This window comes from Gordonia sp. G4 (assembly GCF_057770005.1).
Genome location: NZ_CM173442.1, coordinates 346,029 through 576,714, shown reverse-complemented (window position 1 = coordinate 576,714; position 230,686 = coordinate 346,029). Strand labels below are relative to the sequence as shown.

Sequence of the window (230,686 nt, the reverse complement as noted above, 5' to 3'; positions counted from 1 at the left end):
GGCAACAGTGCGGCCGCGCCGGTGCCGGCGAGCGCCTGCCCGATCCACACCATGCTGATCGACTGCGCGGACAACGCCACCAGTGCGCCCAGTGCGGTGAGGCACAGACCGACCAGATACACCTTGCGTCGCCCGTGCACGTCACCGAAGACCCCCGCAGTGAGGATGAAAGCGGCCATCGGCAGCACGAAAGCGTCTTGGACCCAGGACAATTGAGCAGTCGTCGCGCCGAACGCGGTGCCGATCGCCGGTAGGGTCACGGCGACGCTGGTGATGGGCAGGTAGGCGACGAAGACGCCGAGGCAGGCCATCACGATGGTGGCCGTCCGGCGTTCCGGAGGTGCGGACACGTCGGTGATGACGGGAGAGGTGGTCGCGGTCACGCGCTCGCTTTCGCTGTCGGGGAAGGGAGGTCGCCGGTCGGCGCAGGAATCAATTGTCTGCACCACGTCCGCGAAACCGCGGACGGATTCGCTGAGGCGGATCGAATATCGCACCACGCCCTCACCGGCGGTAAGATTCCTCCACCATGGATGACATCGACGGCACGATCCTCCGCGCACTCCAGGTGTCACCCCGGGCGACGTTCCGACAACTGGGCGAGGTGGCGGGGGTCTCGGAACAGACGGCGGCGCGCCGCTACCAGGCGCTACGGCGAGCCGGGGTGATGAAGGTCGTCGGGATCATCAAGCCCTCCGTGCGCGGGCAGTCGGAGTGGGTGGCGCGAGTGCGATGCCGTCCGGACCGGATGGAACCGCTTGCGTCCTCGCTCGCCCGCCGCCGCGATGTCGCCTTCGCCTACGTCGCGTCCGGTGGTGCGGAGATCATCTGCCTCATCCGGGCGCCGCTCGGCGCATCGGGCGAGGACGCGATCGCGAAGACGTTCCCGGCCCGCGCCTCGGTGACCGACGTCAGCATCGATCTCATCCTGCACGCCTTCGACCCCGGGCACCCGGCGTCGAGATGGACCGGATTCGGCGGACACCTCGACGGCCGGGACCGAGATCTACTCGCCTCCGCCGCGGCCGGTGCGGGCGACGACACGCCGGAGGACGCGGAGCAGGACGACTCGGCGTCGGATGCCCCGGCCGGCGGTGGGCGCCTCACGGCCGACGACGCGACCCTCATCGAGGCGCTGGTCCAGGACGGTCGGCGACCGCACCGCGAGCTGGCGCGTATCTGCGGATGGACGGTCGGACGGGTCCGTCGCCGGCTCCGCGCACTCGAACGCGCCGGGGCGCTGTTCTACGACGTCGAGATCCTGCCCGATCGCCTCGGCTTCGACCTGAGCGCCACCCTGTGGCTGACGGTGACGCCGTCGGCTCTCGATCAGGTGGGAACCGAGCTGGCGGCTCACGACGAGGTGGCGTTCGCGGCCGCGATCAGCGGCGAGCGAAACCTCATGGTGTCGGTGATCTGCCGGGACACCGCGCATTTCTACGACTACCTGCGTACCCGGGTCGCCGCCATCGACGGTCTCACCGGGTACTCGGTCAGCATCCGGATGCGCCGGCTGAAGCAGAATGCCTCGCTTGTGGTGCAGGGGCGGCTGATTCAGCCGGTGTGAGGCCTCGCGAGGGTCCGGCGGTCGACCGTCGGCAGTCGGCTCTCGGGAGCGGGCCCGTCGGGGTAGCGTCCACGTGTGACCTCGCCACATCGAGCCGACCGGGGACTGGTGCGACTGTGTGTGCTGGCCGTCGTCGCCGGGCTCGCGACCGGGCTGCTGGGCGGCGCGTTCCGCTGGTGCCTCGGACACCTGGATCGCTGGCGCGTCGAGATGCTCGACTGGTCGGCGGGATTCGGTGTGCCCGGGTGGCTCGTCCCCATCGCGGTGACCGCGGCCGGCGCTGCGGTCGGCGCGCTCGCCGTCCGCCTGGTGCCGACCGCGGCGGGCAGCGGAATCCAACACGTGGAGGCGGTCGAGCGCGGCGAGGCGGTCCCGGCCCCGCTGCGGCTCATCCCGGCCAAATTCGTCGGTGCGCTCGCCGCGATCGGTTCGGGGCTCGTGCTCGGTCGCGAAGGGCCGACCGTGCACATGGGAGCCGTCGTCGGCTCGGAGACCGGCCGGCGCGGAGGGCTCGACGACGTCGACGTCCGGGTGATGCAGACGTCGCTGAGCGGCGCGGGGCTGGCGGTGGCGTTCACCGCCCCGATCGGCGGCGCCCTGTTCGCGCTCGAGGAAGTGGGACGTTCGTTCCGGCTGCGCCTCGTGCTGCCGACGGTCTTCGCCGTGGTTGCCGCGGTCGCCGTCGGACGGGTCATCCTCGGCGACCGCCCGGAATTCGACGTACCGTCCCTCGACGTGCCGTCGGTGACGACGCTGCCCGTCTTCGTCGTGTTCGGGCTCGTGTCCGGACTCGTCGGGATCGCCTACAGCCGAACGGTTCTCGGCACGCTGGGCTGGGTCGGCCGGTTCTCGCGGGTGCCCCCGATCGCTCGCGCAGCCCTCATCGGTGCGGCGATCGGGGCGTTGCTGGCCATCGATGCACGCACCGCGGGCGGCGGCGACGGGCTCACCCAGGCGGTCGTCGACGGCGGTGTCGTGCTCCCGGCGCTCGTCGCGCTCTTCCTCGTCCGTTTCGTCGCCGGCCCGCTGTCCTACGCCGCGGGGACGCCGGGTGGTCTGTTCGCGCCGCTGCTCGCACTGGGCGCGCTGTGGGGTGCGACCTTCGCCGAGGTCGCCGACGTCGTTGTCCAGCAATCGGACCCCGGTGGATCGGGATTTCGGGGCGCGATGATCCTGGCGGGGATGGCGGCGCTGTTCGGCGCGGTCGTCCGGGCGCCGCTCACCGGGATGGTCGTGGTGATGGAGATGACCGCGACGACCACGGTCGCCCTCCCCATGCTGGCCGCGACGGCCGCCGCGGTCCTCGTCGCACATCTGTCCGGGTCGCCGCCGGTCTACGACTCGCTCCGCGAGCGGATGCTCGCGAATTCGGTTCGGCGGGAGGACGAACCGGGTCCGGACCCCGCTCCCTGAGGGGTGAGCTCGCGAGCGTCACGATGCTCAGGGAGCAGGAAGCAGGTCGTTCTCTCGGATAAGGGGGCGGGGGCTCGACTCAGGACTTGGCGTGGGTCCGCGAGTCCAGCGGCACGATGAGCGGGCCGCCGGTGACCGGATCGGTCATGACGTGCGCCCGGAGGCCGAAGGCCGCGTCGAGGGTCTCGGCGTCGATGACCTCGCTGGGTGAACCGGTGGTGACGATCGCGCCGTTGCGCATGACGAACAGCGAATCACTGTACCGCGCAGCCAGATTGAGATCGTGCAGCACCATGACGACGGTCTTGCCGTGCTCGTCGCGGAGCTTGCGGACCAGGTCGAGGACGTCGATGGAGTGCGCGAGGTCGAGGTAGGTCGTCGGCTCGTCGAGCAGGATGAGATCGGTGTCCTGGGCCAGGGTCAGCGCGATCCAGACCCGTTGCCGCTGCCCGCCCGACAGGGCGTCGAGGGTGCGGTCGGCGAGGTCGAGGGTGTCGGTCATCTCCATCGCCTGCGCGACCGCGGCCTCGTCGGCCGCACTGGCCTGCGCGAACCAGCGCTGGTGTGGATGACGTCCGCGCCCGACCAGGTCGGCGACGGTGAGTCCTTCGGGCGCGATGGGATTCTGGGGCAGGATCGCGAGGGTGCGGGCGACCTGTTTGGGGCGAACCGACGAGATGTCGTCACCGTCGAGGTAGACCGCGCCCGCCCGGGGAGGCAGCAGACGCGCGAGACACCGCAGCAGCGTCGACTTGCCGCATCCGTTCGAGCCGATGATCGTGGTGACCTGCCCGTCGGGGATGTCGATGTCCAGGCCGTCGATGACGATCCGTTCGTCGTAGCCGACGGTAAGGCCGACGCCGCGCAATCGCGCGGTGGTAGCCGTGGTTTCGAGGGAGGACGCGGTCATACGCTCGCCTTTCGGGACATGACGACCATCAGGTAGATCAGGAACGGCCCGCCGATCGCGGCGGTCACGATACCGACCGGCAGACCACCCGGCAGCACCGTGCGGCAGAGCAGGTCGCCGCCCAGGACCAGCGACGAACCGATCACGCCCGACACCAGTGGCGTCGGCACAGCGGTACCGGCCAGCCGCAGGGCGATCTGCGGGGCGAGCAGTGCGACGAAGGCGATCGGGCCGGCCGCGGACACGCTCAGTGCGGCGACCAGGACCGCGGTCAGGAGCAGGGTCGTCGACACCGCGCCGGTGCGGACCCCGAGACCGCGGGCGAGATCGGGTCCGAGGCTGAGCATCCCGATCTGGCGGGCCAGAACGATCACCACGACGATGCTCGCGCAGACACCGGCGACGACCGGCCACACATTGGACCAGCCGACATTCGCCACCGATCCGACGATCCACACCTGTGCGCGGCCGACATCCCGGATGTCGGCGCGGGAGAGCAGGAACTGGGTCAGCGCCTGCAGCAACCACGTCATGCCGACGCCGATCAGCACGAGCCGGAACGGGTTGATGCCGCTGTTGGCCTTGCGCCCCGGCCACGCCAGGACGTACATCGCGATGGCGGTCGCCAACCCGCCGATCATCGCCGCCGCCGGGACGCCGAGATCGCCGAGCCAGGCGCCCCAGCTGGTGGTCGAGAACGCGATCGCGGTCACCGCGGCCACGCTCGCGCCGGCTGTGATACCGAGCATGTCCGGTGTGGCCAGCGGGTTCTGGGCGATCAGCTGGGTCAGCGAACCGGCGAGGCCCAGGCCGAATCCCACGAGCAGCGCGACCAGCGCGCGGGGGAGCGCGACGTCGAAGACGACGACGTTCTCGACCCGGGTCCCGCCCCCGAGCAGGATGCGCGCGACGTCGATCGGGGTCAGGGGGAAGTCACTGACGCCGACGCTGGTGAGGAACAGGACGATCGTGATGGCCGTGGCCACCAGCGCCACGGCGAGCATGCGCGGCCGCACCACCATCGACATCGGCTCGATCGCGATCCGGTATCCGCCCGGATGAGGTGCGATCCGGGTCTTGGCCCTGATCCCGCTCTTCTCGGCGGTCTCGGTCTTGATGGAGGTCGGCGGGTTCACACGGTCCCCAATCTCTGTCGGCGGACCATGACGATGAGGAATGGGGCGCCGACCAGCGCCAGCATCACACCGACCTGCACTTCGCCGGGTCGGGCGACGATGCGGCCGAGGATGTCGCATCCGACGAGGAGGATGCCGCCCAGCAGAGCCGAGTACGGGATGATCCACCGGTAGTCGGCGCCCACGAACGCGCGCGCGATGTGCGGCACGACCAGACCGAGGAACACGATCGGCCCGCAGGCCGCGGTGGCGGCGCCGATGAGCAGCGTGATCGTCAGCACGCCGAGGGCGCGGATCAGCACGACCCGGGAACCGAGTGCCTTGGTCATGTCGTCGCCCAGGCTCAACACGTTGAGGAAGAACCCGCTCGCCAGGGCGAGGACGAGTCCCACCCCGATGAACGGCAGGCTGGCCCAGAACACGTCGATGCCTCGGCCCGCGGTGGAGCCGACGCTCCAGAAGCGCCACTGGTCCAGCGAATTGGTGTCGACGAGCACGATCGCGGATGTGATGGCGGTCAGCATCGCGGTCAGGCCGGTACCCGCGAGCACCAGGGTCAGCGGACTCGAGCCGCTCAGCGACGACAACCCGAACACGACGGTGGCCGCGATGATCGCGCCGATGAGTCCGAAGAACATGAAGGCGATCGGGCTGGTGATCCCGAGCAGGTAGATGCCGCCCACGACAGCACATGCGGCTCCGGCGTTGACGCCGAGCATTCCGGGGTCGGCGATCGGGTTGCGGGTGTGGCCCTGGGTGATGGCACCGGCCGCGCCGATCGCGAGCCCGGCGGTCAGGCCGAGCAGCGTGCGTGGGACCCGCAGATCCCACACGATCCCGTCGACGTCGGTGTCCTTCGGCACCTGCGGCATCCGCAGGTTGATCAGGGCGTTCCAGATCTCCTGGGCGCCGGCGGTGAAGCTGGGCCAGATCTCGTCGAGAGGGACCGGTCGGGTGCCGAAGAGCACGGACGCGACGACCAGCGCTGCAAGGGTCGCGAGCAGCAGCGGGATTCCGAGAACTCGGAGAGATCGACGCACAAAGGTAAACCTTACCAACCTTGGATTCGGCTCTTGCCCACCGTGTACCGATCGCGCGGAATGGGTGTCGTTCGGATAACGAATTGCTGACGAATCCTGAGGGAAGGCTGTGCGCGCGGTAACACTTCGCTCAGGCTGGGTCGATAATCCCGGTGTCGGTGAGCATCTCGGGCCGACAGCAGCAAGACCGGTTGCCGGTGGGGCGGCATGAGCCGCTCCCACGATGGCGACGTCGGGAAACACAGCAGTGTCGCCTACGAACGAGGAGGATCGATGAAATCGCTGAAACGGGCTCTCACGGGGGTTCTGGTCGCCGCAGGAATCGCGGGTGGATCGCTGGTGGGTGCCGCGCCTGCGCACGCCGCCGTTCCCAACCTCCAGATGACGGGCGGGGTCTACTGCCAGTTCGGAGCACCGGGCACGCCGTGGAATCAGGCGTGGAGCATGACCCGGTTCATGCGGGTCACCGCGCGTGACGGCGACTTCCGAAACGTCACACTGCAGGAGATCAACGGCGCGACGAAGTTCAAGTCGCAGCTGAAGAAGAACGAGTCGCTCACGATCAAGACCGTCTGGTTCGGCTGCTTCCCGTCGTCCATCGCCGGATATGCGATCTCTGATTACGCCGAGAACCTGACCGACAACGCCGGTTTCTGGTGGAACGTCCGGCGCATCGACAACCCACTGGACAGGTTCGGAACCGGCTCGTCCGCGTCGTCTGCGGTTGCGCTGACCGGTGGCGGCACCGACGTCGAGGGCGTCCCCGCGATCCCGGGCCGCTGACCGTAATCCGCCACGACTGAGCGTCCACGACAAGGCATTTCGCGTCGGGCGATGTGCGGGGAGGACGCCTCCGCACATCGCCCGGCGCATGCGAAAGAGCGGCGACCGAGAAAACTCGGCCGCCGCTCTTGTGGCTTCGACAGGCTCAGCCGGCAGGAGAGCCCGGTGTCACGCGGAGGGGCGTGACACCTTGTTCGGCTCGGAAGCGGCGAGCATGTCCTCGCGTTCGACGACCTTGACGCGTTCGCGGCCTTCGGCGGCGCCGAGCGCACGCTCGTGCTCGTCGAGCCGGTACCAGCCGTCCCAGGTGGTGAACGGGATGTTCTTGGACTCGAGGAGTTCGACGATGGCGTCCTCACCGGGGTGGGCGGGCTCGAGCAGCGCGCCCGCTTCCATGTCCTTGAGGATGCAGTCGACGGTCTCGTTGGCGTCGCCCTTGGTGTGGCCGATGAGGCCCACGGGTCCGCGCTTGACCCAGCCGGTCGTGTAGATGCCGGTCAGCTGCTGGCCCTCGTCGAAGACGCGTCCGGCCTCGTTCGGGATGACCCCGGCCTGCGAGTCGAACGGGATCTGCGGCAGGTTGTCCGAGAGGTAACCGACCGCGCGGTAGACCGCGCCGACCTCCCAGTCGGTGGTCTTGCCGGTGGGCTTGACGTTGCCGGTGCCGTCGAGCTGGGTGCGTTCGGTGCGCAGTCCGACGACCTTGCCGTCCTCACCGAGGATCTCGGTGGGGCTCTCGAAGAAGTGCAGGAACAGTTTGTGGATCGCGCCCTGCTTGGGTTCGCGGATCGCGTAGTTCTCGATGATCGTGGCGACCTGGTCGGTGATCTTCGACCCGCGGCGCGCGACGGCCGAACCCTCGTCGTAGTCGATGTCCTCGGGATTGACGATGACCTCGATGTTCGGCGAGTGGTCGAGCTCCTTGAGCTCGAGCGGGGTGAACTTGGCCTGCGCGGGTCCGCGACGGCCGAAGACGTGGACCTCGATCGCCTTGTTGGCCTTGAGGCCTTCGTAGACGTTCGCCGGGATCTCGGTGGGGAGCAGTTCGTCACCGGTCTTGGCGAGCACGCGCGCGACGTCGAGGGCGACGTTGCCGACGCCGATCACGGCGACCTTCTCCGCCTCGAGGGGCCACGTGCGGGGGAAGTCCGGGTGTCCGTCGTACCAGGCGACGAACTGGGCGGCGCCGTAGCTGCCGTCGAGGTCGACACCGGGGATGTCGAGCGCGCGGTCGTCGGTGGCGCCGGTGGAGAAGATCACCGCGTCGTAGTGGGCGCGCAACTCGTCGATGGTGATGTCGGTGCCGTAGTCGACGTTGCCGAGCAGGCGCACCTGTGGTTTGTCGAGGACCTTGTGCAGGGCGGTGATGATGCCCTTGATCCGCGGGTGGTCGGGTGCGACGCCGTAGCGGATCAGCCCGAACGGAGCGGGCATGCGCTCATACAGATCGATGCTGACGCCGCGGTCCTTGGCGGTGTCGGACTTCATCAACGCGTCGGCGGCGTAGATACCGGCGGGACCGGCACCGACGATCGCAACCCGCAGCGGGCGGCTGTTGTCGCTCATGGAGTAGGTGTCTTCCGTTGCTCAGCACGCGCGGACCAGTAATCTCGGCGACCCCCGGGTCCGCGCGTATGGATAAGGCCTATCCCTTCTACGGTAGGCGCTTGCTGTCCACGACCAAAATCCGTCTGTGAGGTAACCCTCACCTGGACGAGGGATGGACGGTCGAGGTCGCGGCGGCTCAGGCCTTGCCGGCGGCGGCCGCGATCGGTCCGACGGCCTGGTCGGCGACCCACGGGATCGTCAGGACCGTCGGCACCGACATCGCGCTGCCCACCTCCTGGGGGAGGTAGACGACGCGGCCCGACTGCGCCACGGCCAGGCGGTTGAATGCCGCGTTCGCCTTCAGCCGATCGTTGGAGCCCTCCCAGTCGACGGCGACGACGACGTCGGCGGAGTCGAGCAGATTGAGGCTCTCGGCCGGCAGTTCTCCGTAGAAACCGCTGGTCACCGACGGTTGCAGCGCAGGCGGGAAGGTGAACCCGTAACCGGCGACCGTCTGCCCGCGGCCATCGCCGGGGCCGTAGATCGACACGCCGCCGGTGGGGCTGGCGGTCACGACGACAGCGGTCTTGCCCGCCAGTTGCGGGTTCTGCTCGCGAACGCCCGCGAGGAACTGTTCGGTCTCGGCCACCTTGCGGTCGGCGAGCTCGGGAAGCCCCACGGCGGTGCCGATCTGGCGGGTCTGCGCGTCCCACGGCACCTGCCACGGCTGGAACTGGGCGGGCCGCAGGATCGTCGGTGCGGTCTTGCCCAACAGGTCGAACTGATCGCGGGTGGGATCCGCGCCGACCGCGGTGATGAGGTCGGGTTCGGTGGCGAGGGCCTTGGGGATCTCGTCGCCGAAGGCGCCCGAGACGTTGGGGAGGACCACCGGCGTCGAGTCCGCGAGCAGCTCGGCGTTCCACGGCGCCGAGGCCTGATCGGGGTCGGCGAAGGGTGCGATGGTCGTGGGCGTGACACCCAGGGCGAGGAGGGTGTCACCGTCGCCCACACCCATCGCCGCGATGCGCTTCGGCGCCTGTGCGACCGTCGCCGGGGCGTAGGCCTGCTGCACGGTCACCGGGATCGCGCCGGCCTCGGGTGCGGGTACCTGCGCCGTGCCGGAGTCGACCGTCTCGTCCGGCGGCGAACACGAGGTCGCCAGGAGAGCTGCTGTCAGCAGCCCGACGAGAAGGGTGAGTGTGCGGTGGGTGGTAGAGCGCATCCGGGGTCCTCGCTGGTCGTTGCGTTCGGCGTCGTTGTTCTCCGCGGTACTTAGGGCCACCTTACTCACGGCCCTCCGATCGTCGACCACGCGCCGGTCCGTCGTCCGGCAGGTCACGCGCGTCGACGCCGGTCTCAGGTGCCTCCTGGTCGCTCGATAGACTCCCCGCCATGGCCGAAGCTGCAGGTGAGGGTGACCAGAGGCCCCCGTCGTGGAAGAACGCGTGGCCGTTCTTCGTCGCGGCGGGCGTCGTGGGCCTCGTCGTGCTCGGCGTCGTGCTGTCGAACGTGATCCGTCCTGCCGAGGATCGGGCCGGTGACTCGGCCCAGGTCCAGTACGCGATCAACGACGTCTACACCGCCCGCAACGGCCCGAACTACGCCGAGTACCGCGCCAACACCTGCGCGGCCGACGTCGAGGCGGCCGACTTCGTCTCCGAGGAAAAATTCCTCGCCGACAACCGGGAGTCGTTGGTCGCCAACGGTCACATCGAGATCCCGGAGATCACCGAGCTGGTGGTCGACGGTGACCGCGCGACCGCGAAGGTTCATTGGCACTATGACAAGACCCCCGACGACGTGAATGTCGTCGACACGATCGTGGTGCGCGAGAACGGCGAATGGAAGGTGTGTTCCTCATGACCTATGCCGGAGATCTGACCCCCCGTGAGGCGTGGGAGAAGCTCGAGAACAACCCGGACGCGGTTCTGGTGGACTGTCGGACGCAGGCCGAATGGTCGTTCGTCGGCGTACCCGACCTCGAAGTCCTGGGGAAGCGCACGATCTTCGCCGAGTGGACCACCTTTCCCGAAGGTCGACGCAACGACGACTTCATCACGCAGCTGCGGGATTCGGGCGTCAGCGACGACCACGAGGTCATCTTCCTGTGCCGGTCCGGTCACCGTTCGATCGGCGCCGCGGAGGCTGCGACGGCGGACGGTATCGCCAAGGCCTACAACGTCGTCGACGGATTCGAGGGTGCCCTCGACGAGAACGACCATCGCGGGACGTCGGGCTGGCGTGCCGAGAACCTGCCGTGGAGGCAATCGTGACTTCTGATCTACCCGTGGGTCGTGAACTGCCCGAGGGGCTCTCGGCCGACACCATCGCGGTGCGCGGCGGGCTGGCCCGCTCGGGTTTCCGCGAGACGGCCGAGGCGATGTACCTCACGAGCGGTTATGTCTACGACTCCGCCGAGGCCGCCGAACGCGCCTTCACCGGGGAGGACGAGCGATTCGTCTACTCGCGCTACGGCAATCCGACCGTCGAGATGTTCCAGGAACGTCTGCGTCGACTCGAGGGTGCCGAAGCGTGTTTCGCGACGGCCAGCGGGATGGCCGCGGTCTTCGTCGCGCTCGGTGCGCTGCTGAAGGCCGGCGATCGCCTGGTCGCCGCCCGCAGCCTGTTCGGTTCCTGCTTCGTGGTCTGCAACGAGATCCTGCCGCGCTGGGGGATCGAGACCGAGTTCGTCGACGGCGAGGACCTGGAACAGTGGGAGCGGGCGCTCTCCAAGCCCACCGACGCAGTGTTCTTCGAGACCCCGTCGAATCCGATGCAGAGCCTCGTCGACGTCGTCAAGGTCTCGGAGCTGGCGCACGCGGCGGGCGCACAGGTGGTGCTGGACAACGTCTTCGCCACCCCGCTCCTGCAACGCGGTCTCGAACTCGGTGCCGACGTCATCGTGTACTCGGGCACCAAGCACATCGACGGCCAGGGACGTGTGATGGGCGGTGCGGTACTCGGAACCAAGGAGTACGTGGACGGGCCGGTGCAGCAACTCATGCGGCACACCGGCCCGGCGTTGAGCCCGTTCAACGCCTGGACGCTGGTGAAGGGTCTGGAGACGCTGCGCCTGCGCGTCGACGCCTCGGTGTCCTCCGCGCTCCGGATCGCCGAGTTCCTCGAAGCCGATCCGCGGGTGCGATGGGTGAAATACCCGTTCCTGCAGTCCCATCCACAGTACGAGCTGGCGCGGGCGCAGATGTCCGGCGGCGGCACCGTGGTGACCTTCGAGCTGAACGACCACGACGGCATCGACGGCAAGAAGCGGGCCTTCGAGGTCCTCAACGGCTTGCGGATCGTCGACATCTCCAACAATCTCGGTGACTCCAAGTCGCTGATCACGCACCCGGCGACCACCACGCACCGTGCGATGGGGCCCGACGGACGCGCGGCGATCGGTCTCAGCGACTCGGTCGTGCGGCTGTCGGTCGGTCTCGAAGGGGTCGACGACCTGCTCGGCGATCTGGATCAGGCGCTGGGCTGACCCGTCGCGTTCCCCTCTTCCGTTCCCGCTCGGCCCGGCGGTGTGAGCGGTCACGGATCGGGTGAGCGGACGGTGATTCCCGCCGCGGTCTCAGTCGAGGCCGTCGATGCCCAGCGCGTTCAGGACCGTACGGAGTTTGAACGCGGTCTCCTCGAGCTCGCCCTGAGGGTCGGAGTGTTCGACGATGCCGCCACCCGCCCACGTTCGCAGACTGCGGCGATCGGCTTCGAGCTGGAGGCACCGGATGGTGACCATCCATTCGCCGTCGCCGGCGGCGTCGCACCAGCCGACGGCGCCCGCATAGAAGCCGCGTTCCCCCTCGACTTCCCGGATGATCTGCGCGGCAACATCACTGGGTGTACCGCAGACCGCGGGGGTCGGACCCAGCAGGAGGGCGAGATCCAGCGCGGTGGTCGACGGATCGCGAAGTGTCGCGCGGATGGGGGTGGCGAGATGCCACACCTCTCCGGTCGACTGCAGTTGCGGGGTCGACGGCGCGTCGACGTCGTCGCACAGGTGCGCCAGCCGGTCGCGCAGGTGATCCACGACGAACGCGTGTTCGGCGAGATCTTTTGCCGAGGAGAACAATCCGTCGGCGACGGCGCGGTCGACGACCGGATCCGGTGACCGCGGAGCCGAACCCGCGTACGGGTGGCAGGTGACGACCGATCCCGACTTGCGCAGCAGCACTTCGGGACTCGCGCCCAGCAGCCACGCGCCGGAGCCGGTGGCGGCACCGAGGTCGACGCCGAACGCGTTGTGTCCGGCGTTGCCGCCCGCCAGGGCGTCGAGGAGTTCGTGGGGCGCGACCTCGGCGTCGAGCACGATGTCGACGCTACGGGCGAGGACGACCTTGCCGACGTCGCCGGCGACGATCCGCTTGACCGCGTGCGCCACCCGCTCGCGGTGCTCGTCGGCGGTCGGGTGCAGGGTCGTCGAGACCGGGGTGCGCGACAGCGGTGGCCCGCCCGTCAGCGGTGCGTCGTCGAAGTGCAGGACCTCGGGTACCACCAGCGCGGCCGGGTCGGAGAGATCGAACGGGATCGCGCCGGTCAGCCCGTCGATCGTCCCGGAACGCAGCGCGGCCGAGGCCGCGTCGACATCGGTGAACCCACGGACGGCGCCCCGGCCCCGCACGGTGCCGTGCGGGCGGGACAACACGAACACATCAGTCGCTGACACCCCTGACACGCTACAGGTAAGTGTGCCCTAACTTTGGATCACGATGAGTGAAAATTGACACGCCCGCGCGGCTTCGGCGAGGCTTGCACATAGGTCATGAGTGCCAGTGACAAGCCCCGGCTCGCTGGTCGGCAACCCTCCTCCGCGGTGGGGTGCTCCGGGTGACGACCTGGCCGCGTACCGACCGGACGCGGCAAGCGCGGAATTTCAGAGGAGCTCCTGCCATGACCGCTGTCCTGTCAGCACCCGACACGACCGGCCACGAGACTGTCGACACCCCCGTCATCGATTCGACCCACCATCGGTATCCGGCCATCCCCGGGCTGGCCCCGGTCGTCGGCGCCGATGTGTCCGTACCGCTGGCCCACGGCGGCACAACGCGGTACGTCAACCTCGACTACGCGGCGAGCGCGCCGGCTCTGAGCTCGGTGGCCGCCGCGGTCGCCGTTGGACTCGGCGAATACGCGAGCGTCCATCGCGGCGCCGGTCATCTGTCGCAGGTGACCACCGCCCGGTACGAGGCCGCCCGGGACACCGTGCGCCGGTTCGTCCGCGGACGGGTCGACGACACCGTCGTCTTCACCCGCAACACCACCGATGCCATCAACCTCGCCGCTCACATCACCCCCGGGGACGTCGTCGTGCTCGACATCGAGCATCACGCCAACCTGCTGCCGTGGTGCGCGCCGCGCGACGGCCGCAACCGGGCCCGAATCGTCCGCACCTGCGACACGATCGAGGACACCCTGGTCGCGCTCGAGGCGGAGCTCGCGTCGGCGCCGGCAGCGCTGCTCGCGGTCACCGCGGCGTCGAACGTCACCGGCGAGGTGCTGCCGATCACCCGGCTCGCCTCGATCGCGCACCGGCACGGGGCCCGGATCCTGGTCGACGCCGCGCAACTCGTCGCGCACCGCCCCGTCTCCGTCGTCAGTCACGGCATCGACTACCTGGCCTTCTCCGGGCACAAGGCATATGCGCCGTTCGGTGCCGGGGTCCTGATCGGCCGGACCGACTGGTTCGACGCCGCCGACCCCTATCTGGCCGGCGGGGGAGCGACCGCCGACGTCGACCTGAGCCCGCACGCCGGTGGCGTGACCTGGCACACCGGAGCCGCGCGTCACGAGGCCGGTTCGCCGAACGTGCTCGGCGCGGTGTCGATCGCGGCGGCCTGCGAGGCGCTGGCCGACCTCGGTCCCGAGGCCATCGGCCTGCACGAACTGCGCCTGGCCCAACGCCTGGACTCCGGCCTGGCCGCCATCCCCGGGGTCGTGCCCCTGCGGATCTTCGCCGATTCCACCGACCGGGTGGGAATCGCGGGGTTCACCGTCGACGGGATCGCGCCGCGGGTCGTCGCCGAGTATCTCAGTGCGCAACACGGAATCGGCGTGCGCGACGGCCGGTTCTGCGCTCACCCGCTGCTCGAGCGCCTCGGACATCCGGCCGGCGCGGTCCGCGCGAGCTTCGGGGCGGGTACCACCTCCGACGACATCGACCGCCTCCTCGAGGCACTGCGCGCGCTGACCGAACACGCACCGATCGACCATGCACTGACCGAACAGACCATCCGACCAAAATCGAATGAGGGGTGATGAGATGACCATCGAACTCGACGCACCGGCCGATCGCGCAACCGTGATCGCCGCACCGACTTCCGCTCCGACGGCCCCGATCAGCATCGGACGACCGGGGTTCCAGATCGCCATCGCCGGAGACGAACTGGCGCAGACGTTTCCGATCGTCGTGCGGCGTGAGACCCTCCGCGATGCGCAGCGTGCCCGCTCTCTGCTCCGGGCCGGCACCCACGATCAGGCGAAGTTCGTGGTCGCCCTCGAGGTGGAGGTGACCGTCGCGGCGGATGCCGCGTCGGCGCGTGCCGCGGCCGCTGCCGCGGTGGACGCATCGTCGGAGGCAGGCTCCGGGACCATCCGCTACATCGGCACGACACACGGACTGATCACGCTGGTCCGGGACATCTACGCGGCCGAGGTCGCCGACGCCGTGATCCTCGTCCCGATCGACGGCGCAGCCACCGAACGCCGCATCCGCGAACAGATCCTGCCGGTTCTCGCCGAGCAGCGGCACCGCGTGGCCTGACGGGGCGGCCCGTCACAGAAGCGCGACTTCGGAACGTGCGCGCTATCTGCAACTGCCGCAGTTGAACTCAAGTGGCGCACCTGCGCCGTAGACACCCCGCCGGCACCATCTCACGATGGTGCCGGCGGAGGTGTCTCGACGGTGATCCGTCAGCCGCGCGAGGGCTCGTTGGCAGCCTCGGGATGCGAGGCGAGGCGGTCGATCGCATCCTGCGCGATCTTCTCGGCCTGCTCGCGGCCGACCCAGCCGCCCGGCTGGACCTCCTTGCCGGGCTCGAGGTCCTTGTAGTGCTCGAAGAAGTGGGCGATCGGGCCCAACTCGTACTCGGACACGTCGGAGATGTCCTTGATGTGGTCCCACCGCACGTCCTTGGCCGGGACGCACAGCAGCTTGTCGTCGCCGCCGGCCTCGTCGGTCATGGTGTACATGCCGACGACCCGTGCGCGCACGATGATGCCGGGGAACACCGACTCGGGGAGCAGGACCAGCGCGTCGAGCGGGTCGCCGTCCTCACCGAGGGTGCCGTCGATGTACCCGTAGTCGGCCGGGTAGCCCATCGAGGTGTACAGGTAGCGGTCGAGGTAGACCTTGCCGGTCTCGTGGTCGACCTCGTACTTGTTGCGGCCACCTTTGGGGATCTCGATGGTCACATCGAATTCCACAGTTCCTCCTGGCAGTCTTGATCGGGGATGCCGCGTCGGGCCGAAACGCCCGCACGCTGCCCCAACGATACTGTTGGTCCGGCGACCTCGATGTTCGTACCCCTCATTGTGCGTACATCCGGCCGTTCAATCGACCGTGAACCGCGAGAGACCCGGAGGTTTTGTGGGCGCATCCACCCGAAACGGCGGTCGCCGCGGTCGGAGACTCCTGTGGTGGACGGTCACCGCGGTGGTGATCCTGGCCCTGGTCGCCGCGGCCTCGGTCGTGATCGCACTCCGCCTCGATCGGGAACCGGAGCTCCCGCCGGGAGTGCCACCGCAACCCGCCGCGGTCGCCGTCGATCCGCGGATCGACCCGGTGGCCGCCTCGGCGCCCGAGCCGACGCCGCAGGGTGTGTCACGCGCGATCGCTCCGGCACTGCGCAACCCCGCCCTCGGCGAACTCACCGGCATGATCAGCGACTCGCTCACCGGCGCGGTCCTGTGGACCAGCGACCCGGAGCGTCCGCGGATCCCCGCGTCGAACGCCAAGATCCTGACCGCCGCCGCCGTCCTCGACGCCGTGCCCCACGATCAGCGACTGACGACGACGGTGGTGGCCGGCAGCAACGGACAGGTCATCCTCCGCGGTGCCGGTGATCCCACCCTGTCGGCCCAGCCCGCCGGGACCGACACCTTCTACACCGATCCGGGTCGCATCGCCGACCTCGCGCGCCAGATCGAGGAGACCGAGATCCCGGTGACCTCGGTGGCCGTCGACCTGAGCGCCTTCTCGGGACCCACGATGGACACCACCTGGGATCGCCGGGACATCCAGGGCGGCGACATCGCCCCGATCGAATCGCTGATGGTCGACGGTGCCCGGCGGGAACCGCTGGACGAATACTCGCCGCGTACCGCGACCCCGGGCCTCATGGCGGGGGAGGCGCTGGCCGCCGCCCTCGACGTCGAAGCGCCCGTCACCGAGGTGACCGGTACCGCGCCGACCGGGTCCGGGGACGAACGCGTGATCGCGAAGGTCCAGTCGGCCCCGCTGGTGACGCGGGTCAACGACATGCTGCGCTACAGCGACAACGTGCTCGCCGAGACGCTCGCCGTCGAACTCTCGGTGCACCGCGGCGGGCCGCCCACGCACGCCGGCGGCGTCGACGCGATCGAACAGGTGCTGTCGTCGATGTTCCCGGACCAGTGGGCCGGTACGACGCTGCACGACGCGTCGGGGATCTCCTACGCCAACCGGACCACGCCGGAGTTGCTCGACACGGTGATGACAGCGGCGAGCGGGCCGAGCAGGCCGGCGCTGCGCCCCATGCTCGACGGTCTGCCGATCGCCGGCGGTACCGGCACCCTCGCGGACCGGTTCGACGCCGCCGACAATCCCGGTGCGGGCTGGGCGCGGGCGAAGACCGGAACACTCACCGGGGTGAGTTCGTTGACCGGCATAGTGCAGACAGTCGACGGCCGCGTGCTGTCGTTCGCCCTGATGTCCGGCGGCACCTCGCCGGCGGACGCGCGACCCGCCCTCGATGCCGTGGTGGGCCAACTGAGAGAGTGCGGGTGCCGATGATCACGTCAGGAATCGCCGGGTCGGAGACCACGGACGCCGGGAACGCCGGAGCCGAGACCGGGACCGCTCCGGAATCGGGCGTCGAGGAATCCGCCGACCGGGAACGCCACCCGGGTATCGGCTCGCAGATCGACTGGTCGCTGGCGGCCTCGACGGCGAAACGACTCGCCCGGCCCGGCCCGAAGACGACGTCGTACACCTACGAGGCGGCCCGCGCGGAACTGGCCGATGCCGCCACCCGCGCCGAAGCCCCGGTGCGAGAGGTCACGGGCCTGGCCGACGGCCTGCGCGTACCGACCACCCGAGTCCTCGACCGGGCCGGCTGGATCGACGCGGCGTCCCTGTCGATGCGATCGATGCTCGGTTCGGACGACGAGTCCACCGACGCGGGATCGCCGGGGCTCGCGGCACGATTCGGCGGACTGCAGGCCGGTGGTCTGCTCGCGTTCCTCTCCACCGCGATCCTCGGTCAGTACGATCCGTTCACGCCCGATCCGGAGACCGGCGAGCCCGGTGTGCTGATGGTGGTGACGCCGAACATCATCAACGTCGAACGCCAGCTCAAGGTGATCCCGTCGGACTTCCGGCTGTGGGTGTGCCTCCACGAGGTCACCCACCGTGTGCAGTTCTCGGCCAACCCGTGGCTGCGGGACTACATGCAGGACAACGTCGCGGTGCTCACCTCCGACGCCGGCGAGTCGACGACCGAGATCGTCACTCGGATGACGAAGGCCCTCAAGGGTTCCGATGGTCCGCGCGAGAAGGGCGTGATCGGCGCGATGCAGCTGCTGCAGAGCCCCGAACAGCACGCCGCTTTCCAGCGCATGATGGTTCTCGGCACCTTGCTCGAGGGGCACGCCGACCACGTCATGGATGCGGTGGGCCCGGTGCATGTGCCGTCGGTGGCGCGCATCCGCACCGCCTTCGACAAACGACGCACCGCACCGCAGAATCCGGTGCAGCGGATCATCCGGGCCCTCATCGGGATGGACGCCAAGCTCGCGCAGTACATCCGAGGAAAAGCCTTCGTCGACGCGGTGGTCGAGGCAGTCGGGATGGAGCGGTTCAACACGGTCTGGACCTCGCCGGACACGATGCCGCTGCCGAACGAGATCGACGACCCGCAGGCATGGATTCAGCGGGTCTTGTGAGGCGGGCGGTCGCGGAATTCGCGGCCGCTCATCGGGTCGGGCCGGAGGTCTGCGTCGGACTCTCCGGCGGGCCGGACTCGCTCGCGCTGACCGCGGCCGCCGTCGGTGCCGGTCTCGACGTCACCGCGCTGATCGTCGATCACGGACTCCAGCCGGACTCCGCGCGGGTGGCAGTGGCCGCGGCCGACGCGGCGCGTGTCCTGGGCGCCCGAGTCCATGTCCTGCCGGTGCGCGTCGGACGTGGTGGAGGTCTCGAGGCCGCCGCTCGCGATGCCCGGTACGCAGCCCTCGACGAGGCCCGCGGTGGTCGGCCGGTTCTGCTCGGCCACACCGCCGACGACCAGGCCGAGACCGTGCTGCTCGGGCTGGCGCGCGGATCCGGCTCACGATCGATCGCCGGCATGCGTGCCTGGAACGACCCGTGGGCCAGACCGTTCCTCGGGGTCCGGAGGCAGCAGACGCTGGCGGCCTGTACCGAACTCGGTCTCGCACCCCATCACGACCCGCACAACCGCGATCCGCGGTTCACCCGCGTCCGTCTGCGATCCGAGGTCCTGCCGTTGCTGGAGGACGTGCTCCACGGCGGCGTCGTCGACGCGCTGGGTCGCACCGCCGAGGGGCTGCAGGCCGACAACGATGCACTCGACGAGTGGGCGGCCCGCGTCCTCGCCGAGGCCGCACGCGGCGACGTCCTGGCCGTCGGCCCGCTTCGCGACGCGCCACTCGCGGTTCGGACGCGAGCCCTGCGTGCCTGGCTGCTCGACATCGGGGCGACCGAGCCGACCCATCGGGTCGTCACGGCCGTGGCGGGCCTCCTGGACTCGGCCGCCGTCGCCGACCGGACCCAGATCGCCGTCGGCGGCGACCCCGACGTCCGCCGTGTCGTCGTCCGTACGGGCGAAACACTGACGGTCCGCCTCACCGCGAGGTGAGACGGACCGTCGTCGTGGAAGTACTACGTTCCCTCAGCGCCGAGGCGGCACGAAGGGCGAGTTGATCGTCTGGAAGTACTGGATCCCGGCACCGATCAGGGTGCCGCCGCCGCCGAGGGCGAGACCGGCGATGCCGCCGATCGCGGCGGCCGGCGCGACGCCCACCAGGCAGCCCACCACCGCGGCGGCCAGGCCGATGACGCACCCGATCACGCCGCCGACGATTCCGCCGACGACAGTACCGACCAATGTGCCGATCGAGGTTCCGGCCCGGAGTTGTGATTGGAATCGTTCGAGAGCCTGGTCGTCGCGTTCTTGTCGCGTCTGCGGCGCCGCGACATTGTGCCGGGCAATGCCGCGCAAACTCTCGACCTCGGTCGGATTGACCGCCGACGAACGCGAGACCTCACGGGACGGAATGAGGGTCACGGCGTTCCCCGCGATTCGCGCGTCGATGGGAAACTGTCGGAATTCGCTGCGGTAGTTCAGCGGCATGCGGAAGAGTTCTGCGCCGGCGGTATCCCGAACCGTCACATTCCCGTTCTCCGTGCTCACGGATGCGTTGTGCACCGTGAGAGTGAGCGCCGAGGCATTCCAGGACGCGTCATAGGTGGCCGCCGGGGCCTTCTGAGGTGCAGCTTCGGCGGTGGCGGCGAACACCGTGACGACTGCGGTGGCCAGACACAGAATCACGCTGAGGCGTTTTTTGCGCAGGGGGATACGCGAAGTGGGGAACACGAGTGCTCCTTCTTGTCCACACGGGACAGGGCGTGAGAAGGGAGGGGATATCAGAGGTCTGGTGCTCAGCTCTCTGTTTTCGAGAATGTCAGACGCTCGATCCACATCGAAACGCAACCTCGAGGAATGGTGCCCGTGTGATGAGTTGTTATGTGACCGTTATCCGCATAGCAATTCCGCGAAATGTCGACGTGAATGGCCATAAATGGTTTGAACTGGCAATTTAGCGAAAAACCGCAGGTAGGCCGCGGCCATTCCCGGCGTGCGTCCGCGGAGCCCCGGAGAGGTACCCCGTTCGCCGCGGCACCGCGAAAACATGACAAGCTGGGAGCGTGCAGTCTGCCGACCCGTACGCCGCTGACATCGACGCTGTGCTGATCACCGAAGAGGAGATCAAACAGCGAACCGCCGAACTCGCCCAGTCCGTGGCATCGCGCTACGCCGACATCGAAGAGGATCTGGTCCTCATCGGTGTCCTGAAGGGCGCCATCATGTTCATGACGGACTTCGCGCGGTCCCTGCCGATCCCGTCGCAGATGGAGTTCATGGCGGTGTCGAGCTACGGGTCGTCGACATCGTCGTCGGGCGTGGTCCGCATCCTCAAAGACCTCGACCGCGACATCGAGGGCCGGGACGTCCTGATCGTCGAGGACATCATCGACTCGGGCCTGACGCTGTCGTGGCTGATGAAGAACCTCGCGACGCGTTCGCCGCGCAGCCTCGAGGTGTGCGCCCTGCTGCGCAAACCCGACGCCGTCCGCTCCACGATCCGGGTCGCCGACGTCGGTTTCGACATCCCGAACGAGTTCGTCGTCGGCTACGGCCTCGACTATGCCGAGCGCTACCGCGACCTGCCGTACATCGGCCGGCTGAAGCCGTCGGTGTACACGCACTGATGCTCCGGGGCGCCACACGTGCCCGACCTGCGAGGGAACGGTTTCACCAGCGCGATCGTTGACCGGTAGCCTCAATGTGTACGTCGACGGGAAGGACATGGGAACGGCGTCGGCACCGGGACTCGATCCCGCGAGCCCGCTCGACCCCCACCAACTGGCATGAACCGTAAGACAGTCTTCCGCAACCTCGCCATCCTGGCGCTCATCCTGCTCGCCCTGTGGGGCTGGAGCGTGATGAGCGACTCCGGCCGGGAGTACCGCGGCGTCGACACCTCCGTCGCACTGCAGCAACTCAACGACAAGAACACCAAGTTCGTCAGCATCGACGATCGCGAGCAGCAGCTCCGGATCGAGCTCAAGTCCCCGATCAAGGTCAACGACGCCGACGCCGGCAAGATCAGTGCCAAGTACCCGGCGCAGGCGGGTGACCAGGTCTTCGAGGCCGTCCAGGGCACGGGCGCGCCGTACACGACCAACGTCAACGAGCAGTCCGTCCTGTGGCAGATCCTCATCTTCGTGCTCCCGATGATCCTGCTGTTCGGCTTGTTCTTCTTCGTGATGAGCCGCATGCAGGGCGGTGGTCGCGGCGGCGTCATGGGCTTCGGCAAGTCGAAGGCCAAGCAGCTCAGCAAGGACATGCCGAAGACGACGTTCGCCGATGTCGCGGGCGCCGACGAGGCCGTCGAGGAGCTCTACGAGATCAAGGACTTCCTGCAGAATCCGGCGCGCTATCAGGCGCTGGGCGCGAAGATCCCCCGGGGTGTGCTGCTCTTCGGCCCACCCGGAACGGGCAAGACGCTGCTGGCCCGGGCGGTCGCCGGTGAGGCCGGGGTCCCGTTCTTCACGATCTCCGGTTCGGACTTCGTCGAGATGTTCGTCGGTGTGGGTGCATCCCGCGTGCGCGATCTGTTCGAGCAGGCCAAGAACAACAGTCCGTGCATCATCTTCGTCGACGAGATCGACGCCGTCGGACGCCAGCGCGGCGCGGGCCTCGGCGGTGGTCACGACGAACGCGAGCAGACCCTCAACCAGCTGCTCGTCGAGATGGACGGCTTCGGTGACCGCTCGGGCGTCATCCTGATCGCGGCGACGAACCGCCCCGACATCCTCGATCCGGCGCTCCTGCGCCCCGGCCGATTCGATCGCCAGATCCCGGTCGGCAATCCCGACATGGCCGGTCGCCGGGCGATCCTGAAAGTCCACGCCAAGGGCAAGCCGATCGATCCCGACGCCGACCTCGACGGTCTGGCCAAGCGCACGCCCGGGATGTCGGGCGCCGATCTGGCCAACGTCGTCAACGAGGCGGCGCTGCTCACCGCGCGCGAGAACAAGCAGACGATCACTGCCGAGGCCCTCGAGGAGGCGGTCGACCGGGTCATCGGCGGACCGCGCCGCAAGTCCCGGATCATCAGTGAGCACGAGCGCAAGGTGGTGGCCTACCACGAGGGCGGACACACCCTCGCCGCATGGGCGATGCCCGATCTCGATCCGATCTACAAGGTCACGATCCTGGCGCGCGGGCGGACCGGCGGCCACGCGCTGGCCGTCCCCGAGCAGGACAAGGACCTGATGACCCGCTCGGAGATGATCGCGCGGCTGGTGATGGCCATGGGCGGTCGTGCGGCCGAGGAACTCGTGTTCCACGAACCGACGACCGGTGCGTCGTCGGACATCGACCAGGCGACGAAGATCGCGCGGGCGATGGTCACCGAGTACGGCATGAGTTCCAAGCTGGGTGCCGTGCGTTACGGCCAGGATCAGGGCGACCCGTTCCTCGGCCGGTCGATGGGCTCGCACACCGATTACTCCGCGGAGATCGCGAGCGAGATCGACGACGAGGTACGCCGGCTGATCGAGGCCGCGCACACCGAGGCGTGGGCCATCCTGACCGAGTACCGGGACACCCTCGACGTGCTCGCCACCCAGCTCCTCGAGAAGGAGACGCTGACCCGCAAGGATCTGGAGAAGATCTTCTCCGATGTGGACAAGCGTCCGCGGATCACCGCCTTCAACGACTTCGGCGAGCGCACTCCCAGCGACAAGCCGCCGGTGAAGACGCCGGGCGAGCTGGCCATCGAACGCGGTGAGCCGTGGCCGCCGCCGGAGCCGGCCAAGATCCCCGAACCGGTGGGAGCCGGTTATCCAGGTGCACCGCAGGTCCCGGGCCAGGTGCCGAACTATCCGCCGATGTACCCCGAACCGGGGACGTCGGGCGGACCGACACCGCCGGTTCAGGGCAATCCGGAACCCCGGTACCCCGACCCCGGGTATCCGGATCAGCACCATCCCCCGCAGTATCCGAACCCCGGTTATCCGAACCCGAACTATCCGAACCCGAACTATCCGAACCCGAGTTACCCGAACCCCGGTAACCCGCAGTACCCGGATCCGGGATACCGCGACTCGGGCTCCGGTCGGACGCCGCCGGAGCCGGGCGGGCCGTACGGCGGACGAACGCGTCCGGACTACGGCGCGCCACGAGACTGGTCCGCCCCCGGCTGGCCGCCCGAGTCGGCGCCGCGCCCGGGCCGTAACGGCGAGGCCAACGGGTGGGGACACCGCGCCGATGACGACGACTCTCGGCCGACTTCGTAAAGTGGCTGGATGAGCATCAACGAGCGGCAGGACGCCGAACTCGCCGGACCTCGAGGGGACTTCGACCAGGCGCGCGCCGAGGCCGCGGTCCGCGAATTGCTGCTGGCCGTCGGCGAGGACCCCGACCGGGAAGGTCTCCTCCGGACCCCGACGCGGGTGGCGAATGCATACCGGGAGATGTTCGCCGGTCTCTACACCGAGCCCGACGAAGTCCTCGCGACGACGTTCGACGAGGATCATGACGAGATGGTGCTGGTCAAGGACATCCCGATGTACTCGACCTGCGAGCACCATCTGGTCTCGTTCCACGGGGTCGCCCACGTCGGCTACATCCCCGGCGCGTCGGGTCGGGTCACCGGCCTGTCGAAGCTGGCCCGGCTCGTCGACCTGTACGCGAAGCGCCCGCAGGTCCAGGAACGGCTCACCAGTCAGATCGCCGACGCCATGATGCGCAGGCTCGAGCCCCGCGGGGTGATCGTGGTGATCGAGGCCGAGCATCTGTGCATGGCGATGCGGGGGATCCGCAAGCCGGGCGCGACGACGACGACGTCGGCGGTGCGCGGCATCTTCAAGACCAGTGCGGTCTCCCGCGGCGAAGCCCTCGACCTGATCACCCGGTGACGACGCCGCACGCGGTTCCCGCCCGCGGCGGAGTGCACCGGACCCTGGTGATGGGTGTCCTCAACGTCACCGCCGACTCGTTCTCCGACGGCGGTCGCTACCTCGACGCCGATGCGGCGATCGCGCACGGTCTCGAACTGATCGACCAGGGTGCCGACCTCATCGACGTCGGCGGCGAATCCACCCGCCCCGGCGCGGTCCGGGTCGACCCCGAACTCGAGACGGCTCGCGTCGTGCCGGTGATCAGCAAACTCGCCGCGCGCGGGGTGGCCGTGTCGGTCGACACGATGCGGGCGCCGGTGGCCGCCGCAGCGGTGGAAGCCGGTGCGGCCATCGTCAACGACGTCTCGGGCGGGCGGGCCGACGCCGACATGGCACGGGTCGTCGCGGACGCGGGGGTGCCGTGGATTCTCATGCACTGGCGCCCGGCCGGCGACACCGCCGACCGTCGGTTCACCCACCGCAGCGGAGATGTCGGGGGTTACCGGGATGTGGTCGCCGAGGTCAGTGGTGAACTGCTCGCCCAGGTCGACGCCGCGGTGTCGGCCGGGGTCGACGCCGACCGCCTGATCCTCGACCCGGGACTGGGCTTCGCCAAGACCGCCGAACACAACTGGGCCCTGCTGCACGCCTTACCCACCTTCACCGGGCTGGGCTTCCCGATTCTGGTCGGGGCCTCCCGCAAACGTTTCCTCGGCACGCTGCTCAGCCGCGACGGCGCGGACCGCCCGCCCGCGGGGCGCGATGTCGCGACCGCGTCCGTCTCGGCACTCGCCGCCGCCGCGGGTGCGTGGGGCGTGCGCGTGCACGACGTGGCGAGCAGTCGCGACGCGGTCGCGGTCGCCGCGGCGTGGCGCGCAGGCGGTTCCCGAACCTCATCACCGGTAGGAGAGACGAATGGCTGATCGGATCGAACTGCGCGGGCTGAAGGTCCGGGGCAATCACGGTGTCTTCGACCACGAGCGCGCCGACGGCCAGGACTTCTTCATCGACGTCGTGCTCTGGCTGGATCTGCAGGCCGCGGGGGAGTCCGACGATCTCGCCGACACCGTCGACTACGGTGCGCTCGCGCAGCAGGTCGCCGGCATCGTCGGGGGCGAACCGCGCAACCTCATCGAGAAGGTGGGCGCCGAGGTGGCCGACTCGATCATGACCGACGAGCGCATCAGTGCGTGCGAGGTGACCGTGCACAAGCCGTCGGCGCCGATCCCGCTGACCTTCGACGACGTCGCGGTGGTGACCCGACGTTCCCGCAAGGGGACGCGATGAGCCGCGCGGTGCTCTCGGCGGGGTCCAACGTCGGTGACCCGACCGCGCACCTGCGTTCGGTCGTCGAGGGCTTCGCCGACGAGCTGGTCGCGGTGTCCGCGGTGTACTCGACGCCCCCATGGGGTGGGGTCGAGCAGGACGACTTCCGCAACATCACGCTCGTCGTCGACGGACCGTACGATGCCCGACAGTGGCTCGAGCGTGGTTTCGAACTCGAGCGGGCGGCCGAGCGGACGCGGGAGATCCGCTGGGGACCAAGAACTCTCGACGTCGACGTGATCAGTGTGTCTGATTCTGACGGAGTTGTCGTGACCGACGGACCGGACCTGACGCTGCCCCATCCCCGTGCGGCGCAACGGGCTTTCGTCCTCGTCCCGTGGCTGGAGATCGAGCCCGACGCCACCCTGTGGACGCCGGCCGGCGAACGCGCGGTCGCCGATCTCGTCGCCGGGCTCGACGCCGCCGAGCGGGATGCGGTGCAGCCGGTCGGCCGCCTGACCGGGGGCGAGCCGTGAGTGCACCGGATCCGCGCCGGCCGGAGCAGGACGACGAGGAGGCCGGCCTCGGCCCCACCCGGGTCCGTGATCTGGCCGCGATCGCGGCGGTCACCGCGATCGTCGCGTGGATGCTGGTGCGGTACAACTACTCCGATCTCCCGCCGTTACCGCTGCTCGCCGGTGTCGTGCTGTATGTGCTTGCGGCACTCGAGATCGTCATCGCCTTCGTAGTCCGCTCCCGGGTCGAATCCCGCGATGTGGGTCGCGCCCGGGGACAACTCCATCCGCTCACGGCCGCGCGAGTGCTGGCCCTGGCCAAGGCTTCTGCGATCCTCGGTGCGATCGCGGTCGGGGTCTGGCTGGGATTGCTCGCGTTCCTGCTCGGTCAGCACGATCTGGCCGCGGCCGACCACGACCGGCCGGGTGCCATCGTCGGGCTGATCGGCGGGGCGGTCCTCGTCGGTGCCGCGCTGTGGCTCGAGTACTGCTGCCGGGCCCCCGACGACCCGTCCGCGGTGGGCGATTCGTGACGGTTGCCGCGAGCGGCGGTCGTCCCGTCGACGCATCGCCTAACATGCGGACTATCTGAGAAACTCCGCACCCGCCTGACGTCCGAATGTACTCACAGCCTGTAAATTCACGATCATGACGACCTCGAACGGCCGTGCCGCCGACTCGCGCCGCTCGAGTCGGTCGCCGGCTCAGTGGTTGCTCGGCCTGTTGATCGTGCTCGCGCTGGTGGCCAGCATCCTCATGGTCTTCACCGACCGTTTGTCGATCACCGGCTCGCTGGCGGTCATCGCAGCGCTCTGGGCAGCCGTCATCGGCGCGATCCTGGTGACCAAGTTCCGGCGGCAGGCCGAGAGTGCGGAGGCGAAGAGCCGGGACCTGCGACTCGTCTACGAATTGCAGCTGGAACGTGAGATCGCGGCACGACGTCAGTACGAGCTCGACGTCGAGACGACCATCCGCAAGGAGGTCACCGCAGAGTCGAACGAGGAACTCTCCGAATTGAAGGCTCAGGTCCTGGCGTTGCGGTCCAGCCTGGAGATGCTCCTCGGCGAACCGCTCCCGGACCAGCGGGCCGCGCTGTCCAGCGAGAAGATGCGCGAACTGGCCTCGGGCCTGAACGACGAATCCCGCACCGGCCGCCGATCCGGGACATTCGGCGGCGACTTCGGCGGCGTGTCCTCCTATGGCGCCACCTACGCCGACGACGGGGCGCTCGCCGCCCGCGACTTCGCCGCCACCGCACCCACCGCGGACGACGGTAGACACACGGGTTCGGTCGACCCCAACGAGATGACCGAGGTGATCCCGATCGTCACCGACGATCCGATCTCCGGCCGTATCGCGACCGAGGTCTCGCCCGACGAGGTCGCCGAGACGAACACGTCGGCCGATTCCACGGCCGGCGACCGGACGTCAGGCGGCGAGGCCTCCCAGGCCGATGTGTCCGATGCCGATGTGTCCGACGCCGAGATCGTCGACACCGAACATTCCGACTCGACCACCGGGGACTCGGGTGCGGGTAAGGCGGAGTCCACGTCGCTGCCGTTCTCCGGCGGCTTCTACCTCGGAAACGAGGCCGAGGAGCCGACACCCCCATCCGCCGAGACCCGGGCGCGGGTCGACCCCGCGGACCAGCCGCTCTACACCGACGACACCCCGACCGACGAGTGGTCGACCGGGGCGCAGCCTGTCGTCACTCCGGATACCGATGCCCCGCCCGTCACCGACGCCCCGCCCGTCACCGACGCCGACGAGGTGGAGCCACCCGCGTTCCTCGGTGCCGCGGGGCGCCATGAGAACCAGCCCGGCGGCCGGGCCGTGGAGTCCTACGGCGGTGGCCGCCGACGCCGTGCGGCCGACGACGACGCGGAGTCCGCACATTCGGCGGGGCTCCCGGTCTCCGAACTCCTGAACCAGTTGCGTTCGCAGACGGAGACGTCCGGGGGCGGGCGCCGGCGCCGGAACGGCTGAGGCCCGACACTCCGGGCGTTCTGGCATGCGAGGACGCTCGCGGTCGATCGCTGTACGTTCTGTCATCCGTTCGGGTCACATCTGTGACGTCACCACGGATTAGCCCGTGCGAGTTGGACGATCGCCCTAGTATTCCCGTATGAGCGAGACGCTCGCTGGTGGGGAGTTCGGTTTCGGGCCCGGGTCCGGTCCGTCCTTCGCCGCGATCCGCCACACCGACCGCGGGAACGCGGTCAAGCAGTCACTGGTGAGCGCCGCCCTGTTCCTGCCGGTGATCGCCTGGTGGCCGACTGTGCTGTGGCTCTTCGCCTTCGACCCGCTCGACGGCACTCCGTTCCCCGAGTACTACGCGAACCTGCAGGCCAACGGCCCCGAGGCCAGTCTGCTGCTCATCTGGTCGCTGACGGCGCTGATGCCGCTGTACATGGTTCTCGTGCTGGGGATCTGGGCGCGGAGCCCCCTTCGATCGGGTATCGCAGTGGTGATCGGTGCGGTCGGTGCACTCGGATTCTGGGGCGGGCAGGTGCCTGTCCTGGTGCGGTCGGGGGAGTACCCGATCCTCACCTTCTGTTCGGAGAACATGCCCGCCTTCGTCGTGTTGCTGATCGTGGCGTGGTCGGTCGCGCGGCGGCGCGGATTCTGGTGGTTGCTCGCGATACCGGTCATCGCGCTGTTGGCGATCAACGCCTACGAGGGCTGGGCGTCGAATCCGGTCGATGCGATCGTCGACGGCACGGGGAGACTGCTCGACGTTCCGGCCTCGCAGGTACTGGATCCGTTCTCGCCGAGGTTCCGTTCACCGTTCGACGATGTGGTCGACGTCGTGGCGGGGATCGTGACCCTCTGGGTGGTGGATTCGGTGTTCGGTGCCCTGTCCCGGCAGGGGCGCGATCCGCAGCAGTCCCGGCCGGGTCGCGACCCGCAGCAGACCCGTGTCGCCGATCATCGACGCTGACGAAAGCGGTGCTGTGACAACGAATTCCGGTCAGAACTGCATCGTGACGGCACGTCCGACGGTGAACACGATGAACCCCAGACTCAGGGCGATGCCCAACGCACACAGCGCCTGCGCGAGCCGTCCGGCCGAACTCGGCTGACCGCGACCGGCCAGATACCAACCGGCCACACCGACCGGGAGACCCATCCCGCCGACGACGCTCAACGGAACCGCCACCACGCCGCAGGCGAGCGACGCGGTGGTCCGCCGGGACGCGCCGGCGCCGGCCGCAGGCGAGTCCAGCACCGGGAGATCGCGCGAGGCCCGCACCGTCGATGGAGTCGGATCATACTGTGGCACAGTGTGTCCCGGCAACTCGGAGTACGCCGTCGCGCGCAGGTGGGACGACGGCGGAGCGGGACCCGCCGGGTTGCTTCCCGGCGGGGTCGCGGCGGCCGTGGGAATCGCGGCGGTGGACGCGAGGACGGTCGGGGGAAGCGGAGCCGGGGTCGGTGCGGATGTCGGTGCGAGGGGGCTCGGGCGCGCATCGTGCGGTCGGAGCGGGGGACGAACGTCGTGGTGTCGATCGCCGAACGGAGTTCGGCGGCAAACGCTCCGGCCGACGGTGGCCGGTCCGCGCGGTTCTTGGCGAGGCCGGAACGCACGACGTCGGACACCGCCCGGGGGACGTCGGGCCGGAGTGCGGACACCTCCGGGGGGGGCGTGCTGAGGTGGTGGTGGATCATCATCGCGGGCGTGCGTGCGCTGAAGGGTACTGTGCCGGTGAGTAATTCGAAGATGCTGCAGGACAGTGAGTACACGTCGCTGCGGGCATCGAGGGTCTGGGCGGAGAGTTGTTCGGGTGACGAATAGGGGAAGGACCCGATCACCAGATCCGTCGAGGTGAGTGAGGTCGCGCCGCCGTCGGTCGACCGGGCGATACCGAAGTCGGCCAGACGGATTCGTCGTTGCACGGATCCACCCGGGAATCGCGGGCCGGGCTCTTCGGCGCTGATCAGGATGTTGGCCGGCTTGACGTCGCGATGGAGCAGGCCGGAACGGTGCGCGTGATCGAGGGCGGCACCGATGGCGTCGCCCACCGCCGCCACATCGGCGAGTGGAAGGCCGCCGGGAACGGTGGAGAGCAGCGCCGCCGCGTCGGTGCCGCGCACGTACTGCATCGAGATCCAGAGGCGTCCGTCCACCTCGCCACGGTCGTAGACGCTGACGATGCAGGGATGGTCGAGCTGGGCGGCGAGGTCGGCCTCGCGGGTGAACCGGGCGCGGAAGGTCGGATCGTTCGACACGTGCTCGGCCAGCACCTTGATGACGTCGTGGCGGGGCAGCCGAGGATGGCGGACGAGGTACACCTCGCCCATGCCGCCGGCACCGATCTTGCGCACGACCGTGTATCCGGCGAACTCTGTGCCCGGTTCCAAGCTCATGGCGGACCTTCGTGTGTGGGCGTGTCGGGGTGAACGGCGGCCGCCTCAGACTACGCCGCTTCGGCCCAGGTCACCGGGGGTTCGGTCGTTGGATCGACATGTCCGGGGTGCAGCCCGGGCCCACCACGGGGTGACACCTGTCACAGACATTGGCACCGGCCGCGGTGTCGGACCTACTCTTGCTCTGCAACGTCTGGTACCCGTGCCGACGCCGCCGCGATGAGTCCGCTCACGTGACGGTCGATCCGGCAGAGGCGGGACTGGAACGACACTCTGGAGGACAGCGGTGACCTCACCGAGCGGTGATGCCGGTATGCCGTCTGCACGGCGGACCGGTGGCGATGACGCCTTCGGCGATGATCTGCACGCCCATCACCCGTTCGCGGACGACGCGTATCCCCGGTCCGCTTCCACCGATCCGTTTGCCGGCATGACGAACCTGCCGGCCCCCGCCCGACTCACCGTCGGTCTCGTGTCTGCCGGCCGCGTCGGAACGGCGTTGGGTGAGGCGCTGGAGAAGGCCGGGCACGTGGTCGGCGCCGTCGTCGCCCGCTCGCCCGAGTCCCGTGGCCGCGCTGCGCGCCGGCTCCCCGATTCCGAGATCCTCGATCTCGACGAGGTCGTCGCACGGTCCGAGCTGTTACTGGTCAGCGTGCCCGACGCGACCCTGGGTGCCGTCGTCGACGAGATCGCCGCGTCCGATTCGCTCCGGCCCGGGACGATCGTCGCGCACACCGCGGGCGCGCACGGAGTGGCCGTGCTGCAACCGCTGACCGATCGTGGGGCCCTCGCGATCGCCCTGCATCCCGCGATGACGTTCGTCGGCTCCGAGGACGACACGGCTCGCCTCACCAATGCGTGCTTCGCGATCACCGCCGCCGACGCGGTGGGTGAGGCGATCGCATCGTCGCTGGTCCTGGAGATGGGCGGCGACCCGGTCCGGATCGCCGAAGCCGATCGCACGCTCTACCACGCCGCCCTCGCGCACGGCGCCAACCATCTGATCGCCCTGATCTCCGACGCGGTCGTCGCGCTCAATGCCGCGATCGACCACTCCGGCCGTGACACCGCGACCGTCGACGGACACGGCAACCGCCTGGCCGAACGCATCCTCGGCCCGCTGGTCGCGGCGTCGCTGCGCAATGTGCTGGAACTGGGGCCGTCGGCACTGACCGGGCCGGTCGCACGTGGTGACGCGCCCGCGGTCACCCGGCACCTGGCAGCGCTGCGCACCGTTCCCGGCGGGACGGGACCGCACGGTATCGCCGACGCCTACCGCACACTCGCCCGACGCGCCGCGGACCACACCCAAGCGCCGCAGGCGTTGATCGACGCACTGGAGGACCGATGACATCACCAAGCGGAGGAGGCGGCGTGAGCGGCCCGCTCGAGCAACAGCCCACCTACTCGGCCGGACGGATGACCGTGCATCGTGAGCCGGCGTCCCTGACCCGCGTCACCCGCGCGCTCCGCGCGTCGGGCAAGCGCGTCGTGCTCGTTCCGACCATGGGTGCCCTGCACGCCGGCCATCTCGAACTCGTCCGGGCCGCCAAGGCGAAGGGCAACACGGTCGTCGTGGTGTCCATCTTCGTCAACCCGCTGCAATTCGGCGCCGGCGAGGACCTCGACGCGTATCCGCGCACTCTCGACGCCGACCTCGCGCTGCTCGAGCCGCTGGGCGTCGAGTTGGTGTTCGCGCCGTCCGCGTCGTCGATGTACCCGAACGGCCCGCGTACGACGGTCCACCCGGGAGAGGCGGGCGGAATCCTGGACGGGGTCTCGCGTCCGACGCACTTCTCGGGGATGCTGACCGTGGTCCTCAAGCTGCTCAACATCGTCGGACCGAACGCGGCGTTCTTCGGCGAGAAGGACTATCAGCAGCTGGTGCTCATCAAGCAGATGGTGACCGATCTGAACCTCGACGTCGACATCGTGGGGGTTCCGACCGTGCGCGAATCCGACGGGCTGGCCATGTCGTCGCGCAACCGCTACCTCACCCCGGAGCAGCGCGAGCTGGCGACGGCCATCTCGGCGTCGCTCGTCGCGGGCGCCCATGCGGCCGAGGGCGGCCGGGACGCCATTCTGGCTGCCGCGCAGTCGGTGCTGGCCACGGTGCCCGAGATCGAGGTCGACTATCTCGCCCTGCGCGGACGCCAGCTCGACGAACCGCCGGAGAAGGGACCGGGACGATTGCTCGTCGCGGCGCGGCTCGGCAACGCGCGCCTGATCGACAACGTCGGTGTGACGGTCGGCGGAGTCGCCGCGCTCGAAGAAGAACTTGCCTGGACCAATGCCACCACAACCACGACAGAGGGACGATGACCATGTTGCGCACCATGATGACCTCGAAGATCCACCGCGCCACCGTGACCCAGGCCGATCTGCACTATGTCGGTTCGGTCACCATCGACTCCGACCTGCTCGATGCCGCGGGCCTGCTCGAGGGCGAGCAGGTCACCATCGTCGACATCGACAACGGTGCCCGGCTCGTGACCTACGCGATCGCCGGTGAGCGTGGCAGCGGTGTCATCGGGATCAACGGCGCGGCGGCGCATCTCGTCCACCCGGGCGATCTCGTCATCATCATCGCCTACAGCATGCTCGACGCGGCCGAACTGCGTGAGTACTCGCCGAACGTCGTGTTCGTCGACGCGCAGAACCGCATCGTGACCACGGGCGACGACCCGGCCGACGTGCCCGAGGGGTCGGGTCTGCTGGACCCGCGTCACCTCGACAGTCCGATCTTCGCCGACGCCTCGCTCTGACGCGGCAACAACTTTCGATGCTGCTCACCGTCGACGTCGGGAACACCAACATCCATCTCGGCGTGTACGCGGGGGTGGGGGATCACGCACGTCTGGTGCGTGACTGGCGAATCCACACCGACCCGCACTACACCGCCGACGAACTGGCGTGGGCGTTCCGCGGCATGCTCGGCGACGACATCGACCAGGTCACCGGTGTGAGCGCGTTGTCGACGGTGCCGTCGCTCCTGCGCGAACTCCGCGTCATGGTGCCGCGCTACTTCGGTAACGGTCCGCACGTGCTGCTCGAACCAGGCGTGCGCACCGGCGTTCCGCTCCTGGTCGACAACCCCAAGGAGGTCGGCACCGACCGGGTCTCCAATTGTCTGGCCGCACATCATGAATTCGGCGGGCCCTGCATCGTGGTCGCGTTCGGCACGGCAACGGTCGTCGACGCGGTGTCCGCGTCGGGCGAGTTCCTCGGCGGGGCGATCGCGCCCGGGGTGAATCTCGCTGTCGAGGCCCTCTCCGAGCACACGGTGACCGTTCGCAAGGTCGAGCTCATGCCGCCGCGCGGCGTGCTCGGCAAGAACACGGTCGAGGCGCTGCAGTCGGGCATCCTCTACGGCTTCGCCGGTCAGGTGGACGGCCTGGTCGACCGTGTCTGCGACACCGTCCCCGGATTCGACGGCGACGATGTGACCGTCGTCGCGACCGGCTACCTCGCACCGCTCATGTTCGACGAATGTCGTTCGCTCACCGATCATCACCCGCATCTGACCCTGGAGGGTCTGCGCCTGGTCCACGAACGGGCCAAAGCCAATCCGCGGCGCGGAAAGTGATCTCACGAACCGCGGTGATCACCGGTCCCCGCGGAGTGCGGCCTCGGTGTAGGCCGTGATGCGGTCGGTCAGTTCGCCGCCGGCCAGGTCGGTGCCGGCCAGCTGATGGACCTGGGCGTCGACCGCCGCGAACGCGAGCCGTAGGTCGGTGACCGCGGAGTCCGCCGTCCAGCCGTCGGCGACGAGATGAGCGCTCAGCCGCTCGATCAGGCTGTCCACGAGGGCGGTGTACCCGGCGGCGAGGCGCGCCGGGTCGGCCAGTTCACGCAGGCGTCCGTGGGCACGGCCGTGGGTCGAGTTCTCGTGCACCGCCACCTCGATCACCGCGCGCATCACCTCCGGCCACGGGCGCGAACCGGCGGGGTGGGCGTCGAGAATCGCGGTGATCGCCTGGCCGGCGGCGTCCAGATGGCGGAGTGCGAGTTCGTCGAAGATCGCCTGCTTGTCGCCGAAGTACTGGTAGACCGAGCCGACCGACACCCCGGCCTTCTCGGCGATGCGGTTGGTCGTCAGTTCCGCGCCCTCGGTGTCGAGAAGTTGAGTGGTCGCCTCGAGGATCAGGTCGACGGTGAACGAGGAGCGTTGCTGCCGTGGCCTTTTGCGCATCTGCTCGATCCTGGTGAAATGCGAGTTGTCCCATGCCGCCACCGGTTCGACGATGGATGCATGAGCTGCGAATCCGGAACCCCCGAATCCTACCTTCGCTTCCTGCCCGAACCGTGGCGATCCGAAGCCGTCGGGGTCGCGGCCGAATCCACCTGGTGGGCGTGGCCGTCGAGCTCCGGGCGGCCGTGCGGGGACGTGGACGTGCACGTCCTGCGGGCGCGCCGAAGTGCCGCACCGCTGCGCGTGCTGCTGCTGCACGGAGGTGGCGGCCACAGCGCCGTGGTCTGGCCGCTGGGCGCGATCCTCGCGAACGAGGGGTTCGAGGTCCTCGCCCCCGATCTGCCGCAGTACGGGCGCACCCGGGTGAGCGATACCGGGCGGGTCCGCTATCAGGACTGGGTCAGCCTGGTCGCCGACCTCGTGGCGGCGGAGACCGAGGACGACCCGCGTCCGCTCGTCGTGCTGGGCGCGAGCCTCGGCGGCATGCTCGCCTACGAGGTCGCCGACCGAACGGGGCGTGTCGCCGCGGTCGTCGCGACGTGCCTGCTGGATCTGGCCGGTGACCCGGCTGCGCGTCGAGCAGTTGCGCGCACGCCGGTGCTCGCCCGACTGGTCCCGCTGATGCCGGTGCTCGCCCGGGTCGGGGCTCTCGCGCGCGTGCGGTTCCCGATCCGCTGGGTGGCGCCGATGTCGGCGATGAGTCTCGACCCGGAGCTGTCCCGGGCGTGCCTCGACGACCGGCTGGGTGCCGGATCGTCGGTGTCGCTGGGGTTCCTGTCGGACCTGATGACGCACGACGTGCCGGACCCAGAGGGGTACCGGGGTCCGCGCGTGCTGCTGGTCCACCCGGCGGCGGACTCCTGGACGCCGCCTGGGGTCAGTGTGCGTTTCGCGCGACGGATGGCGGCGCGCACCGACATCCACCTGCTGACCGGGTGCGGGCACTTCCCGGTCGAACAGCCCGGCGTCGACGAGCTGGCCGAACACCTCCGCGCGCTGGCCGCCGATCTCGTCGGGACGGCCTGAATCCCCGTCGGTCAGCGGAACGCGCGGAGCAGGGGAGTGGGATCGTGGTCGGCGTCGGTGCCGTCGGAGTTGCGCAGCAGTGCGTCGAGGACCAGCCCGTCGAGCGCGGCGATCAGCTGCCGGGCCTCGCCGCGGGACAGTCCGCCGTCGACGAGCCCGTCGACGTAGCGGTCGCGGTGTCCGACCATGGCCCGTCGCAGCTCCTCGTCACGAGTCGACAGGAGCATGAGCTCGTAGCGGGCCCTGGTCCGGACTCGGTCAGCGCCCAGCCAACGGACGATCACCTCCTGCGTCGACTCGCCGTCGGCGGCCCGGTCGCCGAGAAAGACGTGTTCGACGAGCGCCGCGAGAAAGCCGCTCTGACCGCCGAAATGGTGACGAACGCTCCCGTGCGGCACGCCCGACGCGTCCTCGACGGCGCGCGCGGACGCCTGGCGGATCCCCACCGTGCCGATGAGGGTGATGCCGGCGTCGAGCAGCACGTCGCGTGTCGAGGCGCTCGCTGATTTCTCCACATGGAGAAGTCTATCTGCTATGGTTCTTCTCCGTGTGGAGAAGAGACTCGTGAAGGTCGTGGTGGTGGGTGCGGGGATCGCCGGGCTGTGCACGGCGGCCGGTCTGGCGTCGACGGGGGCGCGTGTCACGGTCGTCGAGCGGGCGCCGGAGGTTCGGGGCGGGGGCGCGGGACTGAGCATCTTCGCCAACGGAATGCGCGCGCTCGACTCGCTCGGGCTGCGATCGGTGATCGGTGAGGCCCCGGCGCCGACCCCGCCGGCAAGCGGAACGCGGACACCGGACGGACGCTGGCTCAGTCGCTTCGATCCGGCGTCGCTCACCGACATGCGCGTGGTCCGCCGTGCCGACCTCCACGCGGCCCTGCTCGGCGCCGTCGCAGGTGTCGCGGACATCCGGACGGGTTCCGGGGTCGAGGGGATCGCCCCCGGGAACAGTGTCGTACGCCTGGCCGACGGAACAGAGATCGACGGGTGCGACCTGATCGTCGGCGCGGACGGGTTGCGCAGCCGGGTGCGTGGCGCGATCGTCGCGGACCCGGGCGTCCGCAGGTGTGGATACGCCGCGTGGCGGGCGGTCACGTCGTCCCCGGTGGCGGTCGATGCGGCCGGCGAGACGACCGGTCGCGGAGCGCGCTTCGGGATCGCGCCGCTGGCTGACGGTCACGTCTACTGGTTCGCCTCGGTGTCGGACGCCGGAGACGGCGCCGAAGGTGGTCTCGATGAAGTGCGGCAACGGTTTTCAGGTTGGCACCGGCCGATCGGCGAACTGCTCGACGCCACCGACCCGGCGACCGTCGGTTACCTCCCGATCGAGGAGCTCGCCTCGCCGCTGCCGACCTTCGTGGGAGCAGGCGGGCCATGTGGGAGCGTTCTCGTCGGCGACGCCGCGCATGCGATGACCCCGAATCTGGGCCAGGGGGCCAACCAGGCGATGGAGGACGCGGCCACCCTGGTGGCCTTGCTCCGACGGTCGGGACACAGCGGCCTCGACGACGCCCTGCGGGCCTACGACCGCCTGCGGCGCCCGCGGACCCAGCGCATCGCACGGCAGGCGTCGATGATCGGGCGGGTCGGGCAGATGCGTGCCGCGCCCGCCGTCTGGGTCCGTGACCTCGCATTGCGGATGACGCCCGACGCCGTCCTGAATGCGCAGATGCGACGCGTGCAGCAGTGGCAGCCGCCTGCGGTGTGACGGTGTCGGTCAAGTCGGGGTCTGGCCGGTGGGGCCGGGCTGTGGCATACTCGTCGCCGTGATCATGAGCTGTCAGGAGTGTTGTCGGGGCTAGTACCGCGTCTGCGGCTGCCCTACTTCGCGCTCCCCGCTCGATCTCGATCACTTTCAGGACTTCACATGACCGCTTCGGTTGTTTCTTCTGCTCTTGCCCCGTCGGCCACGTCGGTGTTCGCCGTCGCGCCGCCGACTGTCGCCCCGGCCCCGTCGGCGCCGCTGTCCCTGCGCGTCGAGGACTACGCGTCCGCGGTCGCCGCCGGCGCCACCCCCGTCGATGTCCGCTCCCACCGGCGCCGTCAGCTCGACGGCGCGCTGTTCGGCGCGCTGGCCATCGACGCCGTCGAGGTTCTCGACCGGCTCACGCCGGACACCCCGGATTCGCTGCGCACCGCACGACCCGAATCCCGGTGGATTCTCGTCAGCGAGGACGGGCATGAGGCCGAATGGCTCGCCTGGCACCTGCAGGCGCGTGGCGTGCACGGTGCGGTGTTCGTCGTCGGCGGGCACCGCCGGATGCGGTCGGCACGGGTCAACGGCCGGATTCGTCCCGACGACCTCGCCGTCATCTCAGCGCACGAGAGCTGAACCCGCCCAGCGCGACCCGATTGTGGCCGCGATCACGCCGAGGCGGTGAGTTGGGAGTCGATGACCGGCCCCGATAGGGTGCGTGGGGTGAGTGACAGCCCGACCAGCACCGCCACCCCCGAAGCGACCGACGAGCAGACTCCCGAGCAGTTGCGCATCCGCCGCGAGAAGCGTGAGCGGATCCTGGCCGAGGGCCGCGAGGCATACCCGGTCTCCATCCCGCGCACCCACAGTCTCGGCGAGATCCGCGCGGCCTATCCCGACCTCGAGGCCGGTACCGAGACCGGTCAGCACGTCGGCGTCACCGGGCGCGTGATCTTTCTGCGCAACAAGGGCAAGCTGTGCTTCGCGACGCTGCAGGAGGGCGACGGCACCCAGCTGCAGGCGATGGTCAGCTTCAACGGTGTCGGCGAGGAAGCGCTGGCGCGGTGGAAGTCCGAGGTGGACCTGGGTGACATCGTGTTCATCTCCGGCGAGGTCATCAGTTCGCGCACCGGTGAACTGTCGGTGATGGCCGACGGCTGGCAGATGGCATCGAAGTCGTTGCGTCCGTTGCCCGTCGCCCACAAGGACATGAACGAGGAGACCCGGGTCCGGCAGCGTTACGTCGACCTCATCATGCGTCCGGAGGCGCGCAGCATCGCCCGCACCCGGATCTCGGTGATCGCCGAACTCCGTGCGGCTCTGGGGCGTCGGGGATTCCTCGAGGTTGAGACCCCGATGCTGCAGACCCTGCACGGCGGGGCGGCGGCACGTCCCTTCGTGACGCATTCCAACGCCTTCGACATCGATCTCTTCCTGCGCATCGCGCCGGAGCTGTTCCTGAAGCGCTGCGTGGTCGGCGGCATCGAGCGCGTCTTCGAGATCAACCGCAACTTCCGCAACGAGGGGGCCGACTCCACCCATTCGCCGGAGTTCGCGATGCTCGAGACCTATCAGGCCTACGGCACCTACGACGACTCCGCGGTCATGGTCCGCGAACTGGTGCAAGAGGTGTCGCAGGCCGCGCTCGGCACCCAGACGCCGACCATGCCGGACGGTTCCACCTATGACCTGTCCGGCGAGTGGACCGCGCTGGAGATGTACCCGTCGCTGTCCGAGGCGCTCGGCGAGCAGATCGTCCCCGCGGGCGCCGACGGTGAGACCACCGTCGAGGAGTTGCTCGCCATCGCGGCACGCGTCGGACTCGAGATCCCGAAGGACAAGGGTTACGGGCACGGCAAGCTCGTCGAGGAACTGTGGGAACACATGGTCGGCGAGAAGCTGGACCGGCCGGTCTTCGTCCGCGACTTCCCGGTCGAGACCTCGCCGCTGGTCCGTGCGCACCGGTCGGTGACCGGCGTCGTCGAGAAGTGGGACCTGTACGTGCGCGGCTTCGAGCTGGCCACCGGATACTCCGAACTCGTCGACCCCGTCATCCAGCGCGAGCGCTTCGCCGACCAGGCCCGCCTGGCCGCCGCCGGCGACGACGAGGCGATGGTCCTCGACGAGGAGTTCCTCGCCGCGATGGAGTACGGCATGCCGCCGACCACCGGCACCGGTATGGGCATCGACCGCCTGCTGATGGCCCTCACCGGCCTCGGTATCCGCGACACCATCCTGTTCCCGCTGGTGAAGCCCCGCACCTAACCTCCCGGGATTTCGTAGCAACAACGCGCGCTATGGCCGTATTCACGCTACGAATTTCCGACGAAGGGCCGTCCGGACCTGTGCCAGCACCCAGGCCGGGCGGGCGGTCACGTCCTGCCAGGTGAAGCGCAGGACGGTCCAACCGTTCGCGACGAGGTCGTTCTGGCGGGTCCGGTCCCGTTGGAAGGCGACGGCGTCGCTGTGGAAGGCCATGCCGTCGATCTCGATGGCGATCTTCGACGCCATGAAGGCGAAGTCCAGGACATAACCGCAGGCGGCGTGTTCGCCGACCATCCCGTCAGTCCGGAACCGCGCAGCAGTGTGGCGGGATTCGTTCCGCCTCGGACCTCGCGCCCGAGGACATCGCCTCGAGCATCGCGCGCGCTCTCGGAGAGCCTCGACGCCCGGCGTTCCGACGCTGGACAACGTCGAGCGCGGCGACGGTGACCTTCTTGTTCAGCAGCGCAGAGTCCATCACTTTCACCCCCGATTCCACCGATGCGTCGAGAACCGTCAGCTCGAGCGCGGTCACGGCCAATCCGTCGACCTCTGTGAGGTCCCGGCGGTCGACGTTGCGATGCCAGATCCGCGCGCCGTCGACCGGTGACCCGTGCCGACCGTGCGGTGCGACCACCACGGGGGACGCGGGGACCTGGGGGACGATGCCGTGCCACCACGCCGCGGCCGAGCTCGCGAGAGCGGCGTCCGGCCCGGCACGCAGCACGGCGAGCCGCATCCGCATCCGGTCATCGACCGTCCGGTCGCCGACTCGGAAGACACCCCTGGCGACCCGGACCCACTCGCCGGTGGCGACGCGATGTCGGATCCTGTCGGCGGACACGCCTACGTCGAGCAACTGCCGGGTCGTGAACACGCCGTCGTGGGCCGCGATCATCGCGCGTGGGTCCTCGGTCACAGAACTTCGACGCACCGCGGCCCCGACCGGTTCCTGCCGCGAACACGGGTCGATTCGGTAGCAAGAATGCGCTTATAGCGCGCGTTGTTGCTACGAAACGCCCCGGGGTCAGGTGAGGTTGCGCTTGAGGATCTTGCCCGACGCGTTGCGGGGGAACTCGTCGACGAAGACGACGGACCGGGGGATCTTGAAGTTGGCGAGGTGCTCTCTGGCGTATGCGATGACCTGCGCTTCGTCGAGGTCGGTGCCGGAGCGGACCGTCAGATAGGCGCGGCCCACCTCGCCGAGGCGATCGTCGGGTACGCCGACGACCGCCGATTCGGTGACGCCGTCGATCCGGGCGAGGGTCTGCTCGATCTCCGCGGGATAGACGTTGAACCCGCCGCAGATGTACATGTCCTTGAGTCGATCGGTGATCTTCAGGTTGCCGCGCTCGTCGATGGTCCCGATGTCGCCGGTGTGGAGCCACCCGTCGGCGTCGATCGTCGCCGCGGTGGCGTCCGGATCGTCGAGGTATCCGACCATCACCATGTCTCCGCGGGCCAGCACCTCACCGTCGTCGGAGAGCCTGATCTGCATGCCGGGGAACGCGCGTCCGCAGGTGTTGGCCACCGTCGTGTCGTCGTCGTCGGGCGTGCAGGTCGACACGAAGCCGCTCGCCTCGGTCAGGCCGTAGGCGGTGATGACGGTGTCGACACCCAGGTCGTGCTGCAGGCGTTCAACGAGGACGACGGGCACGATGGCGGCGCCGGTGATGACGATGCGCAGGCTCGAGAGGTCGTGGTCGGCGCGCTTCGGGTCGTCGAGGATGGTCTGGAAGATCGTGGGAGCGCCCGGGAAGACCGTCGCGCGTTCGTCGGACACGAGCTTCATCGCCTGCTCCGGCGAGTAGACGGCGAGCGGCAGCATGGTCACGCCGAACAGGACGCTCGGCAGGATGCCGGCCTTGTATCCGAACGTGTGGAAGTACGGGTTGACCATCAGATAGCGGTCATCGGGGTTCAGCCCCGCGTTCGCACCCCACCCGTGTGACCCGGTCAGGGTCTGCCGGTGTGTTGCCAGCACGCCCTTGGACTTCCCGGTCGTGCCGGAGGTGAAGAGGATGTCGGAGATGTCCTCCGGGGAGACGGCGCCGGCGCGACGGTCGGCATCTGCCCGCGCGTCGTCGGTCGCGCGTTCGAGGAAATCGTGCCAGTCGACCGCACCGTCGGGTGCTGTCGCGCCGGGGGTGAGCGGCACCCGCACGACCACCGCGGGCATCGAGGCGCGGTGATCGCGTAGGAGTTCCGACGCGTGGTCGGCGCCGAGGAACTCGCCGGACACGACGACCGCCCGGGCCCCCGAACGTTCGATGATCTCGACTGCCTCGCCGGTGGTGTAGCGGGTGTTGAGCGGGACGAGTGTGGCGCCGGCGTAGTGGACTCCCAGCGCCGCGATCGGCCAGTGGAAGCTGTTCGGCGACCAGATGGCGACCCGGTCCCCGGCCTCGATGCCCGACGCCACGAGTGAACCGGCGAAGGCGCGGACCGCGCTGTGCAACTGGGTCCAGGTCAACTCGAGTCGCGGATGTGACGAAGGGTCCCACTGGCCGTCGACGAGAGCGATACGGTCGGGCCAGGTGCGCGCAGCGCGACGCAGTGCGGCCGGTGTGGTGGGAGAGGGGAGAGTCTCGTGCAGAGAGGTCTGCGCCATGCGCCCCAACCTAGCACTTGCTTGGTGCGTTATGCTAGCGCTCATGACCACGACGAATCTCGCCGATCGTGCCGTCGACCTGGGTGAATGGGCGAAATCGACACCGAACGCCGGCACCGAGTTCGCGGCCGCGGTGCGGGCGTGGCTCGACGAGAATCTCACTGGCGACTTCGCCGATCTGAAGGGCCGTGGCGGCCCGGGTAGCGAACACGAGTTTTTCGCCGAACGGCTCGAATGGGATCGCCATCTCGCCCGCGCCGGATGGACCTGCATCGGCTGGCCGGTCGAGTACGGCGGTCGTGGCGCGACACTCGAGCAGCGGATCCTCTTCCACCGCGAGTACGCCCGCGCGAATGCGCCCGCCCGGGTCAACCACCTGGGCGAGGAACTGTTGGGCCCCACACTCATCGCCTACGGCACCGACGAGCAGAAGCGGCGTCTGCTGCCCGGGATCGTCGACGTCACCGAGTTGTGGTCGCAGGGTTACTCGGAACCGGGCGCCGGCTCCGACCTCGCGGGGGTCTCCACGACCGCGCGGCTCGACGAGTCGAGCGGATCGGCCAAGTGGATCATCAACGGCCAGAAGATCTGGACCTCGCTCGCGCATGTCGCGCAGTGGGTGTTCGTCATCGCGCGTACCGAGAAGGGATCGTCGCGGCACGCCGGGCTGAGTTTCCTGCTGGTCCCGCTCGATCAGCCGGGAATCACCGTCCGGCCGATCCAACAGCTCACCGGCACATCGGAATTCAACGAGGTGTTCTTCGACGACGCAGAGACCGAAGCCGACCTGATCGTCGGCGACCCCGGCGACGGCTGGAAGGTCGCGATGGGGTTGTTGCAGTTCGAGCGCGGTGTCTCAACGCTGGGCCAGCAGGTCGGATTCGCGCGCGAGCTGGGCAATCTCACCGACCTCGCGCGAGCCAACGGGTCGGTCGACGATCCGGAGATCGCGTCGCGACTCGCGCGCGCCGACATCGGGCTGAAGGTCATGCGGGCCCACGCCCAGCGGACGCTCGACGGTGACGTCACCTCCCAAGCGGGCGCGGCGTCGGTGTCGAAGTTGTTGTGGGCCAACTGGCATCGCGATCTCGGTGAACTCGCGATGGATGTCGTCGGCGCACCGGCACTGATCGGTCCGGCCGCGACCGCCGAAGGCAAGGCCAACGACATCGCCGATCCGGAGAACGTCGAACTCGACGAATGGCAACGGCTCTACCTGTTCACCCGCGCCGACACGATCTACGGCGGATCGAACGAGGTGCAGCGCAACATCATCGCCGAGCGGGTGCTCGGCCTACCCCGAGAGGCACGCTGATGACCGGAGTCGACGTCAACGGGGCCCGCGCCACGGACCGAGCGGCCTCCCCGCTCGCCACTCCTCCCGCCGAGGTCGCCGGACACGACCTGCTGCTGGGCAAGAAGGTCGTGGTGACCGCCGCTGCCGGAACGGGTATCGGCTTCGCGTCGGCCCGCCGCGCGCTTCTCGAAGGCGCGGACGTGCTCATCAGCGACTGGCACGAACGGCGCCTCGGCGAGGCCGCCGAGAAGCTGGCCGCCGAGTTCCCCGGCCGCACGGTCACCCAGCGCACCTGCAATGTGCAGGTCACCGCGGAGGTCGACGCGCTGATCGACGACGCCGCAACGCAACTCGGACGCATCGATGTGCTGGTCAACAACGCCGGACTCGGCGGGGAGACCCCTGTCGCCGAGATGACCGACGAGGAATGGGACCGCGTCCTCGACATCACGCTCACCGGTACCTTCCGCGCCACCCGCGCGGCCCTGAGGTACTTCGGCTCGGTCGAACACAACGGGGTCATCGTCAACAACGCCTCGGTGCTCGGCTGGCGGGCCCAGCGGGGACAGGCCCACTACGCCGCGGCGAAGGCCGGGGTGATGGCGCTGACCCGGTGTTCGGCACTCGAAGCCGCCGACGTCGGGGTGCGCATCAACGCGATCGCGCCGTCGATAGCCAAACATCCGTTCCTCGCGAAGGTGACCAGCGACGACCTCCTCGACGAACTCGCCGCCCGGGAGGCATACGGGCGCGCCGCCGAGGTCTGGGAGGTCGCCGCGACCGTCGCGATGCTCGCCAGCGACTACACCACCTACCTCACCGGCGAGGTCGTCTCGATCTCCAGTCAGCGCGCCTGACCGCCAACGACGTCCATCGATTCAAGGAGCACCGACCATGACCACCCCCCAGGCCTACATCGTCGACGCCGTCCGCACCCCGGTCGGCAAGCGCAACGGCTCACTGGCCAAGACCCACCCCGCCGACCTCGGCGCCCACATCATCTCCGCCCTCGTCGACCGCACCGGAATCGACCCGGCTGCCGTCGACGACGTGGTGTTCGGCTGCCTCGACACGATCGGTGGCCAGGCCGGCAACGTCGCCCGGACCGCTTGGCTCGCAGCCGGTCTCCCGCTGGAGGTGCCCGGCACCACCGTCGACCGGCAGTGCGGCTCCAGCCAGCAGGCGATTCACTTCGCCGCGCAGGGCGTCATGAGCGGCACCCAGGACATCGTCGTCGCCGGCGGGTTGCAGAACATGAGCGCCATCCCGATCTCGCAGGCGATGATCTCCGGCAAGGAGTTCGGATTCACCACGCCCACAGCCGAATCCGCGGGCTGGCAGGAGCGCTTCGGGGACGCGCAGATCTCCCAGTTCCTCGGCGCCGACATGATGGCCAAGAGGTGGGACATCAGTCGTGAGGACATGGAGCGCTGGGCGCTGCAGTCACATGAGCGTGCCCGGGCGGCGATCGCCGACGGCAGGTTCGACACCGAGAACGTCGCGCTGGGCGACTGCGTCGTCGACGAATGCCCGCGCGAGACCTCGATGGAGAAGATGGCCGGTCTGCAGGTGCTCGCCGAGGGGTCGCGGCTGACGGCGGCCGTCGCCTCGCAGATCGCCGACGGCTCCTCGGCGACACTCGTCGTCTCCGAACGTGCGCTGAAGGAGCACAACCTGACACCGCGCGCCCGCATCCACCACATGTCCGTACGCGGCGACGACCCCGTGATGATGCTCTCCGCGCCCATCCCGGCCACCAAGTACGCGCTCGACAAGACCGGACTGTCGATCGACGACATCGACGTCGTCGAGATCAACGAGGCATTCGCGCCGGTCGTGCTCGCCTGGCTCAAGGAGACCGGCGCCGACCCCGCCAAGGTCAACCCCAACGGCGGCGCCATCGCGCTCGGCCACCCCCTCGGCGCCACCGGCGCCAAGCTGTTCGCCACGCTGCTCAACGAGCTCGAGCGCACCGGCGGCCGCTACGGCCTGCAGACGATGTGTGAAGGCGGCGGGACCGCCAACGTCACCATCATCGAGCGGCTCGGCTGAGAGTTCACCCCCTCGACGTCTCGGTCCCGGGGTCGTACCATTCTGACAACAGGCGTGCCCACATCACGGTGTGACCTGGCGCATACTATTGTGTGGGACAGGCGGACTGTTTTGTTCCAACGCCGCACGTCAGGTGCAGCACGACCTAGCTGAGGGGATCTCGATGACCAAGCCTGCTGAACACACCAGCACCGACGCGATTTCGACGCGGGGTGTCTCGTCGGAGGCACACACGCTGACCGAACTGGTCGACATCCAGCGCGCGGCGTTCCTGCGCGACGGGATCCCCGACGCCGACACCCGCATCGACCGCATCACGCGGCTGGCGGCGCTGCTGCTCGACAACGCCGACGAGATCGCCGCCGCGTTGGCCGAGGATTTCGGTGCCCGTCCGCGTGAGCTGTCGCTGGCCGCCGATGTGGCCGGCTGCATGATCGACCTCGCTCACCAGCGCCGGGGCGTCAAGGACTGGATGGCCGAGTCCAAGGTCGCCAAGGTCCAGGGCCTGCTCGGATACAAGCAGAGCATCCGGCACGACCCGCTGGGTGTCGTCGGGATCATGGGGCCGTGGAACTTCCCGCTGCAGCTCACGATCGTGCCCGCGGGTTCGGCTTTCGCGGCCGGTAACCGGGTCATCCTGCGCCCGTCGTCGGTGACGGCGAAGACCACGGACGTGATCGCCAAGCACGCGCCGGACTACTTCTCGATCGAGGAGCTGGCGGTCGCCACGTCGAAGCACGGTTCGGGTTCGGACTTCGCCGAGCTCAAGGTCGATCACATGTTCTTCACCGGCTCGCCCGGCGTCGGTGCCTCGGTGGCTCAGGAGGCCGCGAAGAACCTCATCCCGGTCACTCTCGAACTCGGCGGGAAGAACCCGGCTGTCGTCGACATCGACGCCGACATCGACAAGGCCGCGACGATGCTCGCCGACGCCCGAATGGTCAACGGCGGCCAGGTGTGCCTTTGCCCGGACTACGTCTTCGTCCCCGAGGCCAAGCTCGGTGAGTTCACCGACAAGGTCGTCGCGCGGTGGACCAAGAACTTCCCGACGATCATCGACAACGACCAGTACACCTCGACGATCAACCAGAAGAACTACGAGCGCATCCTCGGGCTCATCGACGACGCCGAGCAGCTGGGCGCCACCAAGCGTCAGGTGATCCCCGGCGGCGAACCGCTGCCGGACGCCGCGCGCCGCAAGATCCCGCCGACGCTGCTGACCGGCGTGAAGGCGGGCATGAAGATCGAGGAGGACGAGGTCTTCGGTCCGGTGCTGACCGTGTACCCCTACCGCGACCTGTCCGAGGTCATCAGTCAGATCAGCTCGCACCCGCATCCGCTGACCATGTACTGGTGCGGCGACCAGAACGAGCGGTTCCAGAAGCTCGCCGACAACACGCGCAGCGGCTCGATCAACGGCAACGACTTCGCCATCCACCTGTTCAGCGGCGAGCTGCCGTTCGCGGGTGTCGGCAACAGCGGGATGGGCGGATACCACGGCCGCACCGGCTTCGAGACGTTCAGCCACGCGCGGGCCGTCGCGTTCTCGACGCTGCCGGTGAGTGTTGCCGAGATGATGTCGCCGCCGTTCCTGCCCAAGGACACGAAGCTGACGAACAATCAGCTCAAACTGTGGAAGTTCTTCAACAACCGCGCGATGAAGAAGGTGCGCAAGCGCCTCGGCGCATAAGATCGGTCGTCGTGGCCGGGATCGTCGACCGACGGTCCCGGCCAAGCGCTTGCTAGGGTGTGCGCAGACTCTCTCAGGAGGATGCGCTTGTCACCACGAGGCCAGACCAGGATCGATGCGAAAGGCAGATCCGACGCGACCGCGGCCGCCGCGGACGTCAAGCCGGCCGGCGGACAGCGGACCGATACGCCGGCCCGCTCGTCGCGTCGAGACGAGCTGCTGGCGACGGCCGGGCGGATGTTCGCCGAGCAGGGTCTGCGGTCGACGACGGTCCGGGACATCGCCGACGCCGCCGGCATCCTGTCCGGCAGCCTCTATCACCATTTCGACTCCAAGGAGTCGATGGTCGACGAGATCCTGCGGGGCTTCCTCGACGACCTGTTCGCCCGTTACCGGCAGATCGCGGCGTCGAGCACGTCGGCGACCGAGACCCTGCGCGGACTCGTCATCGCGTCGTTCGAGTCCATCGATGCCGAACGCAACGCGGTCGCGATCTACCAGGACGAGGCGAAGCGTCTCTCCGGCCAGGAACGCTTCACTTACATCTCCGAACTGAACGTCGAGTTCCGGCAGCTGTGGCAGTCGGTGCTGCAACGCGGGGTCGAGAACGGGGAGTTCCGGGCAGATCTCGACGTCGAGCTCGTCTACCGGTTCATGCGCGACACCGTGTGGGTCGCCGTGCGGTGGTACCGGCCCGGCGGCACGATGTCGGTCGATTCGATCGCGGACCAGTATCTGTCGGTGGTCCTCGACGGCATCCTGCCGCGCTGACCACCGACGTCGAAGTTAGGGTAGCTTTCCTTTCCCAGCGTCCGGCCGTTATTGTGCGCATATGACAATTGGCGGAACCGATGTGTCCGCGCCGGCAGCAGTCTCCGACGTCGACGCCGAACCCGACGATCCGAAAGCCGCGCGCGCCCAGGCCAGATCCGAGTCCAAGGCGAAAGCCGCCGCACTCGCCGACGTCCTGGCCCCGGTGAAGACGCGCACGATGCTCGCCCAGTTCGTCCAGATCTTCGCCTCCGCCGCAACGGTGGTGCCGTTCATCGGGATCGTCGAACTCGGGCGCATCCTGCTCGAGCCGGGACCGATCGACTCGGGACGCGTGTGGCTGGTCGTGTGGCTGGTCGTCGCCGGTCTCGGTGCTCGCGCCGCCTTCAGTTTCCTCGCACTGGCGATCACCCACTTCGCCGATCTCGATCTACAGGCGCAACTCCGAATCCGCATCGCGGACAAGCTCGGTCGGTTGCCGCTGGGCTGGTTCAGCCGCACCAGCTCCGGTGCCGTCCGCAAGTCCGTGCAGAACGACGTCGCCGACCTGCACTACCTCGTCGCGCACGCGACGGTCGAGGCGACCGCGGCGATGCTCTCGCCGATCTTCGCGTTGATCTACTGCTTCTACCTGGATTGGCGTCTCGGACTCCTCGCCGTCGCCACGGTGCCGCTGTACGCGTTGACCTACTCCTACATGGCCCGTGACCTCACGACCGAGATGGAGAAGATGGACAAGGGTGTGGCGCGGATCAGTGCGACCATCGTCGAGTTCATCTCGGGAGTCGCCGTCGTGAAGACGTTCGGGCAGACCGGTAAGGCGCACCGGCGGTTCGTCGACGCCGCCGACGAGTTCAACGACGACTTCGCCGGTTACATGGGCCCGATGCTGCGCGTCCAGGCGGTCACCACCGTCCTGATCAGCGCGCCGCTGATCCTGCTGGTCAACCTCGGGGTCGGGTACTGGCTCGTCGACAACGGCTGGGTGCAGCCCATCGAACTCGTCGGCTCGACGCTGATCGCGATGGTGCTGCCGACCGCGCTGCTCACCGTGTCCACCGCGGTGCACACCCGTCAGCAGGCCTCGGCCGCGGCGCTGCGCATCGCCGCGCTGCTCGCCGAACCGGAGCTGGTCGTCCCGGAGAATCCACAAGTGCCTGCCGGTCACGACGTGCGTATCGAGAACGTGCACTTCACCTACCCGCCCCGTCTCGGGGTGCCGTCCGGGGTGAAGGCGCTCGACGACGTCAGCGTGGAGCTGGCCGAGGGCACCGTGACCGCGCTCGTCGGGCCGTCGGGAAGCGGGAAGTCGACGCTCGCGACGCTGCTCCCGCGTTTCGGCGATCCCGACTCCGGTGCGGTGCGTATCGGCGGGGTCGACGTGCGCGACATCGCACCCTCCGAGCTCTACCGCCACGTCGGTTTCGTGCTGCAGGACGTGCAGCTGCTGACGATGTCGGTGCGTGACAACATCCGCCTCGGCCGTCCGGACGCGAGCGACGAGCAGGTCCACGACGCCGCCCGGGCCGCGCAGATCCACGAGCGCATCCTGGAGCTGCCCGACGGCTACGACACCGTGGTCGGCGATGGTGCCCACTTCTCCGGCGGTGAGGCACAACGTGTCTCGATCGCGCGGGCACTGCTCGCCGACACGCCGATCCTCGTCCTCGACGAGGCCACCGCCTTCGCCGACCCCGAGTCCGAGGCGCAGATCCAGCAGGCCATCGGCGCGCTGATGACCGGGCGGACCGTACTAGTCATCGCCCACCGTCTCGGCTCGATCACGCACGCGGACAACATCGTCGTCCTCGACCGGGGCCGGGTCGTCGAACAGGGCCGCCAGGACGAACTGGTCGCCCGCGGCGGGCTGTACGCGTCGATGTGGGCCGCATACGAGGCCGGGACCACCAGACAGGACGAGGAGATCGCGCGCGGCGCGGTCGCGAACAGCGAGGTGGCACGATGATCCGCGGTTTCTACACGATCCTGGGTTCGGAACGTGCACGCATGGTCGTCTTCCTGTCCTGGGTGGTCGTCTACGGCGTCGCGCAGGGGCTGGCGATGCTCACCCTGGTCCCGATCGTCGAGCATCTGCTGACCGGTGATCTGTCCGCCGCCGCGAACTGGTTGTGGCCGTTGGCCGTCCTCGTCGTCATCTGCGCGGTGAGCGCCTACGTGCAGTCACTCAAGGGCATGACGATGGCGCTCTACGCCATGCGCATGCTGCACCACCGGCTCGGCGATCACATGGTCACGCTGCCGCTCGGATGGTTCACCCGTGACCGGGTCGGCGACGTCTCCCAGATCGCGGTCAAGGGAACGATGTTCGTGGGCAGCACCGGGGCGCACTACATCACCCCGGTCGTGGTCAACACGGTCAGCTCCGTCGTGGTCGTCATCGGCATCTGCTTCTTCGACTGGCGCATCGGCCTTCTCATGGTCGCCGGCACGTTGCTCCTCATGTATGTCGGTAAGCTGTCGAGCTCGTTCCTCGCAAAGTCCGAGGGACGCAAGCGCGCCGAGGCCGTCAAGGTCAACAACCGCGTCCTGGAATTCGCCCGCTGCCAGGCGGTGCTGCGAGCCTTCGGCGATTCGGACTCCGCGCACAAGCCGCTCGCCGACGCCCTCGGACAGCAAGCACGCGTGGGCAAGTCGATGCTGTGGCGCTCGATCCTCGGCATCCTGCTGAACGGGTTGTCGGTGCAGGTCGTCTTCAGCGCCGTGCTCGCGCTCGGTGCGTGGCTGGCCGTGGCGGGACACATCGAGCCCGCCCTGCTGGTCGCGGTCTTCGGTCTCGCGGCGCGCTTCTTCGGTCCCATCGGCGAACTCGCGGAACTGGGTTCGACGCTGCGCATGTCCACCGACGAGATCAACCGCATCACCGGCGTGCTCGACACCGACCGGATGCCCGCGCCCGATCAACCGGCGGAGATCACCGAACCGGGTGCCGTCGAACTCGACGGTGTCGCATTCGGATACGAGACCGGTGCGCAGGTCCTGCGCGACGTGTCGCTGCGGGCGCGCCCGGGCACGATGACCGCTCTCGTCGGCCCGTCGGGCTCGGGTAAGTCGACGATCTTCCGCCTCATCGCCCGGTTCTACGACGTCGACGGCGGCGTCGTGAAGGTCGGCGGCGTCGACGTGCGCGAGCAGGAGACCGGTCCACTCATGGGCCAGCTGTCCCAGGTGTTCCAGGACGTCTACCTCTTCGACGACACGCTGTGGGAGAACATCAAACTCGGCCGCCCCGAGGCGACCGACGACGAGATCCGCGCGGCCGCCCAGACCGCCGGGGTCACCTCGATCGTCGACCGGTTGCCCGACGGCTGGCACACGGTCGTCGGCGAGGGCGGTTCGGCCCTGTCCGGCGGTGAGCGGCAACGTGTCTCGATCGCCCGCGCTCTGCTGAAGGGCGCGCCGATCGTGCTCTTCGACGAGGCGACCAGCGCTCTCGATCCCGAGAACGAGACCCACGTCGCCGAATCCATCCGCAGGCTCGCCGATCAGAGCACGGTGCTCGTGATCGCACACAAGCTGTCGACCGTGATCGCCGCCGACCAGATCGTCGTGCTCGACGACCAGGGTGGCGTCGACGACATCGGCACCCACGACGAACTGCTCACCCGCGGTGGGCGTTACCGGGAGTTCTGGGACCAGCGCGCCGCCGCTGCCGGATGGACGCTGACGCCGTCGGCGTAGGCGGCGTCACCTCCTCAGGGCTGCTCTCCTACTGCTGCCTGAGGTGTGAGCGTCCCCATGCTCCCTGAGGAGGTCCGGAGCTTGCGGAGGGCCGTCACCCCTGCTCCCTGAGGAGGTCCGGAGCTTGCGGAGGGCCGTCACGAAGGGTCAGTCGCGGGCGCCTCGCGCCGACCATCGCCCGTCGCGGTGGGTGATCTCGATGGGGTGGTCGAAGCACTCGGTCACCAGCGCGGTGGTCAGGACGTCGTGGACCGGGCCCGCGGCGAGGACCCGGCCGCCGGTCACCAGGACGGCGTGCGTCGTCGTCTCGGGCAGTTCTTCGAGGTGATGGGTGACGAGCACCGTCGCGAGGTCGGGGTGGGTCCGGTGGAGTCGGTCGACGGTCTGCAGGAGTCGCTCGCGGGCGGCGACGTCGAGACCGGTCGACGGCTCGTCGAGCAGCAGGAGGCGTGGATCGGGCAGCAGCGCGCGGGCGATCAGCGTCCGGCCGCGTTCGCCCTGCGACAGGTTCGTCCACGGCGCCGACGCGAGGGCGCTCAGGCCGAGCGTCTCGATCAACTCGTCGGCCCGGGCGAGAGTCTCCGGGGTCGGTTGCCTGCGATCCATCAGCTCGGTGGTTCCGGTAGCGCCGGTGAGCACGACCTCGCGGATCGTCAGCGGCGACCGCAGCGGATGCCTGGGATTGACGTGGCCGATGGACTCACGGAGCTTCCGGGTCTCGACCCGCCCCAGTTGGTGTCCGAGGACGTGGACGCTGCCGCGCGTCGGATGTTCCTGCGCGCCGCAGAGGCTCAGGATCGTCGACTTGCCCGCACCGTTCGGACCGATGAGCGCCCACCGCTCGCCGGCCCGGATGGTGAGGTCGATGTCGGTGAGGATCGCGCGGGACTGCCGCACGAAGTCGACCGAATCCAGGCGGAGGACATCGGGGTTCGTCACGATGCGAACCTACCGGCGGCACGCTTCGGGCCTCCTCAGGGGGTGTCGGCCCTCCGCACGCTCCGGGCCTCGAAGGCCTCGAAAGCCACCGACCCTAACCCAGCGCCCCGAGGCCCTTCAGCCGTTCGTGCGCCTGGGTCATGATCGACTGGATCAGCTCGTCACAGCTCGGCAGGTCCTCGATCATCCCGACCACCTGGCCGGAGGCGAGCACCCCGGCGCGGGTGTCGCCCTCGACGAGGCCGGCCTTGAGCAACATGGGGGTGTTGCCGGCCATGATCACCTGCTGCCACGTGCGTTCGCCCGACTTCTTCATCGTGCGTCCGTCTTTGAGCATCGTCGTCCAGCGCATCCCGGTCATCTGCTTGAACTCGTTGGCGTTTCGGGCCGCGGCGACGAGTGCCTTGACCGGGCTCCCGTTCTCCAGCGCCTCCACCAACGGTGTACGCAACACCCGGTGCGGCATGCCGTCGACCTTCACCGAGACGACGGTGTCGTTGAGACCACGTGCGAGGTACTCCTGCTTGACCGAGTCGGGGACCGCGCTGTCCGACGTCAGCAGGAACCGGGTGCCCATCGCGACGCCCTGAGCGCCGTAGGCGAGCGCGGCGGCGAGTCCGCGACCGTCGAAGAACCCTCCTGCCGCCACCACCGGCATGTCGATCCCCTTGGCGGCCAACGCATCCAGCACTGACGGCAGGAGCAGCGTGGTGGCGACCGGCCCGGTGTGACCGCCGCCCTCGCCGCCCTGCACGATCACCGCGTCGGCACCCCAGGATGCGACCTTGACGGCGTGTTTGGCAGCACCGATCGACGGGATCACGACGATGCCGTGGTCCTTGAGCTTGGCGATGAGTTCGGGTTTGGGTGCGAGCGCGAAGGATGCGACCTTGACGCCCTCGCGGATCAGCAGGTCGATCCGAGCCGGGGCATCGGTGGCGTCGGCGCGCATGTTCACGCCGAACGGCTTGTCGGTCAACGACCTCGTCTTCCCGATGGCCGTTTCGAGTTCGGCGAAGGTCATCGTGGCCGACGCCAGGATTCCCAGCCCGCCCGCGTTCGAGGTGGCCGACGTCAGCGACGGGCCGGACACCCAGCCCATCCCGGTCTGGACGATCGGGTACTCGATCCCGACGAGCCGGGTGAACGGGGTCGACAGTCCCGCCGCGCGTGCCGGGCTCGGCTGCGCGGCGGTGGGGCCGCTCATCGGACCTCCTTGTTGCGGACGCCCTTCGGGTCGAGGACGTCCCGGATCAGGCCGAGCTCCTCCGCCGTCGGCCGGCGCGTTGCCGGTGCGTCGGCAAGACCCGCGATCTCGAAGCCGGTGTTCTCGGCCACCTCGTCGGCGCCGACCCCGGGATGCAGCGACAGCGCGCGCATGGTGTGGCCCGGCCCGCCGAAGTCGAAGACGCCGAGATTGGTGACGACGCGGTGGATGTTCAGGTCGTCGAAGGCTGGGTTCTCCGGATCGACCTTGTCGAAGCCGACGCCCGACACGATGTCGACGGACTCCCCGAAGACGCGCGCCGTGTGGCGGGGCACCCAGTAGCTGGTGGGGTGGTTGACGGTGTTCCCGGGCGCGCCGCGCACACCGAACATCTGGCGGGTGGGATGTTGCAACGGGCCGAAGGCCGACAGATTCTGGTTTCCGTACCGGTCGATCTGGTTGGCGCCCATCACCACATGACGACGGCCCGACGCCACGACGTCGAAGACCTTTCGGAAGGGCATCCAGCCCTCGATCGGCCCGGTCTTGCCGATCGGCGGGGTGTCGGCGAGGATCAGCGCCTCGCCGTCGGTGATCAGCAGGTCGGGTTCGGTGGTGAGGCGCGCCAGCCGGGCGCCGAGCAGGGGAGTGGGTGCCATCGGCGATGCCATGATCTCGCCGGCGCCGGCGAAGATGTCGGCACACGAGATGACGCAGTACTCGGCGCGTGTGGGTTCCTCCGGCCCGGCGGAATCGCCGGGCGTGGTCGCGGTTTCGGCGGTGCTCACTGTCCGGTCTCCTTCTGCTCGTCCTGCCACGCGGCCACTTCTCGCTGGTACGTCTGCTCGTCGACGTCGAGGAATCGGCGCGAGAACGCCTCCCACGTCTCGGGTTCCTTCGCGGACGCGACGTAGAACTGCTGGAATTTTTCGTCCCGCCCGTACTCCCCGGCGAACGTGAAGTGGGCCCCGTTGGGCGCTTGGACAACCCGGTCGACGGCCATGCGGTTGAGCAGGAGACGCTGATGCGGAACGGTCTTGACGAGCACCTCGGTCGAGACGATCTGATCGGCCTCGAGGTAGCGGCGTTGCGCCGCGGCGCAGTAGAGATCGTCGAAGTACGGGTCGACACCGGTGTAGGCGGCGTTGCCGTGGACGTCGGCCAGATCCAGGTGCACGAAGGCGGCGTCGAGCGTCAGCGCCGGCATGGCCACCAGCGTCTGGGTACGGCCGTCGGCGTCGGGATAGGGCGAGGTGACGGTCTTCAGCTCGCCTTCCCAGAAGTTGAGGACGTCGGAGCCGAGTCCGGCGCGGATGGGTAGGAACGGCACGCGCGCGGCGGCTGCCTCCAGGCCGCACTTCACCATTCCCTCGTCCATCTCGCGGACCTCGATCTCGCCGTTCGTGCGCGCCTTGGCGAACCACGGATCGTAGAACGGGGCCGAGTCGAGTGAGACGAAGCCGTAATACGCGCGGCGCACCTTGCCTGCGGCGCAAAGCAATCCGAGGTCGGGTCCGCCGTAGGTGACCACGGTGAGGTCCTTGACGTCGGAGCGGGCGAGTGCGCGCACGAGCGCCATCGGCTTACGGCGCGAACCCCATCCGCCGATGCCGATGGTCATACCGTCGCGCAGCTCGGCGATGACGTCGTCGAAAGTGCTTGTCTTGTCGGTGGGCATCTCAGGCACGTCCTCCATCCGAAGCGGAATTCGCGGCGAGCGGCTTGCCGGTCGACACGAAGGCGTCGCGGTGTTCGTCGGCGACACCGGCCAGGTTCAGCTCGAAGGTGTATCCCTGTTCGAGGCGGTAACTCGCCTTGACGTCGACGGGATCGATGTTGTTGATCGCCTCCTTGGCGGCGCGGATCACCCGGGTGTCCTTGGCGGCGATGGCCTCCGCGATCTCGAGTGCGGCGTCGAGCAGCTCCTCGCGGGGCACGACCCGATACACCGACCCGAAGTGCTCGAGTTGCTGGGCGGTGACGTTCTTGGCGGTGAAGTAGAGGGTTCGCATCATGTGCTGTGGCACGAGACGCGCGAGATGTGTTGCCGCGCCGAGTGCTCCGCGGTCGACCTCGGGCAGACCGAAGACGGCGTCGTCGGACGCCACGATGACGTCGGCGTTCCCGACGAGTCCGATGCCCCCGCCCACGCAGAACCCGTTCACGGCGACGACGACGGGTACGGCGCAGTCGTAGACCGCACCGAACGCGGCGGCGCATCCGCGGTTGGCGCCGATCAAGGCGTCGAATCCGTCGGTCGCCTGCATCTCCTTGATGTCGACGCCCGCGTTGAAGCCGCGTCCCTCGGCGCGCAGCACCACCACGTGGGTGGTCGGGTCCGATCCCGCGGCGGTGATGGCGTCGCCGAGTTCGAACCACGCGGCCGATGGCAGCGCGTTGACCGGCGGGTAGTCGACGGTGACCGTCACGATCCCGGTATCGGAACGTGTCGTGGTGATCGGCACGCGGGCTCCTCTCATGGGGCGGTTCGGACAGCCCAGAGGACTGCGGAAGCGCACCAAGCAAGTGCTTGGTTGTTTGGTAGGGTAGCACCCATGCAGACGCAGTCACAGGTCGAGCTGGGCCTGGTCGGAAAGGTCGTGCTGGTCACCGGCGGGGGTCGCGGGGTGGGGGCGGGGATCACCCGTGTCCTGGGCTCGCTCGGCGCCCGACCGGTGATCTGTGGCCGCAACGCCGACAACCTCGCCGACGACCTCCGCGACGTCGACTTCGTGTCCTGCGACGTTCGCGACGCGGATGCGGTCGAGGCGATGGTGGACGAGGTCATCCGGCGCGCAGGACGTCTCGATGGTGTCGTGAACAATGCCGGCGGCTCACCCTTCGCGCTGGCCGCCGACGCATCGGTTCGATTCGCGAGCAAGATCGTCGACCTCAACCTGCTGGCCCCGCTGGCAGTGGCCCGCGCGGCCAACGCCGTGATGCAGACGCAGCCCGACGGCGGTGCCATCGTGAACATCTCGAGTGTCAGTGGCCACCGAGCGTCACCCGGGACATCGGCCTACGGGGCGGCGAAGGCCGGACTCGACAATCTGATGAGTTCACTCGCCGTCGAGTGGGCGCCACGGGTGCGGGTGAACTCGGTCGTGGCCGGCCCGGTCGTCACCGAGCAGTCGCATCTGCACTACGGGGATGACGCCGGAGTCGCGGCGGTCGGCGAGACCATCCCGATGGGCCGCATGGCCACGCCCGTCGATGTCGGCAACGCGGTGGCGTTCCTGTTGTCGCCGCTCGCCTGCTACATCAGCGGATCGACGCTGACCGTGCACGGGGGCGGCGAGAAACCGGCATTCCTCGACGCCGCGACCGCCGGCAATGCAGTCTGAGACCCGGCGCGCGGATCGGGCCCGAGAGAAGTTCGGAAAGGAAAGAGTGTGACCAGCACAATGAATGAGGGTCGTGTCGTCATCGTGACCGGTGCCGGCCAGGGCATCGGCCGTGCCCATGCCCTCGCGTTCGCCGCCGACGGCGCGAAGGTCGTGGTCAACGACTACGCCGAGGATCCGGCGACCGAGGTGGTCGACGAGATCGTGGCCGCGGGCGGGCACGCTGTCGCGTCGGTGGGTGATGTCGCGGACTGGGACTCTGGCGCGGCCATGGTCGAGACAGCTCTCTCGGAGTTCGGCCGCCTCGACATCCTGGTCAACAACGCGGGTTTCGTGCGCGACCGGATGCTGGTCTCGCTGTCGGAGGAGGAATGGGATGCGGTCGTCCGCGTGCATCTCAAGGGACACTTCGTCGGCCTGCGCCACGCGGCGGCGCACTGGCGTGCCCAGGCCAAGGCCGGCGACGTCCCGCAGGCACGCATCATCAACACGAGTTCCGGTGCGGGGCTCTACGGTTCGGTGGGTCAGGGGAACTACGTCGCGGCCAAGGCCGGGATCGCGGCCCTCACGATCCAGGCGGCGGCGGAGCTGGGGTCCTATGGTGTCACCGTGAATGCGATCGCCCCGGCCGCCCGCACCCAGATGACGATGGGTGCCGGTGATGCCATGGCCGCTCAGATGGCCGCGCCCGCAGACGGTTCCTTCGACACGATGGATCCCGCGAACGTGTCGCCACTCGTGGTCTGGCTGGGTTCGCCCGAAGCGGGTTCGGTGAGCGGCCGGGTGTTCGAGGTCGAGGGCGGCAAGATCTCGGTCACCGACGGCTGGCAGCGAAGCATCGAGCGGGACAAGGGGTCTCGCTGGGAAGCTGCCGAGCTCGGCCCGGTGATCGAGGAGATCCTGGCGAAGGCGCCGGTTCCGATGCCGGTCTACGGCGCGCGATGACGCCACACGCCGACTTCTCGGCCGAACGGATCGCGGCGGCGCGGGCCTACGTCGACGCCCTGGTGAGTCACGATCCATCGGCGGTCGCGCTGCACCCTGACTGCACACGCGTGGAGTTCGGCGTCCGAACCGGTCGCAACGGCGCCCACATCGCCCGAAGCCTCGCCCGCGGTCCGCAATTCCGTCTCATCCATCGGATCTCGGACTTCACCGCGACGGTCGACGGCCACAGCGTGACCACGCGCTACGTCGTCCACGTTCGACCCAAGAGGCTACGGCTGGGCGCGACGGTGTCGGAGACCTTCGTCGTCGACGAGGACAATCGGATTCGCGCGATCGTCGCGCACTTCGGGCTTCCACGGCCCCAAGGGGCCTGATCGCCGAGCGCACTCACCACGGATGGCCGTGTCCACCACCCCGGGGGGCGGTGGACATGCCCTCCGGGTGGAGGTGCGGGTCAGGCGCCCGGCGCGCGGACGACCATCGGTACGCCGGGGAAGTAGGCCGCCATCTCCGAACGGGATTTGCGCAGGGCAGCGGTGCCATACCCGGCCTTGCGGAACTGCGGGTGAATCCAGATGCGCAGGTCGATCTCGCCGTCCTTCAATTCGCCGAAGACGAAGCCCACCTTCGAGTCGCCCTCGACGGCGACCAGCCAGACGGCCTCCTCGGCGTCGACCCGGGCGGTGGCCGCGCTGATCTCGGCCGCGACATCCCCGGCGGGAGCGCCGGAACCGTCTCCGGCGGTGCCGATCTCGTTGGTGCGCGCCGAGAACAGCTCCGCGTCGGCGGACGGGTCGAACGGACGGAGGTCGAGTGTGTCACCGCTGCTCGCCGGCCGTTCGGCCAGCGTGAAGGTGAGCGCGCTGTTGAGGTCGTCGAGTTCGGCCTGGTTCTTTCGACGGTCGTCTTTGGTGAGCTGATCGAGCTTCATGTCCAGGATGGCCTCGGCACCGAGCCGGGACTTCCCGAGCAGCCCCACGATCGCGGTCACGGCCTCGTCGTGATTCTCGGCGTCGACGATGGCATCGAGGACCTCGTGCCGACGTTCGAGGGCGGTCAGCAGGGCGTCGGCGATGTCGCGACGGGTGGTGGCGAGGTCGAGGTCAGTCATGCTTCGATCCTAGGTCACCGGTCGTCACCATGTGGTGGACATCATGTCCGCCGGCGGCGGCTCCGCCGGCCGATGCGGCCCGGAAATATAGAACAGGTTCTAGAGGTGTGTACGTCTGTTTTCGTGGAGATTCTTCCCTCTTGCTGTAACACGTCCTAGTCTTGTGGGCATGACGAACGAGGGTACGACGACAGCACCGGCCGACTTCGATCACCTGCGCGGGGGCACGCACATGGGCGACCTGATGGTCGCGGCGCTGCGGCGGCACGCCGACCGCACCGTCCTGTCCCTCGGCGACACCGAGATGACCGGCGGTGAGATGGCCGCGTCGATCAGCAGGTACATCCAGGCCTTCGAGGGATTGGGAGCCGGTACCGGGACCGCGGTGGGCCTGCTCGCGCTGAATCGTCCCGAGGTGCTGTTCGTGATCGGTGCCGGCCAGACCCAGGGGTGGCGCCGCACCGCACTGCATCCCCTCGGCTCGCTCGACGACCATGCATACGTGCTCTCCGATGCCGGCGTGTCGACCCTCATCATCGATCCGGTCCCCATGTTCGTCGAGCGGGCCGCGGCCCTCCTCGAACGGGTGCCCGGCCTCAAGCAGGTGCTGACGCTCGGGCCGGTGCCCGAGCAGCTGGCCGCACACGCACGTGACGTGATCGCCGAGGCAGACGGCTTCGAACCGAAGCCCCTTGTCGCGGCGCACCTCTCACCCGACCACGTCGTCTCCATCACCTACACGGGCGGGACCACCGGCAAGCCGAAGGGGGTCATCGGGACGGCGCGTGCGATGTCGACGATGACGCAGATCCAGCTCGCCGAATGGGAGTGGCCCGAGCATCCGCGATTCCTGCTCTGCACGCCCCTCTCGCATGCGGGTGCCGCGTTCTTCGTCCCGACCCTGATGAAGGGCGGATCGATGGTGGTCCTGTCCAAGTTCGACCCGGCCGAGGTGCTGCGCACCATCGAGGAGCAGAAGATCACCGCGACGATGCTGGTGCCGTCGATGCTGTACGCGCTGATGGACCACCCGGACTCGAAGTCGCGTGACCTGTCGTCGCTGGAGACCGTGTATTACGGTGCGTCACCGATCAATCCGGTCCGCCTCGCCGAGGCCATCGAGCGCTTCGGGCCGATCTTCGCCCAGTATTACGGCCAGTCCGAGGCGCCGATGGTCATCAGCTACCTGGCCAAGGGAGACCATCCGGGTCCCGGTGAGGACCAGCGTCGGCTGAGCAGTTGCGGACGGCCGTCGGCCTTCCTGCGCACCGCCCTGCTCGGACCCGACGACAAGCCCGTGCCCCAGGGCGAGCCCGGCGAGATCTGTGTCGCCGGACCACTTCTCGCCGGTGGGTACCTGGGTCTCCCGGAGCAGACCGCGGACACCTTCCGCGACGGCTGGCTCCGCACCGGCGACGTCGCGCGCGAGGACGAGGACGGGTTCTGGTTCATCGTCGACCGCACCAAGGACATGATCGTCACCGGTGGGTTCAACGTGTTCCCGCGCGAGGTCGAGGATGTCGTCGCCGAACATCCGGCGGTCGGTCAGGTCGGTGTGATCGGTGTCCCGGACGAGAAGTGGGGTGAGGCGGTCACCGCGATCGTCGTCCTGCGCGGCGATGCCCCCGCCGACGACGCGGCGAAGGACCGCATCGTCACCGAGATCCAGCAGTCCGTGAAGGACCGCAAGGGGGCGGTGCAGTCACCCAAGCGCGTGATCTTCGCCGACGCTTTGCCGTTGACCGCCCTCGGCAAGCCGGACAAGAAGGCGCTGCGGTCTCAGTACTGGGCCGACTCCGACCGCGGCGTCGGGTAGGTCCCGATTCGCATGGCCCCTGCCCCGTACGGACGGTCGGAGAACGCGGGTCACAGGTCGCAGCAGTCGCAACAATCGCAGCAGTCGCAGTCGTCGCAGACTGCGTCCTTGTACTTGTCGGTGAAGTGATTCCAGTGGTCCGTGCAGCAGGCCTTGCCGAAGCAGGAGACGCCGATGAACGGCAGAATCCGCTCGCCGAATGAACGATTGGGTTTGAACGGCGGCGGATAGGGCCACTCGGAGGGATATCCGAAGGGCCGGTGCGGAGGCCACTGGGTGCGCGAGTCGGCGGTGACGGAGATGGCGTCGGCGTGCGGATGCATGCGCTTGTGAATGGCGTGCCGCAGGCCGTCGAGCAGAACCACGCGCAGCAAGCGGTCGTCGGCGAGGGAGAGGTCGGCATAGCGCGCCCGGATCGCGGCAGCGAGTCGTCGACACTGCTCGAGCGCGGTCTCCGGAGACGTGCCGGTCGCCCGGAGCGGATTGAATCGCCCCTCGGCGGCGTCGGAGTCGTAGTCGTCGACCGCGTCCAGCAGATGCGCGATCCGGCCGAAGTCGGCACCGATGTCGCGGAGCGGCTCCTGGTTGCCCGGGACCTCGGCCAGGACCGCCGAAGTGGCGAAGACCTGTGCGGCGGCGGCACCCGAAGGTTGCGTGAGGTCGTCGAGCACGACGCTCGTCGATTCGATCTCCGCCTGCCGGGACAGGGTCGTCATCATGGCGTCGATGTCGAGGCGGCCGGCGACCGTGGTGTCGGCCGCGGCGTGCCGACGCAGGTGGCCCCCGGCGTACTCGGCGAGCTTGGCGCGGACCGGACGCCGGGGTGCGAGCGCGTGATGTTGTTCGCTGCCGACATCGGCGGCCTTCGCGGCGGCCAGGGTGAGCGAGGCGGTCGTGGCGAGACGCACGCCCGGCTCGTCGGCGGACACGACCGTCGCCGTGCGCATTCCGCGCAGAGGGCAGCGTCCGGCCTCGGTGGACGCGCACTCCTTCGTCGACTGGGCGGCGGTGAGAATCGAGACCATCACCGCGTCGGTGTTGACCGTCAGCCTGCTCGACTGACCGTGGTTGTCTCGCAGCGAGAGGCAGACCCCGCACAGGTGAGAGCGCCACTGGTCCATCAGGTCGTCGTCGAGTGCGTGCCGACATGGAGTGAGAACCCCGAACATCCGTGAATCAGACCACACGGCCCGAGGTGTCGCCAGGCGATTCATTCGTTCGGTGCAGGTGACGCCTCGTGCACGCCGTCACTCGCCGGTCGCCGCGCGGGCACGGGCCGTCAGCGCGGTCCGCAGCCAGTCCGGCTCGCGCACCACGAAGTCGTGATCGAACATCGTCGACCAGAGCGCGCGCACCGCGTGCCGGCGGTCGGCGAACCGGAGATCGAGACGGCACCGGCCGTCCGCGGATTCACCGAGATGTGTTGCCGAGGCGATCGATCCGATTCGTTCGGCGTCGTCGGCCGAGCAGTCGATCACGACGTCGACCGGATCGAAGGAGCGCCGAAAGGCGTCACGGTGCCGCTCCCAGATCTCGGCCAGGTCGACCTCGTCGGAGCGATGAGCCGGCTCGTCGAGGATGTCCACATCGCTCATCCGGGAGAGCCGGAACATTCGTTCGGAAGGCGTCGCGGTCGCTTCTCGGCGTCGGGACCCCGCGACGAGGTACCAGGTGTCGCCCGCCACGATCAGGCCGATCGGATCGAGTACGTGCTCGCGCGCAGCGTCGGCTCCCCGGCTTCGGTAGCGGACACGGATCCGCCGGCCCTCGAAGACGGCGATCTGCACGGCCTGGAGGTTGTCGAGGACCTCGGGGGCCCGGACGAAACCCTCCGGACGGACCAGGATCCGCTGCGCGGCCCGCACGGCCTGGCTCCGGTGCGCTTCGGGCAGTGCCGCGGTGACCTTACGCATGGCGCTGGCGAACGCGGGGGAGTCGACCCGTCCGGTGCCGGCGAGGAGAGACGTCGCCTCGTCGACGGTCAGCCCCGTGAGGTCGGTGCGGTATCCGGGTAACAGCGCGAACCCGCCGTGCCGTCCGCGCTCGGCGTAGACCGGAACGCCGGACAGCGACAGCGCATCGATGTCGCGGAGCACGGTTCGCTCGGAGACCCCGAGCTCGGCGGCCAGCTCGGCAGCCGTCACCCGCTCGTGCTTCTTCAGCAGCATCAGCAGGGCGATGAGACGTTCGGCGCGCACGGTTGAGATTCTTCCGGAAAAACGTGACAGAAGGTGTCGTGTATCGAGACTTCACTGGTCCTCGTACCCGAAAGACACGAGAGGACATGCCATGAACGCACCGACCACGAACTCCGGACCGGCTCCTGAGACGACACCCGCCCTCGGCGATCCCCGGCCGGCGTTCCGCGCCGCCACCGCCTGGGTCGTGGAGTTGCTCGAGGGAGTGTCCGACGACCAGCTCGACTCGCCGACGCCCTGCGACGACTTCGACGTCCGGACCCTGTCGGCGCACCTCGTCGCCGTCGCGCATCGCGCCGCAGCGCTGGCCGAGGGTGCCGACATCCGCACGATGGCGTCGATCGCCGAGCAGTACGACGCCCGGACGTACGCGGCCCTCATCGACCAGGCGCTCGACTCGTGGTCGGATGACACCAAGCTCTCCGTGATGGTCCAGATGCCCTGGGGTGAGGTCCCGGGCGCCGGGGCCCTGTGGGGTTATGTCAGCGAAACCCTCGTCCACGCTTGGGATCTGGCGGTCGCCACCGGCCTGCCGGCCGAGGCCGACGCCGAACTCGCCGAGACGACCCTGGGGGTGGCCCGACAGTTCATCCCGGCCGCGATCCGCACCGACCCCGCCGTGCCCTTCGGGCCCGTCGTCGAACCCCGCCCCGAGGCCGGACCCACCGAGCGGCTCGCGAACTGGACCGGCCGCGACTCCGTCACCTGGGTGCGGCGGCAACCCTGACGATCGGGCCCCCGGCGGTCCTGTTGCCTCAGCGGGCCGGCTCGCAGATGACCACCGGGATCGTCCGTTCCGTCCAGGCGGCGTAGGTGTCGTAGTCGGCATAGGTGTCGACCAGATCGGGCCACAGGTCGGCGCGTTCGGAATCGGTGGCAGTGCGCGCCACGAGGTCGTACTTCTTCTTGCCGAGCTGGATGGTGACCTGCGGGTTGTCCCGGAGATTCAGATACCAGGCCGGATTCTTGGCCGAGCCGCCCTGCGACGCCACCACCACGAACGACTCACCCCGTCGCAGATAGATCAGCGGTGCGGTCCGCGGCTGGCCCGACTTGCGGCCGATCGTGGTGAGCAGGCACACCGGGGCGGGCTTGCGGAGGCCCGCCCCGACTCGCCAGGTCCCCCCGATCCGACCTCCGGTGGCCTTGTACAGCGCGGTGTTCGCCTTCGACCCCAGCTTGATGAACTTGCTGACGACGGGCGAATCCAGTTGTGCCGGCTTGTTGTCCGGATCGAAGGCCGGCATCAGATCCGCTCGATGATGGTGCCGGTGGCCATCGCGCCACCAGCGCACATCGTGACGAGCGCGGTCTGACCGTCCCGGCGCTCCAGCTCGTGCAGGGCCGTGGTGATCAGCCGAGAGCCGGTGCTGCCCACGGGATGTCCCAGCGCGATGGCCCCGCCGTTGACATTCACCTTGTCCAGGTCGGCGCCGTGGACCTGGGCCCAGCTGAGGACCACGGAGGCGAACGCCTCGTTGATCTCGACGATGTCGATGTCGGACAACGACATACCCGACTTCGCCAGGACGCGCTCGGTCGCCTGGACCGGACCGTCGAGATGGAAGTGCGGTTCCGAGCCGACCAGGGCCTGCGCCCTGATGCGCGCGCGGGGCGTCAGGCCCAGCTCGCGCGCCTTCGACTCGTCCATGATGAGCACGGCGGCCGCGCCGTCGGAGATCTGCGACGACGTCCCCGCGGTGTGGATGCCGCCCTCGAGAACGGGTTTGAGCGCGGACAGGGATTCGAGCGTGGTGTCGCGCAGGCCCTGATCGCGGCTCACGTCGAGGATGTTCCCGGTGAACTCGCCCTCTTTGGTGCGCTCGGGCGCCTTGAGGCTCAGGACCTCGCGATCGAAACGGCCCTCGTCCCACGCCTGGCGGGCATTGCGCTGACTACGCTCGCCGAGCGCGTCGATGTCGGCGCGCGTGATGCCCCGGCGCTTGGCGATGCGCTCGGCGGCCTCGAACTGGTTGGGCATGTCGATGTCCCACGAATCCGCGTGGTACGGGCCGGCACCCGTACCCACATTCGCGCCGAGCGGGACGACGGACATCGTCTCCACCCCGCAGGCGACGCCGATGTCGATCGCGCCGGAGGCGATCAGTCCGGCGATCAGGTGATTGGCCTGTTGTGCCGAGCCGCACTGGGCGTCGATGGTGGTGGCTCCGGTCGCCTCCGGGAGGCCCGCGGACAACCACGCCTTGCGCGTGATGTTGCCGGCCTGGGCGCCGGCCTGGGTCACGCAGCCGCCGATCGCCTGTTCGACGAGCGCGGGGTCGATGCCCGCCTTCTCGAGGAGACCTCGCTGGGTGAGGCCGAGCAATTCCTCGGCGTGCAACCCCGACAGCCATCCGCCGCGCTTGCCGATCGGCGTACGCGCCGCCTCCACGATGACCGGAACGCCCATGGCCACTCCTTCGTTAGTCCCAGTGAACTCCGTTGCCCACGGAGCATGGCCTGTCGACGGGACGTCGAGGCCGCTGAGATCCAAGCTAGAACACGTTCTATGTTTGCGTCTATGGTGGGGGCTCAACGTGTTCTGTAACCATCGCCCGACGGCTGTCGCGGAGGTCGTGTCCCTGCTGCACGCGGACAGATGTCTCGCGGTTCACGAGTCAACGTCGCAGGTGGGGACCACGGGGCGACCAGAGAACTAGAACAAGTTCTCATCCGGGGGTGTCGAATGGGTCACAGTGTGCTTGAATGTGATTGAAACAGGTTCTAAATCTCACAGCGAGGTGGTGTGACGTGACCCAGGCCCAGAGCGCCCCGATCGGCAGCGAGCCGACCCCGGCGGATTCTGCGCGCACGAGCCCTTCCGACGTAGTCGCGAAGTGCCCGTTCATGGAGCAGGAGGGGTGGGATTTCACCAACCCCGACCTGCTCGAGCAGGGAATCCCCGTGCAGGAGTTCGCGCAACTGCGCAAGACCGCGCCGGTCTGGTGGAATGCCCAGGCGCCCGGCAAGGGCGGTGGTTTCCACGACGGCGGCTACTGGGTGATCTCCAAGCACGCCCATGTCCGTGAGATCTCGAAGAACAACGAGGACTGGGAAACCAACGCCAACGGCGTCATCATGCGTTTCGACGACGAGATGACCGCCGATCAGATCGAGATCACCAAGGCCCTGCTGATCAACCATGATCCGCCGGAGCACACGCGTCTGCGCAAGCTGGTCTCCAAGCTGTTCACGCCCCGCGCGGTGCACTCGCTCGAGGAGAAGCTCGACGACGCCGCCCGTGAGATCGTCACCCGGGCCGCGGAAAAGGGCAGCGGCGACTTCGTCAAGGACGTCGCCGTCGACCTGCCGCTGCTGGCCATCGCGGACCTGCTCGGTGTGCCGGAGTCGGATCGGGAGAAGCTGTTCGACTGGTCGAACTCGATGATGAACGCCGACGATCCGGACTACACCACGGATCCCCAGCAGGCCAACGCCGAGATCCTCGGCTACGGCTACACGATGGCCGAGGAGAAGCGCAAGAACCCCGGCGAGGACATCGTCACCACGCTGGTGAACGCCGACATCGACGGGCAGTCGCTCGACGAGACCGAGTTCGGGTTCTTCTTCATCCTCCTGACCGTCGCGGGCAACGAGACCACCCGTAACGCCATCAGTCACGGGATGAATGCGTTCCTGGACAATCCCGACCAGTGGGAGCTGTTCAAGAAGCATCGTCCGGCGACGGCGGTCGACGAGATCGTCCGGTGGGCCACCCCGGTGAACTGCTTCCAGCGGACGGCCAAGCGGGACACGCAGATCGGCGGCGTCGACATCGCCAAGGGCGAGCGCGTCGGTATGTTCTACGGTTCGGCCAACTACGACGAGGACGTCTTCGACGATCCGTTCTCGTTCAACATCATGCGCGATCCCAACCCGCACGTCGGGTTCGGCGGCAACGGTGCGCATTTCTGCGTCGGCGCCAATCTCGCACGGATGGAGATCAACCTGATGTTCAACGCGCTGGCCGACACGGTGCCCGACATCACCAAGCTCGACGCCCCTCGCCGCCTGCGGCACGGCTGGATCAACGGGGTCAAGGAACTCCGCGTCGACTACGGCACCAAGTGACCGCGGCAGAAGACACCGCACCGCGGGAGACGCCGGCGTACCTCGGCATCGACCGGGAGAACCATCCCGCAGTCGTGGCGGGACGTCGTTCGCGTGAGTTCGTGGCATCGCGGGACAAGCAGGCCTGGATCGACAACTTCGCGGCCGACGCGACGGTCGAGGACCCGGTCGGGCCGTCGATGTTCGATCCGGACGGCGTCGGATTCCGTGGGCACGAGCAGATCTCCGAGTTCTGGGACAAGTCGATCGGCACGACCGAGAGCATCGACTTCCGCTTCGACGAGGAGATCATCTGCGGGAACGAGGTCGCCTACATCGGCAGCATCGTCACCCACATCGCCGGCCATGTCTCCGAGGCGCGAGGGGTGTTCACCTACCGCGCCGACGCGGACGGGAAGCTGTCGGCATTGCGTGCCTTCTGGGAGGTCGAGAAGACGATCAACTCGGTGCGCAGGGCCTGAGGGTCGCACCACGGTCCGACGCGGGCGGGACAGGTTCCTCACCTGTCCCGCCCGCCGTCGTCTGTGCGCCCAGCCGAGGAGGCCGCCCGAGTTCGTGCATCCGCCGTTACAGCCGGGCGCCCGTGCCGGAAGATGTATCGCAGGGTCCATGACGCCCGGGGCGTCGCCGACGGCCCACGGTGTCGATGGCGAAGGGGGGACGACTCGAAGTCGGGCGCGGTCGATCAGTTCGACGCGGTGTACCGCGAACACGTGGCGGGGGTCTGGCGCTACGTGCGAACCCGCGTGCCCGCGAATGTCGATGCCGACGACGTGACCGCGGAGGTCTTCGTGAAGGCGATGCGCTCCTGGGACCGATTCGACGATCGGCGCGGCACCGTCGGCGCCTGGCTGATCGGCATAGCCCGGCACGTCGTCGCGGACTGGTGGGCGCGGCAGTCTCGGGAGGTGCCGGTCGCCGAGGTCGACGTGGACGCCGCGGTGATGTCCGCTCCCGACGGCGACCCCGAGACCTCGATGTTGCGCGCCGCGGCGGCCGACGACGTGCGCAGCCGGCTGTGGGTGCTCACCGCGCGCGAACGCGAGGCCGTGGCCCTGCGGTTCGGCACCGAACTCAGCTCTGAGGAGATCGGGGTCGCGATGGGGATCTCGGCAACCGCCGCCCGGATGCTCGTCTATCGCGGGGTGGCGAAGTTGAGGGAGGTGATGCCGAGGTGACGCCAGAGGATCCGGCTGCGTCCGAGGCGTACGACCCTGCCGAGGTCGCGGCGGCCGAACTGCTCGACGCCAGGATCGCGGCCGTCCTCGACGGGCGCGAGATGCCGGGTGCCCGGACACCCGAACTCGAACTGCTCGCCGACGGCTTACGCCGTGATCCGCCCCCGTCGACCTACGCCGCGGTCGATCAGGGCCTGGAGTCCCGGCGTTCGGCCCGTCCGAGACGACGATGGTCGGCGTCGCAGGTGGCCGCGGCCGTGCTCGGCGCGGTCCTGGTCATCCATGGCATGGGGAACTTGGTTGCCGGGGAATGGATCTCGGCGTCGCTGGGCGAGCCGTACAACCAGCACGCGATGATCGACGGGGGACTGGCGTTCATCGCCCTGGGTGCGGCGATCGCGGTCGCCTCGACGCGCCGGCGGTGGTTGCCCGTCGCCGTCATCGTGGGCGTGCCGCTCGGACTGGTCATGGGTGGACGCGGCGTGCACGAGATCGGCGTGTTCGCCTGGGGTGCGGTCGCGCACGGTGCGGTCGGTGTGGCCGCGCTGGTGTTGCTGGTCACCTTCGTCCTGGGCGGGCGTTACAGCCGAGGGCCGGATGAGGAAGGACGGGTATGAGAGCACTGCATCGAATCCGGAATTACGTACGCGCCATGCGACGGGCACGGCGCCACCGCACCGAGCTCGTCGGCCATCTGGCACGGCGGCCGCTGCTTGCCGGCGGGGTCGCCGGGATGGAGAGCGCGATGCTGCTGTCCAACCGGATGGACCCGAAGCTCAAGGAACTCGCCGAACTCAAGGCGGCAGGCATGGTCAGCTGCGAGTTCTGCCTCGACATCGGGTCGGCGGTCGCCTCCGGCGCGGGCATCACCGAGCAGCAGCTCCGCGACCTCCCGCGTTATCGGGAGTCGACGGCCTACACCGACCTGGAGAAGCTCGTCATCGGTTACGCCGAGGCGATGACGCGCACACCGGCCGTCGGGGAGGACCTCGCCGAGCTGCGTCGTGAGCTGGGCGAGCACCTGTCGGAGACCCAGATCGTCGAACTCGCCATGACCGTCGCCTGGGAGAACCAGCGGGCGCGCCTCAACCAGTCTCTGGGTGTCCGGCCCACCGGAATGTCCGACGGCCTCGCCTGCGCTGTGCCCGAACGCATTTCGTAGCATTCATGCGCACATGGCGCGCATGGATGCTACGAAATACGCGTCAGTGCAGGGGTTTGTCGGCGCCGACGAGCCACATGGAGAAGTACTGGGAACCGCCGCCGTAGGCGTGGCCCAGGGCCTTGCGGGCGTCCGCGACCTGGTGGTCGCCGGCCTTGCCCATGACCTGGATCGCCGCCTCGGCGAACCGGATCATGCCCGACGCCCCGATCGGGTTCGACGACAACACACCGCCGGACGCGTTGAGCGGGAGTCGTCCGCCGATCTCGGTGTCACCGGATTCGGTGAGCTTCCAGCCCTCGCCCTCGGCCACGAAGCCGAGGTTCTCCAGCCACATCGGCTCGAACCACGAGAAGGGCACGTAGATCTCGGCGGCGTCGATCTCCTCGAGGGGATTGCTGATGCCGCCTGCCTTCCACAGGGCGGCGGCGGCGTCGCGACCGGCCTGCGGGCTGACGACGTTGCGGTGCGCGTACGACAGCGGCTCGGTGCGCATCGCCGTGGCATGAATCCACGCCACCGGATCGCCCGCGGCGATCGCCGCGTCGGCGACGTCTTCGGCACCGATGACGACCGCGCACGCCCCGTCCGACGACGGGCAGGTCTCGTCGTAGCGGATCGGGTCCCACAGCATCTGCGAGCTCATGACCTTCTCGACGGTCTGATCCGGCTGGTGCAGGTGCGCAAGCGGATTCAGCGCGCCGTTGCGACGGTCCTTGGCCGCGACCATCGCGCCGATGTGTTCGGGGGCTCCGGACTGCCGGATGTAGGCGCGCACGTGCGGGGCGAAGAAGCCGCCCGCGCCAGCGCCCACCGGTTTGGTGAACGGCACCGGGATCGACAGGGCCCACATCGCGTTGGACTCCGACTGCTTCTCCCAGGCGACGGCCAGGACCCGTTTGTGCACTCCGGCGAAGACGAGCGACGCGGCCACGTTGGCCGTCGAGCCGCCGACCGAACCCGCGGTGTGCACGCGGATGAGTCGTTTGCCGACCGCGCCGATGGCCTCGGCCATCGCGAGCTCGGGCATCATCGATCCCTCGAAGAGGTCCGGTGCCTTGCCGATGACGATCGCGTCGATGTCGTCGAGAGAGACCTTGGAGTCGAGGAGCGCGGCATCGATGGCCTCGCGGACCATGCCGGCCATCGTGACATCGGACCGCTTGGCGACGTACCGCGTCTGTCCGGTTCCCAGCACCGCGGCTCGATTGTTGTGTCCCATCAGTTCTCGCCTCCCGAGTTCGTTTGGGCACTCAGGGTGACCACCATGTTCTGCTGCAGCAGCGGCCCGCTCGACGCGTGGGCGAGTGCGGTGCCCGCGTTCCCGCTGAGGATCTCGTGCGCCGCGTACCCGATGCGCTGGAGACCGGCGGAGAACAGCGAGTTGCCGGCCAGCGAGCCGCCGGACGGGTTGATCCGCACCGAGTCTGGCAACCCGAGCGCGTTGCGGACGATGATCTCCTGATGTGTGTACGACGCGTTGATCTCGGCGACGTCGACCGCTCGGCTGCGGTCGCCGAACGCGGTGTCGCCGGCGACCTTCGTCGAGGGCGACAGCGTGAGATCGCGTGCCCCGAAGTTGGGCGTGTCGATGCGGTGGTCCCACCCGGTGACGAACGCGGGATTGGCCACCAGCTCACGGGCCTTGCGCTCGCTCGCGATCACGACCGCGGCGGCGGCATCGGTGTAGGGCGCGATGTCGTGCTGCCGCAACGGGTTCGCGACGTACTCGCGGCCGAGCAGCTCGTCGACCGAACCGCCGAAGGTGCGCGCGCCGATCTCGGCCATGTCGGCCTCGGTCCACACGCCGGCGTCGATGCCGGCACGTGCCTGGAGGGCGCCGAGCGACCGCGCGTCCGGGTGCAGCGGGGCGACGGTGTACGGGTCGGTCTGCAGGGTGAGGGTCTGATCGGCGTTGCCCGCGGTGGCCTTGCCGAATCCGTAGGCGAGGGCGAGGTCGACCTCGCCGGTCGCGATCTTCACCCACGCCTCGTAGAGAGCCCACGCGCCGTCCATCTCGACATGTGACTCGTTGATGGGCGGCATGGCGCCGATCGAGTCGATCGCGGAGATGAAGGAGAACGCGCGCCCGGCAAGGTAATCCGACGATCCGCTGCACCAGAACTCGATGTCGGTGCGGGCGATGCCGAGTTCGGCGTAGAGCTTGTCGAAACAGGGGATCAGCATCTCGACACCGTTGGTGGTGCCGTGGCTGCCGGCGACGTTGGGGCTGTGTGCGAAGCCGATGATCGCGATCGGTGGCAGTGTCATCAGAGGTGGTCCTTCATCACAGGTGGGCGCGGTAGGTGTCGTACTCGGCGTCGGGCTCTCCGGTGGGTGCGAAGTGACTGATGTTGCCGATCGAAAACTCCCACTCGTCTTCGGGAAGCCAGACGGCCTTGACGCGCATACCCATTCGGACCTCGGAGGCCTCACAGTCCAGGATCAGGTGCAGGAACGGGATGTCAGCGCCGTCGAGGAGTACGTACGCCGCCACGTAGGGCGGCTTGATCCGCTGGCCCTGGAAGGGCACGTTGACGATGCAGAACGTGGTGACGATGCCGGTGTGGCCCAGCTCGACACGTTCGGACGCGGGCGAGCCGTCGGCGGGACTGACCCCGCGAGGTGGGAAGTAGACGCGTCCGGCGTCGACTCCCGAACCGATGCGCGTGCCGATCAGCTTGCCCGCCTTCAGTCCTTCGAGATAGACGGATTCTTCTTCGTTGGCCGAGTGAGTGATCTCGGTGCTGACCGGGGTGGGGATGACGACGAGCCCCGTCTCGGCGCCCTGGGGGGCCTCCGCGGTGTTGGCCGGAGCGGTGGCGGGCTCCTCGCCGGGCGCGAAGTACGCGATGTCGTCGATCCGGCCTATGCGTGCCGCGCTGAACACGGCGTGAACCCGCAGGCCGGTCGCCAACGCGTCGGGTGAGTCGGCCGAAACCGCGTGCAGCAGTGTGGTGTCCGCGCCGTCGAGACGGATCAGCGCCCACGCGAACGGCGTGTCCAGCGGCTGGCCCGGCGTCGGCTCGGGGTTCCACGTCCAGGTGGTCACCGTGCCGATGGTCGACACCTCGACGAACTCGGCTGACTGCGCGCCGGTGACGGGATCGAACTCGACCGGGGGCACCGACACCTTGCCGTCGCTGCCCTTGGACCCGATGATCCGGCCGTCGCGCAGCGCGAGCGCGAACTGACTCAGAACCGGGCCCAGCGACCGTGTGTAGTCGAAGGAGTTGGTCAGGGGAGCGGTCAGGATGGGGGACTTCGGCTCGGGCACCTCGGCGACAGGATGTGGCGTGTCGGGATTCGGGGCGGCCGGAGACGTTACGCTCATGCTCACATCTCGAGTAGAACACGTTCTAGTATTGGACACAAGGTGCATGTCAGGCCGTGGGAATGCGCGGCCGGGTGAGAGGGGAGTGCCGGTGAAGCTCGGTCTGCAACTGGGGTACTGGGGTGCCGATCCGATTCCGGGCGCGCCCGCGTTGATCGCGGCCGCGGAGGAGTGCGGGTTCGACGCGGTGTTCACCGCGGAGTCGTGGGGCTCCGACGCCTACACCCCGCTCGCGTGGTGGGGCGCGGCGACCTCGCGCGTCCGGCTGGGCACCGCGGTGGCCCAATTGTCGGCGCGTCCGCCGACCTCGCTCGCCATGCACGCGCTCACCCTCGACCACCTCTCCGGTGGCCGGCACATCATCGGACTCGGGGTGTCGGGTCCCCAGGTGGTGGAGGGCTGGTACGGCGAACCATTCGCAAAACCGCTGGCGCGCACGCGCGAATACGTGCGTGTCGTGCGGGATGTGCTGGCCCGGCAGGACAAGGTGACCAGCGCGGGTCCGCACTATCCGCTGCCGTACCCGGCCGACGCACCCGGGGCGACCGGACTCGGCAAACCGCTCAAACCGATCACCCACCCGCTGCGCGCCGACGTGCCGATCTGGCTCGGCGCCGAAGGGCCGAAGAACGTCGCGCAGACCGCGGAGATCGCCGACGGGTGGCTGGCCATCTTCTTCAGTCTCGGTCTCGCCGACCAGTACAACTCGTGGCTCGACGAGGGTTTCGCACGGCCGGGTGCTCGTCGCTCGCGGGAGGACTTCGAGGTGGCCGCAACCGTGCAGGTGGTGATCACCGACGACGTGGCCGCCGCCATCGACCGATACCGGCCGTCGACCGCGTTGTACGTCGGCGGAATGGGCGCGAAGGAGAAGAACTTCCACGCGGAGCTGTACAAGCGGATGGGCTACTCGGACGCAGTCGACGAGATCGTGAGCCTGTTCCTCGGCGGCAAGAAGGCCGAGGCGGTGGCCGCCGTGCCCGACGAGATGGTCCGCGAGACGATGCTGGTCGGCACGGCCGACGAGGTACGCGCCCAGATCAAGGAGTGGGAGGCGGCCGGCGTCACGATGCTGATGGTGACCGCTCGCGACGCCGAGACGATCCGCGAACTGGCGACGCTGGTCTGATCCCCCTCCCGGACGCGGGTGCCCGCCGAAATCCATCCTCGAGGCCTCGCCGGTCATAGAATTCTCCGCGTGCAGCACGATGACCACGGCCCTCGTTGCGAGGACGCCGACCACGAACGGGGCGCCCTCCCGGCGAGGCGTCCGGACAAGACGTCCGACCGCATGCCGTCGGGAATCCGACGCATCGGCGACTTCCGCTTCTTCTACGAGGGTGAGAAGTGGGAGTGGTCCGATGAGGTCGCCGCGCTGCACGGCTACGGACCAGGTGAGGTGGAGCCGACCACCGAACTCATGCGCCGCCACAAGCACCCCGAGGATCGTGCCCACTTCGACGCGATGCTGGCCGAGATGCTCACCGATCACGCACCGTTCTCGAGTCGCCACCGCATCGTCGACACGTCGGGGCGGGTCCGCCCGGTCGCGGTCATCGCCCACTCCATCACCGACGCAACCGGGGAGACGATCGGCACGGAGGGCTTCTATCTCGATCTGACCGACGCCGAACTGGCCGTGGTACAACGGCGCGTCGACGACCAGGTGCGGGCCTTCCGCGACAGCAGCGGGGTGATAGAGCAGGCGAAGGGCATGCTCATGCTGGTCTACGGAGTCAACGCCGACCGCGCATTCGATGTGCTCCGGTGGCGGTCTCAGCAGGAGAACGTCAAGATCCGGGACGTCGCCGCGGCCCTCATTGTCGAGATCCAGGCGAGCCTGCCCCTGGAGAATCACCACCGTCGGCGCCTCGACGAGATCGTGCTGCGCGCCCGTAGGTCGTCGGGGAGTTCATCGGACGTCGTCCACTGAGCACCGGCGCGCACCGGGCATGCTGCTCGACCGGACTGCCCGGTGGCTCTACTCCCCGGTGAACTCCGGCGTGCGCTTCTCGGCGAACGCGCGGGGTCCGACCTTGGCGTCTTTCGACTTGAAGACCGAGATGCCGATCTTCGCGTCGATCTCGAAGGCGTCGAGTTCGTGCAGGCCCTCGGTGTCGCGGATGGTCTTGAGGATGCCCTGCACCGCGAGAGGGCCGTTGGCCGCGATCTTCTCGGCGAGTTCGAGCGCCTTGTCCAGGGCGGTTCCGTCGTCGACGACGTGGCCGATGAGGCCGTACTCGAGCGCCTCGCGCGCGGTGATGTGGCGGCCGGTCAGCAGGATGTCGCAGGCCACGGTGTACGGGATCTGCCGGACGAGACGAACCGCGCTCCCGCCCATCGGGTAGAGGCCCCAACGAGCTTCGGAGACACCGAATTTGGCGCTCTCGCCGGCCACCCGGATGTCGGTGCCCTGCAGGATCTCGGTGCCGCCGGCGATCGCCGGCCCCTCCACCGCGGCGATGAGCGGCTTGGTGAGCCGGCGCCCCTTCAGCAGAGCCGGCAACGAGGCCGGATTCCAGGCGCCGGAATCTACCGTGTCGCCGGGGGCGTTCTTGTTCATGCTCTTGAGGTCGGCGCCCGCGCAGAAGTACCCGCCCGCGCCGGTGAGGATGGCCACGCGGATGTCGGGGTCGGCATCGACCTGATCCCACGCCTCGGTCATGATCCGCATCATCTCGGTCGAGAGCGCGTTACGCGCCTCCGGGCGGTTCATCGTCACGATCAGGATGTGCCCGCGCTTCTCGACGAGGCACTCGGGTGCCTTCTCGGTGACGGACTCGGCGGGGGTTGCTGTGGTCATCGCTGCACTCCGGTGTCGCTGGGCTCGGGTGGTGTCACCGTGCTCAGGTGATCGCGGCGGCCGTGTTTTGCCGCTTGCCCAGAACGATAACACGTTCTAATTTTGAAGCCATGGCCTACACGATCGCCGACCTCATCGAGCATGCCGTCGACCTGGTTCCCGAGCGCATCGCGCTCGAGTCCGGTGACCGCACGCGCTCCTACGCCGAACTGGAGGCGCGGTCGAACGCCCTCGCCCACAAACTGCGGGAACTGGGCGTGCAGCCGGGCGACCGCGTGGGCCTGTACAGCAGGAACACCATCGAGTCGGTCGAGGCGATGGTCGCCATCTTCAAGGCGCGCGCGGTGATGGTCAACGTCAACTACCGCTACGTCGAAGCCGAGCTCGAACACATCTTCACCGACTCGGGGATGAAGGTGCTGATCCACGAACGCAGCTTCGCCACACGCGTCTGCAACACGTTGCCGAAATCGCCCGATCTCGAATACCGCATCGTCATCGAGGACGGGTCCGCCGAAGAGCTGTGCTGTGCGGGCCACAGCGATGCGGTCCGCTTCGAGGAGGCGATCGCGGCGTCGTCGGCCGAACGCGACTTCGACGAACGCAGCGACGACGACCTGTACATGCTCTACACCGGGGGTACCACCGGGAAGCCGAAGGGCGTGGTGTGGCGGCAGGTGGACGTGTGGCGCGTCCTCGGTGGCGGAATCGACTGGTACACCAGCGAACCCGTGCCCGACGAATGGCATCTCGCCAAGACCGGCGCCGAGGGCGGGCAGCTCGTCCGCTATCCGATCCCGCCGTTCATCCACGGCGGGTCGCAGTGGGCGATCTTCCAGTCCCTGTTCGCCGGCGGAAAAGCGGTGGTGTACCCCGAGTTCAGCGGTTCCGCCGCGTGGGACATCGTCGAACGGCACAAGGTCAACGTCGTGTTCATCACCGGAGATGCGATGGGGCGACCCATGATCGAGGCCCTCGAGAACGGCGGCGAGCGCGATCTGTCGAGCGTGCTGTCGATCGCGTCGTCGGCCTGTCTCTTCTCGCCGAGTGTCAAAGAGCAGTTCCTCGACCGTTTCCCGAACTCGATCATCATCGACGCGATCGGGTCGTCGGAGACCGGTTTCGGCGGGATGGGCGTGGTCGCCAAGGGCACACCGCACACCGGGGGACCGCGGGTGAAGGCCGACAGCGAGACCCACGTCCTGCGGGAGGACGGCACACCGGTCGAGCCCGGCAGTGGTGAGGTCGGCGTCCTCGCCCGTTCCGGACATGTACCGCTGCGCTACCACAACGATCCGGAGAAGTCGGCCAAGACGTTCAGGGTCTTCGACGGGGTGCGGTACTCGCTGCCCGGCGACAACGCCGTCCTCGAGGCCGACGGGACGATCACCATGCTCGGCCGAGGCTCGGTGTCGATCAACACCGGTGGCGAGAAGGTGTTCCCCGAGGAGGTGGAGGGCGCGCTCAAGGCCCACCCGGACGTGTTCGACACCGTCGTGGTCGGTGTGGCCGATGATCGGTGGGGCCAGCGCGTCGCTGCGGTCATCGCCACCCGGGACGGCGCGCGACCGTCACTCGCGAGTCTCAACGACGTCGTCCGAAAAGAACTCGCGGGCTACAAATGTCCGCGCAGCGTGTGGTTCGTGGACGAGATCAAGCGTTCTCCCGCAGGCAAACCCGACTATCGATGGGGAGCGTCGGTCACCACCGGGCGTCCCGCCGACGAGGCGCAGTAGAGCGCCGGAAGCGAGCTGACATCATGCGTACTGAACTGGCCGAGAAGTTCGGCATCGAGTACCCGATCTTCGGATTTACCCCCAGCCAGGATGTGGCGGCGGCGATCAGTCGCGCCGGTGGGCTCGGGGTGCTGGGTTGTGTCCGCTTCAACGAGGCCGACGAGCTCGACGAGGTCCTGGAGTGGATGCACGAGAACACCGACGGCAAGCCGTTCGGCGTCGATGTGGTGATGCCCGCCAAGATCCCCACCGAGGGTTCCAAGGTCGACCTCGATTCGATGATCCCGCCGGAGCACCGCGCATTCGTCGAACGCACGCTGGACGATCTGGGTGTGCCGCCCCTTCCCGGTGGTGATCGGGTCGACGCCGGTGTGCTCGGCTGGCTGCACTCGGTCGCGCGATCCCACGTCGACATCTCGATGGAGCATCGTCGTAAGTACGGGCAGATCAAGCTGATCGCCAACGCCCTGGGATCCCCGCCGCCCGACGTCATCCAGACCGCGCACGACAACGGTGTGCTGGTGGCCGCACTGGCCGGCGCGAAAGACCATGCGCTGCACCACGTCGAGGCCGGCGTGGACATCGTCATCGCGCAGGGTTACGAAGGTGGCGGGCACACCGGCGAGGTCACCTCGATGATCCTGTGGCCCGAACTCGTCGACGCGGTCGGCGACACCGCACCGGTTCTCGCGGCCGGTGGCGTCGGTAGTGGCCGCCAGATCGCCGCGGCCATCGCGCTCGGCGCCCAGGGGGTGTGGATGGGGACGTACTGGCTGACGGCCGCGGAGTACAAGCTCGGCGTGCCCGAGGGCTCCGACAAGCCGTCCACCGTCCAACAGGCACTGCTCAAGGCGACATCGCGCGACACCGTGCGTCGGCGAATCTACTCGGGAAAGCCTGCGCGACTGTTGAAGACGGCCTGGACCGATGCGTGGGACGCCGACAACGCGCCCGAGCCCCTGCCGATGCCGCTGCAGAATCTCCTTGTCGCCGAGGCGCATGCGCGTATCTCGGCGGCCGACAACCCCGACGTCGTCGCGATGCCGGCCGGCCAGATCGTCGGGCGGTGCAACGCGATCACACCGGTCGCCGACCTCATCGCCGACCTCGTGAGCGAGTACGACGAGGCCGTCGGACGGATGAACAAGACGCTGGGCGGCTGAGGGGCTGAGCGCAACGTCATGTCAGCGGACATCGGCACGCAAGAATTTCGGATGATCCAGGCGCCACGTGATCGCCGCCGCGACAACCGCGACCACGGCCAAGGTCAGCAGCGAGTTCCGTTCGTCGAAGGCGTTGAACAGGAGGCCGCCGAATCCTGCGCCGGCCAGGAATCCCGCGTAGGTACTGAGGTGAGCGACCCATCCCCATCGTTTGACGCCGGCCACGTGTAACCCGGCGCCCTGGCCGATTTTCACCAAGGTGCCGGTCACATAAGACAAGGGCATGACGACCTCGCCCTTGCGGCTGATCGAGGTGTTGAGTGCGCCGAGACCGAAGGCCAGGCAGAGGACAGGGCCGGCGCCGAATTCGCGATTGCCGTTCTCCAGGCCGATGTCGATGAGCCATGCCGCGATCGTCGAACCCGCGGTCAGCATCGTCGCCCCGTGCCGGGCCTTGCGCCATATATACATCCGCGCCAAGGTGGCCACGAACACGCCGAGAACGAAGACGATCACGGTGACCAGAGCTGTGAAACCGAGACGATGCGCCCCCTTGATGTGCTCGAGCACCAGCCGTTCGCTGTTGCCCGTCATGAAGGTCACGTACCAGCCGGAGGAGTACAGCCACGCCGCGGCGCCGGTGGCGCCCGCCAACGCGGCGAGGACGGCTGCGAGAACCATCTCCCGCCCGTCGTAGAACGGGCCCAGCAGCTGTTTTCGGGTTGATTCGCCGCTCGAGTCGGCAGTGGATGCGGCGCGTTCGACAACGGTCATCGGTTGGGCTCCAGTCCTGCTGGTAGGGCTGTGGTCGCGATAGGCCTTCGAACGGGAATGTGTAACTCGGCAGCACCGGCGGTAGGTCCCGTCGGCGAAGCCCGAATTGGGCAGTTCCCAACTCCCAGAGCACCCTAAGTCGGCCGTCAGCGCCACGTGAGTCCAACCACATGCCGGTCCCACCGGGCAATACGTCACCAATCGAGGTGACGGCGGAACCAACGCATCGGAACGACCGTTGACCGCGAACGATGGTGCCCGGTGCGACGGTCGAACTATGGCGAGGTGTACTCGCCCCACAGGTCGTCGACGACGTCGGCGACGTCGGGCGGGAGACAGCTAGCGTCCGGACACGGGCCCGGGGGCATGGGGGTCGGTGCGATCAGCGCACGCGGGTCGACCGGGTTGACGTAACTGAACGGTGGCCGGGACTCGCTGTCGGCGACCGACCCCGCGGGCAGCCCGAACATCTTGCACCCGACCACCGCCGCGGACCTGTTCGTGACGGTCACGGTGACGGAGTTCCCCGACGCCGCCGACGGCGTGATCGTCACATCGCCGGGTGCGTCAGGACCTCTTGTCAGAGGTTCGTCAGCAGGAACGCGGCGAAACCCGCTACGAACACGATGATGCCGACCACAACCCCGGTCCCCGTCTGTCTCGCCGGGCCAGGGAAGAGCATGCACAGAGCACCTCCGAGCAGGGCGAGCAGCGCGAGCATCACACCGAGACCCCAGAGGAGTGCGTACGCAACGAACGACAGGGCCACCGCAGCAATCGCGACAAACGGTGTGCGACGACCGAAATAGCGTGGATCCACGGTCAGATCTGCCTTCGTCTCCCCCCGGAGAGTGTGCGTAGAAGCTAGCACGGTCAGCGCCTTCCGGAACTGTGCGCTATCAACGTAGTGCGTGACGATCGAGAATGGGGAACAGCATCCACAAGTACGCCGGAATCCGTATGACGCTGAACCCGGAAACCGGGCACAACGTCATACGGATCGTGGGAGGGAGTTTACGTCGCGGCGCGGTAGACCCGATCTTCCCGCCGCCACGTGGGCGGGGTCGTGTCGGAGGCCAGCAGGCGCTTGACGGTCTTGAAGGTCGCCGTCTCCGGGAGTTCGGCGACGATCCGCACCCGGTGCGGCCACTGTTTCGGCCCGAGATCGTCCTGGGCGGAGAGGAACTCGGAGAGATCGTCGGCGGTGAGTCCGTCGGCGACGAGGACCGCCTCGATCTCGTCGCCGATCTCCACAGGCACGCCGTGCACGGCGGCCTGCCGGATGTCCGGATGCCGCAGCAGGATTCGCTCGATGGGTCCGGTGCCGATGTTCTCACCGTCGACGCGCAACCAGTCGCCGAGGCGCCCGGCGAAGTGCAGATAACCCTCGTCGTCGACCCAGGCGAGGTCGCCGGTGTGATAGATCCCGCCGCGCAGGCGTTCGGCGGTGGCGCCGGGGTCGTTGTGGTAGCCGGCGAAGAGTCCGGGCCCCGAGAGGTTCACGATCTCACCGACCACCCCGGCCGGAACGGGCTCACCGGTCTCGACGTCGACGACCGCCGTAGGTGCACGCAGCGGGCCCAGGGCATCGTCGGGTGTGTCGGGGGTCCGGGTGATGGCCACCCCGCCCTCGGTGGACCCGAAACCGTCGACGACGCGGCAGCCGAAGCGCTCGGCGAACCGGCGCCGGTCACGGGCCGACGCCTCGTTGCCGTACATGACCCGCAGTGAACTGGTGGCGTCGTCGGGGTGGGGCTCGGTCGCGAGGATGTAGTTCAGCGGTTTGCCGACGTAGTTGGCATACGTCACGCCGTACCGGTGGACGTCCTCGACGAACCCGCGCGCGGAGAAGCTGCGCCGCAACGCGATCGAGGCGCCGCCGGACACGGCGACGCACCACCCGGCGATCATCGCGTTGGAGTGGAACATCGGCATCGAGAGGTAGGCGACGTCATCCGGGCCGAGACCGAAACGTTCGGCGAGCATCGGGCCGCTGGTGGCGAAGGTCCGGTGCGTACATCGCACCGCCTTGGGATCGCCGGTGGTCCCCGAGGTGAAGATCAACATCATGAGGTCGTCCGGTGCCGGTTCGGCGAGGGGCGCCGGGTCGCTCGCGGTCACCGCGGCCGTCCATTCGGGTGAATCGACGTCGACGACGCGAGCTTCGCCGAGCTCGAGGCCGTCGAGCAGATGCCGGGTGTCCCCGTCGCACAGCACGATCTGGCAGTCGGCGCGGGCGATGTCGGCGGCTAGGGCGTTGCCGCGGCGTGTGGTGTTGAGACCGACCAGCACGAATCCGTGGCGTGCCGCCGCGGCGAACAGCGCGCTGAACTCCGGGGTGTTGGCGAGCAGGACGCCCACGTGGCGTGGGCGATCATCCGACAACCGGCTGCGCAACACCCCGGCTCGCCGTGCCGCGCCGACGAGATGGTCTGCCCACGAACAGAACCCGCTCTCGAACCAGACCCCGCGATCCTCGACCGCGGCCAGTGGCGCGAGTAGGTCGGCGACCGTGCGGGCCCGCACCGCGACCGGCTGGTTCACGCCGGCGCGGCGGCCAGTTCGGCTCCGATGACCCGCACCGACGCGGTGGCCGAGCCGAACGCGAACTCGTTGTGCTTGGCGCGCAGGAAGTATCGGTGCACCGGGTGGCTGGTGTCGAGGCCGACGCCACCGTGTACGTGCACGGCCGTGTGCGCCACCCGGTGACCGGCCTCGGCGGCCCAGAACTTGGCCGTCGCGACCGCGTTCTGCAGCTCCGGCGTGTGGCCGGTCGAGTGGTCGAGCAGCCAGGCCGCCTGTGTCGTCGTGAGTGCCAGTCCCTGCGTATCGATGTACCCGTCGGCGAGCCGCTGGGCCACCGCCTGGAACGACCCGATGGCGCGACCGAATTGCTCACGCTCGCGGGCATACTCGGCGGTGAGTTCGAGTCCGCGTTCCACGATGCCGGTCTGCTCGGCGCAGCACGCCAGGGTCGCGCGGGCCACGAGTGTCGCGGCCGTGTCGGCGCCGCCGCCGAGGACGGCGTCACCGGACACCGGCGTGCTGTCGAACTCGACCTGAGCCGAGGGGATCAGCCCGGTGGACGGGGTGGGGGTGACGACGACCCCAGGGGCGTCGGCGGCCACGACCACCGCCACGACGCCGTCGGGTCCGGATGCGGTGACCACGAACATGTCCGCGGCCTCGGCATAGGGAACGTCGACCTTGACCCCGGTGAGTGTTCCCTCCGTCGACAACGTGGCGGTGGGGGAGCGCAGGTCGGTGGCCAGGTCTTCCTCCACGGCTACCGTGAGCACCGCGTCACCGGTGGCTCCGGCGGCGAGGACCCGGTCGCGGAGCTGCGCCGAACCCTGGGCGGAGATCACCGGCAGGGCGGCGATCGCGTGGGGACCGAACGGCACGCGGGCCAGTGCCCGGCCGAGTTCGGTGGCCACGAGCGCGTTCTCGACGACGCCGAGATCGCCACCGGCATCACCGACGGCTTCCGAGGACAGCTCGAGGCCGAGGAGTCCGGCACCGCCGAGTTCGCGCCACAGGTCCGCGTCGAGCGCGGCACGCGTGGCCTCCAGGTCGGCGACCCGTTCGGGGGTGCTGATCGACGTCGCGATGTCGCGCGCGAGGCCGCGGACGTCGGCGCCGGATTCGGGAAGCGAGAAATCCATGGTGTGTCTCCATGTTCGGGGTGCGGGGTGGTTTCGATACGCCGCGTGCTCGCTGCGCTCGCTCGTGGCTACTCAACCAGCGGGGCGGGCTCTGTCAGCGACGCTGGTGCGGCAGGCCGAGAGCGAGCATGGCGATGATGTCGCGCTGGATCTCGTTGGTGCCGCCTCCGAAAGTGAGGATGAGTGAGGTGCGCTGGAACCGTTCCAGGCGTCCGTTGAGGTGGGCGCCCGTGCTGCCGGTACGCAGCGTCGCGGCGGGTCCGACGATTTCCATCAGCAGTCGATAGGCCTCGGTGGCGAACTCGGTGCCGTAGACCTTCGTCGCCGAGGCATCGGCCGGACTCGGCGATCCGCCGGAGCTGGCGACCGAGGCGATCTTCCAGTTGATCAGCTTGAGGAACTCGACCTTGGCATGCACCCGGGCCAGGTTCTGCTGCACCCAGGGGGCGTCGATGACCCGATGACCGTCGCCAGTCTTGGTCTGCTGTGCCCACGCGACCGTCTCGCGCAGCGCGGTCTGGATCGGTGCCGCGCTGCACAGCGCGACCCGCTCGTGATTGAGCTGGTTGGTGACCAGCGGCCACCCGCCACCCTCTTCGCCGACGATCGACGACGTGGGCACCCGGACGTCCTGGTAGTAGGTCGCGCTGGTGTCGACCCCCGACATGGTGTGGACCGGCGTGTAACTGAAGCCCTCGGCGGTGGTGGGCACGATGAGCATGGAGATGCCCTTGTGCTTCTTGCCGCCGGGTTCCAGCGTCGACGGATCGGTGCGGCAGGCGAGCCAGATGTAGTCGGCGTAGGCGACCAGGCTCGTCCACATCTTCTGACCGTTGATGACGTAGTCGTCGCCATCGCGCACCGCGGTGGTCCGGAGGGCCGCGAGATCGGTGCCGGCGCCCGGTTCGGAGTACCCGATCGAGAAGTGCAGCTTGCCGGCCGCGATCCGCGGCAGGAAGTACGCCTTCTGTTCGGCGGAGCCGTAGTTCATGATCGTCGGCGCCACCGAGTTGATGGTGAGGAACGGAACGGGCGCACCCGCGATCGCTGCCTCGTCGGTGAAGATCAGCTGGTCCATCATCGACCGGTTCTGACCGCCGAAGTCGGTGGGCCAGCCCAGGGCGAGCCAGCCGTCGGCACCCATCTGGGCGACGACGTCGCGGTAGGCGTCGCCCTCGCCGAGTTCGCCGTCGCCGCCGGACAGGGCGGCACGACGATCCTCGGTCATGAGGCCGGAGAAGTAGTCGCGGAGTTCCCTACGGAGCTCGGCTTGTTGGTCGGTATAGGCGATGCGCATCGACACTCCAAGGGGTGGATCGGCTAGCGTCCGGTCCCGGCTTATGGTCAAGTTGACAGTCGAAGTACTCGTGCACTTCTGAAACACGTTCTAACCTGTTCTCACAGCCCAGTCAACAGGCGACCCATCGACGAGGAGACGGTTCCGATGCGTATCAAGGCAGATTTCGACCTGTGTGAGTCCAACGCCATCTGTGTCGGGATGGCGCCGGACTTCTTCGACCTGGATGACAACGACTACCTGGTCATTCTCCAAGAGGACATCCCCGCCGACCGCGTCGAGGAACTGCGTCAGGTCGCCGCCAACTGTCCGAAGTCGGCGCTGGCCGTCGTGGAGGACTGATCCGGGCGAAAATGCGGTTCGGTTCCATCCGTTCGTGAATCATGCTAGAACAGGTTCTAGTTTTAGCTCAGGAGGATGTCGGGTGGGTTACTCGTTGGACGGTCGCGTCGCGGTCGTCACCGGTGCAGGTGCAGGACTCGGTCGCGCGGAGGCCATCGGATTGGCCGCCGAGGGGGCCGCGGTGGTCGTGAACGACCTCCCCGCGGCGCTCGAGCAGAGCGACGTGATCGACACGATCACCGCCGCGGGTGGCCGCGCGGTCGCGGTGCCCGGCGACATCGGCGAATCGGCCACGGCCACCGCGATCCTCGCGACGGCGACCGAACAACTCGGCTCGCTCGACATCGTCCTCAACAACGCGGGCGTCGTGCGCGACAAGATGCTGTTCAACATGACCGACGACGAGTGGGACCTGGTGATCCGCGTCCATCTGCGCGGTCACTTCCTGCTCACCCGAAACGCCGCGTCGCACTGGCGCGCGGAGTCGAAGAAGGCGGGCGGTCCGATCTACGGCCGGATCATCAACACCGCGTCGGAGGCCGGCCTGCTCGGTCCCGAGGGGCAGGCCAACTACGGTGCGGCGAAGGCGGGTATCACCGCGCTCACGCTGTCGGCGTCGCGTGCCCTCAAGCGATACGGCGTGCGCGCCAACGCGATCTGCCCGCGGGCACGGACGGCGATGACCGCCTCGGTGTTCGGCGACGCCCCCACCGAGGGCGTGGATCCCCTCGACCCCGAGCACGTCGTGCGACTGGTGTCCTACCTCGCCGGCCCCGACTCCGACGCGGTCACCGGCCAGGTGTTCGTCGTCTACGGCCCCAAGGTCACCCTGATGGCCGCGCCAACGGTCGACGAGGTCTTCGTCGCCGAGGGCGACGCGTGGTCCGCGGAGGACCTCGCGAAGACCCTGACGGGTCACTTCGCCGACCGCGATCCGGGACGCACATTCTCGGCAAGCGCTCTGGTCAACTGACCAATTCGGGTCAATTGTGCGTGATAGGTTTCGCGATGGTGCGAGGGTGAAGGGGGGCCGGAGGTGCTGAGCAAACTGGCCACACCCTTGAGCGGAATCGGGGATTTCGTCGCGCTCGGGGTCGAGTCGGCGCGCGAGTTGTTCCACCGACCGTTCCAGTGGCGGGAGACCGTCGAACAGTCCTGGGCGATCGCCCGCGTGTCGATGGTGCCCACGCTCCTCGTCGCCATCCCGTTCACGGTTCTCGTCAGCTTCACGCTGAACATCCTGTTGCGCGAGATCGGCGCTCAGGACCTCTCGGGTGCGGGTGCCGCGCTCGGCACGATCACCCAGATCGGTCCGATCGTCACCGTCCTTATCGTCGCCGGAGCGGGCGCGACCGCGATCTGCGCCGACCTCGGCGCCCGGACCATCCGCGAAGAGATCGACGCCATGAAGGTGCTCGGCATCAACCCGATCCACCGTCTGGTCGTGCCCCGCATCGTGGCCTCCACCGGGGTGGCGCTCCTGCTCAACAGTCTGGTCTGCACGATCGGCATCGGCGGCGGCTTCATCTTCTCCGTCTACCTCCAGGACGTGAATCCCGGTGCCTTCGTGGCCAATCTGACCCTGCTCACCGGCTTCGGCGAGTTGATGATCTCGATGGTCAAGGCCGCGCTGTTCGGCTTGTTCGCCGGGATGGTCGGCTGTTATCAGGGGCTCAACGTCAAGGGTGGCGCGAAGGGCGTCGGCGATGCCGTGAACGAGACCGTCGTGTACTCGTTCATGGCGCTGTTCGTCGTCAACGTCGTCGTCACCGCGGTCGGTCTCAAGGCAACGGCGGGCTGAGCGATGGTACTTCCGTTCACCACCCGGTTCCGGACCGCGCGCGTCGCGGTCAAGAGGGCCGGCGAGGACTGGGATCAGATCGGCGACCAGGCGCTGTTCTACTGGGACAGCGTCGTGTCGATACCCCGCGCGATCCAGCACTACAAGAAGGAGACGCTGCGGCTCATCGCCGAGATCTCCATGGGCACCGGCGCGCTGGCGATGATCGGCGGCACCGTCGTGGTCGTCGGCTTCCTGACGCTGTTCACCGGCGGCACGATCGCGGTCCAGGGCTACAGCTCGCTGGCGAACATCGGCGTCGAGGCACTCACCGGCTTCTTCTCGGCGTTCATCAACGTGCGCATCGCCGTCCCGGTGATCTCCGGCATCGCGCTCGCCGCGACCATCGGTGCCGGTGCGACCGCACAGCTCGGCGCCATGCGGGTCTCGGAAGAGATCGACGCACTCGAGACGATGGCGATCTCCTCCATTCCCTACCTGGTGTCCACGCGCATCATCGCCGGCCTGATCGCGATCATCCCTCTCTACGCGCTGGCATCGCTGGCATCGTTCCTCGCGAGCCGGTCGGCGACGGTCTTCCTGTACGGGCAGTCGCCCGGCGTCTACGACCACTACTTCGACACGTTCCTCATACCGTCGGACATCCTCTGGTCGTTCGTGCAGGCGATCTGCATGGCGGTCGCGGTCATGCTGATCCACACCTACTACGGCTACAACGCCTCGGGCGGGCCGGTCGGCGTCGGCGTCGCCGTCGGGAACGCGGTCCGCGCATCGCTCGTTGTTGTGGTCGTGATCACACTCTTGACCTCCCTCGCCATCTATGGCGCCGATGGCAAGTTCAACCTGGCGGGCTGAGTCATGAGCAGGAGACAAGAGCGTTCACGGGTCACCCGCCGAGCGGCGGCAGTCGCCATGGTCGCGGTGCTGCTGGCCCTGATCATCGGGGCGAGCGCGTCGTTCCTCGGTGCCTTCAAGGGCACCCAGCAGGTGACCCTCGTCGCGCCCCGAGCCGGGCTGGTGATGAACCCCGACGCCAAGGTGAAACTGCGTGGCGTCGAGGTGGGTCGGGTCGCCGAGATCTCCGAGCGCGGCGGCGACGCGATCCTGACCCTCGACATCGCCGACGGCGACATGGCGAAGATCCCCGCGAACGTGGCGGCCGACATCAAGTCGAACACGATCTTCGGCGCCAAGGCGGTCAACTTCGTGGTCCCCGGAGAACCGGAGGGCACGCTGACCGCGGGAGCCGAGATCCCCGCCGACCGGGTGGTCGTCGAACTGAACACCGTCTACCAGCAGCTCGTCTCGGTGCTCGCCCAACTCCAGCCGGAGAAGCTCAACGCAACCCTCGGCGCGATCAACACGGCTCTGCAGGGGCAGGGCGACGAGATCGGCGACGCCCTCGAGCAACTCACCGCGCTGCTCGGCAAGACCAACCCGCATCTGCCCGCGCTCAACCGCCTGTTCCGGGAAGGCGCGACCGTCACCAACGTGTACGCGGACTCGATGCCCGACCTGCTGCGGACCGTCGACAACTTCACCGTCGTCGGGAACACGTTGGTGGACAACACGTCCAACCTCGACGCGCTGCTCATCAACGCCACCGGGATGGCGAACACCATCGACGGGGTCATCGCGCCGTCGAAGAAGACACTCATCGGTGCGCTGTCGGACCTCGACCCCATCGCCGCGCTGCTGGGTTACAACGCCCCGGGGATCAAGTGCTTCCTCACCGCCAGCGCGATCGCCTCCGAGGTGGCGGCGCCGTTCCTCGGTGAGCGCAACGGCATGCTGATGCTCGACGCCGGTCTGCTGCCGGGCAAGGATCCCTACGCCTACCCCTACGACCTGCCGCGGGTCGGGGTCGAAGGGCCGCCGACGTGCCAGGGCGGGCTCAGCGATCCCTCCTCCGCGGTGCCGGCACCGTTCTACGTCGGCGACAACGCGCCGCAGCCCTATCAGCCCAGGACCAAGCCGAAGGCGAACTCGCAGAAGCTGTTCCAGATCCTGTTCGGAGAACCGCCCCGTGGATAACCGCGCTCGCGCGTTCCGCGCGACCCTGATCAAACTGGGTGCCTTCACCGTGGTGATGGTCCTGGTGTTCGTCGCGCTGGTCGTCGTCTTCAGCCGCTATCGTTCCGGCGCGTCGAACGAGTACAGTGCCGTCTTCACCAGCGCGTCGGCGATGAAGTCGGGCAGCAAGGTCAAGATCGCCGGCGTCGAGGTCGGATCGGTCGGTGACGTCGAACTGAACCGCGACAACGATGCCGTGATCACGTTCAGCGTCGACCAGAAGTATCCGCTCCCGGAGTCGGCCCGCGCGCTGATCCGGTACGAGAACCTCACCGGCGACCGGTATCTCGAGTTGCAGCAGGGGACGGGCAACACATCGACCTTCCTCGCCGACGGTGCGCAGATCCCGGTCGGCCAGACCGAGCCCGCGCTCGACCTCGACAAGCTCGTCGGCGGCTTCAAACCGCTGTTCCGGACCCTGGACGCCGACGACGCCAACGCGCTCACCAGTTCGCTGATCGCGGTCTTCCAGGGGCAGGGCGGTGCGTTGAACACCTTGCTGGGCAACACCGCGTCGTTCACCGACTCGCTGGCCGACCGCGACCAGTTGATCGGCGACGTGATCAACAACCTCAACACGACCCTCGCCACGCTCGACGGCGACCGGGAAGGCCTGGACACCAGCGTCGATCTCCTGCAGCAACTGGTCACCGGGCTCGCCGAACAGAAGGCCACGGTCGGCAACGCGCTGACGCAGACCTCGCGCGTCACCAACGGTCTCGCCGATCTGCTGGCCACCACCCGGCCGACCCTGCAGTCGATGGTGACCAACACAGGACGGGTCTCGGAGGAGTTGCTGGCCGCGGAACCCTTCATCCGCAACCTGATCTCGCGACTTCCCGAGGACTACAAGACGCTGTCGAACCTGGGCTCCTACGGTGCGTGGCTGCAGATCTACTTCTGTCGCATCCGCCTGTTGCTCCCGGCACCCGGGGGGCAGACGATCCTGTACACCTCGAACAACGTGATGGGCAACACCACGACGGCCGGCGGAAGGTGTGACGGCTCATGAGTCTTCCGTTCGGAGGTATGTTCTCGAGCCGCAGATCCGAATCCGACGAGGCCGACGTCGCCCGCGAGGTGAAGCGCGGGCAGCGAAGCCGCGCGCAGGTCGGCGTCATCGGCATCGTCGTGATCGGTCTGGTGGTGATCACCGCGATGCAGATGGACAAGCTGCCCTACATCTCGCCGATCAGCACCTACACCGCCTATTTCGACGACGCGGGCGGACTCACCAAGGGCGACATCGTCACCGTCTCCGGTGTCCAGGTCGGCACGGTCGAGTCGATCGCACTGGCCGGCACCGACGCCGGGACCAAGGTCGAGGTCGGATTCCGCATGGACGACACCGTCCAGATGGGGGCGGACTCCCAGGCCGCGATCCGGACCGAGACCGTGCTCGGCCGACGCAATCTCACCGTCATCCCGCACGGCGGGGACCGGATCAAGCCCGGTGGCTCGATCCCGGTCGGCAACACGATCTCGCCGTATTCGCTGCAAGACGCGCTCGAGGGCGCGACGGACACCGTGGCCGAGACCGACACCGAGCAGCTCAACGAAGCGCTGAACACGCTGACCATCACCTTCTCCGAGACCCCGGATCAGGTGCAGGGAGCGGTCAACGGTGTGGCGCGACTGTCGAAGGCGGTCGCCGACCGCGACAACGAGTTACGGGCGCTGCTGGCCAAGGCCAACCAGGTCAGCAAGATCGTCGGCGACCGCAACGAGCAGATCAACCGCCTGCTCGTCGACGCCAACGCCCTCGTCGGCGAGATCGAGATGCGGCGCTACGCGCTCAACCAGTTGATCAAGGGAATCGGCGACGTCACCGCTCAACTGCGGGGTTTCATCGCCGAGAACAATGCGCAGCTGACGCCGGTCCTGCAGAAGTTCGACCGCGTCGCGACGATCCTCACCGATCAGGAGAAGGAACTGAAGGAGACGATCGACCGGCTGGGACCGTTCGCCAACACGCTCGGCGAGGCGGTGGCGTCGGGTCCGAACTTCGACTCGCTGGTCGGACTCAACACCTTCGGCGACTACACCGCGGTCTTCCTCAACGCATTGCGCGGCCGGTACCCGCAGCTGTGGCAATCGTTCATGTACACCGCCTTCCCCCTCCTGCCTGATGCCTGGCAGCAGGGACCGCCGGTGGGCAGCGATCCGCCGCGCGGACCCCTGCCGAGGCCGACCTATCCCACGCCCGCGCCGACCACGAGGGGGAGGTGACATGACCGTCGGAAGTATGACCATCGGGCGCAAGGTGCTCTTCGGTGTGCTCGCCGTGGTTCTCGCGATCGCCCTGATCCTCGTCGGCTGGAAGGTGTTCACCAAATCCACGACGAACACCTTCACCGCCTATTTCGGCGGTGTCGCCAGTCTCTACAAGGGCGACCCGGTCCGGGTGCTCGGTGTGAACGTCGGCAGTGTCTCGGCGATAACCCCGCGCGAGAACGACGTGAAAGTCGAACTGCGCGTGGACAAGAGCGTCGACATCCCGCAGGACGCGAAGGCGGTCATCGTCGCACAGAGTCTGGTCTCGGGCCGGTTCGTGCAGCTGACGCCGGTCTACTCGGGCGGGCCGCAGATGTCCGACGGCGCCGACATCCCGATGGATCGCACCGCGGTGCCGATGGAGTGGGACGACATCAAGGCCCAGCTCACCCGGCTCACCGAGGCCATCGGGCCGGAGGGGGCCGATCCGGGGTCGGCGGCCAAGGCGGTCAACGTCTTCGACGAGAACCTCGAGGGCAACGGGGAGGCGATCAACGCCTCGATCCGCGAGGTGTCCGACGTGATCGGCACCCTCGCGGCCGGCAGCGGCGATCTGTTCGCCACCATCCAGAGCCTGCAGAAACTGACCGACGCACTGTCGGGCAGCCACGAACAGCTGGTGCAGTTCAACGGCCGGATCGCCTCGGTCAGTTCGGTTCTCGCGGACAACACGACCGAACTCGACGAGGCGCTGAAAGGCCTCGACGCGGCGATGACCGACGTGCAGACCTTCATCGACACCAACCAGACGGCGCTGTCGTCGTCGGTGGAGCGACTGGCGGCGAGTACGAAGATCGTGGCGGACAAGGACCAACAGGTGCGCGGCGTGTTGCATTCGGCGCCCAACCAGCTCGCGAACTTCTACAACATCTACAACCCGCTGTCGGGTTCGCTCTCGGGTGTGTTCGGTCTGGGCAACGGCACCAACCTGATCACGCTGCTGTGCGGGTCGATGGAATCGACCAAGCGACCCGGCACCACGATGGCCGACGTCGACAAGTGCGTGGAGATCCTCGCGCCCGTCCTGTCGTCGATCTCGATGAACTACCCACCGTTCCTGACCAATCCGGTGCAGGGCCGCAACGCGACACCGAGCCAGCTCCAATATCAGAACGCGAGTGTTCGCGCGCGTGCGAACGCCGGTGTCACCCGGTTGGACAACGAGACCCGGCGTGACAATCGGGGCAGTCCGCTCGAGGATCTGCTGGTCCCGTTCGGAGGTGACCGATGAGGCCGGCACGCCTGCGCGGCGGGCTGGTCACGGGCGCGGCATCCCTCGCGCTGATCCTGGCCGGATGTTCGTTCGACGGCCCCAACTCGCTGCCGGTCCCGGGCGCCGAGGGCACCGGTGGTGGTTCCTACGAGATCACCGCCCTGATCCCGTCGGCTGCCGGACTGGTCAACAACGCGCCGGTCCTCATCGACGACGCGACGGTCGGGAGCATCGGCGACATCGAGGTGGAGGACTGGAACGCGCTGGTCACCATCCGACTCAACGACGGTGTGATCGTCCCGCGCGGGTCGCACGTCATGGTGGGGCTGACGAGTGTGCTGGGTTCGACGCACCTGGAGATCGTGCAACCGGCCGAACCCGAGGGCGGCCGGCTCGAGCCGGGCGACCAGATCCCCCTCACCAAGTGCCCGGAGCAATCCAACATCGTGCCGGACCCGTCAGTGCCCGCGGTCCCCGACATCAATGCGGCACAACAGGTGTCGGCATGCACCTATCCCAGTACCGAACAGGTGCTGAGCTCACTGTCGGTGGTGCTCAACGGTGGTGGCCTGTCGCAGATCGGCGACATCGTGCACGAGATGAGTGAGGTCTTCGGCGGACGCGAGGACCAGATCAAGGAACTCATCCCGCGGCTGAACACACTCGTCGCCGATCTGGATGCGCAGAAGGGCAACATCATCCGGGCCACCGAAGGACTCGACCGGTTGTCGCGCACCATGAACGAGCAGGCCGGCACCATCGAACGCGCGCTCGCCGACAGTCCCCAGATACTGCAGCTGCTCGTCGACCAGCGTCAGCAGTTCCTCGACACGCTCGGCTCGGTCGCGACACTGTCGAAGACCGCCAACGACATCCTCGATGCCAACTCCGAGAACATCGTGACGATCGTGGAGGGCATCGAACCGGCCCTCGATCAGCTCCAGGCCGCCGGTCCCGCGATGACGCAATCGCTGAACATCCTGCTGACCTTCCCGTTCTACGAACCGACGATCCGGACGATCGTCAAGGGTGACTACGTGAACTCGGACCTCGTCCTCGATCTGACCCTCGAACGCCTGAACAAGACGATGTTCGCCAGTCTCGGCGTCACCGGTCCCGAGGGCGTCTTCGGTCGTCCGGCCGGCGCCGCCGCGCGCGGGCTCGACCCGTTCATCGCGCCGCTGCAACCGGGTGGTGAGCGGTTGCCCGACTCGACCGAACCGGTTCCGGCGAACATGATCCCGCGGAGTCCGGCGGTCACGCCGGTCCCGGCGGCGGGGGGTGGCCGCTGATGAAGATCACGCGATTCGTCCGGATGCAGCTGATGCTCTTCGCCATCGTGACCGTGGTCGCGATGGTGGTGATGGCGCTGTTCTACATCCGCATCCCGTCGATGTTCGGGGTCGGTAGCTATCAGGTGCAGCTGCTGCTGCCCACCAGCGGTGGCCTGTACCAGAACGCGAACGTCAGCTATCGCGGCGTCTACGTCGGCAAGGTCGACTCGGTGCAGCTGACCGACACCGGTGTCGAGGCGATGCTCACCATCGAGAACGGTGCGGAGATCCCGGCGTCGTCGACCGCGTCGGTGCGCAGCGTCTCCGCGATCGGCGAGCAGTTCGTGGAGTTCACGCCGGACCCCGAGGCCGGTGAGTCCGGAGAATTGCTGCAGGACGGTGCCACGGTCTCGACCGACAAGGTGCCGGTGGAGATCTCCGCGATGCTCGACCAGGCCGACCGGTTGCTCGCCGAGATCGGCGACACTCGGCTGCGCTCGCTCATGGACGAGGCCTTCGTCGCGTTCAACGGCACGGGGGAAGCGCTCCAGCGGCTGCTCGACTCGATGGTCCTCTTCGTCGACGAGGCGAACAAGAACACCGACACGACGATCCAGCTGGTCGAACAGGGTGCGCCGCTGCTGGCCACCCAGTCGCGCACCGCCGACGCCATCCGATCCTGGACGCGGGACGTCACCGCGTTCACCGACCAGCTCCGCGCGAACCGCCCCGAGATCGGCGACATCCTGCGGAAGGGGCCGGCCACCGCGTCGAAGAGCCAGGAACTCTTCGAGTCCCTCGGTGCGTCGTACCCGCTGCTGGTCTCGAATCTGGGGACCATCGCCAAGACGCAGGTGGTGTACCTGCCGAACTGGAAGCAGGTGCTGGTTCTCTATCCGCGACTGGTCAGTTCGCTGATCACGGCGCTGAACACCGGAACCACGCGGTTCGGACCCAACGTCAACTTCTCGCTGGCCTTCCAGGACCGGCCGCCGTGCAACATCGGCTTCCTGCCGAAGGAGGACTGGCGCTGGCCCTCGGAGCAGACCGCCCGTGAGTTGCCGCCGGGCATGCTGTGCCGGGTGCCGCAGAACTCCAACATCGCCGTCCGCGGCGCCCGCAATTACCCGTGCGCGGAGTTCCCGGGACGACGGGCGCCCACCCCGGCTGAGTGCGAAACCGGCTATGTACCCAAGCCGGGCTCGGTCGACCCGTTCCAGAGCGGACTGCCGTTCGGGCTGAAATGGCAGCCGGCCTCCTCCGGTACCGTGACACCGGGCACACCGAAGGACTTCGACGCGGAGCCCGCGGTGTACGCCACGACATACGACCCGGACTCGGGCAACTTCATCGGACCCGACGGGAAGACCTACAACGCCGGGGCCGGCAGCGATGAGCAGGGACAGAGCAGTACATGGCAGACGATGATCAGCGGGACGGTCGCCCCGTGACCCCGGACGGGCCCGGTACGGCATCCCCAGATCGCACCGGCACGGGTGACAGTCGGAATACGAAGCGGCCCGTGCGGTCGGCTCCGATCAGGCGTGGTCGTCCCGCCGGCAAGAAGCCGTCGAAGTCGTCGAAGCCGACCGCACCGGCTCCCGCACCCGACGATCCCGCAGCCACAGATGGGGACACCGACACGCCGTCGCCGGCCACCGCCGATTCCGCGCACGACACGACGTCGACGGTGTCCCCGCCGGAGTCGAGCCGGCGGACCGACGCCGAACCACCGATCGCGCCCGACCCGTCCGAGGTCGAGAAGACCGTCAGCTACCGGGAGCGCCGACGAGCCCGGACGGCTGCGTCGTCGAATGCCCGGGCACCGAAGGGCAAGCGCCGCATTCGTTATCGCGGTTCCGGCCGTCGCTCGCCGCGGACAATCGTGGGTGTTGTGGTGGCGCTCGTGGTCATCGTGGTGTGTGCCATCGCGTCGGTGGTGTTCGCGCTCGGTATCGCGCGACAGGACCGGACCGACGACCTGCGTGCCGAGTATTCGGCGTTCGCGTCGCAGGTGCTCGTGAACCTCACCAGCATGAACCCCGACACCGTCGACCAGACGCTGAACTCGGTGCAGGAGGACACCAGCGGCAAGGTCAAGCAGGAGGTGGAGACCAACATCCAGCAGGTCGCGGCACTCGTCCGGGACGGCAAGCTGGAAACACGGTCGCTCATCCTCAGCTCCGCGGTCACCAAGGCCGAACCCGACGAGGGCTCGGTCATCATGGTGTTCGGCTGGCACCAGCGGTCCCTCGACGGCGAGGTGCCGTCGCAGGAGAAGGTCTTCCGCTGGCGGGTCGACATGACACGGATCAACGGCGACCTCAAGATGACCGACTTCGAGTGGGTGGCGTGATGGCGTCGAAGTCGAAGTCGAAGTCGAAGTCGAAGTCGAAGTCGCGATTCACGGTGGGGAAGGGGCGTCTCGGGCTGATCGCGCTCGGTGTCGTGCTGGTCGCCGCGGTCGTGGCGACAGCGTTCCTCGGGTTCCGTTTCACCCAGGGCCGCGCCGTCGAGGATGCGCGTGCATCGTCACTCACGGCGGCTCGTGAGTATGCGACGACGATGTTCGGCTACAACGCCGAGAACGTCACCGAGCACATCGATCAGTCGATGAGTGTGCTCACCGGGCCGGCCAAGCCGGAGTACACGAAACTGATCACCGACAACAACCTCGCCGCCGAGGTGCGCAAGCAGTCGGTGGTGTCCGAGGTGACGATCCAGGACGCGGGCGTGGTGACCAACACGGCCGACACCTCGCAGGTCTTGATCTTCATGAACCAGTCGGTGACCCGCGGCAACAAGGAACTCGTCAGCATCAATCCGTCGCGGCTGACCTTCGACATGAAGCGCGAGGGCGACCGCTGGCTCATCAACGCCATCGAGGTCATCACCGACGACACGTTCCGATCGAAGATCGAGGTCGTCGAGTCGCTGCCCCCCGACGCGAAGCCGGTACCCGCCCCGAGTTCCGCCCCCACGGCGACGCCGTCGGGGACGCCATCGGTGGCCCCCGGCCCCGCCGGAGCGCCGGTTCCCACCCCCTGACCGCGTTAATCCGTTGCGGCGCGCCGCAATCGGGCGTACTTTCGCGGGTACACAAGGAAGGAGGTGGTCTGATAGTGATTTCTCATCGGACATGTGAGGTGACCATCCGCTAGCAGTTGACCGTGTGGCATTCGTGTCGCACCGAGACGGGATCCATCCGTCGGTCGGCGCAAGCGAATACCAGGTGGTCACCCGGCCCCCGCATCCCGACCCGGTCCGGTCGGCGCAGGCCCCTCGTGGGCGATGCGGGGGCCGTTCCATGTCCGGCCGCGTTCGGTGAGTACCCGTACGGGGTAGAAGTAGACCTGGCGCAGGTACCCCTGGGGGGTATATCCTCACCCGTATGGACACGCACCACGACCATCCACGCGCAGCGGCCTCGCCGACGACCGGCCACGCGGCGAGCCCCCACACCCCAGCCGGGCACGGCAACCACGGGGAGCACGACGGGGATGCCGACCACGGTGGGCATGCCGATCACAGCGGGCACGTCGACCGATTCCGGCGACTGTTCTGGATCATGCTCGTCCTGGCCATCCCGACCGTCGCGTTCAATGACATGTTCGCCGACATCCTCGGTTACGAGCTGCCCGACGCGGAGTGGGTGCGATGGGTGTCGCCGCTGTTCGGCACCGTTGTCTACCTGTGGGGCGGACGTCCGTTCCTCGTCGGTGCGGCAGAGGAGATCCGTACCCGTCGTCCGGGGATGATGCTCCTGATCTCGCTGGCCATCACCGTCGCGTTCGTCGCCTCCTGGGGTTCGACGCTGCACCTGTTCGACCATGAGCTGAACTTCTGGTGGGAGCTGGCCCTGCTCGTGGTGATCATGCTGCTCGGTCACTGGATCGAGATGCGTTCGCTGGCGCGGACGACGTCGGCGCTCGACTCACTCGCCGCGCTCCTTCCGGACGAGGCCGAGAAGGTCGTGGGGGACGACATCGTCTCGGTGCCGCCCGACTCCCTGGTCGTCGGCGACGTGGTCGTCGTCCGGCCCGGAGCGTCCGTACCCGCCGACGGCACCATCGTCGACGGCTCCGCGAACATGGACGAGTCGATGGTCACCGGCGAGTCGGCCCCCGTTCGGCGTGGGATCGGTGACGTCGTCGTCGCCGGCACCGTCGCGACCGACTCCGGACTGCGGGTCAGTGTGAACGCGACCGGCGACGACACCGCCCTGGCCGGCATCGGACGCCTCGTCGCCGACGCGCAGGCCTCCTCGTCGCGGGCCCAGCGGCTCGCCGACACCGCGGCCGGGTGGCTGTTCTGGTTCGCTCTCGGTTCCGCCGTGCTCACCGCGATCGTCTGGACCGCCGTCGGGTCGCCCGACGACGCCGTCGTCCGCGCCATCACGGTGCTGGTCATCGCGTGCCCGCATGCACTGGGACTGGCGATCCCGCTCGTCGTCGCCATCGCGACCGAGCGAGCGGCGCGCGCCGGGGTCCTGGTCACGGACCGGCTCGCACTCGAGTCCATGCGCAACGTCGACGCCGTGTTGTTCGACAAGACCGGCACCGTGACCAAGGGGGAGCCGACCGTCGTCGAGATCGAACCCGCTCCGGGACACGATCGGCGTCGGGTGCTGAGCCTCGCGGCCGCCGCGGAGGCGGCCAGTGAGCACCCGTTGGCGTCGGCGATCACGCGTGCCGCCCGGGCCGACGGGGTCGACACGCTCGCCGCCCAGGACTTCTCCTCCTCGCCCGCGGTGGGGGTGTCCGCGTCCGTCGACGGGCACGAGGTCCGGGTGGGTGGACCCAACCTGCTCGACGAACGGGGCCTCGACGAGCTGTCCGTCTCGGCGGCGTGGCGTGCGCAAGGTGCGATCATCCTCCACGTGCTCGTCGACGACCGCGTCGCCGGAGCGATCCGGCTCGCCGACGAGGTCCGGCCGGAGTCGCGCGAAGCCGTGGACGAACTCCACGCGCTCGGTGTCCAGGTCGTGATGATCACCGGAGACGCGCAGGCCGTCGCCGACGACGTCGCCGGTCGACTGGGCATCGATCGGGTGTACGCCGGGGTCCGGCCCGAGGACAAAGCTGCCATCGTCGGCGAGCTGCAGCGTGAGGGACATCGCGTCGCCATGGTCGGCGACGGGGTCAACGACGCCCCCGCCCTCGCGCAGGCCGACGTCGGAATCGCCATCGGCGCCGGTACCGACGTGGCGATCGGCTCGGCCGGCGTCGTCCTGGCCTCCTCCGATCCGCGATCGGTCCTGTCGGTCATCGAGCTGTCGCGCGCCGGCTACCGGAAGATGCGGCAGAACCTCTGGTGGGCAGCGGGATACAACCTCGTCTCGGTGCCCTTGGCGGCCGGAATCCTGGCGCCGGTCGGCTTCGTCCTGCCGATGAGCGTCGGTGCCATCCTGATGTCCGCGTCGACGGTGGTGGTGGCGCTGAACGCCCAGTTGCTGCGACGGCTCGACCTGCGTCCCGGTTCCGTCGGAACCCGCTCCGGGCGCAGGTAGGCCAGGCCGGCGCACCGGCGACGGACGTGGTGATCCGCGTAGCGCAGTACTCGCGAGATTTCGGCACCGAACAGCTGGAATGGTCACACAGCAGAGTCCACGGCGCCCGTCGAGGCGTCGAGAGGGAGAAGGAGCGATGGTGGCCACATCTGTCGCCGCGGCGGTCGGAGAGTCGAACCGCAACCGGGATGAACCCGGCGTGGGCGAACGCTATTGGACCCCGGGCGATCCGGACTTCGGGACGGCGTCGCCACCCCGTTTCGAGTTCGCCGATCCCCACGCCGCCGGGTTGTTCCACGCGGGGTCGTTCCACGCCGAAGGCACGTCCCACGACATCGGTGACCGCATCACCATCCACAACCGCGGCCTGCGCGATGCCGCCGCGGTGGTTCTGCTCGCCGACGGCACGTCGTATCTCGAACCGTTGACTCCCGGCTCGGAAATCGTTCTGCCGGAATGTGATTCACTCACCTATGTGCAGGCGCCGCGCACCACCGGCGGGCGGCCGGTTCTGTACGGCGCGGTGTGGGTGCGGTCCGGACGGGTGATGCCGGTGACGCTGCCGATTCCCACTCGGCGCGAGTTTCTCGATGCCCGGTATCTCACCCCGTGGAGCGCGGAGTGGAACGGCGGTGTCTCCGGCAGACAGATCCTCGACGCCGCTGCGGCGGGCATCTCGTATCAGTACCGCACGGGCGGCTCGACGTTTGTCGTGCGCAACTCGGGCCGTGACTGGATCGGCGTGGTGCATCGATCCGGGACCGACATCACCTTCGTCGAGTGTCCACCGGGAGAACGCGTCTGCTTCGAACTGTCCCCACATGCCGCGCGGGCCGAGGTGTTCTCGGTCGTCGGGCGGCGTGTCGGTGGTACGGCCGGGCACGGACCGTACATGTCGCCGTCGGGGACGGTGCATCCCGGCTGGGCGGGACGTCCGGGCGAGGCCACCGCCTACGGATCGGTCGTCGTCATGCTCGGGGCGCCGGTGTACAGCGCACTACCGAAGCGGAATCTGTACATGGCGTTCTCGGATCGGCGACGCGGGGGTTCCGGCCCGATCAGCCGACGTGGCGGCGCAGCTTGGCGGACAGTCGCGGGGTGAGGTCCCCGTCGGCGTCGAGGCGTTCCTCGACATAGGCGAGGTCGCCATCGGCGACGAGGCCGTACAGGCGTTTGGCGCCGCCGGTGCGTCGGCCGGATTCGGCCTTGATGACGACGTCGGTGGCGAGTTCCCAGGTGGTCTGGTTCAGCGGGGTGCCGTAGAAGAGCTCGATCGATCCCTCGGCGTGCGCGAGGAGCAACTCGATGGAGTCGTCCTCACCGATCCGCCAGAATCCGGATTCGCGGAGATCGGGCTGTTGATAGGAGGCGTCCTCGTCGATCACCCACGAGCGGGACTCCCAGGCGAGGAAGTTCTGACCGTCGTGCGAGACGACGATCTGCTGTGCGAAGTGGTAATCGGTGTCCGTCTCGGGATCATGCCCTTCACCCTCTCCGCGCCACACACCCACGAGGGGGAGCAGGGCGAGGAGGCCGGGGTGGAGATCGGCACCCAGGCGGAGGTTGGCGGTGTCGGCGGGGAGCGGCAGATCATCCCAGGTGGGGATGTTGCGTTCCCGGCTGCCGGACTCCGCCGCACGGGCTTCGGCCTGACTGATCGCCTCGTCGCCGGACCGGCGGGGTTCGGCGTCGGCGACGAACCCGTCATCGGAGGGCTCCGGATGACCTGGATTGTCCGCGGCCGGACCTCCGGGTGCGGACGTCACGACTCGTCGGTCACCAGGCGGTACAGCGTGTAGACACCGAACCAGGTGATCAGCACAGCGGCCAGGATCAGCAGGATTTCGAAGAAGAGGACCACGAGAGAAATTCTAACCCCGGGCCGGCGGGTGGGCCTCCGCAGGGTCGCAACGAGACAGCCCGGTCACCGCGGATGCGGTGACCGGGCTGTCTGGTCGACATCGGCGTCACTTCGAGACGGTGATGTCCTTCTCGTGGATGCCGGGGCCCTCGGGACTGATCGTCACGTCGCCGTTGCCCACAGCGGACAGGGCGCGAAGCGTCCAGGTGCCGGGGGCGGCGAAGAAGCGGAAGTCACCGGTGGGCGAGGCAACGACCTCGGCGGTGAATTCACCGGTCGAGTCGAGCAGACGGACGAAGGCGCCGGCGACGGGCGAGCCCGAGCCGTCGGTGACCTGTCCGGTCAGGACGGTCTCCTTCTCCACGTCGACGCCCGCGGGCAGCTTCTGTCCCTGCTTGGGTGCAGCACACATATCTCTTACTTTCCTTCTCCGAGTTCGATCGGGACGCCGATCAGCGAGCCGTATTCGGTCCAGCTGCCGTCGTAGTTCTTGACGTTCTGGTGACCGAGCAGTTCCTTCAGGACGAACCAGGTGTGGCTCGAGCGCTCGCCGATACGGCAGTAGGCGATGGTGTCCTTCGAGCCGTCGAGGCCGGCCTCGCCGTAGAGCTCCTTGAGCTCCTCGTCGGACTTGAAGGTGCCGTCCTCGTTGGCGGCCTTGCTCCACGGCACGTTGATGGCGCTGGGGATGTGGCCGGGACGCTGGCTCTGCTCCTGCGGGAGGTGAGCCGGCGCGAGGATCTTGCCCGAGAACTCGTCAGGGCTGCGCACATCGACGAGGTTCTTGACGTTGATGGCGTCGACGACCTCGTCGCGGAAGGCGCGGATGCTGAGGTCCGGCTCGCCTGCCTTGTAGGTCGTGGCGGGGCGGCTGACGGCATCGCTGGACAGCGGGCGACCGTCGAGTTCCCACTTCTTGCGGCCGCCGTCGAGCAGCTTGACCTCGTTGTGGCCGTACAGCTTGAAGTACCAGTAGGCGTAGGCGGCGAACCAGTTGTTGTTGCCGCCGTAGAGGATCACGGTGTCGTCGTTGGCGATGCCGCGCTCGGAGAGCAGGGCGCCGAACTGCTCGGCGTCGACGAAGTCGCGGCGGACCGGATCCTGCAGGTCGGTCTTCCAGTCGAGCTTGACGGCGCCGGCGATGTGGCCGCCGTCGTAGGCCGAGGTGTCCTCGTCGACCTCGACGAAGACGGTCTTGTCGGCATTGAGGTTCTGCTCAGCCCATTCGGTGCTGACCAGGACGTCGGAACGTGCCATGGCGGTGTCCTTTCCAGTGGATCTGTGATGGTCGTCGATCAGATGGAGATGGTGGAGAGTGAGGCGCGGGACGGATTCCCGCGTTCTCGGCGGAGATGATGAGCGCGGGTGGCGGCGCATGGAATCGAGGATTCAGACCTCGGTGGAGACGCCCCCGTCCTCATCGACGGTGTGGGCGGCCGGCTGCTCACGCAGCACGGATGGTCACACCGTCAACGGCGAGTGCGACAACAACAGTCGGCGACACGACAGAAGTCGATCGCCCGGCGTCGTGTGAGCAAGTACTCACGGCGCTGCTGCATGCCCACGAGGGTACAACAGAGCCGATCTCGGACCCCAACGGCCGGGGTGCTTTGGCGCCGACACCGCCAGAAACCCGTCTGAACTGCTCAGAGTCTCCTCGGACGGTCGTCTCAGAAGCGGTCGGGACGGACCGCGGCCGGGCCCGAATCGCCGACCAGCTGGACGTCCCCGCCGAAGCTCTCCGCGCGCTCGGCCGTGACATCCCAGGCCATCGGCAGGCGGGGGAGCGTCATGCTGAACCGGTCGAGCACCGCGGTGCGCATCTCGGGCGGGACCTCGGCGTCGACGTGGCGTTCGGGCCCGGTGTAGAAGCCGGTGGCCCGGATGTCCAGTGCGCCGTCGACGACGGCGAGGTCGACGGAGACACTGACTCGGACCTTCGGCCCGTCGTAGGCCGACGCCGACGGCGGGTCGGCGGGATCGAGGCCGTCGCGCGGCGGCAGCGCGACCGTACCGGTGAACACCACGCCGCTCTGGCGACTGACGGTGCCGTCCTGGGGGCCGCCCGCGCCGGCCCTGCCGTCCGGCCCCGGGGTGCTCACGGTCAGGTCGACGATGCGCAGGTACCGGGCGAGGGTGACGGCGTCGAGGCGGGTGTATGCCGAGATCGAGCGGGTGTGGAGAACATCACTCGGGGAGAATCCGCTGCCGTCGGCGACGTCGAACGGGCCGAGCGAGGCACCCAGCTCACCCCGGCAGACACCGCGAACGGGCTCGCATCCCGGTAGTTCGACGCCCCGCGCGGCGATGGTGGCACCCGCGAAGTGACCGGCGGATGACTGGGAGGTGAACGGGAAACCGGCGATGGTGACCTCGGGATCGAAAGTCACGCGGGGGGATTCGGCGATCGCGCGGGAGAGCTGGTATTCCCCGCGGACGGCGGCCCCGACGTCGACGCCGACGGCGACCCCCACTGCGGCAAGGGTGGCGACGATGCCGATGACGAGCACTTTCCGGATGCGCGGCATACTCGGCCGATCACCCTCCCCGTCGTCGTCATCCTGCGGTCGAGGTCGCCTTGTTAACAGCGAACCGCCCCGGTGGCGCTATTCTGTCACCTGTCCCGCACACGTTGGTAAGGCGGCGTAAACAATCGCCGAGCGCATGTGGGGGTGGCGTTCACGTCGTGGTGAGCGATCTGGATGGTCCGGGACGGGGACGAACGAGATCGGAGTGCTTGGTGGATCTCTTGTTGTTGACGGCCGACCCCAATCCGGAGTCGGTCTTGCCGTCGTTGTCGCTCCTCGCGCATACGGTGAGGACCGCTCCGACCGAGGTGTCGTCACTCATGGAGGCGGGGAACGCCGATGTGGCGCTGGTCGACGCGCGCGCCGATCTGGCCGCAGCTCGTGGACTGTGCCGGCTGTTGGGCAGTACCGGCTCCTCGGTGCCGGTTGCGGCGGTGCTGACCGAGGGTGGGCTGGTCGCGGTCAACGCGGACTGGGGTATCGACGAATTCCTGCTGCCGGGGACCGGCCCCGCGGAGCTCGACGCCCGGCTGCGCCTGCTCGTGGTGCGCACCCGCGGGGTCGCGGCCGAGGAGTCCTCGGGCAAGGTCACCCTGGGTGAACTCGTGATCGACGAGGGGACCTACACCGCGCGGCTGCGCGGACGTCCGCTCGACCTGACCTACAAGGAATTCGAACTCCTGAAGTATCTGGCGCAGAACGCGGGTCGCGTGTTCACCAGGGCGCAGCTGCTGCAGGAGGTGTGGGGGTACGACTTCTTCGGCGGCACCCGCACCGTCGACGTGCACGTCCGTCGACTCCGCGCCAAGCTCGGCAGCGAGCACGAATCGCTGATCGGCACAGTGCGCAACGTGGGTTACAAGGCCGTGCGTCCGACGCGGGGCCGGGCGGCGGCGGCCGACACCGATCTGTCCGACGACGAGCCGGCGGGTCCTGGCCCGGTCGGTGCCGAGCAGGCGGACGCCGACGACTTCGACGGCGCTCTCGACGGTCCGGATCCCTTCGACGAGGAGTTCAGTGCAAGCGCCGGAAACTGATCAGGTGCAGGTGCATCGGGGCGCGCTGCCCGACGATGTCGCGGATTTCGCTCATCGCCTGGTGCGCGATGCGACAGCGGCCGACGGCGTCGCCCCGCTCTCGGAGGGCGCGGTGACGGCCATCGACGCTCCGGACGGATCGCCGGTCGTGCATGTCTGGTCGACTGCGGCCTATGCCGTCATCGTCCCGGGTCGCGACGGTGAGCCGGCGATGATCGAGGCGGTCGTCGATCCGGCCCATCGGCGCAAGGGGCACGGTCGGCAACTGCTCGACGCGGCCTTCGGTGCCGCACCCGTTCCCGAGTCGGGAGCCGGGGTGCGGGTGTGGGCGCACGGTGACCTGCCCGGCGCGGTGGCGCTCGCCGCATCCATGGGCCTGACGAAGCGTCGCGAACTGCTGCAGCTGCGTCGTCCGGTCGGAGCCGGCCACGAACTCCCGGAACTCGTCGTCGACCCGACCGTCGAGCTCCGGACCTATGCCGGACCGTCCGACGATGCCGAGATCCTGCGCGTGAACAACGCGGCCTTCGACTGGCATCCGGAGCAGGGTGGCTGGTCCGCGGAGCAGATCCGCGAACGGGTGGGCGCCGACTGGTTCGATCCGGAGGGTCTGTTCCTCGCCTTCGACCGTTCCGGCGGCGAGGCCGGCGACGAGCCCGGCAGGCTCCTCGGGTTCCACTGGACCAAGCGGCACGACGCCGACCTCGGCGAGGTCTACATCGTCGGGGTCGATCCCGCCGCACAGGGCCGGGGGCTCGGCCGATTGCTGACGCTGGCCGGACTGCACCATCTCGCGCGCGCAGGTGTCTCGGAGATCAACCTCTACGTGGAGGGCGACAACGCCGCCGCGCTGCACACCTATGAGCGGCTCGGGTTCACCCGTTACGCCGTCGACGTCGCCTACGGCTGAGTCTCACCGGTCCCGCGTTCGCAGGACGGTGTCGATGGCGTCGACGATGTCGCCGATGTGGGGTTCGCGGACCACGGACAGGTGGTTGCAGTCGAGACGGAGGACGTCGACGTCCCCGGTCACGATGTGGCGCCGCCAGATCGACGGTTCGTCGCGGTTCTCGCTGCCCTGCACCACCAGGGCACGCCCGGAATAGGGGCGGGGACGATGCAGCCGCCCGACCCGGACGCCGAGTTCCTCGAGGGCCTGGGCGTCGGCGGTCGGCGAGGTCTTCACCACGCCCGCGAGCGGGACGCGAATGCGTCGGCGCCACAGTTCTTTCCGCGGAAGCGGCTCGTACACCGGGGTGGTGGTGAGGGACGGGTCGGCACGTTTGGCGCGATGCAGGATCCGCGGCGGGACGAACGTGTCCACCACGACGACCAGGTCGACACGGTGCCCCTCGGCCTCGAGTCGCCGCGCGGTCTCCAGGGCGATGAACCCTCCCAGCGAGTGCCCGACGAGGACGTAGGGTCCCTCGGGCTGGATACGACGCAGGTCGCGCAGATGGCGACGGACGGCGGCGTTGACCGTCCAGTCGGGGATCCCGCGGGTGTCCAGGCCGTGCGGTGCGAACGCGAAAACCGGTCCGACGCCGTCGAGTTCGCCGACGCGGTCGGCGAACGGCACGAACGTGAGTGCCGAGGCGCCCGCGCCGGTGAAACAGAAGACCGGCCGCCCGTGCCCCCGGCGCAACGGGATCGTCGTCGGTGCCAGGCGTTCGCCTCGCCGATCCCGCGACCCCGTGCCCGAGCCGCCGGTGCGGGCGGCGATGATCGTCGCGAGCTCGGCGACGGTCGGCGCGGAGGCCATGTCGGACTGGGTGAGGCCCGCTCGGTGCGTCGAGTTGAGGCGCACCATGATCTGCTGGATCGTCAGGGAATCCGCACCCAAGGCATAGATGTTCTCGGTCCGCCCGACGACATCCAGCGAGAGTTCACCGGCCCAGGTCGCGGCGACGGATGACTCGAGTTCGCCGACAACGGGTTCGATGTGGCGCCGGGGCTCGGGCAGGGCGGTGCGGTCGATCTTGCCCCGGGCATTGCGGGGCAGGTCGGACAGTTCGACGATGTGCGCCGGGACCATCCAGGGGGGCAACGCCTCGCGGAGGCGCGCGCGCAGGGCCGCTGTCGGCGGTGTGCGCCGGTTTCCCTCCGGGACCACGTACGCGATCAATTCGATTGTCTGGCTCGCATTCTCGCGCGCGATGACGACGGCCTCGGAGAGATCGCCCTCGCGTAGGAGCGCGGCGCTCACCTCGGCCGGTTCGACGAGGTAACCCCGGATCTTCACCGCATCGTCGGCGCGGCCGAGCAGGACGAGGTCCTCGCCGTCGAACCGCCCGTTGTCTCCGGAGTGGAACGTGCGAATCCCATTGTCGTCGACCGAGAACCGATCGACGTCGCCGGCCGGGTCGAGGTAGCCGAGAGCGATGTATCGCGAGGAGATCGACACCCGTCCGGACCGTTCGACCCTCACCGTCTTGTGGAGTGCCGGTGTGCCGGCGGGCAGCGGTCCTGTTCGCGCAGGGTCGCCGGCGCGAACGTCGAAGTGTCCGATCGCGTAGGTCTCCGAGGAGCCGGCCCAGTTGGTGACCGTCGCCTGGGGTGCCAACAACAGTGTGGCGGTCGCGGATTCACCGGTGAGCGGCTCACCGGTGGTGATGATCCGTCGCACCGTCGACCACGCGGGGTGGACGGTGCCGGCGGTACTCGAGCGAACGAGTGAACGCAGCAGCGACGGGGTCAGGAAGACGGTGTGGATCTGCTCCGCCGCGATCATGTCGAGCAGGTCGGTCGGCGTGCCCTGCCTGGGGTCGGCCACGAGGACATCGCAGCCGCTCAGCAGTGAACCCATCAAGACGTTCAACCCGCCGCCGAAACTGATCGGCATGCACAGGGCGACGCGCAAGCGCTCACCGAGCCCGAAGCGCTCCCGCATGAAGATCGAGTCACACAGCCACATCGCGCCCGGTTGCAGCACGCCCTTCGGCGTTCCGGTGGAACCGGAAGTGAACTGGATGTTCGTGACCCCGAACGCGGCGTCGGATCCGGATCGGGTGTCCTCGGTCTCGATCGCCCGCGCCGCCGTGTCCGGTGCGGACGCCGCGTCGACGAGGAGGCCGGTCGTCTCGACGACCGGGAGATCACATCGGGTTCCGCAGTCGCGCAACCCGTCCATGTGTTCGGCGTCGGCGATGGCCAGTCCCGGTGGCCGACCGTGGGTGCGCAGCGACGCGAGGATCGCGTCGATCCGCTCCGCGGGCAGGGCCGTGTCGAGCGTGACCAGGGGGCGCCGCGTCAGGAAGACACCGAGGACCACGGCGACGGTGTCCGGCCACAGACCGAGCTGGACGACGACCGGGCCCTGATCAGTGGGCTGCAGGTCGCGGATGCGGGCGGCGACTCCCCGTGCGGCGCGGAGGAGTTCGCGGTAGCTGATCACGGTGTCCGACAAGCGGAGCGCGATCGCGTCCCCGAACCGGTCGGCCGCCGTCGCGAACGCGTGCGCCAGTCCGCCGGTCAGGTCCGGCTCGGGGGCGGAGACAGGCGTGGGCACCGCGGCCAGGGGGCCACGAGAGGTGTCGATGGTCATGGTGTGGTCGTCCTCGCCGAGAGCTCGGCAGCAGTGGTGGTGGGGGTCAGGGCCTGCCGGATGAGGCGCAGCCCGGGAACGAGCAGGAGGATCACGACGGCGACGTTGGCCGTGAGGTAGACGTAACCGACGCCGATGATGCCCCAGTGGTCGGCGCCGAAGACGATGCCGCACAGGACGATCACGCCGAACACGCCCTGCACGCCGACCGCGAGACGGAGTTTGCGGCGCACGCGGGCCAGAGCGGTGTAGATCGTCACGAACGACACCGTCGGCAGGGTGAGCGCCATCAAGCGGATCAGGTCGGTGCCCTCGTCGGCGTACTGCGGTCCCATGATCGCGAGAATCCAGGGCGCGGTGACGAACAGCACGACGCAGCCGATGACCCCGGCGCCGCCGCACAGGGCGATGAACCGGAGCGTTGCCGACCGGAGATCGGCGCCGGGCTCCGCGGCGGTGGCCACGAAGGGTGCCGACGTGGCGTGCAGGAGGATCGACGCGGTGTTGACGACCAGCCAGCAGATCGAGAAGTAGGCGTTCATCTCGGTGCCCAGGCGCGCCACGATGACCAGCGGGACGATGAGCGGCACGACCACCCCGACGGCCGTGATCCCCAGTGAGCCGGCGTAGAACTGGGCGATCTCGCCGGGCCGCGGCAATGTGCCCGGCCCGGTCATCGAGCGTGCGGTTCGACGGATCGCGCCCAGACCCACCCACGCCGCGATCACCGCGGCGGGTAGGACCCAGGCCCAGAAGACGGCGAACCCGGTGGCGATCGGGATGAACGCCGTCACGAGGACCAGCTTGATGGTCGACTGGGAGATGTTCTTCGTGGCGACCGTTCGTGAACGGCCCAGGCCGATGAGGATCTGGTCCTGGATGGCGAAGATGCCGAGAACGGCCACGAACAGCGGGAAAAGCCAAGTCTCCCAGGGGCTCATGAACAGCGAGTCGACCGGTCCGAGGAGGACGAAACCGAGGCCGAGGAGAAGTGCGGCACCGATGATCACCATGCGCCCCGACGCGATCATTCGTGAAGCGTTGCCACCCGCGACCGGCAGAAAGCGTTCGTAGAGACTGCCGATGCTCAGATTCGACAAGGTCGCCAGCAGCGTCGCCGAGGTGATGAGCGCCGACGCCCGACCCACTTCCGCGGTGGTGTAGCCGCGCGCGGCGATCGTCCAGAAGATGAACCCGAGCACGCCGGTCGCCAGACTCGACGTCATGACGGCCATGATGTTGAGGCCCACGCCCGTCTGGTCGCCGAGGAGTCCGCCCGGGTTTCTGGTGAGTCCCCGTCGCGTCCGGATGCGACGGTGGGTGACGGTCACCGTCGGAGTCCGGATCGGTGTGCGGTCGCCGAGATCCGCGGATGGGACCCGAGTCGGTCTTGTGATCGTCGAGACGGCGTGTGCGCGTCGAACACTGACATCTCCGATCCGATCCGGCGGCTGTAGATCTGGCGGGGCGCTCGGATCCGAGATGAGGGTAGCCTATCCTGAAGATTGCTTCCATTCGGTGGTGCCGGAGCCCTTTTCGGGTCGACGGCGCCCTGACCGGCGGGGAGTGCGGAAGGCGAGGACCCCGTGCACGTCTGCGAGTCCGTTTTGGGCGGTTCGTATGAAGCTGATCACAAAGTAAGAGAAGCCTAACCTTACTGGTTATGCTTCTTCTCGCTGAGCGTCGTGGGGGGCGCTTCATGGCTTATCGATGATGCGAATGCTCTGGAGGAATGGTGACCGACTTGATCGACGCTGGGAATGGCACGGGGAGTGCCGATCCGGCGGTGCTCGACGATTTGACGGAGTTCGAGAACGAACTGGGCGTCTCCGAGGCCGGGATCGTGGAGACGGCGAAACCGACTGTCACCGTGGTGATCCCGACCCGGAACGAAGCGCTCAACCTGCCGTATGTTGCCGAGCGGATGCCGCCCGTGGATCAGATCGTCGTCGTCGACGGTGCGTCGGTCGACGGAACGGTGGACGTCGCGCGGTCGTTGTGGCCCGACGCGACGATCGTCTCGCAGACCCGTTCCGGGAAGGGAAACGCGCTCGCCTGCGGGTTCGAGGTGGCGACCGGCGACATCATCGTCATGATCGATGCCGACGGGTCCACCGATCCCGCCGAGATCCCCGACTTCGTCGGAGCGCTCGTGGCCGGCTCGGACCTCGCCAAGGGCAGCCGCTTCTCCCTGGGTGGACACAGCGATGACATCACCGCCTTCCGCCGCGTCGGCAACAAGGGGCTCAACTGGCTCGTGAACCGGATCTTCGCCACCTCGTTCGCCGATCTCTGCTACGGCTACAACGCATTCTGGCGTCGGCACCTGGACGTCCTCGACCTTCCGCTCACCGACTTCGACGAACCCCAGTGGGGCGACGGATTCGAGATCGAGACGATCATCAACGTGCGGATGGCGCGCAGCGGCTTGACGATCCGGGAGGTCGGCAGCCGGGAGTCCAAGCGAATCCACGGACGCAGCAACCTCAACGCCCTGACCGACGGTATGCGCGTGCTCCGGACGATCGGCCTCGAGCGTCGTCTCCATCGCGACGCGAAAGCCTCAGCCGTTCGCTGAGCAGCATCGAAAGACGTTCGGCCGCACCGCTGGACGGCTCGCGTGACAAGAACGCCGGCGACCGTGTGGTCGCCGGCGTCTCGCGCTCTACCGATGAACCTCAACTCGACTGATGGACTTCGATCGAAGTCCATCAGTCGAGTTGAAGTTCATCGGTCGCGTGGGTGTTTGTCCGGACCCTTCGTGGCTCGTCGCTTGCGCTCCTCGCACCTCAGGGAGCAGGAAGCAGGTCGTTCTTTCGGATCAGGGAGCAGGAAGCAGGTCGTTCTTTCGGATCAGGGAGCAGAGGCGGCGGGCTTCGGTTCGAAGACGAAGATCGCGGTGTCGCCGTCCTCGTGGACCAACCGCCACCCGGGTGCGACCCGCAGGGCCGCCTCGAGCTCCGCTGCCGCACCGGGGCGGTAGGTGCCGTAGTACTCGGAGATCCGACGAGACTGCTCGGTGAAGGTGACGTAGGTCGGCTTGTCGGACTGGTCGACCTTCCAGAAGAGGTCGCCGAGTTGTTCGGGACTGGGGAACGTCATCCGGTCGCCCGCGAGGTCGAAACTGAGCGGGTAGTCGAAGTAGGGGTTCGCCAGCGTCATCGGGGCGTAGTTGCCGTTCGTCCGGGTGGGCATGCCCGCCGGATGCAGTGTGATGAACCGGGTTCCGGGCTCGGCGGTCTCGGTGATGGCGTCGATAGCCTCGTACTGCGCGCGCGTCTCGACGATCACCGGCCACAGCGCGACGTAGGAGTACATCCCGGCGAGAGTCGCCGCACAGACCAGGATCGCGGCACCGGCGGCGCGCAACCGGGCGCGGCCGCCGCGTGCGAAGCCGGTGAGCAACCACACGAGGGTGGGCGCGATGAGCAGCGCGCACCCGAGTAGCCCATAGAGATACACGCGGAAGATCGCCTCGCCGCCGTAACTCTGTCCCAGCAGCAGGGCGAGGGCGGAGAAGGCGAGAACGGCCAGGGTGAGCCAGTGTGCGCGTCGGCGGCGCCAGCCGATCAGCGCGCAGATCCCCGCCGCCACCACGACGCCCGCCGACAGGGCGCGGCACACCGTCGACGTCGTCTCCTTCGCGGGGACACCGGCCATCGTGAAGTTGGTGGCCGCGTTGTCGATCGGGTTACCCCCCGAGAGGATGCCGTACGGCGCGACGGCTTCGAGATTGGCCAGGAGATAGGCACCGGCGATGCCGAGCATGATGGCCACCGCCCACCACGGCCGGACCCGGCGCAGGACCACCAGTACGACGGCCGCACCCAGAACCCAGAACGGTGTCAGCTGATGACTCGGCACGATCGCCGCGAACGGGATGATCGCCAGGACTGCGGCTCGCGGGGCACGCCGGGACGCCAGCAGAAGGGCGATCGCACCGTAGGCCAGGACAAGTGCCCACGCCTGGGGCGCGAAGTAGTCCTGGCCGACCCAGTTGACCGTCTCGACGATGAGGGCCGCGGTCAGTGCGACGACACGGCTCATCGACAACGTGCGGGCGGTGGCATAGACGACGACCGCGAGCAGGATGTGGACGACCGTGGCGAAGAGATGCGCCAGGACCATCGGATCGAGCCCGGTGGCGTCGCAGAACCATGCGGCGACCGCGAAGAAGGCGGGCCACTGGGCGTAGATGTCGGTGCCGCCCGGGGTGAGCGTGCCCGTGTCCTGGATGTAGTCGACGACCGCGAGGTGCTTGTAGGTCCAGTCGTAGAGCGGCATCTCGGTACCGAGCCAGGTGGTCACGCGGCTGACGACGATCGCGGTGCCGATGGTGACGACCAGTCCGGAGCTGCTGCGGGTGGCGATCGCGACGACGGCTGCGGCCGCCGTCAGCACCGTCGCCGGGATGAGTAGACGTCCGCTGCCGGAGAACAACAGGCCGTAGTAGCTCGCGTCGACGCTGGGCAGCGTCGGCACGGCCACTGCCCAGCAGGTCAGCGCCGCAACGCACAAGGCGACCGACACGCGAAAGCCGGTGGAGCGCAGCGCCGGACTGCGGACCGCGGTGAGTCCGCGGGATGTGAGTCGACTCCGCAGCTCCCGGACGTCGGGTGCCGGGGTGTGCGTTCGCCGACGGTGGACGATGCCGGATGCCAGGACCGCCGCACTGCCGGCCACGAGGAGTGTGGTCGGATGCCACCACGACGACCAGAGCGCGGCGATGGTGACGAGGGTGGTCAGCGCCATGCCGAGCGTCGGTACCGCGGCGAGCACGGTGCGCCGCGGGAGTGTCACCCAGGTGCACACGGCGGCACCGGGTCCACAGAGAACGAAGAAGCCCACCAGCAGTGCGCTCGGCACCGACGGCAGGGGCAGGGCGCCGACGAGTCCGGCGATCGCGGCGACGAGGCTCAGGACCGCGACGGACCCCGACGGTCCGGCCGATGCCGGGGAGATCCCGGCCCGAGCGTCGGCGTCGGTGGGAGGTGACGGCGCGGCCTCCGCGGCGGCCGTCACGACCGCGCCTTCGCCAGAGGCCTGGCGCGCCGGCCGCGAAGCCGTTCGCGTGCAAGAGCGACGGGCCCGCCGACGACCGACAGCACCTCACGCCGGCCTGCCTGCGCCGCAACGCCGTCGGCTATCCCCTCCGGTGGCCTGGTGATCGCGCCGTAGGCGGCACCGGCTCTCGCGACGGCTCGCGACCGGCGCCGGAGTACGCGCAGCGCGAGCGCGAGATGATGCCGCTCGGTGGCGACCTTCGTCAGCCATGCACCGAGCCCGAGCCCGTAGCCCCGTGACTGTTCCAGGAGATCCTCGTCGGTGCTGCGATGCCGGTGCCAGATGATCGAATCCGGCTCGTTGGCCAGCGCATGGCCGGCCGTCAGGATGCGGAAGAACATGTCGATGTCCTCGCCTCCCCGCGTTCGTGTCCCGGCCCCGAGCGCCTCGTCGAATCCGCCCAGCGCCAGGGCGACGTCCCGGCGGATCGCGAAGTTCGCACCGGTGCCGTAGACGCCGATCTGGAAGGGGAACAACGGGAGATCCGACGGTGGGTCGGCGAGCGAGAAGACCCGTGCCCGCATGGAATCCGCCCAGGACACCCGCCAGTCGAAGTAGATCTGGGACCGCGTCCGCAATTCCCCGCTCGGCACCATTCCGCACACACACGCGATCTCCGGTGACCGGCCGAAACCCTGGGCCAGGCCGAGCAGCCACCCGGCGTCGGCGACGACGTCGTCGTCGGTGTAGGCCACGAGGTCGTGAGCGGCGGCGAGCAGACCGGCGTTGCGCGCGTTGGACAGTCCGGCCACCGGCTCGGTCACGAGCCGGAACCGCGGATCGTCGAGCGTGTCCACCACGCGTCGCGTGCCGTCGGTGCGGGGTGCGTTGTCGACGACGACCACCTCGTAGTCGGGATAGTCGAGTCGTTGCAACGAGGACAGTGCATCGGCCAGCATGCCCGGCCGCTCATGCGTGCAGACGACGACGCTGATCGGCGGCAGTGTGGCACGAGATGGCAAGTCCGGCAGAGCGTACGGTGCGACCGGGACACGCACCAGGCCGTCGACGATCGGCGCGTCGACGAACCGGATGGGCGCGGACCCGTGCCGGAGGAGAACCCGGGCTCGCCTATAACCGGCGGCGTCGAGTGGGGCGCACGTGACCATTCCGTCGGATACCGAATCGGGATCCCGGTCGTCGCCGGTGATCTCGGCGACATCGAGCATCCCTACCCAGGTGGCGCCCGGCCATTCGGGGGCGCCCTCGAGCGGCATCGCGGGATCGAGTGGGACGGGGTCCGGCTCGGCGGTGGCATCCGCCGCGTCGTGGGCGTAGTCGGTTGTCACGGTGCGGTCACCCGGACCCAGTCGACGAGCATGGTGTTCTCCGCAGGTGTCGTGTCGTCGGTCGGTCCGGGCCAGTTGCCCCCGACGGCGAGGTTGAGAAGTAGGTGGAAGGGCTGATCGAGTACCCACCGCGAGTCCGGTGCCAGATCCCCGGGCTCGACGACGAACAGCCGTTGGTCGTCGATCCCGCTCTCGATCCGGCCCGGGAGCTTGTTCACCCAGTAGGTACGGAAGGTCGAGGTCAGTGGCTGGGCGGGCACGCCCGACCTCGAGATGTTCTGTCCCCGTTCGGATGATGCCTGCGGGACGTGGACGCCGGTGTGGTACTCGGGTGCCTGGTTGAGTGTCTCGATGATGTCGATCTCCCCGGCCGCGGGCCAGCCGACCTCGTCGATGTCGTCGCCGAGCATCCAGAACGCGGGGTGTAGGCCGGTGCCGGCGGGCACGGCGATGCGGGCACTGACCCGGCCGTAGGTGACCGACAACCGGTCCTTCGTGGACAACCTGGCCGAGGTGTAACCGTCGGGTCCCCGTCGCGCGGTGATGGCCAGATGTCCCTCGCCGTCGATCCGGGCGTTGGCTGGCGAGTCGGTGTACACCTGCGCTTCGTCGTTGCCCCAGCCCCCGCCGCCGGTCATCATCTGCCAGGGGTCGTCCGGTGCACGCGCGGGGCCGTCGAACTCGTCGACGAAGATGACCTCGGGCCCGTTGTCGGGTTCGGCCAGGACGGTCGGTGCCGAACACGCCGACACCGCCGTCGCCACCACCGCGCCCATCGACGCCAGCAGCCGTCCGGGCCCCATCATCGGGACACACCACGGTCGCGGCGGACGAGGCCGGAAACGTATCCGGCGCAGGTGAACACGAAGCCCATGACGAGCGCGCCGACACGACTCGGGGTCCGGCGATGACGCCAGACCCCGGAGGGCAGCACCCGGGTGGTGTATCTCCGCTCGCTCGACAGGGCATCGCCGGTGCCGGCCAATTCGGACAGAATCGCCTTGGAGCGTCCCTCTTGGTAGCACCTACGGGCAAAGTAGACGAACCGGGCGCGGTCGTCGGTCACCGCATGTGTGACCTCGAAAGTGGTGTCGCGCAAGATCTTCGAGGAAGGATCGCGACGACGCAGGTCGATGCCCATGAGGGTTTCCTCGCATCCGGCGGGCATCGTGCCGCGCCGGCCGAGCCGCGTCGAGAATCCGCCGATGTCGGTCAGTGCGTCCCGGCGGACCGCCATCGCGGCGCCGATCGGGTTGCGGATGGCCGAGCCGTCGCCGGGCAGTCCTCGGTAGTCGCAACCGATCACCCATCCGAATTCTTCGGGAAACCACCGGGGCGCGGGCGAATCCCACTGCGCCACAACGGCTCCGCCCACCGCCACGATGTCGGCGTCCGCGCATCGGGCCCGAACGGCCGCGAGTGCCCCCGGTGCCGGGCACGCGTCGTCGTCGATGAAGACGACGATGTCACCGCGGGCGGCGGCGGTGCCGGAGTTGCGCGCGTCGGAGAGCCCGCGGGATCCCTCGTTCGCGCACACGACCGCGTCGGGATGTGCGGCCGCGAGGTCGGCCCACAGGGTCTCGTTGTGATCGACGACGAGGACGAGTTCGTCACCGGGGCCGAGCTGTGCCCGGATCTCGGCGATCGCGATGTCGAGCAGCCGGCGCCTGCGTTCGGTGTAACAGCAGACGACCACCGACAGGGTCGGATAGGGGCGGACCGGGGCGTCGGGGTCGGGGGCACCCGGAACGGGGGTCGCCTGGTCGGCCAGTGGATCGACAGGATGGGAGGACAGCACGGTTTCGGCCTTCGGTAGCTCGGGATCAGATGTGGTTCGCGGTGTGACCGGGGGAGTGATGGACGTCAGGACACCCCGACGATCCGTACGGCGTGCCCGGCGACGGCGTCCATCGCCGCGCGAATGCGCGCCGGGTCGAAGACGTCGTCGCGGAACGCCGCGGTCATCGAGACCGCGCCGCCCACGAAACCGGTCGTGACCGTGATCCCGGTTGCCGACGGCGGCGTGGCCACCCCGATGACCGCGGCGCGGGCGGGGTCGGACCATTGCCAGCCGCGTTCGTGTCCGGGCAGGTGGCCGACACTCGAGTGGAGCAGTTCGGCACGGACCCGACCGTCGGCCGGGACGTGCTGGGCCGGCGACGCCGAGCCGCGGTCGTCGCGTGGACGGCACAGGGTCTTGATCGTGGCGAGTGCCAGATTGGCGGTCGGCCGTCCCATCCGGGCCGACGCGGTCATCGCGCGCTGCAGCGCGGCAGCCGAGGTGGCCTCGTCTACGGGGAAGCTCAGCCCGGCAGAGAAATTGCCGTAGGTCCGCATCGCGGATGGCAGGTATGTGCGGGCGTCGAAGGGCAACGTGACCATCGGGTCGAGCCGGACGCCCGCCTCGGTCAGCGCCGCGACCAGGGCAACCGTGTAGATGGCGAACAGCCCCGTTCCCGGCATGGACGACGTCCGCCCGGCCCGGATCGCGTCCACCGCGGGGGCCGCGATGTGGACGTTCGCGGAGACCGGCCGTCGTGGCGGAACCGGGCGTCGGGTGCGAGGCGGCTCGACGGGTTCGCGGTGCCGCTGGAAGCGCAGCAGCGAGACGGCGCGGCGCGGGTCGGCCACCGTGATCGCAGACGCGACCAGCAGCGGGGGGAGAACAGGTCCCCGGCGCGGCAGCGTCGACGGGTCGACCGCGCCCACGATGACGTCGACGATGAGATTCAGCAGGGTGAGGTCGCCGAGTCCGTGGTCGTAGTCCAGGGCGAGGTGGTCGCCGGCCAGCACGATCCGCAACGGCCGGTGGGGCAACGAGTACAGAACATCGAACAGGCGGGCCGGGTCTGTGCCGGGCGCCGGCGGTGACGCGTCGACGACCGAGTCGGCGGCGGCGTCGGGGTCGAAGACCCACTCGCGTCGATGGGGCGAGGGAAGGAGGCCGACGCGGGTGTGCGGCCCCACCCGCGCGAGGCGCACGATCCGGTCGGCGGCCACCGCGCGGGACGGGAGGTCGAGCGGGCCGATCACCAGTGCCGCCCGGTTGTGTCCGTGCAGCAGGTCGATCGCCGCGCAGCGGAAACGCGAAAGCGTGCCGGGTCGGGATGCCGGTGGGTCGACGTGCCGGGGGGTCGAAGCCGGGGTGGGTGAGGGCGTGGCCATGAGTGCGATCCGGGAAACTATAGCAAGGCTTGCCTAAGTCCCGAATGTCGGGTTACGCAGATCACGTACGCTCGCCCCGAAGTTGTTCTCACCCCGTCTGCCTTGGCCAGTTCACCCGCAGTTCATCTTTTGTAGGGGATCAGTCCACCACGCCCCCATAGCTTTCCATTCGGACACTCCGGACCCGACGCCAGTCGGGGCGGAGAACGCGAACGGAAAGGCAACACCAGCGGTGAAAATCAATCGGAACGGCGCCCTGGCGTCGGTGTCGGCGATCGCGGCACTGACTCTCGTGACGGCGTGCGGTGGGGGAAGCGAACAGACGGTCAGCGGCGAGGGTTCCACCGCGCAGCAGAAGGCCATGGAGCACTTCAGCCAGGTCCTGACCGACAACAGTGACATCGTGCTCGACTACACCGGCAGCGGCTCCGGTGACGGCATCAAGAAGTTCATCGCGGGTGACGTCGACTTCGCCGGGTCGGACTCCGCCCTCAAGGCCGACGAGGTCACCGAGGCCACCGCGCGCTGCAACGGCAACGCCCCGTGGCACCTGCCGCTGGTCGTCGGTCCCGTCGCGGTCGCCTACAACCTCGAAGGTGTCGACGACCTCAAGCTCAACCCGAGCGTCATCGCGAAGATCTTCAACGGCAAGATCACCAAGTGGAACGACCCGGCCGTGGCCGCACTGAACCCGGGCGTGCAGCTGCCCGCCAGCGACATCGTCCCGGTGTACCGCTCGGACAGCTCCGGTACCACCGACAACTTCCAGCGCTTCCTCGAGAACTCGGCTCCCGCCGACTGGCCGTACGAGCACAGCAAGGAATTCGCTCCCAAGGGCGTCGGCTCGGGTGCCTCGAAGTCCACCGGCGTCGGCGACACCGTGAAGAAGACCCCCGGATCGATCACCTACGTCGAGTGGGGCTTCGCCACCGAGAACGACCTCGGAGTGGCGCAGGTCGACTTCGGTGCCGGCCCGGTCGCGCTGAACGCCGAGAGCGCCGGTACCGCCCTCGAGTCGCTGGCCTTCAAGGACCCGGCCAGCAAGGACCTCGTCGTCGACACCGACGCGCTGTTCGCCTCCAAGGCTCCGGGTGCGTACCCGCTGCTGCTCACCCCGTACTCGATCGTCTGCTCCGCGGGCTACGAGGACGAGGCCACCAGCCAGACCTTGAAGGACGCCTTCACCGGAATCCTCAACGACGGCCAGGCCGGCCTCGAGGAGATCGGCTACGTGCCGGTCCCCGACGCCTTCAAGGCCAAGCTGCAGGGAACCATCGATTCGCTGTCCGGTGGGTCCGGGAACGCCTGATCAACCCCATCTGATCGCGTGCGCGGGGCCGCTTCGGTTGCGGCCCCGCGCACGTGGTTGACACACTGACACGACATTTCGCGTGTCCACGAGACGGCGGGAAGTGCCCCAATGACCAGAGCCGAATCACAAGAAGGACGCATGACCTCGCTGAGCAAAGAGGGTGGCGCGATTCCGCCGGACACCGGTGAATCGAACGCCCCCGGGTCATCGCCAGACCAACCGGAATCCAAACTGCACGCAGCCGCGCATCACCGGGTCGCCGACAAGGTGTTCCGGAATCTGGCCGTCGGGTCGGGGTTCGTGGTCTCCCTCGTCATCGCGCTGATCGCGCTCTTCCTTCTCGCACAGGCGATCCCGTCGCTGGCGAAGAACGAGGAGAACTTCTTCACCTACACCGGTCAGTGGATCACCAGTGGAGATCAGCTCGCCTTCGGCATCCCGCAGCTCTTCTATGCGACGGTGGTCGTGTCGGTGATCGCGTTGCTGATCGCGATGCCCGTCGCACTCGGTATCTCGATCTTCCTGACCGAATACGCGCCCAAGCGATTCGTCGGCCCGATCACCTACACCGTCGACCTCCTGGCCGCTGTGCCCTCGATCGTCTACGGCCTCTGGGGCATCCTCGTGCTCGGCCCGGCGCTGGTGCCGGTGAACGAGTGGCTGGTCGCGAACCTCGGCTTCCTGCCCTTCTTCCAGCAGCCCACCCAGGTCGCCAACATGAGCACCGGCGGAACGCTGCTGACCGCGGGAATCGTGCTCGCCGTCATGATCCTGCCGATCATCACCGCGGTGACCCGCGAGGTCTTCATGCAGACCCCGAAGGGTCATCGTGAGGCGGCGCTCGCGCTGGGCGCCACCAAGTTCGAGGTCGTCAAGGTCGCGGTGCTGCCATTCGGGTTCTCCGGTTACATCTCCGGGTCGATGCTCGGCCTGGGCCGCGCGCTCGGCGAGACGATGGCGCTGCTGCTCATCATCTCGACCGTCGGGCCGATGAACTTCAACCTGATGGAGAGCGGCGAGACCTTCGCCACGAAGATCGCCAACAACGCGGCCGAGTTCGACTCCCCGGCGAAGACCGGCGCCTACATCTCGGCCGGCCTGACCCTGTTCGTCCTGACCTTCATCGTCAACGCCGCCGCCCGCGCGGTCGTCGCCGGAAAGAAGTGACCATGTCTGTGACAACGACAACTTCCGCGGCCGACCCGGTCAAGAAGCCGTCGGGCTTCACCCCGATGTCCGGGCGCCGGCGTTTCACCGACGCCACCGTGCGTGTCGCCGTCGTCGCCGCCCTCCTGGTGGCACTCGTCCCGCTCCTCTGGCTGGTCTTCACCCTGCTGTCGCGGGGTATCGAGACCATCCTCGACATCGACTGGTGGACCCAGGCCGAGCGGAAGGGCGGTGCGGCCAACGCGATCGTCGGCACCCTGATGCAGACCGCGCTCGCCGCCGTCATCTCCATTCCCCTGGGCATCTTCGTCGCCATCTACCTGGTTGAGTACGCGACCAAGAAATCGCTCCTGGCACGCGTCACCACCTTCATGGTCGACATCCTCTCCGGCGTGCCCTCGATCGTCGCCGCGCTGTTCGTCTACGCGGTATGGCGCACCACACTCGGCCTGCCCCGCTCGGGATTCGTGGTGGCCATCGCGCTGGTGCTCCTGATGGTTCCGCTGGTGGTCCGCGCCACCGAGGAGATGCTGAAGATCGTGCCGCAGGACCTGCGGGAGGCGTCGTACGCGTTGGGCATCCCCAAGTGGAAGACCATCGTGAAGGTCGTCCTGCCGACGGCACTGTCGGGCATCGTCACCGGCGTCATGCTCGCGATCGCCCGGGTGATGGGTGAATCGGCACCGGTGCTGATCCTCGTCGGCGCCACGCGAGCGATGAACTTCAACCCGTTCGAGGGCAACCAGCAGTCGCTGCCGCTGATGATGGTGCAGCAGTACAACAACGGGCCGGGCGCCTTCGACCAGGTGTGGGGTGCGGCGCTGACGCTGGTGATCCTCGTCGCCATCGTCTACTTCGGTGCCAAGGCGGTGTCGAAGCTCTTCGCCCCCAAGACCTCCTGACCTCCCACCCATCTCGGGTCATCTTTTTCCAGAACGGACCAATGCCATGGCCAAGCGCCTCGACATCAAAGACCTGAACATCTACTACGGCGATTTCCACGCGGTCAAGGACGTCACCCTCGAGGTCCCGCCGCGGTGCATCACCGCCTTCATCGGCCCGTCGGGCTGTGGCAAGTCGACGGTGCTGCGAACCCTCAACCGCATGCACGAGGTGACCCCGGGCGCCTACGCCAAGGGGAGCGTCCTGCTCGACGGCGAGGACATCTACGGCAAGTCCGTGGACCCGGTGAGCGTGCGCGCGACCATCGGCATGGTGTTCCAGCGGCCGAACCCGTTCCCGACGATGTCGATCCGCGACAACGTCGTCGCCGGCCTCCGCCTGCAGGGTGTACGGAACCGGTCACAGCTCGACGACGTCGCGGAGAAGAGTCTCCGCGGCGCCAACCTCTGGGAAGAGGTCAAGGACCGTCTGGACAAGCCCGGTGGCGGCCTGTCGGGCGGCCAGCAGCAGCGTCTGTGCATCGCCCGTGCGATCGCGGTCTCGCCCGACGTCCTGCTCATGGACGAGCCGTGCTCGGCGCTGGACCCGATCTCCACACTGGCCATCGAGGATCTGATGGGTGAACTCAAGAAGGAGTACACCATCGTCATCGTGACCCACAACATGCAGCAGGCGGCCCGCGTCAGCGACCAGACCGCGTTCTTCAATCTCGAGGCGGTCGGCCAGCCCGGTCAGCTCGTCGAGATCAACGACACCGAGACGATGTTCTCGAACCCGACGAAGAAGGAAACCGAGGACTACATCTCGGGCCGCTTCGGCTGAATCGACCGCGACACCGACCAGGCCCGCTCACCCGTCCGGGGAGCGGGCCTCGTCGTGTCGGCGGGTGTGGGTGCGGCGGGCTCCGGCTGTCGACGAGTCGCGGAGTCACATGTTGAGCACCAGGATCGCCAGCATGGCGACCAGTGACGCGGTCACACCCAGGTATGTCAGTATCTTGCGTCGATGGGCGGCAGCCTCTGCGTCCTCGTCGGTCACCGCATTGAAATCGGGCTCGGTCGGATAGTGCTGGGCCATGTCCGCCACCCTAACGACGAGCTGGACGCAACTGAAATCTCGCAGGACTCGGTCCGGGCACAGATCTTCACGGACATGAAAAAGAGGCCGAGTTCAGTGTGCGAAACTGAATTCTCGGCCTCTTTCGTGTGGTCCTCCGCTCGGCGATCAGCGCCAGCGAGGGAAATCACCCAAGGGTCTGGAACTGCTCCGGGGTCTTGCCGGTCGCGGTGAACACCACGCGGCGTCCGATCAGCACCGCATGGTCGGCGAACCGCTCGTAGTACCGGCCGAGCAGTGTCACGTCCACCGCGGCGGCGACGCCGTGCTTCCATTCGCGGTCCATGAGCACTGTGAACAGGTGGCGATGGAGGTCGTCCATCGCGTCGTCGTCCTCCTGGAGACGGAGCGCGGCCTGCGGGTCGCTGGTCACCAGGACCTCGTGCGCGTTCTTCGCCAGGGTCACCGCCAAGCGGCCCATCTCGGCGAAGTAGCCGTTGACCTCTTCGGGGAGGGCCTTCGCCGGGTGGCGACGACGTGCGACCTTCGCGACGTGCAGGGCCAGCGCACCCATGCGGTCGGCGTCGGCGACGATCTGGAATCCACTCACGACTCCGCGCAGGTCGCCGGCGACCGGGGCCTGCAGCGCGAGAAGCGCGAAGGACTGTTCCTCGGCGCGAGCCGTCAGCCGGCTCATCCGGTCGGTGTCCCCGATGACCTCTTCGGCGACGGCGAGATCGGCCTGCAGCAGGGCCTGCGTGGCGCGCGCCATCGCAGTGCCGGCGAGCTCGCACATCTCACCCAGTACCGAGGTCAGCGCCTCGAGTTGCTCTTGGTAGGCGGTACGCATGATCCCAGGATACGTGCGTGATCACACGACTCCGACTCCGACCGATGAACGCACAGTGAACGTCGGGTGCAGATCCGTCCACCCGGACGGTCGCGGACGTTCGCCGATCACGTGCAGGTGGTGTCACCCGCGTTGGTGATCGCCAGGTCGTTGGGCAGATTGCCGGTGTTCTCGGCGGGTGCGAGCTGATTCGCGGTCAGCGTCGCCCCGGAGGCCGGCACGGACCCGAGGGTGCCGGCGAAATCCGCACCGACGATGAGCTCGACGCCCGATTTGACCGTTCGGTCGAGCTGGATGCTCGCGTTGGGGAACATCTCGGCGAGGGTCGCGGCGGCGTCGCGCTGCCCCGGCCCGTAGCGCACCACGGTGTCGTCGCGGTTCTCCGAGGCGTCGGCGACACCGCGGACGTCGAAGCCGTACGGGGTGAGTTGTTCGGACACCTCGGTGGCGAGACCGGTCTGATCGGTGCCGTTGAGCACCCGGACGCCCACGTTGCCGGGATTCTGTGCCGTGGCGGTGACGGGTCCGGGAGTGCCGGCGTCGGCGTTCGTGCTCGGTGCGTCAGAACTCGAGGGAGCCCTCGACGACGACGGCGGCTTCTTGCGTGCCTGCTCGCCCGGCAGGGGCAGGTCGTCGATGATGGCGTCGAAGATCGCGTCGATGTCGCTGGTGCGCGGGATCTCGTTGTTGGCCCCGTCGGTGGACGTACCCGAGGTCGGGATCGTCAGGAACGAGACGCGTCCGGCCTCGATGCCCTGCATCGATTCGGCCAGGCTGATCAGCGACTGGGTGTCGACTCCGTCGACATAGCTGTATTCGATGAAGGTGTTGACGATCCCGTTGAGCTTGTTGGGGTTCGACAGGACATTGCCCGACAGGCTCGACCGCAGCAGGGACGACATGAACAACTGCTGACGTTTGATCCGGCCGTAGTCGCCGTTGCCCTCCGAGGCGATGTTGCGGGCGCGCACGTAGTTCAGGGCGCGCCGGCCGGTGAGCTTCTGCTTGCCGGGCTTGCGCAGGATCTGCCCGATCTCGTAGTCGTAGAGCGGGACCGTCGAACAGACCTCGACGCCGCCGATCGCGCGGACGACCTTTTCGAAACCGTAGAAGTCCATCCCGATGAAGTGATTGATGTTGAGGCCACTCATCGCGGTGATGACGCGGACGAGGCACTGCGGACCGCCGTAGAAGTAGACACTGTTGAGCTTGACGCCGCTCTGGGGCGGCATCTCGGCGCCGTACTGGCCGGTCTCGTTGTCCCACGCATTGCACGCCGGCTGGTCCACCTGCAGGTCACGCGGGAAGGACACCGCGACGACGCGACCGCGGTTGGCCGGGATGTTGACCAGGATGACGGTGTCCGAACGGGCGCCCTCGGCGTCGGCGGTGGTGCCGGCGCCGACCTTGGCGTTCTGTCCGCCCCGGGTGTCGGTTCCGACGATCAGATAGGTCTCGTCGCCGTACTGGGCGTCTTTGTTGCGGATGTTCTGGTCATCGGGATCGACGGCGGTGACATTGCGCCAGTTGCCGTTCCACGACTGCAGGTAGCCCCAGACGAATCCGGTGCCGACGAGGGCGAGCACGCACGCGATGGCGACCAGGATCCGTCCGGTCGCGGCGGTCTTGCGGAGCATCGCGCCCGGGCGGTCCTCGTCGCGCCCGGGATGGCGTCGGGGCGCCGAACGCAGGGCGAGGGGGCCGGTGAGGTCGGGAGTGCGCTCGAGCGGCGGCTGCACGGCCGGGGCGCCGGCCGGAGGCCCGGCGACCGGCTCCTGGGCACGGGATTCCTCGATGGCCCGCTTAGCGGTCGCGCGGTCGGACAGGTCCGGTGCGGAGTCGCCGACGGTCGGGATCTTCTGGGTGACGTCGTTGTCGAAGCGGTGGACCGTGGTGGGGCGGTCGTCGGGTGCCGGTTGCGGGCTGTCCGGCGCGCGACCGGGCGGAGCCGGCGGGGGCTCGGCGCCCGAACCGAACGGCTGGCCGAGGCGGCGGGCCCGTCCGCGGGTCGACGGCGGGATCTCGGGCGTCCGTGACTCCGGACGTGGCGGCATCGCGCGGCGGGTGCCGGGCCGGCCGGGACCCGCGGGCGGCTCGGCGGGTGCCGACTCCTCCGCGTTCATCTGCTCCATGAGCTGGCGGACCGTGAGCCGCGTTCGTCCACGGACGAAACGATCCGCCGAGCGGGGCTCGCGGAGGCTGGGGTGTGCGGGCGGCTGAGTACCGGGATCGGCGGGGCCGGTCGCGTCCTGACCCGGCGCCGGGACGAAGTCGTCGCGGGAGGGTCCGGCGCGACGGCCACGACGAGAGCGATCGGCGTCGCCCGCCTCGGGGTCGTCCGGGCCCGGTGTCCTACGACTCAATGCACGTTCCTCATGCCCCGTGGTCTGGTTCGCAAGTCACCGCAGATCGGGGCTCGACCAGCGCGGTGCGCACAGATGTGAGGCCCCGGCGGCCGGGACCTCCGCGCAATAGTACTGATTGCACCTGAGAATGGGTCTCAGCCAGGCGGCGGTTGTGACGGTTTTCGCAGTTCGGTTCAACCGCCGGAGTGCATGATCTCAGCGCCGGCCGGGATGACGTCCTCGTCCGGATCGTCGAGCCACCCGTCCGGCAGTGCGACCTTGGCCGGCGAACCCTGCCTACCGCGCGGGCCGTGGCCGTCGGACGGGAAGGGGGCGTCGGCGGGCAACTCGGCGAGCAGCTCACGCAGCTCGTCGACGCTGCCGACCAGCGCCATCCGCCGGCGGATCTCCGAACCTGCCGGGAAGCCGCGCAGGTACCAGGCGACATGCTTGCGGATCTCGCGGCAGCCCTTCATCTCACCGTGGTGATCGACCAGGAGTTGGCAGTGCCGGACCATGATGTCGGCGACCTCGCCCAGGTTCGGCGGCGTGGGGGCCGCGAAACCACCGAGTTCGGCCGCGAGTTCGGCGAACAACCAGGGACGGCCGAGGCAGCCGCGGCCGACGACCACACCGTCGCAGCCCGTCTGGTTCATCATCGCGACCGCATCGGCGGGTTCGAAGATGTCGCCGTTGCCGAGCACGGGCACCGAGGTCACGTGCTCCTTGAGCCGGGCGATCTCGTCCCAGTCGGCCTCGCCGGAATAGCGCTGCGACGCGGTGCGCGCATGGAGGGCCACGGCGGCCGCGCCCTCCTCCGCGGCGATCCGGCCGGCGTCGAGGTGGGTGCGGTGCTCGTCGTCGATGCCGATGCGGAACTTCACCGTCACCGGGATGTCGGTGCCCTCGGTGGCGCGGACGGCCGCGGCGACGATCTTGCGGAACAGGGTGCGCTTGTACGGGATCGCCGAACCGCCGCCCTTGCGCGTCACCTTGGGGACCGGGCAGCCGAAGTTCATGTCGATGTGGTCGGCGAGGTTCTCGTCGACGATCATCTTCGCGGCCTGGTACGTGTACTCCGGGTCGACGGTGTAGAGCTGCATCGACCGTGGATTCTCGTCGGGTCCGAAGGTCGTCATGTGCATCGTGACCGGATGCCGCTCGACGAGTGCGCGAGCCGTCACCATCTCGCAGACGTACAGCCCGGAGACGGTGCCGGTGCGGGCGAGTTCGAGTTCACGGCACAGCGTCCGGAACGCGACGTTCGTGACACCGGCCATGGGGGCGAGCACGACCGGGCTGGCCAGCTCGATCGAGCCGATGCGCAGCCCCTTCGAGACGCTCGCAAGCTCGCTCCTCAGGGAGCTGGGACCGGCGCTCGCAAGCTCGCTCCTCAGGGAGCTGGGACCGGCGCCTTCGGTGGTCGAAGGCGCCGGGTGCGTCGAGAGGGTGGTGCTCAGGATGCCTGCTGCTCCCGCTTCTTGGCCTCGCGGGCGAGCGAACGGTCGCGCATCTCCTCGAAGCGGATGGTGTCCTTCTCGAGCTGCTCGAGGAAGGCGGCGAGCTCCTCGCGGGTCTTCTCGCCCTCGCTGGTGAAGTCGTCGCGCTCGAAGACGTTCCACTTGCGCAGGACCGGCATGACGACCTCTTCGAGGTGCTGGCGCAGGTCGTAGATGCCGTGCTTGGCCATGAGCACGCCGTGGCGACGGAAGTTGGGCATACCGGCGCCGGGCATCTGGAAGTTGGTCACGATGTCGGTGACCGCACGCAGCGTCTGGTCGGGGGAGATGTCGAAGCCCGCACCGCAGATGTTGCGATAGAAGATCATGTGCAGGTTCTCGTCGGCCGCGATGCGCTGGAGCATCTTGTCGGCGATCGGGTCGTTGCAGGCCTTGCCGGTGTTGCGGTGGCTGACGCGGGTCGCGAGTTCCTGGAAGGTCACGTAGGCCACGGAGTGCAGGATGCCCAGTTCGTCGGCGTGCTCTTCGAGCTCGTCCACGCGCCCGGCGGCGGCCAGCATCGGGTCGTAACCGTTGGTCATGTGGATCATCCGCGCCTCTTCGAGGGCGACGGGATCGACACCGCGGGTGACCACGAGGTAGTCGCGCATGACGATGCCGTGGCGGTTCTCCTCGGCGGTCCAGCGACCGACCCAGTGTCCCCACGCGGAGTCGATGGAGAAGTTGTCGGCGATGACGCGGTGGTACGACGGCAGGTTGTCCTCGGTGAGGAGGTTCGTGATCATCGCGGCCTTGGCGACCTCGTCGAGCTGCGACTGCTCGGGGTCGTAGTCGACGCCACCGAGGGCGGCGAAGTTGCGGCCCTCGTCCCACGGCACGTAATCGTGGGGGTTCCAGTCCTTGGCGATCTTGAGGTGACGGTTGACGTTGTCCTCGGCAACCGGGGCCAGCTCCTTGAGAAGCTCGAGTTGCGTCAGCTCGCGTGCCATATAGATGTCCTCCGAACGGTGTCCGCGTATGTCATCGTGCGTGTGTCGTCGTCTGTATGTCGTCGTGGGTCGGTCCGCGTGCGCGGCCGGCTGCCACAGTCGTGGTTCCCGACGTCGTCGGTGGTACTCGCCGCCCCGGCGGGGGTGTGCGGTCCCCGCCGGACCGTGGGTGAGCCGGATGGGATGGTGCCACGGCCCCCGACGCCGATGGTCAAAGTCCTAGCGTACGGCACGCTCACCGGTGTCCCAAGTCCGTCGTGAGGGTGTCGTCGCAGCACCGGTGAACCGTTACCGACCGCCGGGGTGTCATCCGTCACCTCCGGAGCCCGGACCGGTGAAGCCGGATCCGGCCAGCTCGGCGGGGGTCAGCGCCGCGAGGCGAACATCGCGCCGGTGGTCTCCATCCAGGCCGCCGCGGATTCGTCGATGGTGCCCAGTTCGCGCGCTTTCTCACACCAGCGCATCGCCGCCCGCCCGAACTCCATCGGGTTGTACACGTCTTCCTCACAGCTCCAGCGCCCCTCACCGGCATAGGTGAGGATGGTGATGTTGGTGGCTGTGATGTGGGTCGAGTCACCGGGATCGCGCATCGGGTTGTCGACTTCGCAGATGACCCGGCCGGTCGGGGCGTCGACCACATGCCACAGCGACGGGAAACCGGTCATGTGGCTGCCGGGAAAGGAGGTCATGGTGCGCCAGATCCAGGCCCGGATCTCCTCGCGGCCGCGCATGGTGCCGAGCGCGTGTTCGATGTAGTCGGCGTCGTCGGTGAACAGCTCGGCGTAGCGATCCCAGTCCCGGCTGACGGCGATCTCGGCGACCGTGCGCTGGAACTGCGCGAACGCCTCGTCGAGTTCGGCTGCCGTGAACTGGGCCGGCGTGGCTGCGGTGATCGGTGGAGTCGGTGTCTCGGTGGTGTCCATCGTCGCCGATCGTAGAGTCCGAGGCGGCGTCGTCCACCGCGTTTCGCGACACTCGGTACCATTCGTGCCCAGCACAAACACCGCACACGGATCGGTGAGGACGTCATGTACCAGGTAGGGGACCTGATAGCGGGGTACCGCGTCCTCGGCGTGCTCGGACGCGGCGGTATGGGTGAGGTCTACCAGGTCGCCCACCCTCGGTTGCCGCGCGCCGACGCCCTCAAGGTTCTCCGGTCGGTACACGCCACCGATCCGGTCTTCCGCGCGCGTTTCGAACGCGAGGCCGACATCGTGGCGCCCCTGCATCATCCCAACATCGTCGCCGTCTACGACCGTGGCGTGTTCGAGGGTCTGCTGTGGATCGCGATGGAATACGTGCCGGGTACCGACGCCGCTCGCATGCTCGCCCGGGAGTCCCCCCTCGACCCCGGGCTCGCGTGCACGATCATCGCCGGAGCGGCGGCGGGTCTGGATGCGGCGCACCGCCGCGGGGTCATGCACCGTGACATCAAACCGGCCAACATCCTGATCACGCCGGGCGAGGCAGGAGACGACGGCGGCGTCGGCGGCCCAGAGGCCATCAAGCTCACCGACTTCGGCATCGCGCAGGTCCTCGACGAGGTCACCCACCTGACCGGTACCGGCATCACGATCGGCACCATGCGTTACGCCTCGCCGGAGCAGATCGAGGGGCTGCGCGTCGACGGCCGGAGCGACATCTACTCCCTGGCCGCCACCGCCTATGAATTGCTGACCGGTGCACCGCCTTTCGACTCGCCGTCACTGCACGGGCTGATGACCGCGCACATGCACCACGAACCTCCGTCCGCCAGCGCGCGCAACCGGGCGCTGCCCGCGGCCGTCGACCGGGTGCTCGCCCGGGCGATCGCCAAGGAGCCGGGTCGCCGTCACCCGACGGCCGGGGAGTTCGCGGCCGCGCTGGCCGACGTCTTCGACTCCCGTGCGACGCTCATCGGCCCTGTGGTGCAGCCCCATCCGCCGGAGGCCTCCGCGACCCGGGGTCCGGATGACGACCCCCGGCCGGGTCGGGGTACGCCGGAACCGGCGTCGATGTGGGTGTTCGCCCGGCGATCTCCGACCCCGGCCCGGGCGGGGCGCTGCACGCGCCGCCGTCCGGGGTCGCGCCGGAACCCCCGCCGGCGTGGCCGTCCGACGACGATGCGACGCAACCGAATCCGGTCCGTCGGCCACGAAGCCTGATCGTGATCGGGATCGTGGCGATGCTCGTCGCCGGAATCCTGGGCGCCGGAATCGGTCTCGTGCGTATGTCGGCCACCGCGCTCGACACCCCGGACCCACCGGATGCGGAGGTCACCACCGCCGCCGTCGAACTGAGCTGGAACCACGTGGCCGGCGCCACCGGCTACGTGGTCACCCAGAACGACACCGTGATCTACTCCGGGCCGGCCACCGAGTTCACCGCGCCCCGGCCGGTGCCCGGCAGCTACACCTATCAGGTCGCCGCGCACGACGACGGCCGGATGTCGGACTTCTCGCGGAACTCCGAGCAGGTTGACGTGTTCATGACGTGGGGGCATCTGCAACCGATCGCCGACCTGTACCACGACCTGATCCCGGCGACACCGTTGAGCACCAACGGTTTCGACGCGATGCGCTGCTGGGGTGAGGACGGCGACCTCGCCTTCTCGTCGAGCAAGCGCACCGTCTCGTGCACCAGGGACGCCGACACCACGACCGGAGCCGGCAGTGCTGGACCGTCCGGTCCGGAGGTGGCCGCGTATCAGGTGATCGTCGACGCCTACGACACCCCGGAGGAGGCCGTCGCGTCGGCGAAGGTGACCGCCTACGACCTCCGCGGCGTCGACTACACGACGGCGCAGGGACACACCGGCACGCTGTACCTGTCGGACAAGCAACGCGAGCAGGGTCAGGCGATCCTCACGTTCGACGACGGCGACCATGCGCGGTCGGTGGTGTGGGTGGTCGTCCCGGGCAAGCCCGCGGCGGCCGCCGGGGATGTCCTGAAGAGGTTGCCGATCTGATGACCTCACCGACTTCGCCGACCCCGCCGACCGTCCCGGCCCGACCGCGGCGGACCGGCCCCGCGCCCTGGCTGATCGGACTGATCGTGCTGATCTCGGCGCTGGTGGCGGTCGGCGGATTCGCGGTGGTCCGTTCGGTGACGGCGCCGGACGCGCCGGACGCGCCCGGCGGGCTGACCCTGCAGGCGCGGCCCGGACGGGTGATCGCGACCTGGGATCCGGTCCCCGGGGCGTCCGCCTATCAGCTCCTCCGCGGCGACGGCTACGTCGTCCACCAGGGTCCGGAGACCACCGCCGAGGATGCGACCGTGAGTGCCGGGGAACATGCTTACCGGGTGGTCGCGATGCGCGGGGGCGTGTACTCCGAGGCCGGCCCGGTGCAGCGGGTTCGGACGGGAGCGAGCTGGGGAGAATTCGCTCCGCTCGTGGCGCAGTTCCCCGAGCTGCTCCCGCAGGCGCCCGACACCGCCGCGCAGTGGATGAACACCGAGTGCGTCCGCCGATACTCCGGGGGCCGGGACGAGGTCGGCCCCTCGGAGACCGGCGCGGGTCAGGTGCGCACCGTCTTCGTCGTCCGGTGTGCGGCGGGTTCGGTCGACCGGCCCTTCGGGGTGTTCTGGTTCGCCTCGAGGGATGCGCTGAACGCGGAGTACTCGCGTTCGTCGTCGACCTCGCGACCGGTGCGGTGGCGGCACGGGACGGGGTTGATCGACGAGAACGGTCGCGGCGTCTTCAAGATCACCGACGACCCGTCACGCGAACTGGCGATGATCGTCGTGCTCGAGACCGACGGTCAGGACATTCTCGACATGGTGGACTCACTGCCACTCTGACGGCCCCGGCGATCTGTCCCGATGTGGTGGTGGCGGTCGGCGGAACCGGCTCCGCGAGGGACACCGGGTGCGGCATGATGGCGTGGGGTGCCTGCGGGGTGGGTGCCCGACGCCGAGGAGAGGCTGAACTCATGCAGCGCTTGAGTGGACTGGACGCATCGTTTCTCTACCTCGAGACCCGTGCGCAACTGATGCACGTCATCGGCCTCTTCGAGATCGATCCGAGCACCATGCCGGACGAGTATCGGTTCGACAAGCTCCGGGCCGAGATGGAACGCCGCGTCGCCGCCATCCCGACGTTCCGGCGCAAGCTCGACAATTCGCTGCTCAACATCGACCACCCGGTGTGGATCGAGGACGAGGACTTCGACATCGAGCGCCACGTGCACCGTGTGGGTGTGCCGGCGCCCGGCGGCGCCGCAGAGGTCGCCGAATTGTGCGGTCATCTGGCCGGTCAGACCCTCGACCGCGGGAAGCCGCTGTGGGAGCTGTGGGTCATCGAGGGGCTCGCCAACGGCCGGGTGTGCGCGATGCTGCGGATGCACCATGCCGGGACCGACGGTGTCACCGGCGCCGACATGCTGGCCCAGATGTGCACGCTCACACCGGAACCCCCCGAGCTCGACGCCGACAAGGTCGGCGAGTCGGCGGGGCCGTCGTCGCGGGCCGCGATGGCGGCGGGCGGCGCCGTCAACTTCTTCGTGCAACGGCCGCTTGCCATGGTCAAACTCCTGCCCCGGACGGTCGGCGTGCCCATCGGGTGGCTCCGTCGCGCGCAACAGGATTCGGCGATGCCCGCACCGTTCCGGGCCCCGCGTACGCGCTTCAACGCGCCGATCACGCCGCATCGGAGCATCGCGGTGACGCAGTTGTCGCTCGACGACGTGAAGCGCGTGAAGGACCACTTCGACGTCAAGCTCAACGACGTCGTGCTCGCGATGGTCGGCGGTGCTCTCCGTACCTACCTCCTCGGCCACGATGAGCTTCCCGACCGGCCGCTCGTCGGGATGGTGCCGGTGTCCGTGCACGGAGCCGACGAGAAGGACCTCGTCGTGAGCGGCACCAACAAGGTCACCGGCATGTTCACGCTGCTCTCCTCCGACGAGTCCGATCCTGTTGCCCGGCTGCGAAAGCAGGCCGAACTGAGTCGCACCTCGAAGGCGCATCACGCGGAGATCGATGCGAACATCCTGCGGTCCTGGGCCCAGTTCGCCCCCGGCACAACGCTGTCCACCGTGATGAAGATCTACGGTGACCGCAACTGGGCGTCGGCCCACCCGCCGATCTTCAACGTCCTGGTGTCCAACGTCGCGGGACCGGACTTCCCGCTGTACTTCCTCGGCGCGCGCGTGACCGGCGTGTACCCGCTCGGCCCGATCATGCACGGACTCGGACTGAACATCACGGTCTTCTCCGCCGACGGCAACCTCAACATCGGCATCGTGGGGTGCACCGACCAGACCCCGGACCCCTCGGCCATCGCCGACGCGTTCGACGACGAGCTCAAGCAACTGCTCGCCGCCTGCGACTGACCGGCGGTGCGCCCGGCCTAGCTCCCGGGCGCACCGCCGGCCAGCTGGTCGAGCCAGACCCGCGCCGACGCATCCGACGGTGAACGCCAGTCGCCGCGCGGGGACAGGGACCCGCCCGAGCCGATCTTCGGCCCGTTGGGCATCGCCGAGCGCTTGAACTGGTTGCCCATGAAGCGCTTCAAGAACACTCCGAGCCAGTGCTCGATGGTCGCCTCGTCGTACTGGTTGCGTTTGTCCTCGGTCAGCAGATCCGACCACGGTCCGCGGGTGCGGTCACCCCACGCCTGCCGGGCGAGGTAGGCGATCTTCGTCGGGCGATAGCCGAACCGCGTCAGGTGGTAGAGGAAGAAGTCGTGCAGTTCGTAGGGGCCGACGGTGTCCTCGGTGCTCTGGATCCGGCCGTCGTCGCCGGCGGGCACGAGTTCGGGGGAGATGACGTCGTCGAGGATCTCCACCAGGGTCTCGGTGGTCTCCGCGGAGTGGTGACCGCTGGTGATCATCCATCGGATCAGGTGCTGGATGAGCGTTTTCGGCACCGAGCCGTTGACGTTGTAGTGCGACATCTGGTCGCCGACGCCGTAGGTGCACCACCCGAGCGCGAGCTCGGACAGGTCGCCGGTCCCGAGCACGATGGCACCGTTGGAGTTCGCGAGGCGGAACAGGTGCGAGGTCCGTTCACCGGCCTGCACGTTCTCGAAGGTGACGTCGTAGACCTTCTCGCCGCGCGCGTACGGATGGTCGAGGTCGGCGAGCATCTGTTCGCACGACGGCCGGATGTCGATCTCCGTGCCGCTCACACCGAGGGAGTTCATCAGCGCGTGGGCCCGCCGGAGGGTCGGGCCGCCGGTTGCGAAGCCGGGCATCGTGTAACCGAGGATGTTGGTGCGCGGCAGCCCGAGTCGATCGAAGGTGTCGACGGCGACGAGGAGCGCGAGCGTCGAGTCCAGACCGCCCGAGACGCCGATGACGATCTTCTCCAGACCCGTGGAGCGCAGTCGCTGGGCAAGCCCTTGCACCTGGATGGAGCGGACCTCCGCGCAGCGTTCGTCGCGGTCGGCGGAATCCGCCGGTACGTACGGAAACCGGGGGACCACCCGCCGGACGACGTCGTCGTCGTCGGACAGGTTCCCGAAGCTGAAGCCGATGCGGCGCAACGACTTCAGACGATCGGCGTGGTCGCCGACCTGGTCGCGCAGACTGATCATGCGCATACGTTCCTGCCGCAGCCGGTCGAGGTCGATGTCGGCGGAGATGATCTGGTCGGTCGTCGCGAACTGTTCGCTGCGGGCCAGGAGCGAGCCGTTCTCGGTGATGAGGGCGTCGCCGTCCCAGGCCAGATCGGTGGTCGATTCGCCGAACCCTGCGGCGACGTACACGTGGGCCGAGATGGTCCGCGCGGAATGTCCGGTGCAGAGATTGGTGCGGTAGCTCTCTTTGCCGATGGTGACCGGACTGCCCGACAGATTGGCCAGCACCGTGGCGCCGCCGAGAGCCGCCCACGTGCTCGGGGGGATCGCCACCCAGCCGTCCTCGCAGATCTCGACGAACAGTGCGAAGCCCGGGAGGTCGCGCGCCTCGAACACGAGGTCGGCGCCGAACGGCACCTCGTTGCCGCCGATCGACACGGTCGAAGGGATCGCGTCGCGTGCCGCGGCGAAGAAGCGCTGCTCGTAGAACTCCCGGTAGTTCGGCAGGTAGGACTTCGGGACCACTCCCAGCACGGCACCGTCGTGGATGACCGCGGCACAGTTGTACAGGCCGTCGCCGACCTGCACCGGCAGACCGACGCAGAGGACCGGCTTCAGTCCGGCGCTGGCGGCGACGACCTCATCGAGCGCGGCGCGACAGCCGTCGAGCAAGGCGTCCTGATGGAAGAGATCGTCGACGCTGTAACCGCACAGCCCGAGTTCGGGGAAGACGACCAGGCAGGCTCCGTCGTCGGCGGCCCGCGTCGCGAGCTCGATGGTGCGCGCGGCGTTGACCGCGGGCTCGGCGATCGTCAGGACGGGCACGGCTCCGGCGACCCGGGCGAATCCGTTTGCGTAGACAGACACTCCGACACCCTAATCGCGGGCGCGCCCCGATGCCTCCGCCGAGCGCATCGTCAAGAGCGCCACCAGGTGTCGTCGACCTCCACGGGGGTCGTGCGCTTGTGCCGGTTGCGGTGCCAGGCGGCCTCGATCTTCTCCGCGGCCTCGGCGGGGATCTCGCGACCCTCGAGGTAGTCGTCGATGTCGTCGTAGCGCAGGCCGAGCTCGTCCTCGTCGGTCTGACCGGCCTTCTCGTCGAGCAGGTCGGCGGTCGGGACCTTCTCCCACAGCTGCTGCGGCGCCCCGAGGTGACGCAGCAGTGCACGACCCTGCCGCTTGTCGAGCCCCGAGAGCGGCAGCACGTCGGCGGCGCCGTCGCCGTGTTTGGTGAAGAAGCCGGTGACGTTCTCCGACGCGTGGTCGGAGCCGATCACCAGCAGTCCCCGGTCGCCGGCCAGGGCGTACTGCGCGACCATCCGGTGCCGGGCCTTCGCGTTGCCCTTGGTGAAGTCGGACAGACCGGTGCCGGTGGCGCGTTCGATCTCGGCGTTGAGGGCGTCGACGCCGGGGGCCACGTTGACGGTCACGATCTCGTCGGCGGCCACGAACTCGAGAGCCGCGGCCGCGTCGTCCTCGTCGTGCTGCACCCGATAGGGGAGCCGGACGCCGACGAACACGGCCTCGCCGCCGTCGGCCCGGACGCGGTCGGCGGCCAACTGTGCCAGGCGTCCGGCCAGGGTGGAGTCCACCCCGCCGGAGATGCCCAGGACATAGCCTTTGGCGCCGGTCGCTCCGAGGTAGTCGGCGAGGAACCGGACGCGGCGCTCCACCTCCTCGTCGGGATCGATGGAGGGCTTCACCCCGAGGGCGTCGATGATGGTTCGTTGGATCTCACGCATGGTCCCAGTGTGCGTCATCGGTCAGTCCTCGCGCGGGATCCGCACGCCGACGAGGCGGGCCCCGGGGTCGGGGGCCATGCCGATGCGGTCCCACGGGTGGGTGACGGCGACAACCGCGTACGCCGAGGTGGGGAACCGTTCGATGAACCCGTCCGGATCGAGCGTCAGCGCGGTCTCGGGCATCCCGGGCGCGTGTCCGACGACGAGGATCGTCTGGGCGTCTGCCGGCGCGTGGAGGCGGATGGACTCGAGGATCTCCTCCGGCGCGCCGCCGTAGATGTCGTCGACGAAGGTCACCGGCGCGTCGATGCCGGTCCGGACCAGGGTCTGCCGCGTCCGCGTCGCCGACGAGCAGAGCACCGCGTCGACTCGCAGGCCCTCATCGGCCATCCATCGCCCGGCGAGCGCGGCCTGCCGGTCGCCCCGTTCGGCCAGCGGGCGGCCGTGGTCGGGCGTCCCGGGCGGGTAGCCCGACTTGCCGTGGCGCATGAGGATCAGCGTGCGGGCCCGGCTCATGCGGCGCCGTGTCGCCGGTCGCGGCTCCGGTGGCGCTGTCCGGACTCCGCATCCATCATCCGCAGCACTCGTACGGTGGCACGCCATGCCGAGGCCTCCTGGCGGAGGAAAGCCGCGTGCTCGTCGTCGCCGCGGGCCTCGGCCTCCTCGGCGGCGACATCGAACTCCAGATATTCGTCGACGGCGCAGGCGATGAACTCGCCCACCGAGTCGCAGTCGGTGCAGGCCACCTCGATCGCGGCGGCGTCGAGGGTGGCCAGCCGTTCCAGATCTGACCGATAACGCATGGGTTCGAATCTACGTTGTCCGGGCAGGTGGTGGGTGTTCCGACACCGCGAACATCACCTCGGGCGGCTCCGGCCGCGACCGCGTGCGCGAGGAGCCGCCGTTACCCTGGGGATCGTGCACACCTGGGTACCCGCGCTCTTCGCGGTGTTCGCCGCGCTGATGATCGCGGCCGGCACCGTGTTGCGTCAGCGCGCCTCCCGGGTGAGCGGGGCCATCACCCCGGGCTGGTGGGCGGGTGCCGCGATCGCGCTGTGCGGCTTCGGTTTGCAGGCATCGGCGCTGGGGCTCGGCTCGATCCTGCTGGTGCAGCCGCTCGTCGTGCTGGCGGTGCTGTTCGCGCTGCCGCTGGAGGCGTGGGCCGATCATCGGCACCCGGCCCGCGTCGAATGGGCATGGGGCGGGGTGCTGGTGGCCTGCGTGGTCACCTTCCTCATCGTGGCGCGTCCCGAACCCTCGATGAGGCGGCCCGACGCACTGCTGCTCTGGAGCACGGTGGGGGCGGTGATCGGTGTCGTCGTCGCGTTGGTGATCCTCGCGCACCGCTCGAGTCCGCACTACAAGGCGTTGTTCTACGGGCTGCTGGCCGGCATCCTGTTCGGCGTGTCGGCGCTACTGGTGAAGACGGTGATCTACCAGGTCACACACCATTTCTGGCGTACCTTCGTGCACCCGGAGATCTATCTCTTCGTGCTGGTGGTGGTGTGTGCGGTCATCGCGCAGCAGATGGGTTTCGGCGCCGGCGACCTGCAGACGTCGTTCCCGTCGATGACGGTGGCCGAGCCGGCCGTCGCGATGGTCCTCGGCGTGCTGCTGCTCGGCGAGAACCTGAAGGTGTCGGTGCCGACGGCGCTGTTCCTCGGGATCGTGCTCGCGATCATGGTCCGCGCGGTGTGCGAACTCGCGAAGCTGTCGGCCGTGCGCGGGTGGGAGCAGGCCGTGGCTGCGGAGGAATCCGCCGCAGAAGATGCCGCCGAGGATGCCGCCGCCGAGGATGCGGCTGCGGAAGAGTCCGCGGCGGGGGAGTCGGAAGCGGCGACGCGGCGGCCGGTGGCCTGACCACCGGCCGCATCGACGTCAGGCGTTCTCAGATCTCCTGCGAGATCCCCTCGGCCCACTCGGCGGCCTGCTTCGCCGGCTTGATCGGCGACGAGTTGTCGTGGCGGGCGTGCTCGCCCACCTGGACCGCGCCACGCTTGGTGAGCATCTCGGCGACGATCTCGCCGCCGCGGTTGAACGTGTCGTAGATCGAGTCGCCCAGACCGAACACCGCGAACCGCAGGCCGGTGAGGTCGGGGTCGACGCTCTCGAGTTCGTCGGCGAAGGGCTCGGCGCCCGTCGGCAGTTCGCCTTCGCCATAGGTCGAGCACACGATGACGAGGAAGTCCTCGGGGTCGAGGTCCTCGACCGCGAACTCGCTCATGTCGTAGATCGAGGGGTCGTGGTCGGCGGCCAGCGTGTCGGCGATGGCGTCCGCGACGAGCTCGCCGTTACCGGTTTCGGTTCCGTAGAGGATGACGACCGACATGTGAACTCCTCTCGACGTCGGCGTTTTCGCAAAGCGAGGGTAGCCTAACCGGCTCGCCGTCGCGAAATCGCTGGTGACAGGGGGTTGGAAGAAATACTTGGATGTCCTACTATGTGGTGACACCGGCCATACCCCCAACGAAGTCAAAGGTGATCTCCGTGTCCGCTCCTGCTGTCCCCTCGATCCCGCACTACCTGAACGGCAAGCGCGTTTCCGCCGAGGGCGGACGTTTCGCCGACGTCTTCAACCCGAGCACCGGCTCCGTGGCCGCCCAGGTCCCGCTCGCGTCCACCGACGAGGTCTCCGCCGCGATCGCGACCGCATCGGCCGCCCAGAAAGAGTGGGCCGCCTGGAACCCGCAGCGCCGCGCCCGCGTCATGATGCGGTTCGTCGACCTGATCAACAAGAACGCCGACGAGCTCGCGACCACGCTGTCGCTCGAGCACGGCAAGACCCACGCCGACGCACTCGGCGACATCCAGCGCGGTGTCGAGGTCATCGAGTTCGCGATCGGCATCCCACACCTGATCAAGGGCGAGTTCACCGCCGGTGCCGGAGGCGGTATCGACGTGCACTCCATGCGCCAGCCGCTCGGCGTCGTCGCCGGCATCACCCCGTTCAACTTCCCGGCGATGATCCCGCTGTGGAAGGCCGGCCCCGCGCTGGCATGCGGCAACGCCTTCATCCTCAAGCCCAGTGAGCGGGATCCCTCCGTCCCGGTCCGGCTCGCCGAATTGTTCACCGAGGCAGGACTTCCCGACGGTGTCTTCCAGGTCGTGCACGGCGACAAGGAAGCCGTCGACGCGCTGCTGACCCACCCCGACGTCAAGGCTCTCGGCTTCGTCGGCAGCTCCGACATCGCGCAGTACATCTACTCGACCGCGGCCGCCCACGGGAAGCGCTCACAGTGCTTCGGTGGCGCCAAGAACCACGCGATCATCATGCCCGACGCCAACCTCGACCAGGTCGTCGACGCGCTGATCGGCGCGGGCTACGGCAGCGCCGGCGAGCGCTGCATGGCGATCAGCGTCGCCGTCCCGGTCGGCGAGCAGACCGCGGACCGGCTGCGCGCCAAGCTGATCGACAGGGTGAACGCGCTGCGCGTCGGCCACAGCCTGGACCCCAAGGCCGATTACGGGCCGCTGGTCACCGCCGCCGCCCTCGAGCGAGTCCGCGGATTCATCGACAAGGGAGCCGAGGAGGGTGCCGAGGTCGTCATCGACGGTCGCGACCGCACCAGCAACGAGCAGACCTTCGGCGACGAGGACATCTCGAAGGGCTTCTTCATCGGCCCGACGCTGTTCGACCACGTCACCAAGGACATGACCATCTACACCGAGGAGATCTTCGGACCGGTCCTGTCGATCGTGCGCGCCGGGGACTACGAGGAGGCCCTCGCGCTGGCGTCGGACCACCAGTACGGCAACGGTGTCGCGATCTTCACCCAGGACGGCGACGCCGCCCGCGACTTCACGGCCCGTGTCGACGTCGGCATGGTCGGCGTGAACGTGCCGATCCCGGTTCCGGTGGCGTACTACACCTTCGGCGGTTGGAAGCGCTCGGGCTTCGGCGATCTCAACCAGCACGGCCCGGCGTCGATCCAGTTCTACACCAAGACCAAGACGGTGACGACGCGCTGGCCGTCCGGCATCAAGGACGGCGCCGAGTTCGTCATCCCGACGATGGACTGATCGGCGTTGACCACCTTTGCCGACGCCGCATTCGCCCGGCTCGACGGTGACGACCGTGTCATCGTCGAGACCGCGGCGGGTTTCGCGGCGAAGAAGCTGGCGCCGTTCGCGCTGGAGTGGGACGCCGCCAACCACTTCCCGGTCGACGAACTGCGCGAGGCGTCCGAGCTCGGGATGGGCGCCATCTACTGTTCGGAGGACGCCGGCGGCAGTGGCCTGCGTCGTCTCGACGGGGTGCGCATCTTCGAGCAACTGGCGTACGCCGATCCGGCCGTCGCGTCGTTCCTGTCCATCCACAACATGTGCACGTGGATGGTCGACAAGTACGGCACCGAGGAGCAGCGTTCGACCTGGGTGCCGCGCCTGGCGACCATGGAGACGGTCGCGAGTTACTGCCTGACCGAGCCGGGCGCCGGCTCGGACGCGGCCGCGCTCGCGACCCGCGCCGAGCGGTCCGGTGACGAGTACGTGCTCACCGGGGTGAAGCAGTTCATCTCCGGCGCCGGGTCGTCGGACCTGTACGTCATCATGGCCCGCACTGGCGATGCCGGTCCCAAGGGCATCTCCACGTTCCTGGTCGAAAAGGGCTCGCCCGGACTGAGTTTCGGAGCCCAGGAGCACAAGATGGGCTGGCATGCGCAGCCCACGGCGCAGGTCATCCTCGACGAGGTGCGGGTGCCGGCGACGAGCCTGCTCGGCGGCACCGAGGGCCTCGGCTTCGGTATCGCGATGAACGGACTGAACGGCGGCCGCATCAACATCGCGGCGTCGTCGCTCGGTGGCGCGCAGGCCGCGTTCGACAAGGCGGCCGCCTATGTCGCCAGTCGCCGTGCCTTCGGGCACGCGCTCATCGACGAGCCGACCATCCGGTTCACCCTCGCCGACATGGCGACCTCCCTGCAGGCGTCGCGGCTGATGTTGTGGCAGGCGGCGTCGGCGTTGGACGACGACGCGCCCGACAAGGTCGAGCAGTGCGCGATGGCCAAGCGTTTCGTCACCGACACGTGCTACGAGGTCGCCGACCAGGCGTTGCAGCTGCACGGCGGATACGGATATCTCACCGAGTACGGAATCGAGAAAATCGTCCGCGACCTCCGTGTGCACCGCATCCTGGAGGGGACCAACGAGATCATGCGGGTCGTGCTCGGCCGCTCGATCGCGACCCGCTACCGGGACAGCTGAATCCGCTCCACACAACCACTTTCGTAGGAAGCAGAGACAATGACGACGATCGCTTTCCTCGGCCTCGGCAACATGGGTGGCCCGATGGCCGCCAACCTGGTGAAAGCCGGCCACACCGTTCGCGGGTTCGATCCGGTTCCCGAGGCGGTGAAGACCGCCCAGGACAACGGCATCGAGACCTTCCCGGCCGCGATCGAGGCCGTGTCCGCCGCCGAGGTCGTGATCACGATGCTGCCCAACGGCGGCATCGTGAAGAAGCTGTACGACGACATCCTCCCGGCCACCCCGACCGGTGCGCTGTTCATCGACTCGTCGACGATCTCCGTCGACGATGCGCGAGAGATCCACCGGCTCGCCTCCGAGCACGGCTTCGCACAGGTCGACGCACCGGTGTCGGGTGGGGTCAAGGGAGCCGTCGCCGGCACGCTCGCGTTCATGGTCGGCGGTGAGGACGAGGCCTTCGCCGCCGCCCGCGGAACCCTGGATCCGATGGCGGGCAAGATCATCCACTGCGGCGCCGCCGGCGCCGGCCAGGCCGCCAAGGTGTGCAACAACATGGTCCTCGCCGTCCAGCAGATCGCGGTGGGGGAGGCCTTCGTCCTCGCCCAGAAGCTCGGGCTCGACGACCAGGCGCTCTACGACGTGATCACCGGCGCCACCGGCAACTGCTGGGCCGTGCAGACCAACTGCCCGGTCCCGGGGCCGGTCCCGACCTCGCCCGCGAACAACGACTTCAAGCCGGGCTTCGCGACCGCCCTGATGAACAAGGACCTCGGCCTGGCGATGGACGCCGTCGCCAGCACCGGGGCCCGTGCACCGCTGGGCACCCACGCCGCACAGCTCTACCGCAACTTCGCCGAACAGCACGCCGACCTCGACTTCAGCGCGATCATCACCTCGCTGCACTAGTCGTTCGACGCTCCCCTCAGATCCGTATGACGTTGTGTCCGTATTCCGGACGCAACGTCATACGGGTACAACCGGCTGCTCGATCGAGCGCAGCTCGGACGTTCGCAGCGACCTCTGTCGGGCGGTCGACGAGGTCAGCCCAGGTGAAGTTGAGGACCGTCCACCCTTTCGCGGTCAGGAGATTTCTCTTCACCCGGTCCCGCTGGAAGGTTCGCGTGTCCCGGTGGAACGCGAAACCGTCGATCTCGATGGCGACTGTCACGTCTGGAAACGCGAAATCGATGACGTAGCCGTGGGCAGGCATGTTCGCCACCCATCCGGTGAGCCCGCCCGCGGTGAACAATCGGACCGTCATCCGCTCAGCTTCCGAACGAGCCCCCTCCCCGAGCAGCCGCAGATACGACGCAACGCGCGGAGCGCCATGGCGTCGGGGATAGCGGGCGTGGGCAACCAGGAGCGCGTCGACGGTCACCCGCTTCGTCAACAGGGCGGAGTCGATGACGCTGATCCCCAACTCCAACGATGCGTCGAGGACGGTCATGGCAGGCGCGGTGGTCCGAAGTCCTCGGTGTACCGCGATGTCCTCGTCGTGCAGGTGCCGGTACCGAACCACCGCGGTTGCCGACGATCGTCGTGCCTTACCCCGGGTTCCCGTGTAGACGACGTGCTTTCTGGGCTCGGTGTCGTGGAGTCCGAGCCACCAGGCGGCCGCTGTACCGCCCAGAACCGCATCGGCATGCACCGACAGCACCGCGATCCGGGCCTGGGCACACGCCGCTCGGGCATGCCCGGTCACCAGATACACACCGCGGGCCACCGCGGTCCACTCCCCGGCTGCCACTCTGCGGCGGATCGTCGACGAGTCCGCGCCGCACTCACGAGCTTCTCGGGCTGAGAAGATGCCGTCGCGGCGAACTGTCAATTCGGTGATGTCCATGATGCTTCGACGCCGCCGACGGTAATGCGGTTCCCGTCGGCGGCGGCGCGAGAGACCTGTATGACATCGGGTCCGGAAACCGACTACAAAGTCATACCGATCAGAAGTCCCCGTTGTGCTTCCGCAGTGACTGGATCGCGCCGACGAGCCCGGTCATCTCGTCGTCGGACATGCCGACGTCGCCGAAGACCTCGCTGTTGAGGGTCTCCGTCGCGTCGCTCACCGTCTTCTGTCCGAGCTCGGTGATCTCGACGAGTGTCGTGCGTCCGTCGGTGGGATGCGGGACGCGGCGGACGAGTCCGCCCTCTTCGAGCCGACGGATCGCGTGGGTCACGCTGGTGACATGGACCTGGAGCCGGTCGCTCGCCTTGGTGATGGGCAGGGAGCCCTGCCGCGAGAACGCCAGCAGCCGGAGGAGTTCGAAGCGGGAGAAGCTGAGGTCGTACGGCCGGAGCGCTGCCTCGACGCGGGCGAGCAGGATCTGGTGCGCACGCATCACCGAGGTGACCGCCACCATGCCGTCGGCGACCTCGCCCCACCCCGCCTGGGTCCAGTTCTCCCGTGCCTCGGCGATGGGGTCGAAATCCATGCTGCGCCCTGCCATACCGACACCCTAGTGGTGTGTCTCAGGGCCAGGCGACTGGTCTCCGGTGTTCGATCCGCGCCTGGCTGCGTTGTCGTCGGTCGAGATGGCTCCGCCATCCCTCTCCTCTGCCTTGCCAGATCACCGATCGCTCCACCGGATACCGACCACCTGGTCCAGAGACACACCACTGGTGCCCGTCGTGCCACGACACCGTCGTCGCATCGTGGTGGGCACGGGTGCCCGGTCGGGCCGGGGACGGCCGGCGCCGCCGGTCGTCTGGTTCGAAGTCGGCCGGATGTGGACTGTGTCGTATCAGTGAATGACGCTGCGAATTCGAGTGATTCACCGGAGTGAGTAAATCAAAGTGTGACCGGGTTATTCGACGATATTCCGGCGTTTAGCGCGGGGAAATTCTTCGTTAGCAATAGAACCTAACTGTACGCATGACCTTTCTGGGCGATTCGTGACCAATGCGTTCAATGGGGCCAATGGGGTGAGGGCTCAAATATCAACTGTCGCTTGTAGTTTGACAATAAAGCCAAGAATGATGAATCCGCATTCGATTTTTTCGCATGCGTAACTGAAAATCAGAGACATGCACGAAAATCCACCCTTTTCCGGAAACTCATCCGATTAGACCATTCGATGTTTCGTGACGTTTTCGAGACGTTATCCCAGGTCTCATTACCGCACCTTTACCCACATTTTGCCTTTGCCGAAAATTGATGTCGGCGAATGTTAATCGGGAGTAATGTTCCGATTTGTCGACGGGGCGACAGCTCTCCAGGGGGGCTTCTTGGCTTGATCTTGCGCGGGGTCGTGGAATTCTTCGTCCCGTGGTCTGCGGGGTCCGCTCGGGTCGTCCCGCCTCGGACGAGTGCGATCTATACGAACGCATGGAGGCCAAGTGACCATCTCCGACAAGGACCTCGTACACCCGTCCGCGCATGCCGCGACGACCCAGCCCACAACCGACGGCCGTTCGCCGAAACCGGTCGGCGCCGACGCCCCGACGAGACCGGAGTCCGGCGTCGACTCGCTGCCGCTGTCCGCCGCGCAACGTGGGATCTGGTTCGCGCAGCACCTCGCCGGGGATCTGCCGATCTCGGTGGCGCAGTACGTCGACATCGACGGCGAGCTGGACACCGAGTTGCTGGCAAGGGTCTGCCGGATCACCGGGCGGGAGTTCGGATCGGGGCACCTCCGTCTGATCGTCGTCGACGGCGCACCACGGCAGTACGTGGCCGAGCAGGGCGGCCCGGTGAGCACCGTGGACCTGCGGGACGAGGCCGATGCGATCGCCTCGGCTCATCGGCTGATGCTGCTCGACTACACGAGACCGCTCGATCTGCTCGCGGATCACCTGATGACGAGCATCGTCTACCGAGTCGGGGACGAGCACTACATCTGGTATCTCCGTGCCCACCACATCGCGCTCGACGGGTTCGCCGCCGTGACGATGGTCCGGCGGATCACCGAGTTGTACAACGCTGCCGTTCGCGGCGACGCGGCCCCGCCGTCGAAGGCGAGCGACATCGCCGACATCATCGCCCAGGATGCGTCGTATCCGGGGTCGACCCGTCACGACAACGACCGGAAGTACTGGAGCGAACACCTCGAGGGCGCCCCACCGGTCGTCACGCTGGCCGGGCGGCACGGCAAGCCGACGCTGCACCCGATCCTGGTGAGCGCGCCGATACCCGAGGACACGGCTCGACTCCTCGACGTCGCCGCGCACGAGGGAGGCGGCGTCACCCCGGTGATCGTCGCGGCCTTCGCCGCGTACCTCGCGCGGATGACCGGAAGTGCCGAGGTGCTCCTCAGTCTGCCGGTGTCGGGCAGGCACTCGGCCGTGCTGCGCAGGTCGGGCGGCATGGTGGCGAACGTGGTGCCGCTGCGCGTGCCCGTCGCCGGCCGCACCCTCGGCGACGTGGTGACCTCCGTGCAGGGCGAGCTCCTGAGCGCCCTGCGCCGCCAGCGGTACCGCCAGGAGGACATCTTCGCCGACATGGGGATGGCGCGCGACGAGTCGGCGGCGTTCGGGCCCGCGGTGAACCTCATGATGGTCGACAGCGAGGTCGTCCTGGGCGAGGTCACCGGGCGGTTGCATGTGTTGACCTCCGGTCCGACGTCCGATCTGTTCGTCAACATCTACCCGGGCGCGGGTAAGAGCAGCACGCACATCGACCTGCAGGGCAATCCGAACATCTACAGCCCCGACGAGCTCACCGCGCACCACCGTCGGTTCCTGATGTTCCTGCACGAGTTCCTCGGCGGGGCGCCCGACGACCACGTGGGACGACTCCCGCTGCTCGACGAGCAGGAGCGCGCGACGTTGCTCCCCGTCCGGGGCGCCCAGGCCGCCCGGCCACGGCTGCTGGCCGAGATACTCGCCGACACCGTTGCGCGCCATAATGATTCGATTGCGGTCTGCGCTCCGGGGCGATCGATGACCTATCGCGAACTGGATGCCGCCTCGTCGCGACTCGCGCATCGCCTGCTGGCCGCCGGCTGTGCGCCGGAGGAGTCGGTCGCCGTCCTGTTGCGGCGATCCCTGGACACCGTCGTGGCCGTCTGGGCGGTGGCGAAGACCGGGGCCGCGATCGTTCAGGTGGATCCCGAGTACCCGCGCAAGCGGATCGAGCACATCTTCGCCGACAGCGGCGCCCGGGCCGCGATCACCGTCGACGAGTTCGCCGATCGCGTCCCGCCGGCAGCAATCCGGATCGACGTCGGTGACCTCGCGCAGGGCGACGGCGCCGACGACCTGGGCGCAGGTGCCCGCACCGACGGCGCGGTGCGTGCGCGGCTCGAGAACGTGGCGTACCTGACCTACACATCCGGCTCGACCGGTGTGCCGAAGGGTGTGCAGGTCACCCACTCGGGCCTGGCGAGTCTCATCGCCGACCGGACCGACGCGTACGGGCTCGGGCCCGAGTCGCGGGTGTCCTATGCGCTGTCCCCGAGCTTCGACGCGTCGATGGAACAGCTCCTGACCTGCTTCGCGACCGGAGCCGCACTGGTGATCGTGCCTCCGGAGATCATCGGCGGCGACCGACTCACCCGGTTGCTGGCCGACGAGCGCGTGACCCACCTGACCCTGACGCCCGCGATGCTGGCGACCGTCGAACCGGAGCCGCTGACCCGGCTGCAGACGGTCGTCGTCGGCGGCGACAGGTGCGCGCCGCACGTCGTCGAACGCTGGACGCGGTCGGCGACGATGATCAACGAGTACGGACCGACCGAGTCGACGATCACGGCCTCGAGTTCGGTTGTCGAGCCCACCGGGAACGTCACCGTGGGCGGCCCCATCCGTGGGACATCGGTGATGGTCCTCGACCACGCGCTGGAGCCGGTGCCGATGGGGACCGCGGGCGAGCTGTACCTCGCCGGCCCCGGGCTGGCGCGCGGCTACGCGCACCTGTCCGGTCAGACCGCGGCTCGATTCGTGGCCCATCCGTACGGCGCGCCCGGCGCTCGTATGTACCGGACCGGCGATCTCGCCCGCTGGGTGGGACCGTCGGCATCTCCGAGACTGGAGTTGTTGGGCCGCACCGACTTCCAGCTGAAGATCCGCGGCTACCGGATCGAGCCCGGCGAGATCGATGCCGCCCTCACCGGCCACGTCGCGGTGGACCAGTCCGTCACCGTGCCCGCACGCAACCACGCCGGCACGACCGTCCTGGCCTCGTACGTGGTGCCGGCCGCGGGTGAGCGGGCCGAGCCGGCGGAGCTGGAGCGTTTCGCGCGCGAATGTCTGCCGCCGCACCTGGTCCCGGCTGTGATCACGACTCTCGACGCCCTTCCGCTGAACTCGTTCGGCAAGGTCGACCGGCGGGCCCTGCCCGCACCCGTGTTCGCCTCCGCGCGGTCTGGCCGGCCGCCGTCCACTCCCCGGGAATACCAACTGGCGCAGCTCTTCTCCGAAGTCCTGGGAGTGGCGGAGGTGGGTGCCGACGACAGCTTCTTCGTCCTCGGCGGGGACAGCATCCTGTCGATCCAGCTCGTGGCACGGGCGAAGACGAACGGACTGTCGTTCACCACCCAGGACGTGTTCGAGCACAAGACCGTCGCCGCCCTCGCCGCGATGGCGTCCGACGTCGCCGACGACACCGGACTGGGCGAGCTGCCCGGCGGTGCCATCGGGTCCCTACCGCTGTCGCCGATCATGCACGCGATGCTCGAACGCGGTCCCATCGACCGGTTCGGCCAGGCGGCGCTCGTCGAACTCCCGCCCGCCGACGAACGCGACGAACTGGTGCGCACGCTCAGCGCCGTCCTGGATCGGCACGACATTCTCCGGGCCGCGCTGGTCGACGATCTCGCCGACCAGCCGCACGTGGTGGTCCGCCCGCCCGGCACGATCGACGCCGGCGAGGCGCTGGAGCACGTGTGGCTGGAACGACGCGACGCCGACGAGGTCGACCGGCACCTCCAGGCCGCCGCCGACCGGCTGGACCCGCGGGCCGGTGAGCTGGTGAGGTTCGTCTGGATGCAGGATCGGGACCGCACCGTCCCCGACCTGATGTGGCTCGTCATCCACCATCTGGCCGTCGACGGGGTCTCCTGGCGGATCATCCTCGCCGACCTGGCGATGGCCTCGCACCACGTCCGAGAGGGTAGAGCTCCGCGTTTCGGTCCGCCGACCACGTCGGTGCGGCGCTGGGTCCACGGCCTGGTGGAGAAGGCCCCCGCGCGCACCACGGCCGAACTCGATCGGTGGACAGAGGTCATGGCGCCGGACGACCGGTTGCTCGGTCGTCGCGCGCTCGACCCGGATCGCGACATCGTCGCCACCGCCGGCCGTCTGCGGATGCGGATTCCGGCGGACGTGACCGAGGCGGTGCTCACCACCATCCCGGCGCGCTTCCACGGGAGTGCCAACGATGCCCTGCTCGCGGCTCTGGCCCTGGCGCTCGCGCAGTGGCGACGCCGGCGCGGGCAGGACGACGGCAGTGAACTGATCGCACTCGAAGGTCACGGCCGTGAAGAGGCCGCGGTACCCGGTGCGGACCTCACCTCGACGGTCGGTTGGTTCACCTCACGCTTTCCCGTCCGGCTCGAGCTGCACGGCGTCGACGTCGAGGACGCCCTGACCGGTGGCGAGGCCGCGGGGCGGGCGATCAAACAGGTCAAGGAACAGCTGCGCGCGGCACCCGATCACGGCGTCGGATACGGCATGGTCCGATACCTCGATCCGATCGGTCGCGACCGGCTCGGCAGCCGGCCCGAACCCCAGATCAGCCTCAATTACCTGGGCCGGATGGGGACCGGCGACCACACCGGTCCCTGGATGCCGGCACGCGGCTTCGACGCGCTGGCCGGGACCGGTGACCCCTGGATGGCCCTGCCCGCCGTCATCGACATCAATGCGATCGCCGAACAGGGTCCGGCCGGCCTCGAACTCGATGCCGGGTGGGACTACGCATCCCTGGTGCTCGACCGGGTCGACGTCGAGGAGCTCGCGGACCTGTGGGTGCAAGCGCTCAAGGGCCTCGCCCAGCACGTGCGTTCCGGGACAGCCGGCGGGCACACGCCGTCGGACTTCCCGCTGGTCTCGGCCACCCAGGCGGAGGTGGACGGATGGACCCGGGCCCACCCCTCGATCGTCGACGTGTGGCCGCTGACCGCGCTGCAGTCCGGACTGCTGTTCCACGCCACCTACGACGACGCCGCCGACGGCTACACGGTGCAGGCCGAACTGCGGCTGGGCGGGCACCTGCGACCAGAACGGATGCGGCGTGCGGCGCAGGCGCTGATCGACCGGCACGACAGTCTCCGCGTCGCGTTCGTCGAGACGGGCGCCGGGCCGCGCCAGATCCTCCTCGACGACGTGTCCGTCGACTGGTCGGACTCCGACCTCACCGGCATCGCCGACACCGGCGACCGGGACCGCGCACTGCGCGGACTCATCGCCGAGTCGGCCGCTCCGTTCGACCTGGCCCGTCCGCCCCTGCTGCGTTTCCGGCTGGTCCGGACGGGCAGCGGCGAGACCGCGGACGCCGACGAGTACCTGCTCTCGATCACCAACCATCACATCGTGCTCGACGGGTGGTCGATGCCCGTGCTCATCTCCGAGCTGTTGGGCCTGTACCTCACCGACGGCGACGAGAAGGGAGACACCGGTCTACCGGCGCCCCGGACCTTCCGGGACTACCTGCAGTGGCTGCACACCCGCGACCACGACGCGACGACGCGCGCGTGGCAGGAGACCCTCGCCGGGATCGAGAGCCCGACGCGGCTCACCGGTGTCCCGGAACGCGGCGCCACCGGCGAGGTCGGCGAGACCGGCCTCGAACTCGACATCGCGACGACGGAGGCGATCGCGGGACTCGGACGTGCCCACGGCGTCACCGCCAACACCTCGATCCAGGTGGCCTGGGCGTTGCTGCTCTCGATCATGACCGGACGGTCCGACGTCGTGTTCGGTAACACGGTGTCCGATCGTCCCGCCTCCATCCCGGGCATCGAGCAGATGATCGGACTGTTCATCAACACCCTCCCGGTACGAATCCGGCTCGACCCGGACGAGCGCGTGGTCGACCTGCTCACGCGGGCGCAGTCCGAGCAGGCGGCGATGCTCGACCACCGTGACATCGGTCTGGCCGAGCTGCAGCGGGTGACCGGGGTGGCCGACATGTTCGACACCGCGACCGTGCTGGAGTCCTACCCCGTCGATCCCGACGAGATCAACCGCATGCTCGCCGACGCGGGGCTGCGCTGGAACGGCCTGACCGCGCACGACGCGACCCCGTATCCGGTCAGCCTCCAGGTCACACCGCCCCGGCCCGGCCGAGCCGACCATTCGGCCACCGATCGGTCCGGCACCTATGAACTGGTGCTGAAATACGCCGTCGACCGCCTCGACCGGGAGTCCGCCGACGTGCTGCTCGAGCGGTTCGTGCTGCTGCTGCGGCAGATCGCCGCCGAACCGGGCCGCAAGGTCGCCGGGCTGGCCTCGTGCTGGGACACCGAACGCAGCGCACTGTGCCCGATCGAGGGCCCGCCCGCGGTGTCGGCCCGCGTGCTCCGGGACATCCTCGCGGAGACCGCCCGGCTGTACCCCGAGGCGCCTGCGGTACGGGCCGACGGCGCCACCATGACCTACCGCGAACTGGAACGCCGCGGCGATCGGCTGGCGGGTGAACTCGCCGCTCGTGGCGTCGGTCCGGAAACCGCAGTGGCGCTCGCGGTCCCGCGATCGGCCGCCCTCATCGTGGCGATCTGGGCGGTCGCGCGGACCGGAGCTGCCTTCGTCGCCGTCGACCCGGGAAACCCGGCGTACCGCATCGCCGAGCTGCTCACCGACGCGAGATCCACCATCGGGGTGACCGTCGACGCCGTCGTCCCGAACCTCCCGGACACCGTCGAGTGGCTGACCCTGGTCGGCCCCGGCACGCTTCCGCTGGGGGAGGGCGTCGCGTTCTCGGACCGGCCGGACCGCTCGCGCCCGCTCCGGCCCGCCAATGCGGCCTACCTCATCTTCACGTCCGGTTCCACCGGCCGGCCCAAGGCCGTCCACATCACCCACCGCGGTCTCGCCGACCGGGTCGTCGAGTACGCGGAATCGTTCGCCGTGCAACCGGATTCGACGATCCTGCAGGTCGCGTCGCCAGGTTTCGACGCCTGCGTCTCGGAAGTACTGGTCGCGCACAGCGCCGGCGCGTGCCTGGTCGTCGCGCCGCCGGAGGTCTACGGCGGGTCCGAGCTCGAGGACCTGTTGCGGACCGAGCGGGTCTCGCACGCGATCATCACGCCGACCGTGCTCAACACGATGGACCCGTCCCGCCTGCCGGCACTGCGGATCATCGCGGTGGTCGGCGAGGCGACGGGCGCGGACATCGTGAACCGGTGGTCGCCGGGGCGTCGTCTGATGAACCACTACGGACCCACCGAGACCACGATCTGGGCGACCGGGGCCAACGATCTCCGGCCCGGTGAGCCGGTCACGATCGGAGAGCCGATCCGGGGTGTGTCGGCGTTCGTGCTCGACACCTGGTTGCGCCCGGTGCCCGTCGGGGTGGTCGGCGAACTCTATCTCGGCGGCCCCGGCCTCGCCCGCGGCTACTTCGACCGCCCGGGCGTCAGCGCCACACGATTCGTGGCGGATCCCGTCCGCGGTTCCGGCGAACGCCTGTACCGCACCGGCGATGCGGTGCGGTGGGTACGCGCGGAGGGCGCTCTCCGACTGGAGTACCTGGGGCGCAACGACCATCAGGTGAAGATCCACGGCCTGCGGATCGAGACCGGGGACATCGATGCCCACCTCGCGCGCAACGCCGGTGTCGCCCAGACGGCCACGGTGCTCCAGCGCGGACCGGGGGGTCGACCGGCGATCGTGTCCTACGTCGTGGGCACGCCCGACGAGACGATGGATGTGCACGCACTGCACGACGAACTCGCGAACACATTGCCGCACTACATGGTTCCCGCGGCGATCGTCGAACTGGAGTCGATGCCCGTCACCCGATCCGGGAAGGTCGACACGAAAGCACTGCGGCAGTGCGACTTCCGGGCTGAGAGCAGCGGCGGACGGCCGCCGGAGACGGCCGCCGAGCGGATCATCGCCGCCCTGTTCGCCGAGGTGCTGCAGCTCGACGACGTCACCGCCGACGACAACTTCTTCACGCTCGGCGGTGACAGCATCGTCTCGATGCAGCTGGTCGCGTCGGCGAAGGCCGCCGGCCTGTCCATCACCCCGCGCGCGGTCTTCGAGGCGAAGACCGTGGCCGCACTCGCCGCCGTCGCGACCGGGACCGACGGTGTCCGGCGCTCGAGCGGTAGCGCGGAAGCCCCGGCCGCCGAGTCGGCCGCGCACCTGGAGGAGTTGCCGGACATCGACCTCGACGGCCTCCGGCACCGCTTCCCGCGGCTCGCGGATGTGTGGCCGCTGTCGCCGACACAGTCGGGTATCCACTTCCATTCGACGCTCGATCCCGACGTCGTGGACGACTACACCGTGCAGTCGACCATCGCCCTGTCCGGTCCGGTCGACGCGGACCTGCTGCGCCGCGCGGCGCAGGCTCTCGTGGATCGGCACGACATCTTGCGTACGGCGTTCGTCCCGACGTCGCAGGGTCCCCGGCAGATCGTCGTCGGCGGCGTCGAGGTGCGTTTCCGGGCCGTCGACCTCGCCGGCGGGGACCGGGGAGCGGCCCGCCGGATCGCGGCCGACGACGCCGCCGCGGGTTTCGACCTCGCCGAGCCGTCGCTGATCCGTTTCACCCTCGTGCAGCTCGACCGCGATCGCTTCGCACTCCACGTCACCAATCACCACGTGATCCTCGACGGCTGGTCGATGCCTCTGCTGCTCGGCGAACTCCTGCAGTACTACGGCGATCCCGCGCAGATCGGCGCGGCCGGACCGGCGGCGTCGTACCGGGACTACCTCTCGTGGCTCGCCGATCAGGATCACGACGCCTCGGCGGCCGCGTGGGCGCGGGCCTACGCCGACGTCGACGGCCCCACCCGGGTGACCCGTCGCGGTGCCGCGACCACCGGGGTCGCCGCCGGCGAGATCACGGCCGAACTCCCCGGGCAGGAGTATGCGCGCCTGCGGTCGGCGGCCGCGGAGTCCGCCGTGACGGTCGGCACCGCGTTGTCGGCGGCATGGGCGCTCGTCCTGCGAACCCTCACCGGTGACACGGATGTGGTCCTGGGCTCCGCGGTGGCCGGACGACCACCGGAGCTGCCCGGCGTCGATCGGGCGCTGGGCATGTTCCTCAACACGGTGCCGATCCGCGTCCGTCTCGATCCATCGATGTCGTTGCGTGAGTTGCTGGTACACGTGCAGGACACGAATGCACTGGTCCTCGACCACCACTACGTCGGACTCCCGGCCATCCACCGCGCGGTGGGCAGGCCGGACCTGTTCGACACCGCGCTGGCCTTCCAGTCGTTCCCGCTGCGCGAGGACGTGCTGCAACAGCTGGTCGCCTCGGCCGGACTGCACGTCGACGGCATCACCGGACTCGACGCCACGCCCTACCCGCTGAGCGTCGTCGTGGCGCCGAAGGTCGACGGTGGCGAGGGAGAACCGGGACTCGGGATCACGGTGCGGTTCCACCGGGACGAGTTCGACGAGAGCCGTGCGCGTGAGATCGTGGACCACTTCGTCGAATGCCTGGCCCGAATCGCCGACGAGCCGGGCTCACGGCTCGGCGACCTCCGCCCGGCCGGGCACGAGGCAGGCGCCGGCCGGATCGACGAGATGCCGCAACCGGCGACCCTTCTCGACATTCTCACCGCCGCGGCCGCGCACGACCCGGATGCGAGCGCGGTGACGTGCGGTGAGCGGTCGATGTCGTACCGGCAGCTGACCGACGAGTCCGACCGGGTGGCCCGGCAGATCCTGCGCCGTGCGGAGGGGCGCGTGGTGGCGTGCGCCCTGCCGCGGTCGGTCGAGGCGGTCATCGCGATCTGGGCCGCGGCGAAGGCGGGGGTGCCGTTCCTGCCGCTGGACCCGAACCTGCCCGCCGAACGCATCGAGTTCGTGCTCGCCGATTCTCGTGCCGGCCTGGGGATCACGGTCGGCGCGTGCCGGGCGGGACTGCCCGACAGCGTCGACTGGATCGTCCTCGACGATCCGCGGGCCGACGCGAGCGTCTCGGACCCCTCCTCCGGCCCGGTCACCGACGCCGAACGGGGCGGCCCGATCCGGATCGGGGACAACGCCTACGTGATCTACACCTCGGGGTCCACGGGCACACCGAAGGGTGTGGTCGTCTCCCACCGTGGACTCGCGCATGTCGTCGAGGCCCAGCGTGCGGTCCTCGGCGTCGATCCCTCGTCGACGGTGCTCCAGGTGGCTTCACCGAGCTTCGACGCCTTCGTGTTCGAGCTGCTGATGGCGCACGGTTCCGGGGGACGGCTGGTCGTGTCGCCGCCGGAGGTCTACGGTGGCCCCGACCTCGCGAACCTGGTACGGCGAGAGAAGATCTCACACGCGGTATTGACCCCGTCGGCTCTGGCCACGGTGCCGGCCGACGGTCTCGACGCCCTGCGCGTGCTGGCGACCGCGGGTGAACCGGTCGGCCCCGAGCTGGTCGCCCGCTGGGCTGGTGGACGCCGGATGGTCAACCTCTACGGACCGACCGAAGCCACCATCTGGGCCACCGCGAGCACGCCGTTGCGCGTGGGCGAACCGATCACGATCGGAACCGCGGTGGGGCCTGTCGGCACGTTGGTGCTCGACTCGTGGCTGCGCCCGGTCCCGCAGGGCGTCGTCGGCGAGTTGTACCTCGTGGGACCCGGACTGGCCGACAGCTACGTCGGCCGCGCCGCGACGACCGCCGCGCGATTCGTGCCCTGCCCGGCCGATGGGCCCGGTACCCGGATGTACCGGACGGGTGATCTCGTCCGGATCTCCCGTGCCGGTGAACTGGAGTATCTGGGACGCAACGACTTCCAGGTGAAGGTGCGTGGCACTCGGGTCGAGGTCGCCGAGATAGACGCACGCCTCGGGTCTCGCGACGGCGTCGCGTACGCCGTGACCGTCCCACACGGGGGGAGCGGAACGCCGCAGTGTCTGGTGTCGTACGTGACCGCCGCCCCGGGGGTGTCGCTGTCCGGTGCCGAGCTTCGCAGGTCGCTCGAGCAGACGCTGCCCGCCTACATGGTTCCGGCCGCGGTCGTCGTACTGGACGAGATCCCACTCACCCCGACCGGCAAGCTGGATCGGCGCCGACTCCCCGAACCGGTCTTCGCCGCACGGGAATTCCGCGCGCCGTCCAACCGCGTCGAGGCCACGGTCGCCACCGTCTTCGGCGAGGTCCTCGGGATTCGGCGAGTAGGCGCCGACGACGACTTCTTCACCCTGGGCGGCGACTCGCTGAGCGCATCCGTGGTGACCGCGCGGCTGGGGGCGGAGCTCGGGGTCCGGATCCCGCTGCGATCGGTCTTCGAGGCGCCCGGCGTCGCGGCCCTGGCGGAGCTCGCCGCATCGTCGGTCGGCGCCCGGCGCACCCCCTTGACGGCTGCCGTTCGTCCGGAGCGCATCCCGTTGTCGCTGGCGCAGCAGCGGATGTGGTTCCTCAACCGGATGGAGCCCGAGTCGCCGGCCTACAACATCCCGGTGGTCCTCGAGCTGACGGGACACGTGGACCTCTCGGCACTCGAGCAGGCACTGGGGGACGTGGTGGGGCGGCACGAGGTACTGCGGACGATCTATCCCGAGACCGACGGCGAGCCATGCCAACTCATCCTCGACGAGGCCCCGGTGATCCTGGAGTCGGTCCGGGCGTCTGTCGCCGAGGTCGAGGACGTCGTCGTCGGATTCGTCCGTCGCGGCTTCGACGTGACCGCGTCGGTGCCGATGCGGGTGGCAGTGGTCGCGGTCGATCCGGACGGAGCCGGAACGGTCCCGGGGTCGCGGGCCGACGGGCGTTTCCTGCTGGTGCTCGTGGTCCATCACATCGCCGGGGACGGGCAGTCCATGGCGCCGCTGGCGCGAGATGTGATGACCGCCTACACCGCCCGGCTCGCCGGAGGCGAACCGTCCTGGGAGCCACTGGCGATCCAATACGCCGACTACGCCCTGTGGCAGCGAGAGGTTCTCGGCCGCAACGACGATCCGGACTCGCTGATGCGCAGCCAGCTCGACTTCTGGCGGTCGGCCATGGCCGACGCCCCCGACGTGCTCGATCTGCCCACCGACCGGCCGCGTCCGCCGGTGGCGACACTCGCCGGCGGGCAGGTGCCGGTCGCGATCGACGCCCGCCTGCACGGTCAGCTCCTCGCTCTGGCGCGCGCTCACGGCGCGTCGCTGTTCATGGTCCTGCATGCCGCGCTCGCGACGGTCCTCGGCCGGCTGAGCGGCGGGGACGACGTCGTGATCGGCACACCCGTTGCCGGGCGCGGCGAACCGGGCCTGGAACCGATCGTCGGCATGTTCGTGAACACCCTCGCGCTCCGTACCGATCTCGACGCCGCGGAGTCGTTCGCCGGATTGCTCGACCGCGTCCGCGATGTCGACCTGGACACCTTCGAGCACTCCGACGTACCGTTCGAGCGGATCGTCTCCGAACTCAATCCGCAACGGTCCACCGCTCACCATCCGCTGTTCCAGGTCGCCCTCGCGTTCCAGAACCTGTCCGGCGTCGACCTCGAACTACCGGACCTGCGCGTGTCCCGTGCGCAGGCGGACACCGGCATCTGCCAGTTCGACCTCCAGCTGGTGCTCGCCGAGTCGTACACGGACACCGGAGCGGCGCAGGGGATCTCCGGAACGATGATGTTCGCCCGCGATCTCTTCGACCCCGCGACCGTGGCGGTCTTCGTCCGCCGCCTGCAGCTCGTTCTCGATGCGATCGTCACCGACGCGTCGACCCCCGTCGGCGACATCGACTGGCTCGGTGGCACCGAGCGCGCCGAACTGCTGTCGGTCGTCGGATCGGGTGCGGTGACCGAGCCCAGGCTGCTGCCGGAGGTCTTCGCGAACGCCGTCGAGATCGATCCCGACGGTGCGGCGGTGATCGCCGGCGACGTCGAGCTGTCCTACGGTGACCTCGATCGCCGATCGAATCGTCTTGCTCGGCAGCTGATCCGGAGCGGAGCTGCACCGGAGCGGCCGGTGGTGGTGGCCGTCGAGCGGTCGGTCGACTCACTGGTGGCCTGGTGGGCCGTCGTGAAGTCGGGTGCCCCCTACGTTCCGGTCGATCCGCACTACCCGGCTGCACGCATCGAGCAGATGGTGTCCGATTCCGCTGCGTCACTGGGGATCACGACAGGCCAATCGCGGCCGGCGTTGTCCGGCGCGGTCGACTGGGTGGTCCTCGACGATCCCGTGACCACCACAGCGGTCGACGAACAGTCGTCCTCGCCGATCGAACAGTCCGATCGGGTGTGCCCGGTCCGACCCGCGAACACCGCGTGGGTCGTCTTCACATCCGGTTCGACCGGCGTGCCGAAGGGTGTCGCCGTCTCGCATGCCGGCGTCGCGGACTACCTCGCTACGCTGCACGCCGACCGATCCGGCGGAACAGCCCCGCGGGTCCTGCATTTCGCCTCCCCGTCCTTCGATGCGTCGCTGCTGGAGATCCTGCTGGCCGTGAGCGCCGCGGGCACGCTGGTGGTGGCACCCACCGGGATGCGGGGCGGTCGGGAACTGGCCGAGTTCCTCCGCCACCACCGCGTCTCCCACGCATTCGTCACCCCGGCCGCGCTGGCCTCGGTGGACCCGGACGGGCTCGACGACCTGCGGGTCGTCCTGTCGGGAGGTGACGAGGTGCCGACCGATCTGGTGAGCCGGTGGGTGGGTACCGATCCGGCCGGCGCCAGGCAGTTCCGCGTGCTGTACGGCCCCACCGAGACGACCATCGTGGCCACCGCGACGGCTCCGATTCGGGTGGGGGAACGTTCGTCGATCGGGTCGGCGGTCGCCGGAATGCAGACACTCGTGCTCGACCCGCGCCTGCACCCGGTGCCGGACGGGGTCGCCGGAGAGCTCTACCTCTCCGGACCCGCGCTGGCACGCGGTTATCTGAACCGCCCGGGGGTGTCGGCGGCCCGGTTCGTCGCCCACCCCGCCGGCCGTGCGGGAGAACGCGTGTACCGGACGGGTGACATCGTCCGCCGGAACTCTGCGGGACGACTGGAATTTCTGGGACGCAACGACTTCCAGGTGAAGGTGCATGGTTTCCGGGTCGAACTCGGGGAGATCGACGCGGCGCTGGCCGACCGGGCCGCGGTGGCCTTCGCCGTCACCGTTCCGCGGCACGACCCCGGTATCGGCATGCGCCTGGTGTCCTACGTGGTGCCCGCGCCGGGCGTCGCCCTCGTCGGCGAGAAGTTGCGTGCCGGGCTCGGCGAGGTCCTGCCGTCGTACATGGTTCCGGCCGCGGTCGTGGTCCTCGACGAGATCCCGCTGACGCCGAGCGGGAAACTCGACCGGCGTGCCCTACCCGCACCCGTCGTCACCACCAGGAGCTTCCGTGCGCCGGCCACGCCGGTCGAGGAGATCGTCGCGGGAGTGTTCGCCGACGTCCTGTCCGTCGGCGCCGCGGTGGGTGCCGACGACGACTTCTTCGACCTCGGTGGGAACAGCCTCGCCGCCACCCGCGTGGTGGCGAGAATCGGTGCGGCGCTCGACACCACGATCCCGGTCGCGATGCTCTTCGAGGCGTCCACGGTGACGCGGCTGGCGGCGCGCGCGGAATCCCACGCGGACACCGGACGCGTCGGCCTGGTGGCGCACACTCGTCCGGAACGGGTCCCGCTGTCCTACGCCCAGCAGCGCATGTGGTTCCTGAACCGGATCGAACCCGAGTCGCCCGCGTACAGCATCCCGATCGTGGTGCGGCTGTCCGGCAGCCTCGATGTCGACGCGCTCCACCGGGCGATCGGCGACGTCGTCGACCGCCACGAGATCCTGCGTACCGTGTATCCCTTCGCCGAGGGGGAGCCGGCCCAGGTGATCCTCCCGGCCGAGGCCGACGTCGTCCCGATGGAGGTCACCCGGCTCGCCGAACACGAGGTGGACCAGGCGATCTCGGATCTGATCGGGACACCGTTCGATCTGACCGCCCAGGCGCCGACGCGCATCGTGCTCTTCGAGCTCGGCGGCGACGAATGGGTGCTCGCCGTCGTCCTGCACCACATCGGCGGAGACGGGTCGTCGTTGACGCCGCTCGCGCGGGACATCATGACGGCCTACGTCGCGCGTACGCAGGGGGAGGCGCCCGGATGGGAGCCGCTGCCGGTGCAGTATGCCGACTACGCGATCTGGCAACGCGCCGTCCTGGGTTCCGAGTCGGACCCGGACTCGTTGCTGCGCGCGCAGATCGACTATTGGGCGGAGCAGTTGGCCGACACACCACCGCTCCTCGAACTGCCCACCGACCGGCCGCGCCCGGCCACGCAGTCCTACGCCGGGGGCTCGGTCGGCCTCACCGTCGACGCCGATCTGCACGCCGGGCTCCAGCGGGTTGCCCGCGCGCACAACACGACCCTGTTCATGGTCTTCCACGCCGCGCTGGCGGCTGTGCTCGCCCGGCTCGCCGCGACCGACGACGTCGCCATCGGCACCCCGTACGCCGGACGCGGGGAACGCGAGCTCGACGAACTGATCGGCATGTTCGTCAATACCCTCGTCCTCCGCACGAGGGTGCGCAGCGGGATGTCGTTCGGCGAGTTGATAGACGACGTGCGCGTCACCGACCTCGCGGCGTTCGGTCACGCCGACGTCCCCTTCGAGCGGCTCGTCTCCGAACTCAACCCCGTCCGCTCCGACGCCCACAACCCCCTGTTCCAGGTGATGCTGGCGTTCCAGAACATCTCCACCACCGACATCGAACTACCCGAACTGTCGGTGCGGGCTGTCGAACCGGACACCGGACTGGCCCTGTTCGACCTGCAGGTGACGGTGGCCGACACCTACGACGCGAACGGCGCGCCGGCCGGCATCACCGGCGGGGTCACCTTCGCGGCCGACCTCTTCGACGCCTCGACCGTGGAGCGGTTCGTCGAGCGGCTGGTGGGGATGCTCGAGGCCGTGGCGACCGACGTCGATCGTCCCGTCCACGACGTCGAGTTGCTCGACGACGCCGAACGGTATGCGGCGCTGGAGGGTCCGAACGCGACGTCGCACGACGTGAACTCCGCCGAAACCCTGGCCTCGATGTTCGCCGCAGCCGCTCTCGCACACGCCGATGACATCGCGGTGGTCTCCGGGACGGTCTCGCAGAGCTATGCGGAGTTCTCCGGGCGAGTGAATCGGCTGGCCCGCTGGATGATCGCGCGGGGAGTGGGTCCGGACGCGCTGGTCGCTCTTCGCATGCGGCGCTCGCTCGACCAGCTCACCGCGATGTACGCGGTGCACGCCGCGGGCGGTGGCTATGTGCCGATCGACCCGGATCATCCCACCGAGCGGATCGACTACATGATCGAGTGCGCCGAGCCCGTGCTGGTGCTGTCCTCACTCGACGCCGTCGACCTGTCGGAGTTCGACGACTCGCCGGTGACCGACGACGCCCGGATCACACCGCTGAACCCGGATGCCCTCGCCTACGTGCTGTTCACCTCCGGTTCCACGGGAAGGCCCAAAGGTGTTGCCGTGTCGCACCGTTCGGTGGTCAACCAGGTGCGCTGGATCTGTGCCGAGTACGGCCTCGACCGGGCGGACGTGGTGTTGCAGAAGACCCCTGCGACGTTCGACGTGTCGGTGTGGGAACTGTTCGCGACACTGGCGGTGGGTGCCCGGCTGGTCATCGCGCGACCGGATGGCCACACCGATCCGCGATACCTGGCCGAGGTCATGTCCGCCCATCGGGTCACCGTCACGTCGTTCGTGCCGTCGATGCTGGCGGTGTTCGCCGATGCCCTGCCCGTCGGCTCGGTGACGTCGCTGCGGGCACTGCTCGTGGCCGGTGAGGCATTCGGGCCCGACGTGGTGGACGCCGCCCGCCGCGCGCTGCCGGGGGTGGAGCTGCACAACCTCTACGGGCCGACGGAGTTCACGGTGCACGCGACCGCCTCCGCGGTGGGGACGGCCGACGACGGTGCGGTGCCGATGGGGGCGCCGGTGTGGAATGCCCGCGCCTACGTGCTGGATTCGCGGATGCGGCCGGTGCCGGTGGGTGTGACCGGAGACCTGTATCTGTCCGGTACGCAGGTGGCGCGCGGCTATCACGGACGTCCCGGCCTGACCGCCGATCGGTTCGTGGCCGATCCGTTCGCCGCCGGCGCCCGGATGTACCGCACCGGTGACCTGGTGCGTCGTCGCCGGAGCGGTGAGCTGGAGTACCTGGGACGCAGCGACTTCCAGGTCAAGCTCCGCGGATTGCGCATCGAACTCGGCGAGATCGAGGCGGTGTTCGCCGCGCATCCGGATGTTGCCCGTGCGGCGGGCGCGGTCACCTCCACCGACGCGGTCGACTATCTCACCGTCTATCTGGTGCCGTCCGGGCCGAACCGCGGCGATGCGAGGGGTTCGCTGAACACCGCCGAGGTCACCGCATTCGCCTCGGCAGCGCTTCCGGGATACATGATCCCCACGGCGGTGATGGTGCTCGACTCGCTGCCGCTCACCGCCTCGGGCAAGCTCGACCGGGCTCGGCTGCCGCAGCCGCCGCGCGACGCCTCCGGGTTCCGCGCACCGTCGTCGTGGCTGGAGACCGAGATCGCGCGGACATTCGAGCACGTGCTCGGCGTGCCCAGAGTCGGGGCCGATGACGACTTCTACGCCCTCGGCGGCAACTCGCTGAGATCGGTGCAGGTGGTCAACGATCTCGAGACCGAGCTGCACGTGGAGATCCCGATCCGGTGGATGCTCTCCGATTCGAGTCCGGCCGACCTCGCCCGGCGGATCGAGGCCGGGACAGGCACCGGGTTCGACCCCGAACACGACTCCGCGGCCGGGCCCGGTGGCCCCGGGTCGCGCAGTGTGGGACTCGACGTGCTGCTCCCGATCCGCCCGGACGGCGACCAGCCGCCGCTGTTCTGCATCCATCCCGCGTCGGGACTGGCCTGGTGCTACCAGACGCTGAGCCGACACATCCCGACCGGCCGGCCGGTCTACGGCCTGCAGGCGCCGCAGATCGGTGGTGAGGTGCCCGGTCCCACGACGATGTCCGACATCGCGCGCAGGTACTTCGACGAGATCCGGGCGGTACAGGCCGACGGGCCGTATCACCTGCTGGGCTGGTCGTTGGGAGGTGTGATCGCCCACGCGGTGGCCGCCGAGATGCGCGCGGCCGGTCACGAGGTCGCGCTGCTGGCGATGCTCGACACGGAGGCCGACGGCGTCGACACGTCGGCGATCACCGCCGTCACAGCGGGCGAACTGATCAGCAACCTCGGACCGGTGCTCGGCATCGACTTCGTGAGTTCGGACGCGACCGCCGAACGCGCCGCCGAGCAGATCGCCGAGCGTCTCGGAGACGGATTCGGCATCGATGCCGCGACGATCGAGCGGCTGACCGACGCCTACAACCTGTTGATCCGTGCGACCGGTGAGTGGCACCCGCCGGTCGTCGATGCCGACGTGCTCTACTTCACCGCCGTGCGCGATCGACGACCGGATGCGGTGGGTGCCAACGGGTGGGGTCGCCACATCCGGGGAAGCATCACGAATGTCGACGTGGACTCCCACCACCTGGGGATGACCGAGAACGAGGCGATCGTGCAGATCGCCGCCGTGCTCGACGAGCACCTGACGCCCGAAAGTGCCACGCGGAAGGCCGGTTCGGGGTTAGCGTTTTCTCACGATGATCGGTTCACCATCAAGAAATGAGGTCGTCCATGGACAAGATCGGCAAATCCGGCGCACACCGGTGCCCACGTCCGCGCGGTCGCCGCCCGGCCGGCGCCCTGCTCGGCTGCGCCTTGGCCGCATCGCTCACGGTGACGGTTCCGGCCCTCGCCCAGGCGGCCTCGCCCGGTGTCGCCCTGCCCGTCCCGCTGATACCCACGACATCGACTCCAGGGGAACAAGCGCTGTCCGGCAACGCCTTCCGGATCGCGCACGTCGACGCCGCGTTGGTGCCGGACGCCGCCCCGGTCGTGGTCGGTCAGTGGCCGGATTCGGGTGCGGCCGTCGGATCGCCGGCTCCGAGGCACCTGCGGCCGCTGGGTCAGGTGGTGGTGCCGGTCGCCGCAGCCGATGCCGGAGACCGGGTCCGGGTCGGCAACCTGGACATGACCCGTCCGGGCGCAATGTCGCCGCAATTGGCGGCGCAGATCTCGGCGGGTTCCGGTGAAATCGTCCAGGGAATCTCGGATGTGTTGCGCAGCAACGGTGTTCCGGCCGATCGAGCGGACCGGGTGGCCGAGCAGATGGTCGGCGACGCGGCGGTCGGCGGGGTCATCGGTGCAGGCGTGGCAGCGCCCCTCGCCCTCGCGGTCGGTGGCGTTGTGGGTGCCCCACTGGGTCTGATCCTCACATTGCCGTTGTGGCCCACCGGACTCGTCGTCGGGCCGTTGGTGGGGACGGCCGTGGTCGCCACCCTCGTCGCGCTGCCCGCGGTCGCCGCCGGTGTCGCGATCGGCGCCGCGCACGGCTACGACAAGGGTTGGAAGGTACCGATCAGCGGACCGCGGCACCTGCGCCCAGACGCCGGGGAGGTGGCGACCGAACGGTCCGTCGTCCCGCATCAGGCCAAGCACGCCGCATCCGCGCCGGTCGTCGTCCCGGAGGTCGCCGCACCCGTCGTCCGGCAGGTGTCCCCGACTCCCGCCGTCAAGCGGGTGGAGCCCATGGGGTCTGCCGGGAGTGGTCCGGCGGACTGCTCGATCGTGCGCAAGATGGAGGTGGCGCTGCGGGGAGGCGTGATCGGGACCTGCTAGTCGTCGAGCCTCCCGGGATTCCGTAGTGACAATGCGCGCCAGATACGCACTGCTGCTACAGAATCCGCGAGATTGCGTCGATCACGGTCTCGGCGAGACCGGCGGCGGTGTGCTCGCCGAGTTCGCCGCGCTGCTCGTCGGCGCGCATCATGATGACGGACTCCACCAGCCGGAAGGGGAGCAGCGTGCGCTTGTCGGTGTCGTCGCCGAGCGCCGCACCCGCCAGTGCGGCATACGAATCGGCCAATTCCTTTCGAGCCGAGCGGAATTCGACGAATCGCTGATCGGCGACCTCGGGTAGGAGATAGAGCGCACCGAGGTTCCAGCGCGACTGCGCCAGCTGATCGATGTCGAATCGCGCGAGTTCGAGGAGTCGCGCCCGGGCGGGTTCGTCGCCGTCGAGGAGCCCCCGCGCGCGTTCGAGGGAGGCGACCACGGTCGTCTCCAGCAGCGTCGCGAGGATGTCGTCCTTGGTGCCGAAGTAGTGGTACATCGACGCCTGTCGGATGCCCACCGCCTCGGCGATCATCCGCGTCGACGTCCCGGTGTACCCGTGGCGGGTGAACAATTCTGCGGCGGCGTCGAGGATCTCCTCGCGAGCGGTCTGCCCGCGTCGCCGGGCCGGTACCAGGCGCGGTCGGCCGCGACCGATCGGAGTCGGGGGCGCGCTCGAGCCGGTGGGCATGCTCGTCTCCTCAGTGCGGTCGGGGCGATTTCTCGACCCTAGCCGACGAATCGCGTGCTTCTGCCGCGCGTGAACCCGCAGGTCGGGAAGCCCAGGGCGTGTAACGAGGACGTAACCGGAGTTTTCACGACCGGAACATTTCTGTCAATCGATAGAAATCAGCGAGGGCTTACCTATCAGGTGACAGGAAACAGTGCCTGACTCACACCGTGCTCAACGTGGAGCTTCTTCTCCGAAAGGAAGACCGCGCATGACCTCCACCCCCGAAGTGGCTCCCGCGACGCCCTCCTCGCCCGCCGGCGTCCCGGACGCCGACGCCCATGACCTCTCGGCACTCGGCTACGACCAGCAACTCCACCGTTCGCTCGGCAAGTTCGCGTCCTTCGCCGCCGGGTTCTCCTTCGTCTCCATCCTGACCACCATCTTCCAGCTGTTCGGCCTGGGGTTCGGCTTCGGCGGCCCGGCCTTCTTCTGGACCTGGCCGATCGTCTACGCCGGCCAGTTCCTGGTCGCCCTGTGCTTCGCCGAAATCGCTGCGCGGTACCCGATCTCGGGTGCGATCTACCAGTGGTCGCGGCGCATGGGCGGCGAGGTCGTCGGCTGGTTCGGCGGCTGGTTCATGATGATCGCGCAGATCGTCACCGCGGCCGCGGCCGCGATCGCCCTGCAGGTCGTCCTGCCGTCGATCTGGATCGGCTTCCAGATCATCGGCGACGACCCGACCCTCACCACCACGAGCGGCGCGGCGAACGCGGTCCTGCTCGGCTCGGTCCTGCTCGTCATCGTGACCGCGATCAACTGTGTCGGTGTCCGGTGGATGAGCCGCGTCAACAGCATCGGTGTCGTCTGTGAACTCGTCGGCGTCGTGGCGGTCATCCTGGCACTGTTCACCCATGCGCAGCGCGGCCCCGACGTCGTCTTCGACACCGGCGTTCCCGGTCAGCAACCCGGCTACATCTGGGCGTTCATCGTCTCCGGACTCATGGCCGCCTACGTCATGGTCGGGTTCGGGTCGGCAGGCGAACTGGCCGAGGAGACCCGGGACCCGCGCCGCGTCGCACCCCGCACCATCCGGATGGCGCTGACCGTCTCGGCCATCGGCGGCGGGCTGATGCTGCTCGGCACCCTCATGGCGGCCCCGACCCTCGACGAGCAACTCGCGACCGGCGGACTGCCCTACGTGCTCGACTCGGTTCTCGGGAGCTTCTGGGGCAAGGTCCTGCTCTGCGACGTCGCAATCGCGATCTTCATCTGCACCCTCGCGATCCAGACCGCCTGCTCGCGGCTGATGTTCTCGATGGCGCGCGACGGCCGGCTCCCGTTCTCGGCGCAGCTGTCCCACGTCAACAGCCGCACCGGGACACCGATCCTGCCATCGATCCTCATCGGTGTGCTGTGCATCGGCATCCTGCTGGTCAACGTCGGCAACTCCGCGATCTTCGCGACCCTCGCCAGCGTGTGCATCATCCTCATCTACCTCGCCTACCTGGCCGTCACCGGTCCGATGCTCTACCGGCGGTTCCAGGGCTGGCCGCATCGCGGCGGGGACACCCCGGCCGTCGACGCCGGTGGACGAAAGTTGTTCAGCCTCGGCCGTTTCGGAATCGTGGTGAACGCCCTGGCGGTGCTCTACGGCGCCCTGATGGTGATCAATCTGGCGTGGCCGCGGGCCGAGGTCTTCGACCCCTCCGGTGAGATGCCGATCCTGCGCTGGGCCGGCCCCATCTGCATCGTGGCGACCGTCCTCGTCGGGATCGCCTGCTACCCGCGCGGCAAGGAGCATCCGCGACCGGTGAGCACCCGCCTGTCCGCGTAATCCAGGTCGCGACCCTTCGAGGCTCGCTTCGCTCGCACCTCAGGGAGCAGGGAGTTGGTTGCTTCGCTCGCACCTCAGGGAGCAGGGAGTTGGTTGCTTCGCTCGCACCTCAGGGAGCAGGGAGTTGGTCGCTTCGCTCGCACCTCAGGGAGCAGGGAGTTGGTCGCTTCGCTCGCACCTCACGGAGCTGATTATTCCGAGGAGCGCAGCCGCAGCCCTCTGATCCCTGAGGTGCGAGGAGCGCAAGCGACGAGCCTCGAAGGGGCACCCCGAACACCCACTACGACAAAGGAGTTCCCATGAGCACGATCACCGCTCCCGGTACCGGGACCACCTCCGGTGCCCGCGAACACGCCCGCTCCCAGGCCGGCGCGATCACCGACAGCATGCCGGTGGTGCCGGCATCGGCCTGGCCGAACCCGCCTGCCGACGTGCCGGCCGCATCGTTGACCTGGGCGGAGACCGTTCCCGGCGGCCGGTACACCAGCAAGGTCCTGGCACGGGGGACCCGGCTGCGGTTCACCGACGTCGCGGGGGCGGCCTGCGCGCACCTGCTGCTGTGGCGCGCCGACGCGCCGTGGGAGCGTCTCAACGTCGCCGACACCGTCAAGGTGCCCTGGCAGGCGTATCTGGGTGCGGGGCATCCGCTTCTCAGCGATCAGGGGCGGGTGCTGGCGACCGTCGTCGCCGACGACTCGGGCCACCATGACGCGCTGTGCGGCACCTCGACTCTCGCCGGAAACGCTGCGAAATACGGAGCGGGCGAGGTGCATTCGGCGAGTCCGGCGGGCCGCGAACTGTTCACCCTGGCGGCGGCGAAGCACGGTCTGGCACCCGCGGATGTCGCCCCGTCGTTGTCGTTCTTCCACGGCGTCACCGTCGCCGCCGACGGGTCGCTGCGCTCGACCGGGAGCGCCGGACCCGGCCGGACGGTCGACCTCATCCTGCACCTGCCGTGCACGGTGGCGGTCGTCAACACCGCGCATCCGCTCGACCCGTCGCCCGACTTCGGCACCACCTCCCTGGAAGTGCTTGCGTGGCAGGCGCAGAGCGATCTCGACGCCCTGCTGGCCGACGTCGCCGGCACCGACCCCGAGTACCAGCGCGCCGCCGCCAACTCCGAAGACGTCTGGGCCGCGGCTCATCACTGAGCCGTCCAACAGAGAGGACACCATCGTGACCGAGACAAGCACCGCAGTCATCACCGATTTCACCTCGGCGCCCGCCGCCGAACTCGCCCTCGTCCCCGGCGCCGTCGTCGACGACGCGCAAGTGGGCGAGCGCGCACCGTGGTCGGGTGTCGTCGCCGCCGGCGACGTCCTCACCATCGTCGACCTCCACGGCAACCAGGCCGTCGACACGCTGTTCTACGCGGCCGCCGACACGTCCAGACGGTATTCGGCCCAGGCGACCATCGCCGCGCAGGGCAACATCTTCCTGACCACCGGCAGTGTGATCCGCGACCATGACTCCGCAGCGCTGATGACGATCGTCGCCGACGAGGTCGGCAACCACGACACCCTCGGCGGCGCATGCTCGCAGGAGTCGAACACGCTGCGTTACGGGCACCACACCAAACATCAGCACGCGTGCGTCGAGAACTTCCTCATCGAGGGCAGCCGCCACGCGCTCGGCAAGGCTGACCTCGTCGGCAACGTCAATTTCTTCATGAACGTGCCCGTCGACCCCGACGGCTCGCTGGGGATCGTCGACGGGTTGTCCGCACCTGGTAAGCGTCTGGCGTTGCGTGCCGAGGTCGACACCCTGGTGATCATCTCCAACTGCCCGCAGATCAACAACCCCTGCAACGGATTCGACCCCACCGCGGTCCGGGTCATCGTCACCCGGCCGTTCTGAGAATCCGCTCCCACCGCGCGCCGACCGAGTCCGACGAGGAATCCACCATCATGACTGCCACCACCCCGGGTGCCGTGACCGTAATCCGGTCCGGTCCGCTCACCACGATCCAGGACTGGCCCGGCCGGGTCGGGTACTGGAAGGTCGGCGTGCCGCCGTCCGGCCCGATGGACGACCTGTCCTTCCGGCTCGCCAACCTCGCCGTCGGCAACCCGGAGACCGCCGCCGGCCTGGAGATCACGCTCATGGGACCCGCACTGCGGTTCGACCGGCCCGCGGTCGTCGCCGTCACCGGCGCGCCGGTGCCCGTGACCGTGAACGGAGCGGCTGTGCCGCAATGGGTCCCGCTCACTGTCGCCGAGGGTGACGTCCTCGACATCGGTTCGACCGGTGTCCTGGGCATGCGGGCCTACGTCGCGGTCGCCGGCGGGCTCGACGCCGCCGATCATCTCGGCAGCCGGTCGACCTTCACCATGGGCCGGTTCGGCGGACTCGACGGCCGGGCGCTCGTCGCCGGCGACCGCCTCGAACTACTCGGCGCGCCGGCCGGGGCGCCGCGTCGGATTCTCGGAGACGAGCAGCCGGCCTTCACCAACACGTGGCAGCTGGCCGTGACCGTGGGGCCCCACGGAGCGCCGGAGTTCTTCACCGACGAGGACATCGCCGACCTGTTCGCGACCGACTACGAGGTGCACTTCAACTCCGACCGGACCGGAATCCGATTGATCGGCCCCAAACCGCGATGGGCACGCGACGACGGCGGTGAGGCCGGACTGCACCCGTCGAACATCCACGACACCGCCTACTCCGTCGGCGCTCTCGACTTCACCGGGGACACGCCCATTCTCCTCGGTCCGGACGGCCCGAGTCTCGGTGGATTCGTCTGTCCGGTGACCGTGACGACCGCGCAACGGTGGAAGCTCGGCCAGCTGAAGCCGGGCGACACGATCAGGTTCGTCGCGGTACGCGGCGACCGGGCCGCCTCACCCTCCGAGCTCGGTCTGGGCCGGCGGGCCAGCTTCGTCGACGTCTGGTCGTCGGGTGGCGATCCCGACAACGGAATCCTCGGGACCACGACGACCGCGGACGGATCGACCTCGGTGACCTACCGCCGTTCCGGTGACGACAACATCCTCGTCGAATACGGCGAGATGCATCTCGACCTCGCCCTGCGTGCCCGGGTGCACGCGCTGGGCGAGCGGATCGCCGCGGAGAAGCCGCGCGGACTCATCGACCTCACCCCGGGCATACGTTCGCTGCAGGTGAAGGCGGATCCCGACGTGTGGTCGCAGGCGCAGATGCTGGAGTGGCTGACCGAATGCGAGAGCCAGCTGCCGGCCGCCGAGGACCTCGTGGTGCCGAGTCGTACTGTGCACCTGCCGTTGTCGTGGGACGATCCCGCCACCCGGGAGGCGATCGAACGCTACATGCTGGGCGTGCGATCCGATGCGCCGTGGTGCCCGTGGAACATCGAGTTCATCCGGCGGATGAACGGCCTGGACTCCGTCGACGACGTGTACCGTACCGTCTTCGACGCGAGCTACCTCGTGCTCGGCCTCGGGGACGTCTATCTCGGTGCGCCGGTTGCGGTCCCGCTCGACCCGCGGCATCGCCTCGTCACCACCAAGTACAACCCCGCCCGCACCTGGACGCCGGAGAACGCGGTGGGGATCGGCGGCGCCTACCTCTGCATCTACGGCATGGAGGGGCCGGGCGGTTACCAGTTCGTCGGCCGCACCACGCAGGTGTGGAACCACCGGCATCCGCTGCCGGCACCGGCGTTCGACCCCGAGCATCCGTGGCTGCTGCGGTTCTTCGACCGGATCCATTGGTACCCGGTGAGTTCGGAGGAACTCCTCGACATGCGGGCCGACGTCGCCGCCGGGCGTGGTGAAAGCACGAAGATCGTCGACGGTGAATTCTCGCTGGCCGCGCACCAGCGATTCCTCGACGAGCATGCCGCCGACATCGCGACCCGGCGGGAGAAGATGGAGACCGCCCGGGCCGAAGAGCGCGAACGGTGGTCGGTGCAAGGCGAATTCGCGGCGAAAGCCGCCGGGGCAGAGCTCGCCGGCACCGGGGCAGCGGGGATCAGAGAGGACGAGGAGCAGGTGGCATGAGCAGGATCGACGAGCTGTATGCGCGGATCGCCGAGGCAGACCGTCCGGAGGTGTTCATCACCCTGCGACCCGCCGGTGAGGTCGCAGCCGAGTACGAGCGGTCGGTCGCCGCGGGCGGCCCCTTGGCCGGCGTGCTTCTCGCCGTGAAGGACAACGTCGACGTCGGCGGTCTGCCGACCACCGCGGGATGTCCCGGTTTCGCCTTCACCCCCGAGTCCGATGCGCCCGCGGTCGCCGCATTGCGCGCGGCCGGCGCGGTGGTGGTGGGCAAGACCAACCTCGACCAGTTCGCAACCGGTCTGGTGGGTACTCGCAGTCCGTATGGCGCGGTGCGGGATTCGCGACGTCCCGACCGCATCTCGGGCGGGTCGAGTTCCGGGTCGGCGGTGGCGGTCGCCCTCGGATTCGCCGACATCGCGATCGGAACCGACACCGCCGGATCGGGTCGGGTGCCGGCCGGCCTGCAGGGCATCGTCGGCATCAAGCCGACCGTCGGTGTGGTCTCGACCGCTGGAGTGGTGCCCGCCTGCGCGAGCTATGACGTCGTCACCGTCTTCGCCGCCGACCTCGCGCTCGCCGACCGTGCGATGGCGGCCATGGCCGGGGCGCAGGGCCCGCGGCCCTTCCCGACGTCGATCCCGTACGCCGCGCCCGAGCGCCCGGTCGTCGCGGTGCCCACCGAGCTGCCCGGGCTCGACGACCGGTGGCGGGCCGCGTTCGACGAGGCGGTGCTGCGTGCCGAGGCGGCGGGGCTCATGGTCAAGACCATCGACCTGTCGCCGTTCCTCGAGGCCGCCCGGCTCCTGTACGACGACGCGCTCGTGGCCGAGCGATTCGACGCGGTGGGGGACTTTCTCGGCTCCGTCGCCGATCCCGATGACGCCGGCATCGACCCGACCGTGTCGACGATCATCGGTGCCGCGGCCAGGTTTTCGGCCGTCGACCTGTTGCGGGCTCGCCGTCGGCTCGCAGACCTGCGGTCCGAGGCGATGGAGCAGTGGGGCGACGCCACGGTTCTGATGGTGCCGACCGCGCCGGCGCACCCGACCCTCGCCGAGGTGGCCGCCGACCCGGTGGGCGTCAACTCGCGGATGGGCACCTACACCAACTTCTGCAACCTCTTCGACCTGTGTGGCCTCGCGGTACCGGCCGGGACAGTCGTCGGCGAGGACGGCAGCACAGCACAATTCGGCATCACACTGCTGGGCCGCGCGCATGCCGACGCCGTCGTCGTCGATGTGGCCCGCCGGTTTCTCGGCGACGACACGGTGGCGCCGTCCTGGGCGGAGCGCGGCGACGCGATCGAGCTCGCGGTCTTCGGCGCACACATGCGGGGCGGACCGCTGACCCACGAGCTCGGCGAACGCGGCGCCCGATGGGCGGGAGAGGTGACCACGACCCCGTCGTACCGCCTGGTCGCGCTGGACACGACCCCGCCGAAGCCGGGGCTGATCCGAGATCCGGTTGCCGGCCGCGCGATCCGGGGCGAGGTGTGGACGGTGCCTTCCGCAGCGCTCGGGGATTTCCTGGCCGCCCTCCCCGAACCGATGATGCTGGGCAAGGTCGAGATCGCCGTCGGCGAGACCGGACCTGCCCGCTGGATCGTCGGCTTCGGATGCGCCGCCGACGCCGGCGCCTCCGGGCAGAGTCTCGACCGCGATCGCTGGTAGCCCGGTCACCGGGTTCGTCTGCGCCGGAACCCGTGCGCCGGAACCCGTCTCACGCCCAGTCTGGGACGTCTGTCCAGAACGGCCGCCTCGTGCCATTTCCACCGATCTGACCTCTGGTCGCCGACCGTGATGATTCACTTACTCAGCTCGGGCGGTCGGGGAGAGAGAGTTGGGACGGATGACCAGGGTGGGGCGCAACGGGATTCGACGATCGGACAAGGTCGCACGACGCGAGAACCGGACGCAGCGGCGGCAACACCGCGCGATCGCGGGGGCGGCGGCGCTGGCGACCGTCGCCGCGATCGGCGCGGGGCAGCTGGCGGAACCGGCGGTGGCCGACGCGGCGCTGGTCCCGGCGATCCCGTCCGAGATCGACGACCTGCGGAACTGGTCGAACGGTTTCGACAGTGGCAATCCGCTGGGAGGTCTGGTGACCACGATCGGAAACGGCGCCCTCGCCGACATCGCGGAGCAGTGGCGGATCCAGAGCTGCATGTCCGGCGCCGTCCGGGACGGGGCCGACTGCTCTGCGTCGAGCACGGAGTACGGCGGCATCGGACTCGCCGTCGTCCTGCCCGACCGCATCGAGGTCGTACCCGTCGCCGTCTACGATCCGGTCAAGCAGGTGTTCGACGGGTTGTCCGGGTCGGTCCTCGGGGACATCATCCGCCGGCTCGGCATCGATCTGCCGCCGACGATGATCGACGGCCCCGCAACCGAGGGTTCGGCGACGGTCGCCGGGAACGGCTTCCAGTTCGCGCTGGCCTACCGCGGCGGCGACGCGAGCGCGACGTCCTACCTCCCGTTGAGCATCGCGACCGCGGGTGCGAGCGACGGACGGACGGCGAGGTCGTTCGCGCTGATCGGGATGGCCCATGCATGGAACACCGGTCCGCTCGATGTCACTGTCCTCGGCGAGAAGATCGGAACAATCCCCGGTGTCACGGGCGTCGGCTGCTACGGCGGACTCACCGGCGCCTACGCAGAGGGCGTCGGGGCCTGTGCGAATGTGCTGGGCACTTTCGACTTCCGCTGGCAGCAAACAGATGGCGAACTGCAGTTCGCGCTCACCGATCCGACGGCACTGATCGCCGATCCGGGCGGGGTTCTCGGCGGCCTCGGCGCGGAGGTCCTCGAGGGTCTGCTCGCCGGCATCCTGAGCGGCTCCGGCATCGACTTCGACAGCGACTGGATGTCCCTCTCCAAGGACTTCGCCCGCCTGAGCATCGGCGGCGACCACGATCTGTTCAGCGGCAACTTCCTCCGGCTGACGAGCGATTGCGGATTCACCGGTCCGATCACGGTCGACTGGCTGGGTTCGACGGTCACCTTCCGGCCGCTGGTCGAGGTCAACGGCGAGCTCCGGCCGAATCGCCTCGGGTTGCCGGTCATCGAGTTGGGTCAGCTCGACACCGGCGAGTTCATCCCGGCCATCCGCATCCCGGCGTACGAGTTCCCGTTCGGTCTGCCCGCGACCGATCCGATCGACACCGGTGCGTCGAACACGCTGGTGCCCGCGAGCCGTTCGGCGGAAGAGGCGCCTGTCGAACGGGTCAGCATCGCGTCGCACGACACGCCCGAGGCGGCGGCCGGCCCGGAGGCCGTCGACGCGGAGAGCTACGTCGGCAAGCACCGCGCGGCAGACGAGGACAGCTACGTGGGCAGGCACCGGACGCCGCAACCCTCCGACGACAGCGGCGCGGGGGAGTCGCACGCTCCGGAATCCGACAGCCCGGACGATGACACCACGGACGACGACAGCACGGAGGCGGGCGACGTCGACGCGGGCAGCGCCGACGAGTCCTCTGCTCCCTAATCCGAAAGAACGACCTGCGTCCTGCTCCCTGAGGAGCGCCCGGAGCTTGCGGAGGGCGCGTCACGAAGGGTCTTCGCAACCCGACTCGCCAAGACCCTTCGTGACGCTCGCAAGCTTGCTCCTCAGGGAGCGGGGCGTGACGCTCGCAAGCTCGCTCCTGCAGGGAGCAGGGCGTGACGCTCGGCCCCGCCCTCGGACGGGACTACGCTGGGCACACGACCCCGGGCCGGTTGTGCAGGGCGGGCGGGGCGACCGACCAGGGAGGGCCTCATGGCGATCGATCGGGACAAGAGCAGAGCGGTGTCGGAGGTCGTGCGCGAGCACCCGGTGATGAGCCTGGTCGCGGTGTCCCCGGGCATCGCCGTGTTCGCGGCGTTGCTGCTGCTCGACCAGACCTTTCTGGCCATCCTGTTCCTCATCCTCGCCGTCGGCGGGGGTGCATACCTGCTGACCCGCAAGCGCTGACGGTGTCGCCCGTTCGGAGCCCGCGTCGAGGTATTCGTCGCGGCTACAGTGGTGCGCAATGAGTCCCGCCGGCGCAGAGAAGCGCGGTGAACGGGTCGAGGAGAGCGGTGAAGGGAGTCGGCGTCGTGGTCGCTGAACCGGGTCGAGACGCTCCGGCCGGACGTGTTCTCGCGTTCGGGACGAATCGGCTGGGCGGCTGATCGTGTCCACCCGCGTCGACGCCTACATCTGGGCCATCCGACTGACCAAGACGAGGTCGGCTGCGGGCGCCGCCTGCCGTGGCGGGCACGTCCGGGTCAACGGGGTCACCGCCAAACCCGCGCAGCCGGTGGTGCCGGGCGACGAGATCCGGGTGCGGCTCGCCGGGCACGAGCGCATCGTCGAGGTCACCCGGACGATCAGCAAACGGGTGTCCGCGCCGATGGCTGCGGAGTGCTTCATCGACCGGTCTCCGCCACCCCCGCCCAGAGAGATCCTGGCCAGTCAGCCGCGTCGCGACCGGGGTGCCGGCCGGCCGACGAAACGTGAACGGCGCCAGCTGGACCGGCTGCGCGACAGCACCTTCCTCGTCGCGGCGCTGGCCGCGGTCGCGCTTGTCGTCGGCGCATGTTCCGGCGACGAGCCGACGGCCGACCCGAACAAGCCGAACACGCCCGAGGCGCCCGCGCAGGCAGGTTCCGGACCGTTCTTCGGCGAATGCGGCGGGGTGTCCCTCGACGAGGTCGTCCGCATCACCGGTTTCGGTGGGCTCACCGAAACCGTGAACAACACCTCGGTGTGCGAATGGGACACGACCGGTTCCAGGACCGGTGCCGTCGCCTCGTTCAACTGGTATCGCGGGTCGCCGATCGGTCGCGAGGAAGCGAACGTGAAGCTCTCCCGCGACGTGACCGACAAACTCGAGATCGACGGTCACGAGGGGTTCATCGGCTACACGCAGTCAGGTCAGATCTGTGAGGTCGGCATCGGTTTCGGTGCGGACTTCTTCGAGTGGTCGATCCGGGGCGACGCCGCGACACCGCGACCGATCGAAGAGATCTGCGATGCCGCGCGTGAACTGGCGACCCTGTCGATCGAGCGTGCGTCATGAAGCGGCTCGCCGTCCTGATCGCGGCCGTGCTGGTGGGCCTGTCCGTCCTCGCCGGGTGCGCACGGACCGTCGACGGTGAGCCGGTGCCCGTGGGTGCCGCGGACCAGTCCGGCAGCAGCGACATCGACACCGACCAGTTCGACCGCCTGCTGCTCGAATGCGACGTGTTGCCCGACGCCATGATCGCCGACGTCGTCGCCGGCGGCGGATTCGCCGAGCGCTCCTTCAGCGGCGCCATCTGCCGCTGGCTGGTCTCCGGTACCACCGACGTGGTCAGCGTGACGTTCAACTGGTTCGAGTGGGGCAACGTCAACGTCGAGAAGGAGACGGCGAAAAAGCTGGGCTTCGAGACCGAGAACATCAAGGTCGCCAGTCAGTCGGCATTCACCCAGCGCAGCCCCGATCGTCCCGGGGTCTGCGGGGTGACGGCCAGGGCGCCGAGCCGCGGCATCTTCACCTGGTTCGTCGAGCCCCGCGGTGCGCCCCAGGGCGACCCGTGCGAGGCGCCGATCAAACTGATGGAGCTACTGCTCCAGGGCGGTCAGTGAGCCTGTCGAAACCCATCACTCCGGGATCGGCCCGACGACGACGCTGGCCGCGACCACGAGTTCGTCGCCGGTACCCGGGATCATCAGCCACACGGTCAGCCGGTCGCCCTCGCGCACCCGCCGCAGGATGAGCCGGGTGCCGGGCACGATGGGCCGCAGGTACTCGATCACCACGCGGTGCGGACCGTCGACCAGGTCGGGATGTTCGACGAGTTCGTCTTCGATCGCCTCGAGGTAGGCGGCGTTGTTCAGGTGTTTGAACGGGTCGAAGTCGGTGATCCGCAGAACGTGTTCGCGGTCGGGGAAGTCGATCTCGGCGGGGTCGGGGGCCTTCTCCGGGTTCATCGACCGCCAGCGCAGGCGGTGCTCGTCGGTCATCGAGGACAGCATCGAGAACGCCTCGTCGGACAGCCGCGACGGCATGCCCTTCTCGTTGACGTTGATCCAGAACGCCTCGGTCTCGATCAGCCCCGGAGGGCGAGGCCGCGGGTTGAACCGGTTCGTCTCGTGGTCGGCGGTGAGGCGCACGCGCATGTTGGTCCAGCGGGTCGACAGTGCGCCGCACCAGCGCTGCGCGGTGACCGCGGCCGGCCATGTCAGGGGCTCGATGACGTCGATGATGGTGCGCCGGACGATCCAGAACGGATCGGTGTCACCGAACGATGTGGCCTCGATGTTGTCGTTGGCCACGTCCTGGAGGTATCGCGCAACGGCGTCGAGCCGCACCCGCATGTCCTGGTCGACGTCGCCGGTGCGGACCCGATATCCCACCTCGTAGAACTGGGATCCAGGCTTGCGGTCCGGAAGTGATGCACCGGACACTGCTGGCGTAACCTGGCTCACTCGAGTCCCTTCGGTAGGTCGCCGGTATCTTTGCAGCTAAGATACATTCAATCGAAAAAATAGAACACGTTCTACGTGTCGGATCACGAGGAAACAGCAGATGGCGCATGTGATTACCCGCCCATGTTGCAACGATGCCAGTTGCGTGAGCGTGTGTCCGGTGAACTGCATCCACCCCACGCCCGACGAGCCGGAGTTCCTGACGGCGGAGGCCCTCTACATCGATCCGGAGACGTGTATCGACTGCGGTGCCTGCATCGACGAGTGCCCGGTGGAGGCGATCATCCCCGACGATCAGCTGGAGGCGCGCGACGAGCCGTACCTGCAGATCAACGCGGACTACTACAAGGACCACGACGTCGAGGGCGGGCTCGTCCCGCCGCGCAAGGCGCCGCCTCTGCCCGACAAGGAACTGCACGTGGCCATCGTCGGTGCCGGGCCCGCCGCGTTCTACGCCGCCGAGGAACTCGTCCGCAAGCCGAGCATCAAGGTCGACATGTTCGATCGCCTGCCGACGCCCTACGGACTCGTACGCGCCGGGGTGGCACCCGACCACAGCGCCACCAAGGGCGTGGAGAAGACCTTCGCCTCGGTCGCGGCCAAGAAGAACTTCTCGTACTACCTCAATGTCGAGGTGGGCAAGCACATCAGCCACGACGAACTCGTGGCGCGCTACCACGCGGTGATCTACGCGGTGGGTGCCTCGACCGACAAGCGGCTGGGCATCGACGGCGAGGACCTGTCCAACTCGGTTGCCGCGACGCAGTTCGTCGCCTGGTACAACGGCCATCCCGACTTCGCCGAACTCGACGTCGACCTGTCCGGTGAGCGGGCGGTCGTGGTCGGCAACGGCAACGTCGCGCTCGACGTCGCACGCATCCTGGTCACCGATCCCGACGAGCTCGCCAAGACCGACATCGCCGATCACGCACTCGCGAAACTGCGGGAGTCGAAGGTCTCCGAGGTCGTGCTGCTCGGTCGCCGCGGTGTCGCGCAGGCCGCCTACACCAACAGCGAATTCCTGGCACTCGGTGAGGTCGAGGGCGTGGACGTGGTCATCGATCCCGACGAGCTCGTCCTCGACCCGGCCACCGAGGCGGCGCTGTCCGACGACACGCTCGACTCGACGATCGCCACCAAGATCCGGCTCGCCCGCGAGTTCGCCGAGCGGCCGCAGACCGAGGGGAACAAGCGCATCGTGTTCCGGTTCCTCGCGTCTCCCGTCGAAATTGCCGGTGACGGGGAAGTGGCTAGTCTTACCTGCGTGCGCAATGCCTACGCCGACGCGACCGGGAAAGTCGCGGTGACACCCACCGACGAGCGTTTCGACCTCGAGACCGGCCTGGTCCTCCGGGCCATCGGATACCGCGGTGTGCCCGTCACCGACCTGCCCTTCGACGAGGGACACGGCGTGGTCCCGAACAGCGAAGGGCGCGTCCAGACCGCGGCAGGCGGTGAGGTGATGCCGGGCCTTTATGTGACGGGATGGATCAAACGAGGGGCGACGGGGGGTATCGGCATGAACCGCATCTGCGGCCAGGAGACCGCGCAGGCGGTCATCGCCGACTTCGTCGCCGCGGCCTTCGACGATCCGTCGACCTCTCGGGACGATGTCGACGCCCTCGTGGCCGATCGTGGCGCCAACCGCATCGATCTCACCGGGTGGAAGGCGATCGACGCGGCCGAGAAGTCCGCAGGCAAGGCCGCCGGCCGGGTGCGCGCGAAGTTCGTCAGTGTCTCCGAGTTCGAGGCGGCCGCCACCGCCGGGGCGCGGTGACCGTGCGCATCGCACTGCTGTCCTACCGCAGCAAGCCGCACTGTGGCGGACAGGGCGTCTACGTCCGCCATCTCTCCCGCGAACTCGCCCTCCTGGGCCACAGCGTCGAGATCTTCTCGGGTCAGCCCTATCCGGAACTGGATCAGGTGGCCATCGATGCCGGCGTCACCGTCACCAAGGTGCCGAGCCTGGGACTCTACGACGAGCCGGACCCGTTCCGCACGCCCCGGCCGTCGGAGTACCGCGACTGGATCGACGTCCTCGAGGTCGGTTCGATGTGGACGGCGAGCTTCGGCGAGCCGCTCACCTTCAGCCTCCGGGTGGCCCGTCTCCTCAAGGAGCGTCGCGACGACTTCGACATCGTCCACGACAACCAGTGTCTCGGTTACGGATTGCTCGACATCCAGAAGGCGGGTTTCCCGCTGATCGCGACGATCCATCACCCGATCACGCGCGACCGCACGCTGGCGGTGAAGGCGGCCAAGGGATGGCGCAAGATCAGCGCATGGCGGTGGCATTCGTTCCTGCGCATGCAGGGTCGCGTGTCCCGCCGGATCCCTGAGCTGCTCACCGTTTCCCGGAGCAGTGAGGTCGACATCCGCAAGGCATTCGACATCCCGTCGGGCCGTATCACGACGATCCCGCTGGGAGTCGACACCGAGATCTTCACGCCGGCTGCCACGCGGGTGCCGGGTCGCATCGTGTGTGTCGCCAGTGCCGACGCTCCGTTGAAGGGGGTGTCCTACCTCCTCGAGGCGGTCGCCAAGCTGTCGTCCGAGCGCGACGTCGAACTGGTACTGGTGTCCAAGTTGGACCCGAACGGTCCGTCCGCCGAGATGATCGAGGACCTGGCGATCTCCGATCGGGTCACGGTGGTGTCCGGACTCGAGGACACCGAGCTCGCCGGTCTGCTCGCTTCTGCCGAGGTCGCGTGCGTGCCCTCGCTCTACGAGGGCTTCTCGCTGCCCGCGGTGGAGGCGATGAGCTGTGGCACGCCGCTCGTCGCCACCCGGGCCGGCGCGATCCCGGAGGTCGTCGGAACCGCCGAGGAGGCCGCATTGCTGGTGCCGCCGAGGGATTCCGGACGTCTGGCCCAGGCCATCGGCCGGCTCCTCGACGACGCGGACCTGCGGAAGCGACTCGGTGACGGCGGTCGTCGCCGCGCCGAGGAGAACTACAGCTGGGCAGCGGTGGCCGCGAAGACGGCGGCGCACTACGAAACCGTGCTCGCCGGACACCGGCGGGCAACAGAAGGGACAGTGAGTGCTCACAGTTGATTTCGACCGGCTGGGCGTTGGACCGGGGACCAAGGCGATCGACATCGGGGCGGGGCAGGGTAGGCACTCGTTCGAGATGTTCCGTCGCGGCGCTGAGGTCATCGCATTCGACATGTCCGAGAGCGACATGTCCGACGTCGGTGAGATGTTCGACGCGATGATGGCCGAAGGGCATGTGCCCGCGTCGGCCAAGGCTCGCGCCGAGGTCGGGGATGCGCTTCGTCTCCCGTACTCGGACAACAGTTTCGACGTCGTGCTGATGAGTGAGATCCTCGAGCACATCCCGAGCGACGAAGGCGCGATCACCGAGATGGTGCGCGTGCTGAAGCCGGGTGGCGTCGCGGCGGTCACCGTGCCCCGGTACTGGCCGGAGAAGGTGTGCTGGGCCCTGTCCGACGAGTACCACGAGGTCGAGGGTGGGCACGTTCGCATCTACAAGGCCTCCGAGCTCGCGGACAAGTTGCGCCGCGCCGGACTGGAGGTCACCGGCACCGACCACGCCCACGCCCTGCATGCCCCGTACTGGTGGCTGAAATGCGCGGTGGGAGTCGAGAACAACGACAACGTCCTGGTGAAGGGTTATCACCAGCTGCTCGTCTGGGACATGATGAGCAAGCCGTGGCTGACCCGCGTCGGGGAGCAGGTGCTCAACCCGCTCATCGGCAAGTCGGTGGCCCTCTACCTGCGTAAGCCCGAGACCGCCACCGCGTCTTCATGACCGGGCCCTCCAGGACGGGAGCTCCATGACGGCCGCTCCGGCGGTCCCCGGTGTGGTCACGGCCGACGAGATGCACGCCACGGGTGCCGCGATCGTCGGCATGCAGGAAGAGTCCGGGGCACTGCCCTGGTTCCCGGGCGGTCAGACCGACCCGTGGGACCACATCGAATCCGCGATGGCGTTGTCGGTGACCGGGTTTCACGCCGAGGCCGAGGCTGCGTACGAGTGGTCGCGCCGCAAACAGCGCGATGACGGTTCGTGGCCCATCCGCACCGTCGGTGGCAAGGTGGAGGACGCGGGCACCGACAGCAACTTCTGCGCCTACATCGCGGTCGGGGTGTGGCACCACTACCTGATCACCGGTGACGACGCCTTCCTGCAGAAGATGTGGCCGGTGGTCTGGTCGGCGATCGACTGTGTGCTCCGCTTCCAGCGAGACGACGGTGCGTTCCGCTGGGGCGGCGACCACCGGACCGGGGCGATGTTCGGGGAGGCGCTGATCACGGGCAATGCCAGCATCTTCCAGGCCCTGGACTGCGCCATCCGGATCGCCGGGGAGATGGACCAGCCCGACGACGCCTGGATCGCGGCTCACAGTGTGCTCGGCGACGCCATCCGTACCGACGTCGCGCGCGACGAGTGGCAGATCTTCACCCCGCCGTCCGAACACTCGATGGACTGGTACTACCCGATCCTCGGCGGCGCGGTCCGCGGTCGCGACGGTCAGGAGCTCATCGCTCGCCGGTGGGAGCAGTTCGTCGTGCCGGGCAAGGGGGTTCGATGCGTGGACCACCGTCCGTGGGTCACCGGCGCCGAAACATGTGAACTCGCACTGGCACTCGATGCGCTCGGCGACACCGCCGACGCCGTCGAGCTCATCGCGTCCATCCAGCACCTGCGCGACCCCGATGGATCGTATTGGACCGGACTGGTTTTCGCCGACGGCAAACGCTGGCCGGTGGAGAAGAGCTGCTGGACCTCGGCGGCGGTCGTGCTGGCGGCCGACGCGGTGAGCCGTACGAGTGTGGCCAACGGGATCTTCCGGGATGTGCGGCAGAGGCTCGTGGCACCGACGCCCTGATCGGTCATCGCTCGGACGATCATTCCTCGATCGACCGGCGCGGGTCGGTCTGCTCGGCGAGGGCCCGACGCGCTTCGTCGTGCAGCACTTCACGCAGATCTCCCTCGAGCGCGACGAACTCGGGGGAGGTCTGAACCGCCAGTTCCCGCGGTCGTGGGAGGTCGACGCGTGTTTCCCGGACGACGGTCGCCGGACGGGCGGACAGCACGATCACCCGGTCGGAGAGGTAGACGGCCTCACGGATGTCGTGGGTGATCATCAGCACGGTCCAGCGGTAGCGTTGCCACACCGACTGCAGCCACGACTGCATCTCGGTCCGGGTCAGCGAGTCGAGCGCGCCGAACGGCTCGTCGAGCAGCAGGAGATTGCGATTCTGCACGACCGTGCGGAGCAGTGCCGCCCGCTGCCGCATCCCGCCGGACAGCTGAGACGGACGCGCGTCCTCGAACCCGGACAGTCCGAAGGTGGGGAACAGTTCGGCGGCCCGGCGCCGGGCCTCGGCTGTCGACACACCGTGCACCTGGAGGCCGAGGATCGTGTTGTCGAGGATCGTGCGCCACGGGAACAGCAGGTCTTTCTGCGGCATGTACGCGCAGTGCCCGGCCACTGCGGTGTCGGAGCCGACGGTGACGCTGCCCGAGTCGGGGACGTCGAGCCCGGCGAGCATGCTGAAGATCGTGCTCTTGCCGCATCCACTCGGCCCGATGACGGAGACGAATTCGCCGGGTTCGGCCGTGAACGAGACCGCGTCGAGGACGTGCCGCCGGGGACGACCTCGGCCGGGCTGAGGGAAGGATTTCGTCAGCCGGTCCACGACGAGCCGGCGGGTCTCGTCGGTCATGACGGCGCCTTCTCGGCTCGCGCCCACGGTGCGACGACCCGTTCGACCGCGAAGGTCAGCAGGTAGAGGGACACACTGACGAGTGCCGTCACCAGGACCGCGGCGAGCACGAGGTCGGTGCGGAACGAGTTCTTCTGCAGGCTCATGTAGATGCCGAGCCCTTGCGTGGCGCCGACGTACTCGGCGAACACGGCACCGACCACCGCGTAGGTGATGCCGATCCGCAGCGCGGTGAAGAACCGGGGCAGCGCGGAGGGGAGGCGGACGTAGCGAAAGATCTGGCGGCGAGTGGCACCCATGCTCCGCAGGAGTGCGCCGGCCTCGCGGTCGGCGGCCGCGAATCCCTCGATCAGCCCGATCGCCATCGGAAAGAAGGTGACCAGGGCGATGACCAGGACTTTGGGCAGTACGCCGAATCCGAACCAGATGACCATCAGCGGCGCGATCGCGATGATCGGCAACGTCTGCGACGCGACGAACAGGGGTACGAACGCCCGGCGCAGTACGGGGGAGAAGTCGACGATGATCGCCAGCACCCACGCCAGTACCAGCGACACTCCGAATCCGATCAGTGTGACCTGGAGAGTCGCCGCGGCATGCACCCCGATCTCGCTCCGGTGCGCCCACCCCTGCTCCGCGACACGCGACGGTGACGGCAGGAGCTGGGGCCGGATTCCGCTGAGCTCGACGTAGATCTGCCAGACCGCGACGAGGGCCGCCACCGTCACGATCGCGGGTGCCGCCCGCCGGAGACCGGTGCTAGCGGGCGGGGCCACGGCACTCAGCCCAGGTACTCATTGGTGAAGTAGGTCGACCAGTCCGGTTCGGCCGTGAGCGGAGCGCCGTCCGGACCGGTGAGAAGTCCACTGCGGTAGAGGAATCCGGAGTTGCCGGCCCATTGTTCCAGCGTTTGCGTGCCGACCTTGCCGTCGGCATCCTTCATGTACCGGTCGGCGAGCATCCGCTGGCTCTCGATCACCAGCTGTTCGTCGTTGAACGCGCCGGGGTTGGCCTCGATGAGGTCGCGTGCGGCCGCGTCCGGGTCCTCCGCCGCGGCCTGGTAGCCGCGTTGCAGCGCCCGTACGAACTTCGCCGCACGCTCCGGATTCTCCGCCAGCCAGTCCTCGTTGGCGTCGACGACGATCGCGTAGGCCTCCGGGAATCCGAAGTCGGTGTAGTCGAAGTACTTCATCGGGGTTCCGTGATGCTCGGCCTCGATGCCCTCCCAGGCGAGGTAGGAGACGGTGAAGTCCGCCCGCCCCGAGTAGACGGCCTCGTACGCGGAGGTGCCGAGGGTCACCGACGTGAAATCTCCTGTGCCGCCGTCGTTCCGGATCACCTGCTTGAGGGTCTCTTCCTCGCCGGGGTCGCCGAACCCGGCATATGTCCTGCCGTCGAGGTCCTTCGGGCTCGCGATGTCGTCACGACCGGCCCGAACCCCGATACCCGTCGCCCATCGCTGCAGCGGCGCGAGCACGGAGATCGTGTGCGCGCCCGAGGCCCGGGAGAAGGTGGACGAGTTGTGGGTGCTGATCCCGAACTGGGCGTTCCCCGCGTCCACCACGGTGTCGACGGCGGTGTTGTTGTAGGGCAGTATCTCGACGTCCAGTCCGGACTCGGCGAAGAAGCCGCGCTGTTGCGCCACGAACAGTCCCGTGTGGTTGGTGTTCGGGGTCCAGTCGAGCGCGAATCGGATGGTGTCGTCGGAGGCGGAGTCCGACCCGCACGCGGTGGCTGTCGACAACACCGCGATCGCGACGACGAACCCGGCGAGGATGCGGTGCACGCGGCCGATCATGCGGCGGGCCATGCGTAGGGGTGCAACGCGGTGTCCCAGAACATGAGCTCGTACCGGGTGGCGACGGTGAACGCAGCGGTCATCGCGGCCTGCTCCTCCGCGCCGGCGGACGCCGCCGCCGCATCCACCAATTCCCTTGCCCGAGCGGCGGACTCCTGGAACTCCGGGGCGTCGTAGGTGGTCACCCACTGTGCGTAGGGATGGTTCGGGTCGGCGGCGAGAACCGCGGCGGCGCTCGCGGCAAGTCCTCGGCCGACATCGGCGTAGATCCAGAAGCAGGGCAGTGCGGCGGCCGCGCCGACCGCGTACGACTCGGTCGCGGCGGTGGCGATCAGATAGGACACGTACCCGAGGCAGGCGGTCGACGGCTCGGGTTCACCCTGCCGCGGCGGCAACTGGCCTCCCTCGAGCAGGTCGCCGTGCAGGGTGACCTCGACGGCGGCCGCGGTTGCCGACGAATTCGCCCAGAACGCCGCGGTCTGCGGATCCGGCGACTTCGACGCCAGGATCGCGAGTGCTCTCGAGTACCCGGCCAGGTACAGGGAATCCTGTTCCAGGTAGGTGCGGAACACCTCCAGGGGCAACGTCCCGTCCCCGAGGCGGCGCAGGAACTCGAGATCGTCGATCGCCGCCCTCAGGCCGGAGGTGTGGTCCCACAGCTGATCGGTGAAGCGGCCGGTATCGGACAAAAGCGTACGCAAAGACATGACATCCCTTCGCCAGCATTACCTGGACAGGTTCTCGGGTCTCATCTCAGCCCCGCGGTCGCGGAGCACCCCGTGTCAGAACGGAACCAGGCTAGCAGAAGGGAGCATGGGGCCTAGACGACCGCGGGCTCGATGCCCAGCTTGCCGGCCAGCTTCGCGAGGTATCCGGTCGCGCGCTCGACCGAGTCGTCGGGCAGGCCGTACAGCACTGTCGTGACCCCGATCTCGCGCCACTTCTCGAACTTCTCGGGGACCGGCCGGAAGTCGAGGACGACGATCTCGGGCTCGCCGTCGCGGCCGGCGTCGGACCAGATCTGCTTGAGCAGGGACACCGATCCCTCGATGTCCTCCTCGCCGGGGGTCGTGATCCACCCATCGGCACTGCGCGCGATCCACTTGAAGTTCTTCTCGTTGCCCGCCGCGCCCACCTGCACCGGGATGTGCGACTGGGTCGACTTGGGCCACGCCCAGCTGGGGCCGAAGTTCACGAACTCGCCGGCGAACTCGGCCTCTTCCTGCGTCCAGAGAGCGGTCATCGCCTCGAGGTATTCACGGAGCATGGTCCGCCGCCGCTTCGGCGGCACGTCGTGGTCGGCGAGTTCGTCGAGATTCCAGCCGAATCCGACACCGAGAGTGACTCTTCCGTCGGAGATGTGATCGAGCGTCGCGATGGTCTTGGCGAGAGTGATGGGGTCGGACTGCACCGGCAGCGCCACCGCGGTGGCGAGCCGGATGCGTTCGGTCACGGCTGCGGCGGCGGCGAGTGACGTCCAGGGGTCCAGGGTGCGCATGTAGCGCTCGTCGGGAAGGGTCTCGTCGCCGGTGCGGGGGTGTGCGGCGTCGCGTCGCGTCGGAATGTGTCCGTGTTCGGGGACGTAGTACGACGCGAACCCCGCATCCTCGATGAGCGGAGCCAGGACATGGGGCTTGAGCCCCCGGTCACTGGTGAACTGCACGATCCCGAAATCCATGTGGCCCTCCGACGGCGTCGTTCGGTCGTCCGCACGATCCGGACGGTTGACTGGACACCAGTCTAGGTGATCGGCGTCACTCAGGCCAGGGGTGGCCGGTGGGCGCCGGCCGTTCGATCACGCGGATGTGTGGACAGCGCCGGCATGACGAAGAGGTCCAGGTGACGCCGGATCTGCCCGGCGTCGTCGATGTCGAGTGCCTCTCCGGGCGAGGTGCCGAGGCTGATCAGCACGCGCGCAACCCATTCGGACACCTCGCGCAGATCGTGCGCGGGGTGTATCTCGCCCCGGTCGACGGCCTGCTCGACGAAGGGGAGCCAGAACGCCGCGAGGTCGGGGATCAGTTTGACGACGCCGACGCCCGCGCATTCGGCGAACTCGGTCGGCTCCTCGGTGCGGAGCCTCAACAGCAGCGTGCCCGGGTCGTCGTAGGCGCCTCGACCGATACGCACCCCGGCGGTGAGCTGGCCGGCCAGGTCGCCGATGGCATCGAGCTCGGCACGGGCGTCGCGCCAGAACGATTCGGTCAGGCGGACGATCGTCGCGCCGATCATGGACGGTTTGTCCGGATAGTGCCGATACAGCCACGCGCGGGACACGCCCGCCGACTCCGCGACCTGTTGCATGGTGGTCGCCCGGATGCCCTTGTCCGCGAGCAACTTCTGCGTGGCGTCGAGCAACCGCTCGTGGACCGTCGTGGTCGAGGCTTCGGTCACCGGCATCTCCTGCGTTCGGGGTCGTCGCGCGCCGTGTGTCCGGGTGTCCGCTCGGGGTGGGAAGCAGATACGTCGTAGACAGTTCGCGGATTCTGTGTACACGATACGTCCCATCGTGTAGACACAAATCAGATTGTGTCTACATCCACATCGTGACCACAGCGGGTCCATCGAGGGGGCAGTGTGCCTTTACCAACAACCGCGATCATCGGCGCCGGAATCAGCGGGCTGACCGCCGGGAAGATGCTCACCGACTACGGCGTCCCGTACACCTGTTTCGAGAGTTCGGACAGGGTGGGCGGCAACTGGGCGTTCGGGAACCCGAACGGTCACAGCAGCGCCTACCGGTCGCTGCACATCGACACCTCGAAGCATCAGTTGTCGTTCCGGGATTTCCCGATGCCCGACGACTACCCCGACTTCCCGCACCACACCCAGGTGAAGGCGTATCTCGATTCGTACGCCGAGGCCTTCGATCTGTACTCGTCGATCGAGTTCACCAACGGGATCGAGCACGCGACCCGGTTGGACGGCGGCGGTTGGGAACTGGAGACCCAGCACGGCGAACGTCGACGGTTCGACCTGCTGGTGGTGGCGAACGGTCATCACTGGGATCCGCGGTGGCCCGACTTCCCCGGCGACTTCGACGGCATCGAGATGCATGCCCACCACTACATCGATCCGCGTACCCCGCACGACTTCACGGGCAAGCGCATCCTGGTGGTCGGGCTGGGCAACAGCGCGGCCGACATCGCCGTCGAACTGTCGTCGAAGGCGCTGGACAACAAGCTGACCCTCTCCACACGGTCGGGTGCGTGGATCGTGCCGAAGTACTTCGGCGGCAAACCGGCGGACAAGTACTACCGGTCGACGCCGTACCTGCCCACGTCCTGGCAGCGGAAGTTCGTCCAGGTCATGCAGCCGGTGACCGCGGGCCGCCCAGAGGATTACGGCCTGCCGACGCCGAATCACAAGTTCTTCGAGGCGCATCCGACCCAGTCGGTGGAACTGCCGCTACGCCTGGGGTCGGGCGATGTCATCCCCAAACCCAACATCAGTCGATTCGACGGGTCCACGGTCCATTTCGACGACGGGACGGCCGACGACTTCGACATCATCATCTACGCGACGGGGTACAACATCACGTTCCCGTTCTTCGACCCGGACTTCATCAGTGCGCCCGACAACCGGATCGACCTCTACAAGCGGATGTTCTACCCGGGGATCGATGACCTCGTCTTCGCCGGGTTCGCACAGGCGGTTCCGACCCTGTTCCCGTTCGTGGAGTGCCAGGCGCGGCTGATCGGGGCCTACGCGACGGGACACTACCGGCTTCCCTCGGTGCCGGAGATGCGACAGACGATCGAGGCGGACATGCAGTACTACACGGGGCACATGCTCGACCGGCCGCGACACACACAGCAGCTCGATCACTATCTCTACGAACACAACATGCGGACCAAGGAGATCCCGGCCGGCATCCGCCGTGCCCGGCAGCAGGGGCCGCCGACCTGGGCGGGGATCACCGCGGACCTGGTCACGAAGGGAGTCTCCGCATGAGCACCCCCGACGGCGCGACCACCGTACGTTTCCGCTCGACCGACGCCGAATGCGATGCCTGGTTCTTCCCGGGCGCGGAGTCGTCGGCATTCGAGATCGACGGCAAGCGCCCCGTCGTCGTCATGGCACACGGCTTCGCCGGGACGAAGGACTCGGGCCTGGCCCCGTACGCACAGCGTTTCGCGGCCGCCGGTCTGGCGGTCCTCGCGTTCGACTACCGCGGTTTCGGATTGTCCGGAGGTGATCCGCGACAACAGATCTCACTGGAACGCCAGGCCGACGACTATCGCGCGGCGGTCACCACGGCCAGCGAGCAGCCGGGAGTGGACCCCGAGCGGATCATCCTCTGGGGTGTGTCCCAGTCCGGCGGGCACGCGCTCACCGTCGCCGCCGATCGCACCGACGTGGCCGCGGTCATCGCGGTGGTCCCGCTGGTCAACGGTCTTGCGGCCGGTCGTGTCGCTTATGCGCAGGTCGGTGGGGCGGCCATCGCCCGATCCACCGCCACCGCGGTGGCCAGTTCGGTGGCGCGGCGGCTCGGCCGCGCGCCCAAGATGATGCGGGTCGTCGGCGAACCCGGCGACATGGGTGCCGCGCTGACCGCGCCCGGGTTCCTGGAGAGTTATCGCGCCATCGCCGGGCCGTCGTGGCGTAACGAGGTCGACGCGTCGGTCGGGCTCGAGATCGGATCGTTCCGGGTCGACAAGTACGCCACCCGTGTCCATGCCCCGGTGCTCTTCCAGATCGCCGACTTCGACTCCGCCGCACCGCCGCACGCGGCGTCGAAGACCGCGTTCAAGGCGCGCGCCGAGGTTCGCCACTACCCGTGCGACCACTTCGACGTCTTTGCGGGCAACAATTACTTCGAACCATGCGTCGCACACGAGATCGGCTTCCTGACCAGGCATCTGGTGTCGAGGTCCGAGGTCGTGGGGACCGGGACGCGATGAGCCGGGCGATCGTGATCGGGGGTGCCTCCGGCATCGGTCTCGCCACGGTCGACGCGTTCGTCGAGCAAGGTGTGCAGGTGATCGTGGCCGACCGCGACACCGAACGTGCCGACCAGGTCGCGGCCGCGCGCGACGGGGTGGCGGCGGTGCACCTCGACGTGACCGACGAGGCTTCGGTCGCAGCGACTTTCGCCGATGCCGGCGAGTTCGACACCGTGGTGAACTGCGCCGGTCTGTCGAATCCTGGTGCACTGACCGAACTCGAACTCGATGCGTGGCGCAACACCGTCGACACCTGCCTCACCGGCACGTTCCTCGTGATCAAGCATGCCGGACGCCGGATCGCCGACGGCGGGTCGATCATCTGTGTCGCGTCGCTCAACGGGCGTCAGCCGGGCGCGGGCATGGGGGCGTACTGCGCGTCGAAAGCCGGTGTGCTGATGCTCGTCGAAGTGGCCGCCCTCGAGCTCGCGGATCGTCGGGTGCGGGTCAATGCGGTGTCGCCGGGACTGGTCATGACGCCGTTGACCGAGGGCATCGGCTTCGTGCCGGGCCTCACCGAGGACTATCTCGACAACACCCCGCTGGGCAGGAGCGGGGAACCGGCCGAGATCGCCGACACGATAACGTTTCTCGCCTCGGACAAGGCGCGCTGGATCACCGGTGCCGCCTTCGACGTCAACGGTGGTGCGCACCTTAAGCGCTACCCCGACGTGCTCGGCAAGGTGCGCGCGCTGGCCGGGGAGGGGTAGTACCGCGCCCCTCTGCTCGCCGAGGTGTCAGACCTTCGGTGCCAGTGGCGCGCCGACCTCGCCCGAGTCGCGGCGGAGGACACGCAACGAGCCTTCGGCGCGAACTTCCGTGAACTGCCCGGTTTCCAGCGCCTGGCAATAGATCTCATACGGTGGCCGACCGCCGTCGGCCGGGTCGGGGAAGACGTCGTGGATGAGCAGCGCGCCGCCGATCCGCACCCACGGCGCCCAGCCGTCGAGGTCGGTCTGCGCCGCCTCCATGCTGTGCCCGCCGTCGATGAAGACGAAGTCGGCCGGGCGGCCCCAGATCTTCGCGGCGACAGCCGACGGCGCGAGCAGTCCGACGACGGTGTTCTCGAGCCCGGCGTCGAACATGGTGCGGCGGAACCGTGCCGACGTGTCGAGTGTTCCGGTGTGCGCGTCGACCAGGGACTCGTCGTGATACTCCCAGCCGGGCTGGTGTTCCTCGGAGCCGCGGTGATGGTCGACCGTCACGATGACGGCGTCGTGCGCCTCGCCGGCCGAACCGAGGAAGACGGTCGACTTCCCGCAGTACGTTCCGATCTCCACGCCGACCTTCGTCGAATCGGGTTGCGAGAGATACTCTCCGGCGATCTCGAAGAGTGTCTGGGCCTCGTCGAGCGGCATGAATCCGGGTGCCTCGTCGGCGACGCGGAGGCGGTCGGTGGAGGGTGCGTTGGGCGACGGTGCCGCGGGTTGTGACATGGCACCAGATCCTATCGGGTGTGTGAGGGTCGCCGCGTAGGGTGAGCCGTATGAAAGCTCAGGTGCTCACCGCAGAGACAGGACCCTCCGGACTCGAGTTGACCGACGTCCCCGACCCCACGCCGGCCGACGGTCAGGTGATCGTCGACGTGAAGTCGTGCGGCGTGTGCTTCCCCGACGTGCTGATGAGTCAGGGCAAGTACCAGCTGCGCGTCCCGACCCCGTTCACCCCCGGCACCGAGGTCGCCGGCGTGGTGCGCTCGGCACCCGAGGGGTCGTCGGTCGCGGTCGGGGACAAGGTCCTCGTGGCGTCGATCGTCGGCGGATTCGCCGAGCAGGTCGCGGCCGCACCCGAACAGCTCCTCCCGCTCCCCGAAGGGCTGACCTTCGAGCAGGGTTCGGCGATGGGGATCAACTATCAGACCGCGCTGTTCGCGCTCAAGACGCGGGCACACACCCAGCCGGGTGAGGTCGTGGGCGTGCTCGGCGCCGCCGGCGGTGTCGGGACCGCGTCGATCATGGTCGCCAAGGCGATGGGCGCGAGGGTCATCGCCATCGTGCACCGCAAGGGCGCCGAGGAACTCCTGCGCAGTGCCGGGGCCGACGAGATCGTGCAGCTCGAGGAGGGATGGGGCACCAAGCTCAAGGAGATCGTCCCCAGGGGCGTCGACGTCATGATCGACCCGTCGGGTGGCGAGGTGTTCGACGAGGCGCTGCGGCAGGTGGCGCCCGACGGCCGGTACGTCGTGGTGGGCTTCGCGGCGGGCGGTATCCCGACCGTCAAACTCAACCGGGTCCTGTTCCGCAACATCGCGGTCGTCGGTGCCGCGTGGGGCGAATACGTGCGCACCCACCCGGAGCTGAATCTGCCCGCGAAGCTGCACGAGGAGCTGTCGCAGATGATCGCCGACGGCCTGGAACCCCAGGTGAACGTGACTTATACGCTCGATCAGCTGCCCGAGGCGTTGACCGATCTCGCCGAAGGGCGGATCCTGGGCAAAGCGGTCGTCAAGATCGGTGACTGAGGTCCCCACCTGAGTGCGGTCCCGGCGGCGACCCTCACGAGCATCCGACCGAAGGGATCTGCCATGTGCCGCAACATCACCGAACTCCGTGGACTGGAACCGCCGGCGACGGGGGACGAGATCGAGGCGGCCGCTCGGCAGTACGTGCGCAAGGTGAGCGGGGTCCGCCACCCGTCGGCGGCGAACGCCGAGGCGTTCGAGGCGGCGGTCACCGCGGTCACCGCTGCCACGCGCACACTCCTCGACGTCCTGCCGGAGCGTCGTCAGCCGCCGAAGACAGTGCCCCCGCTCCGGCGCCCCGAGGTCCAGGCGCGTATCGCCGCCCGAGGCTGAACCCCCGGCCTGCATACAGGTTCAGCAGTAGGTATCGCCTGGCGATACCTACTGCTGAACCATTTCGGGTGGCGGAGGAATCTACGACCCGGCGGCTTCGTCGCTTCCGGTGACGATTGTTTCCGCGATGTCCCAGAGCAGGTTGTCGAAGGCCTCGATTGCGTAGAAGATTGCTGACAGCATGGTTTTTCCAGCTTTCGTTTCGAACTCGACGGAGGATGGAAGCCGCGGCGTAACAGCACGTCAACGGCCGTCGGGAGAGCGAGACAATCGTCTGATGAATCGCAACATGCGCGATTCCGACGCGGTCGAGAATTGATGTTACAAATCCCGTTTCCCTGTATCATTGGTAGCACGGCCATCAGAAGCCGACAAGCAAATCGAGAATTCACACAGACAATTCACGTAGGCGCGCACGGTCGGTCGGGGACGGTGACGCGTTGTACCGGCGGGCGCCGCGTCCCGGGCTCGTAGTTCGGTGCCGGTCGGCGAGAACGCGCAGCTCCGCGGGATTAAACCCACCGGCGAGCAAAAATTTGGGACACCTCTCGTGCGTCCGGATAGTGTCGACACGGTGTCCAACCACCGATCCCATCGCGCCCACGGGGCCGCGCCGCGCGCTGTTCGCGTCGTAGCGCTGGCCCTGACGGCCGCCATCGTCGGCCTGTTGACCATCCTCGGCGGACCGGCGCCCCGTGCGCAGGCCGCCCCGGCCGACAGCTGTGCGCCGGCCGGACTCGCGTCGGCGTCGGCGGCGCCGGTCAACCTCGCTGCCGCAGATCAGGGGGGTGAAGACCGCTACACCACCGAGTCGACCACGCCGCTCGACCAGATCGACGTCGGTCAGCTGGAGCTGCTGTCGCCCGGCAAGATCTCCGTCGGCACCCTGTCCGATGCCGGGCCGAGCATCTGTGTGAACAGTGCGGGCGACTTCACCGGCTTCGACAACGAACTCCTCAAGGCCGTCGCCGCGAAGCTTGGTCTGCAGGTCGAGTTCAACGGCACCGAGTTCGCGGGTCTTCTGTCGCAGGTGGCCAACAACCGTTTCGACGTCGGATCGTCGTCGATCACCACCACCGACGACCGCCGCAAGACCGTCGACTTCACCAACGGCTACGACTTCGGGTACTTCTCCCTCGTCGCGCCGACCGCCGGCCCGATCAAGGGATTCGGCGACCTCTCCGACTCGACGCGGATCGCTGTCGTGCAGGGCACCGTCCAGGACGACTACGTCGTCAACACCCTGGGTCTCGACCCGGTGAAGTTCCCGGACTACGCCACCGCGTACGCCAATCTGAAGAGTGGCCAGGTCGACGCCTGGGTCGCTCCGTCGCAGCAGGCGGAGGGGGCGGTCCGCGAGGGCGACGGCACCGCGATCGTCGAGAACACCTTCAGCGTGAACAACTTCGTCGCCTGGGCCGTGGGCAAGAACAAGCCGCGGCTCACCGAGGCCCTCAACTCCGGACTCGACGCCATCATCGCCGACGGCACGTACGCCGATCTCTACGTTGACTGGGTGCCCCGCGAGCTGCCCGAGGGATGGAAGCCCGGCAGCAAGGCCGCGCCCGCCCCGGACCTGCCCGACATCGCCGCCATCGCGGCCGAGAATGCCGAGAAGGCCGGCCCGGCGGAGGAGACCGCGCCCAAGAGCACCCTGCAGCAACTCGGCGACACCTTCTTCAACTGGGACCTCTACAAGGAATCGTTCCCCGAGCTGATCAAGACCGGTCTCGTCAACACCCTGATCCTGTCGCTGGTCTCGGGAGTGCTCGGCACCATCCTGGGCATGATCCTGGCGATCTGCGGGATCTCGCGGTCGCGGTGGCTGCGCTGGCCGGCGCGGGTCTACACCGACATCTTCCGCGGGCTGCCCGCGGTCGTCGTCATCCTGATCGTCGGTCTCGGTGTGGGTCCGGTGGTCAAGGGCATCACCGGCAACAACCCGTACTGGCTCGGCGCGGTCGCGCTCGCCCTGCTCGCCGCGGCCTACATCGGCGAGATCTTCCGGTCGGGAATCCAGAGCGTCGACGACGGGCAGCTCGAGGCCTCGCGTGCCATCGGCTTCAGCTACCGGGAGTCGATGCGGCTCGTCGTCGTCCCGCAGGGCGTCCGGCGGGTGCTCCCGGCGTTGATGAACCAGTTCATCAGCCTGATCAAGGACAGCTCGCTGGTGTACTTCCTCGGGCTGCTGGCCAGCCAGCGGGAGCTGTTCGCGGTCGGCCGAGACCTGAACGCGCAGACGGGCAACCTCTCGCCGCTCGTCGCCGCGGGAATCATGTACCTCATCCTGACGATCCCGTTGACACACCTGGTCAACTACATCGACCGGCGTCTGCGCACCGGACGGCCCGCCGAGGTCCAGGACGACCCGCTGCCCCCGACCGTCGTCGAGAAGGGATAGGCCCGTGCCCGATCTCAGCAAGTCCGAGTCACCGTCCCCGAATGCCGCCGTCGTCCGGGAAGCCGTCTCGTTGACCGGTACCGATCTCCACCTGTCGTTCGGCAAACAGCACGTGTTGCGGGGTGTCGACATCCAGGTCGACGCCGGCACCACCACGACCGTCATCGGGCCGTCGGGGTCGGGTAAGTCGACCCTGCTGCGTGTGCTGAACCGGTTGTACGAACCCGATCAGGGAGACATCCTGCTCGACGGACGGTCCGTCCTCAAGGACAACCCGGACGAGCTCCGGCGGCGGATCGGCATGGTGTTCCAGCAGTTCAATCTGTTCCCGCACAAGACCGTCGTCGACAACGTCGCGCTCGGACCGCGAAAGCTGAAGGGGCTGAGCAAGGACGAGGCCCGCGAGGTCGCTCTCCGGCAACTCGAGATCGTCGGGCTCACCAACAAGGCCGACGTGCGTCCGGCACGACTCTCCGGCGGTCAGCAGCAGCGGGTGGCGATCGCGCGAGCGCTCGCCATGACTCCGGAGGTCATGTTCTTCGACGAGGCGACCTCCGCGCTGGACCCCGAACTCGTCAAGGGAGTCCTCTCGCTCATGGCGGATCTGGCCACCGAGGGGATGACCATGGTGGTCGTCACCCACGAGATGGGTTTCGCCCGCAACGTCTCCGACAACGTGCTGTTCATGGACCACGGAGCCGTCGTGGAGACCGGCCGGCCGGAACAGGTCTTCGACGACGCGAAGTCCGACCGGTTGCGGACTTTCCTGTCCCAGGTCCTGTAGCCGGGGTTCTTGTCGACGGGGGTCTCGCCGACCGCTGGCTCAGCCGATCCCGAAGAGCCTGGAGCCGTTGCGGTAGAACACGTCTCGGAGCCAGTCGGCACCGAGGTCGAGGCGGATGATCGCCTCGAGCGCATGGGTGTAGCCGTAGGGGATGTTCGGGAAATCGCTGCCGAAGAGGATCTTCTCGCCGGCGTCGGCCAGACGCGGCAGGTAGTCCGCCGGGAACGGGGCGTCTTCCTCGGCGAAGTCGGTGAACGCCATCGTGGTGTCCAGGTGCACATTCGGGTACTCCAGCGCGAGGTCGAGGAACGCGGTGTACTCGGGCATCCCCATGTGCGCGACGATCAGCGGCAACGACGGGAACCGGTGCAGGAGTTCGCGGATCGGCTCGGGGCCGGTGAAGGTGCCGGGCGCGGGCCCCGACCCGCAGTGGATGATGACGGGGACCTGCGAATCGGCGATCTGGGACCACACGCCGTCGAGGAGCGAATCGGCGGGGGAGAAGTCGCCGACCTGGATGTGGCACTTGAACACCCGGGTTCCCGCCTGGATGGCGCGGGAGACGTAGGTGTGGGCGGACTCCTCCGGATAGAAGGTCGCGGTGTGCAGGCAGTCGTCATGGCCGGCGGCGAAGTCGTGCGCCCAGCCGTTCAGCCACTCGGCCATGTTCGGCTTGTGGGGGTACACCAGCGACGAGTAGGCCCGCACCCCGAACTCGCGCAGCGTGGCCACCCGGACGTCCTCGTCGGCGCGGTAGGTGATCGGCCACTCGCGTCCCACCAGCGGCCCGACCGAGTCGAAGTAGGCCCAGACCTTGTCCATGACCGGACGCGGCATGAAGTGGGTGTGGACGTCGATGATGCCGGGCAGGTCCAGCTCTGACCAGATCGCGCGCACCCGCTGCGCCTCGTCGGTACTGAACGGCTCGGGGGTCACGGGAACGGCACTGTTCACCCCAGAGACCGTACGCCGGGTGCGCCGCCGGCCGCGAGTGCCACCTCAGCCGGCGGACGACACCGTCGGTGAGATGAGCACCTTTCGGTGGTCGTTGGGCACGGAGAGTTCGCGGAAGACGCGGTCGGCCTCGTCGAGCCCGACGATCTCGCTGACCAGCGCCGACAATCCGATCGCGCCCTTGCTCAACTCGGCTGCCGCGGTGCGGAATTCGCTCGCGGTGTAGTAGGAGACGAAGTGCATCGTGGTCTCTTTCACGACCCCGGCCACCGGCATGAACGAGTCGTCGCTCAAGCAGACGCCCGCGATGACGATGGTGCCGTGGGTGGCGACCGCGTCCAGGGCGGCGGCGATCATGCCCGGCTTGCCCACGCATTCGATGACGACGTCGAAGCCCGGTCCGACGTGCGCAAGGAGTTCGTCGGGGATGCACACCGCGGACGCACCGAGATCGAGTGCCGCCGCACGCCTGCCCGGGGACGGGTCCGAACAGACCAGGTCGGTGGCCACGCCGCGCGACAACCAGTGCAGCGCGGCGAGACCGACCGGACCCGCGCCCAGCACCAGCACCCGGTCCCCGGGACGGACGGACGCGCGGGTGACCGCGTGCAGTCCCACGGCCAGTGGTTCGACCAGGGCGCCGTCGACCGGATCGATGCCCTCGAGAAGAACGCTCTCGGCCGCCCCGACCAGGACGTACTCGGCCAGCCCGCCCGGGAGGACACCGAGTCCCAGGGTGCGCGCCGACCTGCATCGCGCGACGTCACCGGTGAGACAGGCGCGGCACCGGTGGCATCCGATCACCGGCATGGCGGCCACGGTATCGCCGACCCGGAAGGAGTGCGCCGGATCGGCGCGGCCCCGGCCGGCGTCGTCTGGGTCTGCCGGCCCGACGCCGACGACCTCGCCGGCGAATTCGTGACCCATGATCGTCCCGTGCGGGAGCAACGGCGCGGTGGACAGGTCGGAACCGCAGATGCCGTTCGCCGCCACGCGCAGGACGAGCTCGCCGGGGCCCGGCGTCGGGTCCGGTAGGTCGGCGACGAGGAATCGGCCTGCGCCGAACTCTCCTGGGCCGGTCACCGCGGCGCGCATCAGCCCGCCGACCAGCGGACGGACGGGACGTCGTCCGCCGCGCGGGGCACGATGAACACGCCCTCGGCCTCGCAGGTCACCCCCTGCGCATCGGAGATCGTGCCGCGGACGATGCGCTTGCGTCCGTTCCGCTCGGTCACCCACGCCCGCGCGACCAGCGCGCCGAGGGGAGTCGGCCGCCCGTACCGGACGGTGAGGGTCCCGGTGTAGCAGGGGCCCTCGACGCTGGCCGCATTCCCCAGGACGTGGTCGAGGACCATCGCGCACACACCGCCGTGGACCTGGCCGGGCGGTCCCTCGTAGGCCGCCCCGAGGGTGAAGGCGCTGCGCACGCCGTCGTCGACGTGGACGACGTCGAGCGGCGGGGCCAGCGCGTTGCGCACCCCGATCACCGCGTTTCCCCAGGCCATCCCGGTGTTCTCGCGCGTGTGTCGCACCCCGAACGCGCCGTCCATCTGGCGACTCCGCAGGTCGGCCACCACCTCGGCGATCCGCCGTCGTGCCTCGTCGAGGTCCTCATCGGCCACCTCGGTGCGGATCACCGCGTCGACCAGATCCCGAACGGTGTCGGTGAGAGGGGTGTAGACCGCGCGGCGACGCGCGACCTCGTCTTCGGAGATGTCCTCCAGGGTGAACTCCATGTGGCTACCGATCAGTCAGTTGTGGCATAGGTAACGAACAGTGGCGACGCAAATTAGAACGTGTTCTAATTCAACCACTAGAACGTGTTCTCATTTTGCGGTTTCGAGGACATCGACCCCGGGTCGGACGTCGTGCTCCAGCCGATCGAGCGGTGATCCGATCGAACCGCACAAGCGATCCACAGGAGATGTGACCGATGAGCGCGAAGACCTTCGACCTCACCGCACGCGACGAGACCTGGGTGAAGCGGGTGCTGCCCGTCCTGAAACTCGTGGCGAAGACCTATTTCCGCTCCGAGGTCCGGGGCATGGACAAGGTGCCCGACGGCGGCGCGCTCCTGGTGTCGAACCACTCCGGCGGATTGCTGGCGTTCGATGTCCCGGTCATCAGCGTGGCCTTTGCCGACGAGTTCGGTGCCGACCGTCCGCTCTACACCCTCGCCCACGACCTCATCTTCACCGGATCAGGCAAGCAGATCTTCGGCAAGGTCGGCTTCCTCCCCGCCCATCCCAAGAACGCGGTCGCCGCGCTGCGGTCGGGTGCCGCGACGATCGTGTTCCCCGGCGGGGAGTGGGAGGCGCTGCGGCCGAGCAGCCAGAGCGCGACCATCGACTTCCACGGTCGAACCGGTTACATCCGCACGGCGCTCGAGGCGGGCGTCCCGATCGTCCCCATCGTCACCATCGGCGGCCAGGAGACGCAGCTGTTCCTCAATCGCGGCGACACGCTGGCGCGTTTCCTCCGTCTCGACAAACTCCTGCGCACCGACACCGCGCCGTTCGCATTCGGCTTCCCGTTCGGCCTGACCGCCCACCTCCCGCCGAATATCCCGCTGCCGTCGAAGCTCGTGACGGAGGTCCTCGACCCGATCGACATCACCGCCGAGTTCGGCAACAACCCCGAACACGACGAGGTCGATCAGATGGTGCGCAAACGGATGCAACACGCTCTCGACGACCTCGCCCGCGCCCGCCGGTTCCCGGTTCTGGGCTGACCACGAGGAGACGACGATGATCTCGCAACTCCGCGATCGCGTCACCACCGCGTTGTGGCTCGTTCGCACCCTGATCCGCAGTGGATTCCTCGGCTCGCTCAGGGTCGACCGATATATCCGCATGGGGCTCAACCTGCGTCGGCACGGCGGTGCGTCGCCGGTGAGCGGTATCGGCCTCGCCGCGGCGCGCGATCCCGACGGCATCGCGCTCATCGACGAGGCGGGTCAGCTCACCTGGCGTGAACTCGACGCCCGCTGCGATGCGCTCGCCGTCGGATTGCGCGACGCTGCCGGCACATCCGTCGCGACCGTCGCCATCCTCTGCCGCAACCACCGCGGCCTCGTCGAGGCCCTCGCCGCGACGTCGCGGCTCGGCGCCGACGCGGTGCTCCTCAACACCGGCTTCGCCGCACCTCAGCTCGCCGATGTACTCGAACGCGAGCACGCCGACGTGCTCATCGCCGACGAGGAGTTCGATGCGGTCGTCGCGCCTGCGGCGCAACGCCTCCCGAGCATGCGGCTGATCCACGCGTGGACGGAGGGCGACCCGTCGCCCCGGGGCGCGACCGTCGACGGCCTGATCGACGCGAACAGCGGCTCGCGACCCGGCCGGCCCCCACGCGCCGGACGTATCGTGTTGCTGACCTCGGGGACCACCGGGATGCCCAAGGGCGCCCGTCGCGGCGGAAGCACCGACGTCGCCTCCCTCGCCGCCATGCTGGACAGGATTCCCTGGTGCGCAGGCGAATCGATCGTGATAGCCGCGCCGGCGTTCCACGCGTGGGGCTTCGGACAGGTGGCCATCGCGGCGACGATGTCGTGCACGATGATCATGCGGCGTCGGTTCGATCCGGAGGCGACACTCGAGCTGGTCCGCGACCACAGGGCCACCGGACTCGCGGTGGTGCCGGTGATGCTCGAACGCATCACCGATCTTCCCGACGAGGTCCTCGACGACCATCCGATGCCGACACTGCGCTTTGTCACCGCGAGCGGGTCGCGGATGCGCTCCGATGCGCTCGTCGCGTTCCTCGATCGATACGGCGACGTGGTCTACAACAGCTACAACGCCACCGAGGCCGGCCTCATCACCACCGCGACCCCGGCCGATCTGCGCGTCGCGCCGGACACGGCCGGGCGACCGCTCACCGGTACCAGCGTCCGCATCCTCGACGACGACGACCGGGAAGTGCCCGTCGGCGAGGTCGGCCGCATCGTGGTCGCGAACAATTCGGGATTCGACGGTTACACCAGCTCGGACACCAAGGCTTTCAGCGACGGGCACATGGTGTCGGGCGACGTCGGCCGCTTCGACGAGAACGGGCTTCTCTTCGTCGTCGGCCGGGACGACGAGATGATCGTGTCCGGCGGGGAGAACGTCTATCCGCTCGAGGTCGAGCAGGCCATCGACGCGCTCGACGAGGTACTCGAGGTCGCGGTGACCGGTGTCGACGACGACAGGTTCGGTCAGCGACTCGTCGCCCACGTGGTGCGTGCGCCGCGAGCCCAGATCGGTGCCGACGACATCCGAGAACACGTGCGCGACCAGTTGGCCGGGTTCAAGGTCCCGCGCGACGTGTACTTCCTCGACGAACTGCCGCGCAACGCCACCGGGAAGATTCTCAAGCGCGAACTCGGCGCCGGACCCTCGACCGAACGGAAGGTGAGCTGACACATGAACTCCGTCCAGCAGATCGACCGATCCGCCGGTGGTGCGGACGCCGAACGGATGTCCGGACCCGATGCGCTGATGCTCAACATGGAGTCGGCGTCGAATCCGATGCACACGCTGAAGGTCGCGATTCTCGACACCGCGCGGCGCGGACGACCCCTCGACCTCGCCGAGCTCGCCGACGTCCTGCCCGACCACCTCGGGATGTTCCCGCGCGCAACCCAGCGTCTCGCGTGGGCGCGCGGACACCGTGCCCGTCCCTTCTGGGTGCGCGACAACGACTTCGACGTGACCCGGCACCTGGACGAGCGATGGGTCGCCGCCCCGGGGGGACGTGCCGAGCTCGACGAGATCCTCTCCGAACTCGCGGTCCGGCAACTCGACCGTCGCCGGCCGCTGTGGGGACTGACGCTCGTCCACGGTCTCGCCGGCGGTCGGCAGGCGGTCGTCGTACGTGTCCACCATGCCGTCGCCGACGGTCTGGCCGCACTCAACACCTTCATGGCCGCCACCGCCGGACCGGACGAGCGGGTCTGTCGTGCGCCGATCGACCGGACCCGGGTCGAGCACGACGAGCGGGAGCTCGCACGCGCGGCGCGTGCGGAATCCTGGCGAATGGTCCGCGATCTCCCGGCCGCGGCGTCGGCCCTGGCGCGCGCGTTCTCGGCAAAACGCAAGGCGGGTCACGCCGAACTCATCCCGAAACCACTGACCGTCCGCCGGACGAGTTTCAACGCGCGCAGCGGCGCCGAACGCGTCTGCGCGTCCGGTGACATCCCGCTCGCCGCCGTCCAGCGGCTCGCGCTCGCCACCGGCACCACCGTGAACGGGGCACTGCACGGCGTCATCGCGGGGGCGATCCGGGCGGAACTGATCGCCCGCGGTGAGGAGCCGGGCGTCGCGGTGTCCATCTTCGGAGTGTGCCGGGACCTGGCCTCGACGCGCGTCCACGGCAACGAGATCGCCACGGCGATGGCGTATCTGAGGTCGGACCTGGCCGATCCGGTCGAGCGGATCGCCGCCACCGGGGAGAGCTGCGCCGCCACCGTGCGATGTCGGCGCGAGGTCGGGTTCGAACTGACCGACGCACTGGCCACCTACACCGGCCGCCTCGGACCGGCTTTCCGCGGTCTGGCCGCGCACCGCGCGCCGTTCGTGATGAACAACATCACCACGGCCAACATGCCCGGTCCGCGCACCACTCGGTGGGTCGGGGACATCGAGGTCGTCGACTGGATCTCGTTCGCCCTGGCGATCGCACCCGCCGACGTCAACCTCACCACGTACAGCTACGCCGGAAAACTCAGCATGGGGCTCATCGCGACGCCGGAGTCCATGCCCGACCCGGCCCGGTTCCTGCGGCGGGTGGCCGACGCGGCCGTCGAAGCCGCCGACGCGCTCGGGCGGCCGACCGAGGACACCGACGATGCCGTGCTGGCGCGGGAGGCGAGTTGATCGACTGGGAGTCCGGCGCAGCGCGACTGGGACTGTTCGCGAAAGTGCTGCCACGCGCGATCGGCAGTTCGCGTGCGGCCGGTCGCGGCGACCCGGCGGCGGGAGTGCCACCGGCGGAATGCGGTCCGCGCATGGTCGGGGAGACCGCCGTCGACGAGCTGTTCATCGCGATCAACTCGGTGATCCGGGACATCCCGCCGATCGAGTTCGTGGAACAGTGCGTGCAACGATGCGCCGGCGTCGCCGAGGAACTGGCCGCGCTGGGGCCGTCGGGAATCCACCTCGACCCCGGGCCGCCCGGCATCGTGTCCCGTGATCGGAAGACCTTCGGGACGACCTCGTTCGATCACATCGACTACTCGGTCGCCGTTCCTCTCCCGGAGTCCATCGCCGCCGCCGACCCCTACGCCGACGGGATCGCCTCGGTCCGCGTGCTCTCGCGACGACGAACCGGCCGTCGCTGGTTGATCTGGGTGCACGGGGCGGCCCAGGGGCGCGCCGACGATCTCTATGCGTTCCGCGCTGCCAACCTGTACAACAAGCTCGGCTACGACGTGGTGTTCCCCGTCCTGCCGGCGCACGGCTCGCGGCGGGTGGAGAAGGTCGCCTACCCGGGTTTCGACCCGCTGGTCAACACCGTCATCACCATCCGGGCGATCGCCGAGATCCGCTCGCTCATCACCTGGATCGAGGGCCAGGAGCCGGCCGACATCGCGATCGCGGGTACGTCGCTCGGCGGTCCGATCGCGGCGATGGTCGCCTCGATGGATCCCCGGATCAGCTCGGTCCTGGCCGTCGTCCCGATGCTGGAGATGCACGCCACCCTCGCCCACCACATGGAACGCGGCGGGTCCAAGGGGCGTCACCTCGCGTCGCTGATGCGCAGCGACCCGGTTCGCGCGGTCTCGTCGGTGATCAATCCGCTGGCGGTGCAACCCATCCCGACGCCCGAACGCCGGATGGTGGTCGCGGCGCTCAACGATCGGGTCACCTCGGTGTCCGCCGCCCAACAGCTACACCGACACTGGGGCGGGCAGGTCCACTGGTACTCCGGTAGCCATGTCGGACACGCCATCTCGGGCAGCATCCGGCAGGCCACGGACGAGTTCCTGCGTGCCTCCCCGCCGCCTGATTCTCGGTTCGACTCTGAGTCCGGCCTGCGTTCGTTGATCTAGGAACCGTTGCTCCCTGAGGTGCGAGGAGCGGTGCGGCCTCCCCCCGCTCCCTGAGGTGCGAGGAGCGGTGCGGCCTGCCTCCGCTCCCTGAGGTGCGCGGAGCGGTGCGGCCTGCCCCCGCTCCCTGAGGTGCGCGGAGCGGTGCGGCCTGCCCCCGCTCCCTGAGGTGCGAGGAGCGGTGCGGCCTCCCCCCGCTCCCTGAGGTGCGAGGAGCGCAAGCGACGAGCCTCGAAGGGTCAGCCTCCCGACACGGTGACAACCGCTCCCAGACGCTCGTGGACGCGCGGGATCACCTCTGCGGCAAAGCGTTCCATCTCGACCTCGAAGGGCTGGAACTGCAGCATGAATGTCTCGATCCCGGCCCGGTGGAAGTCCGCGATCCGATCGGCCACCTCGTCGTAGGACCCGACGAGTCCGGCCGCGGTACCGCCGTTCGTGCCGATCGCGGGGTAGCGCGCGAACGTCTGGAACATCACCGCCTTCTCGTCGGCCCCGCCGGCGATGTTCGCCAGGACGGGCTGATCGAGTTCGTTGAGCTTCCAGTGGTGATCGAGCTCGCGCTGAGCGGACTCGGCGTCGTCACGGGCGATGACGAAGGCCGACAGTCCGTAACGGACCGGCGGGCCGGTCCGTTCGCGCCGGCCGACATCGGCGATGAGTTCTCGGACCCGCTCGATCGGTTGCCCGTTGATGAACCACACGTCGCCCTGCGCCGCCACCAGATCGCGGGCCTGATCGGATTCACCGCCGACGTAGATCTGCGGACGGGACCGGAAGCGGCCGGTGGGGTTGATCTCGTAGTCGTCGACGGTGAAGTACCGCCCGGCGTGGGAGACCTTCTCCCCGTTGAGCAGCCCGCGGACGATCCCGAGCCATTCGGCCCCGTACCCGTAGCGGTCGTCGTGCTCGGGGAACGCGATCCCGGCCTTCTCGAGCTCTGGACGGAACCACGCGTTGACGACGTTCAGGGACAGCCGGCCGGCCGAGATCTCCTCGATGTTGGCGGCCTGTTTGGCCAGCACCACCGGATGGAACAGAAGCGGCTTGATGGCGGCGATCAGTTCGATCGTGGACGTCGACGCCGCGAGTGCGGCTGCCGAGGTCCATGTCTCGAGCTGATCCCATTCCGACGAGAACGGATTGATCACGTGCTGGGCGATCAGCGTGCTGTGGTACCCGAGTTCCTCCGCGCGCCGGACCAGTGCCAGGTTGCGTTCCCAGGACGCGTCGACCGGGTCGTCGGGATGGTGCGCCGAGGCCCACGTGCCGTAGACATTGGCCCACACACCGAATCGGGGGCCGGTCACGGGTTCGGTCCGGTCGAGGGCCGCTGCAGCCAGGAGTCGAGTTCGAAGTCGTCTTCGATGCTGCCCTGTTCGACGAGGAATGCCTTGGTACCGGTGAGCAAGTCGACGGCGCGGGCCGGGAACGGCTCCTCGGAGTACCCCTCCGGGTTGGCCGCGGCACGGACCGCGGCTTCGGGCGCCTTGGAGTTGCCGAGTTCGAAGCGCAGGTATTCCTCCCAGTTCGCCTTCGCATAGCGGACCGACGACGCGTGCAGTTGCTGCCAGGTCGCCGCGAAATCCGGGTTTTTCTCGAGGAACTGGTCACTGCTCACCGTCACGCTGGTGCCCGCGAGGTCGGGATGGTCCCGGTACACCGAGTCGACCAGGTGGAACCCCTTGCCCTCGAAGGTCTGCAGTGCCACCGACGGGATGACGCCCGGCAGCGCCGCTGCGTCGATCTCACCGGAGTTCAGCGGAGCCTCCTGATCGGCCGGATACAAATGGATCAGGTTCGCGGTGATACCCCGTTCGGCCAGCGCGCCTTGGAGATAGCGGTCGATGTAGGAGCCCTTCGGCACGCCGATGTTCTTGCCGGCCAGGTCGGCCAGCGACCGGATCGACGGGTCCTTGGCCACCACACCCGCATCGTTGTCGAACTGGTTGATCGACAGCAGGCGGGTCTGTAGACCCGAGCCACGGGCGACGAGCGCGGGCGTGTCACCGTAGCTCGCGACGTCGAGACGTCCGCCGATGAGCGCCTGATTGAGATCGGGTCCGTTCGGGAAGCTGAAGACCTCGACCTTGTTGACGCCCAGCGGGGCGAAGGCCTCGATGAGTTCCCCGCGGCTGTGGGCGAAGCCGACGGGACCCGAGATGACATTGCTCGAGCCGATGACCCCGATCCGGAGCGTGTCGATGACGTCGCGCTGCGCCGACGATGCGTCGTCGGAACCGCACGCGGCCACCGCCGCGAATGCGACGCCTGCCGAGAGGACGGCGATGGCGCGTCTGATCCGGCGCAGCGGGGACCCGAAAGATGTTGTGGTGGGCATGGTTCTCTGTCCTGGAGATCTCGAGGGGTTGGTGAACGAGGTGGGCTGGTCAGTCGGTGCGTCGGTCGACGAGCCGTGGTGGCGGGTCTCCGTGCGGGATCGGTGGTCCGACGGCGGTCAGGCTTCCGGGCGCGCGGCCCTTGCCCCAGCCGAGCCGTTCCCGGTAGCTACCGATCAGTTCGAGCGGCACAGCGTCCCCGGCGCCGAGTGGGGAGGACTCGGGGCTCACGTAGAGAGCGTCGGTGGGGCAATATGCCTCGCACATGAAGCATGTCTGACAATCCGATTGCCGGGCGATCGTCGGCACGCCGTCGGGTCCGGTGTCGAAGACGTTGGTGGGACAGGCGTTGACGCATTTGTCGCAGGCGATGCACGCCGACGCGACGACGAGCTCGATCATGCGGGAATCCCGACGGCGAGGCCAGGAGCCGGGTCCTCGGTACGTCCCACGGCCGACCCGGGTACCGCGACCCAGACGTCGGTGAGTCCTCCCGTGCGGACGTGATCACCGAACGCCGGGTCGAGCCGGGGGTGGTCGGCGCGCTTGCTCATCCCGCGGGATTCGGTGCGGGCGAGTGCGGATCGGTAGATCCAGCGTCCGACGGCGGTGATCGCGGCCGCCTCTCGTGCCCGCACGCGCCCCGCCGGTGTCCGGGCGCCATAGGCCGGTCCGGCGATCTCGTCCCACAGCGCGTCCAATGTGTTCAGGGCCGGAGTCATCCGGTCGCCGTGACGCAGGTAGTTCTTCTCGAACGGGATCAGCTCGCGCTGCGCGGCGGTCACCAGCTCGTCGGGTGTGATCCCGCCCCCGGCCGTGCCCAGCCCGACGGTGCCGGCGCCGGTGAGCACGTCGAGCGGGGACGCCCCGCCGGCGTCGCGGGCCGCTCGTGCCGCGGCAGCTCCGGCGAAGCTGCCCGACGACATCGCCCACGCGGAGTTGTGACTGCCACCGCCGGTGAAGCCGCCGCAGATGCGCTCGCGGGTGGCGGCGTCCCCGGCCGCATAGAGCCCCGGGACGCCGGTCCAGCAGTCCGCGTCGACGATGTCGATGCCACCGGTTCCGCGAACGGTGCCCTCGGCGAGCAGGTCGACCTCGAACCGGTCGGTGAACGGGTTGATCCCCCGACGGTCGAACTGGAGGAAGAAGTTGGGCTGCCCTCGGCGCATCTGCGCCGCCACCCGCTCGTCGGCCCGGTCGAGTTGCGCATAGACCTTCTCCTGCAACAGAGTGCGTGCGATCACCGACCGTCCCTTCGTCGACCCCGCGCCCTCGACGATGCGTCCGTCGGCATGGAAGAAGGTGGCGTAGCCGTAATACGCCGTCTTGGTGACCGTGGAGCCCTTCGGCACGATCGCGTACGCGTTGGCGAATTCCATTCCCGAGAACGAGGCACCGACCTCGGCGGCCATCAGGGCGCCGTCGCCCGTGTCGACGTTGCTGCCCAATGCCTTTGACAGGAATGCGCAGCCGCCGGTCGCGACGACCACTGCGCCGGCGGACACACGAAAGTCGCGGCCGGTCTGTCGCTGGTGTCCGGCGGCACCCCGTACGGCGCCCTCGCGGTCGGTGAGGAGTTCCAGGACAGGGGAGTGGTCGAGGATTCGCACACCGCGGCGTCGGACCCATGCGCGCATGCGGCGCATGTACTCCGGGCCCTGCACTCCCGTGCGGATGGGCTCGCCGGTGTGCTCGTCGACCGGGAACGGGTAGCGCCCTTCGGTGCCCAACCGGTGCATGTTCGCGTAGGTCTTGTCGAGGACCCGGTCCATCCAGCCGTGGTCCGCGAGATACCCGCCGAGGGCTTCACGGCTCGCCTTCGCCGCCGAGCGCTTCTCCGGGTCCGGGGCGACGTACCAGACCCCGGTCCCGGAAGGGGCCGTCGTACCCGACGCTCCGCAGTATCCCTTGTCCGCGATGATCACCTCGGCTCCGGCATCGCGAGCGTGGATGGCGGCCCAGGTGGCGGCGGGGCCGCCGCCGATCACCAGCACGTCCGTGGACAGGGTCAGTACGTCAGACATGGGTGAACTCCTGGGGTGTCGATGCCGGTGTCGGTGTCGTTGTGGGGCCGGTGGATTCGGCGTCGCTTCCGCTGACGCCGAGTCCGGCGAGCAGTTGCGAACGCAGGGCGACGAACGCGGGGTCGGTGACCCGGCGCGGACGAGGTAGGTCGACGACGATCTCCTGCGCGATCCGACCGGCCCGCAGGATCAGTGCGCGATCCGCGAGAAGCAGGGCCTCCTCGACGTCGTGCGTCACCAGCAAGGTGGCCGGCCGGTGCGCTTCCCACAGTCGCGCCACGAGGCGCTGGGCATTGATCCGGGTGAGGGCATCGAGTGCCCCGAAGGGTTCGTCGAGCAGCAGAATGTCGGGCTCCCGGACGAGTGCGCGGGCCAGCGCGGTGCGTTGGGCTTCGCCGCCCGAGAGCGTGGACGGCCAGGCTCCGGACTTGGCCGCCAGTCCGACCTCGTCGAGTGCGCGGAGTGCGCGGGCCTCGGTGTCGCCGCCTCGCAACCCGAGGGCGACGTTGCGCCACACCGGCATCCAGGGCATGAGCCGGTGTTCCTGGAACACGATCGCCTTGGCCGACGGTGCCTCGATCGTGCCGGTGAACCCGCGGTCGAGGCCGCCGATCCCACGCAGCAGCGTGCTCTTCCCGGAACCGCTCGCACCGAGCAGCGCCACGAATTCGCCTCGGTCGATGGTCAGGTCGACGTGGTCGAGCACCCGCCGGCCGTCGAACTCGCGTGCGGCCCCGGTGACCCGGACACCGTCGATGTGGTCTGCGGACATCAGGTCACCGTCCTTCGAATCCGTTGCGCCACGACAGGAATCGACGCTCGAGTATCCGTACGCCGATGTCGGTCAGGAGTCCGAGTACCGCATAGATGACCAGGACCAGGAAGATCTGATCGGTGCGGAGGTACTCCTTGGCGTCGTTCATCAGAAAGCCCAATCCGACCGGGGTGGTCTGCATCTCCGCGACGACGAGGACCAGCCAGCCGATGCCCAGCGCCTGCCGCAGGCCGACGAAGATCTGCGGTAGCGCACCCGGCAGGACCACGTACCGCACGAGCTCGAAGCGCGTCAGCTCCAGTGATTCGGCGGCTTCGATGAGTTTCTGGTCGACGCCCCGGATTCCGGCCAGGAAGTTGAGATAGATGGGGAAGATCGGGGCGACGATGATCAGGGCGATCTTGAACGAGTCGCCGATCCCGAACCAGATGATGAAGACCGGGACGAGGGCGACGGCGGGCATCATCCGCAGCACCTGGACCGGTGCGTTGACCAGGTCTTCGGCGACCTTGAAGAGGCCGGCGGCCGCGCCCAGCACCGCGCCGACGGCGATTCCGATCGCCAGTCCGATCGCGACGCGGCGCCCGGAGGCGGCCAGGTGTGTCCAGAGTTCGCCGGTACTGATCAGTTCCCATCCCGCCTCGACCACCTCGGTGGGCGCGGGAGTGGTGGCGCCGAGCCATCCGCGCGCACCGAGCTGCCAGATGACGACCACCAGGATCAGGCCGATGGACTGACGGAGAGTGCGTATGGCGGCCTGGCGGGAGAACCGTCGCCGACGCGCTTGTGCCGCTGGAGCGTCGGACGGTGCGTCGACGGTCCCGGCCGCCGACGGGCCGGGGGCGACACCGACCGGTGTCGTGAGTTCAAGGGTCATCGAAATCCGCGTGAGAGAGGGCTGGGCAGGACTTCTGGGACGCTACTGAGCTCTGGGCGCCGGCGGCACCGTTGGAGTCATGGTGATTTTCAAATACGCAGCGCGCCGCGCTGATCGGCGAACCGTCAGTTCGGGATCAGCTCCGGATTGGCGTCGGCGAGCAACTCGTCGCGGTCCTCGGCGAGGACGAACCCACCCGCGATGGCGATGTCTGCGGCGTCCCGGTAGTGCTTCTCGTACTCGTCGCGCGTTCCGTACCGGGCCACGAGTTCGTCGGTGGGGACCGGAGACGTCGTTCCGAACAGCAGACAGATCCGGGACACCGGGTCGGCGACGATCCCGCTGAGGATCTGGGTCGGCGCGTCGACGCACGGTGTGCGGACCCCGCCCCGGACGTTGCCGATGTCGTCGAGCTCGAACACGGGCTCGGCACCGCTGGCGTCCCGGAGGGCCAGCGGGTCGGCCACCGGAGGCGGGGGACCTCCCTCGGCCCAGGATCGCAGGTGCCGCAACGCCGATCGCAGAACGAACCTCTGCTGGCCCCGGTTGACCGGGTCGGGGCAGCCGAGGAACTCCTCGAAGTCACCGACCTGGTGGAGATCGGCGTGTGCCGTGCCCGCCATCTCCCAGACCCGGAGTTGATCCGAATCGGGTTGCCGCACGGCGTGATAGCGGAAGTTGGTCAGGACGTCGGTCTCGGTCTGGACAACGAACACCGGTGCGTCGAGATCGGCGCGGATCGTGGTGGGCTCGCTCCCGAAGACGCTCGCCACGTCGATCCCCGAACCGACCTCACCGGCGGGCAACCCGGCGGCCGCGCGGCTGTGGATGAGGTACCCGTCGAACGGTGCCCCGTCCGGACCGACGGTGTTGACGTAGGTCGTCAGGGCCATGGCCGACTGTGATTCGCCGATCCCGAGAACGGTGGAGACCGTCAGACCCGCGAGCGGATGACCGGCGGAGTCGGTCTCGCGGACTGCTCGCCCAACCGAAGTGAAGATGTCGTAGCAGTACGCGTCGCCGGGGTGTCGTAGTCCGGCATAACGTTCCGGGTCTTTGGCGGCGAGGCTCTGCGGGGCGCCGGTCGCCACGCCGACCGAACCCGCCCCGCCCTCGACGCCGACGAACTGTGCCGACACGCCCACCCACGCGTGGCCCGCGCGGACGAGCTCGGCCGCCACATAGGAGTATTCGGGCGCGGCGTCGGCGCCGCTGCTGACGTTCAGCCACTCGACGACCACGCAGCCGCTGAAGGCCGCGGCCTCCGTGGGGCGTCGGACGACGATCCGGGTCGTGAACTCGGCGGTGGGCGCGCCGGTGTCACCGACGACCGGGTCGGCGGCCCCCGAAGCCGCGTACTCGGTGTCGGTGTAACCGGCCGCGGTGAGGTCGGGTAAGGGTGAGGCGCTCAGCAACGAACACCCGTTTCCACCGCGGAGGACACGGAATCGCATGGCCTGACTCACTTCTTCTTCCGATGCTGCTTGATCACCTCACCGAACATGAAGTGCATCTTGGTGCCCTGCGGCCAGCCGACGTAATAGCAGAGGAAGAGGCTGATCTCCTCGAGCTGTTCGGGAGTGAGCTCGCCGTTCCCGAGGGCGGCGCCGGCCTGGATCTCGGCGACGTCGATGTTGTTGCTCGCGGCGAGCGCACCGAGCAGGAGCAATCGGCGATCGCGGTTGGACAGACCGTCGCGCGCCCAGACGTTGCCGAACACCTGGTCGGCGGTGTGCGCGAAGTAATCGCCCGGGCCGTCGCTCACCTCCCAGCCGTAGACCTCGGACATCTTCGCGAGTCCGCGCCTGCGCACCTCGTCGGGTGCGTCGCCGGAGATGTCGGATCGGGTCATGCTGGTTCTCCTTCGAGGTGGGGGACACCGAGCCCGGCGGCCAGATTCCGCAACGCGAGCTGCCCGAGAGGCAGATCGACACCGAGTTCTTCGCCGAGAGCGAGTGCGAGCGTCAGGTCCTTCTCCCCCAGGGTACGGACGCCGGTGAGGATTCCGTACCAGGGATCGTCGGCCGCGACCGGAGCGGTGGTGTCACGCAACATGATCGCCCCGGGCCCACCGGTCACGGCGTCGGAGTGCCGGACCACCTTGCCGAGCTTGGCGATGTCGATGCCGGCGGCCTCGGCCAGTCGCGCGGCCTCGGTGGTCGCGGTGAACGAGATGAAGTGGAGGAGGTTGCGCGCCAGCTTCATCCGGGTGCCCGAGCCGACCTCGGGTCCCGCGTGGACGAGCATGTCGGCGGTGAGCGCGAACGGTTCCTTCAGTTTCTCGTACGCCTCACGTGGCCCGCCGACCATGATCGCGAGCCGGCCCGACGCCGCACCCATCGCGCCACCGGAGATGGGGGCGTCGAGCAATGTCACCTCGCGCGCCGCGCATTGTTCGGCGAGTTCGGCGGCGGTCTCCGGCGCGATCGTCGAGTGGACGGTGATGATGGTGCCCGGGCGAGCCCCGGACAGCAGGCCGTCCGGCCCGGCGACCACCGATCGGACCTGGGCGTCGTCGAGGACGCAGATGCCGATGATGTCGGCCGACGCGGCGAGATCGGCGAGCGAACCCGCGGCCGCGGCCCCCTTCTCGACGACCTTCGCGATGGCCTCGGACGAGAGGTCGAACACCGTCAGACCGCTGCGCCACGCGGCCAGACTCCCGGCCATCGGACCACCGATGTTGCCGAGTCCGACATATCCCAGCCGAATCGGGTCCGTCCGGGTGGGCGTCGATTCGCTCATGAGCGGATGACCTGGCCGCCGTCGACGTTGAAGATCTGCCCGGTGATCCACCCGGCTTCGTCGGACAGGAGAAACAGGCACATGCCGACGAGATCCTCTGGCGTGCCGAAGCGCTTCAGCGGCAGACGGTTCACGATGTCGGCGACCATCTCCTTGGGTGTCGTGGTCCGAGTCGCCTCGGTGTCGATGGGCCCGGGGGCGATCGCGTTGACGCGGATGTTCTGCCCGCCGAGTTCGGTGGCGAGCTGCTGTGTCAGACCGTTCACCCCGACCTTGGCCAGACCGTAGAAGCCGCTGTACAGCCACGCGGCGGTGGAGGACTGGTTGACGATGGCGCCACCACCATTGGTCATGTGCGGGTAGACCGCCCGGGTCACGTTGAGCGCACCGTCGAGGTTCACGCTCATGAACTTCTTGTAGTAGTCCCAGGGCACGGTGATGAGGAAGTCGAGCTTCATCCCGCCGTAGATCGCCGCGTTGTTGACCAGGCCGTCGACCGAGCCGTAGGCGTCGACGGTGGCCGCGGCGAGCGCCTTCGCCGAATCCTCGTCGGCCACATCGGTGTTGACGTACAGTCCGCCGATGTCGGCCGCGACCTGCTTGCCCTTGTCGTCGGCGAGGTCGGCGACCACGACGTTCGCGCCCTCGGCGGCGAGCCCGCGGGCGTACGCCTCACCGATCCCGCCTGCCGCGCCGGTGACGATGATGGTCTTGTTCTCGAAACGCTTGGAACTCATTGTCCTGCTTTCTGTGTGGTCAGTGTTCTGCTCCCTGAGGTGCGAGGAGCGATAGCGGGGGCTTCTCTGTTCCCTGAGGTGCGAGGAGCGATAGCCGCCGGGCCGAGCAAGCGACGAAGGAGCGCGTCGAGGTCGACGAGCCTCGAAGGGTCACGCCGGACGCGCGACGGCCTTGGTCTCCAGGTACTCCTCGAAACCGGCGACTCCCATCTCGCGGCCGATGCCCGACTGTTTGAAGCCGCCGAACGGGACATCGGCGGAGTACCAGATGCCGCCGTTGACGCCCATCGTCCCGGTGCGTACTCCGTTGACGACCTTGTTGATCCGCTCCTCGTCGGACCCGTAGACCATGCCCGACAGGCCGTATGGCGAGTCGTTGGCGATGCGGATCGCGTCGTCGTCGCCGTCGTGGGGAATGATCACCAGCACCGGACCGAAGATCTCCTCCTGCGCGACTCGCGCCGAGTTGTCCAGGCCCGAGATCAGGGTCGGCTCGACGAAGTAGCCGGCGGGCTTGTCGGCGGGACGTCCGCCACCGATCTCGATGGTGCCGCCCTCGCTGGTGGCGAGTTCGATGTAGGACTCGATGCGCTGACGCTGCCGGGCGGAGATGACCGGTCCGCAGATGGTGCCGCCGTCGGTGGGGTCTCCGGCGGGCAGGCCGGCCATCGCGTCGCGGGTGGCGGTGATCGCCTCGTCGAGTCTGCTGCGCGGCACCACCAGGCGCGTGGTGATGGCGCACCCCTGACCGGCATGGGTGACGACGTTGAATGCGGCCATGGCGCAGGCAGATCCGATGTCGGCATCGTCGAGGACGATGAAGGCCGACTTGCCGCCCAGCTCCAGGAACACCTTCTTGAGCGACTCGGACGCGGCGGCCATCACCTTCTTGCCGGTCGCGGTGGAGCCGGTGAACGACACCAGGTCGACGCGGGGGTCGGTGCTGAGCTGGGCGCCGAGCTGGTGGTCGGTCGAGGTGACGATGTTGAGAACACCGGGCGGGAAGTCCGTCTCCTCGGCGACGACCCGGCCGACGAGCGCGGCACACCACGGGGTGTCGGGTGCGGGCTTGAGCACGACCGTGCACCCGGCGGCCAGGGCGGGGCCGATCTTGGCGAAGTTGATCTGGTGCGGGAAGTTCCACGGCGTGATCGCGCCGACGACGCCCACGGCCTCCGAGCGCAGCTCGCGATGGTTCTTGAGGCCCATGGGTTTGGCGGTGCCGAGGTCACGGGTCCACTCGTAGCTCTCGGCGAGGTCGGCGAAATAGCCGAGATCGGTGACCGGTCCCTCGAACTGCGGACCGTGGGTGAGGAAGGACGGGCAACCCACCTCGGCGATGGTGAGTTCGCGGAGCTCGTCACCGTGGGCGAGCAGGGCGTCGCGCAGCTGACGGAGACAACGGGCGCGGAAGGCGTGGTCGCGCGACCAGTCGGTGGTGTCGAAGGCGGTGCGTGCGGCCGTGATGGCGGCGTCCATGTCGGCCGAGGTGGCGTCGGCCGCCTGCCCGATGACCTCCTCGGTCGCGGGATTGACGACGTCGAAGACGCCACCGCTCCCGGGGGTGAGTTTGCCGTCGATCAACAGATCCGACGCGGATTCGGGGCGAAGAGGCATGAGCTGGAACTCCATCTGGACAGGTGTCTGGACTCGCGTTCAAAGCTAGTGTAGCGTGGCTCACATGTCCAGCCCCGTGTCTCAGGAATCCACTCGCCGCAGGCTGACCCAGCAGCAGGCGGAAACGGTCACCCGCCTCACCGATGCCGCAGTCGATGTGCTGAACGCAGAGGGTTTCGACGGTCTCACCGTGCGGACGGTGGCCAAGATCGCCGGGGTCGCGCCGGCCACCGCCTACACCTACTTCTCGTCGAAGAGTCACCTGGTCGCCGAGGTGTTCTGGCGTCGCCTCTCGGCCGGCGTGCTGGAACCGGATCCCGCTGCGCCACGGAGCGAGCGCGTCGCGCAGGTGCTCCGCGAGGTCGCACTTGTCGTGGCCGGCGAGGGGCAACTGGGCGGTGCGGTGACGGTGGCCCTGCTGGGCAGTGATCCCGACGTCGAACACCTGCGCGTGCGGATCGGCGCTTTCATCCGACGTCGCCTCGCCGCGGCACTCGAAGAGGACCCGGAGAATCCGGGCCCGCTCCTGGACACCCTGGAGATGATCTACTCCGGCGGCCTGGTCTACGCCGGCATGGGGCACATGACCTACGAGCAGACCTCCGAACGTCTTGTCGCAGCCGCACATCTACTGATGGAGAAGTGATGACCGAATCGACGACGGTGTCGGGGATGGAGCACGAACTCCCCTTCGACCCGTATGCCTATGGTTTCCACGAGGATCCGTATCCCACCTATCACCGCCTCCGGACGGAATCGCCGGTGTACTACCACAGCGGGATGGACTTCTGGGCACTGGCCGGACATGCCGACGTCCGTGCGGCTTTCCGTGACACACAACGACTCTCGAACAGCTGGGGCGTGTCGATGGACCCCTCGGCGTACGGTCCCGACGCACACAAGTCGATGTCCTTCCTCGCCATGGACGACCCCAAACACATGCGCATCCGCAAACTGGTCTCCAAGGGTTTCACTCCTCGCCGGGTCAACGAACTCACCGGCCGGATCACCGCCCTCACGCACCAGCACTGGAGCAAGTGTCTCGACAAGGGGGAGTTCGACTTCGTCCACGACTTCGCCGCGCTGCTCCCGATGGACGTGGTGTCCGAGCTGCTGGGTGTCCCCGAGGCCGATCGCACCAGGCTGCGCCATCAGTCCGACCTGCTCCTCCACCGCGAGGACGGCGACCTCGACCTTCCCGAGGCGGCGGTCTACGCCTACATCGAACTGCACAACTACTATTCGGAGCTCATCGCCGACCGCCGCAAGAACCCCGGCGAGGATCTGGTCTCGGCCCTCATCGCGGCCGAGATCGACGACGACGAGACTGGCGAGAAGACACGGCTCACCGAGGACGAGATCGTCGGCTTCATGGTCCTGATGGTGGTGGCGGGCAACGAGACCACGACCAAACTCCTTGCCAACGCGCTGTATTGGGGCTGGCGCAATCCCGACGAACTCGCGAAGGTCTTCGCCGACCCGGAGGTCGTCGTCCCGGACTGGACCGAGGAGACGTTGCGCTACGACAACTCGACGCAGATCGTCGTGCGACGGGTGGTCGAGGACGCCCCGTACGGCGACTTCGTGATCCCGGCGGGCGATCGCGTGCTCCTGCTCGTCGGTTCGGCGAATCGCGACGTCGAGGTGTTCGGCGCCGATGCCGACCGGTATGAGATCGGCCGCGACTGCGGCCAGGCCCTGATGAGCTTCGGGCTGGGAGCGCACTTCTGTCTCGGTGCGCACCTCGCACGCCTGGAGGCGAACATCGGCCTGACCGAGGTCGTCAAGTCGATCCGGGCGGTGGACATCGACGCCGACAAGGCGGTCCGGGTCCATTCGGTGAACGTGCGCGGCTTCGCCGAACTCCCGGTGAAGGTGACGGTGCGCTGATGGCCTTCCGTCCTCATCCCGAGCGGCGACCGGTCCTCGTCGCCGGCGCGTCGTCGGGCATCGGTGCCGCCACCGCCGAATTCCTCTCCGCCGCCGGCCATCCCGTCGCCCTCGCGGCCCGCCGGGTGGACAAGCTGCAGGAACTGGCCGACACGATCACGGCGCGGGGCGGCGAGGCCGTCGCGGTGCCGTTGGACGTCACCGACGAACAGTCCGTGCTCGACTGCGTGGCGAAGGCCGAGGCCGCTCTGGGGCCGCTGGAGATCGTCGTCGCCGGCGCCGGCGACCTCGCGGTCGGGCTCTCCTATGAGACCGGGACCGACCATTTCGCCGACCAGATCAACATCCATCTCACCGGCGCCTACCGGATCTACCGCGCGGTCATCGGTGGCATGATCGACCGCGCCCGAGGTGATTTCGTGTTCATCGGGTCCGATGTGGCGATTCATCCGCGGCCCTGGTCGTCGGCGTATGTCGCCGCGAAATCCGGTATCGACGGGCTCGTTGCGACCATTCAGCTCGAACTCGAGGGCACCGGTGTGCGGGCCGGGGTCGTCCGTCCCGGGCAGACGCTCACCGGCATGGGGATGAACCTCGATCCGACGACGACCGAACACATGCTCAACGACTGGATCACACACGGTCTGGCCCGCCACGGCAATTTCCTCTCGCCCGAACACATCGCGCAGGCCGTCGCGGCCATGGTGTCCATGCCGCGCGGCGCGCACATGCGGTCGGTCGAGGTGGAGGCCGAAGGCGCGGTCAGCGACAAGAAACGACAGGCAGCACAGGAGAAGGGGACGGACAGATGACCGCCATCACCGAATCAGGCCTGAGGCAACCGAATCGCGTCTCGGGTGGCGAGGGCGAACACGGACATCTCGACGAACTCGCGACCGACCCGATCTCGCTGTTCTGGCGCGTCCGCGAGGAGTGCGGGGACGTCGGCATGTTCCAGCTCGCCGATCGGGAGGTGGTGCTGGTCTCGGGGTCGGCCGCGAACGAGGAGTTCTTCCGCGCGCCCGAGGAGGATCTCGACCAGGCCGCCGCCTACCCGTTCATGACGCCGGTCTTCGGCGAAGGCGTCGTGTTCGACACGAGCCCCGAGGAGCGGTCCAAGGCGATCCACAACTCGGCGCTCAAGGGCGCACACATGAAGCAGCACGCGGTGACCATCCCGAACGAGGTCGAGCGGATCATCGCGGGATGGGGTGACGAGGGGGAGATCGATCTCCTCGACTTCTTCGCCGAGCTGACTCTCTACACGTCGTCGTCGTGCCTCATCGGGCGGAAGTTCCGGGAGCGGCTCAACGGGCACATCGCGCACCTGTTCCACGACCTGGAGAAGGGCACGGACCCGATCGCGTACGTGGACTACAAGGCCGACATCGAGAGCTTCCGCAAACGTGACGAGGCCCGGGCCGAGCTGGTCGAGTTCATCCAGGGCGTGATGGACGAGCGGATCGCGAATCCGACCGAGGACAAGGAAGATCGCGACCTGATGGACGTCCTGGTCCAGGTCGGATTCGACGCGAACACCGTCACCGGCATGTTCATCTCGATGATGTTCGCCGGCCACCACACGACGTCGGGCACCGCCGCGTGGACCCTCATCGAACTGTTGCGCAACCCCGACTACATGCGACGGGTGTACGACGAGCTCGACGAGATCTACGGCGAGACGCCGCCCGGTGAACGTCCGGAGTACACCTTCGCGCACACCCGTCAGATGCCGCAGCTCGAGAACGCACTCAAAGAGGCGCTTCGGTTGCACCCACCGCTGATCATCCTCATGCGAGTGGTGCAGAACGACTTCCACGTCGAGGACTTCGAGGTCAAGGCCGGACAGTCGATCGCCGTCTCGCCGGCGATCTCCAACCGGCTGCCCGAGGACTTCCCCGGCGCAGACAGCTTCGACCCGGACCGCTACGACAAGCCGCGGCAGGAGGACCTGGTCAACCGGTGGACCTGGATTCCCTTCGGCGCCGGCCGCCACCGTTGCGTCGGCGCGCAATTCGCGATCATGCAGTTGAAGGCGATCTTCTCGGTGCTCTTCCAGAACTACGAGTTCGAGATGCTGCAGCCCCCGGAGAGCTACCGCAACGACCACTCGAAGATGGTGGTCCAACTGCAGCAGCCCTGCCGCGTCGCCTATCGCAAGCGTCAGGACGCCTGATGCGCGTCGAGGTGGACCTGGACCTCTGCCAGGGGCATGGGATGTGCGAGCTCGAGGCGCCTGAGGTCTTCGCCGCGCACACCGACCATGTCGAGATCCTCGACGCGACCCCCGATGAATCCCGGCGCGCCGAGGTCGAGGCCGGCGTGCACTACTGCCCGACGCAAGCTCTTCGGATCATCGAGGGCTGAGTTCTGAACACGTCGCCCTCGCAATTCCAGAACGACCGAATGAAGGTGGAAAGACATGTCTTTTGACCGTGCGGAACTCGACGAGATGAAGGAGCGGTGGCTCGCCGCCAACATCGAGGCCGAGAAAGCGGGGGACTGGAAACCCCTCGCCGACTTCTACACCGAGGACGCCACCTACGGGTGGAACTACGGCCCTGACAAGGATTTCATGGCCGTGGGTCGCGAGGAGATCCGCGAGCTCGCCCTCGGCCAGGAGATGGAGGGCCTGCAGGGGTGGGAATATCCCTACCAGGCGTGGGTGATCGACGACCAGACCGGCGACATGATCGGACTCTGGAAGCAGATCTACGAGGGCACGCGCGAGGACGGCAGCCATTACGCACTGGAGGGTATCCAGGGCAGCTGGTTCAAGTACGGCGGGAACTTCCAGTTCCGCTGGCAGCGCGACTTCTTCGACTACGGGAACGTGTCGGCGCTGTTCATCGAGATGATGAAGAACAACGCGATGAGCGAGCCGATGCTGAAGCGGGTGGAGAAGTCGGCGCCGGGAAACCTGCCGGGGTGGTACGACTTCGGCAAGGCCCCGGTCGAGTTCTGGTGACCTGAGATGACTTCCACAGCCCCGGCCTACCAAGGTCTGAGTCAGGATCAGCTCGCCGTTCTCGTACCCGAACTGCTGCTGTCGGGTCAGATGATCGACCGCAGCGGGATGGCTCACCTCATCAGTGCCTTCGGCCGGGACGTGATGGGCAAGGTCGCCATCGAGGAGTGGATGGCGGCGAGCCCGGTCTACACGCACCGGATGCGCACGGCCCTCGGGATCGACGGCGACGGCGTCGAGGACATGTTCAAGTGCTTGCAGCTCGACATCGGCGCGCCACCACAGTTCATGGACTTCCGGTACCGCATCGACGACGAGTACCACGGTTCGTTCGTCCTCGATCACTGCGGCGCATTGCTCGACGTCGAACCTCTCGGTGACGACTACGTGACGACCATGTGCCACGACATCGAGGACCCCACCTTCGACGCGACGGCCATCGCCACCAATCGGCGGGCGCGGATCAGGCCGGTCCATCGGCCACCGCGCCGGCCGGTCGATCGAACGCCGCACTGCGAGTGGACGGTCACGATCGAGCCAGATCGTGACGAGTTGCCGCTCCCACCGGACTCCGTGGACATGTTCGGCACCCGGGCCGGGCAGCTGGTCCTGTCGCCGATCGACACCACGGAGACCGAAGGCTGGGTCGACTACCGCGGCCCGCTCGTCGAGGACCTTCAGTTCGCGGAATGGTCGACGTCGGCCCTCGTCCGCGTCGCCGAAGAGGTTGCGCTGCAACACCAGTTGCTGTCGCTGGGCTTCCTCGTCAGTCTGCGCAGATCCGCCGAGAGCGAGACGCAGGCCACCGAGATCTTCCGCAAACAGCTGACCGGCATCGCCGGGCTCGCCGCCGACCGGATTCGCGTCGCGCTCGGATTGTCCGCCGACGCCTCGGGTCTCGCCGGGGTACTCGCCCTACACCCGTGCTTCGGCCCGGTCCAGTACACGGGACTGACCGCCGAGGCCGACGGGGACACCGTCGTCGTCCGCATCCCGCAAGAATCCGATGCGATGACCGACGGCGGCTGGGTGTCGATCCTGGACGCCGATCACGTCAAGCCGCTCCAGGCCGCGGCCACCGCCGTCGACCCGTATCTCGCAGTCGCGGATGCGACGGAGGCCGACGGCGATCTGGTCGTCCGGATCGCCAAGACGGACAGTCCGCGGAAGGAATACGGCGAGGTGGCCGTCGCACGATTCAGCGGGGGAGCGAGTTTCGAGTTCGTCGACCGCGGGCGGTCGATCCCGATCACGCCGGTGGGCAGCTCGGCGTGACCTCCGGCGGTGGCTGGTCACCCGGCGGCGCTGGACTCGGGGGCCGGGTCGCCGTGGTCGCCGGGGCCACGCGGGGCATCGGTCTCGCGGTCTCGTACGCGCTGGCCGGCCAGGGGGTCTCGGTCGTGGTCAACGGACGCGACCCGCAGGCGGTCGCAGACACGGTCGTCGAGATCCGCGGGGGCGGGGGTTACGCCGTGGGCGTCCCCGGCTCCGCGGGTGACGACGGAGTGGCCCAGACGATGGTCGAGACGGCACTGGAGGAATTCGGTGCCCTCGACATCGCCATCAACTGTGCCGGGATCGCCGAACCGTCCGGTTCGACGGTCCTCACGATCTCCCCGGACGAGTTCCGTGCCCAGGTCGACGCCCACCTGATGAGTGCGTTCCACCTGCTGCAAGCTGCCGGGCGGGTGTTCGTCGAGCAGGGTTCCGGGTCAATCGTCCTGACCGGTTCGGCAGCGTCACTCGGAATGTTCGGCGGTAGTGGGTACCCCGCCGCCAAGGGCGGTGTCAATGCGCTCGCTCTCGCCGCGGCCGCCGACCTTCGGGACCACCGGGTGCGTGTCAACGTGGTGATGCCCGGTGCGAAGTCGCGGTTGTCCTCCGGTGAGGACTACATCGCCCATATCGAAGGACTCCATCGCCGCGGGATACTCGACGACCTCACGCGCGACGCTGCTCTCGATCCCGCCCCACCCGAGTACGTCGCGCCGCTGTACGTGTTCCTGGCCGGTGACGCGGCCGAACACATCACCGGTGAGATCTTCAGTGCTGCCGGTGGATTCATCGGCCGCTTCGAGTCGCAGCAGGCGAGCTTCGTGGCCTACCGCGACCACAAGGACACCTCGCCCTACAGCCTCGACGAGCTCGCCGGCATCCTGGCCGGGCCTGCCTCGCCCTGAGCGGGTCGCGTCACCCATTCTCTGAGGAGCGAGCGGTGACCCCGCTCTCTGAGGAGCTAGCGGTGACCCCTTTCGCTCCCTGAGGAGCGAGCGGTGACCCCTTCTGATCCCTGAGGAGCGAGCTTGCGAGCGTCACGAAGGGTCTGGCGCGGCGCCGTGCGGGACCCTTCGTGGCTCGTCGCTTGCGCTCCTCGCACCTCAGGGAGCGGTGGGGTTGTCGCTTGCGGTTCTCTCACCTCAGGGGTGCCGGCTCAACCAGCGGGGGTGGTGCCGGTTCAAACAGCGCGGCGCGCGACGCGGCGTTCGAGCCAGAACCGGGCACCGTCGGCGATGGCCTCGGTCACCGGGCGTGGTTGCCAACCGAGGTCGCGTTCGGCCTTGCCGTGGTCCATCTCGGACATGAAGTGCATCAACCGGACCGAGGGGATCGTCAACTGCACCGGCTTGCGGGTCAGCGCCGCCCACGTGGAACCCACTGCCCCGAAGGTGTAGAGGGCGGCGCGGTTGAGAACCAGACGCGGGGCCGGCCGGTCTGCGGTCGCGGCTGCGATGGAGACGATGTCACCGGTGTCGATGGATCTCTCGGAGACGATGTAGCGTTCGCCGACCTCGCCGCGGTCCGCGGCGAGGAGCAGCGCGTGCGCGGCGTCGTCGATGCCGACCGACTCGGCGCGACAACCGCGAACGGTGAACGGCAACCTGCCAAGCGCCGCGCCCGCCACGAACGCACCGTGCGGGGTGGGTTGCCAGTCGCCGGGGCCGTAGGTGTTGGCGACGCACATCGCGACCGCGGGCACCGCGCCGTCCTGCGCTCGGTTCACCACCAGGTCTTCGGCGGCCACGCGGCTCTTCACATACTCAGGAGCCCTCGCGGCCCAGTTGAACTCGTCGTCCTCGGTCGCTTGACGGCCGTCCACCCGGCCGATGGTCGCCGCGGTGCTGGTGAACACGAACTTCCGCAGTGGCATCCGAGCCGCGACGTCGAGCACCGAGCGCAGGGCTTCGACATTCGTCCGGTACAGCGGTGCGGGGTCGCGCAGCTACGCGCGCGTGTCGACCGCACAGTGGAACACCACGTCGCACCCGTTCATCGCTCGCGCGACCGCGTCGGCGTCGAAGAGGTCGCCCGTCACGTGGTCGATGCCGAGGCCGGCCAGGGTACGGAGGTCGCTGGTGGGTCGTGTCAGCACTCGCACCTCGTCACCCGCGTCCACGAGCTGCCGCACGAGACGGGAACCCAGAAACCCGTTGCCTCCGATGACGAGTGACGGCACGGTTCAGAGTCCTCCGGGCGCGAGGTCGTCGATCGCCGCCGCGCTCCGGGACAGCATCGCGTCGAACATCGCGTTGCCCCGCTCGGTCGGTTGCGCCGCCGCGGAGCCGAACACGATGATCAGCGGCGCCTGGATGAGGTTTCCGACGTAGTCGTCCCAGCATTCGTCGAGCGTGTAACCGCTCACGCCTGCGATCGTCAGTGCTCGATGGTACGAGGCGACGATGCCGCGCTCGTGCCGGCGCCGATCGTCGGTGCTCAGACTGGTGCTCAGGAGAAAGGCGATGTCACGCAACGGGTTGCCGGTGGTGATCGTCTGCCAGTCGATCACCGTGACCTCCCCGGCGTGCCCGAACAGGACGTTGTCCACACGGAGGTCGCCGTGGATCAGGGTGGCGTTGTCCAGCGGGGCGACCAGCCACTCACCGGCCTCGCGGACGAGCCAGTCGACGGCCGCCGACGACGGGCCGTCGGGGGAGAAGCGTTCGCGGTACACCTCGGCCATCGGGGCGAGGATCGATTCCATCACCTCCCGGTCGGCGTCGGTGGGCAACGGCATGTCGGTCAGGAGGGTCGGATCGTTCCATCGGGGAGCGTGCAGACCGGCGGCCGCGACGGCGATCGACTCGGCCTGCGCCGGTGTGCAGCCGGCGATCTGGTCACCCTGCACAGCGGCGCCCATGTCCTCGAGCAGGAGAACGAACTCGGTGCCCGGATCAGAGATCGTCGCGGCGAAGCAGGTGGGTATGGGGACACTGAACGAGGAGGCGAGGTCGCGGTAGAACCGCACCTCGTTGCGGAACACCCCGGATCCGAACTCGCGCTGGTCCGGTGTTCCGGTGGCGAGTTTCGCGATGACAGTGTCGGGCAACGTTGCTGCGTTCTCGTGGTCGAGGTGCAGCCGATACGACCCGGCCATCTGCCCGGTGCCGACCGGCTCGGTCCGGACCGAGCCGATGTGGACGTCGTGTCCGTTGGCGGCGAGGAACGCGGTCAACCACTCCGGGCTGAGTTCGTCTACGCGGGTGGGGATTCCGACGGTGTCCGGCACGGTCACGCCCTTTCGGTTCAGCGGTACGGATCGGGCCGATGTGACCGGGCTCACCCAGGCCGCTGGTCGCGACATTACCGAGGAAATGGACTGGTGTCCAGGGAGGCGGACGACGGTTTCGGTGTGTGGTGGGTTCTTGTCTCACGGCGGCTCCGAGAGCAGCAAATCCATTCCGCCACAGGACGGATCGTGCTCGACTAGGCTGCGCGCAGACGCGGTGACCCGAGTCGCGGTCGCCGGGAGAGGGGAAGGGCGAGTGAACACCAGACTCGACGGAAAGGTCGCCCTCGTGACGGGCGCGGCGCGCGGCCAGGGCCGCAGCCACGCCGTGCGGATGGCCGAAGAGGGCGCCGACATCATCGCAATCGACATCTGCGATCAGATCACCACGGTCAACTACGCGATGAGCACTCCGGACGACCTGCAGCAGACCGCCGAGATGGTCGACGCCACGGACCGCAGGGTGATCGCCAAGATCGCCGATGTCCGCAGCCGCGATGCGCTGCAGGCCGCGATCGACGATGCCGTGGCGCAATTCGGCAGGCTCGACATCGTCGTCGCCAACGCCGGGATCAGCCCCCTCGGACCCGAGAGTCCCTCGGTCACATGGATGAACACCGTGGCGGTCAACCTCGGTGGCGTGATCAACACCCTCGAGCTGTCGTTGCCTCACCTCGAGGCCGGTGCGTCGATCGTCTGCATCGGGTCGATGGCCGCGTTCATGCCGTCGTTCGAGTCCGCGCAGGCCGGACCGGGTGCGGGCGGGTACGGCCACTCGAAACGGGCGGTGGCGCGACTCGTCAACGACCTCGCACGACATCTGGCGCCGAGAGGCATCCGCGTCAACGCGATCCATCCCGGCAACGTCGACACCGCGATGGTGCATCACGACGAGATCTACCGGTTGTTCCGTCCCGACCTGGAGAAGCCGGACTACGCGGACGTCAAGGATGTCTTCGCCTCGCTGCACGCGATGCCGGTGGATCTGCTCGCACCCGAGGACGTCACCGAGGCGGTCCTCTACCTGGTGTCCGATGCTGCGCGATATGTGACCGGGCAGCAGCTTCGGGTGGAGGCGGGCGCGTTGCTCAACTCGGTTCCGCCCGGCGTGCCCGACTGAGCGCGCGCCGATCAGGTCACCCCGCAACAGAACCCGGGTTCACGGGCAATTGTCGCCTGGCGGGCCGGATCGAGCGATACGCACTCAGTACCGACAACAGTTCCGACGGTGCGGCGCCGTGCATGATGACCGAGTCGACACCGAGGTCGAACTGCCGAGCCACGGTGGCCGCACAGCGCGCGGCGGTCCCGACCGCGCTGTCGGCGACCCAGGACGCCGGGATGACCTCGGCGAGCTGTGCGAGTTCGTCAGCGGTCGCGGTGGCGTCGATCGGTCCGCGTGCGCCGGCGAAAGCCGGACTCTCCCTGATCCGGTCGAGATCGTCTCGGTGCCAACCATTGGCGCGCATGAGAACATCCGGATACCCCTGGAGATAGGTCGCGAGCCGGCCGTACAGGCGACGCAGCCGATCGTCCTCGGCGAGTTGATCGGGCACGGTCGCCACCACAGACCAGATACGCACCGAAGCCGGGTCCCGGCCGGCCTCCTCGGCCGCCGCTCGCACCGTCTCGACCGCAGCGGTCGTCGCGGCGTCGGAGAAGAAGGTGTGCAGGACCACCCCGTCCGCGATTCGTCCGGCGAGACGCAAGGTGTTGGGCGACATGGTCACCAGCAGGATGGGGACCGGTGGGACGGCGACTCCGAGGTTGAGGTAGTCGTAGGTGCCGAGCGGTCCGTCGTGCCCGAGGACCATCTCGCCCCGCCAGAGGGTGCGCAACACCGACGCCGCGTCGGTGAGTTGGGCGCTCGTGACATCGGGGACGCCGAGAACTTGCCACTGCATGGCGAATCCGCGCCCGAGGCCGAGTGCGAACCGCCCACCTGTCATCGCCGACAACGTGGCGCCCATGGACGCGGTGATGATGGGATGACGGGTGTTGTGGTTGGTCGCGGCCGTGGCGACGCCCATGCGGCGGGTCGCCGCTGCCAGACCTCCCGCGAGCACGGCGGCATCCTTGACGTTGAAGCGCTCGGAGACGAAGGCGGCGCCGAAGCCCTCGTGGTCGGCCAGCCGCGCCTCGTCGGCGAGCTCGGCGGGATCGACCGGATGCCGGGACAGGGCGTAGTAACCGATCTCCGGGAGTGTCTGGTGTGCGGTCGAATCGGGAGACGACACCGCCGCGGGCGACGTCATGCCTGTGCGGCCACCGCTTGCCGGTACACGCGGGTCCGGGCTTCGCGCACCCAGAGCCGGCCCGATCCGGGCGTGGCGCCCTCGGCCTTGAGGGTCCGTTTCAGGATCTTGTTCGTCGCGGTCGTCGGGAGGTCGTCCTCGATCCGGACGTAGGTCGGCCACGCCTTCGGTGACAGGTCCGGTTGCGCGGCAAGCTGTTCGGCGAAGGACTCCGGTGTGAGTTCGACGCCGTCCTGCAGGACCACCGCGGCCATCACCGCGTCGCCGACGTGTTCGTCCGGAACGGCGTAGACCGCAACGCGATTGATCTCCGGAACACGCAGCAGCACGCGTTCGATCGGACCGGCAGCGAGATTCTCGCCGTCGACGCGCATCCAGTCGCCGGTTCGGCCGGCCAGGTAGATCCAGTCGTCGGAGTCCTTGTAGGCCAGGTCGCCCGACCAGTACATCCCGTGGCGGAGTCGTTCGCTCGTGGCGTCGGCGTCGTTGTAGTAGCCCATGAACATGCCGCCGCCCTCGATGTTCACCAGCTCGCCGATCGCGTCGTCGGCGTTGAGAAGTGCGCCATTGGAGTCGAATTCGGCCCGCGGGCACTCGGTCAGCGTCGACGAGTTGTATACGGCGACATTCGGGAAGCCCTTGCCGATCGAACCGTGCGGGGTGCCGGGCTCTCGGGTGATGATGATCGCCAGTTCTGTCGAGCCGAATCCGTCCCACACGGTGCAACCGAAACGGCGGGAGAAGTCGTCGATGTCGCGGTCGGTGGCCTCGTTGCCGAACGCCACCCGAAGCGGGTTGTCGGCGTCGTCGGGCTTCTCCTCGGTCGCCAGGATGTAGGCGAGCGGCTTGCCGACGTAGTTCATGTATGTCGCGTTGTAGCGGCGGATGTCGTCGAGGAAGGTCGAGGCGGAGAACTTGGCCGGTGCGATCGCGGCACCACCGCACAGCGCCACGCAGTAGCCACCCATGAGTGCGGCGCTGTGGAACAGGGGCATCGAGAGGTAGCACACGTCGCCGGGGCCGATGTCGTACTTGTCGGCGAGCACCGGGCCGGCGAACGGCATCATCATGTGCGCGAACTGGACGGGCTTGGGATTGCCACTGGTGCCCGAGGTGAAGATGAGCATGAACGTGTCCATCGCCCCGGGTACCGAATGGGGCGTCAGTTCGCCTGCGCCGGAGATCATGTCGGCCCACTGCTCGGTGGAGGTGTCCAGTACCGTCATGCCGGGCAACTCCAGGCCGTCGAGGAGTGGTCGGTGTTCGGCGTCGGTGAGGAGGATCTGGCAGTCGGCGCGCAGGATGTCGGCGGCGAGGCCGTCACCGCGGCGGGTGTTATTGATACCCGCCGTCACGTATCCGCCGAGTGCGCCGGCCGCCAGAGCGATCAGCATGTCCGGGGTGTTCCCGAGCAGTGCGCCCACGTGGAGTGGGCGCTGCGGGTCGGCGACCCCGAGGATCGCCGACGCCGCCCGCTCGGCATCGCGTATGTACTCGCGCCAGGTCCATTGCCGGCCCTCGAAGGTGATCGCGAGGTTGTCGTCGTCGGCGCGTGCCTGCAGGAGCTGGGTGACTGTCTCGGCCATGCGGCAAATCTAGAACGTGTTCACCCCACGTGTGTACAGATTTGCAGAATTGTCTACTCGGTTCTGGAGAGCCCGCTCAGCCCCGGGGAAGAACGTTGAAGAATCAGCGCGTGAACGATCCGCTGCCCGGCACGACCGTGAAGGTCTGATCGCTCTTTCCGAGGATCGTCGTCGTGAATTCGACCGACCCGGTCCCGGTGGTGACAGCTACACCGTCCGACGGACGCCCGTCCGTGCACGCCGCGAAGACTTCGTCCCCGGATGTACCGGACGACGTGTTCTTCCAAGTGATCCCGACTCGTGCGTCCTTGAGGTTGGTGGCGCAGGCCTCGGTGGGAGTGGTGTCGAGTGAGATTCGTGTGACCCCGGGTTCGGTGGCCGAGGCGAGAATGCTCGCCACGAATCCGCCGGTGACGCCCTGGGAGCCGACGGTGACGCCGGCATTGGGGATCTGCTCCACGCTGAGCGGCCGCTCCACGGGTTCCGCGACGGCGGTGCCCGCTCCGGCTCCGAACGCTCCCACTGCCACAATCGCCCCGATTGTTGCCACAGTCTTGCGTCGCATCTGTCTCTCCCGTCACTTTGGACACGTACGAACCCAGAGTACGGGAGTGAGATTGGACTCTCCAACGTGAGATCGGCTGCACTTCGCTGATACAAGGGATTTCATGAGCGAGCCGCACGATCCACTGTCCGCATTCCACCTCGGCGACATCACGGTGTCGAAGTCGGGGGTGCGGGCCTCGCAGCAGCTGTGCACGCGTTTCGTTGATCATCGCGGACTGATCGAGTTGCCGGCCCTCGCGGTGCTGTTCGACCACTGCGGCGGCATCCCGTTCCATGGCGTCCACGACGACCCCGCCGCGGCGACCCTGCAGGCGCGCCTGACGATGTCGACCCATGGGCGCGCGGAGATCGGGGACCTCCTCGCGGCGCGCGCCGAGGTGGTCATGCACGACGACGCGTGGGGCTCGACGTCGGTCGAGATCCGCACCGGAGCCGGGGATCTGTGCTGTGTGGGGACTGCGCGAAACGTCCGCGTCGGTCGTGCGCCGACCGGTGCCACGCCGTCGGCCGAGCTGGGCCTTCCGACACCACGGTGCGCCGACGCCGACCAGTCCGTCCTGCCCGAACCGATCCCGGCCACGCTGTCCGGGCGCGAAGTGGTCGATGAGATCGCGTCGAAGATGCGGGAGCCCGGCCCGCTCACCGACATGCTCAACGGCCGCGTCGAGGTCATCGACGGTACCTCCGACCGCGAGTCCGGTATCCGCTTCCGCAGTGCCACCGAACCCTGGATGGGCAACATGTTCGGCACCATGCACGGCGGTGTCATCGCCACGATCGTCGGTCAGGCCGCGTCGTTCGCCGGGCATCTTCATGCCGGTGCCGGGCAGGAGTACTCGATCGGGGACATGGCGATCGGCTTCTACCGCTCACCTGCTGTCGACGGCAGTGAAGTGGTGGTCGAGGTGACGCCGATCAAGCTCGGCAGGCGCATCTCGTCCTTCGAGGCGACGATGAACTCCTACGACGACGTCCTGCTGAGCCGGGCCACGGTCGACATCCACTACCGCTGACCGCAGCTGGGTCTCGGGCTGGCCGAGCAGCGTCGACCGAGCGTAGCGAGGCCGCGTGGTGCTCCTGCTGGCCGAGCAGCGTCGACCGAGCGTAGCGAGGCCGCGTGGTGCTCCTGCTGGCCGAGCAGCGTCGACCGAGCGTAGCGAGGCCGCCGCGTCCGTCGAGGTCACTTTCTCGTGCTCGGGTCGCCAGGTGGCTTCGACTCGGCGCCTCGCTTCGCTCGGTGCCGGCTCAACCAGCGGTGGGAGCGTCGATCGACGAGCGGTGGGGCTGCCTGCTCTACCGGCGGTGGGTCGCCGGCTCAACCAGCGGTGGGAGCGTCGATCGACGAGCGGTGGGGCTGCCTGCTCTACAGGCGGTGGGCTACAGAAACAATCAAGCACGCTTGATTTCTTCTGCGGTCGTGTGTGAGGGTGATCGCATGTCTGATGGACGCACTGCCGTGATCGGCGTCGTCGCCGATCTCGAGGCCGAATCCGCGCAGCTGGACGCGGTGGTCGCCGGTCTCGACGACGCGGGCTGGGCCACGCCGACACCCGCACCGGGATGGACCGTCGCCCACCAGATCGCGCATCTGGCGTGGACCGATGAGGTCGCCGCTGTCGCGGCCACCGATCCCGATCGCTTCGACGAACTTCTCGGCGAGGCGGCGGACAGCGCGGCGACCTTCGTCGACGACGCGGCCGAGGCCGGCGCGGCCGCACCGGTCGGGGAGATCCTCGCCGGGTGGCGAGCCGCGCGTGAGCGTCTCGCCGACGCCCTGCGTGAGGTTCCCGCCGGCGTCAAGATCCCATGGTTCGGCCCGCCGATGTCCGCGGCGTCGATGGCCACCGCGCGACTCATGGAGACCTGGGCACACGGCCTCGACGTCGCCGATGCACTCGGTGTTTCCCTGCCGCCCACCGACCGGATTCGCGGGGTCGCGCACATCGGTGTGCGTACCCGCGACTTCGCGTACGTGATCAACGGCCGGACCCCGCCCGCCGAGCCCTTCCACTACGCGCTCACCGCGCCGTCGGGTGAACTGTGGACCTGGGGGCCGGCGGACGCGTCGAACAGCGTGCGAGGACCGGCGCTCGACTTCTGCCTCCTGGTGACGCAGCGGCGCGCACTCGCCGACCTCCACCTCGAACTCACCGGCTCCGACGCGGTCGAATGGTCCGGCATCGCACAGTGTTTCGCGGGGCCGCCCGGACCGGGTCGCGAACCACGCGGGCGCTGAGACGTTCCGACCCCGCCGATGCCCGGCGGGCAGAGACCGATCGCCGTCGAAACACCGATCGCACGCAGTCCCGACAGGAGAACACGATGCCCATCGCCAACCCGAACTGGGAGACACCGGAACGTCTCGAATTGCGTTCCACTGTGCGGCGATTCGTCGACAAGCACATCCTCCCGCACCAGGACGACTGGGAGCGGGACGGAGCGATCCCGCGTGAACTGCACGTCGAGGCAGCCAAACTGGGCCTGTTCGGGCTCGGGGTTCCCGAGGAGGTGGGCGGCTCCGGCGGCGACCTGATCGACAGCACGATCCTCGGCGAGGAACTGCACTACGCCGGTGCGGCCGGCGGCGTCTTCGCGTCGTTGTTCACCCACGGCATCGCGCTGCCGCATCTGATCGCGGCCGGCGACCCCGACCAGATCGACCGCTGGGTGCGGCCGACGCTGGCGGGCGAGAAGATCGGGAGCCTGGCGATCACCGAACCGGGCGGGGGCAGCGACGTCGGTCATCTGACGACCAAGGCCGAGCGCGACGGGGATGAGTACGTCGT

The 230,686-nt window shown here is 68.5% G+C and carries 201 protein-coding genes, 2 pseudogenes and 2 riboswitches (2 of these 205 only partly in view); of the genes and pseudogenes, 115 read left to right on the top strand and 88 right to left on the bottom strand.

The window, feature by feature from the left end; translation table 11 throughout:
• Positions 1-383, bottom strand: partial view of an MFS transporter gene (locus AC3B5T_RS02355; RefSeq protein ID WP_055474543.1) — the 5' portion only. It extends 1,183 nt beyond the left edge of the window; 383 of the gene's 1,566 nt are visible here — the first part of the coding sequence; it begins with the start codon at positions 381-383; the stop codon falls past the left edge of the window.
• A 146-nt stretch (positions 384-529) separates the two neighbouring features.
• Here AC3B5T_RS02355 and AC3B5T_RS02350 point away from each other — a divergent pair, with 146 nt between their 5' ends.
• Together AC3B5T_RS02350 and AC3B5T_RS02345 are read left to right on the top strand one after the other, a co-directional pair.
• Positions 530-1,567 (top strand): Lrp/AsnC family transcriptional regulator, encoded by a 1,038-nt coding sequence (locus tag AC3B5T_RS02350; RefSeq protein ID WP_010840734.1) that lies wholly within the window; start codon positions 530-532, stop codon positions 1,565-1,567.
• 75 nt (positions 1,568-1,642) lie between these two features.
• Positions 1,643-2,980 (top strand): ClC family H(+)/Cl(-) exchange transporter, encoded by a 1,338-nt coding sequence (locus AC3B5T_RS02345; protein WP_055474422.1) that lies wholly within the window; start codon positions 1,643-1,645, stop codon positions 2,978-2,980.
• Positions 2,981-3,059: 79 nt separating this feature from the next.
• Here AC3B5T_RS02345 and AC3B5T_RS02340 read toward each other — a convergent pair whose 3' ends face one another.
• From AC3B5T_RS02340 to AC3B5T_RS02330, 3 genes are read right to left on the bottom strand one after another with little or no spacing between them, the layout of a single operon-like run.
• Positions 3,060-3,890 (bottom strand): ABC transporter ATP-binding protein, encoded by an 831-nt coding sequence (locus tag AC3B5T_RS02340; RefSeq protein ID WP_055474421.1) that lies wholly within the window; start codon positions 3,888-3,890, stop codon positions 3,060-3,062.
• Complete coding sequence (locus AC3B5T_RS02335) at positions 3,887-5,026, bottom strand: FecCD family ABC transporter permease (protein WP_055474420.1); 1,140 nt, start codon at positions 5,024-5,026, stop codon at positions 3,887-3,889. The genes AC3B5T_RS02340 and AC3B5T_RS02335 overlap by 4 nt, the downstream gene beginning before the upstream one ends.
• Positions 5,023-6,066, bottom strand: coding sequence for a FecCD family ABC transporter permease (locus tag AC3B5T_RS02330; RefSeq protein WP_044507228.1), 1,044 nt, complete (start codon positions 6,064-6,066; stop codon positions 5,023-5,025). The genes AC3B5T_RS02335 and AC3B5T_RS02330 overlap by 4 nt, the downstream gene beginning before the upstream one ends.
• 273 nt (positions 6,067-6,339) lie before the next feature.
• On the opposite strand from AC3B5T_RS02330, the gene AC3B5T_RS02325 reads away from it, so the two are divergent.
• Positions 6,340-6,849 (top strand): hypothetical protein, encoded by a 510-nt coding sequence (locus AC3B5T_RS02325; RefSeq protein WP_010840729.1) that lies wholly within the window; start codon positions 6,340-6,342, stop codon positions 6,847-6,849.
• A gap of 168 nt (positions 6,850-7,017) precedes the next feature.
• On the opposite strand, the gene AC3B5T_RS02320 is transcribed toward AC3B5T_RS02325, so the two are convergent.
• Entirely contained in the window at positions 7,018-8,415 is a 1,398-nt protein-coding gene (locus tag AC3B5T_RS02320) for an FAD-dependent oxidoreductase (RefSeq protein ID WP_010840728.1), read from the bottom strand.
• A gap of 178 nt (positions 8,416-8,593) precedes the next feature.
• Positions 8,594-9,619, bottom strand: a complete 1,026-nt coding sequence (locus AC3B5T_RS02315) for an ABC transporter substrate-binding protein (RefSeq protein ID WP_055474542.1) — start codon at positions 9,617-9,619, stop codon at positions 8,594-8,596.
• A 170-nt stretch (positions 9,620-9,789) separates the two neighbouring features.
• Between AC3B5T_RS02315 and AC3B5T_RS02310 the strand changes: the two genes are divergently transcribed.
• The 3 genes from AC3B5T_RS02310 to AC3B5T_RS02300 are packed head-to-tail and all read left to right on the top strand — an operon-like array spanning position 9,790 to position 11,884.
• Entirely contained in the window at positions 9,790-10,260 is a 471-nt protein-coding gene (locus AC3B5T_RS02310; RefSeq protein ID WP_055474419.1) for an Rv0361 family membrane protein, read from the top strand.
• Complete coding sequence (locus tag AC3B5T_RS02305; RefSeq protein ID WP_014928026.1) at positions 10,257-10,670, top strand: rhodanese-like domain-containing protein; 414 nt, start codon at positions 10,257-10,259, stop codon at positions 10,668-10,670. Before AC3B5T_RS02310 ends, AC3B5T_RS02305 begins: the two co-directional genes overlap by 4 nt.
• Positions 10,667-11,884, top strand: coding sequence for an O-succinylhomoserine sulfhydrylase (locus tag AC3B5T_RS02300; protein ID WP_055474541.1), 1,218 nt, complete (start codon positions 10,667-10,669; stop codon positions 11,882-11,884). The genes AC3B5T_RS02305 and AC3B5T_RS02300 overlap by 4 nt, the downstream gene beginning before the upstream one ends.
• A 90-nt stretch (positions 11,885-11,974) precedes the next feature.
• Here AC3B5T_RS02300 and AC3B5T_RS02295 read toward each other — a convergent pair whose 3' ends face one another.
• The gene (locus tag AC3B5T_RS02295; RefSeq protein ID WP_010840723.1) at positions 11,975-13,051 is read right to left on the bottom strand and encodes an isochorismate synthase; all 1,077 of its coding nucleotides are present in this window, start codon (positions 13,049-13,051) and stop codon (positions 11,975-11,977) included.
• A 107-nt stretch (positions 13,052-13,158) separates the two neighbouring features.
• A riboswitch (SAM riboswitch) is annotated at positions 13,159-13,272 on the top strand.
• Positions 13,273-13,290: 18 nt separating this feature from the next.
• Between AC3B5T_RS02295 and AC3B5T_RS02290 the strand changes: the two genes are divergently transcribed.
• Together AC3B5T_RS02290 and AC3B5T_RS02285 are read left to right on the top strand one after the other, a co-directional pair.
• Entirely contained in the window at positions 13,291-14,655 is a 1,365-nt protein-coding gene (locus tag AC3B5T_RS02290; protein WP_055474417.1) for an aminotransferase class V-fold PLP-dependent enzyme, read from the top strand.
• A gap of 4 nt (positions 14,656-14,659) precedes the next feature.
• Positions 14,660-15,160: a hypothetical protein gene (locus AC3B5T_RS02285; protein ID WP_055474416.1), complete on the top strand. Its 501-nt coding sequence runs from the start codon at positions 14,660-14,662 to the stop codon at positions 15,158-15,160.
• A 149-nt stretch (positions 15,161-15,309) separates the two neighbouring features.
• Here AC3B5T_RS02285 and AC3B5T_RS02280 read toward each other — a convergent pair whose 3' ends face one another.
• Complete coding sequence (locus AC3B5T_RS02280) at positions 15,310-15,822, bottom strand: inorganic diphosphatase (RefSeq protein ID WP_010840705.1); 513 nt, start codon at positions 15,820-15,822, stop codon at positions 15,310-15,312.
• 163 nt (positions 15,823-15,985) lie between these two features.
• On the opposite strand from AC3B5T_RS02280, the gene dacB reads away from it, so the two are divergent.
• The 3 genes from dacB to tilS are packed head-to-tail and all read left to right on the top strand — an operon-like array spanning position 15,986 to position 19,472.
• Positions 15,986-17,389: a D-alanyl-D-alanine carboxypeptidase/D-alanyl-D-alanine endopeptidase gene (dacB, locus tag AC3B5T_RS02275; RefSeq protein WP_055474415.1), complete on the top strand. Its 1,404-nt coding sequence runs from the start codon at positions 15,986-15,988 to the stop codon at positions 17,387-17,389.
• A complete protein-coding gene (locus tag AC3B5T_RS02270; protein WP_055474540.1) occupies positions 17,386-18,540 on the top strand; it encodes a zinc-dependent metalloprotease in 1,155 nt (384 codons plus the stop codon). The genes dacB and AC3B5T_RS02270 overlap by 4 nt, the downstream gene beginning before the upstream one ends.
• Entirely contained in the window at positions 18,519-19,472 is a 954-nt protein-coding gene (tilS, locus tag AC3B5T_RS02265) for a tRNA lysidine(34) synthetase TilS (protein ID WP_055474414.1), read from the top strand. Before AC3B5T_RS02270 ends, tilS begins: the two co-directional genes overlap by 22 nt.
• Before the next feature lie 33 nt (positions 19,473-19,505).
• Here the strand turns inward: tilS and AC3B5T_RS02260 are convergent, their stop codons facing one another.
• A complete protein-coding gene (locus tag AC3B5T_RS02260; protein WP_010840701.1) occupies positions 19,506-20,210 on the bottom strand; it encodes a DUF8020 domain-containing protein in 705 nt (234 codons plus the stop codon).
• A 332-nt stretch (positions 20,211-20,542) separates the two neighbouring features.
• Between AC3B5T_RS02260 and hpt the strand changes: the two genes are divergently transcribed.
• The 9 genes from hpt (at position 20,543) to AC3B5T_RS02215 (ending at position 29,026) form a co-directional block, all read left to right on the top strand.
• Positions 20,543-21,106, top strand: coding sequence for a hypoxanthine phosphoribosyltransferase (gene hpt / locus AC3B5T_RS02255; RefSeq protein ID WP_010840700.1), 564 nt, complete (start codon positions 20,543-20,545; stop codon positions 21,104-21,106).
• A 159-nt stretch (positions 21,107-21,265) separates the two neighbouring features.
• Positions 21,266-23,701: an ATP-dependent zinc metalloprotease FtsH gene (gene ftsH / locus AC3B5T_RS02250; protein ID WP_488358198.1), complete on the top strand. Its 2,436-nt coding sequence runs from the start codon at positions 21,266-21,268 to the stop codon at positions 23,699-23,701.
• A 9-nt stretch (positions 23,702-23,710) separates the two neighbouring features.
• Complete coding sequence (folE, locus tag AC3B5T_RS02245) at positions 23,711-24,322, top strand: GTP cyclohydrolase I FolE (RefSeq protein ID WP_010840698.1); 612 nt, start codon at positions 23,711-23,713, stop codon at positions 24,320-24,322.
• A gap of 50 nt (positions 24,323-24,372) precedes the next feature.
• The gene (gene folP, locus AC3B5T_RS02240) at positions 24,373-25,227 is read left to right on the top strand and encodes a dihydropteroate synthase (protein WP_055474539.1); all 855 of its coding nucleotides are present in this window, start codon (positions 24,373-24,375) and stop codon (positions 25,225-25,227) included.
• Entirely contained in the window at positions 25,220-25,591 is a 372-nt protein-coding gene (gene folB / locus AC3B5T_RS02235) for a dihydroneopterin aldolase (RefSeq protein ID WP_010840696.1), read from the top strand. Before folP ends, folB begins: the two co-directional genes overlap by 8 nt.
• Positions 25,588-26,106: a 2-amino-4-hydroxy-6-hydroxymethyldihydropteridine diphosphokinase gene (folK, locus tag AC3B5T_RS02230; protein ID WP_010840695.1), complete on the top strand. Its 519-nt coding sequence runs from the start codon at positions 25,588-25,590 to the stop codon at positions 26,104-26,106. The genes folB and folK overlap by 4 nt, the downstream gene beginning before the upstream one ends.
• Positions 26,103-26,618: a DUF3180 domain-containing protein gene (locus AC3B5T_RS02225; RefSeq protein ID WP_055474412.1), complete on the top strand. Its 516-nt coding sequence runs from the start codon at positions 26,103-26,105 to the stop codon at positions 26,616-26,618. The genes folK and AC3B5T_RS02225 overlap by 4 nt, the downstream gene beginning before the upstream one ends.
• Before the next feature lie 115 nt (positions 26,619-26,733).
• Positions 26,734-28,071 (top strand): DUF6779 domain-containing protein, encoded by a 1,338-nt coding sequence (locus tag AC3B5T_RS02220; protein WP_055474411.1) that lies wholly within the window; start codon positions 26,734-26,736, stop codon positions 28,069-28,071.
• A gap of 139 nt (positions 28,072-28,210) precedes the next feature.
• The gene (locus AC3B5T_RS02215; protein WP_055474410.1) at positions 28,211-29,026 is read left to right on the top strand and encodes a hypothetical protein; all 816 of its coding nucleotides are present in this window, start codon (positions 28,211-28,213) and stop codon (positions 29,024-29,026) included.
• Positions 29,027-29,056: 30 nt separating this feature from the next.
• Here the strand turns inward: AC3B5T_RS02215 and AC3B5T_RS02210 are convergent, their stop codons facing one another.
• Both AC3B5T_RS02210 and AC3B5T_RS02205 read right to left on the bottom strand, forming a co-directional pair.
• The gene (locus AC3B5T_RS02210; RefSeq protein ID WP_488358196.1) at positions 29,057-29,245 is read right to left on the bottom strand and encodes a hypothetical protein; all 189 of its coding nucleotides are present in this window, start codon (positions 29,243-29,245) and stop codon (positions 29,057-29,059) included.
• Complete coding sequence (locus AC3B5T_RS02205; RefSeq protein WP_488358194.1) at positions 29,230-30,453, bottom strand: serine/threonine-protein kinase; 1,224 nt, start codon at positions 30,451-30,453, stop codon at positions 29,230-29,232. The genes AC3B5T_RS02210 and AC3B5T_RS02205 overlap by 16 nt, the downstream gene beginning before the upstream one ends.
• A 286-nt stretch (positions 30,454-30,739) precedes the next feature.
• Between AC3B5T_RS02205 and AC3B5T_RS02200 the strand changes: the two genes are divergently transcribed.
• The 4 genes from AC3B5T_RS02200 to AC3B5T_RS02185 are packed head-to-tail and all read left to right on the top strand — an operon-like array spanning position 30,740 to position 34,039.
• Complete coding sequence (locus AC3B5T_RS02200) at positions 30,740-31,804, top strand: Rossmann-like and DUF2520 domain-containing protein (protein ID WP_055474408.1); 1,065 nt, start codon at positions 30,740-30,742, stop codon at positions 31,802-31,804.
• A gap of 23 nt (positions 31,805-31,827) precedes the next feature.
• Positions 31,828-32,775, top strand: coding sequence for a pantoate--beta-alanine ligase (gene panC, locus AC3B5T_RS02195; RefSeq protein ID WP_014928010.1), 948 nt, complete (start codon positions 31,828-31,830; stop codon positions 32,773-32,775).
• A gap of 2 nt (positions 32,776-32,777) precedes the next feature.
• Complete coding sequence (gene panD / locus AC3B5T_RS02190) at positions 32,778-33,218, top strand: aspartate 1-decarboxylase (RefSeq protein WP_014928009.1); 441 nt, start codon at positions 32,778-32,780, stop codon at positions 33,216-33,218.
• Between the two features lie 17 nt (positions 33,219-33,235).
• Positions 33,236-34,039 (top strand): type III pantothenate kinase, encoded by an 804-nt coding sequence (locus tag AC3B5T_RS02185; protein WP_014928008.1) that lies wholly within the window; start codon positions 33,236-33,238, stop codon positions 34,037-34,039.
• Positions 34,040-34,057: 18 nt separating this feature from the next.
• Here the strand turns inward: AC3B5T_RS02185 and AC3B5T_RS02180 are convergent, their stop codons facing one another.
• Positions 34,058-34,645, bottom strand: coding sequence for a TetR/AcrR family transcriptional regulator (locus AC3B5T_RS02180; RefSeq protein ID WP_014928007.1), 588 nt, complete (start codon positions 34,643-34,645; stop codon positions 34,058-34,060).
• A 60-nt stretch (positions 34,646-34,705) separates the two neighbouring features.
• Here AC3B5T_RS02180 and AC3B5T_RS02175 point away from each other — a divergent pair, with 60 nt between their 5' ends.
• A complete protein-coding gene (locus AC3B5T_RS02175; protein ID WP_488358192.1) occupies positions 34,706-35,671 on the top strand; it encodes an alpha/beta fold hydrolase in 966 nt (321 codons plus the stop codon).
• 11 nt (positions 35,672-35,682) lie between these two features.
• On the opposite strand, the gene AC3B5T_RS02170 is transcribed toward AC3B5T_RS02175, so the two are convergent.
• On the bottom strand, positions 35,683-36,153 hold the full coding sequence (locus AC3B5T_RS02170; protein WP_488358740.1) for a TetR/AcrR family transcriptional regulator: 471 nt from the start codon (positions 36,151-36,153) through the stop codon (positions 35,683-35,685).
• 82 nt (positions 36,154-36,235) lie between these two features.
• Here AC3B5T_RS02170 and AC3B5T_RS02165 point away from each other — a divergent pair, with 82 nt between their 5' ends.
• The 3 genes from AC3B5T_RS02165 to lysS all read left to right on the top strand — a co-directional run bounded on the left by AC3B5T_RS02165 (position 36,236) and on the right by lysS (position 39,631).
• Positions 36,236-37,378 (top strand): FAD-dependent oxidoreductase, encoded by a 1,143-nt coding sequence (locus AC3B5T_RS02165; protein WP_488358739.1) that lies wholly within the window; start codon positions 36,236-36,238, stop codon positions 37,376-37,378.
• Positions 37,379-37,537: 159 nt separating this feature from the next.
• Positions 37,538-38,002: a rhodanese-like domain-containing protein gene (locus tag AC3B5T_RS02160; protein WP_488358191.1), complete on the top strand. Its 465-nt coding sequence runs from the start codon at positions 37,538-37,540 to the stop codon at positions 38,000-38,002.
• 60 nt (positions 38,003-38,062) lie between these two features.
• The gene (gene lysS / locus AC3B5T_RS02155) at positions 38,063-39,631 is read left to right on the top strand and encodes a lysine--tRNA ligase (protein ID WP_156354123.1); all 1,569 of its coding nucleotides are present in this window, start codon (positions 38,063-38,065) and stop codon (positions 39,629-39,631) included.
• 42 nt (positions 39,632-39,673) lie between these two features.
• Here the strand turns inward: lysS and AC3B5T_RS02150 are convergent, their stop codons facing one another.
• The 3 genes from AC3B5T_RS02150 to AC3B5T_RS02140 form a co-directional block, all read right to left on the bottom strand.
• Positions 39,674-39,925 (bottom strand): endonuclease domain-containing protein, encoded by a 252-nt coding sequence (locus AC3B5T_RS02150; RefSeq protein ID WP_488358189.1) that lies wholly within the window; start codon positions 39,923-39,925, stop codon positions 39,674-39,676.
• 4 nt (positions 39,926-39,929) lie between these two features.
• A complete protein-coding gene (locus AC3B5T_RS02145) occupies positions 39,930-40,526 on the bottom strand; it encodes a type IV toxin-antitoxin system AbiEi family antitoxin domain-containing protein (RefSeq protein ID WP_488358188.1) in 597 nt (198 codons plus the stop codon).
• Positions 40,527-40,655: 129 nt separating this feature from the next.
• A complete protein-coding gene (locus AC3B5T_RS02140) occupies positions 40,656-42,239 on the bottom strand; it encodes a FadD3 family acyl-CoA ligase (protein WP_488358187.1) in 1,584 nt (527 codons plus the stop codon).
• Between the two features lie 43 nt (positions 42,240-42,282).
• On the opposite strand from AC3B5T_RS02140, the gene AC3B5T_RS02135 reads away from it, so the two are divergent.
• The 7 genes from AC3B5T_RS02135 (at position 42,283) to AC3B5T_RS02105 (ending at position 51,748) form a co-directional block, all read left to right on the top strand.
• The gene (locus AC3B5T_RS02135) at positions 42,283-43,554 is read left to right on the top strand and encodes an acyl-CoA dehydrogenase family protein (RefSeq protein ID WP_488358186.1); all 1,272 of its coding nucleotides are present in this window, start codon (positions 42,283-42,285) and stop codon (positions 43,552-43,554) included.
• Entirely contained in the window at positions 43,554-44,393 is an 840-nt protein-coding gene (locus AC3B5T_RS02130; RefSeq protein ID WP_010840677.1) for an SDR family oxidoreductase, read from the top strand. Before AC3B5T_RS02135 ends, AC3B5T_RS02130 begins: the two co-directional genes overlap by 1 nt.
• A gap of 37 nt (positions 44,394-44,430) precedes the next feature.
• Positions 44,431-45,588, top strand: coding sequence for an acetyl-CoA C-acetyltransferase (locus tag AC3B5T_RS02125; protein WP_488358184.1), 1,158 nt, complete (start codon positions 44,431-44,433; stop codon positions 45,586-45,588).
• A gap of 163 nt (positions 45,589-45,751) precedes the next feature.
• Complete coding sequence (locus AC3B5T_RS02120) at positions 45,752-47,278, top strand: aldehyde dehydrogenase family protein (protein WP_488358183.1); 1,527 nt, start codon at positions 45,752-45,754, stop codon at positions 47,276-47,278.
• Positions 47,279-47,365: 87 nt separating this feature from the next.
• Positions 47,366-48,049, top strand: coding sequence for a TetR/AcrR family transcriptional regulator (locus AC3B5T_RS02115; protein ID WP_083889035.1), 684 nt, complete (start codon positions 47,366-47,368; stop codon positions 48,047-48,049).
• Between the two features lie 61 nt (positions 48,050-48,110).
• A complete protein-coding gene (locus tag AC3B5T_RS02110; RefSeq protein ID WP_044507212.1) occupies positions 48,111-50,015 on the top strand; it encodes an ABC transporter ATP-binding protein in 1,905 nt (634 codons plus the stop codon).
• Positions 50,012-51,748 carry an ABC transporter ATP-binding protein gene (locus tag AC3B5T_RS02105; protein WP_488358182.1) on the top strand — a complete coding sequence of 579 codons (1,737 nt, stop codon included), beginning with the start codon at positions 50,012-50,014 and terminating at the stop codon, positions 51,746-51,748. The genes AC3B5T_RS02110 and AC3B5T_RS02105 overlap by 4 nt, the downstream gene beginning before the upstream one ends.
• A gap of 147 nt (positions 51,749-51,895) precedes the next feature.
• Here AC3B5T_RS02105 and AC3B5T_RS02100 read toward each other — a convergent pair whose 3' ends face one another.
• From AC3B5T_RS02100 to echA20, 5 genes are all read right to left on the bottom strand, one after another.
• On the bottom strand, positions 51,896-52,687 hold the full coding sequence (locus AC3B5T_RS02100) for an ABC transporter ATP-binding protein (RefSeq protein WP_010840671.1): 792 nt from the start codon (positions 52,685-52,687) through the stop codon (positions 51,896-51,898).
• Between the two features lie 94 nt (positions 52,688-52,781).
• The gene (locus AC3B5T_RS02095; RefSeq protein WP_488358181.1) at positions 52,782-53,894 is read right to left on the bottom strand and encodes an NAD(P)H-dependent flavin oxidoreductase; all 1,113 of its coding nucleotides are present in this window, start codon (positions 53,892-53,894) and stop codon (positions 52,782-52,784) included.
• Positions 53,891-54,682 (bottom strand): CoA-transferase subunit beta, encoded by a 792-nt coding sequence (locus AC3B5T_RS02090; protein WP_488358180.1) that lies wholly within the window; start codon positions 54,680-54,682, stop codon positions 53,891-53,893. Before AC3B5T_RS02090 ends, AC3B5T_RS02095 begins: the two co-directional genes overlap by 4 nt.
• Positions 54,679-55,572: a CoA transferase subunit A gene (locus tag AC3B5T_RS02085; protein ID WP_010840668.1), complete on the bottom strand. Its 894-nt coding sequence runs from the start codon at positions 55,570-55,572 to the stop codon at positions 54,679-54,681. Before AC3B5T_RS02085 ends, AC3B5T_RS02090 begins: the two co-directional genes overlap by 4 nt.
• Before the next feature lies 1 nt (position 55,573).
• Complete coding sequence (gene echA20 / locus AC3B5T_RS02080) at positions 55,574-56,359, bottom strand: (7aS)-7a-methyl-1,5-dioxo-2,3,5,6,7,7a-hexahydro-1H-indene-carboxyl-CoA hydrolase (RefSeq protein WP_010840667.1); 786 nt, start codon at positions 56,357-56,359, stop codon at positions 55,574-55,576.
• Positions 56,360-56,449: 90 nt separating this feature from the next.
• Here echA20 and AC3B5T_RS02075 point away from each other — a divergent pair, with 90 nt between their 5' ends.
• Genes AC3B5T_RS02075 through AC3B5T_RS02065 form a run of 3 tightly spaced genes read left to right on the top strand, consistent with a single transcriptional unit; the run spans position 56,450 to position 58,560 of the window.
• Entirely contained in the window at positions 56,450-57,238 is a 789-nt protein-coding gene (locus tag AC3B5T_RS02075; RefSeq protein WP_010840666.1) for an SDR family oxidoreductase, read from the top strand.
• A 60-nt stretch (positions 57,239-57,298) separates the two neighbouring features.
• A complete protein-coding gene (locus AC3B5T_RS02070) occupies positions 57,299-58,183 on the top strand; it encodes an SDR family oxidoreductase (protein WP_055474393.1) in 885 nt (294 codons plus the stop codon).
• Entirely contained in the window at positions 58,180-58,560 is a 381-nt protein-coding gene (locus AC3B5T_RS02065; RefSeq protein WP_488358178.1) for a DUF8021 domain-containing protein, read from the top strand. The genes AC3B5T_RS02070 and AC3B5T_RS02065 overlap by 4 nt, the downstream gene beginning before the upstream one ends.
• An 80-nt stretch (positions 58,561-58,640) precedes the next feature.
• Here AC3B5T_RS02065 and AC3B5T_RS02060 read toward each other — a convergent pair whose 3' ends face one another.
• Positions 58,641-59,297 carry an acetyltransferase gene (locus AC3B5T_RS02060; RefSeq protein ID WP_010840663.1) on the bottom strand — a complete coding sequence of 219 codons (657 nt, stop codon included), beginning with the start codon at positions 59,295-59,297 and terminating at the stop codon, positions 58,641-58,643.
• Between the two features lie 169 nt (positions 59,298-59,466).
• Between AC3B5T_RS02060 and fadD8 the strand changes: the two genes are divergently transcribed.
• Positions 59,467-61,113, top strand: a complete 1,647-nt coding sequence (fadD8, locus tag AC3B5T_RS02055; RefSeq protein ID WP_488358176.1) for a fatty-acid--CoA ligase FadD8 — start codon at positions 59,467-59,469, stop codon at positions 61,111-61,113.
• Between the two features lie 50 nt (positions 61,114-61,163).
• Here fadD8 and AC3B5T_RS02050 read toward each other — a convergent pair whose 3' ends face one another.
• Together AC3B5T_RS02050 and AC3B5T_RS02045 are read right to left on the bottom strand one after the other, a co-directional pair.
• Positions 61,164-62,282, bottom strand: a complete 1,119-nt coding sequence (locus tag AC3B5T_RS02050) for a DUF5685 family protein (protein ID WP_488358175.1) — start codon at positions 62,280-62,282, stop codon at positions 61,164-61,166.
• 78 nt (positions 62,283-62,360) lie between these two features.
• The gene (locus AC3B5T_RS02045; RefSeq protein ID WP_488358173.1) at positions 62,361-63,311 is read right to left on the bottom strand and encodes a helix-turn-helix transcriptional regulator; all 951 of its coding nucleotides are present in this window, start codon (positions 63,309-63,311) and stop codon (positions 62,361-62,363) included.
• Between the two features lie 91 nt (positions 63,312-63,402).
• On the opposite strand from AC3B5T_RS02045, the gene AC3B5T_RS02040 reads away from it, so the two are divergent.
• Entirely contained in the window at positions 63,403-64,038 is a 636-nt protein-coding gene (locus AC3B5T_RS02040; protein WP_488358171.1) for a TIGR03086 family metal-binding protein, read from the top strand.
• A gap of 28 nt (positions 64,039-64,066) precedes the next feature.
• Here AC3B5T_RS02040 and AC3B5T_RS02035 read toward each other — a convergent pair whose 3' ends face one another.
• Together AC3B5T_RS02035 and AC3B5T_RS02030 are read right to left on the bottom strand one after the other, a co-directional pair.
• Positions 64,067-64,558, bottom strand: a complete 492-nt coding sequence (locus AC3B5T_RS02035; protein WP_010840658.1) for a nitroreductase family deazaflavin-dependent oxidoreductase — start codon at positions 64,556-64,558, stop codon at positions 64,067-64,069.
• Positions 64,558-65,721 carry a steroid 3-ketoacyl-CoA thiolase gene (locus tag AC3B5T_RS02030; RefSeq protein ID WP_488358170.1) on the bottom strand — a complete coding sequence of 388 codons (1,164 nt, stop codon included), beginning with the start codon at positions 65,719-65,721 and terminating at the stop codon, positions 64,558-64,560. The genes AC3B5T_RS02035 and AC3B5T_RS02030 overlap by 1 nt, the downstream gene beginning before the upstream one ends.
• A 341-nt stretch (positions 65,722-66,062) precedes the next feature.
• On the opposite strand from AC3B5T_RS02030, the gene AC3B5T_RS02025 reads away from it, so the two are divergent.
• The 5 genes from AC3B5T_RS02025 (at position 66,063) to AC3B5T_RS02005 (ending at position 69,722) form a co-directional block, all read left to right on the top strand.
• On the top strand, positions 66,063-67,382 hold the full coding sequence (locus tag AC3B5T_RS02025) for a cytochrome P450 (protein WP_035716895.1): 1,320 nt from the start codon (positions 66,063-66,065) through the stop codon (positions 67,380-67,382).
• Entirely contained in the window at positions 67,379-67,843 is a 465-nt protein-coding gene (locus tag AC3B5T_RS02020; RefSeq protein WP_488358168.1) for a nuclear transport factor 2 family protein, read from the top strand. The genes AC3B5T_RS02025 and AC3B5T_RS02020 overlap by 4 nt, the downstream gene beginning before the upstream one ends.
• Positions 67,844-68,080: 237 nt before the next feature.
• Positions 68,081-68,560, top strand: coding sequence for an RNA polymerase sigma factor (locus AC3B5T_RS02015; protein WP_055474536.1), 480 nt, complete (start codon positions 68,081-68,083; stop codon positions 68,558-68,560).
• Positions 68,557-69,177, top strand: coding sequence for a hypothetical protein (locus tag AC3B5T_RS02010; RefSeq protein WP_055474387.1), 621 nt, complete (start codon positions 68,557-68,559; stop codon positions 69,175-69,177). The genes AC3B5T_RS02015 and AC3B5T_RS02010 overlap by 4 nt, the downstream gene beginning before the upstream one ends.
• Positions 69,174-69,722, top strand: a complete 549-nt coding sequence (locus AC3B5T_RS02005) for a carboxymuconolactone decarboxylase family protein (protein ID WP_014927990.1) — start codon at positions 69,174-69,176, stop codon at positions 69,720-69,722. Before AC3B5T_RS02010 ends, AC3B5T_RS02005 begins: the two co-directional genes overlap by 4 nt.
• 43 nt (positions 69,723-69,765) lie before the next feature.
• Here AC3B5T_RS02005 and AC3B5T_RS02000 read toward each other — a convergent pair whose 3' ends face one another.
• Genes AC3B5T_RS02000 through AC3B5T_RS01990 form a run of 3 tightly spaced genes read right to left on the bottom strand, consistent with a single transcriptional unit; the run spans position 69,766 to position 73,056 of the window.
• Complete coding sequence (locus tag AC3B5T_RS02000) at positions 69,766-70,944, bottom strand: thiolase domain-containing protein (RefSeq protein WP_055474386.1); 1,179 nt, start codon at positions 70,942-70,944, stop codon at positions 69,766-69,768.
• Positions 70,944-71,993 (bottom strand): thiolase domain-containing protein, encoded by a 1,050-nt coding sequence (locus AC3B5T_RS01995; RefSeq protein ID WP_055474385.1) that lies wholly within the window; start codon positions 71,991-71,993, stop codon positions 70,944-70,946. The genes AC3B5T_RS02000 and AC3B5T_RS01995 overlap by 1 nt, the downstream gene beginning before the upstream one ends.
• Before the next feature lie 16 nt (positions 71,994-72,009).
• On the bottom strand, positions 72,010-73,056 hold the full coding sequence (locus AC3B5T_RS01990) for a Zn-ribbon domain-containing OB-fold protein (protein WP_055474535.1): 1,047 nt from the start codon (positions 73,054-73,056) through the stop codon (positions 72,010-72,012).
• Between the two features lie 91 nt (positions 73,057-73,147).
• On the opposite strand from AC3B5T_RS01990, the gene AC3B5T_RS01985 reads away from it, so the two are divergent.
• Positions 73,148-74,185 carry an LLM class F420-dependent oxidoreductase gene (locus AC3B5T_RS01985; protein ID WP_010840648.1) on the top strand — a complete coding sequence of 346 codons (1,038 nt, stop codon included), beginning with the start codon at positions 73,148-73,150 and terminating at the stop codon, positions 74,183-74,185.
• A 69-nt stretch (positions 74,186-74,254) separates the two neighbouring features.
• A complete protein-coding gene (locus AC3B5T_RS01980) occupies positions 74,255-74,989 on the top strand; it encodes a PAS and ANTAR domain-containing protein (RefSeq protein ID WP_084817170.1) in 735 nt (244 codons plus the stop codon).
• A 48-nt stretch (positions 74,990-75,037) separates the two neighbouring features.
• On the opposite strand, the gene AC3B5T_RS01975 is transcribed toward AC3B5T_RS01980, so the two are convergent.
• Positions 75,038-75,859, bottom strand: coding sequence for a crotonase/enoyl-CoA hydratase family protein (locus AC3B5T_RS01975; protein WP_010840646.1), 822 nt, complete (start codon positions 75,857-75,859; stop codon positions 75,038-75,040).
• 110 nt (positions 75,860-75,969) lie between these two features.
• Between AC3B5T_RS01975 and AC3B5T_RS01970 the strand changes: the two genes are divergently transcribed.
• Together AC3B5T_RS01970 and AC3B5T_RS01965 are read left to right on the top strand one after the other, a co-directional pair.
• Positions 75,970-77,595, top strand: a complete 1,626-nt coding sequence (locus AC3B5T_RS01970; protein ID WP_055474384.1) for an acyl-CoA synthetase — start codon at positions 75,970-75,972, stop codon at positions 77,593-77,595.
• A gap of 23 nt (positions 77,596-77,618) precedes the next feature.
• Positions 77,619-78,758, top strand: coding sequence for an NAD(P)H-dependent flavin oxidoreductase (locus AC3B5T_RS01965; RefSeq protein ID WP_055474383.1), 1,140 nt, complete (start codon positions 77,619-77,621; stop codon positions 78,756-78,758).
• A 21-nt stretch (positions 78,759-78,779) separates the two neighbouring features.
• Here AC3B5T_RS01965 and AC3B5T_RS01960 read toward each other — a convergent pair whose 3' ends face one another.
• The 6 genes from AC3B5T_RS01960 to AC3B5T_RS01935 form a co-directional block, all read right to left on the bottom strand.
• Complete coding sequence (locus tag AC3B5T_RS01960) at positions 78,780-79,532, bottom strand: YoaK family protein (protein WP_010840643.1); 753 nt, start codon at positions 79,530-79,532, stop codon at positions 78,780-78,782.
• Positions 79,533-79,807: 275 nt separating this feature from the next.
• Complete coding sequence (locus AC3B5T_RS01955; protein WP_055474382.1) at positions 79,808-80,086, bottom strand: hypothetical protein; 279 nt, start codon at positions 80,084-80,086, stop codon at positions 79,808-79,810.
• 26 nt (positions 80,087-80,112) lie between these two features.
• Positions 80,113-80,352 carry a hypothetical protein gene (locus AC3B5T_RS01950; RefSeq protein ID WP_055474381.1) on the bottom strand — a complete coding sequence of 80 codons (240 nt, stop codon included), beginning with the start codon at positions 80,350-80,352 and terminating at the stop codon, positions 80,113-80,115.
• 194 nt (positions 80,353-80,546) lie between these two features.
• Complete coding sequence (locus AC3B5T_RS01945; RefSeq protein WP_055474380.1) at positions 80,547-82,076, bottom strand: long-chain-fatty-acid--CoA ligase; 1,530 nt, start codon at positions 82,074-82,076, stop codon at positions 80,547-80,549.
• Positions 82,073-83,197, bottom strand: a complete 1,125-nt coding sequence (locus AC3B5T_RS01940; protein WP_055474379.1) for an acyl-CoA dehydrogenase family protein — start codon at positions 83,195-83,197, stop codon at positions 82,073-82,075. The genes AC3B5T_RS01945 and AC3B5T_RS01940 overlap by 4 nt, the downstream gene beginning before the upstream one ends.
• Positions 83,198-83,291: 94 nt before the next feature.
• Entirely contained in the window at positions 83,292-84,494 is a 1,203-nt protein-coding gene (locus AC3B5T_RS01935) for an acyl-CoA dehydrogenase family protein (protein ID WP_055474534.1), read from the bottom strand.
• Between the two features lie 147 nt (positions 84,495-84,641).
• On the opposite strand from AC3B5T_RS01935, the gene AC3B5T_RS01930 reads away from it, so the two are divergent.
• The 14 genes from AC3B5T_RS01930 (at position 84,642) to AC3B5T_RS01865 (ending at position 100,082) form a co-directional block, all read left to right on the top strand.
• Positions 84,642-84,836 carry a ferredoxin gene (locus AC3B5T_RS01930; RefSeq protein ID WP_010840635.1) on the top strand — a complete coding sequence of 65 codons (195 nt, stop codon included), beginning with the start codon at positions 84,642-84,644 and terminating at the stop codon, positions 84,834-84,836.
• 82 nt (positions 84,837-84,918) lie between these two features.
• On the top strand, positions 84,919-85,809 hold the full coding sequence (locus AC3B5T_RS01925; RefSeq protein ID WP_055474378.1) for a 3-oxoacyl-ACP reductase: 891 nt from the start codon (positions 84,919-84,921) through the stop codon (positions 85,807-85,809).
• 63 nt (positions 85,810-85,872) lie between these two features.
• A complete protein-coding gene (locus AC3B5T_RS01920; RefSeq protein WP_010840633.1) occupies positions 85,873-86,637 on the top strand; it encodes an MlaE family ABC transporter permease in 765 nt (254 codons plus the stop codon).
• 3 nt (positions 86,638-86,640) lie between these two features.
• Positions 86,641-87,492, top strand: a complete 852-nt coding sequence (locus AC3B5T_RS01915; RefSeq protein WP_010840632.1) for an MlaE family ABC transporter permease — start codon at positions 86,641-86,643, stop codon at positions 87,490-87,492.
• Positions 87,493-87,549: 57 nt separating this feature from the next.
• A complete protein-coding gene (locus AC3B5T_RS01910; RefSeq protein WP_044507199.1) occupies positions 87,550-88,671 on the top strand; it encodes an MCE family protein in 1,122 nt (373 codons plus the stop codon).
• Positions 88,664-89,722 (top strand): MCE family protein, encoded by a 1,059-nt coding sequence (locus tag AC3B5T_RS01905; protein ID WP_014928754.1) that lies wholly within the window; start codon positions 88,664-88,666, stop codon positions 89,720-89,722. Before AC3B5T_RS01910 ends, AC3B5T_RS01905 begins: the two co-directional genes overlap by 8 nt.
• Positions 89,719-90,939, top strand: coding sequence for an MCE family protein (locus AC3B5T_RS01900; protein ID WP_055474377.1), 1,221 nt, complete (start codon positions 89,719-89,721; stop codon positions 90,937-90,939). The genes AC3B5T_RS01905 and AC3B5T_RS01900 overlap by 4 nt, the downstream gene beginning before the upstream one ends.
• Position 90,940: 1 nt before the next feature.
• Positions 90,941-92,215 (top strand): MCE family protein, encoded by a 1,275-nt coding sequence (locus AC3B5T_RS01895; protein WP_010840628.1) that lies wholly within the window; start codon positions 90,941-90,943, stop codon positions 92,213-92,215.
• Entirely contained in the window at positions 92,212-93,489 is a 1,278-nt protein-coding gene (locus tag AC3B5T_RS01890) for an MCE family protein (protein ID WP_010840627.1), read from the top strand. Before AC3B5T_RS01895 ends, AC3B5T_RS01890 begins: the two co-directional genes overlap by 4 nt.
• Positions 93,489-94,922, top strand: coding sequence for an MCE family protein (locus tag AC3B5T_RS01885; RefSeq protein WP_010840626.1), 1,434 nt, complete (start codon positions 93,489-93,491; stop codon positions 94,920-94,922). Before AC3B5T_RS01890 ends, AC3B5T_RS01885 begins: the two co-directional genes overlap by 1 nt.
• A complete protein-coding gene (locus AC3B5T_RS01880; RefSeq protein WP_055474376.1) occupies positions 94,886-95,827 on the top strand; it encodes a hypothetical protein in 942 nt (313 codons plus the stop codon). Before AC3B5T_RS01885 ends, AC3B5T_RS01880 begins: the two co-directional genes overlap by 37 nt.
• Complete coding sequence (locus tag AC3B5T_RS01875; protein ID WP_488358166.1) at positions 95,827-96,519, top strand: hypothetical protein; 693 nt, start codon at positions 95,827-95,829, stop codon at positions 96,517-96,519. Before AC3B5T_RS01880 ends, AC3B5T_RS01875 begins: the two co-directional genes overlap by 1 nt.
• Positions 96,520-96,862: 343 nt before the next feature.
• Positions 96,863-98,980 (top strand): heavy metal translocating P-type ATPase, encoded by a 2,118-nt coding sequence (locus AC3B5T_RS01870; protein ID WP_055474375.1) that lies wholly within the window; start codon positions 96,863-96,865, stop codon positions 98,978-98,980.
• A gap of 136 nt (positions 98,981-99,116) precedes the next feature.
• Complete coding sequence (locus AC3B5T_RS01865; RefSeq protein ID WP_055474374.1) at positions 99,117-100,082, top strand: hypothetical protein; 966 nt, start codon at positions 99,117-99,119, stop codon at positions 100,080-100,082.
• On the opposite strand, the gene AC3B5T_RS01860 is transcribed toward AC3B5T_RS01865, so the two are convergent.
• From AC3B5T_RS01860 to AC3B5T_RS01845, 4 genes are all read right to left on the bottom strand, one after another.
• Entirely contained in the window at positions 100,039-100,746 is a 708-nt protein-coding gene (locus AC3B5T_RS01860) for a heme-binding beta-barrel domain-containing protein (RefSeq protein ID WP_488358164.1), read from the bottom strand. The genes AC3B5T_RS01865 and AC3B5T_RS01860 overlap by 44 nt on opposite strands.
• Positions 100,747-100,947: 201 nt before the next feature.
• Entirely contained in the window at positions 100,948-101,253 is a 306-nt protein-coding gene (locus AC3B5T_RS01855) for a DUF1416 domain-containing protein (RefSeq protein WP_010840619.1), read from the bottom strand.
• 5 nt (positions 101,254-101,258) lie between these two features.
• Entirely contained in the window at positions 101,259-102,098 is an 840-nt protein-coding gene (locus tag AC3B5T_RS01850) for a sulfurtransferase (RefSeq protein ID WP_010840618.1), read from the bottom strand.
• A 413-nt stretch (positions 102,099-102,511) separates the two neighbouring features.
• On the bottom strand, positions 102,512-103,369 hold the full coding sequence (locus AC3B5T_RS01845; RefSeq protein ID WP_055474373.1) for an LmeA family phospholipid-binding protein: 858 nt from the start codon (positions 103,367-103,369) through the stop codon (positions 102,512-102,514).
• Positions 103,370-103,581: 212 nt separating this feature from the next.
• On the opposite strand from AC3B5T_RS01845, the gene AC3B5T_RS01840 reads away from it, so the two are divergent.
• Both AC3B5T_RS01840 and mshD read left to right on the top strand, forming a co-directional pair.
• Positions 103,582-104,406, top strand: coding sequence for a winged helix-turn-helix domain-containing protein (locus tag AC3B5T_RS01840; protein ID WP_010840616.1), 825 nt, complete (start codon positions 103,582-103,584; stop codon positions 104,404-104,406).
• A gap of 4 nt (positions 104,407-104,410) precedes the next feature.
• Complete coding sequence (gene mshD, locus AC3B5T_RS01835; RefSeq protein WP_055474372.1) at positions 104,411-105,316, top strand: mycothiol synthase; 906 nt, start codon at positions 104,411-104,413, stop codon at positions 105,314-105,316.
• 3 nt (positions 105,317-105,319) lie between these two features.
• Here mshD and AC3B5T_RS01830 read toward each other — a convergent pair whose 3' ends face one another.
• Positions 105,320-107,950 (bottom strand): alpha/beta fold hydrolase, encoded by a 2,631-nt coding sequence (locus AC3B5T_RS01830; RefSeq protein WP_055474371.1) that lies wholly within the window; start codon positions 107,948-107,950, stop codon positions 105,320-105,322.
• Positions 107,947-109,281 (bottom strand): lipopolysaccharide biosynthesis protein, encoded by a 1,335-nt coding sequence (locus tag AC3B5T_RS01825; protein WP_055474370.1) that lies wholly within the window; start codon positions 109,279-109,281, stop codon positions 107,947-107,949. The genes AC3B5T_RS01830 and AC3B5T_RS01825 overlap by 4 nt, the downstream gene beginning before the upstream one ends.
• 401 nt (positions 109,282-109,682) lie before the next feature.
• Between AC3B5T_RS01825 and AC3B5T_RS01820 the strand changes: the two genes are divergently transcribed.
• Positions 109,683-110,528 (top strand): glycosyltransferase family 2 protein, encoded by an 846-nt coding sequence (locus tag AC3B5T_RS01820; protein WP_010840612.1) that lies wholly within the window; start codon positions 109,683-109,685, stop codon positions 110,526-110,528.
• A gap of 275 nt (positions 110,529-110,803) precedes the next feature.
• Here AC3B5T_RS01820 and AC3B5T_RS01815 read toward each other — a convergent pair whose 3' ends face one another.
• From AC3B5T_RS01815 to AC3B5T_RS01795, 5 genes are all read right to left on the bottom strand, one after another.
• Positions 110,804-112,972, bottom strand: coding sequence for a hypothetical protein (locus AC3B5T_RS01815; protein ID WP_055474369.1), 2,169 nt, complete (start codon positions 112,970-112,972; stop codon positions 110,804-110,806).
• Positions 112,969-114,303: a glycosyltransferase family 2 protein gene (locus AC3B5T_RS01810; RefSeq protein ID WP_084817169.1), complete on the bottom strand. Its 1,335-nt coding sequence runs from the start codon at positions 114,301-114,303 to the stop codon at positions 112,969-112,971. Before AC3B5T_RS01810 ends, AC3B5T_RS01815 begins: the two co-directional genes overlap by 4 nt.
• Positions 114,300-115,079: a glycoside hydrolase family 16 protein gene (locus tag AC3B5T_RS01805; protein ID WP_055474531.1), complete on the bottom strand. Its 780-nt coding sequence runs from the start codon at positions 115,077-115,079 to the stop codon at positions 114,300-114,302. The genes AC3B5T_RS01810 and AC3B5T_RS01805 overlap by 4 nt, the downstream gene beginning before the upstream one ends.
• A gap of 26 nt (positions 115,080-115,105) precedes the next feature.
• Positions 115,106-116,101 carry a glycosyltransferase family 2 protein gene (locus tag AC3B5T_RS01800; RefSeq protein ID WP_055474368.1) on the bottom strand — a complete coding sequence of 332 codons (996 nt, stop codon included), beginning with the start codon at positions 116,099-116,101 and terminating at the stop codon, positions 115,106-115,108.
• 65 nt (positions 116,102-116,166) lie between these two features.
• Positions 116,167-117,468, bottom strand: a complete 1,302-nt coding sequence (locus AC3B5T_RS01795) for a hypothetical protein (RefSeq protein ID WP_488358162.1) — start codon at positions 117,466-117,468, stop codon at positions 116,167-116,169.
• Between the two features lie 232 nt (positions 117,469-117,700).
• On the opposite strand from AC3B5T_RS01795, the gene pstS reads away from it, so the two are divergent.
• The 4 genes from pstS to pstB all read left to right on the top strand — a co-directional run bounded on the left by pstS (position 117,701) and on the right by pstB (position 121,672).
• The gene (gene pstS, locus AC3B5T_RS01790) at positions 117,701-118,777 is read left to right on the top strand and encodes a phosphate ABC transporter substrate-binding protein PstS (protein ID WP_010840606.1); all 1,077 of its coding nucleotides are present in this window, start codon (positions 117,701-117,703) and stop codon (positions 118,775-118,777) included.
• Positions 118,778-118,918: 141 nt separating this feature from the next.
• Complete coding sequence (gene pstC / locus AC3B5T_RS01785; RefSeq protein WP_010840605.1) at positions 118,919-119,947, top strand: phosphate ABC transporter permease subunit PstC; 1,029 nt, start codon at positions 118,919-118,921, stop codon at positions 119,945-119,947.
• A 2-nt stretch (positions 119,948-119,949) separates the two neighbouring features.
• Positions 119,950-120,849: a phosphate ABC transporter permease PstA gene (pstA, locus tag AC3B5T_RS01780; RefSeq protein WP_035716889.1), complete on the top strand. Its 900-nt coding sequence runs from the start codon at positions 119,950-119,952 to the stop codon at positions 120,847-120,849.
• A 46-nt stretch (positions 120,850-120,895) separates the two neighbouring features.
• On the top strand, positions 120,896-121,672 hold the full coding sequence (pstB, locus tag AC3B5T_RS01775) for a phosphate ABC transporter ATP-binding protein PstB (RefSeq protein WP_010840603.1): 777 nt from the start codon (positions 120,896-120,898) through the stop codon (positions 121,670-121,672).
• Between the two features lie 105 nt (positions 121,673-121,777).
• On the opposite strand, the gene AC3B5T_RS01770 is transcribed toward pstB, so the two are convergent.
• The 6 genes from AC3B5T_RS01770 to AC3B5T_RS01745 all read right to left on the bottom strand — a co-directional run bounded on the left by AC3B5T_RS01770 (position 121,778) and on the right by AC3B5T_RS01745 (position 128,473).
• Complete coding sequence (locus tag AC3B5T_RS01770; protein WP_010840602.1) at positions 121,778-121,927, bottom strand: hypothetical protein; 150 nt, start codon at positions 121,925-121,927, stop codon at positions 121,778-121,780.
• A gap of 166 nt (positions 121,928-122,093) precedes the next feature.
• Positions 122,094-122,756: a phosphate signaling complex protein PhoU gene (gene phoU / locus AC3B5T_RS01765; protein WP_044507185.1), complete on the bottom strand. Its 663-nt coding sequence runs from the start codon at positions 122,754-122,756 to the stop codon at positions 122,094-122,096.
• 107 nt (positions 122,757-122,863) lie between these two features.
• Entirely contained in the window at positions 122,864-125,119 is a 2,256-nt protein-coding gene (locus AC3B5T_RS01760) for an LCP family protein (protein ID WP_055474366.1), read from the bottom strand.
• Positions 125,120-125,295: 176 nt separating this feature from the next.
• The gene (gene dusB, locus AC3B5T_RS01755) at positions 125,296-126,429 is read right to left on the bottom strand and encodes a tRNA dihydrouridine synthase DusB (protein WP_269432730.1); all 1,134 of its coding nucleotides are present in this window, start codon (positions 126,427-126,429) and stop codon (positions 125,296-125,298) included.
• A gap of 128 nt (positions 126,430-126,557) precedes the next feature.
• On the bottom strand, positions 126,558-127,550 hold the full coding sequence (locus AC3B5T_RS01750; RefSeq protein WP_010840598.1) for an acyl-ACP desaturase: 993 nt from the start codon (positions 127,548-127,550) through the stop codon (positions 126,558-126,560).
• A gap of 365 nt (positions 127,551-127,915) precedes the next feature.
• Entirely contained in the window at positions 127,916-128,473 is a 558-nt protein-coding gene (locus tag AC3B5T_RS01745; RefSeq protein WP_055474365.1) for a nuclear transport factor 2 family protein, read from the bottom strand.
• Between the two features lie 105 nt (positions 128,474-128,578).
• On the opposite strand from AC3B5T_RS01745, the pseudogene AC3B5T_RS01740 reads away from it, so the two are divergent.
• From AC3B5T_RS01740 to AC3B5T_RS01730, 3 genes and pseudogenes are all read left to right on the top strand, one after another.
• Positions 128,579-130,497, top strand: a pseudogene (locus tag AC3B5T_RS01740) (serine/threonine-protein kinase).
• On the top strand, positions 130,497-131,330 hold the full coding sequence (locus AC3B5T_RS01735; protein WP_055474364.1) for a hypothetical protein: 834 nt from the start codon (positions 130,497-130,499) through the stop codon (positions 131,328-131,330). The pseudogene AC3B5T_RS01740 and the gene AC3B5T_RS01735 overlap by 1 nt, the downstream one beginning before the upstream one ends.
• 131 nt (positions 131,331-131,461) lie before the next feature.
• Positions 131,462-132,862: a WS/DGAT/MGAT family O-acyltransferase gene (locus AC3B5T_RS01730; RefSeq protein ID WP_010840594.1), complete on the top strand. Its 1,401-nt coding sequence runs from the start codon at positions 131,462-131,464 to the stop codon at positions 132,860-132,862.
• A 17-nt stretch (positions 132,863-132,879) separates the two neighbouring features.
• Here the strand turns inward: AC3B5T_RS01730 and AC3B5T_RS01725 are convergent, their stop codons facing one another.
• Genes AC3B5T_RS01725 through AC3B5T_RS01710 form a run of 4 tightly spaced genes read right to left on the bottom strand, consistent with a single transcriptional unit; the run spans position 132,880 to position 136,594 of the window.
• Positions 132,880-134,916 (bottom strand): NAD(+) synthase, encoded by a 2,037-nt coding sequence (locus AC3B5T_RS01725; protein WP_055474363.1) that lies wholly within the window; start codon positions 134,914-134,916, stop codon positions 132,880-132,882.
• A gap of 50 nt (positions 134,917-134,966) precedes the next feature.
• The gene (gene nadE / locus AC3B5T_RS01720) at positions 134,967-135,791 is read right to left on the bottom strand and encodes an NAD(+) synthase (protein WP_055474362.1); all 825 of its coding nucleotides are present in this window, start codon (positions 135,789-135,791) and stop codon (positions 134,967-134,969) included.
• 21 nt (positions 135,792-135,812) lie between these two features.
• Positions 135,813-136,307, bottom strand: a complete 495-nt coding sequence (locus AC3B5T_RS01715; RefSeq protein ID WP_055474361.1) for a SixA phosphatase family protein — start codon at positions 136,305-136,307, stop codon at positions 135,813-135,815.
• The gene (locus AC3B5T_RS01710) at positions 136,304-136,594 is read right to left on the bottom strand and encodes a hypothetical protein (RefSeq protein ID WP_055474360.1); all 291 of its coding nucleotides are present in this window, start codon (positions 136,592-136,594) and stop codon (positions 136,304-136,306) included. Before AC3B5T_RS01710 ends, AC3B5T_RS01715 begins: the two co-directional genes overlap by 4 nt.
• Positions 136,595-136,709: 115 nt before the next feature.
• On the opposite strand from AC3B5T_RS01710, the gene AC3B5T_RS01705 reads away from it, so the two are divergent.
• Positions 136,710-137,651 (top strand): DMT family transporter, encoded by a 942-nt coding sequence (locus tag AC3B5T_RS01705; protein ID WP_055474530.1) that lies wholly within the window; start codon positions 136,710-136,712, stop codon positions 137,649-137,651.
• A gap of 28 nt (positions 137,652-137,679) precedes the next feature.
• Here AC3B5T_RS01705 and AC3B5T_RS01700 read toward each other — a convergent pair whose 3' ends face one another.
• Positions 137,680-138,120 (bottom strand): flavodoxin domain-containing protein, encoded by a 441-nt coding sequence (locus AC3B5T_RS01700; RefSeq protein ID WP_010840588.1) that lies wholly within the window; start codon positions 138,118-138,120, stop codon positions 137,680-137,682.
• A gap of 101 nt (positions 138,121-138,221) precedes the next feature.
• On the opposite strand from AC3B5T_RS01700, the gene AC3B5T_RS01695 reads away from it, so the two are divergent.
• The 3 genes from AC3B5T_RS01695 to mmsB are packed head-to-tail and all read left to right on the top strand — an operon-like array spanning position 138,222 to position 141,902.
• Positions 138,222-139,811 (top strand): CoA-acylating methylmalonate-semialdehyde dehydrogenase, encoded by a 1,590-nt coding sequence (locus AC3B5T_RS01695; RefSeq protein WP_014927954.1) that lies wholly within the window; start codon positions 138,222-138,224, stop codon positions 139,809-139,811.
• Positions 139,812-139,817: 6 nt separating this feature from the next.
• Entirely contained in the window at positions 139,818-140,993 is a 1,176-nt protein-coding gene (locus AC3B5T_RS01690; RefSeq protein ID WP_010840586.1) for an acyl-CoA dehydrogenase family protein, read from the top strand.
• 39 nt (positions 140,994-141,032) lie between these two features.
• Complete coding sequence (mmsB, locus tag AC3B5T_RS01685) at positions 141,033-141,902, top strand: 3-hydroxyisobutyrate dehydrogenase (RefSeq protein WP_010840585.1); 870 nt, start codon at positions 141,033-141,035, stop codon at positions 141,900-141,902.
• Positions 141,903-141,918: 16 nt separating this feature from the next.
• On the opposite strand, the gene AC3B5T_RS01680 is transcribed toward mmsB, so the two are convergent.
• The gene (locus tag AC3B5T_RS01680) at positions 141,919-142,839 is read right to left on the bottom strand and encodes a type IV toxin-antitoxin system AbiEi family antitoxin domain-containing protein (protein ID WP_055474359.1); all 921 of its coding nucleotides are present in this window, start codon (positions 142,837-142,839) and stop codon (positions 141,919-141,921) included.
• A gap of 100 nt (positions 142,840-142,939) precedes the next feature.
• Positions 142,940-143,443, bottom strand: a complete 504-nt coding sequence (locus AC3B5T_RS01675) for a MarR family winged helix-turn-helix transcriptional regulator (protein ID WP_055474358.1) — start codon at positions 143,441-143,443, stop codon at positions 142,940-142,942.
• Positions 143,444-144,332: 889 nt separating this feature from the next.
• Between AC3B5T_RS01675 and AC3B5T_RS01670 the strand changes: the two genes are divergently transcribed.
• Positions 144,333-162,653 (top strand): amino acid adenylation domain-containing protein, encoded by an 18,321-nt coding sequence (locus AC3B5T_RS01670; RefSeq protein ID WP_488358161.1) that lies wholly within the window; start codon positions 144,333-144,335, stop codon positions 162,651-162,653.
• Positions 162,650-163,705, top strand: a complete 1,056-nt coding sequence (locus tag AC3B5T_RS01665) for a hypothetical protein (protein ID WP_488358160.1) — start codon at positions 162,650-162,652, stop codon at positions 163,703-163,705. The genes AC3B5T_RS01670 and AC3B5T_RS01665 overlap by 4 nt, the downstream gene beginning before the upstream one ends.
• Positions 163,706-163,760: 55 nt before the next feature.
• On the opposite strand, the gene AC3B5T_RS01660 is transcribed toward AC3B5T_RS01665, so the two are convergent.
• Positions 163,761-164,390, bottom strand: coding sequence for a TetR/AcrR family transcriptional regulator (locus AC3B5T_RS01660; RefSeq protein ID WP_488358159.1), 630 nt, complete (start codon positions 164,388-164,390; stop codon positions 163,761-163,763).
• A gap of 250 nt (positions 164,391-164,640) precedes the next feature.
• Between AC3B5T_RS01660 and AC3B5T_RS01655 the strand changes: the two genes are divergently transcribed.
• The 9 genes from AC3B5T_RS01655 to AC3B5T_RS01615 all read left to right on the top strand — a co-directional run bounded on the left by AC3B5T_RS01655 (position 164,641) and on the right by AC3B5T_RS01615 (position 175,772).
• Positions 164,641-166,206 (top strand): amino acid permease, encoded by a 1,566-nt coding sequence (locus AC3B5T_RS01655; protein ID WP_055474355.1) that lies wholly within the window; start codon positions 164,641-164,643, stop codon positions 166,204-166,206.
• 299 nt (positions 166,207-166,505) lie between these two features.
• Positions 166,506-167,357 (top strand): urea amidolyase associated protein UAAP1, encoded by an 852-nt coding sequence (locus tag AC3B5T_RS01650; protein WP_488358157.1) that lies wholly within the window; start codon positions 166,506-166,508, stop codon positions 167,355-167,357.
• Positions 167,358-167,382: 25 nt separating this feature from the next.
• Entirely contained in the window at positions 167,383-168,063 is a 681-nt protein-coding gene (locus tag AC3B5T_RS01645; protein WP_488358156.1) for an urea amidolyase associated protein UAAP2, read from the top strand.
• 50 nt (positions 168,064-168,113) lie between these two features.
• Positions 168,114-170,183 (top strand): 5-oxoprolinase/urea amidolyase family protein, encoded by a 2,070-nt coding sequence (locus tag AC3B5T_RS01640; RefSeq protein ID WP_488358155.1) that lies wholly within the window; start codon positions 168,114-168,116, stop codon positions 170,181-170,183.
• Positions 170,180-171,853 (top strand): allophanate hydrolase, encoded by a 1,674-nt coding sequence (gene atzF, locus AC3B5T_RS01635; RefSeq protein WP_488358154.1) that lies wholly within the window; start codon positions 170,180-170,182, stop codon positions 171,851-171,853. Before AC3B5T_RS01640 ends, atzF begins: the two co-directional genes overlap by 4 nt.
• 178 nt (positions 171,854-172,031) lie before the next feature.
• Positions 172,032-173,669, top strand: coding sequence for a hypothetical protein (locus AC3B5T_RS01630; RefSeq protein WP_488358152.1), 1,638 nt, complete (start codon positions 172,032-172,034; stop codon positions 173,667-173,669).
• A gap of 270 nt (positions 173,670-173,939) precedes the next feature.
• Positions 173,940-174,134, top strand: coding sequence for a hypothetical protein (locus AC3B5T_RS01625; RefSeq protein ID WP_014927941.1), 195 nt, complete (start codon positions 173,940-173,942; stop codon positions 174,132-174,134).
• Between the two features lie 202 nt (positions 174,135-174,336).
• Positions 174,337-175,224, top strand: a complete 888-nt coding sequence (locus tag AC3B5T_RS01620) for a DUF3558 family protein (RefSeq protein WP_010840572.1) — start codon at positions 174,337-174,339, stop codon at positions 175,222-175,224.
• Entirely contained in the window at positions 175,221-175,772 is a 552-nt protein-coding gene (locus AC3B5T_RS01615; RefSeq protein WP_010840571.1) for a DUF3558 domain-containing protein, read from the top strand. The genes AC3B5T_RS01620 and AC3B5T_RS01615 overlap by 4 nt, the downstream gene beginning before the upstream one ends.
• A gap of 15 nt (positions 175,773-175,787) precedes the next feature.
• On the opposite strand, the gene AC3B5T_RS01610 is transcribed toward AC3B5T_RS01615, so the two are convergent.
• Complete coding sequence (locus AC3B5T_RS01610; protein ID WP_014927938.1) at positions 175,788-176,615, bottom strand: acyl-[acyl-carrier-protein] thioesterase; 828 nt, start codon at positions 176,613-176,615, stop codon at positions 175,788-175,790.
• A 100-nt stretch (positions 176,616-176,715) separates the two neighbouring features.
• Here AC3B5T_RS01610 and AC3B5T_RS01605 point away from each other — a divergent pair, with 100 nt between their 5' ends.
• The 4 genes from AC3B5T_RS01605 to AC3B5T_RS01590 are packed head-to-tail and all read left to right on the top strand — an operon-like array spanning position 176,716 to position 181,468.
• Positions 176,716-178,392, top strand: a complete 1,677-nt coding sequence (locus AC3B5T_RS01605) for an FAD-dependent oxidoreductase (RefSeq protein ID WP_014927937.1) — start codon at positions 176,716-176,718, stop codon at positions 178,390-178,392.
• Positions 178,393-178,394: 2 nt separating this feature from the next.
• The gene (locus tag AC3B5T_RS01600) at positions 178,395-179,669 is read left to right on the top strand and encodes a glycosyltransferase family 4 protein (protein WP_035716923.1); all 1,275 of its coding nucleotides are present in this window, start codon (positions 178,395-178,397) and stop codon (positions 179,667-179,669) included.
• Complete coding sequence (locus AC3B5T_RS01595) at positions 179,656-180,387, top strand: class I SAM-dependent methyltransferase (protein ID WP_010840567.1); 732 nt, start codon at positions 179,656-179,658, stop codon at positions 180,385-180,387. The genes AC3B5T_RS01600 and AC3B5T_RS01595 overlap by 14 nt, the downstream gene beginning before the upstream one ends.
• A gap of 25 nt (positions 180,388-180,412) precedes the next feature.
• A complete protein-coding gene (locus AC3B5T_RS01590) occupies positions 180,413-181,468 on the top strand; it encodes a prenyltransferase (RefSeq protein ID WP_010840566.1) in 1,056 nt (351 codons plus the stop codon).
• 19 nt (positions 181,469-181,487) lie between these two features.
• Here the strand turns inward: AC3B5T_RS01590 and AC3B5T_RS01585 are convergent, their stop codons facing one another.
• The 6 genes from AC3B5T_RS01585 to AC3B5T_RS01560 all read right to left on the bottom strand — a co-directional run bounded on the left by AC3B5T_RS01585 (position 181,488) and on the right by AC3B5T_RS01560 (position 186,507).
• Entirely contained in the window at positions 181,488-182,309 is an 822-nt protein-coding gene (locus AC3B5T_RS01585) for an ABC transporter ATP-binding protein (RefSeq protein WP_035716922.1), read from the bottom strand.
• Positions 182,306-183,085, bottom strand: a complete 780-nt coding sequence (locus tag AC3B5T_RS01580) for an ABC transporter permease (protein WP_010840564.1) — start codon at positions 183,083-183,085, stop codon at positions 182,306-182,308. The genes AC3B5T_RS01585 and AC3B5T_RS01580 overlap by 4 nt, the downstream gene beginning before the upstream one ends.
• A gap of 5 nt (positions 183,086-183,090) precedes the next feature.
• Positions 183,091-184,119: an ABC transporter substrate-binding protein gene (locus tag AC3B5T_RS01575; RefSeq protein ID WP_010840563.1), complete on the bottom strand. Its 1,029-nt coding sequence runs from the start codon at positions 184,117-184,119 to the stop codon at positions 183,091-183,093.
• A complete protein-coding gene (locus AC3B5T_RS01570) occupies positions 184,104-184,814 on the bottom strand; it encodes a TenA family protein (protein WP_035716882.1) in 711 nt (236 codons plus the stop codon). The genes AC3B5T_RS01575 and AC3B5T_RS01570 overlap by 16 nt, the downstream gene beginning before the upstream one ends.
• Positions 184,802-184,897: riboswitch (TPP riboswitch) on the bottom strand. It overlaps the preceding gene by 13 nt.
• A 30-nt stretch (positions 184,898-184,927) precedes the next feature.
• Complete coding sequence (locus tag AC3B5T_RS01565) at positions 184,928-185,785, bottom strand: LLM class F420-dependent oxidoreductase (RefSeq protein ID WP_010840561.1); 858 nt, start codon at positions 185,783-185,785, stop codon at positions 184,928-184,930.
• 80 nt (positions 185,786-185,865) lie between these two features.
• Positions 185,866-186,507 carry a TetR/AcrR family transcriptional regulator gene (locus AC3B5T_RS01560; protein ID WP_010840560.1) on the bottom strand — a complete coding sequence of 214 codons (642 nt, stop codon included), beginning with the start codon at positions 186,505-186,507 and terminating at the stop codon, positions 185,866-185,868.
• Between the two features lie 177 nt (positions 186,508-186,684).
• Here AC3B5T_RS01560 and AC3B5T_RS01555 point away from each other — a divergent pair, with 177 nt between their 5' ends.
• From AC3B5T_RS01555 to AC3B5T_RS01545, 3 genes are read left to right on the top strand one after another with little or no spacing between them, the layout of a single operon-like run.
• Complete coding sequence (locus AC3B5T_RS01555; protein WP_010840559.1) at positions 186,685-188,061, top strand: flavin-containing monooxygenase; 1,377 nt, start codon at positions 186,685-186,687, stop codon at positions 188,059-188,061.
• The gene (locus AC3B5T_RS01550; RefSeq protein ID WP_488358150.1) at positions 188,058-189,011 is read left to right on the top strand and encodes an alpha/beta hydrolase; all 954 of its coding nucleotides are present in this window, start codon (positions 188,058-188,060) and stop codon (positions 189,009-189,011) included. Before AC3B5T_RS01555 ends, AC3B5T_RS01550 begins: the two co-directional genes overlap by 4 nt.
• Positions 189,008-189,763: an SDR family NAD(P)-dependent oxidoreductase gene (locus tag AC3B5T_RS01545; RefSeq protein WP_488358149.1), complete on the top strand. Its 756-nt coding sequence runs from the start codon at positions 189,008-189,010 to the stop codon at positions 189,761-189,763. The genes AC3B5T_RS01550 and AC3B5T_RS01545 overlap by 4 nt, the downstream gene beginning before the upstream one ends.
• A 27-nt stretch (positions 189,764-189,790) precedes the next feature.
• On the opposite strand, the gene AC3B5T_RS01540 is transcribed toward AC3B5T_RS01545, so the two are convergent.
• On the bottom strand, positions 189,791-190,489 hold the full coding sequence (locus tag AC3B5T_RS01540) for a class I SAM-dependent methyltransferase (protein ID WP_010840556.1): 699 nt from the start codon (positions 190,487-190,489) through the stop codon (positions 189,791-189,793).
• A 50-nt stretch (positions 190,490-190,539) separates the two neighbouring features.
• Here AC3B5T_RS01540 and AC3B5T_RS01535 point away from each other — a divergent pair, with 50 nt between their 5' ends.
• The 4 genes from AC3B5T_RS01535 to AC3B5T_RS01520 all read left to right on the top strand — a co-directional run bounded on the left by AC3B5T_RS01535 (position 190,540) and on the right by AC3B5T_RS01520 (position 195,032).
• Positions 190,540-191,514: an NADPH:quinone oxidoreductase family protein gene (locus AC3B5T_RS01535; RefSeq protein ID WP_488358148.1), complete on the top strand. Its 975-nt coding sequence runs from the start codon at positions 190,540-190,542 to the stop codon at positions 191,512-191,514.
• Positions 191,515-191,577: 63 nt separating this feature from the next.
• Positions 191,578-191,847, top strand: a complete 270-nt coding sequence (locus AC3B5T_RS01530) for a DUF2277 domain-containing protein (RefSeq protein ID WP_010840554.1) — start codon at positions 191,578-191,580, stop codon at positions 191,845-191,847.
• 574 nt (positions 191,848-192,421) lie between these two features.
• Positions 192,422-194,248, top strand: a complete 1,827-nt coding sequence (locus AC3B5T_RS01525) for an ABC transporter substrate-binding protein/permease (protein ID WP_488358147.1) — start codon at positions 192,422-192,424, stop codon at positions 194,246-194,248.
• 4 nt (positions 194,249-194,252) lie between these two features.
• Entirely contained in the window at positions 194,253-195,032 is a 780-nt protein-coding gene (locus tag AC3B5T_RS01520) for an amino acid ABC transporter ATP-binding protein (protein WP_014927924.1), read from the top strand.
• 39 nt (positions 195,033-195,071) lie between these two features.
• Here the strand turns inward: AC3B5T_RS01520 and AC3B5T_RS01515 are convergent, their stop codons facing one another.
• From AC3B5T_RS01515 to AC3B5T_RS01505, 3 genes are read right to left on the bottom strand one after another with little or no spacing between them, the layout of a single operon-like run.
• Positions 195,072-195,986, bottom strand: coding sequence for an amidohydrolase family protein (locus tag AC3B5T_RS01515; protein WP_488358145.1), 915 nt, complete (start codon positions 195,984-195,986; stop codon positions 195,072-195,074).
• A gap of 45 nt (positions 195,987-196,031) precedes the next feature.
• The gene (locus tag AC3B5T_RS01510; RefSeq protein WP_488358143.1) at positions 196,032-197,081 is read right to left on the bottom strand and encodes an alcohol dehydrogenase catalytic domain-containing protein; all 1,050 of its coding nucleotides are present in this window, start codon (positions 197,079-197,081) and stop codon (positions 196,032-196,034) included.
• Positions 197,081-197,722, bottom strand: a complete 642-nt coding sequence (locus AC3B5T_RS01505) for a PaaI family thioesterase (RefSeq protein WP_010840549.1) — start codon at positions 197,720-197,722, stop codon at positions 197,081-197,083. Before AC3B5T_RS01505 ends, AC3B5T_RS01510 begins: the two co-directional genes overlap by 1 nt.
• Positions 197,723-197,919: 197 nt before the next feature.
• On the opposite strand from AC3B5T_RS01505, the gene AC3B5T_RS01500 reads away from it, so the two are divergent.
• Genes AC3B5T_RS01500 through AC3B5T_RS01485 form a run of 4 tightly spaced genes read left to right on the top strand, consistent with a single transcriptional unit; the run spans position 197,920 to position 203,019 of the window.
• Entirely contained in the window at positions 197,920-198,717 is a 798-nt protein-coding gene (locus tag AC3B5T_RS01500) for a lysophospholipid acyltransferase family protein (RefSeq protein ID WP_010840548.1), read from the top strand.
• 16 nt (positions 198,718-198,733) lie between these two features.
• Positions 198,734-200,389, top strand: a complete 1,656-nt coding sequence (locus AC3B5T_RS01495) for an AMP-binding protein (RefSeq protein WP_488358142.1) — start codon at positions 198,734-198,736, stop codon at positions 200,387-200,389.
• Between the two features lie 3 nt (positions 200,390-200,392).
• Positions 200,393-201,844 carry a wax ester/triacylglycerol synthase domain-containing protein gene (locus tag AC3B5T_RS01490; protein WP_488358141.1) on the top strand — a complete coding sequence of 484 codons (1,452 nt, stop codon included), beginning with the start codon at positions 200,393-200,395 and terminating at the stop codon, positions 201,842-201,844.
• The gene (locus AC3B5T_RS01485) at positions 201,841-203,019 is read left to right on the top strand and encodes an alpha/beta hydrolase family protein (RefSeq protein WP_488358140.1); all 1,179 of its coding nucleotides are present in this window, start codon (positions 201,841-201,843) and stop codon (positions 203,017-203,019) included. Before AC3B5T_RS01490 ends, AC3B5T_RS01485 begins: the two co-directional genes overlap by 4 nt.
• A 236-nt stretch (positions 203,020-203,255) precedes the next feature.
• On the opposite strand, the gene AC3B5T_RS01480 is transcribed toward AC3B5T_RS01485, so the two are convergent.
• From AC3B5T_RS01480 to AC3B5T_RS01430, 11 genes are all read right to left on the bottom strand, one after another.
• Entirely contained in the window at positions 203,256-204,326 is a 1,071-nt protein-coding gene (locus AC3B5T_RS01480) for an LLM class flavin-dependent oxidoreductase (RefSeq protein ID WP_010840544.1), read from the bottom strand.
• Entirely contained in the window at positions 204,323-205,357 is a 1,035-nt protein-coding gene (locus tag AC3B5T_RS01475) for an ABC transporter substrate-binding protein (protein ID WP_010840543.1), read from the bottom strand. The genes AC3B5T_RS01480 and AC3B5T_RS01475 overlap by 4 nt, the downstream gene beginning before the upstream one ends.
• Before the next feature lie 49 nt (positions 205,358-205,406).
• The gene (locus AC3B5T_RS01470; RefSeq protein ID WP_010840542.1) at positions 205,407-205,757 is read right to left on the bottom strand and encodes a 4Fe-4S dicluster domain-containing protein; all 351 of its coding nucleotides are present in this window, start codon (positions 205,755-205,757) and stop codon (positions 205,407-205,409) included.
• Entirely contained in the window at positions 205,754-207,379 is a 1,626-nt protein-coding gene (locus AC3B5T_RS01465) for an FAD-dependent oxidoreductase (RefSeq protein ID WP_488358139.1), read from the bottom strand. The genes AC3B5T_RS01470 and AC3B5T_RS01465 overlap by 4 nt, the downstream gene beginning before the upstream one ends.
• Positions 207,372-208,151, bottom strand: a complete 780-nt coding sequence (locus tag AC3B5T_RS01460; protein WP_488358138.1) for an ABC transporter ATP-binding protein — start codon at positions 208,149-208,151, stop codon at positions 207,372-207,374. Before AC3B5T_RS01460 ends, AC3B5T_RS01465 begins: the two co-directional genes overlap by 8 nt.
• A 4-nt stretch (positions 208,152-208,155) precedes the next feature.
• Positions 208,156-209,031 (bottom strand): ABC transporter permease, encoded by an 876-nt coding sequence (locus AC3B5T_RS01455; RefSeq protein WP_010840539.1) that lies wholly within the window; start codon positions 209,029-209,031, stop codon positions 208,156-208,158.
• Positions 209,032-209,156: 125 nt separating this feature from the next.
• Positions 209,157-210,485, bottom strand: a complete 1,329-nt coding sequence (locus AC3B5T_RS01450; RefSeq protein ID WP_488358137.1) for an alpha/beta hydrolase domain-containing protein — start codon at positions 210,483-210,485, stop codon at positions 209,157-209,159.
• 8 nt (positions 210,486-210,493) lie between these two features.
• On the bottom strand, positions 210,494-210,883 hold the full coding sequence (locus AC3B5T_RS01445) for a carboxymuconolactone decarboxylase family protein (RefSeq protein WP_010840537.1): 390 nt from the start codon (positions 210,881-210,883) through the stop codon (positions 210,494-210,496).
• On the bottom strand, positions 210,880-211,776 hold the full coding sequence (locus AC3B5T_RS01440; protein ID WP_488358136.1) for an NAD(P)-dependent oxidoreductase: 897 nt from the start codon (positions 211,774-211,776) through the stop codon (positions 210,880-210,882). Before AC3B5T_RS01440 ends, AC3B5T_RS01445 begins: the two co-directional genes overlap by 4 nt.
• On the bottom strand, positions 211,773-212,513 hold the full coding sequence (locus AC3B5T_RS01435) for an SDR family oxidoreductase (protein WP_010840535.1): 741 nt from the start codon (positions 212,511-212,513) through the stop codon (positions 211,773-211,775). Before AC3B5T_RS01435 ends, AC3B5T_RS01440 begins: the two co-directional genes overlap by 4 nt.
• 150 nt (positions 212,514-212,663) lie before the next feature.
• Positions 212,664-214,130, bottom strand: a complete 1,467-nt coding sequence (locus AC3B5T_RS01430) for an aldehyde dehydrogenase (RefSeq protein WP_010840534.1) — start codon at positions 214,128-214,130, stop codon at positions 212,664-212,666.
• A gap of 64 nt (positions 214,131-214,194) precedes the next feature.
• Between AC3B5T_RS01430 and AC3B5T_RS01425 the strand changes: the two genes are divergently transcribed.
• The 8 genes from AC3B5T_RS01425 to AC3B5T_RS01390 are packed head-to-tail and all read left to right on the top strand — an operon-like array spanning position 214,195 to position 221,168.
• Positions 214,195-214,776 carry a TetR/AcrR family transcriptional regulator gene (locus tag AC3B5T_RS01425; RefSeq protein ID WP_035716876.1) on the top strand — a complete coding sequence of 194 codons (582 nt, stop codon included), beginning with the start codon at positions 214,195-214,197 and terminating at the stop codon, positions 214,774-214,776.
• On the top strand, positions 214,776-216,020 hold the full coding sequence (locus AC3B5T_RS01420; RefSeq protein ID WP_010840532.1) for a cytochrome P450: 1,245 nt from the start codon (positions 214,776-214,778) through the stop codon (positions 216,018-216,020). Before AC3B5T_RS01425 ends, AC3B5T_RS01420 begins: the two co-directional genes overlap by 1 nt.
• Positions 216,020-216,832 (top strand): SDR family oxidoreductase, encoded by an 813-nt coding sequence (locus AC3B5T_RS01415; protein WP_010840531.1) that lies wholly within the window; start codon positions 216,020-216,022, stop codon positions 216,830-216,832. Before AC3B5T_RS01420 ends, AC3B5T_RS01415 begins: the two co-directional genes overlap by 1 nt.
• The gene (locus AC3B5T_RS01410) at positions 216,829-218,196 is read left to right on the top strand and encodes a cytochrome P450 (protein WP_010840530.1); all 1,368 of its coding nucleotides are present in this window, start codon (positions 216,829-216,831) and stop codon (positions 218,194-218,196) included. The genes AC3B5T_RS01415 and AC3B5T_RS01410 overlap by 4 nt, the downstream gene beginning before the upstream one ends.
• The gene (locus AC3B5T_RS01405; RefSeq protein ID WP_010840529.1) at positions 218,196-218,387 is read left to right on the top strand and encodes a ferredoxin; all 192 of its coding nucleotides are present in this window, start codon (positions 218,196-218,198) and stop codon (positions 218,385-218,387) included. The genes AC3B5T_RS01410 and AC3B5T_RS01405 overlap by 1 nt, the downstream gene beginning before the upstream one ends.
• Before the next feature lie 55 nt (positions 218,388-218,442).
• Entirely contained in the window at positions 218,443-218,988 is a 546-nt protein-coding gene (locus tag AC3B5T_RS01400; protein ID WP_035716920.1) for a Cif family virulence factor, read from the top strand.
• Positions 218,989-218,994: 6 nt separating this feature from the next.
• Positions 218,995-220,263, top strand: a complete 1,269-nt coding sequence (locus AC3B5T_RS01395; protein WP_488358135.1) for a hypothetical protein — start codon at positions 218,995-218,997, stop codon at positions 220,261-220,263.
• Complete coding sequence (locus tag AC3B5T_RS01390; RefSeq protein WP_010840526.1) at positions 220,260-221,168, top strand: SDR family NAD(P)-dependent oxidoreductase; 909 nt, start codon at positions 220,260-220,262, stop codon at positions 221,166-221,168. The genes AC3B5T_RS01395 and AC3B5T_RS01390 overlap by 4 nt, the downstream gene beginning before the upstream one ends.
• A 275-nt stretch (positions 221,169-221,443) precedes the next feature.
• On the opposite strand, the pseudogene AC3B5T_RS01385 reads toward AC3B5T_RS01390, so the two are convergent.
• Both AC3B5T_RS01385 and AC3B5T_RS01380 read right to left on the bottom strand, forming a co-directional pair.
• Positions 221,444-222,442: pseudogene (locus AC3B5T_RS01385) on the bottom strand (NAD-dependent epimerase/dehydratase family protein).
• Between the two features lie 3 nt (positions 222,443-222,445).
• Positions 222,446-223,498 (bottom strand): phosphotransferase family protein, encoded by a 1,053-nt coding sequence (locus tag AC3B5T_RS01380; RefSeq protein WP_035716874.1) that lies wholly within the window; start codon positions 223,496-223,498, stop codon positions 222,446-222,448.
• 250 nt (positions 223,499-223,748) lie between these two features.
• Between AC3B5T_RS01380 and AC3B5T_RS01375 the strand changes: the two genes are divergently transcribed.
• Positions 223,749-224,612 (top strand): mycofactocin-coupled SDR family oxidoreductase, encoded by an 864-nt coding sequence (locus AC3B5T_RS01375; protein ID WP_010840523.1) that lies wholly within the window; start codon positions 223,749-223,751, stop codon positions 224,610-224,612.
• A gap of 16 nt (positions 224,613-224,628) precedes the next feature.
• Here the strand turns inward: AC3B5T_RS01375 and AC3B5T_RS01370 are convergent, their stop codons facing one another.
• The 3 genes from AC3B5T_RS01370 to AC3B5T_RS01360 all read right to left on the bottom strand — a co-directional run bounded on the left by AC3B5T_RS01370 (position 224,629) and on the right by AC3B5T_RS01360 (position 227,898).
• Entirely contained in the window at positions 224,629-225,747 is a 1,119-nt protein-coding gene (locus AC3B5T_RS01370) for a TIGR03857 family LLM class F420-dependent oxidoreductase (RefSeq protein ID WP_488358134.1), read from the bottom strand.
• The gene (gene fadD1 / locus AC3B5T_RS01365; RefSeq protein WP_010840521.1) at positions 225,744-227,333 is read right to left on the bottom strand and encodes a fatty-acid--CoA ligase FadD1; all 1,590 of its coding nucleotides are present in this window, start codon (positions 227,331-227,333) and stop codon (positions 225,744-225,746) included. Before fadD1 ends, AC3B5T_RS01370 begins: the two co-directional genes overlap by 4 nt.
• A gap of 103 nt (positions 227,334-227,436) precedes the next feature.
• Complete coding sequence (locus AC3B5T_RS01360) at positions 227,437-227,898, bottom strand: hypothetical protein (RefSeq protein ID WP_035716870.1); 462 nt, start codon at positions 227,896-227,898, stop codon at positions 227,437-227,439.
• Positions 227,899-228,001: 103 nt separating this feature from the next.
• On the opposite strand from AC3B5T_RS01360, the gene AC3B5T_RS01355 reads away from it, so the two are divergent.
• The 3 genes from AC3B5T_RS01355 to AC3B5T_RS01345 all read left to right on the top strand — a co-directional run.
• Positions 228,002-228,913 (top strand): PaaI family thioesterase, encoded by a 912-nt coding sequence (locus tag AC3B5T_RS01355; protein ID WP_488358133.1) that lies wholly within the window; start codon positions 228,002-228,004, stop codon positions 228,911-228,913.
• Between the two features lie 422 nt (positions 228,914-229,335).
• Positions 229,336-230,136 carry a TIGR03084 family metal-binding protein gene (locus tag AC3B5T_RS01350; protein WP_035716869.1) on the top strand — a complete coding sequence of 267 codons (801 nt, stop codon included), beginning with the start codon at positions 229,336-229,338 and terminating at the stop codon, positions 230,134-230,136.
• 86 nt (positions 230,137-230,222) lie between these two features.
• Positions 230,223-230,686 carry the start of an acyl-CoA dehydrogenase family protein gene (locus AC3B5T_RS01345; RefSeq protein ID WP_488358132.1) on the top strand. Its footprint extends 697 nt past the window's final position, so only the first 464 of its 1,161 coding nucleotides appear in the window; the start codon lies at positions 230,223-230,225; its stop codon lies off the right edge, out of view.

Bases quoted from the DNA above. Each gene is read 5' to 3' on its own strand.
- AC3B5T_RS02350 (WP_010840734.1), top strand. From the start codon at position 530: ATGGATGACATCGACGGCACGATCCTCCGCGCACTCCAGGTGTCACCC.
- AC3B5T_RS02340 (WP_055474421.1), bottom strand. From the start codon at position 3,890: ATGACCGCGTCCTCCCTCGAAACCACGGCTACCACCGCGCGATTGCGC.
- AC3B5T_RS02325 (WP_010840729.1), top strand. From the start codon at position 6,340: ATGAAATCGCTGAAACGGGCTCTCACGGGGGTTCTGGTCGCCGCAGGA.
- AC3B5T_RS02320 (WP_010840728.1), bottom strand. From the start codon at position 8,415: ATGAGCGACAACAGCCGCCCGCTGCGGGTTGCGATCGTCGGTGCCGGT.
- AC3B5T_RS02315 (WP_055474542.1), bottom strand. From the start codon at position 9,619: ATGCGCTCTACCACCCACCGCACACTCACCCTTCTCGTCGGGCTGCTG.
- AC3B5T_RS02310 (WP_055474419.1), top strand. From the start codon at position 9,790: ATGGCCGAAGCTGCAGGTGAGGGTGACCAGAGGCCCCCGTCGTGGAAG.
- AC3B5T_RS02305 (WP_014928026.1), top strand. From the start codon at position 10,257: ATGACCTATGCCGGAGATCTGACCCCCCGTGAGGCGTGGGAGAAGCTC.
- AC3B5T_RS02290 (WP_055474417.1), top strand. From the start codon at position 13,291: ATGACCGCTGTCCTGTCAGCACCCGACACGACCGGCCACGAGACTGTC.
- AC3B5T_RS02285 (WP_055474416.1), top strand. From the start codon at position 14,660: ATGACCATCGAACTCGACGCACCGGCCGATCGCGCAACCGTGATCGCC.
- AC3B5T_RS02270 (WP_055474540.1), top strand. From the start codon at position 17,386: ATGATCACGTCAGGAATCGCCGGGTCGGAGACCACGGACGCCGGGAAC.
- tilS (WP_055474414.1), top strand. From the start codon at position 18,519: ATGGATTCAGCGGGTCTTGTGAGGCGGGCGGTCGCGGAATTCGCGGCC.
- ftsH (WP_488358198.1), top strand. From the start codon at position 21,266: ATGAACCGTAAGACAGTCTTCCGCAACCTCGCCATCCTGGCGCTCATC.
- folE (WP_010840698.1), top strand. From the start codon at position 23,711: ATGAGCATCAACGAGCGGCAGGACGCCGAACTCGCCGGACCTCGAGGG.
- folP (WP_055474539.1), top strand. From the start codon at position 24,373: ATGGGTGTCCTCAACGTCACCGCCGACTCGTTCTCCGACGGCGGTCGC.
- folB (WP_010840696.1), top strand. From the start codon at position 25,220: ATGGCTGATCGGATCGAACTGCGCGGGCTGAAGGTCCGGGGCAATCAC.
- folK (WP_010840695.1), top strand. From the start codon at position 25,588: ATGAGCCGCGCGGTGCTCTCGGCGGGGTCCAACGTCGGTGACCCGACC.
- AC3B5T_RS02220 (WP_055474411.1), top strand. From the start codon at position 26,734: ATGACGACCTCGAACGGCCGTGCCGCCGACTCGCGCCGCTCGAGTCGG.
- AC3B5T_RS02215 (WP_055474410.1), top strand. From the start codon at position 28,211: ATGAGCGAGACGCTCGCTGGTGGGGAGTTCGGTTTCGGGCCCGGGTCC.
- AC3B5T_RS02205 (WP_488358194.1), bottom strand. From the start codon at position 30,453: ATGAGCTTGGAACCGGGCACAGAGTTCGCCGGATACACGGTCGTGCGC.
- panD (WP_014928009.1), top strand. From the start codon at position 32,778: ATGTTGCGCACCATGATGACCTCGAAGATCCACCGCGCCACCGTGACC.
- AC3B5T_RS02185 (WP_014928008.1), top strand. From the start codon at position 33,236: ATGCTGCTCACCGTCGACGTCGGGAACACCAACATCCATCTCGGCGTG.
- AC3B5T_RS02180 (WP_014928007.1), bottom strand. From the start codon at position 34,645: ATGCGCAAAAGGCCACGGCAGCAACGCTCCTCGTTCACCGTCGACCTG.
- AC3B5T_RS02175 (WP_488358192.1), top strand. From the start codon at position 34,706: ATGAGCTGCGAATCCGGAACCCCCGAATCCTACCTTCGCTTCCTGCCC.
- AC3B5T_RS02160 (WP_488358191.1), top strand. From the start codon at position 37,538: ATGACCGCTTCGGTTGTTTCTTCTGCTCTTGCCCCGTCGGCCACGTCG.
- lysS (WP_156354123.1), top strand. From the start codon at position 38,063: ATGACCGGCCCCGATAGGGTGCGTGGGGTGAGTGACAGCCCGACCAGC.
- AC3B5T_RS02150 (WP_488358189.1), bottom strand. From the start codon at position 39,925: ATGGTCGGCGAACACGCCGCCTGCGGTTATGTCCTGGACTTCGCCTTC.
- AC3B5T_RS02145 (WP_488358188.1), bottom strand. From the start codon at position 40,526: ATGATCGCGGCCCACGACGGCGTGTTCACGACCCGGCAGTTGCTCGAC.
- AC3B5T_RS02140 (WP_488358187.1), bottom strand. From the start codon at position 42,239: ATGGCGCAGACCTCTCTGCACGAGACTCTCCCCTCTCCCACCACACCG.
- AC3B5T_RS02135 (WP_488358186.1), top strand. From the start codon at position 42,283: ATGACCACGACGAATCTCGCCGATCGTGCCGTCGACCTGGGTGAATGG.
- AC3B5T_RS02130 (WP_010840677.1), top strand. From the start codon at position 43,554: ATGACCGGAGTCGACGTCAACGGGGCCCGCGCCACGGACCGAGCGGCC.
- AC3B5T_RS02125 (WP_488358184.1), top strand. From the start codon at position 44,431: ATGACCACCCCCCAGGCCTACATCGTCGACGCCGTCCGCACCCCGGTC.
- AC3B5T_RS02120 (WP_488358183.1), top strand. From the start codon at position 45,752: ATGACCAAGCCTGCTGAACACACCAGCACCGACGCGATTTCGACGCGG.
- AC3B5T_RS02110 (WP_044507212.1), top strand. From the start codon at position 48,111: ATGACAATTGGCGGAACCGATGTGTCCGCGCCGGCAGCAGTCTCCGAC.
- AC3B5T_RS02105 (WP_488358182.1), top strand. From the start codon at position 50,012: ATGATCCGCGGTTTCTACACGATCCTGGGTTCGGAACGTGCACGCATG.
- AC3B5T_RS02095 (WP_488358181.1), bottom strand. From the start codon at position 53,894: ATGAGCGGCCCCACCGCCGCGCAGCCGAGCCCGGCACGCGCGGCGGGA.
- AC3B5T_RS02085 (WP_010840668.1), bottom strand. From the start codon at position 55,572: ATGCCCACCGACAAGACAAGCACTTTCGACGACGTCATCGCCGAGCTG.
- AC3B5T_RS02075 (WP_010840666.1), top strand. From the start codon at position 56,450: ATGCAGACGCAGTCACAGGTCGAGCTGGGCCTGGTCGGAAAGGTCGTG.
- AC3B5T_RS02070 (WP_055474393.1), top strand. From the start codon at position 57,299: ATGAATGAGGGTCGTGTCGTCATCGTGACCGGTGCCGGCCAGGGCATC.
- AC3B5T_RS02065 (WP_488358178.1), top strand. From the start codon at position 58,180: ATGACGCCACACGCCGACTTCTCGGCCGAACGGATCGCGGCGGCGCGG.
- AC3B5T_RS02060 (WP_010840663.1), bottom strand. From the start codon at position 59,297: ATGACTGACCTCGACCTCGCCACCACCCGTCGCGACATCGCCGACGCC.
- fadD8 (WP_488358176.1), top strand. From the start codon at position 59,467: ATGACGAACGAGGGTACGACGACAGCACCGGCCGACTTCGATCACCTG.
- AC3B5T_RS02050 (WP_488358175.1), bottom strand. From the start codon at position 62,282: ATGTTCGGGGTTCTCACTCCATGTCGGCACGCACTCGACGACGACCTG.
- AC3B5T_RS02040 (WP_488358171.1), top strand. From the start codon at position 63,403: ATGAACGCACCGACCACGAACTCCGGACCGGCTCCTGAGACGACACCC.
- AC3B5T_RS02035 (WP_010840658.1), bottom strand. From the start codon at position 64,558: ATGCCGGCCTTCGATCCGGACAACAAGCCGGCACAACTGGATTCGCCC.
- AC3B5T_RS02030 (WP_488358170.1), bottom strand. From the start codon at position 65,721: ATGGGCGTTCCGGTCATCGTGGAGGCGGCGCGTACGCCGATCGGCAAG.
- AC3B5T_RS02005 (WP_014927990.1), top strand. From the start codon at position 69,174: ATGAGAGCACTGCATCGAATCCGGAATTACGTACGCGCCATGCGACGG.
- AC3B5T_RS02000 (WP_055474386.1), bottom strand. From the start codon at position 70,944: ATGGGACACAACAATCGAGCCGCGGTGCTGGGAACCGGACAGACGCGG.
- AC3B5T_RS01995 (WP_055474385.1), bottom strand. From the start codon at position 71,993: ATGACACTGCCACCGATCGCGATCATCGGCTTCGCACACAGCCCCAAC.
- AC3B5T_RS01990 (WP_055474535.1), bottom strand. From the start codon at position 73,056: ATGAGCGTAACGTCTCCGGCCGCCCCGAATCCCGACACGCCACATCCT.
- AC3B5T_RS01975 (WP_010840646.1), bottom strand. From the start codon at position 75,859: ATGACCACAGCAACCCCCGCCGAGTCCGTCACCGAGAAGGCACCCGAG.
- AC3B5T_RS01970 (WP_055474384.1), top strand. From the start codon at position 75,970: ATGGCCTACACGATCGCCGACCTCATCGAGCATGCCGTCGACCTGGTT.
- AC3B5T_RS01965 (WP_055474383.1), top strand. From the start codon at position 77,619: ATGCGTACTGAACTGGCCGAGAAGTTCGGCATCGAGTACCCGATCTTC.
- AC3B5T_RS01960 (WP_010840643.1), bottom strand. From the start codon at position 79,532: ATGACCGTTGTCGAACGCGCCGCATCCACTGCCGACTCGAGCGGCGAA.
- AC3B5T_RS01940 (WP_055474379.1), bottom strand. From the start codon at position 83,197: ATGGATTTCTCGCTTCCCGAATCCGGCGCCGACGTCCGCGGCCTCGCG.
- AC3B5T_RS01935 (WP_055474534.1), bottom strand. From the start codon at position 84,494: ATGCGCATCGCCTATACCGACCAACAAGCCGAGCTCCGTAGGGAACTC.
- AC3B5T_RS01930 (WP_010840635.1), top strand. From the start codon at position 84,642: ATGCGTATCAAGGCAGATTTCGACCTGTGTGAGTCCAACGCCATCTGT.
- AC3B5T_RS01915 (WP_010840632.1), top strand. From the start codon at position 86,641: ATGGTACTTCCGTTCACCACCCGGTTCCGGACCGCGCGCGTCGCGGTC.
- AC3B5T_RS01910 (WP_044507199.1), top strand. From the start codon at position 87,550: ATGGTCGCGGTGCTGCTGGCCCTGATCATCGGGGCGAGCGCGTCGTTC.
- AC3B5T_RS01900 (WP_055474377.1), top strand. From the start codon at position 89,719: ATGAGTCTTCCGTTCGGAGGTATGTTCTCGAGCCGCAGATCCGAATCC.
- AC3B5T_RS01895 (WP_010840628.1), top strand. From the start codon at position 90,941: ATGACCGTCGGAAGTATGACCATCGGGCGCAAGGTGCTCTTCGGTGTG.
- AC3B5T_RS01890 (WP_010840627.1), top strand. From the start codon at position 92,212: ATGAGGCCGGCACGCCTGCGCGGCGGGCTGGTCACGGGCGCGGCATCC.
- AC3B5T_RS01885 (WP_010840626.1), top strand. From the start codon at position 93,489: ATGAAGATCACGCGATTCGTCCGGATGCAGCTGATGCTCTTCGCCATC.
- AC3B5T_RS01880 (WP_055474376.1), top strand. From the start codon at position 94,886: ATGGCAGACGATGATCAGCGGGACGGTCGCCCCGTGACCCCGGACGGG.
- AC3B5T_RS01875 (WP_488358166.1), top strand. From the start codon at position 95,827: ATGGCGTCGAAGTCGAAGTCGAAGTCGAAGTCGAAGTCGAAGTCGCGA.
- AC3B5T_RS01870 (WP_055474375.1), top strand. From the start codon at position 96,863: ATGGACACGCACCACGACCATCCACGCGCAGCGGCCTCGCCGACGACC.
- AC3B5T_RS01865 (WP_055474374.1), top strand. From the start codon at position 99,117: ATGGTGGCCACATCTGTCGCCGCGGCGGTCGGAGAGTCGAACCGCAAC.
- AC3B5T_RS01855 (WP_010840619.1), bottom strand. From the start codon at position 101,253: ATGTGTGCTGCACCCAAGCAGGGACAGAAGCTGCCCGCGGGCGTCGAC.
- AC3B5T_RS01850 (WP_010840618.1), bottom strand. From the start codon at position 102,098: ATGGCACGTTCCGACGTCCTGGTCAGCACCGAATGGGCTGAGCAGAAC.
- AC3B5T_RS01845 (WP_055474373.1), bottom strand. From the start codon at position 103,369: ATGCCGCGCATCCGGAAAGTGCTCGTCATCGGCATCGTCGCCACCCTT.
- AC3B5T_RS01830 (WP_055474371.1), bottom strand. From the start codon at position 107,950: ATGACCATCGACACCTCTCGTGGCCCCCTGGCCGCGGTGCCCACGCCT.
- AC3B5T_RS01820 (WP_010840612.1), top strand. From the start codon at position 109,683: ATGGTGACCGACTTGATCGACGCTGGGAATGGCACGGGGAGTGCCGAT.
- AC3B5T_RS01805 (WP_055474531.1), bottom strand. From the start codon at position 115,079: ATGGGCGCGGTGGTGGCGACGGCGGTGTCGGCGTGTTCGGCACCGACC.
- AC3B5T_RS01795 (WP_488358162.1), bottom strand. From the start codon at position 117,468: ATGGCCACGCCCTCACCCACCCCGGCTTCGACCCCCCGGCACGTCGAC.
- pstC (WP_010840605.1), top strand. From the start codon at position 118,919: ATGACCTCGCTGAGCAAAGAGGGTGGCGCGATTCCGCCGGACACCGGT.
- pstA (WP_035716889.1), top strand. From the start codon at position 119,950: ATGTCTGTGACAACGACAACTTCCGCGGCCGACCCGGTCAAGAAGCCG.
- pstB (WP_010840603.1), top strand. From the start codon at position 120,896: ATGGCCAAGCGCCTCGACATCAAAGACCTGAACATCTACTACGGCGAT.
- AC3B5T_RS01770 (WP_010840602.1), bottom strand. From the start codon at position 121,927: ATGGCCCAGCACTATCCGACCGAGCCCGATTTCAATGCGGTGACCGAC.
- phoU (WP_044507185.1), bottom strand. From the start codon at position 122,756: ATGCGTACCGCCTACCAAGAGCAACTCGAGGCGCTGACCTCGGTACTG.
- AC3B5T_RS01750 (WP_010840598.1), bottom strand. From the start codon at position 127,550: ATGGCACGCGAGCTGACGCAACTCGAGCTTCTCAAGGAGCTGGCCCCG.
- AC3B5T_RS01745 (WP_055474365.1), bottom strand. From the start codon at position 128,473: ATGGACACCACCGAGACACCGACTCCACCGATCACCGCAGCCACGCCG.
- AC3B5T_RS01735 (WP_055474364.1), top strand. From the start codon at position 130,497: ATGACCTCACCGACTTCGCCGACCCCGCCGACCGTCCCGGCCCGACCG.
- AC3B5T_RS01730 (WP_010840594.1), top strand. From the start codon at position 131,462: ATGCAGCGCTTGAGTGGACTGGACGCATCGTTTCTCTACCTCGAGACC.
- nadE (WP_055474362.1), bottom strand. From the start codon at position 135,791: ATGCGTGAGATCCAACGAACCATCATCGACGCCCTCGGGGTGAAGCCC.
- AC3B5T_RS01715 (WP_055474361.1), bottom strand. From the start codon at position 136,307: ATGAGCCGGGCCCGCACGCTGATCCTCATGCGCCACGGCAAGTCGGGC.
- AC3B5T_RS01710 (WP_055474360.1), bottom strand. From the start codon at position 136,594: ATGCGTTATCGGTCAGATCTGGAACGGCTGGCCACCCTCGACGCCGCC.
- AC3B5T_RS01700 (WP_010840588.1), bottom strand. From the start codon at position 138,120: ATGTCGGTCGTCATCCTCTACGGAACCGAAACCGGTAACGGCGAGCTC.
- AC3B5T_RS01695 (WP_014927954.1), top strand. From the start codon at position 138,222: ATGTCCTACTATGTGGTGACACCGGCCATACCCCCAACGAAGTCAAAG.
- mmsB (WP_010840585.1), top strand. From the start codon at position 141,033: ATGACGACGATCGCTTTCCTCGGCCTCGGCAACATGGGTGGCCCGATG.
- AC3B5T_RS01680 (WP_055474359.1), bottom strand. From the start codon at position 142,839: ATGGACATCACCGAATTGACAGTTCGCCGCGACGGCATCTTCTCAGCC.
- AC3B5T_RS01675 (WP_055474358.1), bottom strand. From the start codon at position 143,443: ATGGCAGGGCGCAGCATGGATTTCGACCCCATCGCCGAGGCACGGGAG.
- AC3B5T_RS01665 (WP_488358160.1), top strand. From the start codon at position 162,650: ATGAGGTCGTCCATGGACAAGATCGGCAAATCCGGCGCACACCGGTGC.
- AC3B5T_RS01660 (WP_488358159.1), bottom strand. From the start codon at position 164,390: ATGCCCACCGGCTCGAGCGCGCCCCCGACTCCGATCGGTCGCGGCCGA.
- AC3B5T_RS01655 (WP_055474355.1), top strand. From the start codon at position 164,641: ATGACCTCCACCCCCGAAGTGGCTCCCGCGACGCCCTCCTCGCCCGCC.
- AC3B5T_RS01650 (WP_488358157.1), top strand. From the start codon at position 166,506: ATGAGCACGATCACCGCTCCCGGTACCGGGACCACCTCCGGTGCCCGC.
- AC3B5T_RS01640 (WP_488358155.1), top strand. From the start codon at position 168,114: ATGACTGCCACCACCCCGGGTGCCGTGACCGTAATCCGGTCCGGTCCG.
- atzF (WP_488358154.1), top strand. From the start codon at position 170,180: ATGAGCAGGATCGACGAGCTGTATGCGCGGATCGCCGAGGCAGACCGT.
- AC3B5T_RS01630 (WP_488358152.1), top strand. From the start codon at position 172,032: ATGACCAGGGTGGGGCGCAACGGGATTCGACGATCGGACAAGGTCGCA.
- AC3B5T_RS01625 (WP_014927941.1), top strand. From the start codon at position 173,940: ATGGCGATCGATCGGGACAAGAGCAGAGCGGTGTCGGAGGTCGTGCGC.
- AC3B5T_RS01615 (WP_010840571.1), top strand. From the start codon at position 175,221: ATGAAGCGGCTCGCCGTCCTGATCGCGGCCGTGCTGGTGGGCCTGTCC.
- AC3B5T_RS01605 (WP_014927937.1), top strand. From the start codon at position 176,716: ATGGCGCATGTGATTACCCGCCCATGTTGCAACGATGCCAGTTGCGTG.
- AC3B5T_RS01590 (WP_010840566.1), top strand. From the start codon at position 180,413: ATGACGGCCGCTCCGGCGGTCCCCGGTGTGGTCACGGCCGACGAGATG.
- AC3B5T_RS01585 (WP_035716922.1), bottom strand. From the start codon at position 182,309: ATGACCGACGAGACCCGCCGGCTCGTCGTGGACCGGCTGACGAAATCC.
- AC3B5T_RS01575 (WP_010840563.1), bottom strand. From the start codon at position 184,119: ATGGCCCGCCGCATGATCGGCCGCGTGCACCGCATCCTCGCCGGGTTC.
- AC3B5T_RS01570 (WP_035716882.1), bottom strand. From the start codon at position 184,814: ATGTCTTTGCGTACGCTTTTGTCCGATACCGGCCGCTTCACCGATCAG.
- AC3B5T_RS01565 (WP_010840561.1), bottom strand. From the start codon at position 185,785: ATGGATTTCGGGATCGTGCAGTTCACCAGTGACCGGGGGCTCAAGCCC.
- AC3B5T_RS01560 (WP_010840560.1), bottom strand. From the start codon at position 186,507: ATGCCGGTGACCGAAGCCTCGACCACGACGGTCCACGAGCGGTTGCTC.
- AC3B5T_RS01550 (WP_488358150.1), top strand. From the start codon at position 188,058: ATGAGCACCCCCGACGGCGCGACCACCGTACGTTTCCGCTCGACCGAC.
- AC3B5T_RS01545 (WP_488358149.1), top strand. From the start codon at position 189,008: ATGAGCCGGGCGATCGTGATCGGGGGTGCCTCCGGCATCGGTCTCGCC.
- AC3B5T_RS01540 (WP_010840556.1), bottom strand. From the start codon at position 190,489: ATGTCACAACCCGCGGCACCGTCGCCCAACGCACCCTCCACCGACCGC.
- AC3B5T_RS01535 (WP_488358148.1), top strand. From the start codon at position 190,540: ATGAAAGCTCAGGTGCTCACCGCAGAGACAGGACCCTCCGGACTCGAG.
- AC3B5T_RS01530 (WP_010840554.1), top strand. From the start codon at position 191,578: ATGTGCCGCAACATCACCGAACTCCGTGGACTGGAACCGCCGGCGACG.
- AC3B5T_RS01510 (WP_488358143.1), bottom strand. From the start codon at position 197,081: ATGCGCGCCGCGGTGACCGGCCCAGGAGAGTTCGGCGCAGGCCGATTC.
- AC3B5T_RS01505 (WP_010840549.1), bottom strand. From the start codon at position 197,722: ATGGAGTTCACCCTGGAGGACATCTCCGAAGACGAGGTCGCGCGTCGC.
- AC3B5T_RS01500 (WP_010840548.1), top strand. From the start codon at position 197,920: ATGAGCGCGAAGACCTTCGACCTCACCGCACGCGACGAGACCTGGGTG.
- AC3B5T_RS01495 (WP_488358142.1), top strand. From the start codon at position 198,734: ATGATCTCGCAACTCCGCGATCGCGTCACCACCGCGTTGTGGCTCGTT.
- AC3B5T_RS01490 (WP_488358141.1), top strand. From the start codon at position 200,393: ATGAACTCCGTCCAGCAGATCGACCGATCCGCCGGTGGTGCGGACGCC.
- AC3B5T_RS01475 (WP_010840543.1), bottom strand. From the start codon at position 205,357: ATGCCCACCACAACATCTTTCGGGTCCCCGCTGCGCCGGATCAGACGC.
- AC3B5T_RS01470 (WP_010840542.1), bottom strand. From the start codon at position 205,757: ATGATCGAGCTCGTCGTCGCGTCGGCGTGCATCGCCTGCGACAAATGC.
- AC3B5T_RS01465 (WP_488358139.1), bottom strand. From the start codon at position 207,379: ATGTCTGACGTACTGACCCTGTCCACGGACGTGCTGGTGATCGGCGGC.
- AC3B5T_RS01460 (WP_488358138.1), bottom strand. From the start codon at position 208,151: ATGTCCGCAGACCACATCGACGGTGTCCGGGTCACCGGGGCCGCACGC.
- AC3B5T_RS01455 (WP_010840539.1), bottom strand. From the start codon at position 209,031: ATGACCCTTGAACTCACGACACCGGTCGGTGTCGCCCCCGGCCCGTCG.
- AC3B5T_RS01450 (WP_488358137.1), bottom strand. From the start codon at position 210,485: ATGCGATTCCGTGTCCTCCGCGGTGGAAACGGGTGTTCGTTGCTGAGC.
- AC3B5T_RS01445 (WP_010840537.1), bottom strand. From the start codon at position 210,883: ATGACCCGATCCGACATCTCCGGCGACGCACCCGACGAGGTGCGCAGG.
- AC3B5T_RS01440 (WP_488358136.1), bottom strand. From the start codon at position 211,776: ATGAGCGAATCGACGCCCACCCGGACGGACCCGATTCGGCTGGGATAT.
- AC3B5T_RS01435 (WP_010840535.1), bottom strand. From the start codon at position 212,513: ATGAGTTCCAAGCGTTTCGAGAACAAGACCATCATCGTCACCGGCGCG.
- AC3B5T_RS01430 (WP_010840534.1), bottom strand. From the start codon at position 214,130: ATGCCTCTTCGCCCCGAATCCGCGTCGGATCTGTTGATCGACGGCAAA.
- AC3B5T_RS01425 (WP_035716876.1), top strand. From the start codon at position 214,195: ATGTCCAGCCCCGTGTCTCAGGAATCCACTCGCCGCAGGCTGACCCAG.
- AC3B5T_RS01420 (WP_010840532.1), top strand. From the start codon at position 214,776: ATGACCGAATCGACGACGGTGTCGGGGATGGAGCACGAACTCCCCTTC.
- AC3B5T_RS01415 (WP_010840531.1), top strand. From the start codon at position 216,020: ATGGCCTTCCGTCCTCATCCCGAGCGGCGACCGGTCCTCGTCGCCGGC.
- AC3B5T_RS01410 (WP_010840530.1), top strand. From the start codon at position 216,829: ATGACCGCCATCACCGAATCAGGCCTGAGGCAACCGAATCGCGTCTCG.
- AC3B5T_RS01405 (WP_010840529.1), top strand. From the start codon at position 218,196: ATGCGCGTCGAGGTGGACCTGGACCTCTGCCAGGGGCATGGGATGTGC.
- AC3B5T_RS01400 (WP_035716920.1), top strand. From the start codon at position 218,443: ATGTCTTTTGACCGTGCGGAACTCGACGAGATGAAGGAGCGGTGGCTC.
- AC3B5T_RS01395 (WP_488358135.1), top strand. From the start codon at position 218,995: ATGACTTCCACAGCCCCGGCCTACCAAGGTCTGAGTCAGGATCAGCTC.
- AC3B5T_RS01370 (WP_488358134.1), bottom strand. From the start codon at position 225,747: ATGACGTCGCCCGCGGCGGTGTCGTCTCCCGATTCGACCGCACACCAG.
- fadD1 (WP_010840521.1), bottom strand. From the start codon at position 227,333: ATGGCCGAGACAGTCACCCAGCTCCTGCAGGCACGCGCCGACGACGAC.
- AC3B5T_RS01360 (WP_035716870.1), bottom strand. From the start codon at position 227,898: ATGCGACGCAAGACTGTGGCAACAATCGGGGCGATTGTGGCAGTGGGA.
- AC3B5T_RS01355 (WP_488358133.1), top strand. From the start codon at position 228,002: ATGAGCGAGCCGCACGATCCACTGTCCGCATTCCACCTCGGCGACATC.
- AC3B5T_RS01350 (WP_035716869.1), top strand. From the start codon at position 229,336: ATGTCTGATGGACGCACTGCCGTGATCGGCGTCGTCGCCGATCTCGAG.